At 66.2% G+C, this 173,980-nt stretch carries 166 protein-coding genes, 1 tRNA gene and 1 riboswitch (1 of these 168 running past the window's edge); of the genes, 77 read left to right on the top strand and 90 right to left on the bottom strand.

Translation table 11 applies throughout. The annotated features are described in order from the left end of the window. Nucleotides 1-128 precede the first annotated feature (128 nt). Both BST13_RS09375 and BST13_RS09370 read right to left on the bottom strand, forming a co-directional pair. A complete protein-coding gene (locus BST13_RS09375; RefSeq protein WP_083162883.1) occupies nucleotides 129-899 on the bottom strand; it encodes an SDR family NAD(P)-dependent oxidoreductase in 771 nt (256 codons plus the stop codon). Between the two features lie 11 nt (nucleotides 900-910). Continuing rightward, the gene (locus BST13_RS09370) at nucleotides 911-1,744 is read right to left on the bottom strand and encodes a sugar phosphate isomerase/epimerase family protein (protein WP_083162881.1); all 834 of its coding nucleotides are present in this window, start codon (nucleotides 1,742-1,744) and stop codon (nucleotides 911-913) included. A 220-nt stretch (nucleotides 1,745-1,964) separates the two neighbouring features. Here BST13_RS09370 and BST13_RS09365 point away from each other — a divergent pair, with 220 nt between their 5' ends. Genes BST13_RS09365 through BST13_RS09350 form a run of 4 tightly spaced genes read left to right on the top strand, consistent with a single transcriptional unit; the run spans nucleotide 1,965 to nucleotide 5,797 of the window. After that, the gene (locus BST13_RS09365) at nucleotides 1,965-3,296 is read left to right on the top strand and encodes an MFS transporter (RefSeq protein WP_083162879.1); all 1,332 of its coding nucleotides are present in this window, start codon (nucleotides 1,965-1,967) and stop codon (nucleotides 3,294-3,296) included. Then, nucleotides 3,296-4,123 (top strand): transketolase, encoded by an 828-nt coding sequence (locus BST13_RS09360; protein ID WP_083162877.1) that lies wholly within the window; start codon nucleotides 3,296-3,298, stop codon nucleotides 4,121-4,123. Before BST13_RS09365 ends, BST13_RS09360 begins: the two co-directional genes overlap by 1 nt. Next, nucleotides 4,120-5,097 (top strand): transketolase family protein, encoded by a 978-nt coding sequence (locus BST13_RS09355; RefSeq protein ID WP_083162875.1) that lies wholly within the window; start codon nucleotides 4,120-4,122, stop codon nucleotides 5,095-5,097. Before BST13_RS09360 ends, BST13_RS09355 begins: the two co-directional genes overlap by 4 nt. A 43-nt stretch (nucleotides 5,098-5,140) precedes the next feature. Continuing rightward, on the top strand, nucleotides 5,141-5,797 hold the full coding sequence (locus BST13_RS09350; RefSeq protein ID WP_083162938.1) for a GntR family transcriptional regulator: 657 nt from the start codon (nucleotides 5,141-5,143) through the stop codon (nucleotides 5,795-5,797). Nucleotides 5,798-5,873: 76 nt separating this feature from the next. Here BST13_RS09350 and BST13_RS09345 read toward each other — a convergent pair whose 3' ends face one another. Both BST13_RS09345 and BST13_RS39295 read right to left on the bottom strand, forming a co-directional pair. Beyond that, on the bottom strand, nucleotides 5,874-6,200 hold the full coding sequence (locus BST13_RS09345) for a hypothetical protein (protein WP_083162873.1): 327 nt from the start codon (nucleotides 6,198-6,200) through the stop codon (nucleotides 5,874-5,876). A 10-nt stretch (nucleotides 6,201-6,210) separates the two neighbouring features. After that, on the bottom strand, nucleotides 6,211-6,453 hold the full coding sequence (locus BST13_RS39295) for a hypothetical protein (protein ID WP_083162871.1): 243 nt from the start codon (nucleotides 6,451-6,453) through the stop codon (nucleotides 6,211-6,213). A 79-nt stretch (nucleotides 6,454-6,532) separates the two neighbouring features. Here BST13_RS39295 and BST13_RS09335 point away from each other — a divergent pair, with 79 nt between their 5' ends. Next, nucleotides 6,533-7,786, top strand: coding sequence for a TetR/AcrR family transcriptional regulator (locus BST13_RS09335; RefSeq protein ID WP_083162869.1), 1,254 nt, complete (start codon nucleotides 6,533-6,535; stop codon nucleotides 7,784-7,786). Here the strand turns inward: BST13_RS09335 and BST13_RS09330 are convergent. From BST13_RS09330 to BST13_RS09320, 3 genes are read right to left on the bottom strand one after another with little or no spacing between them, the layout of a single operon-like run. Then, entirely contained in the window at nucleotides 7,753-8,025 is a 273-nt protein-coding gene (locus tag BST13_RS09330; RefSeq protein WP_083162867.1) for a hypothetical protein, read from the bottom strand. The genes BST13_RS09335 and BST13_RS09330 overlap by 34 nt on opposite strands. A 16-nt stretch (nucleotides 8,026-8,041) precedes the next feature. After that, the gene (locus tag BST13_RS09325; RefSeq protein WP_083162865.1) at nucleotides 8,042-9,520 is read right to left on the bottom strand and encodes a flavin-containing monooxygenase; all 1,479 of its coding nucleotides are present in this window, start codon (nucleotides 9,518-9,520) and stop codon (nucleotides 8,042-8,044) included. Between the two features lie 41 nt (nucleotides 9,521-9,561). Beyond that, the gene (locus BST13_RS09320) at nucleotides 9,562-10,494 is read right to left on the bottom strand and encodes a DUF5996 family protein (RefSeq protein ID WP_083162863.1); all 933 of its coding nucleotides are present in this window, start codon (nucleotides 10,492-10,494) and stop codon (nucleotides 9,562-9,564) included. A gap of 585 nt (nucleotides 10,495-11,079) precedes the next feature. Between BST13_RS09320 and BST13_RS09310 the strand changes: the two genes are divergently transcribed. Continuing rightward, the gene (locus BST13_RS09310; protein WP_083162861.1) at nucleotides 11,080-11,604 is read left to right on the top strand and encodes a glycine-rich domain-containing protein; all 525 of its coding nucleotides are present in this window, start codon (nucleotides 11,080-11,082) and stop codon (nucleotides 11,602-11,604) included. Nucleotides 11,605-11,616: 12 nt separating this feature from the next. Here BST13_RS09310 and BST13_RS09305 read toward each other — a convergent pair whose 3' ends face one another. From BST13_RS09305 to thiC, 5 genes are all read right to left on the bottom strand, one after another. Continuing rightward, the gene (locus BST13_RS09305) at nucleotides 11,617-12,999 is read right to left on the bottom strand and encodes a cytochrome P450 (protein WP_083162859.1); all 1,383 of its coding nucleotides are present in this window, start codon (nucleotides 12,997-12,999) and stop codon (nucleotides 11,617-11,619) included. A 45-nt stretch (nucleotides 13,000-13,044) separates the two neighbouring features. After that, the gene (locus BST13_RS09300) at nucleotides 13,045-13,572 is read right to left on the bottom strand and encodes a septum formation family protein (RefSeq protein ID WP_083162857.1); all 528 of its coding nucleotides are present in this window, start codon (nucleotides 13,570-13,572) and stop codon (nucleotides 13,045-13,047) included. Then, nucleotides 13,569-14,210, bottom strand: a complete 642-nt coding sequence (locus BST13_RS09295) for an alpha/beta hydrolase family protein (RefSeq protein WP_083162855.1) — start codon at nucleotides 14,208-14,210, stop codon at nucleotides 13,569-13,571. Before BST13_RS09295 ends, BST13_RS09300 begins: the two co-directional genes overlap by 4 nt. Further along, nucleotides 14,207-14,989: a bifunctional hydroxymethylpyrimidine kinase/phosphomethylpyrimidine kinase gene (thiD, locus tag BST13_RS09290; RefSeq protein ID WP_211296053.1), complete on the bottom strand. Its 783-nt coding sequence runs from the start codon at nucleotides 14,987-14,989 to the stop codon at nucleotides 14,207-14,209. Before thiD ends, BST13_RS09295 begins: the two co-directional genes overlap by 4 nt. Before the next feature lie 47 nt (nucleotides 14,990-15,036). After that, complete coding sequence (gene thiC, locus BST13_RS09285) at nucleotides 15,037-16,653, bottom strand: phosphomethylpyrimidine synthase ThiC (protein WP_083162853.1); 1,617 nt, start codon at nucleotides 16,651-16,653, stop codon at nucleotides 15,037-15,039. Continuing rightward, a riboswitch (TPP riboswitch) is annotated at nucleotides 16,647-16,755 on the bottom strand. It overlaps the preceding gene by 7 nt. Before the next feature lie 384 nt (nucleotides 16,756-17,139). Between thiC and BST13_RS09280 the strand changes: the two genes are divergently transcribed. Beyond that, nucleotides 17,140-18,822, top strand: a complete 1,683-nt coding sequence (locus BST13_RS09280; RefSeq protein WP_095533468.1) for an MFS transporter — start codon at nucleotides 17,140-17,142, stop codon at nucleotides 18,820-18,822. A 38-nt stretch (nucleotides 18,823-18,860) separates the two neighbouring features. Beyond that, nucleotides 18,861-19,589, top strand: coding sequence for an LOG family protein (locus BST13_RS09275; RefSeq protein ID WP_095533467.1), 729 nt, complete (start codon nucleotides 18,861-18,863; stop codon nucleotides 19,587-19,589). Here the strand turns inward: BST13_RS09275 and BST13_RS09270 are convergent. The 8 genes from BST13_RS09270 to BST13_RS09235 form a co-directional block, all read right to left on the bottom strand. Further along, nucleotides 19,570-20,883, bottom strand: coding sequence for a phenylacetate--CoA ligase family protein (locus BST13_RS09270; RefSeq protein ID WP_083162849.1), 1,314 nt, complete (start codon nucleotides 20,881-20,883; stop codon nucleotides 19,570-19,572). The two genes, BST13_RS09275 and BST13_RS09270, sit on opposite strands and share 20 nt — an antisense overlap. Then, complete coding sequence (locus BST13_RS09265) at nucleotides 20,876-21,490, bottom strand: hypothetical protein (RefSeq protein WP_083162847.1); 615 nt, start codon at nucleotides 21,488-21,490, stop codon at nucleotides 20,876-20,878. Before BST13_RS09265 ends, BST13_RS09270 begins: the two co-directional genes overlap by 8 nt. Then, nucleotides 21,483-23,345, bottom strand: coding sequence for a vWA domain-containing protein (locus tag BST13_RS09260; RefSeq protein ID WP_083162845.1), 1,863 nt, complete (start codon nucleotides 23,343-23,345; stop codon nucleotides 21,483-21,485). Before BST13_RS09260 ends, BST13_RS09265 begins: the two co-directional genes overlap by 8 nt. Then, nucleotides 23,342-23,956: a hypothetical protein gene (locus BST13_RS09255; protein WP_083162843.1), complete on the bottom strand. Its 615-nt coding sequence runs from the start codon at nucleotides 23,954-23,956 to the stop codon at nucleotides 23,342-23,344. Before BST13_RS09255 ends, BST13_RS09260 begins: the two co-directional genes overlap by 4 nt. Continuing rightward, the gene (locus tag BST13_RS09250) at nucleotides 23,953-25,521 is read right to left on the bottom strand and encodes an AAA family ATPase (RefSeq protein ID WP_083162841.1); all 1,569 of its coding nucleotides are present in this window, start codon (nucleotides 25,519-25,521) and stop codon (nucleotides 23,953-23,955) included. The genes BST13_RS09255 and BST13_RS09250 overlap by 4 nt, the downstream gene beginning before the upstream one ends. A 124-nt stretch (nucleotides 25,522-25,645) precedes the next feature. Next, a complete protein-coding gene (locus tag BST13_RS09245; RefSeq protein ID WP_083162839.1) occupies nucleotides 25,646-26,458 on the bottom strand; it encodes an exodeoxyribonuclease III in 813 nt (270 codons plus the stop codon). Between the two features lie 4 nt (nucleotides 26,459-26,462). Then, nucleotides 26,463-27,356, bottom strand: a complete 894-nt coding sequence (locus tag BST13_RS09240) for an N-acetylglutamate synthase, CG3035 family (RefSeq protein WP_083162837.1) — start codon at nucleotides 27,354-27,356, stop codon at nucleotides 26,463-26,465. After that, nucleotides 27,356-27,949, bottom strand: coding sequence for a peptide deformylase (locus BST13_RS09235; protein ID WP_083162835.1), 594 nt, complete (start codon nucleotides 27,947-27,949; stop codon nucleotides 27,356-27,358). Before BST13_RS09235 ends, BST13_RS09240 begins: the two co-directional genes overlap by 1 nt. Before the next feature lie 138 nt (nucleotides 27,950-28,087). On the opposite strand from BST13_RS09235, the gene napA reads away from it, so the two are divergent. The 7 genes from napA to BST13_RS09200 are packed head-to-tail and all read left to right on the top strand — an operon-like array spanning nucleotide 28,088 to nucleotide 32,512. Then, on the top strand, nucleotides 28,088-28,396 hold the full coding sequence (gene napA, locus BST13_RS09230; protein WP_029370048.1) for a nucleoid-associated protein NapA: 309 nt from the start codon (nucleotides 28,088-28,090) through the stop codon (nucleotides 28,394-28,396). Between the two features lie 48 nt (nucleotides 28,397-28,444). Beyond that, nucleotides 28,445-28,918 (top strand): LytR C-terminal domain-containing protein, encoded by a 474-nt coding sequence (locus BST13_RS09225; protein ID WP_211296050.1) that lies wholly within the window; start codon nucleotides 28,445-28,447, stop codon nucleotides 28,916-28,918. A 10-nt stretch (nucleotides 28,919-28,928) separates the two neighbouring features. Beyond that, nucleotides 28,929-29,651 (top strand): superoxide dismutase[Cu-Zn], encoded by a 723-nt coding sequence (gene sodC / locus BST13_RS09220; RefSeq protein ID WP_083162831.1) that lies wholly within the window; start codon nucleotides 28,929-28,931, stop codon nucleotides 29,649-29,651. Further along, nucleotides 29,632-30,762, top strand: coding sequence for a glutamate--cysteine ligase (locus BST13_RS09215; protein WP_083162829.1), 1,131 nt, complete (start codon nucleotides 29,632-29,634; stop codon nucleotides 30,760-30,762). Before sodC ends, BST13_RS09215 begins: the two co-directional genes overlap by 20 nt. Before the next feature lie 9 nt (nucleotides 30,763-30,771). Next, the gene (locus BST13_RS09210; RefSeq protein WP_083162828.1) at nucleotides 30,772-31,179 is read left to right on the top strand and encodes a hypothetical protein; all 408 of its coding nucleotides are present in this window, start codon (nucleotides 30,772-30,774) and stop codon (nucleotides 31,177-31,179) included. An 18-nt stretch (nucleotides 31,180-31,197) separates the two neighbouring features. After that, entirely contained in the window at nucleotides 31,198-31,806 is a 609-nt protein-coding gene (locus BST13_RS09205) for an LON peptidase substrate-binding domain-containing protein (protein WP_083162932.1), read from the top strand. Between the two features lie 16 nt (nucleotides 31,807-31,822). Beyond that, a complete protein-coding gene (locus tag BST13_RS09200) occupies nucleotides 31,823-32,512 on the top strand; it encodes a response regulator transcription factor (RefSeq protein WP_083162826.1) in 690 nt (229 codons plus the stop codon). On the opposite strand, the gene BST13_RS09195 is transcribed toward BST13_RS09200, so the two are convergent. Further along, on the bottom strand, nucleotides 32,473-33,876 hold the full coding sequence (locus BST13_RS09195) for an ATP-binding protein (RefSeq protein WP_083162824.1): 1,404 nt from the start codon (nucleotides 33,874-33,876) through the stop codon (nucleotides 32,473-32,475). The two genes, BST13_RS09200 and BST13_RS09195, sit on opposite strands and share 40 nt — an antisense overlap. Nucleotides 33,877-34,105: 229 nt before the next feature. On the opposite strand from BST13_RS09195, the gene BST13_RS09190 reads away from it, so the two are divergent. Continuing rightward, nucleotides 34,106-34,339: a hypothetical protein gene (locus BST13_RS09190; RefSeq protein WP_083162822.1), complete on the top strand. Its 234-nt coding sequence runs from the start codon at nucleotides 34,106-34,108 to the stop codon at nucleotides 34,337-34,339. Nucleotides 34,340-34,350: 11 nt separating this feature from the next. Here BST13_RS09190 and BST13_RS09185 read toward each other — a convergent pair whose 3' ends face one another. From BST13_RS09185 to BST13_RS09155, 7 genes are read right to left on the bottom strand one after another with little or no spacing between them, the layout of a single operon-like run. Then, nucleotides 34,351-35,265 (bottom strand): SAM-dependent methyltransferase, encoded by a 915-nt coding sequence (locus BST13_RS09185; protein ID WP_083162820.1) that lies wholly within the window; start codon nucleotides 35,263-35,265, stop codon nucleotides 34,351-34,353. Between the two features lie 38 nt (nucleotides 35,266-35,303). Then, nucleotides 35,304-35,636, bottom strand: coding sequence for a monovalent cation/H(+) antiporter subunit G (gene mnhG, locus BST13_RS09180; RefSeq protein WP_083162818.1), 333 nt, complete (start codon nucleotides 35,634-35,636; stop codon nucleotides 35,304-35,306). Next, nucleotides 35,633-35,920, bottom strand: a complete 288-nt coding sequence (locus BST13_RS09175) for a monovalent cation/H+ antiporter complex subunit F (RefSeq protein WP_083162816.1) — start codon at nucleotides 35,918-35,920, stop codon at nucleotides 35,633-35,635. Before BST13_RS09175 ends, mnhG begins: the two co-directional genes overlap by 4 nt. Continuing rightward, nucleotides 35,917-36,456, bottom strand: coding sequence for a Na+/H+ antiporter subunit E (locus BST13_RS09170; RefSeq protein WP_083162814.1), 540 nt, complete (start codon nucleotides 36,454-36,456; stop codon nucleotides 35,917-35,919). Before BST13_RS09170 ends, BST13_RS09175 begins: the two co-directional genes overlap by 4 nt. After that, on the bottom strand, nucleotides 36,453-38,051 hold the full coding sequence (locus BST13_RS09165) for a Na+/H+ antiporter subunit D (protein WP_083162812.1): 1,599 nt from the start codon (nucleotides 38,049-38,051) through the stop codon (nucleotides 36,453-36,455). Before BST13_RS09165 ends, BST13_RS09170 begins: the two co-directional genes overlap by 4 nt. Further along, on the bottom strand, nucleotides 38,048-38,512 hold the full coding sequence (locus BST13_RS09160) for a Na(+)/H(+) antiporter subunit C (protein WP_083162810.1): 465 nt from the start codon (nucleotides 38,510-38,512) through the stop codon (nucleotides 38,048-38,050). The genes BST13_RS09165 and BST13_RS09160 overlap by 4 nt, the downstream gene beginning before the upstream one ends. Beyond that, nucleotides 38,509-41,391 (bottom strand): Na+/H+ antiporter subunit A, encoded by a 2,883-nt coding sequence (locus BST13_RS09155; RefSeq protein WP_083162808.1) that lies wholly within the window; start codon nucleotides 41,389-41,391, stop codon nucleotides 38,509-38,511. The genes BST13_RS09160 and BST13_RS09155 overlap by 4 nt, the downstream gene beginning before the upstream one ends. A gap of 125 nt (nucleotides 41,392-41,516) precedes the next feature. Here BST13_RS09155 and BST13_RS09150 point away from each other — a divergent pair, with 125 nt between their 5' ends. Both BST13_RS09150 and BST13_RS09145 read left to right on the top strand, forming a co-directional pair. Continuing rightward, nucleotides 41,517-42,935, top strand: a complete 1,419-nt coding sequence (locus BST13_RS09150; protein ID WP_083162806.1) for an FAD-dependent oxidoreductase — start codon at nucleotides 41,517-41,519, stop codon at nucleotides 42,933-42,935. Nucleotides 42,936-43,030: 95 nt separating this feature from the next. Continuing rightward, on the top strand, nucleotides 43,031-43,900 hold the full coding sequence (locus tag BST13_RS09145) for a hypothetical protein (protein ID WP_083162804.1): 870 nt from the start codon (nucleotides 43,031-43,033) through the stop codon (nucleotides 43,898-43,900). Between the two features lie 37 nt (nucleotides 43,901-43,937). Here BST13_RS09145 and BST13_RS09140 read toward each other — a convergent pair whose 3' ends face one another. Beyond that, nucleotides 43,938-45,254 carry an ArsB/NhaD family transporter gene (locus BST13_RS09140; RefSeq protein WP_083162802.1) on the bottom strand — a complete coding sequence of 439 codons (1,317 nt, stop codon included), beginning with the start codon at nucleotides 45,252-45,254 and terminating at the stop codon, nucleotides 43,938-43,940. Nucleotides 45,255-45,261: 7 nt separating this feature from the next. Beyond that, nucleotides 45,262-45,750, bottom strand: a complete 489-nt coding sequence (locus BST13_RS09135; RefSeq protein ID WP_245839466.1) for a CBS domain-containing protein — start codon at nucleotides 45,748-45,750, stop codon at nucleotides 45,262-45,264. A gap of 144 nt (nucleotides 45,751-45,894) precedes the next feature. Between BST13_RS09135 and BST13_RS09130 the strand changes: the two genes are divergently transcribed. Then, the gene (locus BST13_RS09130) at nucleotides 45,895-46,854 is read left to right on the top strand and encodes a sensor histidine kinase (RefSeq protein WP_083162800.1); all 960 of its coding nucleotides are present in this window, start codon (nucleotides 45,895-45,897) and stop codon (nucleotides 46,852-46,854) included. Continuing rightward, on the top strand, nucleotides 46,854-47,498 hold the full coding sequence (locus BST13_RS09125) for a response regulator (protein ID WP_083162798.1): 645 nt from the start codon (nucleotides 46,854-46,856) through the stop codon (nucleotides 47,496-47,498). Before BST13_RS09130 ends, BST13_RS09125 begins: the two co-directional genes overlap by 1 nt. Here the strand turns inward: BST13_RS09125 and BST13_RS09120 are convergent. Continuing rightward, nucleotides 47,465-47,902, bottom strand: a complete 438-nt coding sequence (locus tag BST13_RS09120; RefSeq protein ID WP_083162796.1) for a DUF1707 domain-containing protein — start codon at nucleotides 47,900-47,902, stop codon at nucleotides 47,465-47,467. The two genes, BST13_RS09125 and BST13_RS09120, sit on opposite strands and share 34 nt — an antisense overlap. 155 nt (nucleotides 47,903-48,057) lie before the next feature. Between BST13_RS09120 and BST13_RS09115 the strand changes: the two genes are divergently transcribed. Further along, nucleotides 48,058-48,906, top strand: coding sequence for a DMT family transporter (locus tag BST13_RS09115; RefSeq protein ID WP_083162794.1), 849 nt, complete (start codon nucleotides 48,058-48,060; stop codon nucleotides 48,904-48,906). A 19-nt stretch (nucleotides 48,907-48,925) separates the two neighbouring features. Here the strand turns inward: BST13_RS09115 and BST13_RS09110 are convergent, their stop codons facing one another. Beyond that, the gene (locus BST13_RS09110; RefSeq protein WP_083162792.1) at nucleotides 48,926-49,321 is read right to left on the bottom strand and encodes a hypothetical protein; all 396 of its coding nucleotides are present in this window, start codon (nucleotides 49,319-49,321) and stop codon (nucleotides 48,926-48,928) included. A gap of 21 nt (nucleotides 49,322-49,342) precedes the next feature. On the opposite strand from BST13_RS09110, the gene BST13_RS09105 reads away from it, so the two are divergent. Next, nucleotides 49,343-49,936: a TetR/AcrR family transcriptional regulator gene (locus BST13_RS09105; protein ID WP_083162790.1), complete on the top strand. Its 594-nt coding sequence runs from the start codon at nucleotides 49,343-49,345 to the stop codon at nucleotides 49,934-49,936. Here the strand turns inward: BST13_RS09105 and BST13_RS09100 are convergent. Next, nucleotides 49,933-50,835, bottom strand: coding sequence for a LysR family transcriptional regulator (locus BST13_RS09100; RefSeq protein WP_170064270.1), 903 nt, complete (start codon nucleotides 50,833-50,835; stop codon nucleotides 49,933-49,935). The genes BST13_RS09105 and BST13_RS09100 overlap by 4 nt on opposite strands. A 92-nt stretch (nucleotides 50,836-50,927) precedes the next feature. Between BST13_RS09100 and BST13_RS09095 the strand changes: the two genes are divergently transcribed. Next, on the top strand, nucleotides 50,928-51,353 hold the full coding sequence (locus BST13_RS09095) for a VOC family protein (RefSeq protein WP_083162786.1): 426 nt from the start codon (nucleotides 50,928-50,930) through the stop codon (nucleotides 51,351-51,353). Nucleotide 51,354: 1 nt separating this feature from the next. Here the strand turns inward: BST13_RS09095 and BST13_RS09090 are convergent, their stop codons facing one another. After that, nucleotides 51,355-52,152 carry a family 1 encapsulin nanocompartment shell protein gene (locus tag BST13_RS09090; protein ID WP_083162784.1) on the bottom strand — a complete coding sequence of 266 codons (798 nt, stop codon included), beginning with the start codon at nucleotides 52,150-52,152 and terminating at the stop codon, nucleotides 51,355-51,357. Beyond that, on the bottom strand, nucleotides 52,149-53,159 hold the full coding sequence (locus BST13_RS09085; protein ID WP_083162782.1) for a Dyp-type peroxidase: 1,011 nt from the start codon (nucleotides 53,157-53,159) through the stop codon (nucleotides 52,149-52,151). Before BST13_RS09085 ends, BST13_RS09090 begins: the two co-directional genes overlap by 4 nt. Nucleotides 53,160-53,573: 414 nt before the next feature. Here BST13_RS09085 and BST13_RS39035 point away from each other — a divergent pair, with 414 nt between their 5' ends. Then, nucleotides 53,574-53,720 (top strand): hypothetical protein, encoded by a 147-nt coding sequence (locus BST13_RS39035; protein ID WP_158087132.1) that lies wholly within the window; start codon nucleotides 53,574-53,576, stop codon nucleotides 53,718-53,720. 164 nt (nucleotides 53,721-53,884) lie between these two features. Here the strand turns inward: BST13_RS39035 and BST13_RS09080 are convergent, their stop codons facing one another. Both BST13_RS09080 and sodN read right to left on the bottom strand, forming a co-directional pair. Beyond that, nucleotides 53,885-54,217: a hypothetical protein gene (locus tag BST13_RS09080; RefSeq protein ID WP_245839464.1), complete on the bottom strand. Its 333-nt coding sequence runs from the start codon at nucleotides 54,215-54,217 to the stop codon at nucleotides 53,885-53,887. 169 nt (nucleotides 54,218-54,386) lie between these two features. Beyond that, on the bottom strand, nucleotides 54,387-54,791 hold the full coding sequence (sodN, locus tag BST13_RS09075; RefSeq protein WP_029370024.1) for a superoxide dismutase, Ni: 405 nt from the start codon (nucleotides 54,789-54,791) through the stop codon (nucleotides 54,387-54,389). 182 nt (nucleotides 54,792-54,973) lie between these two features. Between sodN and BST13_RS09070 the strand changes: the two genes are divergently transcribed. Together BST13_RS09070 and BST13_RS09065 are read left to right on the top strand one after the other, a co-directional pair. After that, nucleotides 54,974-55,348 carry a S24 family peptidase gene (locus BST13_RS09070; protein ID WP_245839463.1) on the top strand — a complete coding sequence of 125 codons (375 nt, stop codon included), beginning with the start codon at nucleotides 54,974-54,976 and terminating at the stop codon, nucleotides 55,346-55,348. Further along, nucleotides 55,345-56,553 carry a PucR family transcriptional regulator gene (locus BST13_RS09065; RefSeq protein WP_083162778.1) on the top strand — a complete coding sequence of 403 codons (1,209 nt, stop codon included), beginning with the start codon at nucleotides 55,345-55,347 and terminating at the stop codon, nucleotides 56,551-56,553. The genes BST13_RS09070 and BST13_RS09065 overlap by 4 nt, the downstream gene beginning before the upstream one ends. Here BST13_RS09065 and BST13_RS09060 read toward each other — a convergent pair. Further along, complete coding sequence (locus tag BST13_RS09060; protein WP_083162776.1) at nucleotides 56,544-57,560, bottom strand: FUSC family protein; 1,017 nt, start codon at nucleotides 57,558-57,560, stop codon at nucleotides 56,544-56,546. The genes BST13_RS09065 and BST13_RS09060 overlap by 10 nt on opposite strands. A gap of 284 nt (nucleotides 57,561-57,844) precedes the next feature. Here BST13_RS09060 and BST13_RS09055 point away from each other — a divergent pair, with 284 nt between their 5' ends. The 9 genes from BST13_RS09055 (at nucleotide 57,845) to BST13_RS09010 (ending at nucleotide 70,725) form a co-directional block, all read left to right on the top strand. Continuing rightward, nucleotides 57,845-58,294 (top strand): Hsp20/alpha crystallin family protein, encoded by a 450-nt coding sequence (locus tag BST13_RS09055; protein ID WP_158087131.1) that lies wholly within the window; start codon nucleotides 57,845-57,847, stop codon nucleotides 58,292-58,294. Between the two features lie 106 nt (nucleotides 58,295-58,400). Continuing rightward, entirely contained in the window at nucleotides 58,401-60,947 is a 2,547-nt protein-coding gene (locus tag BST13_RS09050) for an ATP-dependent Clp protease ATP-binding subunit (protein ID WP_083162772.1), read from the top strand. A 47-nt stretch (nucleotides 60,948-60,994) separates the two neighbouring features. Next, nucleotides 60,995-64,336 (top strand): formate dehydrogenase, encoded by a 3,342-nt coding sequence (fdh, locus tag BST13_RS09040; RefSeq protein WP_211296049.1) that lies wholly within the window; start codon nucleotides 60,995-60,997, stop codon nucleotides 64,334-64,336. Between the two features lie 28 nt (nucleotides 64,337-64,364). Continuing rightward, nucleotides 64,365-65,351 (top strand): 4Fe-4S dicluster domain-containing protein, encoded by a 987-nt coding sequence (locus BST13_RS09035; protein ID WP_083162768.1) that lies wholly within the window; start codon nucleotides 64,365-64,367, stop codon nucleotides 65,349-65,351. Beyond that, a complete protein-coding gene (gene nrfD / locus BST13_RS09030) occupies nucleotides 65,348-66,436 on the top strand; it encodes an NrfD/PsrC family molybdoenzyme membrane anchor subunit (protein WP_083162766.1) in 1,089 nt (362 codons plus the stop codon). Before BST13_RS09035 ends, nrfD begins: the two co-directional genes overlap by 4 nt. 54 nt (nucleotides 66,437-66,490) lie before the next feature. Further along, entirely contained in the window at nucleotides 66,491-67,615 is a 1,125-nt protein-coding gene (locus BST13_RS09025; protein ID WP_245839461.1) for an acyl-CoA dehydrogenase family protein, read from the top strand. Between the two features lie 7 nt (nucleotides 67,616-67,622). Beyond that, nucleotides 67,623-68,474, top strand: coding sequence for a phosphate/phosphite/phosphonate ABC transporter substrate-binding protein (locus BST13_RS09020; protein ID WP_083162762.1), 852 nt, complete (start codon nucleotides 67,623-67,625; stop codon nucleotides 68,472-68,474). Further along, complete coding sequence (locus tag BST13_RS09015; RefSeq protein WP_083162760.1) at nucleotides 68,471-69,649, top strand: diiron oxygenase; 1,179 nt, start codon at nucleotides 68,471-68,473, stop codon at nucleotides 69,647-69,649. Before BST13_RS09020 ends, BST13_RS09015 begins: the two co-directional genes overlap by 4 nt. A 146-nt stretch (nucleotides 69,650-69,795) precedes the next feature. Further along, nucleotides 69,796-70,725, top strand: a complete 930-nt coding sequence (locus BST13_RS09010) for a type IV toxin-antitoxin system AbiEi family antitoxin domain-containing protein (RefSeq protein ID WP_425436998.1) — start codon at nucleotides 69,796-69,798, stop codon at nucleotides 70,723-70,725. Nucleotides 70,726-70,829: 104 nt separating this feature from the next. On the opposite strand, the gene selD is transcribed toward BST13_RS09010, so the two are convergent. After that, entirely contained in the window at nucleotides 70,830-71,804 is a 975-nt protein-coding gene (selD, locus tag BST13_RS09005) for a selenide, water dikinase SelD (RefSeq protein WP_083162756.1), read from the bottom strand. Between the two features lie 43 nt (nucleotides 71,805-71,847). On the opposite strand from selD, the gene BST13_RS09000 reads away from it, so the two are divergent. From BST13_RS09000 to selB, 3 genes are all read left to right on the top strand, one after another. Further along, a tRNA-Sec gene (locus BST13_RS09000) sits at nucleotides 71,848-71,943 on the top strand. 30 nt (nucleotides 71,944-71,973) lie between these two features. Further along, entirely contained in the window at nucleotides 71,974-73,275 is a 1,302-nt protein-coding gene (gene selA, locus BST13_RS08995) for an L-seryl-tRNA(Sec) selenium transferase (protein WP_083162754.1), read from the top strand. Between the two features lie 2 nt (nucleotides 73,276-73,277). Further along, nucleotides 73,278-75,065, top strand: coding sequence for a selenocysteine-specific translation elongation factor (gene selB / locus BST13_RS08990; protein WP_083162752.1), 1,788 nt, complete (start codon nucleotides 73,278-73,280; stop codon nucleotides 75,063-75,065). On the opposite strand, the gene BST13_RS08985 is transcribed toward selB, so the two are convergent. Next, on the bottom strand, nucleotides 75,044-75,748 hold the full coding sequence (locus tag BST13_RS08985; protein WP_083162750.1) for an HAD family hydrolase: 705 nt from the start codon (nucleotides 75,746-75,748) through the stop codon (nucleotides 75,044-75,046). The genes selB and BST13_RS08985 overlap by 22 nt on opposite strands. A 145-nt stretch (nucleotides 75,749-75,893) precedes the next feature. On the opposite strand from BST13_RS08985, the gene BST13_RS08980 reads away from it, so the two are divergent. Continuing rightward, a complete protein-coding gene (locus BST13_RS08980) occupies nucleotides 75,894-76,151 on the top strand; it encodes a DUF7218 family protein (RefSeq protein ID WP_083162926.1) in 258 nt (85 codons plus the stop codon). Here the strand turns inward: BST13_RS08980 and BST13_RS08975 are convergent. Genes BST13_RS08975 through BST13_RS40170 form a run of 6 tightly spaced genes read right to left on the bottom strand, consistent with a single transcriptional unit; the run spans nucleotide 76,137 to nucleotide 81,463 of the window. Then, a complete protein-coding gene (locus tag BST13_RS08975) occupies nucleotides 76,137-77,870 on the bottom strand; it encodes a GMC oxidoreductase (protein WP_083162748.1) in 1,734 nt (577 codons plus the stop codon). The genes BST13_RS08980 and BST13_RS08975 overlap by 15 nt on opposite strands. Further along, on the bottom strand, nucleotides 77,867-78,001 hold the full coding sequence (locus tag BST13_RS40175) for a hypothetical protein (RefSeq protein ID WP_281254736.1): 135 nt from the start codon (nucleotides 77,999-78,001) through the stop codon (nucleotides 77,867-77,869). The genes BST13_RS08975 and BST13_RS40175 overlap by 4 nt, the downstream gene beginning before the upstream one ends. 11 nt (nucleotides 78,002-78,012) lie before the next feature. Then, nucleotides 78,013-79,092: an aromatic ring-hydroxylating dioxygenase subunit alpha gene (locus BST13_RS08970; protein WP_083162746.1), complete on the bottom strand. Its 1,080-nt coding sequence runs from the start codon at nucleotides 79,090-79,092 to the stop codon at nucleotides 78,013-78,015. Further along, the gene (locus tag BST13_RS08965; RefSeq protein ID WP_083162744.1) at nucleotides 79,089-80,060 is read right to left on the bottom strand and encodes a PDR/VanB family oxidoreductase; all 972 of its coding nucleotides are present in this window, start codon (nucleotides 80,058-80,060) and stop codon (nucleotides 79,089-79,091) included. Before BST13_RS08965 ends, BST13_RS08970 begins: the two co-directional genes overlap by 4 nt. After that, complete coding sequence (locus BST13_RS08960; protein ID WP_083162742.1) at nucleotides 80,057-81,295, bottom strand: cytochrome P450; 1,239 nt, start codon at nucleotides 81,293-81,295, stop codon at nucleotides 80,057-80,059. Before BST13_RS08960 ends, BST13_RS08965 begins: the two co-directional genes overlap by 4 nt. Before the next feature lie 33 nt (nucleotides 81,296-81,328). Continuing rightward, nucleotides 81,329-81,463 (bottom strand): hypothetical protein, encoded by a 135-nt coding sequence (locus BST13_RS40170; RefSeq protein WP_269770306.1) that lies wholly within the window; start codon nucleotides 81,461-81,463, stop codon nucleotides 81,329-81,331. 207 nt (nucleotides 81,464-81,670) lie between these two features. On the opposite strand from BST13_RS40170, the gene BST13_RS08955 reads away from it, so the two are divergent. Further along, entirely contained in the window at nucleotides 81,671-82,933 is a 1,263-nt protein-coding gene (locus tag BST13_RS08955) for a PucR family transcriptional regulator (RefSeq protein ID WP_083162740.1), read from the top strand. An 80-nt stretch (nucleotides 82,934-83,013) separates the two neighbouring features. Here the strand turns inward: BST13_RS08955 and ipdC are convergent, their stop codons facing one another. From ipdC to echA20, 4 genes are read right to left on the bottom strand one after another with little or no spacing between them, the layout of a single operon-like run. Then, nucleotides 83,014-84,084 carry a (3aS,4S,5R,7aS)-5-hydroxy-7a-methyl-1-oxo-octahydro-1H-indene-4-carboxyl-CoA dehydrogenase gene (ipdC, locus tag BST13_RS08950; RefSeq protein WP_083162738.1) on the bottom strand — a complete coding sequence of 357 codons (1,071 nt, stop codon included), beginning with the start codon at nucleotides 84,082-84,084 and terminating at the stop codon, nucleotides 83,014-83,016. 3 nt (nucleotides 84,085-84,087) lie between these two features. Next, a complete protein-coding gene (gene ipdB / locus BST13_RS08945; protein ID WP_083162736.1) occupies nucleotides 84,088-84,837 on the bottom strand; it encodes a cholesterol ring-cleaving hydrolase subunit IpdB in 750 nt (249 codons plus the stop codon). Further along, a complete protein-coding gene (gene ipdA / locus BST13_RS08940; protein ID WP_083162734.1) occupies nucleotides 84,834-85,739 on the bottom strand; it encodes a cholesterol ring-cleaving hydrolase subunit IpdA in 906 nt (301 codons plus the stop codon). Before ipdA ends, ipdB begins: the two co-directional genes overlap by 4 nt. After that, on the bottom strand, nucleotides 85,736-86,491 hold the full coding sequence (gene echA20 / locus BST13_RS08935) for a (7aS)-7a-methyl-1,5-dioxo-2,3,5,6,7,7a-hexahydro-1H-indene-carboxyl-CoA hydrolase (RefSeq protein ID WP_083162732.1): 756 nt from the start codon (nucleotides 86,489-86,491) through the stop codon (nucleotides 85,736-85,738). Before echA20 ends, ipdA begins: the two co-directional genes overlap by 4 nt. A 61-nt stretch (nucleotides 86,492-86,552) precedes the next feature. Here echA20 and BST13_RS08930 point away from each other — a divergent pair, with 61 nt between their 5' ends. Together BST13_RS08930 and BST13_RS08925 are read left to right on the top strand one after the other, a co-directional pair. Next, a complete protein-coding gene (locus BST13_RS08930; RefSeq protein ID WP_083162730.1) occupies nucleotides 86,553-87,332 on the top strand; it encodes an SDR family oxidoreductase in 780 nt (259 codons plus the stop codon). Nucleotides 87,333-87,344: 12 nt separating this feature from the next. Next, nucleotides 87,345-88,250 carry an SDR family oxidoreductase gene (locus BST13_RS08925; RefSeq protein ID WP_083162728.1) on the top strand — a complete coding sequence of 302 codons (906 nt, stop codon included), beginning with the start codon at nucleotides 87,345-87,347 and terminating at the stop codon, nucleotides 88,248-88,250. Nucleotides 88,251-88,320: 70 nt separating this feature from the next. On the opposite strand, the gene BST13_RS08920 is transcribed toward BST13_RS08925, so the two are convergent. The 7 genes from BST13_RS08920 to BST13_RS39030 form a co-directional block, all read right to left on the bottom strand. After that, complete coding sequence (locus tag BST13_RS08920; protein ID WP_083162726.1) at nucleotides 88,321-89,301, bottom strand: catalase family protein; 981 nt, start codon at nucleotides 89,299-89,301, stop codon at nucleotides 88,321-88,323. Continuing rightward, the gene (locus tag BST13_RS39695) at nucleotides 89,298-90,686 is read right to left on the bottom strand and encodes an EspA/EspE family type VII secretion system effector (protein ID WP_245839459.1); all 1,389 of its coding nucleotides are present in this window, start codon (nucleotides 90,684-90,686) and stop codon (nucleotides 89,298-89,300) included. Before BST13_RS39695 ends, BST13_RS08920 begins: the two co-directional genes overlap by 4 nt. Before the next feature lie 93 nt (nucleotides 90,687-90,779). Continuing rightward, a complete protein-coding gene (locus tag BST13_RS08910; RefSeq protein WP_083162724.1) occupies nucleotides 90,780-91,766 on the bottom strand; it encodes an FAD binding domain-containing protein in 987 nt (328 codons plus the stop codon). Then, nucleotides 91,763-92,293: a (2Fe-2S)-binding protein gene (locus BST13_RS08905; RefSeq protein ID WP_083162722.1), complete on the bottom strand. Its 531-nt coding sequence runs from the start codon at nucleotides 92,291-92,293 to the stop codon at nucleotides 91,763-91,765. Before BST13_RS08905 ends, BST13_RS08910 begins: the two co-directional genes overlap by 4 nt. Next, the gene (locus tag BST13_RS08900; protein ID WP_245839457.1) at nucleotides 92,281-94,563 is read right to left on the bottom strand and encodes a xanthine dehydrogenase family protein molybdopterin-binding subunit; all 2,283 of its coding nucleotides are present in this window, start codon (nucleotides 94,561-94,563) and stop codon (nucleotides 92,281-92,283) included. The genes BST13_RS08905 and BST13_RS08900 overlap by 13 nt, the downstream gene beginning before the upstream one ends. 71 nt (nucleotides 94,564-94,634) lie before the next feature. After that, nucleotides 94,635-95,804: an FAD binding domain-containing protein gene (locus tag BST13_RS39690; protein WP_083162718.1), complete on the bottom strand. Its 1,170-nt coding sequence runs from the start codon at nucleotides 95,802-95,804 to the stop codon at nucleotides 94,635-94,637. Continuing rightward, nucleotides 95,801-95,944 (bottom strand): hypothetical protein, encoded by a 144-nt coding sequence (locus BST13_RS39030; RefSeq protein ID WP_158087130.1) that lies wholly within the window; start codon nucleotides 95,942-95,944, stop codon nucleotides 95,801-95,803. Before BST13_RS39030 ends, BST13_RS39690 begins: the two co-directional genes overlap by 4 nt. 150 nt (nucleotides 95,945-96,094) lie before the next feature. On the opposite strand from BST13_RS39030, the gene BST13_RS08890 reads away from it, so the two are divergent. Together BST13_RS08890 and BST13_RS08885 are read left to right on the top strand one after the other, a co-directional pair. Beyond that, nucleotides 96,095-97,369, top strand: coding sequence for an NAD(P)/FAD-dependent oxidoreductase (locus BST13_RS08890; RefSeq protein WP_083162716.1), 1,275 nt, complete (start codon nucleotides 96,095-96,097; stop codon nucleotides 97,367-97,369). Between the two features lie 92 nt (nucleotides 97,370-97,461). Next, nucleotides 97,462-98,211, top strand: a complete 750-nt coding sequence (locus BST13_RS08885) for a glucose 1-dehydrogenase (RefSeq protein WP_083162922.1) — start codon at nucleotides 97,462-97,464, stop codon at nucleotides 98,209-98,211. A 21-nt stretch (nucleotides 98,212-98,232) separates the two neighbouring features. Here the strand turns inward: BST13_RS08885 and BST13_RS08880 are convergent, their stop codons facing one another. Then, entirely contained in the window at nucleotides 98,233-99,882 is a 1,650-nt protein-coding gene (locus tag BST13_RS08880) for an acetolactate synthase large subunit (protein WP_083162714.1), read from the bottom strand. A gap of 79 nt (nucleotides 99,883-99,961) precedes the next feature. Between BST13_RS08880 and BST13_RS08875 the strand changes: the two genes are divergently transcribed. Continuing rightward, nucleotides 99,962-101,335, top strand: a complete 1,374-nt coding sequence (locus BST13_RS08875; RefSeq protein WP_083162712.1) for an NADP-dependent succinic semialdehyde dehydrogenase — start codon at nucleotides 99,962-99,964, stop codon at nucleotides 101,333-101,335. A gap of 167 nt (nucleotides 101,336-101,502) precedes the next feature. Next, nucleotides 101,503-102,423, top strand: a complete 921-nt coding sequence (locus BST13_RS08870; RefSeq protein WP_083162710.1) for a glyoxalase — start codon at nucleotides 101,503-101,505, stop codon at nucleotides 102,421-102,423. 12 nt (nucleotides 102,424-102,435) lie between these two features. On the opposite strand, the gene BST13_RS08865 is transcribed toward BST13_RS08870, so the two are convergent. Next, nucleotides 102,436-103,278: an NmrA/HSCARG family protein gene (locus tag BST13_RS08865; protein WP_083162708.1), complete on the bottom strand. Its 843-nt coding sequence runs from the start codon at nucleotides 103,276-103,278 to the stop codon at nucleotides 102,436-102,438. A 258-nt stretch (nucleotides 103,279-103,536) separates the two neighbouring features. On the opposite strand from BST13_RS08865, the gene BST13_RS08860 reads away from it, so the two are divergent. Continuing rightward, on the top strand, nucleotides 103,537-104,484 hold the full coding sequence (locus BST13_RS08860) for an alpha/beta hydrolase (RefSeq protein WP_245839456.1): 948 nt from the start codon (nucleotides 103,537-103,539) through the stop codon (nucleotides 104,482-104,484). Continuing rightward, nucleotides 104,481-107,276, top strand: a complete 2,796-nt coding sequence (locus BST13_RS08855; RefSeq protein ID WP_083162706.1) for a LuxR family transcriptional regulator — start codon at nucleotides 104,481-104,483, stop codon at nucleotides 107,274-107,276. The genes BST13_RS08860 and BST13_RS08855 overlap by 4 nt, the downstream gene beginning before the upstream one ends. A gap of 5 nt (nucleotides 107,277-107,281) precedes the next feature. Here the strand turns inward: BST13_RS08855 and BST13_RS08850 are convergent, their stop codons facing one another. From BST13_RS08850 to BST13_RS40160, 5 genes are all read right to left on the bottom strand, one after another. After that, complete coding sequence (locus BST13_RS08850) at nucleotides 107,282-108,217, bottom strand: alpha/beta hydrolase (protein ID WP_245839454.1); 936 nt, start codon at nucleotides 108,215-108,217, stop codon at nucleotides 107,282-107,284. A gap of 115 nt (nucleotides 108,218-108,332) precedes the next feature. Next, nucleotides 108,333-110,276, bottom strand: coding sequence for a thiamine pyrophosphate-dependent enzyme (locus BST13_RS08845; protein ID WP_083162704.1), 1,944 nt, complete (start codon nucleotides 110,274-110,276; stop codon nucleotides 108,333-108,335). After that, complete coding sequence (locus BST13_RS08840; RefSeq protein ID WP_083162703.1) at nucleotides 110,273-111,901, bottom strand: glutamate synthase-related protein; 1,629 nt, start codon at nucleotides 111,899-111,901, stop codon at nucleotides 110,273-110,275. The genes BST13_RS08845 and BST13_RS08840 overlap by 4 nt, the downstream gene beginning before the upstream one ends. 91 nt (nucleotides 111,902-111,992) lie before the next feature. Then, complete coding sequence (locus tag BST13_RS40165; protein WP_211296048.1) at nucleotides 111,993-112,619, bottom strand: DUF3500 domain-containing protein; 627 nt, start codon at nucleotides 112,617-112,619, stop codon at nucleotides 111,993-111,995. After that, a complete protein-coding gene (locus BST13_RS40160) occupies nucleotides 112,547-113,161 on the bottom strand; it encodes a DUF3500 domain-containing protein (RefSeq protein WP_211296047.1) in 615 nt (204 codons plus the stop codon). The genes BST13_RS40165 and BST13_RS40160 overlap by 73 nt, the downstream gene beginning before the upstream one ends. A 111-nt stretch (nucleotides 113,162-113,272) precedes the next feature. Between BST13_RS40160 and BST13_RS08830 the strand changes: the two genes are divergently transcribed. Then, the gene (locus BST13_RS08830; RefSeq protein ID WP_211296046.1) at nucleotides 113,273-115,021 is read left to right on the top strand and encodes a helix-turn-helix domain-containing protein; all 1,749 of its coding nucleotides are present in this window, start codon (nucleotides 113,273-113,275) and stop codon (nucleotides 115,019-115,021) included. A 16-nt stretch (nucleotides 115,022-115,037) separates the two neighbouring features. Here BST13_RS08830 and BST13_RS08825 read toward each other — a convergent pair whose 3' ends face one another. Continuing rightward, nucleotides 115,038-115,559, bottom strand: a complete 522-nt coding sequence (locus tag BST13_RS08825; RefSeq protein ID WP_158087129.1) for a pyridoxamine 5'-phosphate oxidase family protein — start codon at nucleotides 115,557-115,559, stop codon at nucleotides 115,038-115,040. A 188-nt stretch (nucleotides 115,560-115,747) separates the two neighbouring features. Between BST13_RS08825 and BST13_RS08820 the strand changes: the two genes are divergently transcribed. Continuing rightward, nucleotides 115,748-116,941, top strand: a complete 1,194-nt coding sequence (locus BST13_RS08820; protein WP_083162701.1) for an FAD binding domain-containing protein — start codon at nucleotides 115,748-115,750, stop codon at nucleotides 116,939-116,941. Nucleotides 116,942-116,980: 39 nt separating this feature from the next. Then, the gene (locus tag BST13_RS08815; RefSeq protein WP_083162700.1) at nucleotides 116,981-118,012 is read left to right on the top strand and encodes an alcohol dehydrogenase catalytic domain-containing protein; all 1,032 of its coding nucleotides are present in this window, start codon (nucleotides 116,981-116,983) and stop codon (nucleotides 118,010-118,012) included. Nucleotides 118,013-118,067: 55 nt separating this feature from the next. Here BST13_RS08815 and BST13_RS08810 read toward each other — a convergent pair whose 3' ends face one another. From BST13_RS08810 to BST13_RS08790, 5 genes are all read right to left on the bottom strand, one after another. Further along, on the bottom strand, nucleotides 118,068-119,357 hold the full coding sequence (locus BST13_RS08810) for a histidine phosphatase family protein (protein ID WP_083162698.1): 1,290 nt from the start codon (nucleotides 119,355-119,357) through the stop codon (nucleotides 118,068-118,070). A 227-nt stretch (nucleotides 119,358-119,584) separates the two neighbouring features. Continuing rightward, the gene (locus BST13_RS08805) at nucleotides 119,585-120,847 is read right to left on the bottom strand and encodes a histidine phosphatase family protein (protein WP_158087128.1); all 1,263 of its coding nucleotides are present in this window, start codon (nucleotides 120,845-120,847) and stop codon (nucleotides 119,585-119,587) included. A 166-nt stretch (nucleotides 120,848-121,013) separates the two neighbouring features. Then, complete coding sequence (locus BST13_RS08800; protein WP_083162694.1) at nucleotides 121,014-121,490, bottom strand: nitroreductase family deazaflavin-dependent oxidoreductase; 477 nt, start codon at nucleotides 121,488-121,490, stop codon at nucleotides 121,014-121,016. Between the two features lie 8 nt (nucleotides 121,491-121,498). Further along, a complete protein-coding gene (locus BST13_RS08795; RefSeq protein WP_083162692.1) occupies nucleotides 121,499-121,909 on the bottom strand; it encodes a DUF8021 domain-containing protein in 411 nt (136 codons plus the stop codon). 7 nt (nucleotides 121,910-121,916) lie between these two features. Further along, the gene (locus BST13_RS08790; protein ID WP_083162690.1) at nucleotides 121,917-123,080 is read right to left on the bottom strand and encodes a steroid 3-ketoacyl-CoA thiolase; all 1,164 of its coding nucleotides are present in this window, start codon (nucleotides 123,078-123,080) and stop codon (nucleotides 121,917-121,919) included. Between the two features lie 153 nt (nucleotides 123,081-123,233). On the opposite strand from BST13_RS08790, the gene BST13_RS08785 reads away from it, so the two are divergent. The 15 genes from BST13_RS08785 to BST13_RS08710 all read left to right on the top strand — a co-directional run bounded on the left by BST13_RS08785 (nucleotide 123,234) and on the right by BST13_RS08710 (nucleotide 142,009). Further along, nucleotides 123,234-124,484 (top strand): cytochrome P450, encoded by a 1,251-nt coding sequence (locus BST13_RS08785; RefSeq protein WP_083162914.1) that lies wholly within the window; start codon nucleotides 123,234-123,236, stop codon nucleotides 124,482-124,484. Nucleotides 124,485-124,494: 10 nt separating this feature from the next. Then, complete coding sequence (locus BST13_RS08780) at nucleotides 124,495-125,499, top strand: acyl-CoA dehydrogenase family protein (RefSeq protein ID WP_083162912.1); 1,005 nt, start codon at nucleotides 124,495-124,497, stop codon at nucleotides 125,497-125,499. Between the two features lie 3 nt (nucleotides 125,500-125,502). Beyond that, a complete protein-coding gene (fadE29, locus tag BST13_RS08775) occupies nucleotides 125,503-126,666 on the top strand; it encodes an acyl-CoA dehydrogenase FadE29 (protein WP_083162688.1) in 1,164 nt (387 codons plus the stop codon). 81 nt (nucleotides 126,667-126,747) lie between these two features. After that, the gene (locus tag BST13_RS08770; protein WP_083162686.1) at nucleotides 126,748-127,713 is read left to right on the top strand and encodes a bifunctional MaoC family dehydratase N-terminal/OB-fold nucleic acid binding domain-containing protein; all 966 of its coding nucleotides are present in this window, start codon (nucleotides 126,748-126,750) and stop codon (nucleotides 127,711-127,713) included. Next, nucleotides 127,710-128,120 (top strand): MaoC family dehydratase, encoded by a 411-nt coding sequence (locus BST13_RS08765; RefSeq protein WP_211296044.1) that lies wholly within the window; start codon nucleotides 127,710-127,712, stop codon nucleotides 128,118-128,120. Before BST13_RS08770 ends, BST13_RS08765 begins: the two co-directional genes overlap by 4 nt. Next, the gene (locus BST13_RS08760) at nucleotides 128,117-129,277 is read left to right on the top strand and encodes a lipid-transfer protein (protein WP_083162682.1); all 1,161 of its coding nucleotides are present in this window, start codon (nucleotides 128,117-128,119) and stop codon (nucleotides 129,275-129,277) included. Before BST13_RS08765 ends, BST13_RS08760 begins: the two co-directional genes overlap by 4 nt. Nucleotides 129,278-129,352: 75 nt before the next feature. Then, entirely contained in the window at nucleotides 129,353-130,444 is a 1,092-nt protein-coding gene (locus BST13_RS08755; protein WP_083162680.1) for a hypothetical protein, read from the top strand. Between the two features lie 117 nt (nucleotides 130,445-130,561). After that, complete coding sequence (locus BST13_RS08750) at nucleotides 130,562-131,284, top strand: hypothetical protein (RefSeq protein ID WP_425436996.1); 723 nt, start codon at nucleotides 130,562-130,564, stop codon at nucleotides 131,282-131,284. A gap of 826 nt (nucleotides 131,285-132,110) precedes the next feature. After that, a complete protein-coding gene (locus BST13_RS08740; RefSeq protein ID WP_083162674.1) occupies nucleotides 132,111-132,884 on the top strand; it encodes a glycosyltransferase family 2 protein in 774 nt (257 codons plus the stop codon). A gap of 630 nt (nucleotides 132,885-133,514) precedes the next feature. Next, a complete protein-coding gene (locus BST13_RS08735) occupies nucleotides 133,515-134,285 on the top strand; it encodes a glycosyltransferase family 2 protein (RefSeq protein ID WP_425436995.1) in 771 nt (256 codons plus the stop codon). 121 nt (nucleotides 134,286-134,406) lie between these two features. After that, on the top strand, nucleotides 134,407-136,269 hold the full coding sequence (locus BST13_RS08730) for a glycosyltransferase (RefSeq protein ID WP_142282756.1): 1,863 nt from the start codon (nucleotides 134,407-134,409) through the stop codon (nucleotides 136,267-136,269). After that, nucleotides 136,266-137,015 (top strand): hypothetical protein, encoded by a 750-nt coding sequence (locus BST13_RS08725; protein ID WP_142282755.1) that lies wholly within the window; start codon nucleotides 136,266-136,268, stop codon nucleotides 137,013-137,015. The genes BST13_RS08730 and BST13_RS08725 overlap by 4 nt, the downstream gene beginning before the upstream one ends. Before the next feature lie 7 nt (nucleotides 137,016-137,022). Next, entirely contained in the window at nucleotides 137,023-138,336 is a 1,314-nt protein-coding gene (locus tag BST13_RS08720; RefSeq protein WP_083162663.1) for a lipopolysaccharide biosynthesis protein, read from the top strand. A 68-nt stretch (nucleotides 138,337-138,404) separates the two neighbouring features. Further along, nucleotides 138,405-139,706, top strand: a complete 1,302-nt coding sequence (locus BST13_RS08715) for a polysaccharide pyruvyl transferase family protein (protein ID WP_158087127.1) — start codon at nucleotides 138,405-138,407, stop codon at nucleotides 139,704-139,706. Continuing rightward, on the top strand, nucleotides 139,703-142,009 hold the full coding sequence (locus BST13_RS08710; RefSeq protein ID WP_083162661.1) for a glycosyltransferase family 2 protein: 2,307 nt from the start codon (nucleotides 139,703-139,705) through the stop codon (nucleotides 142,007-142,009). The genes BST13_RS08715 and BST13_RS08710 overlap by 4 nt, the downstream gene beginning before the upstream one ends. Before the next feature lie 53 nt (nucleotides 142,010-142,062). Here the strand turns inward: BST13_RS08710 and BST13_RS08705 are convergent, their stop codons facing one another. Continuing rightward, a complete protein-coding gene (locus BST13_RS08705) occupies nucleotides 142,063-142,848 on the bottom strand; it encodes a polysaccharide deacetylase family protein (protein WP_245839452.1) in 786 nt (261 codons plus the stop codon). A gap of 160 nt (nucleotides 142,849-143,008) precedes the next feature. After that, entirely contained in the window at nucleotides 143,009-143,836 is an 828-nt protein-coding gene (locus BST13_RS08700) for a glycoside hydrolase family 16 protein (protein WP_245839450.1), read from the bottom strand. 280 nt (nucleotides 143,837-144,116) lie between these two features. Between BST13_RS08700 and BST13_RS08695 the strand changes: the two genes are divergently transcribed. Further along, the gene (locus tag BST13_RS08695; RefSeq protein ID WP_158087126.1) at nucleotides 144,117-145,277 is read left to right on the top strand and encodes a carbohydrate-binding domain-containing protein; all 1,161 of its coding nucleotides are present in this window, start codon (nucleotides 144,117-144,119) and stop codon (nucleotides 145,275-145,277) included. 22 nt (nucleotides 145,278-145,299) lie between these two features. On the opposite strand, the gene BST13_RS08690 is transcribed toward BST13_RS08695, so the two are convergent. Then, nucleotides 145,300-146,523 carry an alpha/beta hydrolase family protein gene (locus BST13_RS08690; RefSeq protein WP_083162657.1) on the bottom strand — a complete coding sequence of 408 codons (1,224 nt, stop codon included), beginning with the start codon at nucleotides 146,521-146,523 and terminating at the stop codon, nucleotides 145,300-145,302. Next, complete coding sequence (locus BST13_RS08685) at nucleotides 146,510-147,232, bottom strand: DUF2510 domain-containing protein (RefSeq protein ID WP_211296043.1); 723 nt, start codon at nucleotides 147,230-147,232, stop codon at nucleotides 146,510-146,512. Before BST13_RS08685 ends, BST13_RS08690 begins: the two co-directional genes overlap by 14 nt. Before the next feature lie 345 nt (nucleotides 147,233-147,577). On the opposite strand from BST13_RS08685, the gene BST13_RS08680 reads away from it, so the two are divergent. Further along, complete coding sequence (locus tag BST13_RS08680) at nucleotides 147,578-148,849, top strand: hypothetical protein (RefSeq protein ID WP_083162655.1); 1,272 nt, start codon at nucleotides 147,578-147,580, stop codon at nucleotides 148,847-148,849. A 9-nt stretch (nucleotides 148,850-148,858) separates the two neighbouring features. Here the strand turns inward: BST13_RS08680 and BST13_RS08675 are convergent, their stop codons facing one another. From BST13_RS08675 to kstD, 3 genes are all read right to left on the bottom strand, one after another. After that, nucleotides 148,859-149,932 carry a glycosyl hydrolase gene (locus BST13_RS08675; RefSeq protein WP_083162654.1) on the bottom strand — a complete coding sequence of 358 codons (1,074 nt, stop codon included), beginning with the start codon at nucleotides 149,930-149,932 and terminating at the stop codon, nucleotides 148,859-148,861. A 559-nt stretch (nucleotides 149,933-150,491) separates the two neighbouring features. Beyond that, complete coding sequence (locus tag BST13_RS08670) at nucleotides 150,492-151,352, bottom strand: MaoC family dehydratase (protein ID WP_083162653.1); 861 nt, start codon at nucleotides 151,350-151,352, stop codon at nucleotides 150,492-150,494. Nucleotide 151,353: 1 nt separating this feature from the next. Further along, nucleotides 151,354-153,036 carry a 3-oxosteroid 1-dehydrogenase gene (kstD, locus tag BST13_RS08665; RefSeq protein ID WP_083162911.1) on the bottom strand — a complete coding sequence of 561 codons (1,683 nt, stop codon included), beginning with the start codon at nucleotides 153,034-153,036 and terminating at the stop codon, nucleotides 151,354-151,356. 73 nt (nucleotides 153,037-153,109) lie between these two features. On the opposite strand from kstD, the gene BST13_RS08660 reads away from it, so the two are divergent. The 3 genes from BST13_RS08660 to dmpG are packed head-to-tail and all read left to right on the top strand — an operon-like array spanning nucleotide 153,110 to nucleotide 155,871. After that, nucleotides 153,110-153,895 carry a 2-keto-4-pentenoate hydratase gene (locus tag BST13_RS08660; protein WP_083162651.1) on the top strand — a complete coding sequence of 262 codons (786 nt, stop codon included), beginning with the start codon at nucleotides 153,110-153,112 and terminating at the stop codon, nucleotides 153,893-153,895. 9 nt (nucleotides 153,896-153,904) lie between these two features. After that, entirely contained in the window at nucleotides 153,905-154,819 is a 915-nt protein-coding gene (locus BST13_RS08655) for an acetaldehyde dehydrogenase (acetylating) (RefSeq protein ID WP_083162649.1), read from the top strand. Further along, on the top strand, nucleotides 154,816-155,871 hold the full coding sequence (gene dmpG / locus BST13_RS08650) for a 4-hydroxy-2-oxovalerate aldolase (RefSeq protein WP_083162647.1): 1,056 nt from the start codon (nucleotides 154,816-154,818) through the stop codon (nucleotides 155,869-155,871). The genes BST13_RS08655 and dmpG overlap by 4 nt, the downstream gene beginning before the upstream one ends. A gap of 56 nt (nucleotides 155,872-155,927) precedes the next feature. Here dmpG and BST13_RS08645 read toward each other — a convergent pair whose 3' ends face one another. Then, complete coding sequence (locus tag BST13_RS08645) at nucleotides 155,928-156,368, bottom strand: nuclear transport factor 2 family protein (protein WP_083162645.1); 441 nt, start codon at nucleotides 156,366-156,368, stop codon at nucleotides 155,928-155,930. Next, the gene (locus BST13_RS08640) at nucleotides 156,365-157,240 is read right to left on the bottom strand and encodes an NAD(P)H-binding protein (RefSeq protein WP_083162909.1); all 876 of its coding nucleotides are present in this window, start codon (nucleotides 157,238-157,240) and stop codon (nucleotides 156,365-156,367) included. The genes BST13_RS08645 and BST13_RS08640 overlap by 4 nt, the downstream gene beginning before the upstream one ends. Between BST13_RS08640 and BST13_RS08635 the strand changes: the two genes are divergently transcribed. Continuing rightward, nucleotides 157,239-158,240, top strand: a complete 1,002-nt coding sequence (locus BST13_RS08635) for an AraC family transcriptional regulator (protein ID WP_211296042.1) — start codon at nucleotides 157,239-157,241, stop codon at nucleotides 158,238-158,240. The genes BST13_RS08640 and BST13_RS08635 overlap by 2 nt on opposite strands. A gap of 69 nt (nucleotides 158,241-158,309) precedes the next feature. Further along, nucleotides 158,310-160,388: a RecQ family ATP-dependent DNA helicase gene (locus tag BST13_RS08630; RefSeq protein ID WP_083162643.1), complete on the top strand. Its 2,079-nt coding sequence runs from the start codon at nucleotides 158,310-158,312 to the stop codon at nucleotides 160,386-160,388. Here the strand turns inward: BST13_RS08630 and BST13_RS08625 are convergent. From BST13_RS08625 to BST13_RS08610, 4 genes are all read right to left on the bottom strand, one after another. After that, entirely contained in the window at nucleotides 160,385-161,863 is a 1,479-nt protein-coding gene (locus tag BST13_RS08625) for a glycoside hydrolase family 32 protein (RefSeq protein ID WP_083162641.1), read from the bottom strand. The genes BST13_RS08630 and BST13_RS08625 overlap by 4 nt on opposite strands. Then, entirely contained in the window at nucleotides 161,863-163,155 is a 1,293-nt protein-coding gene (locus tag BST13_RS08620) for an MFS transporter (protein WP_083162639.1), read from the bottom strand. The genes BST13_RS08625 and BST13_RS08620 overlap by 1 nt, the downstream gene beginning before the upstream one ends. Before the next feature lie 102 nt (nucleotides 163,156-163,257). Then, on the bottom strand, nucleotides 163,258-164,283 hold the full coding sequence (locus tag BST13_RS08615) for a LacI family DNA-binding transcriptional regulator (protein ID WP_083162637.1): 1,026 nt from the start codon (nucleotides 164,281-164,283) through the stop codon (nucleotides 163,258-163,260). A gap of 3 nt (nucleotides 164,284-164,286) precedes the next feature. Then, entirely contained in the window at nucleotides 164,287-165,282 is a 996-nt protein-coding gene (locus tag BST13_RS08610) for an IclR family transcriptional regulator (RefSeq protein WP_083162635.1), read from the bottom strand. Between the two features lie 99 nt (nucleotides 165,283-165,381). On the opposite strand from BST13_RS08610, the gene BST13_RS08605 reads away from it, so the two are divergent. The 3 genes from BST13_RS08605 to BST13_RS08595 all read left to right on the top strand — a co-directional run bounded on the left by BST13_RS08605 (nucleotide 165,382) and on the right by BST13_RS08595 (nucleotide 168,526). After that, on the top strand, nucleotides 165,382-166,509 hold the full coding sequence (locus BST13_RS08605) for a hypothetical protein (protein WP_083162633.1): 1,128 nt from the start codon (nucleotides 165,382-165,384) through the stop codon (nucleotides 166,507-166,509). Between the two features lie 9 nt (nucleotides 166,510-166,518). Further along, complete coding sequence (locus BST13_RS08600) at nucleotides 166,519-167,307, top strand: SDR family oxidoreductase (RefSeq protein WP_245839448.1); 789 nt, start codon at nucleotides 166,519-166,521, stop codon at nucleotides 167,305-167,307. 70 nt (nucleotides 167,308-167,377) lie between these two features. Next, nucleotides 167,378-168,526: a sulfotransferase family protein gene (locus tag BST13_RS08595; protein WP_083162629.1), complete on the top strand. Its 1,149-nt coding sequence runs from the start codon at nucleotides 167,378-167,380 to the stop codon at nucleotides 168,524-168,526. Between the two features lie 8 nt (nucleotides 168,527-168,534). Here BST13_RS08595 and BST13_RS08590 read toward each other — a convergent pair whose 3' ends face one another. The 4 genes from BST13_RS08590 to BST13_RS08575 all read right to left on the bottom strand — a co-directional run bounded on the left by BST13_RS08590 (nucleotide 168,535) and on the right by BST13_RS08575 (nucleotide 171,440). After that, the gene (locus BST13_RS08590; protein WP_083162627.1) at nucleotides 168,535-169,173 is read right to left on the bottom strand and encodes a sensor domain-containing protein; all 639 of its coding nucleotides are present in this window, start codon (nucleotides 169,171-169,173) and stop codon (nucleotides 168,535-168,537) included. A 4-nt stretch (nucleotides 169,174-169,177) separates the two neighbouring features. Then, nucleotides 169,178-169,627, bottom strand: a complete 450-nt coding sequence (locus BST13_RS08585; RefSeq protein WP_083162625.1) for a hypothetical protein — start codon at nucleotides 169,625-169,627, stop codon at nucleotides 169,178-169,180. Continuing rightward, complete coding sequence (locus BST13_RS08580; protein ID WP_083162623.1) at nucleotides 169,624-170,805, bottom strand: 3-ketosteroid-9-alpha-monooxygenase, oxygenase component; 1,182 nt, start codon at nucleotides 170,803-170,805, stop codon at nucleotides 169,624-169,626. The genes BST13_RS08585 and BST13_RS08580 overlap by 4 nt, the downstream gene beginning before the upstream one ends. A gap of 104 nt (nucleotides 170,806-170,909) precedes the next feature. Continuing rightward, on the bottom strand, nucleotides 170,910-171,440 hold the full coding sequence (locus BST13_RS08575) for a hypothetical protein (protein WP_036425442.1): 531 nt from the start codon (nucleotides 171,438-171,440) through the stop codon (nucleotides 170,910-170,912). 194 nt (nucleotides 171,441-171,634) lie between these two features. Between BST13_RS08575 and BST13_RS08570 the strand changes: the two genes are divergently transcribed. Continuing rightward, nucleotides 171,635-172,168 (top strand): gamma carbonic anhydrase family protein, encoded by a 534-nt coding sequence (locus BST13_RS08570; RefSeq protein WP_083162621.1) that lies wholly within the window; start codon nucleotides 171,635-171,637, stop codon nucleotides 172,166-172,168. On the opposite strand, the gene BST13_RS08565 is transcribed toward BST13_RS08570, so the two are convergent. The 3 genes in view from BST13_RS08565 to BST13_RS08555 are tightly spaced (at most 2 nt apart) and all read right to left on the bottom strand, a layout consistent with a single transcriptional unit that may run on beyond the window. Next, a complete protein-coding gene (locus tag BST13_RS08565) occupies nucleotides 172,165-172,584 on the bottom strand; it encodes a nuclear transport factor 2 family protein (RefSeq protein WP_083162618.1) in 420 nt (139 codons plus the stop codon). The genes BST13_RS08570 and BST13_RS08565 overlap by 4 nt on opposite strands. A gap of 1 nt (nucleotide 172,585) precedes the next feature. Further along, on the bottom strand, nucleotides 172,586-173,464 hold the full coding sequence (locus tag BST13_RS08560; RefSeq protein WP_083162616.1) for a TIGR03619 family F420-dependent LLM class oxidoreductase: 879 nt from the start codon (nucleotides 173,462-173,464) through the stop codon (nucleotides 172,586-172,588). A gap of 2 nt (nucleotides 173,465-173,466) precedes the next feature. After that, nucleotides 173,467-173,980 carry the 3' portion of a thiolase domain-containing protein gene (locus BST13_RS08555; protein WP_083162614.1) on the bottom strand. It continues 665 nt past the right edge of the window, so the window shows 514 of its 1,179 coding nt (coding positions 666-1,179); its start codon lies beyond the right edge, outside the window — the gene reads right to left on this strand; the stop codon is at nucleotides 173,467-173,469.

The raw sequence follows: 173,980 nt of genomic DNA, 5'->3' as shown, positions 1-173,980 counted from the left end.
ACCCCACGCCCGGCTACCCACCACCACCACCACCAAAACTCGCCGCGCCAACCACCTACCAATTTCGCAACAGCCCGTTGTTGCGAAAATCCTTGTAAAAACTGGCCACTCGGCGCGGCGAAGCGGTGTCAGTGCATGTGGCTGCCACCGTTGATGTCCACGGTGGTTCCGGTGAGGTAACTGGCGTCCTGGCTGGACAGGAACGTGATGACCGCGGCCACCTCGTCGGTGGTGGCAGTGCGGCCGACGGGGATGTCGGCGGCCAGCTTGGCTTCCTGCTCATCGGTGGAGCCGACGCGGATGTTGGTGTCCACCGCGCCCGGGGTGACGGCGTTGACCGTGACACCGGTGTCGGCGATCTCGCGGGCCAGCGACTTCGTGAAGCCCAGGATCGCGGCCTTGGCCGAGGAGTAGGGCACCTTGCCGAACACGCCGCCGCCGCGCTGCGCGGACACCGAGCTCATGTTGACGATGCGGCCCCAGCCGGCGTCGATCATGGCGGGCAGGAAAGCCTTTGTCACCAAGTAGGTTCCGGTGGCGTTGACGGCCATGACCTTGTTCCAGAGGTCCAGCGTGGTCTCCAGGAACGGCACGGGGGAGGTGATGCCCGCGATGTTGGCCAGCGCGCCGATCGTGGGCAGGTTGCCCGCGGCGACCTCGGCGGCGACCGCGTCGTAGGCGGCGGTGACCGACTCTTCGGAGGTGACGTCGACGGCATGGCCGAACGCGGGTACCCCGAATTGGTTGCCGATCTCGGCGGCGACCTTGGCGGAGCGCTCGCCATCGAGGTCGAGGATCACGACGGCCCAGCCTTCCTTGGCGTAGCGCTCGGCAACGGCCATGCCGATGCCCTTCTCGGAGGTGGCTCCGGTGACGACGGCGGTGCGGGTGACAGACATTGCGAGTCCTTTCAGATCAAGGTGGAGATGAGGTTTCCGGCCGCTGCTGCGGCGGCCGGACGTTGGTCGTGGGTGACGTCGCGGGTTTCCAGTTCCAGCGCGAAGTGCCCCGAATAGCCGGCGTCGGCGAGACTCTTGAGGCCTGTCGCGAAATCGACCTGGCCGTTGCCGACCGACAGATTGATGTTGCCGGGGACGGCATCACGGATGTGGACGTGCCGGATGCGTGGCCCGAACCGTGCCACGAAGTCCACCGGGTCGCCGCCGGACGCCACGATGTGACTGAAATCCATGACTATTCCGACGTTTTCGTCGAGCCGATCGGCGAGCTGTTGTGCACGTTCGGTGTCGAAGCACAATCGGAAGAAGTGCAGCGATTCGGTCCACAAGGCGACTCCGCGGGCGGCGGCGACCTTCGAGGCCGCGGCCAGCTCCCCGGCCACCGTCGTCAGGTCCTCGTCGAGCGAGTTGATCGGCTCGTGGTCGAGCGCGCCGCAGGGCAGTACCAGCGCGTCGGCGCCGGTGGCGGCCGTCAGCTCGACCAGCATCGCCAGGTGGCGGTCCCGGGCCGCCCGACCTTGGACGTCCAGTGCGACGTTGAGGTCACCGATGTCGCCGTTGATGGAGCGGACCCGGATGCCCGACGCCGCGACGGTGGCCGCGACCTCGCGTACGGCGGCCTCGTCGAGGACGAACGGAACGTGGTCGCACACGCCGGGTAGCGCACCCAGGTCGATCTCGGCGAAGCCCACTCCGGCGATGGTGTCCAGGGCCTTGGGCAATGGCTGGTGGCGGAAGCTGATGGTCGAACAGCCCAGGCGGCTGTGAAACGAATGAGCTGGCATCTGGCGGTGCTTTCTCCCGGGCCTTCGCGGCTGTGGCGGCGACCACACTACCGGCGTCGACTGTTAACAGTCAACGGGCGGCAATAAATTCTGTTGACTGTTGACAGTGACGTGTGTGCAGGCTCACACTGGGTGGCACCTACCGCTTTGTTGACAGTCAACATGTCAGGAAATTCGCAGGTAGACCTGGATTTGAGCGGGATTTGAAAGGATGACGCCCATGAGCGATGACGCTCTGAAAATGCGGGGTCCCGTACTTGGCACCAAGGACGCCAAGCGGGTAGCGGTCGGCTCCGCCGTCGGCGCAGTGATCGAAACCTATGACTTCATCGGATTCGGGACCGCCGCCGCGCTGTACTTCGGCCACGCGTTCTTCCCGCACTCGAGCCCGGTCGCCGGCACCCTGGCATCGTTCGCCACCCTCGGGGTGGGTTTCGCGGCCCGGCCGCTGGGCGGCATCATCGGCGGCCACCTCGGCGACAAGGTCGGTCGCAAACCAGTGCTCGTCGCGTCGCTGCTCATCATGGGTCTGGCCACCTTCGCGATCGGGCTGCTGCCCACCTATGCCGCGGTCGGCGTGCTCGCGCCGGTGCTGTTGGTGACCGTCCGGATCATTCAAGGTCTGGCCTTCGGCGCCGAGTGGGGTGGCGCCATCCTCATGAGCTACGAGCACGCCCCGTGGAAGGAAAAGGGCCGCTACACCGGCATCGTGCAGGCCGGTTTCCCGGTGGGGCTGCTGCTGGCCAACCTGGTCTTCCTGGTCAGTGTGCACCTCGGCGGTGACTGGGCATGGCGGGTGCCGTTCCTGGCCAGCATCGTGCTGGTGGTCGTCGGGCTGATCATCCGGGCCAAGGTGCCCGAGTCGCCGGTCTTCGAAGACGTCAAGGACGAGGGCAAGATCGTCAAGGCGCCCATCGTCGAGGTGCTCAAGAACGACTGGCGAAACATCCTGCGCGGCATCGGCCTTCGTATCGCCGAGACCGCAGGCTATGCCGTGTCGATCACCTACATGATCTCCTACCTCAAGACCGCGAAACTGGCCACCGCCACGGAAACTCTTGTCGCACTGTGCATTGCTGCGGCAATCGGTATCTTCGCGACGGTAGGATGGGCGCGGCTCACCGACACGGTCGGTCGTCGTCCGGTCTACCTGTGGGTGTGCGCCTTCGGTGTTCCCTTCGGCGTACTCATGTTCGTGCTGGTGAACACCGGGCTGTTCTTCCTCATCATCGCGACCGTCGTCATCGCCTACGGCGTCTGCCAGAACGCCCTGGCCGGCTCTCAGGGCGCCTGGTTCCCCGAACTGTTCACCGCCAACACCCGCGCCTCGGGAGCCTCACTGGCGTACCAGATCTCGGCGATGGTCTCGGGATTCACGCCCTTTGTCACAACACTGCTGTTCGAATGGATGGGATGGATGGGACCTGCTCTGCTGTTCTCCGCGTACGCCGCGGTTGGCCTGTGGGCCGCGTTGGTGACCCGTGAAACCTGGGGATCCGCCGAACGCCAGGCTGCCGACAAGGCCGCCTCCGACCAGGCGTTGGCCGCCTGATGCGCGCCACGAAGGTGCGTGATGCTGCCTACCGGATGCGTCACCACGTACTGAACATGGGTGAGGCGCAAGGGCAGGGCTACGTCGGGCAGGCCCTCGGTGCCGCCGACATGCTCGCCGCGGTATACGCCGATCAACTGCGCTTCCGTGCCGATGATCCGCACTGGGAGGGGCGCGACCGGTTCCTGTTGTCGACAGGGCACTACGCGATCGGCCTGTACGCGGCGCTGGCCGAAGCGGGCATCGTCGACGTCGCCGAGCTCGACACCTACGGATCCGACGAATCCCGGTTGCCGATGTCCGGAATGGCAAGTTACACACCGGGTATGGAGATATCCGGTGGGTCGCTGGGCCACGGTCTCACGGTTGCCGTCGGGATGGCGCTGGGTCTGCGGCACCAGGGGAACGACGCGCGGGTGATCAATTTTCTCTCTGACGGTGAACTCGACGAGGGTTCGACGTGGGAGGCCGCGATGGGTGCGTCGCATCACCGGCTCGGCAATCTCGTGGCGATGGTCGACATCAACGCGCTACAGGCCGACGGCCCGACGGCGGGCGTGCTGCGCACCGAACCCGTGTCCGACAAGTGGGCGGCCTGTGGCTGGCACGTCCAGCGCGTCGACGGCAACGACGTCCACGGACTTCTCGACGCATTCGACCGAATCAGCACCGAAGCGCCCTCGGTCATCTTGTGCGACACCAAAGTTGGCAAAGGCGTACCGCTGCTGGAAACGCGGGAGAAGGCGCACTTCATGCGTATCGACGCCGACGAGTGGCAGATCTGCCGCGACCAACTCACCGCGGGCTATCAAGGAGTATCGGCATGAGCACCAAACTTCGCACCTCGGCGATGATCGCGTCGTTCGCCGATCCCGGGCAGAAGACCACGCCCGCACCGTTCGGGCACGCCCTGGTGAAGGCCGGGCAGGCCGATGACCGAATCGTCGGGCTCACCGCTGATCTGGGCAAGTACACCGACATGCATATCTTCGCCCAGGCATTTCCCGACCGGTTCTTCCAGATGGGCATGGCCGAGCAGCTGTTGTTCGGCGCGGCCGCCGGTATGGCCGAGACGGGCCTGATTCCTTTTGCGTCAACCTATTCCGTGTTCGCGGCGCGGCGGGCCTATGACTTCATCTGCCTCGACATCGCCGAGCCGGGACTGGGCGTCAACATCGTCGGTGGATTACCTGGTCTCACAACGGGTTACGGGCCATCGCACCAAGCCACCGAGGACGTCGCGATCTTCCGGGGGATGCCGGGGCTGACCATCGTCGATCCGTGCGACTCGGTCGACATCGAGCAGGCCGTGCCCCAGTTGGCCGAGCACGCCGGACCCACATATCTGCGTCTGTTACGCGGAAATGTGCCCACTGTCCTCGATGAGTACGGATACACGTTCGAACTCGGCAAGGCCAAGGTAGTGCGGCCCGGCAACGACGTCGTGTTCGTCTCGAGCGGCCTGATGACGATGCGGGCCCTGCTGGCTGCCGAGGAACTGACGGCCCACAATGTCGACGCGGCCGTGGTGCACGCTCCGACGCTCAAGCCGTTCGACGCCGAAACCGTGCTGCGCGAACTGGATTCGGACCGCCTGGCGCTGACGCTGGAAAACCACACCGTGGTCGGAGGATTGTTCGAGACGGTGGCCTCGGCCATGGTGCAGCGCGGGGTGGGCCGACAGGTCACACCAATTGCGCTGCCGGACGAATTCCTGGCCGCCGGGGCACTGCCGACACTGCACGACCGCTACGGCCTGTCGACTCGGCGCATCGTCGCTTCGGTACTCGAGCGACTGTAGGATCAGTGTTGACAAACAAATGTTGACACTCAAGGAGCAGGTCATGTCGGAGGCCCCGTCGCTGCTGCGACTTGAGAAGACCAGCCTGCGCGAACAAGCGCTGTCAGCGCTGCGCCGAGCCATCACCTCAGGCCAGCTTCAGCCCGGTACCCACCTCGTGGAGACAGACCTGTCCGATGCCCTGCAGATCAGTCGCGGAACGCTACGCGAGGCCATGCGCCAACTGCAGCAGGAAGGGCTGATCTCGGCGGGGGCACGCGGTCGGCTGTCGGTCCGACACCTCGACGCCAAGGAGATCAAGGACATCTTCGACGTCCGAGGTGCGCTCGAGTCGCTGGCCGCCAGTGACTTGGCGTCCCGCGACGACCGGGACGCTGCGGTGTCGGCCCTGCGCAGCGCGGTCGCCGACATGGAGCGATGGGCCGCGGCCAACCTGGAAGACCGCATCGAGGCCGACCTGAAGTTCCACCGGACCCTGTGTCACTTGAGCGGTAACGAAACCCTGCTGCATTCATGGTCGTCACTGGAGGGCAGCATCCGGATGTCGATCATGTACGCCGGGGTGGACCGGGCCCTGAAGAACATGGACGCCAAGCGGCATCTCGATATCGTCGACGCCATCGAATCGGGCGATCCGGCTGCGGCCGCGACTGCGGTCCGGGATCACATGTGCACCGCCGCGGCGGTCCTGGTCGACTAGGTATCGCGCGACTGGCCAGTTGTGGCACGCGATTCGCGAAAAACCGTGCCACAACTGGCCACTCGGCGCTCAGGGCTCAGTGAGTGTCGCGCGTCGGCATGAGTGATTCGTGCGCCGACGAAGTCGCTGCCCGTACCAGCACCGCGATGACCGCCAGGGCACCGATCGCCACCACCGGGATGGTCCACAGCCGGCGCAGCACCAGCGCCGAACCGCACTTGTCGACGTACTGGTCCCCAGCGGCGCTGGCCTGCACCAGATGCGCCGAATACGACGAGCCGCACGGAATCTGCATGCCGTACTGGTCGAAGTCGTCGAGGTACACCGGCATGCCCATCAGATACAGACCGATGCCGAGGACCACCAGACCGGCGATCCCCAGATACACAGCTCGATAACTCATCTAGCCCCCTTCAGGTCATACAAACGTCGGCGAACAACAGCACCGGCCACGAGACGATCGAGCCGAGGGCCGACACCACGGCATCCAGGCTGGACATCTCCCGGAGATGTTCGGTGTGGGTGCTCGACCAGATCGCCCCGATCAGCCCGTACGGGGTACCGACGATCAGCGCGATGACGATCAACTCGCCGACCGCGACACGGTACGCCAGCAATCTTCGCAACCTGACCAGCACGGGACCCCCATCCGGCATCAACCCTGGCTATGTTAATGGGCATTCTGCCGCGTCCGGCCCCTTTGACCACATTCGCGGGTCCGTTTATGGTGTCGACATGGCGCGCACCCCGCCCACCGGCGGCGACCGGAGTGCAGCTGTCGTGCGACGCCGCCCGAAAGACCGAAAAGCCCAGATCGCCCGCGCCTCGGCGGAGGCGTTCAGTGCTCTCGGCTATCACGGTGTCAGCATGGAGGCCATCGCGTCGCGCGTCGGGATCTCGGCGGCCGCGTTGTACCGGCACTATTCGAGCAAGTACGAGCTGTTCCGCGACGCCGTGCTCAACCTCGGCCAGCAACTCGTCGACGGCACCGCGTTCGCCGACGAGACCGAATCCGACCCCGACCCGCGTCGGGAACTGCGTCGCCTGGTCGCCGCCCTGACCGATACCGCGCTGGCCAACCGCGAGTCCGGTGGCCTGTACCGCTGGGAGGCCCGGTTCTTGCGCGGCGACGACCAGACCGCGTTGAACAGCCAGATGCGGACCGTGCACCTGCGGATCCAGCGGCCGCTGCGGGCCCTGCGTCCCGAGCTCGGGGCGCACCAGCGCTGGACGCTGTCCACCGCCGTGCTCAGTGTGCTCGGCAGCATCGTCGACCATCGCGCCAAGCTGCCGGCCGGCCAGATCCGTGCGGTGCTCGCCGAGATCGTCGACAGCGTGCTCACCGCGGACCTGCCCGAGCTTCCCACCGCCGGCGATCCGGTGACCGATGCTCCACCGGCCACCGGCACGACCAAATACGAAGCGTTGCTGAGTGAATCGCTGCGGTTGTTCAATCAGAACGGCTACCGCGACACGACCATGGAAGACATCGCGAGTGCGGTCGGCATGCCGGCATCGGGCATCTACCGGTACTTCTCGGGCAAGACGGACATCCTCGCAGCCGGATTCCGACGGGCGGCCGATCGATTGTCCGAAGACATGGCCGAGGTGCTGCGCACGGTCTCCGACCCCGAGCAGGCACTCGCGGTGCTGATCGACAGCTATGTCGAGCGGTCGTTCGCCCGCCCGGAACTCGACTACGTCTACTACACCGAACGTCTCAACATGACCGCCGCCGACCAGAAGATCCTGCGCGACCTGCAGCGGTCGGCAGTCGAATCCTGGGTGAACCTGGTGATGCCCGTGCGGCCCCAGTGGAGCGCCGGTCAGGCGCGGTTTGCGGTTCATGCTGCGATGGCGTTGGTGATCGACCTGGGCCGGCTCATGGGTTACCAGAATTCGGAGCAGGCCCGGGCCGTGGTGACGGCCATGGTCGATCTGACCCTGTTGGGGCGCTACCGGTTGCGCGCGGCGTTGCCGGCCAGATAGGCGACGTAGCCGACGGTTCCGGCGAGAGCCAGCTTGCGAGTCTTGCGCAGGAGCAGGCCGAGTCCCAGCGCGGTCTCGATGCCGCCGTTGGTGTAGATGTGCTTGTGCGTGTCCTTGGGGAACGCAGAGCGGGTGATCGATTCGAACAACTGTGGTTTCACGAAATGGGCCACACCGGTTCCGGCCAGTCCGAGACCTGCCAGCTTGGCCAGCGTGGAGTTGTTGTTCTGTTCGGTCATGGACGATCCTCTCTGATCAGGAAAATGCGTAGTCGCTCAACGGGAATCGGGAAGCGTCCGCAACGGCCCGACGCGTTGTCATGGGTCGCAGCAGGGTGGCTTCGCCGCTCGGATTGAAATAGTACGACCGTGCCGAAGCGCAGTCGCCGAGGGTGAACAACGAGTCCGAAAGCAACTCGGTCATCAAGTCGAGGTACCGCGCGTTGGCCTCCTCGGTCACCTCGAATATGGTGGCGCCGCGGCGCTTCACCTCACCGAACAGCCGGTCCATCAACCGCATCTGGTACTCCATGGTGTTGAAGAAGTTCAACCCGAGGAACGCGTACGGACTGGCCAGGCTCAGGTAGTTCGGGAAGTACGGCATCGAGACCCCCTGATAGGCCTGGAACCTGGTGTCGCGCCACCATTTCCCGAGGTCGCGACCTTCCCGGCCGATCACCTCGATGGCCGGGAAATTGGCCTCCCAGAGATCGAATCCGGTGGCCAGGACGAGGGTGTCGACGACTGTCTTGCTGCCGTCGGCGTTGACGATCCCGTCCGGCTCGATGTGGTCGATGCCGTCGGCCTGCAGCTGCACGTGCGGCTTGGTGAAAGTGCGGTAGTAGCTGTTGGAGAATGTCGGCCGCTTGCAGCCGAAGTCGTAGTCCGGGGTCAGTTTCCGACGCAGCTCCGGGTCGCGGATCGAGGCGAACCGGTGCAGTTTGGCCAGATCGGCCGCAGCGATGTTGAGCCGACGGAAATAGCGGTGTTTGAGCACCGCGGTGTCGACCATGGCCGCGTAGATGCCGTCGGTGACGGCCCGGATGGCACGCTGTGTCAACGGTATTCGGGCGAACAACGCCTTGATGCGCGGCGAGAACCGGACATCGATCTTCGGCACCACCCAGATCGGGGTGCGCTGGTAGACGGTCAGCGAGGCGACCCGGCGGGCCAGCTCGGGGATGAGCTGTACCGCGGTGGCGCCGGTGCCGATGATCGCCACGCTGCGGCCGGAGGGGTCGTAATCGTCGTCCCAGTCGGTGGTGTGGATGATCTTGCCTGCGAAGCTGTCGATGCCTGCGATGTCGGGCGTGTGCGGCTGGGACAGAAACCCGGTGGCGGTGAAGAGGTAGCGGGCCCGCAGTGTCTCGCCGTCGGCGAGCCCGACCTGCCAGTGTGCGGTCTCCTCGTCCCAGCTGGCGCCCTCCACGGTCGTGTTGAACCGGATATGTCGCCGCACGTCGTAATTGTCGGCGACCGTGTCGGCGTAGCGCTTGATCTCGGTGCCCGTGGAGAACAGCCGTGACCAGTGCGGGTTGGGCTCGAAGAAGTATGAGTACGTGGTGGTGGGGACGTCGACGGCCAAGCCGGGGTAGTGGTTGACGTGCCAGGTGCCGCCGAGGTCGTCTTCGCGGTCGACGATCACGAAGTCGTCGATACCCATCCGCTTGAGCTGGATGGCCGCGCCGATCCCGGCGAACCCAGCCCCGACGATCACCGCGTCGTGTGCCCCCATGGCGAAACAGTACCGCAGGTACCGGGTACTTTGTCGAGGGGTTACCGGGACAAGGTGCGCCACCGGTGCGGATCGGACTCGAGCTGCGAGCGGTCCCAGCCGGCCAGGTCAGCGGCCGCGGCATAGGTGGTCTGCAGGAATTCCAGCAGCGCGCGGTCGGGATCGGGAGAGGTCCGCACCGCCTCGTAGGGCAGCAGGAACTGGCGGAACTCCTTGCTGTAGTACGCCGCCTCGGGTCCGACGGGATAGTCGGCGAATCCCTCCGGTTCCGGATAAGCGTACGCATAGAAGGCGCCTTCTTCGCCGCCGCCCGGCCAGAATCCGCAACTGCTCAACTCGTGCGAGTAGCCCTCGACCATGACCCAGTCGCCGCAGTTCGGTGCTCCGCCCGGGTGTTCGGGGGCCGGTCGGCCGGAGAATCTGGTGCACGCCATGTCGAACGAGCCCCAGAAGAAGTGCACCGGGCTGACCTTGCCGATGAAGTAGGAGCGGAATTCGTTGATCACCCGGTGGGCCTGGATGAGTTGGCGCCAGAACAGGTGCGCGGCCTGCGGGTCATACGACGCGTGCTGGTGATCCTCGGCGAACGGAATCGCCGGATCAACCTCGTTGGGCTCCCCGGAGATTCCCGCCTCGATGCCGAGTTGCCGTAGCGCGGAAAGGGTCTCGGCATAGAACTCGGCGACCGGTTTGGCGCTCAGGGCGACGGTGGCCGCACCGCCGTCGCTGGTGCGGATGGCCAGCACGTGGTCGATGAAGTCGAATTCCAGGTCGAACAACCGGTTGCCGTACGGAATCGAGCCGGTGGTCAGCCCGCGCGGGCTGACGTAGAGGGTGACCTGCCACCAGTGGTTGAGCAGCGGCGAATGGGTGAGACGGATCTTGCCGACGATCTGCGTCCACATGTGCAACGTGTCGCGGGTCGGCTCCCAGTCCGCCACTCGCAGGGCAGGCCATCCGTTGGAGGTGCTCATTGCGGTCCTTTCTCCGTGCTCACGCAAACATCTCACCGCTGCCGGGCGGTGTCGTCAATGACGGAGCGGATCATCCCACCAAACATGTTGTCGCCTCGGGCTATTCGCTGCAGCCGTGGACCCTGTGCGGGGTCAATCTGTGAATCGTGCAAGGAAACGCGGCAGACGCGCTCTGGCCCTTCCGCCCGGTGTGACGGTCTTCACACAATGAAGCGGTAGGCCGGGCCAAAGGAGGCTCACGATGCACACGATCGAACTGGGTGTGGTGGTGCTCGCACTGACAGTAGTGCTGACCAGTGCGTTGGTGCACCGGTCGGCCGGGGCCCGCAGCCGGCCTCAGGAGAGCCCGCAAGAGCAGTGCCGAAGGGAAATTCGAGCCCTGCGCCGGGATTCCGGGCGCTATATGCGGCCCCGCCGGACTGCGCTCTGGGCGGCAGGCGCACCTTCGCAGCCGCGGTCGAAGCGTACCGCCTCGAAATCTTCGGACGCGGCCGGTTGCGGTGGGTGTGGCGGCGGTTGCGGCGGCTGTGGTGGTTGCGGAGGGTGTGGCGGGTGACCGCTGTCGAGTCGATGGAGGGCAGACGTATGGAATCTCGCTGGTTGGCACGACGCCGCGACGCCGGATTCGAGAGGTCCTACGCCGCGGTGGCGGCTCTCGATCTTCCGCAGGTCGTGTTCAAGACCTGCCCATGGCAGCCACGCGCACTCGTCACGACCGGCCTGCGGCAGTGGTTGCGGTGCTGCGCTGCCGCGCTGCAGGACGGTCAGTTGATCGGAATGCCTTCGCACGCAGTGGATGAGGCCTGGCACGGTTTGATCCTGTGCACCATGCGATACGAGTCCTTCTGCGCGGACGCCTACGGCCGGTTCATGCACCACACTCCGGTCGGCGGCGCACCGGCCGACAGTCGCGCGGCGACAGAACCCATGGCCGAGCAGCTCCGCAGGACCGTCATTGCATGGGAACTCGTCGCCATGCCGGGCGAGCCGTGCGTGCTGTGGGATCTCGACAACCGGGTCGGAGTGGACGAGCCGTGGGGCGTCTGCCCCGAGCGCGTCGCCGAGATCCGCGCGTCGGTGACCAAACTCAGTGCCGCGGTGAGGTTCTGACGATGATTGTGCTCAGGGTTTGCGTCGAGTCACCCGGGCCGGAATCGGCTCGGCGGCAACGACGGTGAAGGGAGTCTCCACCGGGAAGTCGTCGTGCAATGAGGTCACCGCGACCGCGCGAACCAGGGTGGCCAGCGCCAGGGTCGCCTCCAGCATCGCGAAGTGATCTCCCACGCACGAGCGCGGTCCACCGCCGAAAGGCAGGTACTGCCAACGGCTTCGGCCTGCCGAGCGCTCCGGGGTGAACCGGTCGGGATCGAACACCAGGGGATCGTCCCAGAGAGCGGGATCGCGGTGCATGGCATAGAAGTTGACCATCGCCATCGTGCCTGCCTCGGCGCGGTAGCCGTCGACGGTGATCTCCTCGTTGAGCATGCGCGGTGTTCCCGCGCCGGGCGGGCACAGCCGCAACGATTCGTGCAGTACCCGCACGGTGTACTCGAGGTGGGGCACGTCCTCGGGCGTCAGGGGCCGGTCGCCGAGCGCGTCGACCTCGGAGTGCACGCGCGCCTGGATGTCGGGATCGCGGCCCAGCGCCCACAGCGAGTAACACAGCGTGGTCGAGGTGGTGTCATGACCGGCGAGCATGAACAACACTAATTCGTGGCAGATCTCGTCGTCGGTGAGGTGCCGCCCGGTGTCCGGGTCGCTGGCCTCGATGAGGGCGCGAACCAGCGGGGCGTCTCGATCGGGGTCGGCGCGCACGGCGGTCAGAATCTCGTCGGCGAGCTGATGCAGTCGCGCATTGCCCGCCTTCGCCCGGCGCTGCGCAGGGGTGGGTACCCACTGCGGGAGTTTGACCGGTTGGATCGCGCGATCGGATATCCATGACAGCGACGCGCGTAGCGCCGGGCCCACATCCTCGGCTCGCTCGTCGAGGTCGAGCCCGAACACCGAGCGGCCCAGCGCCCGCAACGTCAGCGTGCGGCACGCGGCGTCCAGGTCTATCGTGGCGCCGTCAGCCCAGCTGTCGGCGACCGCCTGCGCGGCGTCGGCCATGTGCCCGGCGTATCGCGGAACATGCTTCTTGGTGAACATCGGCTGCAGGGTGCGCCGCCGGGGCAGCCAGCGGTCATGCGGCAGATTCAGCAGATTCCCGCCCATCAGCCGGCGCAGGTCGATCATGTTGACGGCGCCGCCGCGATCGGCAACCGCATCGGGGCGGCCGAGGACGTCGCGCGCCCCTTGGGGCGAGGTGATCAGCAGGACCGGCGGGACAAGCCATCGGGGGCCCAGCACGATGCGGCTGACCGGGCCGCCTGCGTCGCGCAGCCGCTGATGTCCTTCGATGAACAGCCGTAACGCCTTGATCTGTTGGCGGTAGGGCATCGGATTGCGGGGTGCCAGCGGCAGCACAGTGGTGGCGGTGACCGCCGGACTGTCGATCTCGACCATGCGTCGAGTGTCGGCCCGGCGCGGTCGCCGGTTTAGAGTAGGGCGTTACCCCAATTTCCCGGTGCGGGGATTATCGCTGGTGGCGATGCATGTGACGGTACGGTCTCCGCGTTGCCAGGAGTCAGATGTCGGGTACAGCACGAACAGCTTGATGGCTGCGTCGTTGACCGCATTCGGCGCGTACTTGGTGAGCGCAGGCTTGCACTGGTCGGTGTACTTCATCACCGCGGCGTCCCCGGGGAAACCGCCGTCGGGCATGGTCAGCACCGAGAACACCTCGCCCTTGTGCGGCTGATCGCAGGTCACGGTGTGGACGTAGAGCACCCGGCTGCTGTCGGGCACGTCGCCGAGGCAGTCACCGACCTTGACCTGCGTGGCCTGAGTCGAGTCCCGGTTCACCAGGTAGTAGACCGCGGCAGCCGCGGCGACAGCGACGACCACGACCACTGCCAGCAGGATCAAGATCCACTTGAGCGCCGAGGATTTCTTCTTGGGCTGGGCCGCGAACCGGCCGGACTCCGCGGAATACGGCTGCGGTGGCGGGGGTGGGTAGTGCCCGGGCGGATTTGTCACGGCAGCAACCGTAACGCCGCGTCGACGGCCAATGCCGGCACGTCCGATGTCTTGGAACCCAGATCGTGCCGGGCGCCGGTGATCGCGACCAACTCGGTCGGGCCTGCGACGAGCGCGACGGCGGCGGTCAACTCGTCGAGCGTGCCGAACGGGTCGGCGCTGCCGTGGGTGAACACCGTCGGCACGGTGATGCGCGGCAGCTGCTCGGTGCGGGCGCGCTCCGGCTTGCCCGGCGGGTGCAGCGGGTAGGAGAACAACGTGAGGACGTCCACGACGAGCGGTGGCTCGGAACCTTCACCGGCCACCGCCATCGACGTCTGCCTGCCGCCGTAGGAATGTCCCCCGGCAATCACCGGACCATCGCTGAGCGTGCGGGCCAGCGCCACGGCCTCGGCGATACCGGCGCGGTCGGCGGCGGCCGATCCTGACGGCGGGCCCTTGGGTCTGCGGCGCCGGTACGGCAGGTTGTAGCGGATCGCGAGCCAGCCTCGCGAAGCCCATTCATCGCAAATGTTGACCAGCATCGGGGAGTTACGGTTGCCGCCGGCCCCGTGGGTGAGCACCACGACGCCGTGCGGGGTGCCGTCGGGTTCGTGCGCGATGCCGTCGATCGGAGCCAGGCTCGCGTCAAGGTTCATGTGTTCAATCTAAAGAGCGCCGACACCGGGCCGTGGCCGTGGCCGAGCGGGTACGCAGCGCGCAGGCATTCGGTGACCCATCGCTTGCCGAAGGCGACCGCCTCGGGCACCGAATAGCCGTGCGCGAGTGCGCTGGCCGTTGCGGCGGCCAAGGTGTCGCCTGCGCCGTGATCGTGTCCGGTGTCGACGCGCTCTGCGTCGAACTCGTGGAACTCCGCGCCGTCGAACAACAGGTCGGGGCTGTGCGTGCTGGCCCGCAGATGCCCGCCCTTGACCAGCGCCCACCGCGGCCCCAGCGCATGCAGCGCCCGGGCCGCATCCTTCTGGCTGGCGGTGTCCACCACGTCGATGCCCGTCAGGAGCCGCACCTCATCGAGGTTCGGGGTGACCAGTGTCGCCAGCGGGAACAGTCGCGTGCGCAGCGCGTCCAGGGCGCTCGGGTGCAGCAGCGGGTCGCCGTGCATCGACGCGCACACCGGATCCACCACCAGTGGCACACCGAGGCTCAGCTGGTCCCACGTTTCGGCGACCGTCTCGATGATGTCCGATGAGGCCAGCATGCCGGTCTTCGCGGCCTGCACCCCGATGTCGGTCGCCACGGCCTCGATCTGGCCTGCCACCACGTCCAGCGGGATCTCGTGAAACCCCTTGACGCCCACCGAGTTCTGGACCGTCACCGCCGTGATCGCGACCAGCCCGTGCAGGCCCAGCATGGCGAAGGTACGCAGGTCGGCCTGAATGCCTGCACCACCGCCCGAGTCCGATCCGGCGATGGTCATCACCCGGTGCGGGGCCTGGCCCGGTGGCGTCAGTGGCAGGAAGCTCGTCACGGCGCCAATGGTAGATACACGCGATTTCCGTGGTCGGCGAACTCCTGCGATTTCGCCGCCATGCCCTGCGCGATCTCGTCGGGTACCCCGTTCGGGTAGGCGTCGCGGATGTCCTGCGTGATCCGCATCGAACAGAACTTCGGGCCGCACATCGAGCAGAAGTGCGCGGTCTTGGCCGGTTCGGCGGGCAGGGTCTCGTCGTGGAATTCGCGTGCGGTGTCCGGGTCGAGCGACAGCGCGAACTGGTCGTGCCAGCGGAACTCGAAGCGGGCCTTGGACAGTGCGTTGTCACGTTCCTGCGCCCGCGGGTGACCTTTGGCGAGATCGGCGGCGTGCGCGGCGATCTTGTACGCGATCACGCCGTCCTTGACGTCCTTGCGGTCGGGCAGGCCGAGGTGTTCCTTCGGCGTGACGTAGCACAGCATGGCCGTACCGGCCTGCGCGATGATGGCCGCGCCGATCGCCGAGGTGATGTGGTCGTACGCCGGCGCGATGTCGGTGGCCAGCGGGCCCAGCGTGTAGAACGGCGCCTCTTCGCAGAGCTCTTCCTCGAGCTTGACGTTCTCCACGATCTTGTGCATCGGCACGTGTCCGGGCCCCTCGATCATCACCTGCACCCCATGGGATTTGGCGATCCTCGTCAGCTCGCCCAGGGTGCGCAGCTCGGCGAACTGCGCCTCGTCGTTGGCGTCGGCGATCGAGCCGGGCCGCAGCCCGTCGCCGAGCGAGAAGGTCACGTCGTAACGGGCCAGGATCTCGCAGAGTTCCTCGAAGTTGGTGTACAGGAACGACTCTGTGTGATGCGCCAGGCACCACGCCGCCATGATCGAACCGCCGCGGGAGACGATGCCGGTGACGCGGTTGACGGTCAGCGGGATGTAGCGCAGCAGTACCCCGGCGTGCACCGTCATGTAGTCGACGCCCTGCTCGGCCTGCTCGATCACGGTGTCGCGGTACAGCTCCCACGTCAGCTTGGTGGGATCGCCGTTGGTCTTCTCCAGCGCCTGGTAGATCGGCACGGTGCCGACCGGGACCGGGGAGTTGCGCAGGATCCACTCGCGGGTCTCGTGGATTTTGCGGCCGGTGGACAGGTCCATGATGGTGTCCGCGCCCCAGCGGGTGGCCCACACCATCTTGTCGACCTCTTCGCCGATCGACGAGGTCACGGCCGAATTACCGATGTTGGCATTGACTTTCACGCCGAAGGCCTTGCCGATGATCATCGGCTCGCTCTCTGGGTGATTGTGGTTGGCAGGAATGACAGCCCTGCCGACCGCGACCTCTTGACGCACCAGCTCGGGTGAAACTCCTTCGCGGGCAGCGATAAAGGCCATTTCGGCGGTGATCTCTCCGGCCCGGGCCCGCTGCAGCTGGGTGCCGCGGTCGCGGATCACGTTGGGCCGCGGGCGAAGACCCGCGGTCAGGTCGATCACCGCGTCGTCGTCGGTGTACGGCCCCGAGGTGTCGTACAGGTCGAGATGTTCACCGTTGGTGAGATTGACCCGGCGGAACGGCACCCGCACACCGTCGATCTCGCGGTAGACCTTGGTGCTTCCGGTGATGGGGCCCGTGGTCACAGATGAGAGGTCAACGGAAACGTCGGACAGCGTCATTTACAACATCTCCCTACGCCGGCATTACCCGGTCAGGTTCAACGGTCGACGGGCCTACCCGTCCTCTCAGCGCACTCGGTGTGCACTCCCGTGTGGATTGGAATCGTGCGGGTACCAACCTAGCGCAGATGCCCCGCGGTGGGGAACAGCGGAGTGGTTCTCAGGAGATTGGCAGCGACGCGTAGTGACCCCGGTTTGTGATCTCGCCGAATTTGACGCCAGGGTTGCCGATCGGGTGTCGCCGCGACCCTCGCGTCAAAATCGGCGACGGGGTGGCCGGGCCTCGCTCGCCAGCGGGAATTGCCGTCCGTTGATTTGCATAGCTAATATATACGTTCTGGGTGGTCCCGAACCTGACGATGACGACGACGAAGAAGATTGATGACGACTGAGACGACGACTGCAAACGAAACCGGCAGCGCAACCCCGCTGACCGACGCCAACACGGATACCGCGGCCCTGGAGACGGCGCGCCGACGGATCCGCATGGACCACGACCATCCGTTCTACAAGTGGATCGCGCTGTCGAACACCACACTGGGCACCTTGATGGCGACCATCAACGCGTCGATCGTGCTGATCTCGCTGCCCGCGATCTTCCGCGGGATCGGGCTCAACCCGCTGGCCCCGGCGAACGTCAGCTACCTGCTGTGGATGCTCATGGGCTACTTGGTGGTGACGGCCGTGCTCGTGGTGCTGTTCGGTCGGCTCGGCGACATGTACGGCCGGGTCCGCATCTACAACCTGGGTTTTGTGGTGTTCACCGTCGCGGCGATCGCGCTCTCGGTGGACCCGTTCCATCTCGGCGGCGGCGCGGTGTGGCTGATCGGGTGGCGCGTGGTGCAGGGCGTCGGTGGCGCGATGCTGATGGCGTCGTCATCGGCGATCCTCACTGACGCGTTCCCGGCCAACCAGCGCGGCATGGCCCTCGGCGTCAACATGGTGGCGGCCGTCGCGGGCTCCTTCCTCGGCCTGCTCATCGGCGGCGTGCTGTCGGAATGGGATTGGCGGGCCATCTTCTGGGTCGGCGTGCCTGTCGGCATCCTCGGCACCATCTGGAGTTACCGCTCGCTGCGTGAACTGGGTGCCCGCAGCCCCGGCCGGCTCGACTGGGCGGGCACGCTGACCTTCGGCATCGGGCTGACCGTGCTGCTCACCGGCATCACCTACGGCATCCAGCCCTACGGCGGCTCTACTACCGGATGGCTGAACCCCTGGGTGCTCGGCGCGATCGTCGCAGGCGTCCTGATGCTCGTGGCGTTCTGTGTCATCGAACTGCGCGTCGCGCATCCGATGATGAACATCCGGTTGTTCCGCAGCACCGCGTTCGGGATGGGCAACCTCGCCGGGCTGATGAGCTCGGTGGGCCGCGGCGGCCTGCAGTTCATGCTGATCATCTGGCTGCAGGGCATCTGGCTGCCGCTGCACGGGTACAGCTTCGAGTCGACCCCGCTGTGGGCCGGCATCTACATGCTGCCGATGACCATCGGATTCCTGGTGTCCGGTCCGTTGGCCGGGACGCTGTCCGACCGCTACGGAGCGCGGCCGTTCACGGTCGGCGGCATGCTGCTGATGGCCGTGACGTTCGTGGCGCTGGTGATGATTCCGGTCGACTTCAACTACTGGTTGTTCGCCGCGCTGGTGTTCTTCAACGGTCTGGGCGGCGGCATCTTCACCGCACCCAACACCGCGGCCATCATGTCGGCGGTGCCTGCCGCCGAGCGCGGCGCGGCCTCCGGTGTGCGTGCGACGTTCTTCAACGCAGGCTCGTCATTGTCCATCGGCATCTTCTTCTCGCTGATGATCGTCGGGCTCGCCGGAACCCTGCCCACCGCGATGGCGACCGGCCTTGAGCAGCAGGGGGTCTCCGCGGCGGTCGCCCAAGACGTCGCCCAGCTCCCACCGGTCGGCAGCCTGTTCGCGGCCTTCCTCGGCTACAACCCGATCGCCGAGTTGCTCGGCCCGTCGCACGCCCTGCAGCAACCGGGGGTCAACGCCGACGTGCTGACCGGGCAGCAGTTCTTCCCGCAGCTCATCACCGAGCCGTTCCACTCGGGACTGGTCGTGGTGTTCATCGCGGCGGCCGTGATGATGGTGCTCGGTGCGATCGCGTCGATGTTCAGCGCGGGCCGCTATGGGACGGAGGCGGGCGCCGACAACGCGGCCTGAGGGGTTGGCGCGCGCATACGCTGGCAAACGTGACCGAGATCGATCAGAGCGAGTTTCAAATCCGCGGTTCGGTGCAACTGCGCCGGGACCGGTGTGCCACCACCACCGCCGACCAACGGCTGTTGGACCGACACGACGACACCCAGTGGCTGCACACGGATCCCTGGCGGGTGCTGCGCATCCAGGGTGAATTCGTCGAGGGTTTCGACGCTCTCGCCGAAATACCCAAGGCGGTCACTGTTTTCGGGTCGGCCCGGACCGATCCTGGCTCACCCGAGTACCGGTTGGGCCGCGAACTGGGAACCGCGTTGGTGCAGGCGGGCTACGCGGTGATCACCGGCGGTGGACCGGGCGCAATGGAAGCGGTCAACCGCGGAGCCAGCGAGTCGGGCGGCTACTCCATCGGTCTGGGCATCGAACTGCCCTTCGAGCAGCGCCTCAACGAGTGGGTCGATCTCGGCATCAACTTCCGCTACTTCTTCGTACGCAAGACCATGTTCGTGAAGTACGCGCAGGCCTTCGTCTGCCTGCCGGGCGGATTCGGCACCCTCGATGAACTGTTCGAAGCCCTGACCCTGGTACAGACCCACAAGGTCACCAAATTCCCGATCATCCTGCTCGGCGTCGACTACTGGTCGGGTCTGATCGACTGGATTCGCGACACGGTTCTGCCCGGCGCGAAGATCGACGAATCCGACCTCGCCCTGCTCCACTGCATCGACAGCGTGGCAGAAGCGGTGGAACTCATCACCGCGTCGGCGAAGTAGCCGAGGAGTAACGCCGCGGCTTGCCGGGCCCCAGCTCGGCGAGCGTCGCCACCCGGGTCACCTCGACCGGGCGTCCCAGCAGCAGGGCCAGTGTCTCGGTGACCCGCTGCGGGTCCCCAGACGCGATCACCGCCGAAATGTGGCCGGCCGCATCCTGTTCGACGCTCCACCCGCGGGCGCCCGCGGCCTGCAACTGCTGAGTGAGGTCGACGCACGGCACCGCTTCACCTGTCGCTGCGGTGAAAACCGTTGCCTCCCTGCCTTCCAGGTCGGCCAGCGCGGGCCGACCGCGATGCGTGACCAACCGTGCGCAATCACCGGTGCGGTAGCGCACCAGCGGCAGGAACTGGTTCTCGCCGCATGTCACGACGACCTCGCCCGCCAGTACCTCGACGTGTACTCGGCGTTCGGCGATCACGAACGGTCCGCCATCGTCGCTGACCGCGATGGGCCGCGTCTCGTGCAAACCGTAGATGTCCAGCACCGGACAGTCGTAGGCGGCCTGCAGCGCATGCCGTAACGGGGCTGTCAGCGTCATCGCCCCCGAGATCAATGCCAGGGGCCGCAACGTCTGTGCCAGTACGGGTTCCAGCAGCACCTCCAGCGATGTCGGTGTGCCACTGATCACCTGCGGATCAGCGTGGCGCAGAAACTCGTCGCGCTGCGCGCTGCCGGCCGACCATGCGGCGGGATGCAGGTTGAGCCGGGCCATCAACGCCTCACCGAACCCGGGAAGCACCGAGGCATAGGTGAACGCCTGCCGCTGAAACACCGTCTGCACCAAAGCCACCCGATGGTTCACGGGTTCCCAGTGCGCGCCCACCAATCCGCGCAGCCAATGGAACCCGCGGGCCAGCTCGTCCGGGTCGTCGGGCATCACCAGCGCCGCACCGGTGCTGCCCGAACTCGTGCCATGCAGCATGCGGCTCAGGTCGGCGCCGGGCGGGACGAACGCCGCGATGTCCTCGGCCAGATCCTCGCGCCCGATCAGCGGGAAGTCGGTGAGGTGGTCCAGCGGGCCGGTGTGGTGGCGGTAGGCCGGCAGCGTGCGGGCCAATGCTAGATGTCGCGGCAGCCAATCATCCAGCGGCAGTAGGTGAGTGGCCGCCTGCTGTTGGTCGGGGGTGAGCCGGTGCCCGGCACGGTGACACCATGCCGGTGCCAGGCGATGGTGCTCCAGCTCCGCCAACCGTTGCCGCCCGGCCGCGGACAGACCGGGCCAGCGCTCTTCATCGGTCAGGGCCACCTGGCCGAACGGGACGTAATCGTCGAGACGCAGCGGGTCGTCACTCACTGTTGTACCGCGCTGCAGCTTCTTTGGCCTGAGCGTCGGCCAGGCGGCGCTGCACGGCCATGCGATGCTCGTGGTCAGCCAGGGCTTGGGCCAGCGCACCCTCGCGCCGCACCGAATCCCGCATCTCGAACAACGACCGGGCTTGCGCGACGTCCTCCCCGTGGGGCAGTAGACCATCCCACAGCAGGAATGTCCGCACCACCTCGTCGCGGCGTTCCGCATCGCTGAGCCAGCGGCCGGGGTCGACGAGCGGCGCGACCCGAAAAGCCAACGCCAGCAGGGCTCGTGCTGCCATGGGCTCGTCGAGTGGCACGCTGAACGGGCCGATGAGATCCGTACTGGCGAACAACCACAAACCGATCGCGGCGCCACGCCGTGAGGCCGGTGTTCCCCGCTCGACGATGCGCTGGGCGACCGACGCGCACCCGGTGTGGTTGAACACGTCGCACGCGAGGGCCACCACGTCGACGGTGTCGGCGAGAAACGGCTGTGGCGTGCTAGCCAGCCGCGCGGCGACCTCGTCGACCGGCGGTCCGGGGCGCAGCCGCGACCACACCGCCTGCTCGTCCAGGCCTTCGGCGAACCAGTTCACCAATTGCTCAGCCATGCAACACTTCCCGTCGATACCCGGCGATGTGGGCGGCCAACCTCGCGCAGACCGCCGGGGCGTCGGACATGGTGTCCAGATAATCAACGGCGTAACCGGCTTCGGCCGCCGGGCCCGCCACCGACCGGGACCGGTCCTGCACCAGCAGTGTCGCGGTGTCGAGTCGGCGCCGCACGGCCGCGGCAACCCCGACGTACTCCTCTTGGCCTGCGCCGAACAGCGAAGCCAAGCCGTCATCGGACAACACCACCAGGTGGCGCAGCTCGTCGCGGTCCCGTTCGCCCGGCGGATACCGGTCGGCCAGTAGGTCGAGCGGAAACGACGTGCCGCCACCGAAAAACGTGGTCAGCTGACGCATGATCTCCATCCGGTCGCGCGTGAACACGCTGTCGCCTGCCACCTGACCCCGGCCCGACCATGACGTGACCCGCACCCGCCCACGCCCTTTGAGCACCGAAAGAACCAGGATCATGCCCGCGAGCACCGCCTGCGAGCCACGCGAAGGATTCGGCATCGAGGCAGATGAGTCGATGTACAGATCCAGCGTGACCGCTTCGGTGGTGAGCGCTGGATCGTCGGGCAGGTGCGTGCGTCGCCGCGTCGTCACACCGGGAACCACCACCGGGTTGGTGGCAAGGGTTGCCGGCCAGTCGATGTCGGCGACCTCGTCATCGAGTTCCCAGGTCTCCAACGGGCCCGGGATGCCCGCAGCCGCGACACCGCGGCCCTTCTGCAGCAGCGGAGAAACCCACGGCCGCGCCTGCGCCTCGTACCAGGCCAGCATCACCGCGTTCGGATCGGACCCCGCGAACAGGGCCAATGTCTGTGCGACACCGTATTGTTGGCCCGCCGCCGGCTCCTGCTGCCGGACACCGACGGCGGCGGCCGCGGGGTGCACTGGGGTCTCGCCGAGCCGCGGATCGGCCAGCACCTCGGCGAGTTCGGCTGCGCTGGCGGGTGATCCGCCGGCTTCGGCGCAGCCGCCGCCGGACACATCGGCCGCCCCGGCGGTCATGGAGTCCAGTACCAGGTAGGGCACCAGCACCATGCCGAAGGTCAGCGCACCGCCCACCGGGTCGGCCCCGAACGTGCGGATCGCCTTCGCGACATATTCGGCGTCGGCGACCGGTTGCACGGGCTGGCTGAGCAGGAGCTCGTCCTGCAGGGCCCGCACCCGCAACGCCGCGGCGCGGTGAACACGCTCCTTCTCCTGGAGGTCCTCGCGGACCATCGACACGTCGAGCGTGGCGGGGTCGATGTGCTGGCGGGCCCGCGCCTCTTCTCGGGCGGCTTCGGACACGACGGGAGGATCATTGGGGCACAACGTGTTCGACGGCAGTGACCACAGCAACTCGTACGCCCGCATCAACACCCACCAGAACGCGTTCGGCGCCGGGTCTCTGGCTGCGAGGGTGCGCCACAACGCGACCATGTCCGGCTCCGGGCCGGGTTGGCGCCTGCGCTGCATCCGCACCACCCGATCGTTGATGAGCATGTCCGACCACAGGTTGGAGAGCTTCTGGGCCGTCGTGGTGACGGGGATGGCTCGGCGTGGATCACTCGCCACGATGGCCCGGGCCATCTGCTGCAGCAGCTTGAACGACACGATGCGGGTGCTCGGGGACAGCACGTGATGGCCGATCTCGTGCGCGAACACGCTGACCAGATGATCCTGGGCGCCATGGCGGGCCAGTTCGTCGACGTCGATCGAGATCGACGGCGGGAACGAGAACCACGCGAAGGTTCCGGTTGTGCTGTCGCGCACCATGTTCGGCAGATGTAGCTGCACACCCCACAGCTGCAGCGCGGCCTGCCAGGCCACGAGTTCGGTATCGGTCGTTGCCCGCCCGGTCATGCCGGCCAGATCTCGGCCAGATACGAGGTCGGACGGACCACCAGCTGCGCTGTCCGGGGTCCGCCGTCGGACGTGGTATCGGTGGGAGCGGAGGACAGCACGTGGCCGAACACATCGGCGTCGATCTGCCTGCGCTGGTTACCGACGCTGACGGACCACCGTCCCGGTCCATGGCACACCGGGTCGGTGGGCGGGTGGTCCCACACGCCGCCGAGTCCGGTGAAACCGCCGATCCGGGCGATCAACTGACCCTGCGGGCGCAGCGGCCAGTAGAACCGGTCCACCGCCTGCCCATCGGTGAAGGGCACCACCGCGTCGGCGGGAAGACCGAGCACCGACGCCGCGACATCGATCGGAAGCAGCTGTAACCGGGCCAGTGCGTCAGCGCGGATCCCGAGCACGCCGGAGCGCCAGGCGGCGACTGCGGCGACGTTGACCATCGCGTCGGCGGGCACCGAGATACCTTGCAGCGCATGGCGGTAGCGGTGCGGGTCACCGCCGAAGCGGGACACGTTGTCGGCCGAAAGCGCCAGGTCAAGGCCCGCCACCGTGGGCAGGTCGACTGCCGCGGGTGCGTCGAGATTGACCTGGTGGTACGGCCGGGCAATCACGTGCCGCTCTCCAGCCAGTGCAGATAGTTCGAATACCGTTGGTAGAGATACTTGAGCGCGACCAGATCATCGAAATCCCGGCCGTAGATCTTGCCGACGCCCGAGATTGTCGAGATCCTGGCCTCGATCGAGGTGAGGCGCCGGGACACCTCGAGCGCGTCCACGCCGTCGAGGCCACGGCCGAACTGGGCGAGCAGTTCGGCCACCGGGTCCTCGTCGTCGCGTGCCAGCGCGACGTACTGCCGGCACGAGGTGTCGAACAGATCGGTCAGCCAGCTCGCCGGGTCCGACGCCAGTTCCCGGTCCGCACCGGTGTCGAACCGCGGATGAGCGGGGTTCGGTAACAGCTTGCCGCGCAAGGCAAATGGCACCATCGCCCGGACGTCCTCGAGTGTGACGGTGGCGTTGCCGCGGAACCAGGCCAGCGCCTTGGCGTAGAGCACCAGGTTCTGCAGCGAGCGCACCGACACCCCGTTGACCGTCTGGGCGCCGATGTCGACCTGCAGATCGGCACCCGAGTTGGCGTCGATGATCTGCTCGACCTCAAGACCGGCGGTGGCCACCACGTCCTTGGTGCGGTATTCGAAACGGCGCCCGCCGTGCTGGACGAACTCGAAGTGGCTGACGAAGAACTCCACGCGGCGGCGCACCTCGGTGGGCACCGGGATCGCACGGATCTGCTCGACCATCCCGGCCTGCTCGGCGGCGGTGAACACCAACTCGGCGGGCACGTTGTCCTCCGGGCGGTCCCCGGCTTCCACGCGGGTCACCAGTTCGTCGAGGAACCGGCTGTTGAACCCGAAGGCTTGCACCGTCACGTCGATCCGGTCGCGCAGCGCCTGGATCACCGCGAAGGTGCCGCCGCCACCGTCGTCGTTGGCGGTGAAAAACCAGCTCTGCACCCCGTTTTCGGGTGCGGTGACGTGCATCTGATCGTGGCTCTCGACGTAGCCCTCGGCGACCATGGTCAGCAGCGCGGACTGGGTCTTGGTCGGTATCCGGTTGTACTCGTCGACGATCTTGACCGGCGCCGTCAGCCAGCTCTTCCACGCGATGGTGATCTCGGCAAGGCTCCCGGCCTGGACCAGATCACGCGGGAGTGGGATCCCGACCAGGTCACCCACGGTCAGCTGCGGGTGGCCCTGCTGAACGTGGCGGCGCACATCGGCGGGCGCCGAGCCGGCCAGGACACCCATCAGCACCGCGAGGGTGGTCTTGCCGCGCCCGGGGCCACCGATCAGCAGGCACCTGCCGCCCACGGCGAACGTCAGCAGTGGCACAAGGACATTGGACGAGTACGCCGGTTGCTTGGGCAGGCTCAGGGCCGCGCCTGCATCGCCGAGCGGATAGTTGACCGTGGTGTCCGCGCCGAATTCGACGTCGTAGAAGGGCGAGATGACGGCCTTGTTGATCAGCCAGAAGTAGGCCCGGCGGAGCTTCTCGTCGAGCGTGACCGTCGCGGCGACCGGCGGGGTGAACAGGTCCGCCGCGGTGAGCCCGTCGGCAGGCGCGTGGTGCACGGGCAAGGTCGGCGATGTGGACACCGCGCTCCACCTGTTGGTCATCTGGCCCCTCCCGTCGGGCCCATGCTAACCGTCCGGAGGGTGCTTCCCGGGCGGTGATTCTGCGTCCACGGCGTGGCTCACTGGCAGTTTTGCGCCGTGGGCGCAGGGTCGACGTGTCGGGGGCTCAGCTCAGCTCGACGACGACCGGGGCATGGTCGCTGGGCGCGGTGGTGCCCTTCTTGGGACGCCGCTCGTCCTTCACGATCTCGGCGTGGGTGACGCGGGCGGCCAGGCCGGGGGAGCCGAGGATGAAATCGATGCGCATGCCGCGGCGCTTCTGGAATGCCAGCTGGGTGTAGTCCCAGTATGTGTAGATTCCCGGCCCCGGGGTGAAAGGCCGCACCACATCGGTGAATTGGGCGTCGTTGATGGCCTGGAACGCGGCCCGCTCGGGCGCGGAGACGTGCGTGCTGCCGTCGAACCTGGCCATGTCCCAGACATCCTCGTCGGTGGGCGCGATGTTCCAGTCGCCGACCAGTGCGATCGGCATCTGCGGGTCGTCACGAAGCCAACCTGCCGCGGTATCACGCAGGGCGGCAAGCCAATCCAGCTTGTAGGTGTAATGCGGATCGGCCAGGGTGCGGCCGTTGGGCACGTACAGGCTCCACACCCGCACACCGCCGCACGTCGCTCCCAGCGCGCGGGCCTCGGCGGTCGCCTCCTCCTCGGGCTTGCTGCTCCAGGTCGGCTGTCCGTCGAAGCCGACCTGCACGTCCTCAAGGCCGATTCGCGACGCGATGGCCACTCCGTTCCACTGGTTGAGGCCCACGTGGGCCACCTCGTAGCCCAGCGCGGCGAACGGCATGGTGGGGAACTGCTCGTCGGTGCACTTGGTCTCCTGCATCGCCAGCACATCGACATCGGCACGGGACAACCAGTCGGTGACGCGGTCGACGCGGGTGCGGATGGAGTTGACGTTCCAGGTGGCCAGGCGCATGGGGTTAGAGCGTACGGGCGTCGACATAGTGACCCTGGTGGTGCAGCCGGAAACCCATCGAGGTGTACAGCGCTACGGCAGGGGTGTTGTCGACCTCGACCTGGACATAGGCGTGGTGCGCCCCCGCCGCGACGCCCCACGCGAGCAGCGCTTCGCACAGTGCCCGGGCATGCCCCTGCCTGCGGCTGTCTTCGGCGGTCCGGATCGACGAGATACCGAGCCATCGGGTGCCGTCCGGAGCGGCGGTGACCGCGCCGCGCCCGACCGCCCGGTCCGCCAGGGACGCGAAGGTCAGCTCCCCGTCGACCACGGCGGTCAGGACGTCGACGGGCACCTTACGCCGATAGCCGGCCAGCCATGCCGCGTCGGGTCGGGGCGCCAGCGAGACAGCCGGGGGCGCCGTGGTCGGGGTGTCCAGCGGGCGCACCATGACGCGGGTCGGCTTGACGCCCGGAGTCCGGATCGGCAGCAGCCGCTCGGGCAGGGCCAGCCAGGGTGGCAGGCCCCGCTCGCGATACCAGTCGACGATCACGGGCAGGTCGGCGATCTGAGCCGATATATCCAGCGGGACAGCCGAATTGGCGCGGCTGGTGACGCCGCCGCCGGCCCGCAGGAACCAGCCGCGGTGCCAGTGGTGCTCGGTGCCCGGCCACGCCAACGCGGCCGCGTGCTCCAGCGCGCGGATCTCCGAGGCCCGCACCGGGGCGTACGACAGCTCCCGCACACTCACGATGGCGCCGGGGTCGATGTCGACGAGCTCACCAGATTTGGTGCGCACCAGCACGGTGGGCTCGACCTGCTCCACATGGCCGACGACGTCGGTCAGCGGCTTGGCCGAACCCGCAGGTAGGCGGTACCGCAGGCTGACCCGCGTGCCCGGGGTCGGCAGCCCTGGCATCAATGCCCGAACGGGTCGGCATCCTCGCCGGGCATCCAGGACAGGCCCGGCACTCCCCAATGATTGCGCTTCACCGCACGTTTGGCGGCGCGCGCGTGACGACCCACGAGCTTGTCGATATAGAGGAATCCGTCGAGATGACCGGTCTCGTGCTGCAGCATGCGGGCAAACAAATCGGTGCCCTCCAATGTGATGGAGTTACCGTCCGCATCGAGTCCTGTGACGCGGGCCCAGTCGGCGCGGCCGGTGGGGAATTGCTCACCCGGCACCGAGAGGCAACCTTCGTCGTCGTTGTCCGGGTCGGGCATGGTCTCGGGAATCTCGGAGGTCTCGAGCACCGGGTTGATGATCACGCCGCGGCGGCGGTTGGTGCGGGTGCGGGTGTCGGCGCAGTCGTAGACGAACAACCGCTTGGAGACGCCGATCTGGTTGGCGGCCAAGCCAACCCCGTTCGCGGCGTCCATCGTGTCGTACATCGTCTGGATCAACTCGGCGAGATCAGCCGGCAGTGATCCGTCCGGTCCGACGGGCACCGGCTCGGTCGGCGTATGCAACACGGGATCTCCGACAATGCGAATCGGTACGACAGCCACGGGGGAAGCTTAGGCGGAAATGCTTCCCACCCGACTCGCGGGCTTATGTGTCACGCCAAGCCAGCAAGCCGTGGTTGAATAATCGCCGAACCACAGCGATGTCATTTCTCGAGTGTCGGAAGGGTCCAAGGGAGCAATATGGACGGCGCCATGGCGCGGACTGAGCGATCCGGGGATGACTCTGATCTGACCGACGGTCTCACTCGCCGCGAACACGATATTTTGGCGTTCGAACGCCAATGGTGGAAGTACGCGGGCAGCAAGGAAGACGCGATCAAAGAGCTGTTCTCGATGTCGGCAACGCGGTACTACCAGGTGCTCAACGCACTGGTGGACCGTCCGGAGGCGTTGGCCGCCGATCCCATGCTGGTCAAGCGACTGCGCAGGTTGAGGGCCAGTCGGCAGAAGGCCCGGGCGGCGCGGCGGCTCGGCTTCGACGTCACGTAGGCCTGCGCCGGTGACGGGTCGGGCAATTCGCTCGATACAGTGGATCCGATGAATCAGCGAGAATCCTCCGGGCTACCCCTGCGTGCCATGGTGATGGTGCTGCTGTTCCTCGGGGTGGTTTTCCTGTTGGTCGGATTCCAGGCGATCGGCTCAGGCGACGACTCCTCCGGGGATAGCTCCACCGTGTCCTCGGCGACGACCACGACGGCCGCCGCCACGTCCACGGCCGCCAAGGCTGCGCCGGACCCTGCCAAGACAGATGTCCGCGTCTACAACATCTCCGATGTCTCAGGTGCGGCCGAAGGCACCGCCAACCGGTTGCGCGAGGCGCACTGGCACGTCACCGAGACCGGCAACCTCACCCTGGATGGCGTCACCGCCACGACAGTGTTCTTCGGTGATACCCCCGGAGAGAAGGAAGCCGCTGATGAGGTGGGCAAATTGCTCGCCGCTCCGGTCGAACCTCGACGCGCTGAACTCAACGAGCAACCACCGGGCGTGATCGTGGTTGTCACCGGCTAGGCTTTTGCCCATGCTGAAGCCCGTCAGTGTCGCTGTCCTGTTCGCCGCCCCCGTTGTCGCGCTGAGCGCCTGCAGCCCGCCCGGTCAGGTGCCGTCCGACACGCCGGGTACCACTCCGTCGATCTGGACCGGATCTCCGTCCCCGTCGGCGGCTCCGGGTGAGCACGGCGGCGGGCACGGGAATACCGCGGCCACCGGTACGCAGAGCGCAGGCGAGACCCTGACCGCAGACCTGAAGACCGCCGACGGCACCTCCGTGGCGACCGCGGAATTCCAGTTCGCCGACGGCTTCGCCACCGTCACCGTCGAGACCACCGCACCCGGGAAGCTGGCCCCCGGATTCCACGGCCTGCACATCCACTCCGTGGGCAAGTGTGAGGCCAACTCGGTCGCCCCGACCGGTGGCGCCCCCGGCGACTTCAACTCCGCCGGTGGACATTTCCAGGTGGCCGGGCACACCGCGCACCCCGCCAGCGGCGACCTGAGCTCGCTGCAGGTACGTGCCGACGGTTCGGGCAAGCTCGTGACCACCACCGACGCGTTCACCGCCGCCGACCTGCAGGGTGGCGCCAAGACGGCCATCATCATCCACGAGAAGTCCGACAACTTCGCCAACATCCCGCCGGAGCGCTACCAGCAGATCAATGGTGGTGCCCCCGGCCCCGATGAGGCCACCATGGCCACCGGCGACGCTGGCAAGCGCGTGGCCTGCGGTGTCATCGGTACCGGCTAGCAGCCGCATCGATTTTGCCGGCTCCCCCCGGCCCACGCTCGGGGTGGAGTGGGAGTTCGCCCTCGTCGACGCAGGCAGCCGGGAACTGAGCAACGAGGCCGCCGCGGTGATCGCCGACCTTGGCGACAACCCGCACGTACACAAGGAGTTGCTGCGCAACACCGTCGAGATCGTCACCGGGGTGTGTGAGAACACCGCGGAGGCGATGGACGACTTGCGCGGCACCCTTGGATCCGTGCGGCGCATCGTCGAGTCGCGCGGCATGGAGTTGTTCTGCGCGGGCACGCATCCGTTCGCGAAATGGTCGACGCAGCAGCTCACCGACGCGCCGCGCTACGCGGAGCTGATCAAGCGGACCCAGTGGTGGGGACGCCAGATGCTGATCTGGGGCGTGCATGTGCACGTCGGTGTCTCGTCGGCGCACAAGGTGATGCCGATCATCTCGTCACTGCTCAACCAGTATCCGCACCTGCTGGCGCTGTCGGCGTCCTCCCCGTTCTGGGAAGGCGAGGACACCGGATACGCGAGCAACCGCGCGATGATGTTCCAGCAGTTGCCGACGGCAGGTCTGCCGTTCCAATTCCAGTCGTGGCCCGAGTTCGAGGGCTTCGTGCACGACCAGAAGAAGACCGGCATCATCGACCATCTCAACGAAATCCGTTGGGACATCAGGCCGTCGCCTGCGCTGGGCACCGTGGAAATACGCATCTTCGACGGCGTGTCCAACATCCGCGAGCTCAGTGCCCTCGTGGCGCTGACGCATTGCCTGGTCGTCGACCTTGACCGCCGGCTCGACGCGGGCGAGCTGTTGCCCACCATGCCACCGTGGCATGTGCAGGAAAACAAGTGGCGCGCAGCGCGCTACGGTCTCGACGCGGTGATCATCCTCGACGCCGACAGTAACGAACGGCTGGTCACCGATGATCTCGACGAGCTGCTCAACCGGCTGGAGCCGGTGGCCAAATCCCTGAAGTGCAGCGAGGAATTGGCCGCGGTCGCCGACATCTACCACTCGGGGGCGTCGTATCAACGGCAGCGCCGGGTCGCCGAGGAGAACGACGGCGACTTGCGGGAGGTCGTGGACGCCTTGATCGGCGAGCTTGAGCTATAGGGTGAGTTGATGCAGCGTTCGATGACGGCTGTGATCGCCACCGCGGCCATCTGCCTCGCCGGCTGCACCGATGTCACCGCTGGCTCGCCGATGGCCGACCCGGATCAGACCGGGATCACGACGACCACAACGACTACGACGACCACGACGTCCAGCCCACGGCTCACGCCGTCGCGGACCCCGAGCAGTAGCGGCGACAGCACGCCGCCACCGAACGGCATGTCAACGACGTGCGACGAGTATGCGGGATTCGACGACCCGACCAAGATGGGCATGGTGCAGCTTCTCGGCGACAACGGCTACCCGGGACTGAAGAAAAACCCGTTTCTCTGGGTGAGTTTCATCGGGGCGATGTGCGTGCTCGCCGACCCCGGCGCCACGGTGGTGCAGGCGATCAGCAAGAAAGTTCCCGGCTGACCCGTGACCGCGACACCGATGTTTCCTCTCGAGGTGGCGATGCTGCCGGGTGAGGAACTGCCGCTGCGCATCTTCGAACCCCGCTACGTGGCGCTGGTGAGCGATTGCATGGCCATGACCGAGCCGGCGTTCGGCGTCGTGCTGATCTCGGCAGGGCGTGAGGTCGGCGGTGGCGACCAGCGGTGCGACGTGGGTGCGCTGGCCCGTATCGTCGACTGCCAGAACTTCGGCGTGGACCGCTACCGGCTCAGATGTGTTATGGCCGAACGTATCCGGGTGTTGCGCTGGCTGGACGACGATCCCTACCCGCGCGCCGAGATCGAAGTCTGGGACGATGAGCCCGGCGCCGCGGACGCGTCGTTGCTGGCCGATGTGCAGGACCGCATGGTGGCACTGTTCGACCTGATCGGTGAGGCGCGGGGCGTCGCGTTCCACAGCCGCGACATTGTCACCGCCGCCGCGGCCGACCCGATCGATCCGCTGTACGCACTGGCCGCAAGGGTGCCCATGGGGCAGGCCGACCGGTATTCGGTGTTGTGCGCGCCGAGTGCTGCGGCCCGGCTGGATGCGCTGAGTGAAGCCGTCGACACGGTGACGGCCATGGTGGAGTTTCAACTGTCCGAGTAGCAGGATTGACGCCGAGATGCGGGTTTTGATCGTCGACGACGAGCCACGGCTGACCAAGACACTGAGCTTGGGGCTGCGGGCAGAAGGCTGGGTGGTGGTCGCCGTCGACAATGGTGTCGACGCTGTGCATCACGCGGTCGAAGACGATTTCGACGTCATCGTGCTCGACATCATGTTGCCCGGGATGAGTGGGTACGAGGTGCTGCGCCGCATCAGGGCCGAGCAGGTGTGGACCCCGGTGTTGATGCTGACCGCCAAGGACGGTGAATTCGACGAGACCGACGCCCTGGACCTCGGCGCCGACGACTATCTCACCAAACCGTTCAAGTTCAACGTGCTGGCCGCGCGGCTGCGTGCCCTGCAGCGTCGCTGTGCCCCGGAACGTCCGGTGGTCATGACGGCGGGGACGCTGTCGCTGGACCCCGCCCGCAAGACCGTTTGCCGCGACGGCGTACCAATCGAGTTGACGCGCAGGGAATTCGGCCTGCTGGAGTACTTGATGCGCAACAAGGACACCGTCGTCACCAAGTCCGACATCCTCCGCAACGTATGGGACGCCCACTACTCCGGGCCGCACAACGTCGTCGAGGTGTACGTGCGGTATGTCCGCCGGAAGATCGATGCGCCCTTCGGTACCAACACGATCGGCACCGTGCGCGGCGTGGGTTACCGGTTGGACTCCGGCGAAGTACCCGACGGAAACTGAACGCGCACGGCGGTCCCGCCGCCGGGTCGATCGGTCATGTTGATGCTGCCGTCGTGTGCCGCAACGATTTCGGCGACGATCGACAGTCCGAGGCCGGTGCCCCCGCCACTGCGGGACCGGTCGGAGTCCAACCGGACGAACCGGTCGAACACCCGCTGCCGGTCTTTCGCCGGAATTCCCGGTCCGTCGTCGGCGACCGCGAGCAGGATGCAGCCGTCGTGCTCACTGAGCGTGATGTCGATGCGTGATTCAGCATGGCGGGCCGCATTGTCGGTGAGATTGCGCAACAACCGCAGCAGCGCCCGGGAATCACCGCGCAGGTGTGCCGGCGTGATGTCACGGTGTATCGCGAGAGTGGTTTCGCGACACAGCCGGTCGGCCTCGGCGATGGCGATCGCCTCCAGATCGACGTCCTCCCTGCGCAGCTTCAGACCCCGCTCGTCGGCGCGGGCCAGCAGCAGGAGATCGTCGATGAGCAGCTGCATGCGCTGAGCCTCGGGGATCAGCGTCTGCTCGATCATGTCCTGATCGAGCAATTCAGGATGCGACTGTGCGACATCGAGTGCCGAGATGATCGTGGTCAGCGGGCTGCGCAGCTCGTGCGAGGCGTCGCCGACGAACTGGCGCTGCGCATTGTGACCCAACTCAAGACGGGCAAGCATGGCGTTCATGGTGTCGGCCAGGGCTGCGATCTCATCGTGGCTCTCGGGCATCGGGACCCGCTCGGACAGATCCGAGGTGCTGATGTCGGAGACCCTGGCGCGGATGGCGTCGACCGACCGCAAGGACCGCTTGACCAACAGATACGTGGCCAGGGCGACCACGGTGATGACCAAAGGTGCTGCGCCGCAGAGCAAGAAGGCCACCGTCTGGACGGTGGCCTCGGCGACCTCGCTGCTACCCGCCACCAGCACCGTGTAGTGACCGCTGGAGGTGTGCACGCGCTCACCGACGATGCGCAGGTCATTGTCCGGAGTTGCGTTGTCCGACATCTGAGTCGGCGTCTTGCCGATGCCGCCGATCGGGACCAGCGGAGTCGAGGGAGCGTCGGTCGACCGGTAGACGACGGTGTCGTTGTCCGAGACCACCTGGATCGCGATGATCCGCTGATCGGTGTCCAACAGAGCGCTGTCGAACTCGTTGGGCGGCTCCGAGCGCAGCCCGCTGACGATGTCGTGCAGGCGCGCCGCCGCGGCGTCGTCGACCTCGGAGATCAGGAAGTGGCCCAGCAGCGCGATCAACGCCGCTCCGGCGACGATGTGCACCACCAGCACGACGGTGGCCGCGACGATGGCCGACCGGGTCGCAATGCCCCAGCCGCGGGGCCGCAGGCGCAGACCCCGGGTTGCGGCGCGTGACGTCATCCAGACAGTTTGGGCCCAGCTGCGGCCAGGGTGCGCGTCGGGGTCGAGACGGCCGCCTGCCCGAGAAAGGACGAGCGAAGCGCTACATGTCCACAATCTTCATGACCGCTGAAAGAACGCTGAGAGCAAAGTTCACGGTGGGTTTTATCAGCGTTCTCTCATCGAAGCCCTGTCACCATTTGGTCTCCGGTCGGGAAGCCCGAAACGCTCGTTTGCCAGAGGAGAACAGATGTACCAGCCAGACAAGCCGCGCCACCGCGTAAAGAAGTTGGCGGCGGTCGCCGGTCTGGGCGCCATGGCCGTTATGGGTGTGATCACCGCGATCGAAGGCACCTCGGCCACCGTGGGCGGAACCACCGATCAGGTCGCCATGAAGCTCGGCGCCACCGTCACCATGACCACGCCGCCCACGGCGCCGGAAACCTCTTTCGCCGCCCCGACGGTCAAGGCCACGCCGAAGTAACTCCGGGCCTCTCAGCCCTCGGGACGCTCGTACAAGACGCCCTCGACGAACACCGACGGCACCCTGGCGTCGTCGGAGTCGTCGAGGGGTGCCCGGTGATAGCGAGCCATCAATTCGTCGGCCGTGACCGACGAGACCTGCCAGCAGTGGTCGTGTAGCCACGTCGCGACGTCAGCCCGCTCTTCGAGGTACCAGAGCTGGGCCGGATCGGGCATGTCGTGACCGGTCTCGGCGGCCTGCTCGCGGAGCTGCTGCAGACGGGCCTGGCGACGGGCCAGGTAGTCCTCGGTGAAGAAGTCGGCGCTGAAGCCCTCGACGGCGATCCGGCTGTCGCGGGCCGACAGTTCAGTGATCCGCTCGAACAGCAGATCCTGCGCGGTGGCCGGCAGATAGGGCAGCAGACCCTCCACTGACCATGCGGTGGGTTGCGTCGGGTCGAACCCCGCCTGTCGCAATGCCGTCGGCCAGTCCTGACGGAGGTCGACGGGGACGGCCACCTGCGCGGCGGCGGGCCGGGCGTGGTGCGACTCCAAGACCTCGGCTTTGAACTGCAGCACCTTGGGCTGATCGATCTCGTAGACCACGCTGTCGCCGACCCACGGCAGGCGCCAGGCCCGGGCGTCGAGCCCCGCGGCCAGGATCACGGCCTGCTGCACACCGCCTGCACCCGCGGCGATGAAGAACTCGTCGAACCACTTGGTCCGCGATGCGGCGTAATCGGCGATGGCACGGATTCGCTCGGCCATCGGCCCGTGCGGCGCGACCCAGCCCCGCTCGGCAGCGGCATCGAGAAACATCTGCGCGTACGGGTCGAGGAAAAGCGGAGTTTCGGACGCGGTCTCGTGAGCCCGCGCCATGGCCACGCCCAGCGCCGTCGCCCCCACGCTCTCGTTGATGTCCCAGGTGTCGTCGTCAGTTCTGCTCACTGTTTCCAGTGTTCCCGAACTTCGCTCGCCAGGGGTGTTCAGCCGTCGATGTCGCGCAAGTCGTCACGCGTGAGCAGGTCGTCGCGGATGTTCTGCTCGCGGTAGGCGAGTTGCCCGACCCGGTTGGCCACCACCGGCGCCGTGATCAAGGTGAACAGACCCGTCAGGATCAGCATGCCGACGTCGGCATTGCCCCGCAGCCGAATCGCGGCGCCGGCCAGCACCAGAAGCAGCCCGAGCACCTGCGGCTTGCTCGCGGCATGCATGCGCGACAGCGTGTCCGGGAACCGGACCACGCCGATCGCGGCGGTCAGCGCCAGGGTCGAGCCACCCAGGATCAGGACCGCGGTGACGATGTCGAGGACGTTCACGACACCTCCCGCTCGTTGCGGGGCTTGTCCGTATCGGGCACGCGGAAGCGCGCCACGCTCACCGACCCGACAAACGTGATCAACGCCAACGCCGTCAGGCTGTAGGTCACCGTGCTGTCCAGGCTGAACGCCGCCCAGGTGCCGATCGCACACATCGTCACCGCAACCAGGGTGTCGAGGGCCACGAGGCGGTCCAGCGTGGTCGGACCGGCCAGCAACCGGAACATGGTGGTGGCCGCGGCGGCCGAAAGCATCACCGCGGCAATGATCCACACGGTTGTCATGCGCGATCCACCCCCTGCTCGGCCGCCGGCCGCCAATCCTCATCGCGTTCGAAGGCCGCCACCAGCATCCGCTCGACCTGGTCGACCTGACGGTAGAAGCGGTGCACCGACCGTTCCGACCCCACGTCGATGACATGCAGGTAGAGCATCCGGCGTGACTGGTCGATCTCCAGCACGATCGAGCCCGGGATGAGGTTGAAGATGTTGACCGCGAGGGCCAGCACCAGATCCGACTTGAGCGCCAGATGTGCCCGCAGCACGGCGACCAGCGGTGGCGGTCCGGGCCGGATCGCCAGCCAGGCCACCTGCACCGAAGACAGCACGAGGTAATAACCCACCAGCACAATGAGTTTCAGTAGCGACAGCGGATGCAGCCGACCTTCGACCGGCACCGCGGGCAGTGGCAGCAGCAGCGTGATCACCAGCGCCACCACCAGTCCACTCGCCATGTTGGCGATCGAGAAGTGGCCCCACAACAGGCACCACACCAAGATCAGGAAGCACAGGATCCAGAGCCGCAGCAACGGGTGTCTCATTGCTGACCACCTGCCAGCACCGCGGAGATGTACTGCCCCCGGTCGAGCACCTCCGCGGCCGACCGCTCGGCATAGGAGAAGATCGGTCCGGCGGCGACGGTGAGCGTCAGCCCCACCGCGATCAACGCACCCGTCGGTATCAACATCCCGATCGGCATGCGCCCCACGCTGTCTCGGTCGGCGAACTGGATGTCCTCGATGTCGTCGAGCAACACCGCCGGGGCGGCCGCGGCCAGGTGTCCCTCTGGTGCGTCGGCCCGCGCCCGCCAGAACGCCTTGGTCCAGACCCGGGCCACGACGTAGAGCGTCAAGAGGCTCGTGACGACGGCGCCGGCCACCAGAACCCAGGCCAGTGGCGACCCGTTCTGCGCGCCCGCCTCCAGCAGCGCGATCTTCCCGATGAAACCCGAGAACGGCGGGATCCCACCGAGATTGAGGGCGGGCACGACGAACACGAAGGCCAGCACCGGGCTGGCCGCGGCCAACCCGCCCAGCCGCTGCAGCGTCGACGCCCCGGCCTGTCGCTCGATGAGACCGACCACCAGGAACAACGTCGTCTGCACGACGATGTGGTGCGCGACGTAGTAGATCGCGCCGGACATTCCCAGCTGATTGCCGAGCGCTACCCCGAACACCATGTAGCCGATATGGCTGACCAGCGTGAAGGACAACAATCGCTTGATGTCGCTCTGCGCGATGGCGCCGAGGATGCCGATCACCATCGTCAACAGTCCGGCCACCAGCAGCACCGAATCCAGCCCACCGCCGGGGAACAGCAGCGAGTGCGCCCGGATGATCGCGTACACACCGACTTTCGTCAGCAACCCGGCGAACACGGCTGTGACAGGGGCCGGCGCGGTGGGGTAGGAGTCGGGCAGCCAGGCGGACAGCGGGAACACCGCGGCCTTGATCCCGAACGCCACCAACAGCACGGCGAACAGGGCGTCGCGGGTGCCGGTCGATATCCCGTCGAGCCGCACCGCCAGCTCGGCCAGGTTGAGGGTGCCGGTGGCGGCGTAGATCAGCGCGATGCCGACCAGGAAGATCAGCGACGACACCATCGACACCATCACGTACGAGATGCCGGCCCGGACCCGGTCGGGGCTGGCGCCGATGGTCAACAGCACGAAGCTCGCGGCCAGCAGCACCTCGAACCCGACGAACAGGTTGAACAGGTCACCGGCCAGAAACGCCGTGCACACACCGGCCGACAGCACCAGGTAGGTGGGCATGAAGATGGACACCGGCTGGCGCTCGTCTCCGTCGCGGATACCCTGCCCGATGGCGTAGACCACCACCGCCAGCAACACGATCGACGACACCACCAGCATCAATGCCGAGAGCCGGTCGACCACCAGCGTGATGCCCAGCGGCCCCATGCCCGGCACGCTCTGCGCCCAGCCGCCGACGTGTAGCACCAGCGTGCCGTCGCGGTCGGCCAGGTACACCAGCGTCGCGCACACCGCGACCACCATCGCCAGCGCCACCTGCGTGATGACCCGTTGCAGGCGAGGACGACGCCCGGCGACCAACGTGGCGGCCGCACCGAGGGCGGGGATCAGTACCGGAAGCGGGATCAGGCTTTGCGCGCTCACTTGGACCCCTTGAAACCGGGCAGAGCGTCCAGCTCGTCGGGGGCGTCGGTATCGAGGGCGGCCGTTGGTTGAGGAATGTCTTCCGCCTCGTCTTCTGTACCGGACTGCTGCGACACGCGGGTGTCCTCGGGATCGTTGCTGACCTCTTCGACAGTGGTCAGCCGGTACGACCGATAGGCCAGGGCCAGCACGAACGCCGCGATGCCCATGCTGATCACGATGGCGGTCAGGATCATGCCCTGCGCGAGCGGGTCGGCCGTCGTGGTGGCGCCGTCGCTCGTGTTGCCGCGGATCGGCGGATTGCCCGACGCCCCGCCGACGGTCAGCATCAGCAGGTTGACGGCGTTGCCGATCAGCAACAGGCCCAGCAACATCCGGGTCAGGTTGCGTTCGAGCAGCAGGTAGACCCCGGTGCTGGTGAGGCCGCCGATGAGCAGCAGGGGAACCAGGAACGTCGTCATCGCGTCACCACCTTGGACAGTCCGGCCGCCTCGGCCATCTCGGTGTCCACGCGCGCGCCGAGACTGCGCAGGACGTCGAGCACCAGGCCGACGACGATGAGATACACCCCCAGATCGAAGAACAGTGCGGTGACCAGCTTGACGTGGCCGAACACCGGGAGGTCCAGCTGAAGCACGGCCGACGACAACGCGGGTGCACCCAAGGCCACCGAGGTGATCGCCGTGGTGGCCGACAGGGCCAGCCCGGTGCCCAGGATCTTGCCTGCATCCAGCGGAAGCGTCTCGCCGAGTTCGTAGCGCCCGCCGGCCAGATACCGCAGGACGAGCGCCAGGCCCGCGGTCAGTCCACCGGCGAAACCGCCTCCCGGGTGGTTGTGCCCGGCGAAGAAGAAGTACGCCGACAACATCATGATCAGCGGGAAGATGATGCGCGTGGCGACCTCGAGCACCAGCGAACGGTGCCGGGGATCACGCAGTTCGCTGCCGCGCAGCCAGGTGATGTCGCCTGCGGCCGGGCTGTACGCGGCGATGGGCCCGATGTCGGGCTGACCGACGGCCTGGCTGACGCGGGGTGCCGCGCCGAACCGACGGTGCCGGAACACCAGGGACGCCACACCCGTCGCCGCCACCAGCAGCACCATGATCTCGCCCATGGTGTCCCACGCGCGGATGTCGACCAGCAGCACGTTGACGGTGTTGGACCCGTGGCCGCGGTAGTAGGCCGCGTCCGGAAGCAGCGTGGCGATGCCTGCGCCGGTGCGTGCCGCCATCGCATAGGCCGCAAGGGTGGTGACGGCGGCCCCGACCGCCAGCGCGAGAAGCGCGCGCGGCAACCGGTGCCGGTTGATGTTGGCCCGGTCCGCCTCGGCGGGCAGGGTCCGCAACACCAGCAGGAAGATCACCAAAACCAGTGTCTCGACCAGGAATTGGGTCAACGCCAGGTCAGGCGCGCCGTGGAAGGCGAAGATCGCGCCGCAGCCGTAGCCGGTCACGCCGATCAGCAGAACCGCGGCCAGCCGGTTGCGCATCACCACCGCGCCGAGTGCGGCGGCCAGCATCAGCACCCCGACGACCACCTGGATCGGCGAATCCCACAGCTCGAAGTTCGGACGGTCACGGGCGCCCGACGCCAGCATGACGATCGGCACCAGCACGAGCGTCGAGAGGATCACCGACTGGGTGGCGGGCAGCGAACCGCGTTGCGTCACAGCGGTCAACCGGACCGCCAGGATGTCCAGTCCGCGGATGACCGCGTCGTACATGCGGTCGGCGTTGCCCAGCGGCAGGAACCCGGCCGAGGTGCGGGGCAACCGGTTCCGGCCGAAGAACGCAGCGGTACCGACTGCGAGGACGACGACCGAGAGCAGCAGCGGTAGGCCCAACCCGTGCCAGAGCGCCAGGTGATAACCCGAGCCGCCGGGCATGGTGTTGGCGTATTCGTCGAGCACCGCGTCCATGCCTGCCGGCCACAGCCCGAAAGCCAGGCCCGCGGTGGCGAGGATGGCCGGCGCCGTGAGGAAACTGGTTGAGGGCCGATGCATCTCGGCGACCCGGGTGCTCGGCTGCGGCAGGCCCTTGCCGGCGAACGCGCCCCACAGGAATCGCAGGCTGTAGATCGTGGTGAACACCGAGCCGACGACGATGCCCGTCAGCACCCACGGGGCCGCGGAGCCCAGCGCAGGGCTGTGCAGCACGGTCTCCAGGTCGGCCTCCTTGGCGACGAACCCGAAGAACGGCGGCAACGCGGCCATGCTCGCGGTCGCTCCGACGGCGATGGCGAACAGCGGGCGGTTGTGCCGTCCGAGCCCTGCCAGCCTGCGGATGTCTCGGGTTCCGGTGGCGTGGTCGATGATGCCGACCACCATGAACAGCGCGGCTTTGAACATCGCGTGCGCGCACAGCATGGCCAACCCGGCCAGCATCATGTCGCTGCCGCCTGCCCCGACCATCACGGTGATCAGGCCCAGCTGGCTGACCGTGCCGAACGCCAGGATCAACTTGAGGTCGTATTCGCGGACTGCCCGCCAGCCGGCCAGCAGCATGGTGAGCAGCCCGAGGCCGATCACCATCGGCCGCCACAGCGGGGTGTCTGCGAAGCCGGGCGTCATCCGCGCCACGAGGTAGACGCCGGCCTTCACCATGGCCGCGGCATGCAGATAGGCACTGACGGGGGTGGGGGCCGCCATCGCTCCGGGGAGCCAGAAGTGCATCGGGACGATGGCCGATTTGGACAGTGCGCCGACCAAGATCAGGGCCACGCCGATCGCAGTCGCCGTGCCGCCGGGCGGCGAGGCGATCAGCTCCGACAACAGATATGTGCCCGCCAGCTGCCCGAGCACCACGATGCCAACCAGCATGGCCAGCCCGCCGAAGGTTGTCACCAACAAGGCCTGAGTCGCGGCGCGGCGACTGGTGGCGCGTTCGGCGTAGTGGCCGACGAGCAGGAACGACAGCACCGTGGTGGTTTCCCAGAAGATGTAGAGCACCAGCATGTTGTCGCTGACCACCAGCCCGAACATGGCACCGGAGAACGCAACCAGCTCGGCGGCGAAGCTGGGCAGCCGGTTTTCTTTGTGCCCGTCGTGATGGTGGAAGTAGTCGGCGCAATAGAAGAGGACGAGCGAGCCGATGGCCAGCACCAGCACGCTCATGATCGCCGCGAGCGAGTCGAAGCGCAGCGTGATGTCCATCGACAGTTCGGGGAGCCACGGGATGTGCAGCGTGGGCACCCGGTCGTGGCTGGGCCAGTTCAGCGCCACCCACACCAGTGATCCGAGCGGCACGAGGGCGAGCGGGTAAAACGCCGCTCGGCCCCATCTGGCGACCAGAAGGGGCGCAAGCGCGGTGGCTACCGCGTGAGCGACCAATACGGCGAGCATGGCACTCCGATCTGGTTGGGGTCGGGGTGTCGGACACCGTTGAGCGCTGACGCGGAATCAACGAGCACAAATGGCGTCGGGTTTCGGCCATTCTACGTGGGCGGGTGTCGCTAGCATCGGTTCCTGTGGGAACCCGTGAGGTTCTGGTGGTCGGTGCCGGGCCGACCGGTTTGATGCTGGCGTGCGAGCTCGCGCTCGGTGGCGCAGCGGTCACAGTGCTCGAGGAACGCACCACGACGCCCAACATCACCAGGGCGTTCGCCGTGCACGCCCGCACCCTTGAGCTGCTCGACGGGCGCGGGCTGGTCGACGAGCTGATCGCCCGCGGCGTGCCCGTCCACGAGGTGGCTCCGCCCGGCGGCCGCACGCTGGACCTGCGCGAATTGCCGACGCAGTTCGGGATGGTGTTGATCGTTCCGCAGAGCGGCACCGAGCACGTACTGGAGGAGCGCGCCGCGCAACTGGGTGTCACCGTGCGCCGCGGTGCCGAAGTCGTCGGGCTGAAGCAGGACGACGACGGGGTGACGGTCGAGCTGGCCGGCGGGGACAGTCTGCGGGCCGACTATGTGGTGGGGTGCGACGGCGCGCACAGCGCCGTGCGGGAGCTGCTCGGCATCGACTTCGTCGGCAAGCAGTACGCCACCCACATCCTGCTGGCCGATGTCCGGCTGGCAAAGCAGCCCACCGAGACCCTGTTCGGCCGGACGAGCGCCGACGGCGTAGTGCTGTTCGTGCCGTTCGGTGACGACTGGTTTCGGGCGATCGCCTGGGACCGGTCGCGGGAGCAGGCGCCGCTGGACGAGCCGGTGACCCTCGACGAGATGCGCGACGCGTTCAACCGGATCGCCGGCGAGGACTTCGGTAAGAGCGACATGCGGTGGAGCTCGCGATTCCTCAGCGAACGACGGCAGGCCCGGCACTACCGATCGGGGCGGGTGTTCCTGGCAGGCGACGCCGCGCACGTGCATTCCCCGCTGGGCGGGCAAGGCATGAACACCGGGCTCGGCGACGCCATCAACCTGGGCTGGAAACTCGCGGCCGCGGTCCGCGGGGAGGCCCCGCCGTGGCTGCTGGACAGCTACGAACGCGAACGGCACCCGGTCGGCGAGCGGGTGCTGCAGATGACCGACGCGTTCAACCAGATCGTGCTCGGTTCACCGGTGACGCGGCGGGCACGGGCTCTGGTCCTCGCGACCGTGCTCCGGATACCGCGCACCCGACGGTTCGTGGCCGAGCTGCTGAGCGGCATCGGCATCGCCTATCCGCACGCCCGCGGTGAGGACTGGCTGGTCGGTCGCCGGATGGCCGACGTGAAATGCGGCAACACCCGACTGTACGAGCTCCTGCGGGCAGGCAAGTTCGTGTTGGTCACCGCGGCGCCCGTCGACGTCGCCGGCTGCGATGTCGAGGTCGCGATCGACAATCGGCCCGAACTGCCCGATGCGGTGCTGGTGCGGCCCGACGGTTATGTGGCCTGGGCCAGCGAACGCCTACCGCGGTCCTCCGACGTCCGTGCGGCGATCGCGCACTGGACCCGCGCATGACTCACCGAGATTCACCTGAGGGACAAGATCAGGCCGGAATTTGTCCCTGAGTTCAGCCTCGGTGTGGTGTCGGTACCGCGTGCCAACATTCCGGCATGGGTGGGGTGATCGTCGGCAGTGAAGCACTGTCCAAGCAGCTCGTCACGCGTAATGAGCTTCGGCATCACTACCAGCGGCTGTTTCCCGACGTATATGTCCGAGGAGAACCGACACTGCGCGACCGGACCGTCGGTGCCTGGCTGTGGTCGGGCCGTCGGGCAGTGATCGCCGGCGTCGCCGCGTCGGCTCTGCACGGTGCGGCGTACGTGGATGCCGACGTCCCGATCGAACTCATCTGGAACAACACCCGGCCACCAGCAGGTTTGGTTGTGCGCAACGAGACCGTTTCTGACGACGAAATCAAGCGGGTCGTGGGCATGCCGGTCACCACACCTGCGCGCACCGTGTTCGACCTCGGCCGCCACTACCCACGCGACGAGGCCGTCGCACGTATTGATGCGTTGGCGTGGACTCGGCGCGTCACCGTAGACGACGTCACGTCGCTCATCGCGCGTTATCCGAGCGTTCGGGGGATCCGGGCCCTGAAAGTCGCACTGCCGCTGGTCGACTCGGGTGCAGATTCCCCGCGGGAAACATGGCTGCGCCTGCAATTGACCGACGCTGGAATGCCGCCCGACGAAACCCAGATCGTGGTGACGGTGGGACGCGGCCGCGTGGTGGCGGTGCTCGATATGGGCTGGCCGCAGCTCGGGGTGGCAGTCAATTACGACGGCATCTTCCACCAGTCCGATCGCAAACGCTATGTGCAGGACCAGAAGACCCTGCGCGAGCTCGAGGCCATGAGGTGGATCGTCATCCGCGTGATCGCCGAGGACACCATCGCCGATGTCCTCGCCCGCGTCGAACGAGCATTGCTCAGCCGCGGCTGGCGTCGAGACTGTAGCCAGGGACAAAAATCGGCATGATCTTGTCCCTCAGTACCGTCTCGACCATCACCACACCTCAGAAATAGCGCAGCCACACATAGATCCACGCCAGGACCGTGCTCAGCAGGGTCACCACGATGCCGTAGCGCGTGAATCGCCAGAAACTGATCGCGTGCCCCGCGCGCTGGGCGATGCCGACCGCGACCACGTTGGCGCTTGCCGCGATCGCTGTGCCGTTACCGGAAAAGCAGGCGCCCAACGCGAAGGCCCACCACAACGCCTGGCCGGTGCCTGCGTCCGGGGTCTGCGCGACCATCGATTCGACGACGGGCGTCATGGTCGCGGTGTAGGGGATGTTGTCCACGAACGCGCCGACCACCGCCGAGCCGAACAACAAGGCCGTGGCCGCGCCGAACCAGTTGTCGCCGAACGCGGACTCGGCCACCGAGCCGAGCTTCCCGATCACGCCGGTGTGCACCAGTCCGGCGACCATCACGAACAAACCCATGAAGAACACCAGCGTCGGCCACTCCACCTCGGGCAGGATCTCGCCCACGTCGATATCGGTGACCAGCAACATCACCCCGGCGCCGAGCAGTGCCACGACCGACGGTGCCACGGGCAGCACCGAATGCAGCGCGAAGCCGAGGATCACCAGGTTCAGCACCACCAGCGCACGCACGAGTAGCCGGGTGTCCTTGATGGCCCGGCGTTCCTGCAGTGCCATGACCTCGTCGATGTGAATCTCTTCGGCGCGCAGGTCTTTTCGGAACAACACCCGGGTGAACACCACGAACAGTGCGAAGATGATCGCCACCGCGGGAGCCATGTGCACCAGAAAGTCGTTGAACGTCAAGCCCGCTCGGCTGCCGATGATGATGTTGGGTGGGTCGCCGATCAGGGTTGCGGCCCCGCCGATGTTGGATGCCAGGACCTCGGCGATCAGGTAGGGCTGCGGGGAGATCCGCAACCGGTCGCAGATCACCAGTGTGACGGGCGCGACCAGCAGGATGATGGTGACGTTGTCGAGCACGGGCGACGCGATCGCAGTGATCAGCATCAGCATCACCATGAGTCGAAAAGGCTTGCCCCGCGAGCGTTTTGCCGCCCAAATCGCGAGGAAATCGAACAGCCCGGTCTGCTTGACGACACCGACGATGACCATCATCCCCAGCAGCAGGAAGATGACGTTCCAGTCGATGCCTTCGTGTTCGGAATAGAAGACCTGTTCGCCGGGGATGAGCCCGAGCAGCGCCATCAGACCGGCCGCGACCAGAACGGTCTTGACCTTGTCGGCCCGCTCGGTGGCGATGAACCAGAAGGCGGTGACGAAGATCGTCAGCGCTGAAACCTGGGCGAGCGAAGCGACGGGGGAAACTTCCGCGGCGAGCACCGGGGGATCAGTCGCCGGGCCCGGCCACCGCCAGACTGGTCAGCAGCCGTTCGAGCGTCACCGCCCCGGTGAGCCTGCCGGTGTTGTCGACGACTGCGATCAGCGGGCTGCGTTTGTTCGCCATGACGGTCGCGATCTCCAGCAGCGTGGCGTCGGGCGGCACGGTGGCCGGTTTCGCCACGGGAGTCGGCAGGCAGTCGCCGACGGTGAGTTTGCCCGGCCTGTGCCAGAACAGGTCGGCGTGGATCTCGTCGACCGTGCGCACCAGGGCCGGATCGTCTTGGTAGGACTCGGGTATCGCCAGGCGTAGCACCTGGGTGCCGGGGAGCACCGCGACGGGCCGCCCCGAGTCGTCGACCACCACCAGCCCGGGCAGCCGGTTGACCACCATCAGCTGAACAGCTTTGGACACCGGGTCGTCGATGCGGACCGTCGGTGGGTGGACGGCGATTTCATGTGCCTGCATGTCTTCGTTCCAGTGGGTCGCTACGGTCATGGTCCTCGTTCTCCGAGTCGCCGGGCGTCGATTGCGCTCAGTTTCGGGCGCGGGCCCGGCCAGTGACCATCGGGTCTGACACCCATTCCGCGGGGGATGGTGCCTGTATGGACAAACCTCGGTGTCGCACGCCACCCTGGTGGGGTGAAACCGGCTCGCACCCCGGCGACGGCGCTGTTCCGACGGGTGTTTCTGATCAACGGGCTGATCTTCACGCTCGGCACGCTGATCCTGGCGGTATCGCCGGCGTCGGTGTCGTCGCGCATCAAGCTCGCCGAGATTCCGGTGCTGCTAATCGGTTTGGTGGTGATCCTGACCGCCAACGCGCTGTTGCTGCGATCGAGTCTTGCCCCACTGGATCGGCTCGCCGCGTCAATGCGGCGAGTCGATCCGCCCAAGCGCATCGACCGGATGAACCACGTCGGTAACAGCGATCTGGAGAACCTGATCACGTCGTTCAACACGATGCTGGACAGGTTGGAGACCGAGCGGACCACGGCGAGCGCGTCGGCCCTTGCCGCACAGGAGAACGAGCGTCAACGCATCGCCCGGGAGTTGCACGACGAGATCGGCCAGACCCTGACGGTCGCCCTGCTGCGGCTCAAGCGGGTCGCCGATCGGGCGCCCGCCTCGATGCAGGATGAACTCGCCGATGCGCAGGAGATCGTGCGGGCCAGCCTCGACGAGGTCCGCGAGATCGCCCGACGGCTGCGCCCCGACGCGTTGGAGGATCTCGGGCTGCACAGCGCACTCAACGCGCTGTGCACCGACTTCGGTCAGGCTTCGGGTATCGCCGTGGTCAAACACATTGCCCTGCAGGAAGATCGGTTGCGCCCCGACGTGGAGTTGGTCTGCTACCGGATCGCGCAAGAGAGCCTGACGAATGTGGCACGGCATTCCGGGGCGAGCAAGGTGTGGCTCGATCTGCATTCCGGCGCAACCGATGTGACGCTGCGCATCGCCGACGACGGCCGCGGTGGCGTCGATGACGAGGGTGCGGGCATCAATGGCATGCGTGAGCGGGCATTGCTCGTGAACGCCGAATTGACCATCACCTCACCGCAAGACGGCGGCACCGAGGTGCGACTGGTGATCCCGCTCTGATGGCCGCCAGGATTCTGCTCGCCGACGACCACGCGCTGGTGCGCAGCGGCCTGCGCATGATCATCGACGCCGAGCCCGATCTGCAGGTGGTGGCCGAAGCGGCCGACGGGTATGAGGCAGTGTCGGCGCTCGACCAAACGCCCGTGGATCTGGCCATTCTCGACATAGCCATGCCGCGGATGACCGGTCTGCAGGCGGCACGCGAGATCAACCGGTCGCATCCGCACGTCCGCATCCTGATCCTGTCGATGTACGACAACGAGCAGTATTTCTTCGAGGCGCTCAAGGCCGGGGCGTCCGGCTACGTGTTGAAGTCGGTCGCCGATCGCGATCTGCTGGAGGCGTGCCGGGCGACGATGCGCGGCGAGCCGTTCCTGTACGCGGGGGCGGTGACCGCACTGATCCGCGACTATCTGCACCGAGCCCGGCAGGGCGAGCTGCCGGACACCATCCTCACGCCGCGCGAAGAGGAGGTGCTCAAGCTCATCGCCGAGGGCTATTCGACGCGCGAGATCGCCGCGACACTGACCATCAGCGCCAAAACCGTTGACCGGCATCGCACCAACATCCTGGCCAAGCTCGGGTTGCGGGATCGGTTGGCGCTCACCCGTTATGCGATCCGGGCGGGCCTCATCGAGCCGTGAGCCCAGATCGGGATGGCATGCGACGCAACGCCGATGCCCCAGCCCATGATTGGCCAGACCGGCCAGAAGTACCAGCCACCCCCGCCGAGCCCGACTGCCAGCCAGATCCCGATCATCAGCAGCGAGACCGCGAGGTAGACGCCGCCGTGGATGCGGACGCTGAGCCGCGCAGCCCGGACCTGGGCGGCGCGACGGCGGGGATCGTTGCGCCGCAGCCGTGCCAGCGGGAGATCGGCCACGAGTTCCCGCAGCTCCCCGTGGGTGTTGGAGGCAAACGTGGTGGCCAGCCGGTCCTCGTATTCGGCCATTGTCAGGTAGCCCTGGGTGAGGGCCTGCCCGAGGTCGTTGGCGGTCTGCTCGCGCTCGCGGTCGCCGGCGCGGGTGGGTTGCTGCATGACAGACATGACGCCTCCGTTGAACTTGTCACTGACTAGTTCAATGATGAACGCCGATCTAGGCATCGTCAAGATGCAATGTGTGCGCAGGCACACAGGTCTTTCCCAGGGCAAGCTGTGGCGCACGTCACCCGCGTCTGACCGGTCGGGTAGCCTCGGCCGCCGTGGGTATCCTTCTGGCGCTGGGCGCGGCGAGCATGTACGGGCTCTCCGACTTCCTCGGCGGCGTGCTGTCCCGCCGGACGTCCGTCTGGCGGGTGGCGTTTGCAGTCCAGCTGAGCAGTGCGGTCGTCCTGGCACTGGTGGCGACGGTCTTCGGTGGCGCGCCGAGCAGCTCGGCGCTGGCGTGGGGTGCGTTGTCCGGCATCGGTTCCGGCGTCGGCACCGGGTTCCTGTACCGCGGCCTGGCCAACGGGCGGATGAGCGTGGTGGCGCCGTTGTCGGCAGTCGGCGCGGCCGCCCTGCCGGTCCTGGTCGGCGTGGTCATCGGGGAGCGACCCAGCGCGCTGGCGTGGTTCGGCATCATGTGCGCCCTGCCCGCGATCTGGCTGATCGCCACGGGTGAGGGCGACGAGAACGTCGCGGGCGGGCATGTCGCCAAGGGCGGAACCGGCGTGCTCGACGGGATCGTCGCCGGTATCGGCTTCGGGTTCCTGTTCGTCTCGCTTGGGCAGGTGCCCGAGGGCTCCGGGCTCTTCCCCGCTGCGCTGAGCCTGGCGGTGTCGGTCGTGGTCATCGCGGTGATTGCGAGCGTATTGCGGCAGAGTTGGCTGCCCCGCGACAAGTACGCCGCCGTATCGCTGGCAGTCGGCCTGGCCACCGCGGCCGCCACCATGCTGTTCCAGCTCGCCACCCACGCCGGACTGCTCGCCATCTCGTCGGTGCTGTCGTCGCTTTATCCCGCGTTCACCGTCCTGCTCGCGGTGGTGGTGTTGCGGGAGCGAATCCACCAAGGACAGGCGTTCGGGCTGGCGATGGCCGCGGGCGCCGTCACCCTGGTCACCCTCGGCTGACCCTGGCGGATCCGCCGATTCAGGATTGCCGGACGCCAACTCCGCGGCGGCGGGCCTCGTCGGCGATGCGCTTGAGCGCCAAGCGCACGACGATTCGGTGCCCGCCGGATCCGATGACCAGGGCGCGGTAGACCTTCCCGTGGAGGTGGGGGAACGCCGCCCAGGTCTGTGATCGCACCCGGGTGCGGTTCGGTGTCAGCGCATCCAGTTCGAAGATCCATTCGTAAACCGCGAACGGATGGCGACCGGCGAGGACGAGGCGCTCGTTCGCGCGACACTCGTCGATCCTGAAGCCGAGCGGTGCGTGCGGGTCGGCCGGGTCGCCGCACAGCACTTTCAGCACCGCCTCCCACGTTGTTGCCGCGTCGGCCTCGATGGTTGTGGCATGCTCGTCAATATAGGGTAAACGTTCCATATAGAAGGACCATACTAGATCGTGGCACCTCCGCGGAAGCATGAAACCGACGCAATTCTCGACGCGACCCGCACGCTCGTCTTGGCCGACGGACCCCGCGCGGCGAGCGTCGCGGCGATCGCCCGGGCCAGCGGCGCCCCGGCGGGCACCCTCTATCACCGGTTCGGCAACCGCAACGGCATCCTGACCGCGGCCTGGATCCGGGCGCTGGAGCGGTTCCAGTCCCGCGCGATGGCCGCAGCGGGTCCGACACCGTTGGAGACGGCTGTCGCGATGGCGGTCGCAGCGGTCCAGTTCGCCCGGGCCACCCCCGACGATGCCCGGCTGCTACTCACCATCCGGCCCAGTGACCTGCTCGACGGCGAGCCCGACGCGGACTTCGAGACCCGGCTCGCCACCATGAATGCCCCGTTGATCGAGCGCGTGCGCGAGCTGGCCCGCGGGGTGTTCGGCAATGACGAGGGCCGCACGATGGATGCGATGACGCGCGCGGTCGTCGACCTCCCGTATGCCGCGGTGCGACGGCATGCCGACGATGCGCAGTGGCCCTCGTGGCTCGAAGAAGATCTGGCGCAGGCCGTGCGCGCTCTGCTGTCGGTTCGCCTCGTGGGCTAGCCAGGTTCGACGGCGATGCGCGCGTTCTGCGCGATATTGACGAGCGCGCGTGCCAACACCGAACCCGGCTCGGCAGCACTGGTGACCAACGCGACCGTCGCCGTCACCGACGGGTTGTCCAGCGCCACGACCCGCACTCCGGCGGGCGGGCGCAAGGTCCGCAGCCAGGTTTGGGGCACGATGCTGGCCCACTGGCCGGTGCTGACGTGTGCCAACAGGGACACCACCGAATCCGCCTCCAGCCGCGGCGTCAGTGTGAGACCGTGCGCGGCCAACGCCGAGTCGAGAAGCTGACGCCCCCGCATGCCGGTATTCAGCAGGCACAGCGGCAGTTCCGATACATCGGCCCATGTCGTCGGGTCGGGCTGGCTCGTCAGCAGGTCACCGCTGGCAATGAGCACCTGGCGTTCCTGATACAGCGGGGTGACGAGAAGGTCGGTGGTGTTCTGGCCGTCCGGATAGATGATGCCCGCGTCGAGTTCGAAGCGGATGATGCGCTCGACGATGCCGGCGGAGCGCAAGCTGCTCTCCAATTGCACTCGCACCAAAGGATGTTCGAGACAGAACGGGTTGGTGAGCAACGCCACCGTACTGGATGCGGCAGGGATGACGCCGAGGCGTAATTCGCCGGTAAGGCCGGTCTGTAGCGCGGTGACTTCGTGGATGAGGGCATCGTGGTCGGCCAGAATGCGCCGCGCCCACAGTACGAGCCGTTCACCCTCGGGCGTCAGCCCGTCAAAACTCTTACCGCGCCGCACCAGCGGAACCTTCAGCTCGTTCTCCAGCTTTCGGATGGCCTCCGACAGTGCCGGCTGCGACACGTAACACGCCGCGGCGGCACGGGCGAAGTGCTTCTCGCGAGCGAGCGCCACGAAATATTCCAGCTGGCGAAAGAGCATGAACCATAAGACCACGGCTGATAGGCGAGACTTATCGGCATGTCGAAATTTCCCGTTGGACGTTTGCGGTGAGCGACGGTCAGACTGAAAACATGGGAAACGAGATCAACGTGACCGTCTCATCGTGCGTCGTACGGGTGAGCGATCTGAGCCGGTCCGTCGACTTCTATCGCGCCATATTCTCCTGCCGGGTCGCGGTGCACACCGAGGACATGGCATTGCTGTTGACGCCCAAGGGCTTCCAGATCTATCTGCACGCCAAGGAGCCGTTCCTGGAGCGCGGCATCGGTGTCCTCGGCGTGCAGCACCTGGTGTGGTCCACCGACAGCGCGGCCGATCTTGAGCACATCACCCAGCGCTTGCAGGCCTACGATCCCGCGACCTACGTCCACGCCGATGACGAGACCGGTTTGACGTTCGTCGACGCCGTCGGTCCGGATTTCGAGCGGATCATCATCACTCATCCGAGCCCGACGGAACTGCCCCGTACCGCGATCGCGGATCGGCTGCGCGGCTGACCTACGGCGTCAGCGCCACCGACGCCTCAGCGGTGTAGCACTGGAAGGTCATGGTCTCCTGCAGGTACAACTGCACGTTGTCGGCATCGTGGCAGAGGTATCCGATCGACACGTCGGTGCCCAGATGTAGATCGAAATCGCCGCCGCGCGTGGACAATACGAATGCGCCGTCGATCGCCGGAGCCCAGATGATCTCGCCGTCGACCAGTCGGTTGAGGTGTTCGCGAATCGGATAGCCGTGGTCGGAGGTCTCACTGACCTTGGTGTACACCGACGCCGACAGCAGCACCGCGTACGGTCCGTCCACGCCCGCCAGGCGTAGTTCTGACAGCACCTGGGAGATGACATCGGGGATGCCCAGCGCATCGTCGGGCAGGGCCGGCGCAGGATTCGAGCTGGCACTGCGGATGCCCTCGATAGACGCTGCCGCGTATCCCTCGAAAATCGCCCGGTCCTCGCTGAAAGCGAGTTTCTTGGCAGCGGCCTTCACCGGATCCCAGTTCGAGTCCTGCGCTCCGCGTTCGACGTCGTCGACGTCCTCGCGGGTCACGGTGAACGGAACCCGCAGTCGCACAAGGGGTTTACTGTCACGCAGTTCGGCGATCACGCCGTCGGCCGGTGCCGCCACGTCACGCAGGTGCCCGGTGCCCACCGCGGCGCTCGAGGGGCCGCCGGGCCCGGTCACATCCACCACCCGCCGTCCGGCGATGTGGCGCTTGAACGTCCGTGCGGCTTCCTGTTCGATCTGGGCCCAGGCGACGTCGGTGACCGGAGCCAGGTCGCGGTACAGGTTGTTCATCCCGGAGTTCCTTTCAAGTTTCCGATCGACAGTTCACTCGCCGGTGTTGCGTGCCTCGGCAGCGGAGGTGGGTCGTCGAGGAAATCGACTGTGGGCGTGAAGAACAGACTGCCGGTGACGGCTGTGGAGAAGTCCAGGATGCGGTCGGTGTTGCCGGGTGGGTCGCCCAGAAACATGTTGCGCAGCATGCGTTCCGTAACCGTCGGGGTGCGGGCGTAGGCGATGTAGTACGTACCGGATTCCTTGCGCCCCACCTCGCCGAACGGCATGTTGTGCCGGACGATCTTGAGCTCGGTGCCGTCGTTGTCGGTGATGACGTTGAGCGCCAGGTGCGAATTGCGCGGCTTGTCGGCGTCGGGGAATTCGATGTCCTCAAGCTTGGTGCGCCCGAACGCCCGTTCCTGCTCTGTCACCGACAACGCATCCCAGCCCGCCATGTCGTGCAGATACTTCTGCACATGCACATAGCTGCCGCCGCGAAAGTCGGGGTCCTCGTCGCCGATGGCGGTCGAATTGACTGCCAGTGCACCACCGGGGTTTTCGGTGCCGTCGACGAATCCGAGCAGATCCCGATTATCGAAGAAGCGGAAGCCGTGGACCTCGTCGACCACCGTGATCGCTTCGGACATCGCATCGTAGACGTGGCCGGCCAACGCGAAGCAGACGTCCATACTTTCCGCACGGATGTGGAACAGCAGATCACCCGGCGTGGCGGGGGCGTGGTGGCGCGGTCCGTCGAGTGCGACGAAAGGATGCAATTCGGCTGGGCGTGGTCCGCCGAACAATCGATCCCACGCGGCAGATCCGATAGAGGTGACCATCGACAAGTGCTTTGTCGGGTCGCGGAATCCGACTGAGCGGACCAAACCGGACAGGTTCCCGAGCGCGTCGTGCACGGCGGCCTCGCCGCCTACGTCGATGGTCGCCACCAGAAACACGGCGGCAGGCGTCACCGGTGCCAGCACGGGTTGCGGTTGCACCGCGCCGCTGCTCAGCGGTGTCGCCATCTGCCGTCTCCTCATTCGTGGCGGGGCCGCTCGCGGCACCGGGGCGCCGACGGCTTGACCCGACCATACGCACGGCTGCGATGACGGTGCACGGCCAGCCGGACGTGCTGTCGGAGCCGACAAAAGTGGTTGTTGGCCATCACAATCCGAGGCCGATCACACGGCGCAGCGAAGTACGCTCGGATTCATGACCAACAAGAACGAACGTGAGGAAGCCATCGAAAAGGAGGAGGAGCGTCGCGAAGCGGAACGCGAACGTCTGGAGAAGGAGGAAGAGCGGCGCCTCCGTTAGACGCTTGCGCGTTGATCGGTATCGCCTATTGAGCATTCGAAATCACGTCTTGGACGCCGTCGGGTCCTTCGCAACAGACTGGAACCTCCACCAGCGCGGACCGTAATGACGAGGAGGCATTCATGTCTGAGCCGACACCGCCCGCAGAGCCGGATCGCTGGCGTACCCGTCCGGAGCTGCCGCCGATGTGGCAGGAAGTGGTTTCGGCAGGCCCGGAGCTCGTGGCCGCGGGGTGGCGTTGGCTGCGAAGCAACGTTGCCGACAGATGACGGCAGCGTACGCGCACATCAGAGCAGCGTCGGTTTGGTCGGGCGGGTAGGACACCGAAGTGCCATCGACCAGCGCGAAGCGGGTCAGCCTGTGTATCCGAATAGTCGGTGGCGGACAAGATCTCCACGGCGGGAACCCCGCGCGCGTGGCCTCCGGACTTGTTCTACGCCTGGATGATTCGCGGGTCGTCGGGCCGGACTTCGCATTGGACCATCGCATCGGCGCGGTCGGGGTCGTCGGTCAGCTGCTCGTGGCCCAGCAGGGCGGCTGTCGGTCGGACCACCGTACCGGTACCGCACCCGGTCCATTGCACTGTGACACCTTGCGGTTGAGGTGACGACTCGGTGAGCGCTCCCTCTCGCGCGGTGTCCACCGGGGCCACGTGATAGGTACGCATGTCCTCGGATACGCCGTCAACGCTGGTCACGTCATAGGCGAAGATGGCGACACGTTCCCCTTCGGCCGGATGCCCGGCCGACCAGGGATCGTCGGCCATGCCTCCTGAGGGATTTCCGATCGTCTTCGCTCTGATCGTCTCGTCACCCATGCTGCCCCTCGATCCGGTTGCCGTCGGCAGCCTATTGCGCAGGCGAGGCTGCAGACGGGTCAACCGGCGAGGTCTGTGCGTGCGATCAAACTCGATTGTTCGTGACGACAGAATCGAGTCAGGACTTCTTGGTCTCCCAGAAGATCTTGGCAATCTCATCGATCTTGTCGAGGAGTTGCTGTGCCACCTCCGGGTCGACCGAGCCCTTGGTGCCGGATGCGCCGGCAAGCTTGGTCGCCTCGTTCACCAGCTGATGCAGCTGGGGGTATTTCTCGAAGTGGGGTGGCTTGAAATAGTCGGTCCACAGCACCCAGAGATGGTGCTTGACCAGTTCCGAACGCTGTTCCTTGATGATCAGCGCACGGGTGCGGAACTCGGGGTCCTCATTGGCCTGGTACTTCTCCGCTATGGCCTTGATTGATTCGGCCTCGATCCGCGCCTGGGCCGGGTCGTACACACCGCAAGGCAGATCGCAGTGCGCACGGGCGATGACGCGGGGGGCGAGGAAGGACGGCAGTCGCATATGACTCTCTCCTGTACCAACATGAAAACTGCTGTGCGGGTAGGTAGTCCACGCACAGAGCGGATCGACCGTCGCTGCGTCGACTCCTTGTTGTGACATTACTCCTGAACCGGATAACCAGGCTGACAAAGTGGTAAACGTACGTTGCGGCAAATCTGGGTCCTCTCGCGTACGGTTCGGTCGTGACCTGGGCGTGGCGCGCGAAGACGATTGCAGCCCTCGTCGCCGCAGCGGGGGCCGGTTGGGTGCGGTCGCGGGTGTTCACCGTGGGCGTTTCCGGTCCGTCGATGGCGCCGACGTTGCGCGACGGCGACGCGCTCATGGTCTACCGGACGCGGCGGGTACGACCTGGGGACCTGGTGATCGCGCGGTTCGAGAGCCGACCCGATTTGCTCGTGGTCAAACGCGCCATCCGGCCCTACCGCGGCGGATGGTGGATCGAAGGTGACAACCCGCTCGTGGCCGACGACTCGCGAAAGTACGGTGAGGCTACGGTGACGGCCCGGGTCTTGTTCCGGTATTGGCGAGCGTCAGCGCAAGTGAGTGAGGCCACGTGAACGAGGCGAGGATCGCGGAACTGGCATCGTGGGCCCAGAGTCGTCTTGCCGATCTCGTCGATCAGGCGTATGCCGCAACGGTCGATCGCATCCCGCTGTACCGTACCCGAGATCTTGTTTCCGCCAACGAACTTCGCGAGTCCATCACGCAAAATCTGAGTTTCATCCTGACCGCGGTGGCGCACCCGGGCATGGATGTGGATCTCGCGGTGCCGACTGCGACAGGTCGCCGCCGGGCGCAGCAGGGTGTCCCGTTGCCGGAAGTGCTCCGCGCATACCGGATCACCTTCTCGACGTTGTGGGAAGCGTTGGTGGCGCGGGCCCAGCGCGCCGCCCACCAGCAGGACACCGCCGCCCTGCTGGCGGCTGCCAGCACCATCTGGCAGCTGACCGACGAACATGCGGTGGCCTTGACCGAGTCCTACCGCGCGACCACGGCCGAGTTGCTGATCGGGCGTCAACAACGCCGGTCGGCGCTGGTCGAGGCGTTGTTCACCGGTCACCCGAGCCCCGACGGCGGTCCGGCGGAGGCGGCCACCCTGCTGGATCTGCCGCCGGACGCGACGTATGTCGTAGTCGCCGCAGACACCACGGGTTTCGCTGAGGAGAGCCTTCCCGGGATCGAGCGCCGTCTCGCCGAACGTGGGGTGGCCTCGGCCTGGCGTCTGACACCGGCACTGCAACTGGGCGTGGTGGCCCTGCGAGTCGGTCAGGAGGCCGAGGCCATCGACGTGTTGCGCGGGGCCGCGAGTGCGCGCACCGGGGTGAGCCCCGAATTCCGCTCGTTGGCCGATACGCCACGTGCACTGCAGTTGGCCAGGTCGGCGCTGGCCATGCTGCCTGCGGGCGCCCGCGACGTGCAGGTGTTCAGCGCGAGCCCGCTGGAGGCTCTCCTCGCCCGAACGCCCGAGGAGGCGCGACGCCTGGTCCGGCTCGTTCTCGGGCCGGTGCTGGAACTGCCGCACGATGACCGCACCGTGTTGCTCGACACGCTCATCACCTACGTCGAGAACGAGGGCTCGGCCGAATCGACGGCGAAACTTCTGCACTGCCACCCGAACACCATCCGGTACCGGCTGCGCCGGTTGCACGAGCTCACCGGCCGCTCACTGCTGGACCCGCAGGGTGTCGCGCAACTGGCGACCGCCGCGTACGCATTGAGATTGATTCCGGGGGAGGCGAATTCGAGTGGTGCTCAGTCCTGATCGGGGAGTGGGCCGGTGGTTCGGTCCTTGACGATGAGCGCGACGATCACCGCGGCTGCGACGCCGATGATGGTGTCGATGCCACGGTAGGCCAGCAGCTCGAGCGGCGCGGCGGGTTGGGCCAGGTCGGTCATCAGCATGATCAACGGGGTGAAGAAGCCCAGCGCCACCGCGTGGTGATGGGTCATGAACAGTTCGGTCGGGAACAGCAGCGCCATCACGCAGATCGCCAGCACGTACTCGCTCGGCTGCGGGATGAGCAGGACGGCGGCCACGACGAGGCCGATGAATGTCCCGCCGAGGCGGTGGATGCCGCGACGAACACGCCTGCTGGCGTCCGCGGCGGCCAATGGACCGGCGGCCGCGGCCATCGCCCAGTTGGCGTGGTCGACGCCGAGGGTCAGGCCTGCGGTCCCGGCCGCAGCAATGGCGATCGCGTAGCGGCTCGCGTGCATCAGCACGTCGCGGCGGTCCGGCATGGGCGGGCGTGGCTGCCGCGGTCCGCTTGGGGCGTCGAGAACCCCCAGCAGGATGGACAGTAAAGCCGTTGCCGCACATATGAATATCGCGGACCCCGCCGACACGCGGCCGGCCGGGACGGTGGCCACCGCGCCGAGGGCGAACAGACCGTAGAACGGCCCCGCGGGTTTGAGTGCGAGATAGTCCGTCGCGACCGACCCCACGGCCGCAAACGCCACCGCGGCGAGGACCAGGACTGCCTGCACGATGTGAGAATTGCCCAACGCGACACCGATGGACACCCCGAGTATCAGGATCACGGCGCCCTGGATCTGGTGTGCGAGCCGGCGCTGCCGGGACTCCGTGCGGCCGTACATCCCGGTGATCGCCCCGAACACCGCGTAGATCATCAGGTCGGGGCGTCCGGCCGACAACAGCGCCACGCCGGGGATGGCCAAGCCGAGGGCCACGCGCAGCGCGGGGCGGTGATCGCCCATCGGCGGAGTCATGGCGATGCGCACCTGCGTGTACACCCTCACGGCGCGCATGTGTTCACTCCGATCGATCAAAAGGTCTGCCAGACAACAAGATGAGGCTGCCGCACTGCGATGTCGCCGTCAAAGCGGAAGTTTCGAATCAGTGATCGGCGACGCCTATCACCACAGCGTGCGGGCCGTTGATCGGCGGCGCCTATCACGCGGTCGGAGGCAAGTCTTGGACGCACCAGGGGGCGGGGGGACAGGCTTGAACCATCCGAGATTCCGCACCGAAGGAGTGACCATGACGAATTTGTTGCCCGGCCTGCCCGCCGGCCGGTACGGGTGATCCGGCGGTGGCGGATTCGAGATGGCCCGCTGGAGAAGAACATCCGTGGACGTTCGACTCGCTCTGCACGCAACTTTCTGGGCTGATCCGTGATTCCGCCACTGCGCCGGGGCCACAGCAGGCCCTGCCGGTCGACGTGGCAGAGACGGATGAGGCGTATGTGATCGAGATCGAGCTGCCCGGAATCACCACGAGCGACGTCCGTGTCGACGTCGTGGGCAACGAGATTCGGGTCCGCGGCGACGTTCCGCGTCGCGATTCCGCCGGGAAACTGCGCTATCACACCCGACGTGAGGGCCACTTCGACAATCAAGTCGCGTTGCCCAGTGATGTCGACGCCTTCCGGACCGCTGCCACGCTGCGCGACGGTGTTCTCACCGTGCGTGCACCGAAGGCTGCCGATGACGGGGTGCTGGGGACAGAACCGGTGGCCGTACCCGTGACCGGTCCGCTATGAGGACCACGGTCCATTCCAAAAATGTTGTGAATTCCACGATCTGGCGATGCGATGATCGATCGCAGATCGCCCTTCCATCAACCCACCATGGTTAGGAGCTTTTCTGATGAGTGATTTCGACGATTTCTTCGATGACGTGTTCCAGCGGTTCTTCGGCCCGGGGGCACGGTCGCGGCCGCCAGTGCAGCAGGTCGACCTGGGGCGGCTCCTGACCGACAGCGCCAAGCAGCTCGTCGGCGCGGCCCGCGACGCCGCGGTGGAATGGGGCAACCCGGAGATCACCGCAGAACATCTGCTCTATGCCGCGGCCACCAATGAACCGACCCGCGACGCCATCGCCGGTCTGCAGCTGGATCCCGATCAGGTGGCCGAGCAGATGAAGGCCGCGGCCGGGTCCGGCGACGGCTCGGGCGGCACTCCCACCTTGAGCCCGGCAGCCAAGCGTGCCCTGCGCGTGGCCCAGCAGCACGCGGCACAGGCCGGGCAGAGCTACGTCGGCCCCGAGGACATCCTGCTCGGGATCGCGGCGACGCCCGACACTCCGGCGACCAAGGCGCTGGCCGCGGCACCCAGTCTGCGGGCTGCGTCGTCGGGCAAGCAGCAGCCCGCCAGCGACACCCCGACCCTCGACGAGTACGCGCGCGACGTGACCGCCGATGCGCGGGCCGGCAAGCTCGACCCGGTCGTCGGACGTGCCGACGAGATCGAGCAGACCGTCGAGATCCTGTCCCGGCGGCGCAAGAACAATCCCGTGCTCATCGGTGACCCGGGCGTCGGCAAGACCGCGATCGTTGAGGGCCTGGCGCAGCGCATCGTCAACGGTGACGTGCCCAAGACGCTGGCCGACCGGCGCGTCGTCGCGCTCGATGTCGGGTCGCTGGTCGCGGGCAGCAAGTACCGCGGCGAGTTCGAGGAGCGGCTGACCAAGATCCTCGATGAGGTACGTGACCACTCCGACGAGCTGGTGGTGTTCATCGACGAGCTGCACACCATCGTCGGTGCCGGCTCGACCGGTGAGGGTTCGATGGATGCGGGCAACCTGCTCAAGCCGGCCCTGGCCCGCGGTGATCTCAACGCCATCGGCGCCACCACCATCGACGAATACCGCCGCTACATCGAGAAGGACGCCGCCCTGGAGCGCAGGTTCCAGCCCGTCATGGTGTCCGAGCCCTCGGTCGACGACACCATCGAGATCCTGCGCGGGCTGGCCGATGTGTACGAGGAGCACCACCAGGTGCACTTCAGCGACGAGTCGCTGGTGGCCGCGGCCGAACTGTCGGACCGCTACATCACCGACCGGTTCCTGCCCGACAAGGCGATCGACCTGATGGACCAGGCCGGGGCCCGGGTACGGCTGCGCACCAAGACGCCCAGTGCCGATGCGAAGAGCCTCGAAGAACAGCTGGCCCGGCTCAACCGCGAGAAGGACGCCGCGGTGGCCGCCGAGGACTTCGAAAAGGCCAACGAGCTGAAGAAGGAGATTGCACAGCAGATCGAGAACTCCAAGGAGCAGGTCGGCGAGATCCAGGCCGGGGCCGAACCCGAGGTCGGTGTCGTCGACATCGCCGAGGTGGTGTCGCGGCAGACCGGCATCCCGGTCACTGAGCTGACCGCCGAGGAACGCGACAAGTTGATGGCGCTCGAGGATGTGCTGCACAACCGGGTCGTCGGGCAGGAGGATGCGGTGAGTGCCGTTGCCGAGGCCGTGCGACGCTCACGCGCCGGGCTGGCCGACCCGAACCGGCCGATCGGCTCGTTCCTGTTCCTCGGCCCCACCGGCGTCGGCAAGACCGAGCTGGCCAAGGCGTTGGCCGAGGCGGTGTTCGGTGACGAGAGCCGGATGATCCGCTTCGATATGAGTGAGTTCCAGGAGAAGCACACGGTGTCGCGGCTGGTGGGCTCCCCGCCCGGCTATGTGGGTTACGAGGATGCCGGTCAGCTCACGGACAAGGTTCGGCGCCAACCGTATTCGGTGATCTTGTTCGACGAGATCGAGAAGGCGCACCCGGATGTGTTCAACGTGCTGCTGCAGCTGCTCGACGACGGCCGGGTCACCGACGCGCAGGGCCGCACAGTGGATTTCAAGAACACCATCGTGATCTTGACGAGCAACATCGGATCGGATCTGATCCTCGACGCGCCCGACGGCGACGTCGAGAAGATCACGCCCCAGCTCATGGAGTTGCTGGGCACCCGGTTCCGGCCGGAGTTCCTCAACCGGATCGACGAGACCATCGTCTTCCACCGACTCGACAAGGCGCAGCTGCGGCAGATCATCGGGCTCATCCTCGATGGCACGCGACGGTTGCTGCACGCGCAGGACATCGAGCTCGACGTGACCACCGCGGCCGAGGACTGGCTGGCCGAACAAGGCTTCGATCCCAAGTTCGGGGCCCGGCCGCTGCGCCGGACGGTGCAGCGTCAGCTGGACAACAAGCTGTCCGGGCTCCTGCTGAAAGGCACTGTGCGCTCGGGCGATACGGTCCGGGTCGATGCCGACGCGACCGGTCTGGTGATCGAGACGGTCAGCCCCGAGGGGGCCGAGGGCACGGCCGACACCAACGGTGATGCCGCGGCGTCCGGGGACGGTCAGGTGGCGGAGAAGAAGGCCGCCAAGAAGACCTCGAAGAAGACGCAGGCCACGAAAGAGTAGAGGGATTCAGATCGATGAGCCGGCCTTCGCGTACTAGCCTCGGACCCATGGCAGGACCGAAGTTCTTTCTGGAGTGGCCCGTGCTGCGGCAGTTGCGCTCCGGCGACCTGTTGGGGCGCGGGCCCGCGGTGACCTCCGCGCGTACGCGCGCGGTCGAGCCGCGCACGTCGACAGCCGACCGCGTGGTGCAGTCCGTGTGCCCGTACTGCGCGGTGGGCTGCGGCCAACGGGTCTACGTCAAGGACGAGAAGGTCGTGCAGATCGAAGGCGATCCCGATTCGCCGATCTCGCGGGGCAGGCTCTGCCCGAAAGGTTCGGCCAGCGAGCAGTTGGTCAACGCGCCGGGACGGCAGACCCGGGTGCTCTACCGGGCACCCCGGGCCACGGAATGGCAGCATCTCGACCGCGACACCGCGATCGAGATGATCGCCGACCGCTTCCTCGAGTCCCGTCGCAACTCGTGGCAGGACGTCGACGACCAGGGCCGTAAGTTGCGCCGCAACATGGGCATCGCCTCATTGGGTGGCGCCACCCTGGACAACGAAGAGAACTATCTGATCAAGAAGCTCTTCACCGCCGCGGGCGCCATACAGATCGAGAACCAAGCGCGTATTTGACACAGCGCCACGGTTCCCGGTCTGGGAGCCTCCTTCGGTCGCGGTGGCGCGACGCAGTCATTACAGGACATGGCCAATGCCGATTGCATCGTCCTTCAGGGCGGCAACATGGCCGAGGCGCATCCGGTGGGCTTCCAGTGGGTGTCCGAGGCAAAGGCTCGCGGGGCGCGCATCATCCATGTCGACCCGCGGTTCACCCGCACCGGCGCGGTCGCCGACCGGCACATCCCCATCCGGGCCGGTTCCGACGTGGTCCTGCTGGGCGGTCTGATCAACTACGTGATCACCCACGACCTGTGGTTCAAGGAATACGTCGTCGCATACACCAACGCCGCGACGCTGGTCAACGAGGACTTCCGCGATACCGAGGACCTGCACGGGCTGTTCTCCGGATTCGACCCGGCCACAGGGCAATACGATCCGTCGACCTGGGCGTACGCGACTGCCGAGGGCGGGACCATCGAGGCGGCAGGAGGGTCGGAGCACGGCGCGAGCGCGGCGGGCCGTGCAGCGGCCGACACGCTCGGCAGCGGCGGCCCGGCGCTCCAGCATGCGGACGTGGTGCGGGACGAAACCCTGCAGCATCCGCGCACGGTGTTCCAGATCCTCAAGCGGCACTACTCCCGGTACACCCCGGAGATGGTGCGGGACATGTGCGGTATCGATCTCGAGGATTTCGAGTACCTGGCGCGGTCGGTGACCGAGAACTCGGGGCGTGAGCGCACGACGTGCTTCGCGTATGCCACCGGGTGGACCCAGCACACGTTCGGTGCCCAGTTCATCCGGACCGCGGCGATCCTTCAGTTGCTGCTGGGCAACGTCGGCCGTCCCGGTGGCGGCATCATGGCGCTGCGCGGCCACGCCAGCATCCAGGGATCCACCGACATCCCGACGTTGTTCAACCTGTTGCCGGGGTATCTGCCGATGCCCAAGGCGGGCCATCAGGACACGTTGGCGGACTACCTGCGCACCGTGCATTCCAAAGAGGAGAAGGGGTACTGGGCCAACGCCGACACCTACCTGGTCAGCCTGTTGAAGGCATGGTGGGGTGATGCGGCGACCGCCGAGAATGACTGGGCCTACGACTATCTGCCGCGGCTGACCGGTCCGCACGGTACGTACCAGACCGTGATGGGCATGCTCGCCGACGAGGTCGAGGGTTACTTCATCCTGGGCCAGAACCCGGCCGTCGGCTCCTCCAACGGGCGGATGCAGCGCCTCGGGATGTCGCACCTGAAGTGGCTCGTGGTCCGCGACTTCGCGATGATCGAGTCGGCGACGTTCTGGAAGGATTCGCCCGAGATCGCTTCGGGTGAACTGCGCACCGAGGACATCGAGACCGAGGTGTTCTTCATGCCCGCCGCGACGCATGTGGAAAAGGCCGGATCCTTCACGCAGACCCAGCGATTGGTCCAGTGGCGTCATCAGGCCCTTCAGCCTCCGGGCGAGTGCCAGAGCGAACTGGACTTCTTCTACAAGCTGGGGCAACGGATCCGCGCCAAGTTGGCAGATTCGACCGATGAGCGTGACCGCCCGCTGCTCGATCTGACGTGGGACTATCCCACCGACGAACACGGTGAACCCGATCCGGAGGCGGTGCTGGCCGAGATCAACGGGCGGCACCTGAGCGGACCTGATGCCGGTAAGCCGATTTCGAGCTATGCCGAGCTGCGGGCGGACGGGTCCACCATCTCCGGCTGTTGGATCTACGCCGGTGTGTACGCCGAAGGGGTCAACCACGCCGCAGACCGCGTGCCCGGTGGTGGGCCCGGACCCGTTGCGGCGCAATGGGGTTGGGCCTGGCCGGCCAACCGTCGCATCCTGTACAACCGGGCCTCGGCCGACCCGGACGGCAAGCCGTGGAGTGAACGCAAGCGTTACGTGTGGTGGGACGAGCAACAGGGCCGGTGGGTCGGCGACGACATCCCCGACTTCCCGCCCGAGCTGCACCCGCACGCGCGGCCGGGGCCAGGAACCTTCGGACCAGAGGGGCTTGCGGGCGATGATCCATTCGTCATGCAGGCCGATGGGAAGGGCTGGCTGTACGCGCCGGCGGGCCTGGTCGACGGACCCCTGCCGACGCACTACGAGCCGTTCGAGTCGCCGGTCGCCAATGCGCTCTACCCCCAGCAGCAGAGCCCCACGCGGGTGGTCATCGCGCGCGAAGACAACCTGGGAGCGCCGAGCGCGGGAGAACCGGGCGCAGATGTCTACCCGTACGTGTTCACCACCTACCGGCTCACCGAGCACCACACCGCGGGAGGTATGAGCCGCTGGTTGCCGTACCTGTCGGAGCTGCAACCCGAGATGTTCTGCGAGGTGTCACCCGAACTGGCCGCCGAACGAGGTCTTGAGCCCTATGGCTGGGCGACGCTGATCTCACCACGCGCGGCGATCGAGGCCCGCGTGCTGGTCACCGAGCGGATGACACCGCTGTCGATCGGTGGCCGCACGGTGCACCAGATCGGTCTGCCGTACCACTGGGGTGTGGGCAACGACGCGGTGGTCAGCGGTGACGCGGCCAACGACCTGGTCGGCTTGTCGCTGGATCCCAACACGCAGATCCAGGGTTCGAAGGCCGGCAGCTGCGACATCATCGCCGGGCGACGTCCCACCGGTGCGGCGTTGCTGCAGTTGGTCCGCGACTACCAGATCCGGGCCGGTACCACGGTCGAGACCGACAGTGGGCGCATCACCGACCCGGCACAGGAGATCGTCTACCCCGATCCCGGGCAGGATGATCCGCAGCGGGAGGGGTACACGCCGCTATGACCGCGACGCTGACAGTGAGGAGGGATTGATGGGGCAACTCTCCGGACCGACCGACCCCACGGCAGACGTGCACTGGGATCTACCCAAGCCGCGCAAGGGCTTCTTCACCGACACGTCGATCTGTATCGGCTGCAAGGCATGCGAGGTGGCCTGCAAGGAGTGGAACCGCAACCCGCGCGACGGGGACCTCGAGCTGCTCGGTTCGTCCTACGACAACACCGGGTCGTTGGGTGCCAGCACATGGCGGCACGTTGCCTTCGTCGAACAGAGCCGTGAGCGCATCGAGGAGGCCCGCGAATCCGGGCGCGAGTTGGTCAGCCTCGGGCTGCCGGGCATCGGCGCGCCTGCCGAGGCCCGCCCCGACACCTCGCCGCCCGATACCCCGGAATTCCGCTGGCTGATGGCCTCGGATGTGTGCAAGCACTGCACGCACGCCGGCTGCCTCGATGTGTGTCCCACGGGCGCGCTGTTCCGCACCGAATTCGGCACGGTCGTCGTGCAGGACGACGTCTGCAACGGGTGCGGAACGTGTGTGGCCGGTTGCCCCTTCGGTGTGGTGGAACGTCGCAGCGACGGCACCGCGGCGCCGACCACCCGCACCGGGGAACGCAAGGGTGAGCAACCCGAGGTGCCCAGACGCGGAGTCGCCCAGAAGTGCACGCTGTGCTACGACCGGCTGGTCGACGACCAGACTCCGGCGTGCGCGAAGACCTGCCCGACGACATCGATCAAGTTCGGTGACCATGACGACCTGGTCGTCGAGGCCCGCGAACGCGTCGCCCAGCTGCACGCACAGGGAATGACCGAGGCGCGCCTCTACGGTGCCAACGAATTGGATGGCGTCGGCGGCACGGGGGCGGTGTTCCTGCTACTCGACGAGCCCGAGGTCTACGGACTGCCGCCCGATCCGCGGGTATGCACAGCCGATCTGATGACCATGTACAAGCGGGCCGGCATCGCGGCGTTGGGAATGGTTGCGGCTGCGGCAGTTTCGTTCCTCAAAGGTAGGCCATGAGCGAATTCGACAGCTATCGACCGCCGGAGCCGGCCCGTCGCCGACGCGGCGGCGGTAAGCGCCGCAAGCGGACCGGCATCGACACCGGAGGCGACGGCGCGCGTGAGATGACGTTGGTGCCCGAGGCCGAATTCACGTCGTACTACGGCCGTCCGGTGGTCAAACCGCCGCCGTGGGGCCATGAAGTCGCGGCGTATCTGTTCCTCGGCGGCATCGCCGGAGGATCAGGTCTGCTCGGGCTCGGGGCGCAGCTGACCGGGCGGCCGAAGTTGCGCCGTAACGCCCGGCTCGGTGCGCTGGGTGCCGTTGGTCTGGGCGGCGTGGCACTGGTCGCCGATCTGGGTCGGCCGGACCGCTTCTACAACATGCTGCGCACCTTCAAGATCACCTCGCCGATGAGCGTCGGGTCGTGGATCCTCTCGGCGTTCAGCGGTGGCATCGGCGTCGCGGCGGTGGCCGAAGTCGATCGAATGACGGGGGAGCGGCTGCCGCTCGGGCCGCTGCGCAAGCTGCTGCACGGCGTCGAGGGAATCGCCGGCCTCGAAGCAGGGGTATTTGCCGCGCCGCTGGCCGTCTACACCGCAGTCCTGTTGTCCGACACCGCAAATCCGACCTGGAACGCCGCGCACCGCGACCTGCCGTTCGTGTTCGTCAGCTCCGCGAGCCTGGCCTCGGCCGGCCTGGCGATGGTCACCACGCCGGTGGCCGAGACCGGCCCGGCGCGCACGCTTGCCGCGCTCGGCGTGGTCGGTGACATCACGGCCATGAAGTTCATGGAACGGCGCATGGATCCGGTCGCGGCCGAACCGCTGCATCACGGCGGCGCCGGGGAGATGCTGCGGTGGGCCGAGCGCTTCGCCGTCGCCGGTGGTCTCGGTGCGGTGATCGGCGGGCGTAACCGCGTCGTCGCTGCAGTTTCCGGCCTGGCATTGATGGCGGCCTCGGCGTTGACCCGGTTCGGTGTCTTCGAGGCGGGCATCCACTCCGCCAAGGATCCGCGCTACACCATCGAACCGCAGAAGCACCGGCTGGCCGCGCGGCGCGCAGCAGGCATTACCGACGACTCGATAACCACGGCAGGCTGAACCCGGTACGGTGGCGAGCGCTGTGCCTGGCCCGCCTACGTACCGAGGTTGTCTGTGGATTCTGCGCTGTGTTCTGCCCTTGACGAAGTCGTCGGCAACGTCATCGAGCCCGCGGCGCCGGCTGTCGACGCCGGCGGGAACTTCCCGCGCGAGTCGGTCGACGCGCTGGCGAAGGCGGGCTTTCTCGGCCTGCTGAGTGCACCCGAGTTCGGGGGTGCCGGCGGCACCCTCGGGGACGCGGCCGAGGTGGTGCGCGCCGTCGCTTCGGTCTGCGGTTCGACGGCGATGGTGCTCACCATGCATTACGCCGCGGTCAGCGTTCTCGAACGCTTCGCTGACGACGACACCCGGACCGCGATCGCCGCCGGACGCCACCTGAGCACCCTGGCATTCTCCGAAGTCGGCTCCCGCAGCCACTTTTGGGCACCGGTCGGCACTGCGACGCACGGTGACGGCGACACCGTGCTGCTGGACTCCCGCAAGAGTTGGGTCACCTCGGCCGGTCATGCCGACAGCTATGTGTGGTCGAGCCATCCACTCGCCGCCGAAGGCCCGATGACGCTGTGGCACGTACCTGCCGCGACCGAAGGGCTCGCGGTTACCGGGTCGTTCGACGGGTTGGGTTTGCGTGGCAATTCGTCGGCACCGATGACGGCGGACGGTCTCGTGATTCCCACGTCGTCGATGCTCGGCGGCGACGGCCAGGGCCTCGACTTGGCGCTCGAGTCGGCACTGCCGACGTTCCTGGTGCTCAACGCGGCGTTCTCGGTCGGGCTGATGCGGGCGCTGATCACCGCCGCGGGCACGCATCTGGCGGGCAGTCGTCTCGAGCATCTCGATCAGAGCTTGGCCGAACAGCCCGAGCAACGTCGCGCCTACGCGCGGCTGCTGACGCTCGTGGACGGAGCCGCGCTGTTCCTCGACGACACGCTCGGCGCCTTGGCGGCAGGGCGCGCTGATGCGATGTTGCGCGTCTTGCAGGTGAAAGCTGTTGCCGCCGAAGCTGCTTCGGAGGTCGCCGATGGGGTGATGCGATTGTGTGGTGGTTCGGCGTTCCGGAAGGAGCAGGGAATCGAACGCCGGTTCCGTGATTCGCTGGCGGCCCGGGTCATGGCACCCACCACCGAGGCCCTGCACGATTTCGTCGGCCGCGCCGCGTTCGGCCAACCACTACTGTGAGGCAACGATGACTCTTCTGCTCGGTGCTGTTGCGTACGACCCCAAGGTCGTCACCATCTGGTCGGGGTTTCGAGAATGGTTGCGCCAGAACGGCCTCGACTTCGACTTCGTCCTGTACTCGAACTACGAGCGGCAGGCCGAGGATCTCGTGGCCGGTCGCATCGACGTGGCCTGGAACTCCCCGCTGGCATGGCTGCGGTGTGAGCGGCTGGCGGCGGCGCGAGGCCGCAAGGTGTCGGCGCTGGTGATGCGGGACACCGACCAGGACCTGACCTCGGTTTTCGTGGTCCGCGCGGATTCGCCGATTCAAGCCATCGCCGACCTGAGAGCGGCGCGGCTGGCGCTGGGTGCCGTGGATTCGCCTCAGGCCACGCTCATTCCGTTGGCGACGCTGGCCGAGTCGGGCTTGCTCGCCGGCCGCGACGTGACCATCGAGCGCTTCGACATCGGTGTCGGCCTGCACGGCGACCACATCGGCGGTGAGCGGGACGCCGTGCGGGCCGTGCTCGACGGTCGTGCCGACGCCGCGGCGATCGTCGACACCAACCACCTCGGCTTCGGACGGGACGGCACGGTGCCGCCGTCGAGCCTCCGGATCATCGGTCAGACAACGCCTTTCGACCACTGCAACTTGACCGTGATCGACACCGCGCCCGCCGCGGAGGTCGAGCAACTGCGCAATCTGCTGCTGTCGATGTCGTATACCGACGAGGCCGTCCGGCCCCTGCTGGACCTCGAAGGTCTCACCCGGTGGTTGCCAGGACGTGTCAGCGGCTACGACGTGTTGAACACCGCCGTAGAGCTGCTCGGCTTCTACGACGCGGCAGGAGCGCTCACCGCATCCGACTACCGGCCATGAACCCACGGGTCGACCTTGGCGACCTGGGGTTCGACAACGGCGCACACCTGCTGGTGCAGCGAGCGCTGAATTCCGTACCGCCGGGCTGCGTCGTCGAAATCGTCGGCCGTGCACCGGCTCTCGCGGTTGATCTGCCGGCCTGGTGCCGGCAGCTCGGCCACCGGGTGACCCGCAACGACGACGCCTGGACCGTCGAACCGGGTGTGCGTGACCGCTGGGCCGGGGCCGAACGCGCGGGCACACCGAGCCCGGACGGGATCGTCGACTCCGCGCCCGCGCATTGGGGACTGGCCGCGCGGGGTGCGCTGGTCGAGCGGGGCGCCGCGCCGAACTCGCCGTTCGACATCCGTGACCGGGACCTGGTGTGGGCGGACATCGCACCCAGCCTGTACGCCCACGCCGCCGCAGAACAATGGGACCCGGCGACCGCCGTGCACTGGGACGCCGTATTCGACATCCATCCCGATGTCGACCGGGCCGTCGTGCAGATCATGACGTATCTGATCGAGAACGAGCAGGCCGCGCTGGTGGTCCCGGCGAAACTGCTGGCCCGCATCCATCCGCATTTCCGTGAGGTGCTGCAGCTGCTGGCCGTGCAGGCCGCCGACGAGGCCCGGCACATGGAGGTCTTCACGCGCCGCGCCCTGCTGACCGGTCTGCCGATGGGTACCTCGACGGTCGGCGGAAGGCAGTCGCTGGCAACGCTGCTCGACGAGGCCGACTTCTCCATGGCCTCATTCCTGCTCTCGGTGCTCGGCGAGGGCAGCTTTCTCAACCTCCTCGAGTTCCTGGACGTGCACGCACCGGACCCCGTGACCCGCGACGTCACCCGGCTCGCCCGCCGCGACGAGGCCCGCCACGTCGCCTTCGGCGTGGCGCACCTGCGTCATCAGGCCGACCGTGACAGCCGGGTGCTCAACCAGCTTCGGGGTGCCGTCGAACGTCGGTATTCGGCTCTGGTCGACACCGCGGGACTCAACGCGGACGTGTTCGATTCGCTCGTCCTGCTCGCGGCGGGCAGTTGGGAACCGGACGCGATCGCGGCGGGTTACCGTGCCGTGCTCACGCTGCAGGACGAGATGGATCAGGGGCGGCAGCGGCGGCTCGTCCACCTGGGTTTCCCGGCCGACGAGGCCGCCGACATCTCCGCGCTGCACACCAGGAACTTCATGTAGCGGCTCGGCGCCCTTCGTCCTGACCACACGTTATGCCGAGGATTGCAGTTACCCAGTGGCTGTGACCCTCTGCGTAGAAGTTATCCACAGATCGTCGACGGGCCTGGTGGCCGCCGGCCAGGTCGACGAGTATCCAAGCGGTGGACATGGACCACCTGCTTCGTCAACAGGACGGGGTGATATCGCGTCGGCAGGCGCTGGGTGCAGGGCTGGTGCAGCACGATATCCGGCGGTTGCTCAGACGCAACCAGTGGGCGCGGGTGCATGCCGGCGTGTACATCGATCACACCGGACCGTTGACGTGGACGCAACGAGCTTGGGCGGCAGTGCTTTACGCGGCTCCGGCGGCGTTATGCCTTGAATCGGCCATGGGCGACGAAGGTTCGCCGATTCACGTCGCCGTGGCCCGAGACCGCGCGGGGTTGGCTGAACCTGCCGGAGTCCGCATCCACCACCTCGCCCACCTTGAGGGGCGGGTGCTGTGGAACGTATCCCCGCCGCGGATGCGTTACGACGACGCTGCGCTCGACGTCGCATGCCGGGCGAGTTCCGAACTCGATGCCATCGCTGTTCTGGCCAATGCGTGCCAATCTCGGCGTACCACCGCGCAACGGCTACTCAACACTCTCGATTCTCGCGGGCGCGTGCGTCGTCGGCGATGGTTGCGGGCAGTACTCGTCGACCTCGCCGACGGCACCTGCTCGGTCCTTGAGCATGGCTATCTTGTTCGCGTCGAGCGACCACACGGTTTGCCTCGAGCCATCCGCCAGAAGCGCTCGGCATCATCCGTCGGCGTCTGCTATCGCGATGCCGAGTACAGCGAACGTCTCGTCGTCGAACTCGATGGCCGGGTGTTTCACGATTCGGCGACCCGGCGGGATGCGGACTTCGAGCGAGATCTGGACGCTGCGGTCGACGGCCGGTCGACCGTCAGGTTGTCATACGGACAGGTCTTCGACCGGCCGTGCCAGACGGCGGGCAAGATTGCTCTGGTTCTGCAGCGGCACGGGATCATCGCACCGGGCCGACCATGCGGCGCCAGCTGCGAGTTCGGCCGATCAGACCGCGCCGCGTAGCCATCTACGCCCAGGATTGCAGTCACCCAGTGGCTGCAATCCTCTGCGTAGGCACCGCGACATCCGCTGCCGACCGCGAGCGTCAACGTTGTTGTAGTGACCCCTCAGCGCACCGAGATGCCGCTGCCTTCCACGGTGTGCCCGATGACGGGATAGCCGGGAACCTCGCCCACGACCAGCAGGCCGCCGGAGGTCTGTGCGTCGGCGAGCAGCAGCAGATCGTCCTCGGAGACGTCGGCGCGCAGGTGCGGCCGCACCCAGTCGAGATTGCGGCGGGTGCCGCCGGAGACGTAGCCGTCGCGCAGCGCGTCGAGGGCGCCTTCGACGACGGGCACCGCGGCACGGTCGATCACCGCGCCCACGCCGGAGGCCCGGCACATCTTGTGCAGGTGCCCGAGCAGGCCGAACCCGGTGACGTCGGTGGCCGCCCGGGCGCCCGCCGCCAAAGCAGCCTCGGACGCGTCACGGTTGAGCGCCGTCATCGTCGCGAGCGCCTCGGCGAACACTTCTCCGGTCTGCTTGTGCCGGTTGTTCAGCAGGCCGACGCCGATCGGCTTGGTCAGTGTCAGCGGCAGTCCTGGCTGGGCGGCGTCGTTGCGCAGCAACCGGTTCGGGTCGGCCACGCCCGTCACCGCCATGCCGTACTTCGGTTCGGGATCGTCGATGGAATGCCCACCGATCACCGGGCAGCCGGCCTCCGACGCCACCGCGAGCCCGCCGCGCAGCACCTCGGTCATCAGCTCCATCGGCAGGGTTTCGCGCGGCCACCCGACCAGGTTGATCGCGACGACAGGCCGTCCGCCCATCGCGTACACGTCGGACAGCGCGTTGGCCGCGGCGATGCGGCCCCAGTCGTAGGCGTCGTCGACCACGGGCGTGAAGAAGTCGGCCGTCGAGAGCACCGCGAGATCGTCGCGAACCAGCACGGCTGCCGCGTCGTCGCCGTCGTCGAGCCCGACCAGGACATGGTCGCCCGACTGTCCGACCAGCCCGCGCACCGCGTCTTCCAACTCGCCCGGCGGGATCTTGCAGGCGCATCCGCCGCCGTGGGCGTAGCCGGTGAGACGAACGGATTCCATGGCGTCAATGTAGCCGCCGAGGGCATTGGCTAAGTTGGGCGGCGGAGGCGTTTGGGTTCCTGGTGGTCCCCCCGGTCTTCAAAACCGGTGAGATCGAGTATCTCGGTCTGGCGGGTTCGATTCCCGTCCGCCTCCGCCAGTTTCCGCTGTCGACGCTCGAGGAGGGCAGGTGACCCAGCCCGACCCCCGTCGGCGCATACCGCGCACCGATCAGCTGTTGGCGCTGCCGCAGGTGCAGGAGGCGCGGAACCGGCTGGGCGACAGTGCTGTGCGCGCCCTGGTGCTCAAGACCCAGGAGCGGGCCCGGCAAGGCGCACTGCCGGTCGACGAGGTGGCCGCAGCCGTGGTGGCCGGCTTGGCTGCGCGGGCGCCGGTGTCGCTGCGGCCCGTGCTCAACGCCACGGGCGTCGTCGTCCACACCAATCTCGGCCGGGCACCGCTGTCGAAGGCCGCGGCGGACGCGCTGGTGTCGGCGAGCGGGTACGTCGATGTCGAGTTGGACCTCGCCACGGGTACGCGATCGAAACGCGGTGTAGCTGCCCGGGAGGCTCTGCTGGCCGCCTGCCCCGCGGCAGGGGACGCACTCGTCGTCAACAACGGGGCCGCCGCGCTGGTGCTGGCCACCACCACGCTGGCGGCGGGCCGTGAGGTGGTGGTGAGCCGCGGTGAGCTGATCGAGATCGGTGCCGGATTCCGTCTGCCGGACCTGATCGCGTCGACCGGCGCGAGGCTGCGTGAGGTGGGTACCACCAACCGCACCCACCTGCGGGACTACACCGACGCTCTCGGCCCGGACACGGGATGCGTGCTCAAGGTCCATCCGAGCAATTTCCGGGTCACCGGCTTCACATCGGGGGTGTCGCTGGCCGAGCTTCGTGATGTGTTGCGGGACAAGGAGGTACCGCTCGTCGCCGACCTGGGCAGCGGGTTGCTCGCGCCCGATCCGCTGCTGCCCGACGAACCCGACGCCGCGACGGCGCTCTCCCAGGGTGCCGACGTGATCACCGGTAGCGGTGACAAACTGCTGGGCGGTCCGCAGGCCGGCGTCGTGCTCGGCCGGGCCGAGGTCGTGGCCCGCATGGCCCGGCACCCGCTCGCGCGTGCCGTGCGCGCCGACAAGCTGACCCTCGCCGCACTGGAGGCCACGCTGTGTGGCGGCCCGGCCCCGGTCACGCAGGCGCTGCACGCCGACGCCGATGCGCTGCGGGCCCGGGCCGAACGTATCGCCGATGCCGTCGGCGCGAGCGTGGTGCCCCACGACGGGCGCGTCGGTGGGGGTGGTGCCCCCGGCGTCCCGCTGCCCGGCTGGGCGGTCCGACTACCCGAAGCAGCCGCCGCCCGGCTGCGTGCCGGCGATCCCGCGATCCTGGCCCGCGTGCACGACGGCGCTTGCCTGGTCGACCTGCGTTGCGTACCCGAGGCCGACGACGAGCGGGTGCTGGCCGCGGTGAAGGCCGCGCTGGACGGTTGACCGTGCAGCAGTACGTCGTCGCGACGGCCGGCCACGTCGACCACGGCAAGAGCACCCTGGTGCGTGCGCTGACGGGCATCGAACCGGACCGGTGGGCCGAGGAACGTCGCCGCGGCCTGACCATCGACCTCGGCTTCGCGTGGACCACCCTGTCGTCGGGGCGGGAGGTCGCTTTTGTCGACGTGCCCGGCCACGAACGTTTTCTGGGCAACATGCTGGCCGGGCTCGGGCCTGCCCCGGTGGTGTGTTTCGTGGTCGCCGCCGACGAGGGCTGGCAGGCCCAGTCCAGCGATCACCGCGACGCTGTGGCGGCGCTGGGCATCCGGCACGGTCTGCTGGTGATCAGCCGCGTCGACCGCGCCCCTGACCGTGTCGACGACGTGATCGCACAGGCCCGCGCCGAATTGGCCGATACCGGGCTGCGCGACGCCCAGGCAGTCGCGGTGTCGCCCGTCGACGGCAGCGGCCTGCCCGAGTTGCGGGCCACCCTCGACGACGTCCTGGCCGCGGTGCCGTCCCCGTCGGCGACAGCGCGGGTGCGGCTGTGGGTGGACCGGGCGTTCACCATCACGGGGGCAGGCACCGTGGTGACCGGCACACTGGCCGCGGGCACCATCGCCGATGGCGATCGGCTCGAACTGGTCGGCCGCCGGGGCCGCGAGGCAGTCGTCCGCGGCCTGGAATCCCGGGGCGAGCCGTACTCCGCGCTCGGCCCGGTGACGCGGGCGGCGCTCAATCTGCGTGGGGTGTCGGCTGATCAGGTCCGCCGCGGTGATGTGCTGTTGACGCCCGGCGCGTGGGAGACCACCCGGACCCTCGATGTGCGTCGCGTTAGCGGCGGCCCATTCGGCGAGGCTCCCGAACGGCTCACCGTGCATGTCGGTTCGGCCGCCGTGCCGGCCCGCGTGCGGCCCTTCGACGACGACCACGCGCGGCTCGTGCTCGACCGGCGGTTGCCGCTCGTGCTCGGCGACCGGTTGGTGCTCAGGCATCCAGGTAGTCGGCGGGTGCTCGGCGGTGCCCAGGTGCTCGACGCAGACCCGCCCGCATTGCGGCGCCGCGGTGACAGTACGCGCCGGGTCGGCGCGCTGGCCACGATGGACACCGATGGCGACGTGCTCGTCGAGGTGGCTCGCCGGGGTGTGGTGGCCGGAGAACATCTGCACCGGTTGGGTTTTCGGACCGACGAGGTGCCGACGGATATCCGGGTCATCAAGACATGGTGGGTGCACGTCCCGACGTACGAGGCGTGGCAGCAACGGCTGCGGGCGACGGTGCAGGAGCTGCACGAGCGGGATCCCTTGGCGGCCGGGCTGTCTCGCGGCGCGGCGAGCGATCTGCTTGGCTTACCCGACCCGGCCCTGCTCGATGAGATCAGTCGCGCGGCGGGTCTCGAACAGGCGGAGGGACTGATCCGGCTGCCCGGCCGTTCCGACGATCTCGGGCCCGCCGAAGCCGGTGTCGCCGAACTGGTGGACAGGTTGCGTGGCAATCCTTTTCACGCGCCCGAGGCCGACGACCTGACGGCGCTGCGCCTTGGCGTGCGGGAGCTGGCCGCCGCCGAGCGGGCCGGGCGACTGCTCCGCCTGCGCGATGGGGTGGTGCTGTTGCCCACTGCGCCGGCCTTGGCGATGCGGGAGCTGGCCCGGTTGGACCAGCCGTTCACCACCAGCGAGGCACGCCAGGCGTTGGGCACCACGCGCCGTGTCGCCATCCCGCTGCTGGAACATCTCGATTCCCGTGGCTGGACCCGTCGCCTCGACGCCGGTCACCGGGAAGTCGTGCGCTGATCCTCACGTTGTGCGTACGCCAACGTGGCGATCGGCGTGGAGTCGATGCCATCGAGGAGATCAGCGGGATCCTCGAAGACCGATACGGCTCCGGCCTGCGCGAGCTCGTCGCGCGATGTGCCACCGCACCGTAGCCCGATACACGGCATGCCGGCACGGCGGGCCGCTTCGACGTCCCACACGGCGTCACCGACGAACACAGCCTGCTCGGCCGTGACGCCGGCGCGGTTCAGCGCGGCCTGGACAATGGCGGGGTCCGGTTTCGCGGTGTCGACGTCGCGCGATGACGTCGCCGCCGACACGATGTCGTCGCAATCGAGCACGCCGCGCAGGATGTCCAGCTCGCCTTCGGGCGCCGAACTCGCCAGCACCACCTCAAGACCCAGTTCGCTGACCGCGTGCAGGAGCTTTCTCGCGCCGGGTAGGGGTTTCAGCAGATTCGTCGTGTCGCGATAGAAGTCCGAGTGCAGGGTCTTCAGCCGCTCGGCGACGTCGTCGGCGACGCCGCCGGCGAGCGTGCGTACCAGCGTCGCCCCGTCCATTCCGATGCTGCGGTGAATTTGCCAGGCCTGCACGGGTATTCGCTCGGAGGCGAACGCCCGGGCCCACGCGTACACGTGCAGGTAGTTGGAATCGACCAGCGTCCCGTCGACGTCGAACAGCACCGCAGCGTCTCGTGTCATCTAGAGCCCCTGACATCTTGTGGGTCGTCGCATGTCGGCGACGAATACCCCGCGATGATCAGGGGGAAACTGGCCCGATGTGTGGTTTGCCCGGCTGCTCAGCGGGAACAACACAGACAGGAAGTCTGTCGAGGAGGTGGCTCGGGTGCCGAATTCGTCGATCAAGAACGAAAAGATGTATCGGGATCTCCGCAAGGAGGGTGACTCCAAGGAGAAAGCGGCGAGGATATCCAATGCGGCCGCCCGAAAGGGCAGTTCCGCTCAGGGCCGCAAAGGCGGCAAGTCCGGCTCATACGAGGACTGGACAGTCGCCGACCTCAAGAAGCGTGCCAAGCAAATTGGTCTGTCGGGCTATTCGTCGCTGCGCAAGGACGAACTGGTGAGCAAGTTACGTCACCATTGACGGGCCGCCGGTCAGTCGCAAGGCCGCCGGTGCGCCGGCGGGAACGACCGGGCGTTGCGGTGCGATCGGGTCGAGCCGCCGGTACTCGGCGCCGAGCGGCGGACGCGCATCGGGTTCGCCCTTGTTGGGCCACAACGACGTCGCGCGCTCGGCCTGGGCCGTGATGGTCAGCGACGGGTTCACCCCGAGGTTGGCCGATATCGCGGAGCCGTCCAGGATGTGCAGCCCGGGGTGCCCGAACACGCGGTGGTACGGGTCGATCACGCCATGCTCGGCGCTGTCACCGATCACGCATCCGCCGAGAAAGTGTGCGGTCATGGGGATGTCGAGGATCTCGCCGATGCTGCTGTAGGGCGCACCGTCGATCTCGTCGGCCAGCCGGCGCACCGTCTCGTTGGCGGCCGGTATCCAGGTCGGGTTCGGTGTGCCGTGGCCCTGCCGGGACGACAGCCGCATCCGCCCGAAGCGGCCGCGCTTGGGGAACAACGTGATCGAGTTGTCCTCGGTCTGCATCACCAGCGCGATCACCGTGCGCTGCGACCAGTCCTTCAGCCCCACATACAGAGACGCGGCCTGACCGGGATGACGCAGCAACTGGCCGAGCCACTTCAACCACCGCGGCACCCGTCCGCCACCGTCGGTCATCACCGTGGTCAGCAGGGCCATCGCATTGGAGCCCTTGCCGTAGCGGACCGGTTCGATGTGGGTCTTCTCGTCGGGATGGATGGATGACGTGATCGCCACGCCCTGCTCGAACTCGGCGCCCTCCCGCTTGCTCAGTTTGACGCTGGCCGTGCACAGCGCTTCGGAGTTGGTGCGGGTCAGTTCACCGAGTCGGTCGGACAGCTGGGCAAGGGAGGCTTGGGCTTTCATGCGGTGCAGCAACTGCTGGGTACCCCACGTGCCTGCTGCGAAGATCACCTGCTCGGCGGTGAAGGTGCGCGCGGTGCGCTTGGCCCGCCAGGCGCCCGTCCGTCGGGTGTCCACCGCGTATCCGCAGCCGGGCAGCGGACGCACGGCCGTGACGGTCGTGAGCGCATGCACCTGCGCCCCTGCCCGCTCTGCGAGGTACAGGTAGTTCTTCAGCAACGTGTTCTTCGCGTTGTGCCGGCATCCCGTCATACATTCACCGCACTGCAGGCAACCGCGGCGGCACGGCCCCGCACCGCCGAAGAACGGGTCGTCGACCTCTTCGCCCGGGGTGCCGAAGAACACCCCGACGGGCGTCATGGTGAAGCTGTCCCCGACGCCCATCTGGTTGGCCACCTTGAGCAGCACGCGGTCCGACGGCGTCATGCTCGGATTGGTCACCACGCCGAGCATTCGTTTGGCCTGTCCGTAGAAGGGTGCGAGCTCCGACTTCCAGTCGGTGATGTGGGCCCAGTGCGGATCGCGGTAGAACGCATCGGATTTCGGCTCGTAGAGGGTGTTGGCGTAGACCAGCGATCCACCGCCGACACCGGCGCCGGCCAGGACCACGACATCGGGCAGCATGTGGATGCGCTGGATGCCCGTGCAACCCAACTTCGGTGCCCAGAACGCCTTGCGGACCTGCCAGTTGGTCTTCGCGAATTCGTGATCCTCGAACCGGCGTCCCGCCTCCAGAACGCCGACCCGATAGCCCTTCTCGGTGAGCCGCAGGGCGGCCACGGATCCGCCGAAGCCGGAACCGATCACCAGAGTGTCGTAGTCGAAGTGGCGCATGGTCAGCGATGTCATGAGTCCTCGTCGGGGTTGTCTTGGCGTCCGCGCCGACGGTGCCTGGCGCGGACTATGGAGGTGGCGGCGGCAGGCACCAGAACCGGCAGCAGGCTGATCACGATCATCGAGGCGCCGCCGACGACAGTCATGGGACGCCGGGCTACCTGGCCGCCAGCCAGCTGCGGGTCAGCCGGCCGGATTCTTCGTCGACCATGTCCAGGGCGATGCGCCGGGCCCGTACCGCGGCACGGTCGGCCTTCACGTTGAATTCGCGCCGGGGTAGGGCAGTTCCTGTGCTCCTCGCGTCCGCATCTTCGTCGAGCAGGTCCTGCATGCCCTCGAGCACCTCGGCGTCGCGTTCGGCCCAGTCGTGGAACATGGTGGCGAGGAACTTGCCGACCGCATCGTCATCGAGCGCGTAGTCGCGGGCCATCTGCAGGAAAACATGTGTGACGCCGGGGGATTCGGGGGTGAACCCCTGAATCCGTAACAGTTGCCGCGGTGCGCCGTCGACCGGTTCGATCACGTAACGCTGGACGTGCAGGGCGGGGGAGACGAACATGCCCTCCTCGCGCCGGATCCCGCTGGTATCGGCGGGCAGGCCGGTGGCCTCGGTCTCCCAGGCCGCGAGCCGGCTGGGTGGGGTGGTGCGGAAGTAGGCCACCGAGCGTTCGGACACCTCGACCTCCTCCAGCGGGGGCAGCACCTCGATGTCCGGTGGCACCGCCTCGGGATGCAACGTGAACACGTTGGTCAGGTCCAGGTAGTGCTCGTGCAGCAGAAGGTAATTGCATTCGATGCCGAACACCTCCAGGGTGTCGGCCCAATCGTCGGCGTCGGCGAGCCACGGGAGGCGCGGGGGATGGCGCAGCGCGGCCGCGCCCGGGTCGCCCAGCCAGATCCAGATGAACGCACCCTGTTCGACGATCGGGTAGGTGCGCACCCGCACGCCGCGCGGCACATTGTCCTGTGACGGTACGTCGACCAGATCGCCCGCGGGATCGTAGGCGAAGCCGTGATATCCACACCGCACCAGGTCGCCGTCGCGCTGCCCCGTCGAGAGGGGATGGGCCCGGTGGGCGCAGCGGTCTTCCATCGCGACGATCGATCCGTCGGCGATCCGGTACAACAACACGGGGACGCCCAGCAGTCGGCGCGCGAACAGGTCGGGTCCGACCTCGTCGCTCAAGGCGGCGATGTACCAGCAGTTGAAGGGATAGTTGATGCGCGGGTTTCTCATAGGTCCAGCACCAATCGTGGTGAGCGGGAGCGGGATACGCAGATCATGATGCTCTGGCCCGCAGCCTTTTCGGCATCGTTGAGCACTGAATCGCGGTGGTCGGGATCGCCTTGCAGCACATCGCATTCGCAGGTGCCGCAGACTCCTTCCATGCAGGAGCCGAGCACATCGAGGCCCGCCTCCTCTGCCACGTCGTAGATCGTCTTGTCCAGTGGCACAGTCAAAGTGATGCCGGAGCGTTGGCATTCCACCTCGAACGACTCAAGTGTGTCGGCGGTGTCCTCGACGGCTTTGGCCGAGAATCGCTCGATGTGCAAGCTGTCGGGGGGCCAGCGCTTGGAGCCGTCCTCGGTGGCGGCGAGCAGCCCCTCCGGTCCGCAGCAATACACCAGGGTGTCCGGATGTGGCTCGGCCAGAATGGATTCCAAGGTATCGCGGAAAGTGGCAGCTTCATCGCGGGCGCACACCGTGACCCGCTCGCCGTAGCGGGCGAGCTCGTCGAGGTAGGCCATCGAAGCCCTGGTCCGGCCGCCGTAGAGCAGTCGCCAGTCGGCGCCGACCGCTTCGGCGGCCGCGATCATCGGGAGCATAGGTGTGATACCGATACCGCCGGCGATGAACTGGTAGCGCGGCGCGCTGACCAGACCGAAGTGGTTGCGCGGCCCGCGCACTCGGATCGTGCTGCCCTCATGCAGCTTGTTGTGCACGAACTCCGATCCGCCGCGGCTCGCCGGATCCAGCAGCACGCCGACGCGCCATTCGTCCCGGTTGGTGGTGTCACCGCACAGGGAGTACTGACGGACCAGCTCTGGCGTCATCACCAGGTCGATGTGTGCGCCGGGGGTCCACTCGGGCAGCTCGGCGCCGGACGGATCGGTCAGGGTCAGGGTCACCACCCCGTCGGCCGACTCCTCACGGCGCGTGACCAGCAGGTCGAGTTCGACTTCGCGGTAAGCCGGCCTGGTCATGATGTCCGCCGTACCGGGATCGACTTGTACTGGTTGAGGAACAGCGCCCGCACCCGTGTCGGTTCGCCGTCGAGTTCGAGGTCGGGGAACCGGCGCAGCGTCTCCTGGATCCACAGCTTGAGCTCGAGGCGGGCCAGGTTGGCGCCGAGGCAGAAGTGCCTGCCGCGGCCGCCGAAGGCTTGGTGCCGGTCAGCGAGTCCTTCGCGGGTGATGTCGAACTTGTTGGGATTGTCGAACGCGGTCTCGTCGCGGTTGGACGCGATGTACCACAGCAGCAGCCGGTCGTTTTCCTTGATCGTCTTGCCGTGCAGTTCGAAATCCTTGGTGGCGGCGCGCGCCATGAACGCGAACGCCGGGAAGCAGCGCAGCCCTTCCTCGACGGTGGCCTCGATCAGCTCGGGATTCTCTCGCAGCAGCGCCAGCTGGTCGGGGTTCTGCATCAGGGCCAGCATCGTGGCGCTGTACGTGGCGCGCGTCGAGTCGTTGCCTGCGGTCATCAGCAGGGCGAAGAACGTCGCCATCTCCAACTCGGTGAGCTTCTCGCCGTCCACTTCGGCGTTCATCACCGCGGTGATCAGGTCGTCGCGCGGCGCGTCCTTGCGCTGTGCCATCTGATCGTTGAGGTACGCGATGATCTCCAGCACGATTGCCCCGGCGTCATCCCATTGGGCCCGGATCTCGGGGTCCTCGAACGCGCTGAACACATTGGTCCAATGCGCCAGCCGCTCGTCGTCCTCAGGAGGGGTGCCGAGCATCGAGCCGATGACGCGGGCCGGGACGGGACGCGCCACGTCGGCCACCAGGTCGAACCGGTCGCGATCGGCGACGCTGTCGAGGACTTCGCCGATGATCCGCCTGATCGCCTCCTCGTGCGCGGCGACGCGCTCCGGGGTGAAGGCCTTGATCACCAGGGCCTTGAGCCGGTCGTGGCGTGGTGGATCCATCGAGATCAGCTGAAGGCGCTGAACGTCCAGCGGGACGCCGATGTCGTCGACGTTGAAGATGCCACGTCGTTCGGAGGAGAACGTGCGGTGGTCGCGGCTGACCGCGCGGACGTCGTCGTACCGCGTGATCGACCAGAAGCCACCTTCTCCGGGGGCTGTGTGCTGCGGGCTGTAGTGCACCGGGGCCTCGCGCTGCATTTGCGCGAACAGCTCGTACGGCGGGCCGGCTTCCCAGATCGCCGGGTCGGCCAGATCGACGTTGTCGAGGTCTGTGGTGCTCACGGTGCTCATGGCACGTTCTCCTTGTCTGATTGCGGTGGCTGGTTACTGGGCGGCGGCCGCTGCGGCCACACGGCGCCCACGCCACCCGGAGACGGCCCGGACGGCGGTGGTGGTGGCCGGCACCAGGACCGGGAACAGGCCGATGAAGAACAAGAGGAAGAAACCGAACACGGACATGGCGAACTCACTTTCGCGATGGGGCTTTTTGGGCTGTCGCAGCTGGTAGAGGGCTTGTTGCTGCGTTCGTGATGTACGTTACGGAGCCCGTATCGGTGTGACGACGTCCTCGGCGGCTGAAATACCGGGGGCTGACTGTCCCCGGAGGACAAAACCGATCCGGACAACCAGGTCCCGCCGTCGACAGCCGCGTTCTACGGTTTGACCATGGCGGGGAAGGGCGAGGTGGATGAGGCGGCTGTGGCGCAGGCCGCCGTCAGCGTGACCGGCCGGCTGGTGGACAAACTGCCCGTCATCACCAAGACGGTTCAGCAGTCCCTCGTCGACGCCATCTCCGAATTACGGGATGAAGAGCAACTGCAGCAGTTGCTCCGCGACACCGTCGAGACCAACGTCGAAACATTCTTCGCCGCGGTCCGGCACGGCATCTCGGTGCAGAATGTCGAGCCGCCCGCTGCTGCGCTCGAGTACTCCCGCCGGCTGGCGCAGCGGGAGGTGTCCGCGAATGCCCTGACCCGCGCCTATCGGCTGGGCCATCGGGCCGCCTTGCGGTTCATCCTCGATGAGGTGCGCGCGGCGGATCTGGATCCGGCACTGGGCCTGGCGGTCTACGAGTTGATGGAATCGGTGTCGTTCGACTACATCGACCAGATCTCGCTGCGGGTGGTCGAGGAGTATCAGCACGAGCGCGACCGCTGGCTGGAGTCCCGCAACAGTGTCCGCGCGTCGCGGGTGCGCGACCTGCTGGCGTCGGGTGACGAAGTCGACGTCGATGCGGCCGCCATGGCAATCCGCTACCCGCTCAGGCGGATTCACCTCGCCGCGGTGGCGTGGTGTGACGAGTCCGGTGACGGCGACGAGCTCTCGTCGATGGAACGCTACTTCAATCGATTCGCTGAATCCATTGGGGCACAGGAGAACCCATTGTTCATCTCGGTGGACCGGGTGACGGCGTGGGTGTGGATCCCGGTTCCCGGCGAGGCCGCCGACGATGTGGTCAACCGGTTGCGGGTGTTCGGCGACGGTCCGTTCCTCGGCGTCGGCAATCCGCTGCCCGGGGTCGACGGTTTCCGACGTTCGCACCGGCAGGCGCAGGACGCCCGGACGGTGGCCGTCGCGGCCGGTGCGGCGTTGTGCCGGTTCACCGCGGCCGGGGACAGCGGCGTGGCCGTGGCCGCGCTGCTCGGCGGCAACGTCGAGTCCGCTGCGCAGTGGGTGACCGATGTGCTCGGGCCGCTCGCCGAGCCCACCGAGAACGACGAGCGGCTTCGTGAGACGCTGCGCGCGTTCCTGGGCAGCGGATCAAGCTACAAGGCCGCCGCTGAAGATCTGCATTTGCACACCAATTCGGTGAAGTACCGGGTGAGCCGGGCGGTGGAACGCCGTGGCAGGCCCATCACCGACGACCGCCTCGACGTGGAAGTGGCTCTGCTGCTGTGCCATTACTTCGGCGCGACGCTGCTGCGCTGAGACTTTTCTGCCGAGCAGACGCAAACTCGCACTCTTTCGACCGAAAAAGTGCGAGTTTGCGTCTGCTCGCGAATCAAAAGTTACTGGATGTAACTGGTCGCGGAGCGCAGGTGCTCGACGGCCTCGTCCACGATCGCGGGCACCAGCTCAGCGCACGACGGCAGATCCTCGATGATGCCTGCGACCTGACCTGATGCCAGCACACCTGCTTCGGTGTTGCCTTCCACCAGACCGGCTTTCAGCAGCATGGGGGTGTTGGCGGCCATGACCACCTGCGACCAGGTGAGTTCCTTGCCGTGCCGCATGGCCAAGCCGTCTTTGATCATCGACTTCCAGGTCATGCCCGAGAGCTTCTTGAACTTCTGCGCATTGCCGACCGCAGCGGCGAAACCGCGTGCCCGCGAGCCACTTTCGAGCTTCTCGACCAGACCGGTACGCAACACCCGGTGCGGCATGCCGTCGACGCGGGTGGACACCACGGTGCCGTCGAGCGCGGCCTGCAGGTAACGCTGCTTGACGGCGTCGGGCACGGTTGAATCCGAGGTCAGCAGGAACCGGGTGCCCATCGCCACCCCCGCAGCACCGTAGGACAGCGCCGCGGCCAGCCCCCGCCCGTCGAAGAACCCGCCCGCGGCGACCACCGGCATCCCGGTGTCGGCCACGGCGTCGAGCACGGACGGCAGCAGCAGGGTGGTGGCGATCGGGCCGGTGTGGCCGCCGCCCTCGCCGCCCTGCACGATCACCGCGTCGGCGCCCCAGCTCGCCACCTTCTTGGCGTGCTTGGCCAGTCCGACCGACGGGATGACCACCACGCCTGCGTCTTTGAGCTTGGCGATCAGGTCCGGCTTGGGGGCCAGAGCGAAGGAGGCGACTTTGACTCCTTCGCGGATCAGGAGGTCGACGCGCGCATCGGCGTCGCCGGCGTCGGCACGGATGTTGATGCCGAACGGTTTGTCGGTGGCGGCCTTGACCTTGGTGACGGCGGTCTGCAGTTCCTCGAGCGTCATGGTCGCCGACGCCAGGATGCCCAGGCCGCCGGCATTCGAGGTCGCCGCGACCAGTCGGGCACCGGCCACCCAGCCCATGCCGGTCTGCACCACGGGATGTTCGATACCGACCAGCTCGGTCAGCGGGGTTTTGATCTTGCCCATCGGTTAGACCTTGACCTCTTTGTCCCGCAACGCTTTCGGATCGATCACCTCACGCAGCAGCTTGAGTTCCTCGTCGGTGGCCAAGCGGGTGGTCTCGGCGGAGTCCAGCCCGTGCACCTCGAACGACGTATTCTCGGCAACCTGTTGGGCGTCGACGCCCGGATGCAGCGACACCGCGCGCATCTGGTGGTCGGGGCCGTTGAAGTCGAACACGCCGAGGTTCGACACGACGCGGTAGATGTTCGCGAACCGGCACGCCGGATTCTCCGGATCGACCTTGTCCCAGCCGATTCCGGAGACGATGTCCACCGACTCGCAGAATACGCGCTTGGAGTGATTGCCCACGAAGTAGCTGGTGGTGTGGTTGATGCTGTTGCCGGGCGCGCCGCGGACGCCGAACATCTGCCGGGTCGGGTGCTGGATCGGACCGAACGCCGACAGGTTCTGGTTGCCGTAGCGGTCGATCTGGTTGGCGCCCATCACCACATGGCGCTTGCCCCAGGCCAGGGTCTCGAAGACCCGGTTGAACGGCATCCAGCCCTCGACGGTGAACGGGCCGCCGATCGCCGGGGTGTCGGCCATGATCCGGGCCTCACCGTCGGTCAGCACGATGTCGGGGGAGAAGGTCAGCCGGGCCAGCCGGGCACCGATCTGGACGATGGTGGTCATGGGGCTGGCCATGATCTCGCCGGCGTCGCGGAACAGTTCGGCGCAGGCGACGGCGCAGACCTCAGCCCGGGTGACGGCAATCACTTGCTGGCCTCCTTGATTTCGGTGCTCCTCGCGTCCGCGGCGAACTTGCGGACCGCGGCCTGGTAGTCGAGCTCGCTGCCCGACAGATACGTCTTGACGAACTCGGCCCACGTCTCGTCGGAGGCTGCGGCTTCCGCGTAGTGGCGTTGGAACTTCTCGTCGCGTCGATAGTCGGGCTCGTTGGTGGTGAAGTGGGCGCCGTTCGGAGCCTCCACCACGGAATCGACCATCATCCGGTTGATCAGGAGGGCCTGCGTCGGAACGGCTTTGACGAGTTCTTCGGTGGACACGACGCGTTCGACAGTGAGGATGCGCCGCGTGGCTGCCATCAGGAACAAGTCGTCGAAGTACGGGTCGATTCCGGTGTAGGCGGCATTGCCTTGGGCATCACCGAGATTCATGTGGACGAACGCCGCGTCGAGGTTCAGTGCGGGCATCGCGATCAGTTCTTCGTAGGCACCGTCGGTCGGATACGGCGACGTGACGGTCTTGAGCTCGTCGCCCCAGAAGGCGCGGACGTCGCTGCCGAGCCCGGCGCGGATCGGCAGGAACGGCAGCCGCTGGGCGGCCGCCTGCAGGCCGCAGCGCAGCATGCCCTCGTCCATCTCGCGGGCCTCGATGGCGCCGCTGGTGCGGGCCTTGGCGAACCACGGGTCGTAGAACGGCGGCGAATCCAGTGACACGAAGCCGTAGTAGACGCGCTTGACCTTGCCTGCCGAGCACAGCAGGCCCAGGTCCGGACCGCCGTAGGTGACCACGGTCAGGTCCGTGACGTCGGTGCGCAGCAGGGCACGGACGACGGCCATGGGCTTGCGCCGCGAGCCCCAGCCGCCGATGCCGATGGTCATGCCGCTTTCGATCGACGCGACGGCCTCGTCGAGAGTTGTTCTCTTATCGGTCATTCTTTCCCCTTGGAAGTGCCGGCGAACGCGTCGCGGTGCTCGTCGGACACGCCGGACAGGTTGAGTTCGAATGTAAAGCCTTGCTCCATGCGGTATCTCGCGTTGACCGGTTGCACGTCGATGAAGTTCAGCGCCTCCTTGGCCGCCCGGATCACCCGGGTGTCCTTGCTGGCGATGTCGCGCGCAACCCGCAGCGCGGCCTCGTCGAGCTCGGCGCGCGGCACCACCTCGTGCACCGAGCCGAAGTGGTGCAGGGTTTCGGCGTCGACGGTGGCGGCGGTGAAGAACAACCGCCGCATCATGTGTTGCGGCACCAGGCGTGACAGGTGCGTGGCCGCGCCGAGGGCGCCGCGTTCCACCTCGGGCAGGCCGAATTTGGCGTCGTCGGAGGCGACGATGACGTCGGCGTTGCCGACCAGGCCGATGCCGCCGCCGACGCAGAACCCGTTGACCGCCGCGATCACCGGTACTTCGCATTCGTAGACCGCCTTGAAGGCCGCGTAGCAGCCGCGGTTGGCATCGATCAGTGCGGTGAATCCCTCGGTGTTCTGCATCTCCTTGATGTCGACACCGGCGTTGAATCCACGGCCCTCGGCTCGCAGGATCACCACGTGGGTGCTGCGGTCCCGGCCCGCTGCCGTGATGGCGTCGGCCAGCTCGAACCATCCCCGCGACGGGATGGCGTTGACGGGTGGGTAGTTCACGGTGACCGAGACGATGCCCGGTTCGACAGTGGTGGATGTGATCGTCATTGGTTTCCTGATCGTTCCGTCGTCGCTACCTAAGCAAGCACTTGCTTGGTACGCTAGCACAGTGAGAGATACGCCAGAAGGCGGTGCCATCAATTTGGGCCTGACCGGCAAAGTGGTGCTGGTCACCGGCGGAGTACGAGGGGTCGGTGCCGGAATCAGCGCTGTTTTCGCCGGTCAGGGTGCCACTGTGGTGACCTGCGCGCGCCGTCCCGTCGAGGGGCTGCCGTACGAGTTCCACAGCTGCGACGTCCGGGACGACGACTCGGTGAAGGCGATGATCGATGCGGTGGTCGCAGAGCACGGCCGGCTGGACGTCGTGGTCAACAACGCCGGCGGCTCGCCCTATGTGGCGGCCGCCGACGCGTCGGCGAAGTTCAGCACCAAGATCATCGAGCTCAATCTGCTCGGCCCGCTGTCGGTTTCCCAACACGCCAATGCCGTGATGCAGAATCAGGACGGCGGCGGCTCGATCATCAATATCTCCAGTGTCAGCGGCCGCAGGCCCACACCGGGAACCGCGGCCTACGGTGCCGCCAAGGCCGGGGTGGACAACCTGACCGCGACCCTGGCCGTCGAGTGGGCGCCCAAGGTCCGGGTGAACTCCGTGGTGGTCGGCATGGTCGAGACCGAGCAGTCCGAATTGTTCTACGGCGACGCCGAATCCGTGGCGGCAGTGGCCGCCACCGTACCGCTGGGCCGCCTGGCCAAACCGGCCGACATCGGTTGGGCCGCAGCCTTCTTGACGTCCGACGCGGCGTCCTACATCAGTGGGGCGACCCTCGAAGTCCACGGTGGCGGTGAGCCACCGCAGTACCTGGCAGCTTCCACCGCGAACAAATAAGGAGAAACAGGAATGGGTTTGCTTGACGGCCGCGTGGTCATCGTGACGGGCGCAGGCGGCGGTATCGGACGCGCGCATGCGCTCGCGTTCGCCGCCGAAGGGGCCCGTGTCGTGGTCAACGATATCGGCGTCGGCCTGGACGGCTCGCCCGCAGGCGGCGGCAGCGCCGCACAGAACGTGGTCGACGAAATCATCGCTGCCGGTGGCGAAGCTGTCACCAGCGGCGCCAACGTCGCGGACTGGGCGCAGGCCGAAGGCCTCATCCAAACTGCCGTCGACGCGTTCGGCGGCCTCGACGTTCTGGTCAACAACGCGGGCATCGTGCGGGACCGCATGTTCGCCAACACCTCCGAAGAGGAGTTCGACGCCGTCACCGCCGTGCACCTCAAGGGGCACTTCGCCACCATGAAGCACGCGGCAGCCTATTGGCGCGCCCAGTCCAAGGCGGGCAACACGGTTGATGCCCGCATCATCAACACCAGCTCCGGTGCCGGCCTGCAAGGCAGTGTCGGACAGGCGAATTACAGTGCAGCCAAGGCGGGTATCGCAGCTCTGACGCTGGTGGCCGCCGCCGAGATGGGGCGCTACGGCGTCACCGTGAACGCCATCGCGCCGTCGGCCCGCACCCGGATGACCGAGACGGTGTTCGCCGAGATGATGGCGACGCAGGACGCCGAATTCGACGCGATGGCGCCGGAGAACATCTCACCGCTCGTGGTATGGCTGGGCAGCGCCGAGTCAAAAGACGTCACCGGCAAGATGTTCGAGGTCGAGGGCGGCAAGATCCGCGTCGCGGAGGGCTGGGCGCACGGACCGCAGATCGATAAGGGCGCGAAGTGGGATCCGGCCGAGTTGGCGCCCGTGGTCTCCGATCTGTTGGCCAAGGCCCGTCCCGCGGTTCCGGTTTACGGGGCCTAAGCTCTTCGCGCGAGCAGGCACTCCGGTACCAGCACAACGGCGTGTCGGGTTCAGGAGTGTCTGCTCGCGCTTACTTTTTCGGGTCCCGGGTACATGTCGCCAGGAAGGTTTTGCCGTCCTGTTCGGCGACCTGCGCGGGGTTGAGCCACCCGATGCCCTGGAAGTAGTAGGTGTCGGCGGGATGGTTCGCGGATTCCGCGCGCACGACGCCGAGATCGACGCGCTGCGGCCCGGTGCCGGGATCGGTACGCGAGAGACTCAGCTGCAGCTCCCGTTGTCCGGTCCAATCGAAGTCCTTGGGCAGTGCTCTGGATACCTCCATGTCGGCAATGGGCTCGCCGACCGTGTACCGCTGGAAATCGACCCCTGTTCCGTTGCGTGCGTTGAGAACCAACTCAACGCCGCTGGGCTCGAAGATGACCGTGGCCGCGATGGTGCCCGGGCAGGGCGATCCGGTCCAGATGCGTAGCAGACCATCGGTTTCCCGTACTCCGAATACCGTCGGAACCGGTGACTTGTACGCAGGGTCGGGGGTGCAGAGAGCGAGGAAGGTCTTGGCATCCTGTTCGGCGACCTGGGCCGGGTTGAGCCAGCCGACGTCCTGGAACCAATAGGTGTCGTCGGGGTGTTTCGCGGATTCCTCGCGCACTACAGCGAGATTGGTTTGTGCGCCCAGGCTGCCGGGGTCGCCGTTGACCCAGATCTTCAGTTTCTCTGCGGTGTGCCAATCGAATTCATCGGGCAACGGTTCTGTGACGCGTAGGCCGGGGTATGGGCCACCGAGGGTGAGCCGATCGACCGAGACCCAGTGATGCTCCGGTGCTGAGAGAACCAACGTCGTGCCAGGCGTGAATTCCAGGTTCACCTCGCGCGCGTGGTCGCAGCGTGATCCCATCCAGATCTGCAGCTGTCCGTCGGTCACCCGGGCGCCGAATGCCGGTCGCAGCGACGGAGCGCCCTGGACGTGTTTCCAGTCGTGTTTGTCGCACGCAACCAACACGGACACCAGCAACGTGATGAGTGCGATCGCGACGTTGACGCGCCGAATCATCGGTAACCCCCGTCGTGCAGACCGGCATCCTTCTCCATCGGATGATCGGTGAAGATCTCGATGACCTTTCCGGTCACGTAGGCGTCGATGAATCCCAGGTAGCCCATGCGGGCCCACTGCTGAGAGTGCCGTTCCTCGTGGTGCAGCAGTCGATCCAGGTCGAGTTGGTTGGCACCGGGATACCCGTTACCGTCGGGACCCGGATACCACGCGACGCCCGACTTGACGATCTTGCGGAGCTGATCCGCGGCGTCGGTCGGATCGTCGATGTTGACCATGAAGATGTCGCCCCAGGTGGATCCGCCGCCCTCGCTGTACATGTCCTGCAGCTGGTTGCCGCCGAGCCCCATCAACATGCCGTTCGGTGTGGTCATCAGGCGACCACCGTTGCCGTCAACGAATCCGACGTCTTGGTCGTAACTCCACGAATTCGCATTCTGTCGATCGATGATCCGCTGTACCTCGTCAGCCGAGTACGGGGTTTCCTTGAAGTCGTTGGTCACGCCGGGCTGTCTTCCGGCCTTGTCGTAGTCCGTGCCACAGTTGAGGACGTAGGTCATCAGCGCTGCCCTGCGCGCATCGGCGCCACTCGTGCCTTTCGGCATGAGGAAGTAGGACTTGCCGTCGGGGTCGGTGACCTCTTCCATGCCGTCGAGGACTTTGAAGCTGTCCGGGGTGATGTGGTGACGCCGGGCGATCTCGACGATGACTTCTGGTGGAACACCGCGGCGTTCGGCATTCTCCAACCACTTCTTGTAGTAGCCCTCAGCAGGGCCGTTGAGCAGGCCGGCATCCCTGAGCGCCTTTTCGTACTTGTTCTCCGGCGGTTTGTCCGAGTCTGGGCCGTTCTTGTCCGGCCCGAATTTGTCGGGTTGGTCGCCCTTGCCGCGCTTCTGGTCACCGAGCGCGGAATATTCATTGCCGATGCCCCGGATCGTCGTGGCGATCGAATTCAGTTCACCGTTGGACCGTTTGACGATATCGGCGACGTCACTGAGGCCCCGCTTCACGATCGGCACCAGCATCTGCTGGCCGGCCACGTTCTGCGGAACCTTCGCGGCGGCGTCGAGTACCCAGGTTCGCACCGCGTCCAGATCATTTCGGCCACCGGCGACCACTCGCGCCGCGCGGTCGATCTGTTCGCCCATCCGGCGGTCCAGGGTCGCGAACTCGGCCACCTTGCCCCGCTGTTCGGTGTTGGCCACATCGTAGGCGGCGGACGCTGTGCCAGACCAGGACGATCCCGGCGTCGCCGCAGTCAGGTGCGACTGCACCCGGCTCAGCGGTCCATCGGTCTTGAAGGGTTCGCCCGTCTGGGGCACACCCTGGCCGAACGTTGCACGCGCCTCGGCCCAGGTGGAGAGAAATCCCTCCAGAACACTCATCGGCACCCCCGGGCCCTGGTGCAACAGCACTGTCAGCTGTCAGTTTCCCACGAGTGTTGGCACCCAAACTGCACGAATTTCAGCCGGCACCTCTCACCGTTGCAGTGTGCTCGCTCGGCGCAGCGCCCGCACGACACTGTGTTTGCCGAGATCGACCTTGAACGCATTCTGGCCCAACGGCTTTGCCCCGGCCATGGCGAGTTCTGCCGCGCTGGTGAAGCTCTCGGTGGTGGCCGGCTCACCCACGAGGGCCGACTTGGCTTCGGGGACGCGCCACGGTCTGGCAGCCACACCGCCCAGTGCGATGGCGGCTGATGTGACGATGCCATCGGAGATGGTCAGTCCGACGGCGACCGAAACCAGGGCGAACGCATAGCTGTGTCGGTCACGTACCTTGAGATACCAACTGTGGCGGGCGAATGAGGATGGCGGGAGTTCGATCCCGGTGATCAATTCGCCGGGCTGCACCGTGTTGTCGGTCTGCGGAGCGTCCCCGGGCAACCGAAAGAACTGCGTCAGCGGGATCGCCCGGGAACCGGTGCGCGATGCGACGTGTACCACGGCATCGAGGATCGCCAGCGCCACCGCCATATCGGACGGATGCACCGCCACGCACGACTCACTGGCACCGAACAGCGCGTGCTCACGGTTGAACCCGGCGAGCGAACCGCATCCCGAACCGGGTCGGCGTTTGTTGCATGCGGCGAACGACGCCTCCATGAAGTACGGGCAGCGGGTCCGTTGCATCAGATTTCCACCTGCGGTGGCCATGTTCCGCAGCTGAGTCGTCGCGCCGGACAGGATCGCGTGCGAGATCACCGGGTACTGGCTACGGATCAGGCGGTGATTGGCGATCGCACTGTTGGTGGCACCGGCGCCGATCAACACACCGCCACGGTCGGTCGGGGTGATCGTGGCGAGTCCGAGCTTGCCGATGTCGACCAACGACGACGGGGTTTCGACGCCCAGCTTCATCAAGTCCAGCAGATTCGTGCCGCCCGCGTAGAACCGGGCGCCGGCCTCGGCACGCTCGAGGGCGTCATCGATATCGCGCGCGTGGTGAAAGTCGAAGGGCTTCACCGGCGATCACCCGGCAGACAGGACGCGATGGCGTCGACGATGTTCGGGTAGGCGCCGCAACGGCAGATGTTGCCTGCCATGCGCTCACGAATTTCGGCGCTGCACAAGGTTTCCGGTCCTGTCACCACGTCGGCGGCCGGGTCTTCGAACGAGGCGGCCGACAGATCGCCGCGACTGTGTTCGTGCAGCAACGCGTGTGCCGAACTGACCTGACCAGGTGTGCAGTAACCGCAATGGAACCCGTCGTATTCGACGAAGGCATCCTGCAGCGGATGCAGCCGGCCGTCATCGGCGATGCCCTCGACAGTCAGGACGTCCGCGCCGTCGATCGACACCGCGAGCGTCAGGCAACTGACGACCCGTTCCCCGTTGACCGCCACCGTGCAGGCACCGCACAGGCCATGGTCGCAGCCTTTCTTGGTGCCGGTCAACTGAATCTGTTCGCGCAACAGGTCGAGCAGAGTGGTCCGGACGTCGATCGCGACGGTGTACGGGGTGCCGTTGATGGTCAGCTCTATGGCGTGCATGTCGGGGCTCCGGGGAACGGCGGCAACAGGTTCTCGAGCGTGATCGGCAGATCGCGGATTCGGCGGCCGGTGGCGTGGAAGACGGCGTTGGCGATCGCGGCGGGCACGCCGCAGATGCCGATCTCACCGATGCCCCTGGCGCCGAACTTGTCGAGGTGGTCGTCGGTGCTGTCGATGAAGCTGATGTCGAAAACCGGTACGTCGGCGTGCGTCGGGAGGTAGTACTCGCCGAGGGCATGGCCGGTGCCCGGGTCGTACGGCACCTGTTCGAGCAGCGCCATCCCCAGTCCGAACGTGATGCCGCCGATGACCTGACTGCGAGCGAGCTTGGGGTTCATCACCTTGCCGCAGTCCATGACGCCGACCCACCGGGTGACCGTCGCGCGGCCGATCTCTTCGTCGACCTCGACCTCGCAGAAGTGCGCGCCGAACGACTGCGACATCGGACCGGTCTTCGGCGCCCCCTCGCTCGTCACGGTGAAGGACAACCGGTCAAGCAGTTCGGGGCCGGCCGCGACGATGACCTCCGGGAGCGCGATGGCGGGCCGTGCCGGGTCGGAACTGACGATCGCATCGTCGCAGACGTCGAGAGTCGTCGCGTCGGCGCCCGCGTGCGGTGAGTCCGGATCTTTGACCAGATACTCCAGGAGTCGGCGTTTCCACTCCTGGCCGGCGTCGTACACCGCTGAGCCCACCGCGGCGGTCGTCTGTGATGCGCCGCTGTACGGTGCCGGTGGGAAGTCCGAATCGCCCGAACAGAACGAGATCCTCTGTAGCGCACTGCCGGTCGTGTCGGCGGCGATCTGGCTCATCACCGTGCGCACGCCGTTGCCGATTTCGTGTGTCGCCGAGGCGAATTCGATATGACCGTCGGCCCTGGTGGTCACGCGGCACCCGGCAGGCATCCTCCGGCCCGGATAGGTGGCGGTCGCCATGCCCCACCCGACCTGGACCCCATCGCGGCTCATCGTGCGGGGTTCGTCCGGTCGGCGATCCCAGCCGAATCGGCGGGCGCCTTCGCGGTAGCACTCGGTGAGATGTCGCTCAGACCATGGTAGGCCGCTGGCCTGATCGATGGTGGCGTCGTTGGTGATTCGTAGCTGCAGCGGATCGACGTTCAGTGCATACGCGAGTTCGTCCATCGCGACTTCGAGTGCGAACAAGCCGGGCGCCTCGCCCGGTCCCCGCATGAAACACGGCGTGGGGCTGTTGACGCGAGCGACGGTGTGCGACACAACCATCCGCGGTGATTGATAGAGGAACCGGGTGGAAAGTCCTACCGGTTCGCAGAAATGCGCGACGGTGGAGGTCTCGGTGAGGGTGTGGTGCTCGACGCTGGTGAGCTGTCCCGCGCTGTCGGCGATCAGCTGCAGGTGTTGTTCGGTGGGTGGGCGATGGCCCGTCGATGTGAACATCTGCGCCCGGCTGAGGACCAGTTTGACTGGGGTGCCCGCCATCCGCGCGGCGACCGCGCACAGCGCGACGTGCATCCACAAGAAACTCTTGGAGCCGAATGCCCCACCGACCAGCGGTGAGATCACCCGGATCTTGTCGACGGTGGTGCCCAGGTATGCGGCCAGCACTTGACGCTCGCCGGCGATCCATCGGGTGGTGTCGTGGACGATGAGCTGGTCGCCGTCCCATTCCGCGATCGCGGCGGACAGTTCGATGGGGTAGTGGGCGTTCTCCGGTGTGGTGAAACGCGCGGCGACCTTGGTTCCGTCCTCCGGTTCCTCGGCGGGCCCGCGGTGGTCCTGGAGTTTCTCGTCCTCCAGCTTCACGAAATGATCGGGCTGATAGGTACCGGAGCGCACGGCCCCGTCACCGCCGGTGGGCACGGGGCGGTCCAGCACCTCCCGCGCCGTCAGCACAGCGTCGGACTCCTGGTAGGTCAACCGCATCAGCGTCGCCGCGTACTCGGCGTTCTGCGGAGTGTCGGCGACGATGAGCGCCATGTGCTGCCCGCGATGTTGCACGGTCAGGTCGGATAACGGCGGCCGACGCTCCAGTGGCAGATCCCAACTGAGATCGACTGGAAGGGACTGCAGGGCAGGGCAATTGAGCGGAGTCAGCACACATGACACGCCGGGGGCGGCCGCGGCTTCAGCCGCTGTGGCTTCCAGTGAATCGCGGGTGACCTCGCCGTGGACAATCTCGGACTGCACCAGCACCGCGTACTGCAGCCCGGGTACCACGGTGTCAGCGGTGTACCGCGCCGACCCGGTGACCTTTTCGGTTCCCTCGACCCGACTGATCGGGCGGCCGATCACGCGCGGTTCACCTGCATGCGACGAGCATGCCACCGGTCGCGACGAGCGTCCATCCGTCAGATGACTGAGAGTCAGCGTTGCCCTGCCCGGTCCCAGACTGGGGTGCTGTCGCGGGTGCCGAGCCGCGATGCGACCGCGCGCGCGATACCGATCGCGGCGAGGTCTTCCAGCGATCGCAGCCGGTGCTGCTCCCATAGGCGCAGGTGATCTTCCGGCAACGGTTCGCCTGCCGTCCACTTCCGAAACGCCTGGGCCAACAGCGCGGCGTCGGCGATCGACTTCGAGGTTCCCGACGCGGTGTGCGGCCGCACTGTGCCGGCCGCATCGCCGATGACGAACGCAGGCCCGCGGCGCATCCGGGCACCGGCCAGATCCATCACGGGTTGCAGGAACGGTCGCGACAGCCGGACCAGCCGCGACAACAATGGCGGCAGATCGGTTTCTGCCAGCATCAGCAGGGTTGCCATGCTGGCCTCTGATACGTCCGTCGTGGGCAGGAAGTACTCGTAGCGACGCCCCGACTGTCCGGTCATGATGCCGTCGAACGCCTCTTCGGAGGCGTTGATGTACCACACCCAGTTGACCCGTCGGCGTCCCGGCGCGGTCTCGCCGGCAGGCCCTGGTACCAGATAGCAGAGAAACTGAATCCCGTTGGCGCTGTACAGGGTAAACCGGTCGGTCAGCTCACTGGTGATGTCTGTCGGCAGCTCGTCCTCGGTCTCCAAACCCCGCCACGCCACGTATCCGGTGTACTGCGGATGGGCGGCCGACACCGTCTGACGCACCGTGGATCCGATTCCGTCGGCCCCGATGACCAACGTCCACGTGGACGTGGTGCCGTCGGCGAAGGTGAGGTCGACGCCCTGTTCCCCCGGCGTGACGCCGGTGACGGTGACGCCTTGGCGATAGTCGACACCCGGAATCGTGGCGCGGAACGTGCGGTAGAGCGTGTCCCACGCAGTCATCGTCTGCGGCATCGCGAAGGTTCGCGGCGGGCTGTTGCGATGAAGCAGTTGGCGTTCCCCAAGCGCAACGCTGACCGCGTCGGGTTGGACGCCCGAGACCGACAGCAGATATTCGATTTCGGGCTGCACGACGATTCCGGCGCCGCGGCCTTCGAGCGGTCCGGCGGTCTGCTCGAACACGGTGATCTCGGCGTCGGTGGTCCGGCTCAGTTCCGCGGCGGCCGCGAGCCCGGCCAGGGAGCCGCCCACGATCGCGATCGTCCAGGGGGCGCTCACAGGTTCAGGATCCGATCGGCATTGCCTGCGGCCACGGCGGCCAATTCCGATGGCGGCAAGGCGAAATGCTCCTCCAGTGTCGCGACACGGACCGTGAACTCGTCTGCGCTTGCTGGTGACGGTTTCACGGTGATCGTCATGCGGCCTCCTGGGTTCCGTGCGTCAGTTCTCTCACTGCAAGGCAGGCGACGTCATCAGTCAGGTGACTGATGGGTACGACGGGGAGGGTCGGATATACAGGGGTGGCAGACACTGCGCATCAGACGCGTCCCTAATGGAGGGGGTGATCAGTGTCAGCTAGCGGCGGTCTTGATGTCATACAGGTTTTCGGGCGCCCGAACTCGCCGGACGGCTACGACATCCGAGATTTCCTCGGTCGCAGCGTCGTCGAGTTCACCTGGACCGACCTGATCTCCGACGACGATGCACGTGCCCGCGCCGGTGTGATGGGGCTCGACGACCCGCGGCTTCCGGTGTGCGTGCTGCCCGACGGCCTGCGGATCGAGTCCGCGACTGTGCGCAACATCGCCGGACACCTCGGTTGGCTGACCGCACCTTCCGCCACCACCTACGACGTGTCGATTTACGGAGCGGGGCCTGCGGGGTTGAGTGCCGCGGTTTATGCGGCCTCAGAAGGACTCAGCACCGTGCTGCTCGAGCGCCAAGCCGTCGGCGGACAAGCCGGCACGAGCTCGCTGATCGAGAATTACCTCGGCTTCCCGGGCGGGATCAGCGGCGCTCACCTCGCGGAACGAGCTCGCCAGCAAGCCGTGGCGTTCGGCGCCGAGATCCTGCTGCTGCAAGAGGGGGTCAAAGCCACGTTTCGAGATGGTGGGATCGTGGTGGATCTTGCTGGCGGCGGAACGATGGCGGCTCGAACCAACATCTGTGCTACCGGTGTCGAGTACAACCGGCTCAATCTTGCCGGCGAGGACCGGTTGGCCGGTGCGGGGCTCTACTACGGCGCAGGCGCGGCGGAAGCACCGTTGTGCTCGGGCGAAGATGTGTACGTCCTCGGCGGGGGCAACTCGGCGGGGCAGGCCGCCCTGCACATGGCCGCGTACGCACGAACGGTCACCGTGATGATGCGTGCGGCAAGGCCGGCCGCATCGATGTCTGCTTACCTCCTGGATCGCCTTACTGCCACTCCCAATGTCGTCATCCGCGTACGCAGCACGGTGACCAAACTCGAGGGTGACGAGTACCTGACAGGTTTTCGCGTTCGCACCGAGAACGACGATGAGGTCGGAATCGAAACCACTCGTCTCTTCGTGCTGATCGGTGGGCGGCCCAACACCGAGTGGGCAAACGATACCGGCATCATCCGGGATGCCAACGACTACCTGCTCACTGGCCCCGACCTGCTCGTCAATGGCCGACCACCGGCTCACTGGCCGCTGGACCGTCAGCCCTACCATCTCGAAACCAGCGTTCCCGGTTCATTTGCGGTGGGTGACGTTCGGCATGGCTCGATCAAGCGCGTCGCCTCCGCGGTCGGGGAAGGGGCCATGGCAGTTTCACTCGTCCACCGTTATCTGGAGGAGACGGGACAGTCGGATGACTGATGACGCATCGCTGCCCACGTGCGACTCTCGGGCACACGACCGTCCAGCAGTACGGGCGCAATCGCACGGCATATCAGATCGGAGGAGGCCGGATGGCCGATCTGTCGGACAAGGTGGCGATCGTGACGGGCGGCGGCTCGGGGATCGGTGAGGCAGCGGCACTGGCCATGGCGAGGGCCGGCGCGGCAGTTGTCATCGGGGGCCGCGACGCCGTGAAAGGTGAGCGGGTGGTGCAAGCGATTCGAGACAGTGGGAGCCGGGCGATCTTCCAACCGACCGACGTGAGCAGACCCGATGATGTGAAGGCGTTGGTCGACCGGACGGTCAGCGAATTCGGCCGTTTGGACCTCGCCTACAACAATGCCGGGGCCGACGGCGAGCAGGTGCCGTTGCACCAGCAGGGCGTCGACGGCGCGTCGTTCCTCGTCGATGTGAACATCAAGGGCGTGTTCTACTGCATGAAGTACGAGATCGAGCAGATGCTCAGGGCCGGTGGCGGGGCGATCGTCAACACCTCTTCGATCTTTGGACTGAACGGCTATCCCGGGTGGTCGTTGTACACCGCGACCAAGCATGCGGTCACCGGTATGACCAAAGCGGCCGCTCTCGACTACGCCCAACAGAACATCCGGGTGAACGCAGTAGGGCCGGGACCTGTTGAAACGGCTCTGCTGGCAAAAGGAACCGGCGGTGACCCGCACAGCTATGCCGCTTTCGTGCCGATGGGTCGAATCGGCCAACCTGACGAGATCGCCGACGCTGTGGTCTGGTTGCTGTCGGACGACGCGCGTTACGTCACCGGTCACACGCTACCCGTCGACGGCGGGGTGTGTGCTCAGTGACGTAACGCGGAACCCGTTGTGCTACAAGGTGGAGTCGAGTTGGCCAAGCCGGTCGGTGAGCCGCAGGTTCTCTGAATAGTCGACGGGACATGCGATCACCGTGACTCCGGCGCTGCCGAGTGCAGCTGTCAGCGTTGGCAGCAGCTGATCGGCTGACTCGATGCGATATCCCTTGGCGCCAAAGCTTTCGGCGTAGGTGACGACATCGGGATTGGTGAAGCCGACGTTGTAGTGGGCGCCTAGTTCGAGGTCCATTTTCCACTCGATGAGCCCGTATCCGCTGTCTTCCCAGATCAGCACGACGAGCGGAATACTCTCACGTACCGCAGTCTCGATTTCTTGCGAGTTCATCAGGAAGGCACCGTCGCCCATGACGGCGAGCACTTTGACGTCGGGGCATGCCAGTTTGACGCCGAGCGCGCCCGGCAAGGCGAACGCCATGGTGGACAAGCCATTCGAGATCAGGCACGTATTGGCAGCGTAGGTCGGATACAGTCTGGCCATCCACATCTTGGCCGCCCCGGTGTCGACGAGGACAATGTCGTCACGGCCCAGTGCCGCCCGGGTATCGCTGACGACACGTTGGGGTGCAAGGGGAAATCGCGAATCCTGTTGTCCGCGAGCGAACTCCTCGGCGAGAAGGCCACAGCCGCGCGGCGCGATGTCATCGAGCCGTCCGCCGTGGCCCGCCAGACCATGGGTGAGAGCGTCGAGCGAGGCACCGATGTCACCGATCACACCGACTTCGACCGGATAATGGGCATCGACTTCGGCTGGGAATCTGTGCACATGCACGATCTTCTTGTCCCGGCGCGGGTTGATCCGCACGGGGTCGAACTCCTGCAATTCGTATCCGGCCGCGACGATGACGTCCGCGTCGTCGAATCCGAAGTTGACGTAATCGTGGCGCATGAACCCTATGGTGCCGATGCTGTTCGGATGGTCATCGGGCAACACGCCCTTGCCGTGGAACGTGTGTGCGACCGGCATGTGGAGAAGTTCGGAGAACGCGGTGATGGCCTGCGCCGCGTGACCGCGCGCGGCGCCGTGGCCCACGAGCATGATCGGGCGCTGCGCCTCTCGCAGGACTTCGACCGCTCGTCGAATCTGATCGGGTGATGGCGCATTCGGGTGAACAACGTTTCGTGGCAGCGGTTTCAGGTCGTACTGGGTGGTGTCGGCGTCGATGTTCTCCGGCACGGCCAGATACACGGCGGCCGGTCGCTCGGCCTCCGCGAGTTTGAAGGCCTTACGGAACATCTCGGGTATCGCATGGGGACTGGGCACACCGTCAGCCCAACGGGTGATCGGAGTGAACATCGCCACCAGGTCGACTGACTGGTGGGATTCCTTGTACTCCCGGTCCTGGCCCACCTGCGCGGAAATCGCCACCAACGGTGTGCTGTTCGTGGTCGCGTCGGCGACACCCAGTTGCATGTTGATTGCCCCGGGGCCCAGAGTTGTCGAGACCACTGCCGCGCGACCGGTCACCCGGCCGTACATCTCTGCCATGAACGACGCAGCCTGCTCGTGTCGCGTCAGGACGTACCGGATCCCCGAGTGGGCCAGCGCCTGCATGAACCGGATGTTTTCCTCGCCGGGGATTCCGAAGACAACTGAAACCCCTTCGGCCTCCAGGCATTCGACCATCAATTGGGCGGCTGTGTTCATTTCGATCTCCCTCGCGGCTGGGAACGACACGCTAAGCTGCAGAATACAATTCAATCTACAGACGGAAGGGACGATTCTCGTGCCCATCGCCACAATCAATCCGACCACCGGTGAGACCGTCAAGATGTTCGATCCGCTGAGTGAGGCGGATATCGACTCCGCCATCGAACGCGCACACAACCGGTTCCAGTCCTACCGCCACACCAGTTTCACCGACCGTGCCCGGTGGGCCAATGCCACGGCTGACCTTCTCGAGAAGGAAGCTGATCAGACCGCCGCGATGATGACCCTGGAAATGGGAAAGACGCTGGCATCGGCGAAGGCTGAGGCGCTGAAGTGTGCCAACGGGTTTCGCTACTACGCTGAGCACGCCGCGACAATGCTCGCCGACGAACCTGCCGACAACGTCGCGGTGGAGGCCAGCAATGCGTACTCCCGCTATCAACCGCTCGGAGTGGTGCTCGCCGTCATGCCGTGGAATTTCCCGCTGTGGCAAGCGGTTCGGTTTGCCGCTCCGGCTCTGATGGCAGGAAATGTGGGGCTGCTCAAACACGCGTCCAATGTGCCGCAGAGCGCGCTGTACCTTGCCGACGTGATCGCCCGCGGTGGCTTTCCCGACGGCTGCTTTCAAACCCTGCTGATCCCCTCCGGTGATGTCGAACGGGTACTGCGGGATCCGCGTGTGGCAGCGGCGACCCTCACCGGTAGCGAACCCGCAGGCCGGGCTGTCGCCGCGGTCGCCGGTGACGAAGTCAAGCACACGGTCCTCGAACTGGGTGGCAGCGATCCGTTCATCGTCATGCCGTCTGCCGACCTTCGGGCAGCGGTCGACACCGCGGTGATCGCGCGGATCCAGAATGCGGGACAATCCTGTATCGCGGCCAAACGATTCATAGTCCACGCTGACGTCTACGACGCGTTCGTCGAGATGTTCGTCGCTCAGATGCAGAATCTGCGGGTGGGAGACCCGACTGACCCAACCACGGACGTCGGGCCGCTGGCGACCGAGCAGGGCCGCCTCGACGTCGAGAAGCTCGTCGCCGATGCAGCCGCGGACGGTGCGGTGATTCGTTGTGGCGGAAAACGTCTGGACCGGCCAGGCTGGTTCTACGCACCTACTGTGATCACCGACATCACCCGTGACATGCCGATCTTCGCCGAAGAGGTGTTCGGCCCTGTCGCGTCGGTGTACCGGGCGGCTGATATCGACGAGGCGATCCGCCTCGCCAATGACACATCGTTCGGTCTGGGCTCCAGTGCATGGACGCGTGACGAGGCCGAACAACGACGGTTCGTCGATGAGATCAGTGCCGGGCAGGTATTCATCAACGGTATGACGGTGTCCTATCCGGAACTCCCGTTCGGCGGCATCAAACGATCCGGTTACGGTCGGGAACTGACCGCGCACGGTATCCGCGAATTCTGCAATATCAAAGGTGTCTGGATCGCATAGACCGCCGCGAGATAGGTCCTGCCCATCAGTCACCTGACTGATGGGCAAGACGGGGCGCTCGGATATACAGGGTGCGGAACACCGCGCGCCGAGAGGAGCACGATCAGGGACGACGGCCCTTGTCGACCTCCTGGCTGCCCGGCGAATCTCAGACTGGGAGGAACTCGATGAACAGCTGGACCCGACTGCGCTGGGCCGCAGCGACTCTCGCGGTAGCCACGGCCGCGGCGTGCGGCGGGTCTCAGACTCCTGCGCAGCCGACAACGAGCGCCACCACCGAAGTCGGCAGTCAAGCAGTAGGCCCGCAGTATGACAGCGTTCATGTGTACGTCCAGCCCGGTCGGCTGGATGCGTTCGTGAGCAGTTGGCTGGCGACGTTCGGGGGTACCGCCAAACCGGCTGCGGTCGTCACCGTCACCCCGACGCCCAGCCAGACCAGGTCGCAGCTGATCCTGTCACCCGTAGGCACCGTCTACGCCTTCGAGTTCATCTCTGCGGTGCCCTACCCGTTCGGTACCGAACGCACCGGATGGCTGATGGGCAACCTCGACGCCGGCGTTCAGCAGGCGCGCGACGCTGGGGCTGCGGTCGTCGTGGCTCCGTTCGCCGATCCGATCGGTCGGGATGCCATCGTCCAGTTCCCGGGTGGCGTCAACGCCCAGCTGTATTGGCACACAACCCCACCCAGCTATCCACCACTGGCGACAGTGCCTGACAACCGGATCTACCTGCCGGCCGACTCGGTCGACAAATTCCTGCCGTCCTACCTGAGTTTTACGCAAGGAACACTCGACGCCGACACGACTTCTGCTGACGGCGCGCTTATCGGCAAGCCGGGCACGACTTTCCGTCACATCCACCTCAGCTCGCCCTTCGGAAACACAGCAGTATTCGTTACCGATGGCCAGTTGCCGTACCCGTACGGTCATGAGCTCGCGGGGTATCAGGTCGCCGACGTCGCGGCTACCGTCGCCAAAGCGACAGCAGCGGGGGCCCAGGTATTGGTGCCCGCCGCGCGCATCGGCGCCACCACCGCGGCGATGCTGCAATGGCCCGGTGGTTATATCGCCGAAATACACAACGGCTGACGCAAAACACACTCAGCCGGTGACGGTTTCGTCCAGCCACTCCTCGAAACGCTGCCAGCCGATCTCCGGATAGGTCTGCCGCAGTCGCACGATGTCGGCGCTGTAGCCGTGTTCGGACAGATAGGTGAACATTGCCCGCATGTCGGGGGATCCGATGCGGGCCGGGTCGAGTGTGATGAGTTCGATTGGTCGGCCCACAGTTTGCTCCAGGGCGGCGGTCATCTGGCGCGGTGTCGGCGCGTCGGACGCCACATCGATGCGGGACCCGATGAAGCGCTGCGGATCGTGCAGAACCGTGGCCACGAACCGGCCGAGGTCGCGGCGGGAGAGTTGTTGCAGCGGCGTCGTGGGCGGAATCGGTAGGGAGAATCTGCCGGTCCGTAGTTCGTCGAGACCACCGAGCATGTTGTCGTAGAAGTAGGTGGGTCCGACGATGGTGTAGGGCACACCGGATTCGGCAAGCGCTGTTTCGATCGCTGCTTTGCTCTCGAAGTGCGGGATTCCGGTGTGCCGATCGGCATTGGCCACCGACGAGAAGACCAAGTGTGGCACTTGAGCTTTGGCGGCGGCCGTGACCATGTTGAGGCCTTGTTCCAGCTCGGCGTGCGGGCCGTCCTCGAACGGTGTGGTGACCGCGAAGACTCCGGTGGCATCAGCGAATGCGCGGGCCAGGGCGTCGATATCGGCAAGGTCGGCTGTCGCCACCTCGACACCCGTCTGTGAAAGATGTTGTGCCCGGCGCGAATGAGGATTGCGGGTGACCGCCCGAACATGTGATCCGCGGTGCTGGAGGGCGGCTGCGACGGCGCCGCCCGTTGCTCCGGTCGCACCGATGACCGCGTATGTTGCTGGCAAGGTCCTACTTCCTTTCACTTGGAGAGCGGGCGGGGATCAGACACGTCGAGCGCCCATGTCACCGACGGTCACGAGGCCGGCAGAAGACATGAGTACCGGTTCGCTGGACTGGCCCTCCATGGTGAGTCTCAGCGTCGTGCGGCCCGACGTCATCAGTCGGATGACTGACGAGGTTCAGGATGAACATCCGGGTGTACGCGTCGCGGCGTAGGGTGGGAACGCTGCGGGTGAGGCCGCCGCATCGTCAGGGAGGACGTCGTGAGCCGAGACGTTGTGTTGGATCCGACCATCGCGCGGCTGGTCGCCGCGATGGCGATACCACCGACGCTCGGACAGCTCGGCCCACAGGACGGACGGCTGGCGCTGCGGGAGGCGCAGCGGAGCACCGTCGAGCAACCGGGTACCGCGGCGCGGTTCCACACCGCCCCGGTAGGACCGTCCGATCTGGTCGGCTTCTGGGTGGTGCGGCCACTCGGGACCTCGGGACCACTGCCGGGGGTGCTGTACATCCACGGCGGCCGCTTCATGTTCGGCGACGCCGACACGCACGGCCACATCGTCGCGGCGATCGCCACGAAATGCGGTGCCGCGGTGGTGGTACCCGAGTACAGCCGGACGCCCGAAGCCCGCTACCCGGTCGCCCTGGAAGAGTGTTACGCGACCCTGTTGTGGATTCGTGACAACGCCGAGTCGATCGATATCGACCCGAAAACCCTTGCATTGGCCGGAGATTGTGCGGGCGCGACGATCGCGGCCGCGATGAGCATGGTGTGCAAATCCCGCGGCGGTCCCCGCATCCGTGCGCAACTGCTCTATTACCCGCCCACCGACGCACGGTGCGAATACCCGTCGCACGAGATGTTCGCCGAGGAGTATCTGCTCACCAGCGACGAACAGGCCTGGTACTGGGAACATTACTGCGATGGTGATCCGGACCAACCGACGGTGTCCCCATTACGCGCATCACCTGCGGATCTCGCCGGTCTGCCGCCGACACTGATCATCACCGCGGAAGCCGACGTGGTGCGTGACGAAGGCGAGGCATTCGCGGCATCGCTCCGCGCGGCAGGGGTGCCCGTGACCTGCACCCGCTACCTGGGTACTGTGCATGATTTCGTGGTACTCAGCCAGTTGAGCGAAACCCCGTCGGCCCGTGCGGCACTGGATCAAGGCATCCGCTTTCTCAAACAAGCGATACACCCGTGACGGCCATTCCGACCCTTCCCGTCGTCGGCCGTGGCAAGCTGGTCCGGTTGGTCACCGCTGTCGCTTCCGGTGCGGCCGGCGCACCGCGGGCGATCATCCTGGCGGGTGAGCCGGGGATCGGTAAGTCCACGCTGCTGCGCCACGCGATGGCCGAGGTGCCCGCGGCGACGCGGGTGCTATTCGCCGGCGGGACCGAGCCCGACCAGGTACCGCCGTTCACCGCGCTGGCAGAGCTCATCCGTCCCATCGTCGACCGGGTGTCGGCGCTACCGGCCGAATTCCGGGATGTGCTGACCGACGTGCTGGGCACGCGTGCGGACTCGGCAACTCTCGGGCCTGCCCTGATTCAGCAGGCCGTGCTGGCGCTGCTGGCGGCGGCAGCGGCGCAACACCCGCTGCTGCTGGCGCTCGACGATTTCGACCGGTTCGAACCGGATTCTCGGCAGGTGCTCACCTATGTCATCGGGCGGGTACCGCATCTGCCGATACGGATGTTGATGAGTGCCCGCCGGGTAGACCTGCTGTGCGGCATCGATCGGTCGGTGGTCGTCGTCGAGGTCACCCCGCTGTCGGACGCGGAGTCCGCCGACGTGATCGAGGCGCAGTCCGTGGTACCCGACGCGAGCGTGCGTGGGGAGATCATCCGCTGGTCCGGGGGAAACCCGTTGGCGCTCATCGAGTCCGCGCGGTTCTACGGCAAGTCGGGCTCGGCGTCCTTCCGGGGCAATCACATGGTCGGCAGCGGATTCGCGAATACGCTGTTCGCCGCGCAACTGGGCGCTTTACCTGCCGATGCACGTCGGCTGGCATTGTTCGCCGCGGCGGGCGCCGGTTACGAGACCATCGACACCATCACTGCGGCAGCGGGTTTCGGTACCGAGCTGGCCCGCTGGGAGCCGGCGCTCGCGGCCGGACTGGTGGCGATCGGTGACGACCGGCGGGTGCGGTTCAGTCACCCACTGTTGCGCACCATCGCCTACAGCGAGGGTGACCTGGATGAACGGCGTGCCGCTCATGTGGCGCTCGCCGCATCGCCGCATCTCGACGTGTCCTGTCGCGCATGGCATCTCGCCGCCGCCGCGTCCGGGCCGGACGAGATGGTGGCCGCCCTGCTGGAGCAGGGCGCCGATCAGTCGCAGCAACGTGGCGGTTATCTGGAGGTGGCACGGGCGCTGCAGCGGGCCGGCGAATTGAGCCCGGGCTGCGCTGACGCCGCTCGTCGATTTACCCTTGCCTCGGCTGCGGCCAACTTCGGCGGGGATCCGGCCTGGGCCCTGTCCTTGAGTGCGAGTGCCATTCGCAGCTCGACGGATTCCGAAATCGTCGGCCATGCCGCACTGACCCGAGCTTCGATTCTCGTGCAGTCCGCACGTCCGACCGAAGCTGCCGAGCTGGTTCGCAGCATCCTGGATGGATCGCGACCGGCCAATACGCGGCTGCGTCTGGCGTTGATGTACGTCGCCGCGTCGGCGGCATACTATTCGGGCGACCTCGTGCATCGCAGGAATCTGCGTCGCTGGCTCGATGAAACCGCCGGCGACGTTCTCGGCGAGAGTGCTTTTCCCACACCGCTACCCGCCGAGTCTGGCCCATTACAGCGGGCTTACGTGGCGATGTACGCCGACAGTGCGGCCACCCCGTACAGCCGGCCGGCCCCGTGGAACCGGCGCTGGCTACAGCCCATGTCGGCACCGGTCGAGCCGTATCGCCGGCTCATCGTCGGTGCGATGGCCTACGCCACCGAGGACAGCGGCATGGCGGTCACCGAGCTCAGGGAGGGCATCGAACAGCTGAAGTCGGCCGGAGGCATGCGGGGCTTCACCTACGCCATGGCGGCCCTGGGCTGGGCGCTGCACGACACCGGCCGCTGGTCGGAGTTGCAGAAACTGCTCGACGAGACCGAGACCCTGTGTGCGGTCTATGATCTCGCCCTGTTGCACGCCGAGAGCAGCGCCACCCGGGCGCATCTGCTGGCCTGCCTGGGCGACGTCGAGGGGGCCGAGACGGCACTGCGGGCGGCGGCGCGGATCAGGGCTGACAACGGCGGGGCGGCGACGGCGGTGGCGCTGGTCCGGGCCACGGGCTGGAATGCGTTGACACGCGGCGATTTCGAGGGCGCCTACCACACCTTCCGTCGGCTGTTCGATGCCGACGGCGAACCCGTGCACTTCGTGTTGTCGCATCGCGGGATCGCCGATCTGGCGTGGGCGGGAGCGCGCAGCGGGCACGGGGACGAGATCAGGCCGCTGGTCGTGTCGATCGGCCGGCAGATGGGGTCGAATCCGCCGGTGCGGCTGAGGCTTTTGCGGCATCAGGCGCTGGCGTTGACCACGTCGACGCATCTGGCTGAGCGGCACTATCGGTTGGCGGTCTTCGACCCGGCGGGGGACCAGTGGCCGATGGAACGAGCCCGGGCTCGACTGCACTACGGCGAATGGCTACGTAGGGTTCGGCGACCTGCCGAGGCGCGTACCCAGTTGACTGCGGCACTGGAGGTGTTCGACCGGTTGGGTGCGGTGCCGTTCGCCAAGATCACCCGGGCAGAGCTGAGGGCGGCCGGGGTCACGGCGTCGGCGTCGTCTTCCGCGGTCGAGGGCATGGGCTCCCTGACGGCCCAGGAGCGCCAGATCGTCGCGATGGCAGCATCCGGTCTCACCAACCGCGAAATCGCTCAACGGCTGAACCTCTCGCCGCGCACGATCGCCTCCCACCTGTACAACGTCTACCCCAAACTCGGGGTGAGTCGCCGCCACCAGCTGCGTGACGTGGTCACCGATGGTCCGCAGCCCTGATCGGTTCAGCTGCCGAACGCCGACGTGATCGCCGACGTCGCCTGGGCGGTCGCCGCCCGCGCGGCGTCGGACCCACACAGTGCGTTGACCACGACGAACCCGTGGATGACGGCGTCGTACCGCACCGCCGTCGTCGGGACACCCGCGGCGAAGAGTTTGGCGGCGAACGCCTCGCCCTCGTCGCGCACCACATCGGCCTCGGCGGTGATGACCAGTGACGGCGGGAAGCCGGCGAGCTCGTCCACCGGTGTGCGCAGCGGAGACACGGTAGGCTTTGTGCGGCTTGCGGAATCGGGCAGGTACTGATCCCAGAACCACCGCATGGTCGTGCTGCGCAAGTGATATCCCTCGCCATATGTGCGGTGTGACTCGGCGTCGCAGGACGCGTCGGTGACCGGGCAGAATCCGACGAACTGTCTGATCCCGCTGTGCCCGTTACGCAGGCAGCGCGACACCAGGGTGATGGCCATGGTCGCGCCGACACCGTCACCGCCCATCGCGATCCGCCTCGTGTCGAGCCCGTGCCTGCCGCCCTCGGTGAACACCCACTGGGCGGCGGACCAAATCTCATTCAGTGCAACGGGATAGCGCACCTCAGGGGAGAGACTGTATTCGGGGAACACGATGGCGGCGCCCGTCATCACCGCGAGCTCGCGCACCAGGCGAGCGTGACTGCGGGCGCTGCCGAACACCCAGCCGCCGCCGTGCAGGTAGAACAACACCGGCAGACGGCCACCGGCGTTCGGCGGCACGATCATTCGGATCCGCACCGGTCCTGTCGCACCGGCGACCATCAGCCGGCGTTCCCGCAGCGGGGACTCGACGGGCTCGCGTTGCCAGTTGTCGATCATCCGGCGCCCTGCCGCGGGGCTCACCGTATCCGGTGCCGGCAGCGCGGCCGTGTTCGCCAGGAAAGACTGCGTGGCCGGTTCGAGAACCACGCCGCGAGGATTGACGGTCAACGGCGTCCCCATCATTCGGGCCGTTTGCCGATTCAGTATCCGGGCGCGGGCAGCCTTCTCGCATCAGTCAGATGACGGTTGGACGCTTCCGGTTTCAGTGGTTGCTCGGATCGGTGAGTACCTCGACCATGGCCGGTCCGGGGTGGCTGAGTGCTTCGGTGATCGCCGAGCTCAGATCTTGTGCATCGGTGACGCGTCGGCCGTAGGCGCCGCAGTCTCGGGCGTAAGCGGCGAAGTTCGGATTGTGCAGGGAGGTCTGCCACACCGCGTATTCGGCGCTGCGTTGTTCCTCGCTGATCTTGGCGAGTTCGCCGTTGTTGAGCAGGATGTGGGTGATGTTCATGTCGTACTTCACCGCGGTGGTGAAATCGCCAAGGTATTGGCCGAATCCGCCGTCGCCGGTGATGGCCACGATGGGACGGTCGGGTGCGGCGGCCCAGGCGCCCATCGCCGCGGGAAAGCCGAATCCGATCGACCCGAGATACCCGGACATCAGGACCGACTGCTCGGTGGTTTCGAAGTACCGGCCGAACGAGTACGCATGATTACCCACGTCGACCGTCAGGACGGCATCCGCCGGTGCCAGACGGCTGAGCTCCTCGAATACCGTTGCGGCAGCGACCCGTCCGCCCAACTGTTTGTCGGCGCGGCGCGCTTTTTCCGTCCGCCACACCGACCAGCGGTCGGCGATCTCCGGACGCTGATCCACCAGGGCCGGGTTCGGGCGAACAGCGTCGAGGACGGCGGCGGCGGTGACCCCCACGTCGCCGAGCACCGGTACCGCGACGGGACGGAACCGTCCGAGCATCATGGGGTCGGTGTCGATCTGGATGATCGGCTTGTACGGCGAGATCCCGGTGTGATTCGAGAACGAGGCGCCGAACACCAGCAGCAGATCGGCCTTGTTCATCATCCACGACGCGACGGGCGTGCCGGACCGGCCGAGCACGCCACAGGCCAGCGGGTGGGCATCGGAGATCTGCCCCTTGGCCTTGAACGTGGTGAGTACCGGTGCATTCAGACGTTCGGCGAGGACGACGACCGCGGGCATGTCGAACTTCGCGCCGGCCCCGACGATGATCAGCGGTCTGGTCGCAGTTGCGATCAGCTCGAGGGCCTGCTGGAGCGCGGCCGCCGGGGGTGACACCCGGAGATCAGGCATCCGGCCTTGGGGCCCAGAGGATTTCTGTTCAGGGGCTTCGAGAATCTGCACCTCGTCGGGCAGCACGAGGTGGCCGACTCCGCGGTCCAGGATGGCGTGCTTGAGCGCCATGGTCATCAGCTCGGCGTGGTCGGAACCCGAGCGCACCATCGCCGAGTACACGGAAACATCGGCGAACGCGGCGAGCAGATCGATGTCCTGGAAGGCGCCCTTGCCCGCGACCGACGAATCCACGTTGCCGGACAGGGCGAGCACGGGAGCACGATCGGATTTCGCGTCGTACAGACCCGTCAGCAAGTTGGTGGAGCCGGGCCCGGCGATACCGAAGCAGGCGGCAGGCCTGCCGGTCAGCTTGCCGTAGGCGGCTGCCGCGAACGCCGCGGCGCCCTCGTGCCGGATGCCGAAATACCGCAACTTTCCGGCTGTTTCCGCTCGGTGCATGGCTTCGGCAAGGCCGAGGTTCGAGTGGCCGACCATGCCGAAGACGGTGTCGACGCCCCAGTTGGTCATGGTCTCCAGCAGCACGTCGCTGACGGTGCGCGGGTGGGGAGCGGGAGTGGGTGTGCCGACGTAGACGCCGTCCTCGCGGACCTCCACCGGATAGGTGCGCACGTTGAAGTCGGGCCCACCCGCGGCCTCACCGGTGAACGGGTCGAAGTCGAAACCATGCCACGGGCAACGGATCTTGTCGTTTTCCAGGGTGCCCTGGCCGAGCGGGCCACCCTGATGGGGACACCGGTTGTCGATGGCGCCGTACCGGCCGTCGAGTTTGGTCAACGCGACGGTCTTGAGTCCGGCCGGGCACATGGTCACTTCGCCGTCGTCGAGGGCGTCGGCGTCGATAGCCTTGTGCCAGGCGAGGTCCTGTTCGGTCACAGTGTCGTGGCTCCTGCATACGGGACTCCACTCAGGTAGGCGAAGTCGCGGTCGAAGGTGATGAGGTCGTCGAGTTCGAAGTCGGCCAGCCGCCGGTGGCCGCAGGCCCGGGCGAGCACCACCATCAGATCCACGGCGGTCAGCAGGAAGCGGTGCAGCCGCTCCGCCGCGGCCTGGACCGGCAGGCGCGACCGCAGTCGCGGATCCTGGGTGGCGATCCCGGCCGGGCAGGTGTTGGTGTTGCAGGCACGCATGCCGACACAGCCGATGGCCTGCAGCGCCGCGTTGGACAGACCGATCGCGTCTGCGCCCAGCGCCATCGCCTTCACCATGTCCGCCGAGGTGCGGATGCCGCCGGTGACCGCGAGCGTGACGTGGTGAGCGTGGGCGTTGTCCAGATGCCGCCGTGCCCGCCCCAACGCGGGAATCGTGGGCACCGAGATGTTGTCGCGGAAGATCGTCGGCGCCGCGCCGGTGCCACCGCCACGGCCGTCGAGAATGAGGTAGTCGACACCGATCTCGAGGGCGGCGTCGATATCACGCTCGATGTGCTGCGCACTCATCTTGTACCCCACCGGGATTCCGCCCGAGACCTCCCGGACCTCGGCGGCGAATTCCTTGAACGGGGTCAGCGTGGTCCAGTCGGGGAACCGGGCCGGAGAGATCGCCGCGGTGCCCGGCGGGAGGCCGCGCACTTCGGCGATCCGCCCGACCACCTTGGGGCCGGGGAGGTGCCCGCCGGTGCCGGTCTTGGCGCCCTGCCCGCCCTTGAAGTGGAAGGCCTGGACCTTGTGCAGGTGTTCGAAGCTCCAGCCGAACCTGCCGGATGCCAGCTCGTAGAAGTACTTCGAGTTCTCCTGCTGCTCTTCGGGCAACATGCCGCCCTCGCCCGAGCAGATCCCGGTCCCGGCGAGTTCGGCGCCCGCCGCGAGTGCGGTCTTTGCCTCTTCGGAGAGCGCGCCGAAGCTCATGTCGCTGACGAACAACGGGATGTCGAGCACCAGCGGGCGCAGGGCGTTCGGGCCGATCACCGTCTGCGTACTCACCGCCTCGTCGTCGAGCAGCGGGAGGCGGGCCAGTTGTGCGGTGACCAGTTGGATCGAATCCCACGACGGCAACTGGTCGCGCGGCACTCCCATGGCCGCCGTCGGCCCGTGGCCACCGAAGTTGTTCAGTCCGTGCGCGGCCAGTTCATGGATCAGGGTGACGAACGGTTCCTCGGCGGTGTCGGAGGCCTTGATCCACCTGCCTTGATAGCCGTCGTCGGCATAGGTCTGCGGGTTGGCGCGGGCGAAGTCGGCGACGGCCGACTCGTCGAGGTACACCGAGCCGTCGGCCACCCACGCGGGGAAACTGGCCAACGCGACCGACGGGTTGACCGGTGATATGCCGGAATCGATTTCATAGCGCCACCCGTGCACGCCGCACACCAGGAGGTCGCCTTCGATGCGGCCGTCCGCCATCAGGGCTCCGCGGTGGGCGCACCGGCCGTGCAGCGCGGAGACCGCGTCACCGCGGCGCACCAGCACCACGTCGACACCTGCCGCGACGACAGTGTGCGGGGTGTTCTCGGGTAGTTCGGCGAGCGAGGCGACGCGAAGTGCTGTCGTCGGTTCAGTTGTCACGCGCTCATCTCCACCGTTGAACTCTCGGCCATCGGCAGCGCGGACGCATCAGTCATATGACTGATGCGTTGCCTTGTTGGCGGTGCGGCTCTCAGACGAGGCGGGGTCGGGAATGGAACTCGGCATGGTGGCGGGCCAGCACGTCATCGCCGAAATCCCCACTGGGATCCCGCCACACCGTGTGGATGTGGTTGACGTCGCGCTGGGTGTTGTCGTACTCGGCGAGCAGGCGCGGCCCCTGCAGCCGGTAGTAGTGCGGTTGGCCCCGTTCGAAGCCGCCGGCCCAGGCGAAATGTACGGCGTCGAGTTTGGCCCCGGCGAACTTCTCGGCTTCGCGTGCGGCGAGTTCTTCGGGGATCCTGCCGACGAAGACGTCGAGCACGGCCCGCAGCAACTCCTGTTGGCTTTTGGTCATCGCGCTTGCCGCAACGCCTTTCGGAGCCGTCGTGAGGCTCAGGGCGCGGAGATGTTCGGGCAGCAGTCCGGCCTGGATCTCCGACGTGTCGTGCATGGAGTGGACCAGGTCGCGCAGCCGGGGATCGGTGAAGGGTGCCCGCCACACATCGGGCAGCCCCATCATCATGTCGCCGTCGTGCAGCTGGGGGCGGTTTCCGCCGACGATGTCGACCGGGGCGACCGTACTGATCAGCGCCTCGGCGGTCTGACCTTCGTCGAGCGATCGGACCAGTTCGCGGGCCAGGTCTTCGGCGGCTCCCAAGGGGCGCAGCAGATGTCCGCCGAGCAACGGCGATTCGGCGGGTCCGCGCCCAGGAAGCTGGGTGAGCTGGCGATGACCTCGCCGTCGCGGACCGAATGCTGCACCGAGACGTGGTGACCGCCGAAGCGCCACGACCACGGGCCCCGCAGGTCGGGTTCGCCGAATATCTTGAGCCAGTACATCTGCGGATCCCGACCGCGTTCGCGGCCCCAGTCCACCTGCCAGTTCTCGACCTGGTCGAGGACGTTCTCCAGCCCCATGATCGTCGTCGCGGTGACGTAGCCGGGTTTGGACAGGCCGGTCGCGACCAACTGCATGGCGCGACCCTGCTGCGCCGGCCGCATGTCCGCCAGCGGCAGTCCGCCGTGGTCGGTGGGGGTGTAGAACCAGCGGTGGCGCTCCTCTTCGGAGGGCCACGGCGCCACCGCCCGGTCGAGTTGGTCCGACGAGAGTTCGGCCAACCAGGCTTGTGCGGCCTCAAACATGCGCTGTGCCGGATTCATCGCGTCCTCCGTTCGAGTGAGCCGGTGTGCACCACTCATCGACGAACACTACGCAGCGCAAACAGACACTGGACTGTGTGAATGCACAGCATGTAGCGTCCGCATTGTTGATTCTCCCAAGGTTTGCGGTTCCGGCGAAGGAGCTAGGGGATGCGTACCTACACGAGCGGTGAGATGCGGCAGTGGCTCGGCGGGGTCGGCGACCTGGCCGCGGCCGTCAACGCCGCAACGCCGTTACCCAAGCTGCTGGACCTGATCGCCGAGACCGCCTGTGCCCTCACCGGTTACGAGGCCAGCGGGGTGCTGCTCGTCGACGACGACCGGCACCGCCTGTATATCTCCGGGTCGTCGGGGCTGTCGGTGGAATACGTCGCGGAGGTCAACGAACGCAGGACGATCACCGTCGATTCCGGTCCCTTGTCGGGTGGTCCGTCGACGTGGGCGTTCCGGTCCGGCGAGCCCGCGATCGTGTCCGATATCCTCGCCGACCCCTCGTTCGCCCCGTGGGCCTGGCTGGCCGACAACTACGGATACCGGGCGATGGCCGCCGTGCCGCTGCTGGTCGACCGGGCTCCTGTCGGCACGTTGAACTGTTACCGGACCTCGGTGCACGACTTCGGGCCCGACGAGGTCGCGCTGCTGTGGACGCTGGCGAATCAGGCCGGTACGGCGTTGCAGAGTTCCCGGCTGATCAGTTCGCTGACGGAACAACGCCGGCTGCTCGAGCAATCCGAGGACATCCACCGTGAGCTCACCGAAGTGGTGCTACGCGCCGGCGGAGTGCAGGGCGTTGCCGAGGCGTTGGCACGCTTGCAGCGCCGTCCTGTGCTCGTCACGGACGCCGCCGGTCTCGTCGCCGCCAATGCGCCGCACGAAGGTGTGCAGCTCGCTCCCGAGCCGATCGTCCCCGGGCAATTGCCCGACGGGATCGGGGAAGTGGCCCAGCGGAATCGGGTGACTGCCCCGGTGTCGTTGGGCCGTGAGGTGGTCGCGCGGCTCTGGGTTCCGGGCCGCCTGGCCGATTTTTCCGAACTCGACCAGCGGGCGCTGGAACACGCAGCTGTGGTGTGTGCGCTGGAGTTCCTGCGCCAGCGCACGGCGACCGACGTGGAATGGAGCTTGCGTTCGGATCTGCTGGCCGACTTTCTCGCAGGCGCCGCCTCGGATGCGTTGAGCACGCGTGCCGGAGCGCTCGGGCACGATCTGACCCGCGCCCACACCGTGATCGTGGCGGCATCCGACGGCGACGGCGGGCCGGGACGGACCCGGTCGTTGTTGTCGACGGTGCGCGCCGTGGCCGCGCAATGCGAACCGCGGCCGCTCGTGACGAGCACGGGCGGCGACGTGCTCGTGTTGTGGCCCGAGTCCTCGCGTGCCGAATCCCCGGCGCAGGCTGCTGAACGCATTCGGTATGTGGTGAGCCGGCCGGCGGGAGCTCATACGGCAACCGTCGTCATCGGCCACCGGTGCGAGCGCCTGGCCGACGCGCGGGCCGCGATGGGAACCGCCAGAGCCGCACTGGAATTGGCACGGTTGCACGGCACGAATCGCGTTGTCACGCTGCCCGATCTCGGGGTGTACGGACTGCTGCTGCAGCTCAACGATCCGCACGAGCTCGTCCGATTCTCCGATCACACCCTGGATGCGTTGCGCAAGTACGACGAGCGCAAGAACGCCCAGCTGGTCGCGACCGTGCGCACCTATCTCGAGCAGGGAATGAACGTCGGCCGTACTTCGGCCGCCTTGTTCGTCCACCAGAACACCATCGGGCTGCGTCTGAAGAAAGTCGAAGAAGTTGCGGGCCTGTCCCTTCAGCAGCCGGAATCCTGGCTGCAGCTGAAGCTCGCGCTGATGGCCGCCGACGTGCTCGGTGGAGCTCAACCTGTCGTGACCGAGTGAGACCGTCGGCGGTCGGTCATGGCCTGCCGAAGGTGGCGACCGAGTCGACTGTGAACTCGAACAGCACCCGGCGCTCATTGCGGCTCGGGTCGCGGAAGGCGTAACCGTCGCCGGTGCCGAGGTACTTCTCGGCCATCCGGTCGATGTGTGCGGTGACCTTGTTGCCGTCGACCGGGTCGTCCTCCGAGATCTGGTGGGCCACAGTGGCTTTGATGCTCATCCAGTGGAAGGGGTTGGCCGGGTTCATGAGCATGAAGGTCACCTCCGGGTTGTTCTGCAACCACTGGACCTTCTTGCGGTGGGCCGCCAGGTTGAGCAGTACGCGGTCCCCTTCGTAATCGACCCACACGGGGGAGAGGTTGGGCCGCCCCGTGCCCCCGATCACCGAGATCACGGCGGTCACCGGACTGTCGAGCAGCTGTTTGTAGATGGGGTCGAGGTCGTCGAGGCGGTGGAGCTCGCCGCGCTCACCGACTTCGAACTGTCCGGCCTGAACGCCGTCTGCGATGTCTCGTATCTTTGCGACACCGATGGGCATGTCTACCTCCTGGGACGGGCGCCGGCCTGCCGCCGGCATCGTGCTTCCCGACGCTAATGCGACGTCTCCCACGGGTGGCTGGGGTTTTACACAGCGGTTTTCTCGATTGCTGTGGATTGGCACAGTCCACGGGCGGTCGGCGTGACGCAGAGTTGAGCGCATCAGCACGCCTGCCAAGGAGGTTTGACATGCAGTCTTACGTCGGTTCACGGGCCATCGTCGTCGGCGGTTCGATCGGGGGCCTCACCACCGCGCTCCTGCTGCGCAAGTTGGGTTTCGAGGTCGACGTCTTCGAGCGGACCCCGACCAACCTGGAGCACCGCGGCGGCGGGATCGTCCTGCAACCGATCATGATGAAGTGGTTCGACGGGCACAGCACACGTCAGATCGAGGAACTGAGCACCAAGAGCTCGCGCCTGCGCTACCTCGGAGCCGGTAACGAGGTACTGCACGACGAGCCCGCCCTGTGGCGTTACACGTCGTGGGACACGGTCTATCGCGCTCTGTTGAGCGATTTCGGCGGTGACCACTACCACCTGGGCGAGTTCTTCGCCGGTTTCAGCCAGGATGCCGACCGTGTCGAGCTGCGTTTTGCCTCGGGCCGAACAGAATCCGCCGATCTGGTGGTGTTCGCCGACGGCATCAGTTCGACCGCCCGGCGGCGCCTGTTCCCGGACCTGGCGCGGCAGTACTCCGGGTACGTCGGCTGGCGCGGGACGGTGCGAGAGGATCTCGTGAGCGACGAAACCCGTGCTGTTCTCGCCGACGCCCTGACCTACAGTCTGGGGCCGAACACCCAAGCCGTCATGTACACGATCCCCGGTATGGACGGCGAGCTCGAGGAGGGCAAGCGCCTCCTCAACTACGTGTGGTACCGCAATGTGGCCGACGGCCCAGAACTGCACGAATTGACCACCGATATCCGCGGATTCGAAGCTCCGGTGTCCCTGCACCCCGGTGCAGTGCAGCAGCGCTACATCGACGAGATGAAGGCCGCCGCGGTTGCCAACCTGGCACCGGCGGTCGCCGAAGTGATCGTCGATACCGAACAGCCTTATCTGCAGGTGGTATTCGACACTCGCATCCCGGGAATGGCCGAGGGACGCGTCGCCATCGTCGGTGACGCCGCCTTCGCCGCCCGACCGCACGCGGCAGCCGGATCAGCGAAAGCGGCCGCCGATGCCTGGGCTCTCTACGAACATCTCGGAGCTCACGACGGCGGTATCGCCGAAGCGCTGAAGCTCTGGGAGCCGGGGCAACTCGAACTCGGCAACCGGTTGGTCGACCGGGTCTCGGCGATGGGCGCCCGCTCACAGTTCTCCAACACCTGGGTGCCTGGCGATCCCGATCTGCGCTTCGGCCTGTACGGGCCCGGCAAGTAACCACGCATAACGAAACACCGTCCAAACAAAGGAAATCGAATGAAAGCACTTGTCTACACCGGCCCTGGCGCAATCGAATACCGCGAGCACCCGATGCCGACGCTCGATGCCGACACCGACATCATCATGAAGATCACGCACTCGACGATCTGCGGCACCGATCTGCACATCATCAAGGGCGGCGTCCCGACCGTACAGCCGGGTACCGTCCTCGGGCACGAGGCGACCGGTGTCGTCACCGAGATCGGCGCTTCGGTGCGGAACGTCAAGGTGGGGGACCGGATCATCGCGTCGTGTGTGAGTGCCTGCGGCTACTGCCGGTTCTGTGTCTCCGGCATGTACGGCCAGTGCCTCAACGGCGGCTGGGCCCTGGGCAACACCATCGACGGTGTCCAGGCCGAGTATGCCCGAATTCCGTTCGCGCGCAATTCTGTCTACAAGATCCCCGATACGCTCTCCGATGAGCAGGTGCTATTCCTCACCGACATCCTCGCCACCGGCTATGAAGTCGGCGTGCTCAAAGGACAGGTCAGGCCGGGCGATACCGTCGTCATCGTGGGCGCTGGCCCGGTGGGCTTGTCCGCCACCTTGACCGCGCAACTGTTCTCTCCCCGCAACCTGGTCGTCGTGGACCGGGTGGCGAGCCGCCGCGAGGTTGCTTTGAAACTCGGTGCGACACATGCGGTGGATGAGCACGAAGTGGCGGGCCTGGTCGCGCAACTGACCGACGGCCTCGGCGCCGACGTCACGATCGAAGCCGTCGGATTTCCGGATGCCTTCGAACTCGCCGCGGATCTCGTTCGTTCGGGCGGCCGCATCGCCAATATCGGTGTGCACGAAGGCCCGGCGACGCTGCACCTGGAGAAGTTGTGGGCCAAGCAGGTCACCATCACCACGGGTATCCCGTCGGGTCTGACGATTCCCGAATTGATGAACTCGATCTCCACGGGTGCGTTGGACGGAACCAAGATGATCACGCATCGAATGACACTCGACGAGACAGAAGCCGGTTACGACATCTTCAAGAGATCGGCCGAAACCGGCGCGCTGAAGGTTGTTCTCACCAACTGACCGACGAAATTGCCCATCTCCGTGCGGAGATGGGCAATTCGCGTCTGCGTGCCGGTCAGGCCGCGTCCTTCTCACCGTCGGCTTTGGGGGACTCGCCGGTGGCCCGGGATGTGCCGGCCCGACCGGTGATCTTCTTGACCGCGTCGCTGAGCTTCTGGACCGACGAGGCCACCTGGTCGGAGGTGCTTCGCACGGCCTCGCGAACCCGATCTCCGCTGCGGTTGACCGACTTCGTCACGCCGGGTAGGGCCTTGTTTCCGTCGGACAGATCTGTCGCGCCGCGGGGCTTCGACTTGACGTTGGTGTCGGACAACTTCGGCGCACCCGTGAGGCTTTGAGGTCCGGCGGCCGAATCGATGGTCTCCTCGGCGTTCTTGACGTTCGCCTCGACAGACGTCTTGACGGTGTTGACTGCCGAGGACAGCGCCTGCTGTGTTGAAGCGGCATCGGTCGGCACGGCGTCCTTGCTCCGGTTGATGACCTCGGCGTTGATCGCGCGGCCGAACTTGACGACGGAGAAGCTCGCCGTGGCGACGGCGTGGTTGATCGCCGTGACGATGGTGGCCGGGTCTCGCGTGGTGAAGGCCGCCTTCACACTGTCGGCGGCCTGCTGCAGCTGCCGGGTCAGAGTGCGGACCTGCAATTGTACGTTGGTTTCGAATGACGGTTGGGTGCCGAACTTTTCACCGTCCCAGTCCACCAATGTCCAACCGTCTTGGGGATTGCCTTCGATCACCACGTAACTGGTGTTGGTGAGCGGATGGGTGGTGAGCAGCCTGATCTTGTCGGCAGTGCTCAGGTTCTGGGCGTTCATCATGGTCCAGAACATGATGGTGCCGCCGTGGGAGAACACCGCGACGTTGCGGTCGCCGTTGTCGTACATGGTCTGCAGAGCGCCATCGACCCTGGCGTCGAATTCGTTGCCGTCGATCGAGCCAGGGATCCGGGCACCGCGCTGGCCCGCGAACGCCCACGCTATGGGGGCTTTGAGATACCCGTTCATGGCGTCTTTCTCGGGAGTGCCCTCGTAATCACCCGCTTCGATTTCCTGCAGGCCGGGCAGGACCTGAATGGGTAGGCCGAGGTATTGCGACATCGGTGCCGCGGTCAATTGCGTGCGCACCATCGTCGAGGCGTAAATGGCGTCATAATTGTTGTCGCCGAGTTTCTTGGCGACGTCCTGGGCCTGCTGTTGTCCTTTGGGTGTGAGTACCGGACCGGGTGTCGACGTGTCGATCAAACCCGAAGTGTTGCCGTATGACTCGCCGTGCCGGATGAACGTCACGCGCATGACCTCGGCGGCGTTGGCGACGGGGATCGCCAGACAGACGGCGAGAAATGCCATGGCGACACCTCCCAGGATCGATTGTTTTCGCGTCATGCTGATGTGCCTCCGTAAGCAGTAGTGGGGACGGTCCCAGGAATTGTTCGGTAAATCGCAAGGAATTTGGCAGCTTGTCCCGTTGTCCGGGATGTCAGTTTGGCGAATTGTCCATCCCCGCGGCTGAATTCGCGCGCGACAGTTCGGTCCATTGGTCGAACTAGGGATGGTCATTTGCCGGGAGGTTTACCTCACGCGGCATCTTTCGACGTGCTGTGCGACCCGCTGTTGGTCGTCTTGCCGGCGTTGGTCAGCTTCTTGACGGTGTCTCGAACCCGTTGGCGCGCAACAGAAGCTCCCTTGCCGGAAGGTGCCTTGTTGCCGGCGGTGAGATTCGTAGCGCCATTGACCTTTCGGATGACCTTGGCGGCGTCGCCGTCGGTGGACGAGGTCAATTTGGTGGCGGGGGCGCTGTCGGTGTTCAGCGTATGTGTCGCCGGCGTAACGTCGTTCAGTGCGTTCGGGATGCTCGTGATCGCGTTGACGGTGTCGGTCACCGAATCCTTCACGAACTTCACGCCTGCCTTGGCGACGTCCTGCACGCCCTGTGCGCCAGTGCTGACAATGGCGGCGGGATCCGGCGTGAGGGCCGGTACCCGCATGTTGTACACCGCCTGCTGCGGCGCGACGATCAGGTCGCGGACGTTGACAAACATCTGGGTCGGGTAGTTGGCGGGGCCCACCTCTTCGCCGGCCCAGCTCTTCAAAGTCCAGCCACCGTCGGCATTCTCATCCACCACCACGACGTCACCGTTGGTCAACGGGTGCTGCACGATCAACAGCAGGTTCGGATTGTCGACGTTCATCATCGTCCAGAACATGATGGTGGCGCCGTGGGAGAACACTGCGGCGTTCTGATTGCCGTCTTCCCCCGCCGGGGTGTCGGCCTCGATCTGCTTCATCGAATTGTTCATGCGCTCGTTGAATTCCAGGCCGGTCTCGCCGCCGGGGACCGGGACGAACTGCAGGCCCAACGTCCAGGCCAGCGGGGCGACGATGTAGCCGATGCGGCCGATGCCGGTCTGTTCGGGCAGGCCCTCGAAGATGCCCGCACTGATTTCCTGCACCCCGATGCGCTCGCCGGCGTCGCTGTTCTTCGGGTAACCGATGACGGTGACGGGCAGGTTCAAGTCGGTGGAGAGTGGCTTGGCGGTCTCCTGGGTGCGGACCATGGTCGACGCATAGATCGCGTCGACGGGCCCGTATTTGTCGGTGTAGGCAGGCGACGTGAGGTAGGCGGCGACGGCATCGGCCTGGCCCTCTCCCTTGGGTGTGAGATCCGGCCCCGGGATCGAGGTGTCGATCTTGTTGGTGGCATTGCCGTAGGACTCTCCGTGCCGGATGAACGTCACCGTCATGGCGGACGCGGGCAGCGCTGTTGCCGCCAAGAGCGCGCAGGCCGTGAGGGTCGTCGCAGCGGCCCCGGCGGTCCGGCGTCCCGAGAGTGTTCGCATGTAGTTCTCCATCCCGTTCGCCGAAAAGTGGGCTGTCACACAACTGGAGTTCACTGTGTGCGCGCTCACTGTACAACATTTGAAATGTGTCTACTAACGGGTTCGTCAACCATACGAAAAACGCCCCTGAACTGAGAGTTCAGGGGCATTCGCGCAATGGCGAGACCTACGGGTCGCAGATGACGATCGGGATCTTGCGGTCGGTGTATGACCGGTAGTTGGCGAAGTCGGGATACATGGCGTCGAGCTTTGGCCAGTACTCGTCGCGCTCGGCGTCGGTCGCATCACGCGCGGTCAGGTGGAGCTTTTCGCGTTTCGTCTGGAAGGTTATCGACGGGTTGGCCTTGAGGTTCAGGTACCACATCGGATTTGTGGCGCGGCCGCCCTGCGACGCCACGAGCACGATGCGCGTGCCCTCCTGCAGGAACAGCAGCGGACTGTCCCGAGGCTCACCGGACTTGCGCCCGGTCGTGGTCAGGATCCCCACCTCGGCCCCGCGTAGGAACTTGTCACCCAGGCGACCGTTGGTCTTCTTGAAGAGCCACGTCTGCGCGCGGGACATCCACTTGATCGCAGTGCCAACGCCTTTCGAATTCAGAGATTCGATCTGCTTGGCGTTGAGCGGGCGGGAGGCTGATGACACGGATGGCCCTATCGGCTGATGAACGGCGTGAGCTTGGCTCGGATGTGGTGGATCTGACCGTCCGAGGCCGGGATCAGGAACGTCTCGTCGACGTGCGAGCATACCCGCCGGCCGAACAGGCGCGGCTTGGTCAGCACGTCGAATTTGGCGTGTATGTGGTCGCCGTCGACGGTGAATTCGGGCGGTGTCGTGGCCTCGATCACGCGGTATTGCGGACCGCGATTCAGGCTGCGGCGCAGGTGTTCTCCGGAGAAGCCGGACTTGAGTCCGGCCTCGATGCGGATACACCCTGGCGCGAACGGCACCTTGTCGGCCTCGTGGCTCGACAGCGCATCGATGTAGGCCTGGGCCGCCGCGATGCGCTCCGCTTCCGACCGTGTCGATTCCCCGGTCGCTTCGCTCCTGCCCTCCGGTGCCATATAACCCTCAGATCCGCTCGATGATCGTGCCGGTCGAGAGCGCTCCGCCGGCGCACATGGTGATCAGTGCGGTGGACTTGCCGGTGCGCTCGAGCTCGTGCAGCGCGGTGGTGATCAGCCGGGCGCCGGTCGACCCGACGGGGTGACCGAGCGCGATGGCGCCGCCGTTCACGTTGACCTTGTCCATGTCGGCATTGTGCACCTGCGCCCACGACAGCACGACGGAGGCGAAGGCTTCGTTGATCTCGACCAGATCGATGTCGCCCAGCTTCATCCCGGCCTTCTCCAGCACGCGTGCGGTGGACTGCACGGGCCCGTCGAGGTGGTAGTAGGTCTCGGCGCCGACATTGGCCTGCGCGACGATCCGCGCTCGCGGCTTCAGGCCGAGCGCCCGGGCCTTATCTTCGTCCATCCACAGCACGGCGGCCGCACCGTCGGAAATCTGCGACGACGTACCCGCGGTGTGAATGCCGCCCTCCAACACGGGGTTCAGTGATGCCAGACCCTCGGCGGTGGTGTCGCGCAGACCCTGGTCACGCGTCACCGGGGCCCATTCGGCGGTGGGCTGCTTGTTCTCGTCGAGCACCGGCGCCGAGATCGGGGAGATCTCCCGGTCGAAACGGCCCTCGGCCCAGGCTTGCTTGGCCTTGGCCTGCGATGCCAGGCCCAGCGCGTCGACGTCGGCGCGCGTGATGCCGCGACGCTTGGCGATCCGCTCGGCGGCCTCGAACTGGTTGGGCATGTCGATGTCCCACGACGACGCCCGGATCCGGCTGCGGTCCGGCCCGGCGTTGGCGCCCAGACCGACCCGGCTCATGGCTTCGATACCGCAGGCGATGCCGATGTCGATGGCGCCGGTGGCGATCAGGCCGGCGATGAGGTGGTTGGCCTGCTGCGCACTACCGCACTGGCAGTCGATGGTGGTCGCGCCGACATGCTCTGGCAAACCCGCGGTCAGCCAGCCCACCCGGGTGATGTTGTTGGACTGCTCGCCGTACTGCGTGACGCAGCCACCGATGAGCTGCTCGACGTCGCCGGCGTCGATACCCGCCTTCTCGACCAACGCCTTCTGCACAGCCCCCAGAAGTTCGGTGGCGTGCAGGCCCGACAACCAACCATTGCGCTTGCCGATCGGGCTGCGAGTGGCTTCGACGATGACAGGAGTACCCATATCGTCAGGCTAGAACACGTTTCATTAGTCTGACAAGCAGCGATGCCGCCGTGCCTTTTATCTGCGGTGAAGGCATGTTTCAATGGTCTTCAAGAGGTACTAGACGGATTTGTCTCGCTGCCCGCCATGTACTGGAGTTTCAAGGAGATGAGCATGCCCTGCCCGAACCTTCCCCACGGCTTCGACCCCCTGGATGCGGAGTTGAATCTCAAAGGTCTGCCCGTCGCTGAGCTCGCCGAGCTCCGCACGTCCGAGCCGGTCCACTGGGTCGACGTCCCGGGCGGCACGGGCGGGTTCGGTGACAAGGGCTACTGGCTGGTCACGCGCCATACCGATGTCAAAGAGGTGTCGAAGCGCAACGACGTATTCGGTAGCTCACCTGACGGGGCCATCCCGGTCTGGCCGCAGGAGATGACGCGCGAAGCCGTCGACCTGCAACGCGCCGTGCTGCTCAACATGGACGCTCCGCAGCACACCCGGTTGCGCAAGATCATCTCCCGCGGCTTCACCCCGCGGGCCATCGGCCGGCTGGAGGCCGAACTGCGCGAGCGGGCCCAGAAGATCGCCGAGACCGCGGCGTCCGCGGAGGCCGGTGACTTCGTCGAGCAGGTGTCGTGCGAGCTGCCGCTGCAGGCCATCGCCGGTCTGCTGGGGGTTCCGCAGGACGACCGGGACAAGCTGTTCCGCTGGTCCAACGAGATGACCGCGGGTGAGGACCCCGAATACGCCGACGTCGATCCGGCGATGTCCTCGTTCGAGCTCATCACCTACGCCATGAAGATGGCGGAGGAGCGTGCCAACAATCCCACCGACGACATCGTCACGCAGCTGATCCAGGCCGACATCGACGGCGAGAAGCTCTCCGACGACGAGTTCGGGTTCTTCGTGGTGATGCTCGCGGTGGCAGGCAACGAGACCACCCGCAACTCGATCACCCACGGCATGATCGCCTTCTCGCAGCACCCCGAGCAGTGGGAGCTGTACAAGAGGGACCGCCCCGAGACTGCTGCCGACGAGATCGTCCGTTGGGCCACACCGGTTTCGGCGTTCCAGCGCACCGCGCTCGAGGATGTCGAGCTGGGTGGTGTGCAGATCAAGAAGGGGCAGCGCGTGGTGATGTCCTACCGTTCCGCCAACTTCGACGACGAGGTTTTCGAGAACCCGCACACATTCGACATCCTGCGTAACCCCAACCCGCACGTCGGTTTCGGCGGTACCGGGGCGCATTACTGCATCGGCGCGAACCTGGCCCGGATGACCATCAACCTGATCTTCAACGCCGTCGCCGACCACATGCCCGACCTCAAGCCGCTGGGCCAGCCCGAGCGGCTGAAGTCCGGCTGGCTCAACGGCATCAAGCACTGGCAGGTCGACTACACCGGCAAATGCCCGGTGGCGCACTAGGAGTATGCGGGTGGATTTCACACCGAACCCGGAGCAGCAAGCCGTCGCCGATGTGGTGACATCCGTGCTGGAGCGGGACAACAGTTGGGATGCACTGGTTTCCGGCGGCGTGTCGGCGCTGGCGGTACCCGAGCGGCTCGGCGGAGACGGACTGGGACTGCTTGAGGTCGCCACCGCATTGACCGAGATCGGCAGACGCGGCACCATCGGCCCCGCGCTGGCCACCCTCGGGTTGGGGCTGGTCCCGCTGCTGGACCTGGCTTCGCAGCCTCAGCAGGACCGCTACCTGGCGGGCGTGGCCAAGGGTGCAGTGTTGTCGGCGGCGCTCAACGAGCCCGGTGCCCAGCTGCCCGAGCGACCTGCCGCGACCTATGCGGACGGCAAGCTCTCCGGTACGAAAGTCGGTGTGCCCTACGCTGAGTCGGCGCGGTGGCTGGTGGTCACCGCCGACGGCGGCGTCGTCGTGGTTGCCCCGACCGCGGCCGGTGTCACCGTGACGAAGACGCCGACCGCCAACGGTTCCGACGAATACGTCGTGACGTTCGACGACGTGGAGATTCCCGCCGAGGATGTCCTGCCGGGCGCGACGACTCACCGCGTGAACCAGCTGGTGTTGGCGACCACGGGTGCGTTCGCGGCCGGGCTGGTGGCGGGGGCCCTGCGGCTCACCGCCGACTACGTCGCGACCCGCGAGCAGTTCGGTCGCCCGTTGTCGACGTTCCAGACCGTCGCCGCGCAGCTGTCGGAGGTCTACATCGCCTCGCGGACCATCGATCTCGTATCGACGTCGGCCACCTGGCGGCTCTCCGAAGGCCTGGACGCCGACGACGATCTCGCCATCCTCGGCTACTGGTTGACCTCACAGGCGCCGCCCGCGATGCGCACCTGTCATCACCTGCACGGCGGCATGGGCATGGACATCACCTATCCGATGGACCGGTACTACTCGTCGATCAAGGACTTGGCCCGGTTGCTGGGCGGTCCCGTGCATCGGCTGGATCTGGTGGGAGCGTAGAGCATGTTCATCGACCTGACACCCGAACAGCGGGCACTGCAAGCCGAACTGCGGCAATACTTTTCGACCCTCATCACTCCCGACGAGGCCAAGGCGATGGAGTCCGATCGCCACAACGAGGCCTACCGCGCGGTGATCAAGCGCATGGGCTCCGACGGCAAGCTGGGCGTCGGCTGGCCCAAGGAGTACGGCGGCCTGGGCTTCGGTCCCATCGAGCAGCAGATCTTCGTCAACGAGGCCAACCGCGCCGACATCCCGCTGCCGTTGGTCACCTTGCAGACCGTCGGGCCCACCCTGCAGGTGTACGGCACCGAGGAACAGAAGAAGAAGTTCCTGCCCGGGATCCTTTCCGGTGACATCCATTTCGCCATCGGCTACTCCGAGCCCGATGCCGGCACCGACCTGGCCTCGCTGCGCACGACGGCGGTCCGGCACGGCGACGAATACATCGTCAACGGCCAGAAGATGTGGACCACGGGCGCGCATGATGCCGACTACATCTGGCTGGCCTGCCGCACCGATCCGACGGCTGCCAAACACAAGGGCATCTCGATCCTCATCGTCGACACCAAGGATCCGGGCTACTCGTGGACGCCGATCATCCTGTCCGACGGCGCACATCACACCAATGCGACCTACTACAACGACGTGCACGTCCCCGCCGACATGGTCGTCGGCGGGGAGAACGGCGGGTGGAAGCTCATCACCACCCAGCTCAACCATGAGCGGGTCAGCCTCGGGCCGGCCGGGCGGGTCGCGGGCATCTACGACCACGTGCACGCCTGGGCGTCCAAGCCCGGCTCCGACGGCGTCACGCCCATCGAGCACGACGACGCGCGCCATCTGCTCGGCCAGATCAAGTCCATCTGGCGCATCAACGAGCTGCTCAACTGGCAGGTCGCGGCGTCGGGTGAGACCATCGCCGTCGCCGATGCCGCCGCGACGAAAGTCTTTTCCACCGAACGCATTCAAGAGGTGGGACGCCTGGCCGAAGAACTCGTGGGCCGCTACGGCAACCCCGCCGACCCGGAGACCGCCGAGCTGTTGGAGTGGCTCGACAAGATGACCAAGCGCAACCTGGTCATCACGTTCGGTGGCGGAGTCAACGAGGTGATGCGGGAGATGATCGCTGCGTCGGGGCTCAAGGTGCCGAGGGTTCCGCGATGACGCATGGCCGAGTGGCCAGTTACCACACGCATTTCTGGCAATTTCGTGCATCAAGTGGCCACTCGGCCGAGGGGACTGCAGATGAGTGACCTTCAAGCGGGCATCGATGAAATTGTCGCGGCCGGGCGTGGCGCGCCGACGGTAGCTCGAGACCCGGTGAATCAGCCCATGATTCATCACTGGACCGACGCCATCGGCGACAAGAACCCGATCTACGTCGACGAGGACGCGGCACGCGCGGCCGGTCATCCCGGGATCGTCGCGCCCCCCGCCATGATTCAGGTGTGGACCATGATGGGGCTCGGCCGCACCAGGTCCGACGACGATCCGCTGGCCCGGATCATGAAGCTGTTCGACGATGCCGGGTACGTCGGCGTCGTGGCCACCAACTGCGACCAGACCTACCACCGCTACCTGCAGCCGGGCGAACGGGTGAGCATGACCGCGGAGATCACCGATGTGGTGGGGCCCAAGCAGACTGCGCTGGGCGAGGGCTACTTCGTCAACCAGAAGATCCGGTGGTACGTCGGCGACGAGGAAGTCGCCGACATGGACTGGCGCATCATGAAGTTCCTGCCAGCCGAGCGGGGCGCCAAGGCGTCGGCCGAAACCGTGGCCGTCCCAGAGGATCTGGACCCGGACAAGCTGATGCGGCCGGCATCGTCGCGTGACACCAAGTTCTTCTGGGACGGTGTCAACGCCCACGAACTGCGGATCCAGCGTCGCCCCGACGGCACGCTGCAGCACCCGCCGGTGCCCGCGGTGTGGCAGGACAAAGATGCACCAACGGATTACGTGGTTTCCTCGGGCAAGGGCACGGTGTTCAGCTACGTCGTGCACCACGCACCCAAGGTGCCTGGTCGCACCCTGCCCTTCGTCATCGCGCTCGTCGAACTCGACGAAGGCGTGCGGATGCTCGGAGAGCTGCGTGGTGTCGACCCGGAACAGGTGAAGATCGGAATGCCCGTCACCGCAACATTTATCGACTTTCCGGACAGCGACGTCAGCCCAGCCTGGACTCTTTACGCATGGGAGCCGCAAGCATGAGCCTCGCCAAGCTCGACCTCCAAGTCGGCACCAAACTGCCCGAGCTGCAGATCTACGGGGACCCGACGTTCATCGTGTCCACGGCCATCGCGACGCGTGACTACCAGGACGTGCACCACGATCGCGACAAGGCACAGGCCAAGGGATCCAAGGACATCTTCGTCAACATCCTCACCGACACCGGTCTGGTGGGGCGCTACGTCACCGACTGGGCCGGCCCGAACGCCGTCATCAAGTCGATCAAACTGCGCCTCGGGGTGCCGTGGTACGCCTACGACACCATCACCTTCACTGGCGAGGTGACTGCGCTCGACGGTGACCTGGTGACGCTGAAAGTGGTGGGCAGCAACAGCCTTGGCGATCACGTCATCGCCACCTCCACCCTCGTGTTGGGAGCAGCGCAGTGAGCCTCTCCGGCAAGGCAGCCATCGCCGGTATCGGCGCCACCGACTTCTCCAAGAACTCCGGCCGCAGCGAACTGCGGCTGGCCGCAGAGGCGGTGCTCGACGCGCTCGACGACGCCGGCCTGCAGCCGTCGGACGTCGACGGTCTGGTGACCTTCACGATGGACTCCAACCTGGAGACCGCCGTGGCGCGGTCCACCGGTATCGGGGACCTGAAGTTCTTCAGCCAGATCGGCTACGGCGGTGGTGCCGCTGCTGCAACCGTGCAACAGGCCGCGCTCGCGGTGGCGACCGGCGTGGCGGAAGTGGTTGTGGCATACCGGGCCTTCAACGAGCGCTCGGAGTTCCGCTTCGGCCAGGTGATGACCGGCCTGACCGTCAACGCCGACTCGCGCGGCGTCGAGTACAGCTGGTCCTACCCGCACGGGCTGAGTACTCCCGCCGCGTCGGTGGCCATGATCGCCCAGCGCTACATGCACGAGTACGGCGCGACGAGTGCCGATTTCGGTGCGGTGTCGGTCGCTGACCGCAAGCACGCCGCCACCAACCCGAAGGCGTTCTTCTACGGCAAGCCGATCACCATCGAGGATCACCAGAATTCGCGGTGGATCGCCGAGCCGCTGAGGCTGCTGGACTGCTGCCAGGAGAGCGACGGCGGCGTGGCCATCGTCGTCACCACGCCCGAGCGGGCCAAGGACCTCAAGCACCGGCCGGTGACCATCGAGGCAGCGGCCCAGGCTGCGGGCGCCGATCAGTTCACCATGTACTCGTACTACCGCGAGGAACTCGGGCTTCCCGAGATGGGCCTGGTAGGCCGTCAACTCTGGGAGCAGAGCGGCCTGTCGCCCACCGACATCCAGACGGCGATCCTGTACGACCACTTCACGCCGTACACGCTTATCCAGCTTGAGGAGTTGGGCTTCTGCGGTAAGGGCGAGGCCAAGGACTTCATCGCCGGTGGCGCGATCGAACTCGGTGGCCGGTTGCCGATCAACACCCATGGCGGCCAATTGGGGGAGGCCTACATCCATGGCATGAACGGCATTGCCGAAGGCGTGCGGCAGTTGCGGGGTACCTCGGTCAATCAGGTCGACAATGTCGAGCATGTGCTGGTCACCGCAGGCACCGGGGTCCCGACCTCGGGGTTGATCCTGGGCTAAAGGTGCGTTGCCACCCCTGTCCGGCACGGTAATGTTTGCTCCACATGTGCAGGATGCGTAGAAGGGGGCCGTGGCATGGGGATGCCGCCGGATAGCAGCCCGTACGGGTCACAGACGGTGACGGGTCCGGGGTGGCCCAACATCGATGAGGAACAGTTGACCGCGGCGTCGGCGTCCTATCAGAAGTTGGCGGCCAACATCACCGGCAACATCGTGCCCCAGCAGACCAACCAGCTGATGAAGCTCAACGAGGTCTGGCAGGGCACTGGCGCCACGGCCGCGTCCGGCGAAGCCACCACGATGATCGGCCACCACGAGGCCAACGGCGCACAGGCCCAGGCCATCGCCACCCAGCTCACTGCCATGGCCGCGGCCGTCGTGCAGACCAAGACGGCTGTCAACGCCACCGCTCAGCAGGTGCAGCAGGAAGTCGAGATGCTGCAGGCGCTGCCGATCGACAACAAGCAGGCGTTGATCGAAGGCGTCATCAAAATGGGGCTGTCGCAGAACATCGCCACCGTGACCGCCGCGACCTCGGAGCTGGCCAGCAGCCTCGGGACCACGGCCAACATGCCTGCCGTCACCACGCCGCCCACGGCCGAGGCCCAGCAAGCCGCGCAGAAGGGCGGCGAGCAGATGATGCAGATGATGGGGCAGTTGCCGCAGATGCTCGGGCAGATTCCGCAGATGCTCGGCCAGGTTCCTCAGCAGCTGACCCAGCCGTTGCAGCAGTTGACGCAGCCGTTGCAGCAGTTGACGCAGATGTTCGGTTCGGTGGGCAAGGGCGGAACCGGCAGCGGTCCAATGCCGTTCTCCGCGTTCTCCACTCACCCCGCGGCGGGCGGGTCCGGCCCGAGTTCGGGTGCCGGACTGATGAAGGCGGCGTCGTTGCCGGGCTCCGGAGGTGGCGGCGCGCAGACTCCGTTGATGGGCAAGCTCGTGGGCGGCACCTCGCCGGTGTCGGTGGCCACCGAACCCGCCATGGCGACCAGCAACGCGTTCGGTGGGGTGGCGCCGGTGTCCGCCGCCGGTATGGGTGGCGGCATGGGGCCGATGGGAGCGATGGGGCATCGCGGCTCCGGTGGCGGTGGCACCACGCAGGGCCTTGCCGTGCCGGCCCCGCTCGAGCATGAACTCGACGACGGTGACGTCGACGATGACTGGTGAGCCGGCTGTCATGCGTCTAGGTGCGATGAATTCTGAAAGAGGTGTCCGGTGAGCAGCACACCATTTACCAGCCCTGGGTTTCTCGGTTGGACCGCGGCTCCGATTGAGCTGCCGGACATGCCGACGATTCAGGCGGGTGCCGATGCGATGAGCATGACCATCGCCGGCCTGTTGCCGACCCTCGCGGCTTCCCTGACCGCCAACGTCACCGCGCTGTCGGCCAAAGAGAACATGTTCAACGGCAAACTGTCCGACGCGCAGGGCGCGTACGAGAACGCCGACCAGTCCGGGCAGCAGGGTGTCGGCCAGCTGGGCCAGATGATGGGTCAGCTCGGCCAGATGGGCCAGATGGCCAGCCAGCCTGCGCAGGCCGCCGGTGGGATGGGCGGTCAGTTCGGCCAGCTGATGCAGCCTGTGATGAAGGCCATGGAAGGCGCCAAGGGCGGCGGCGGCTCCGGTGCTCCGGGGGACGGCACGCCTGGTGGTGGCGCGCCAGGCGGTCCCGGCGGCCCCCAGCCGCTGAACGACCGCGAGGCCAAGCTCAACGAGCGGGACGCCAAACAGGATGAGCGGGAGACGCGCCAGAACGAACGCGATGTCCAGCAGGATGAGCGTCAGGCCGGCCAAGATGCCCGCGAGGCGCAGCTGAACGAGCGCGCCCACCAAGCCCCCGCAGCCCCGCACAATGCAGGCGCCGGGCCGAGTGAGAGGCGCCCGAGCGCCGGGCCGGCTCCGGTGGCCCCGCACCAGGCTCCGGCCGCCCCGCCGCCTGCCGCGCCGGTGGCTCCGCATCAGCCACCGCAGCGGTACGACGGTGGAGACTTGTCGCGTCGTATGTGAGTGCAGCCCGGTAGCTTTCCGGGTTCGGTCGCCCAGCCGCTGATTGCCGGTCAGCTGTCCGCTGAAGCCGCTGTGCCAACCGTGATCTCAGCACCGTTCGGACCGTGGCTGCCGTTTGAAGGCAGTGTGCCGTGTGGAACCCAGGACTCGGTGGCCGCGCCGTTATCGCCGTCGCACTGAGCGTGAGTCGGCGTCAGCGCCGAATCCATCACCTGCTGTTTGCTCTTCGGTGACCGGCACAGGACCGCGGCGATGTGTCACGCATCATCAAATTTGCCAGATTTGCATCAGCGTGTCGGTTTGTTGGGTGGCTTCAGGCCAGTGCTCGCGTCGGCAGGCCTTGTGCGAATGTCGAAATACCCTATGGCGTGCAATGTTTCTTTCGGCCCGATCGAGTGTCGGGCTGGATACCCGTGCCCGCTGGTATCGGTTGCAAAATCGCGAAATGTTGCTAACTTTGACGTCCTGCGGGTGGCCCACGTCGGGCGCTCACAGGTTGCGATTGCTGTCAGTTGTTGTGAGTGAAGAGAGGTTTACGCCGGCGCGCCGCACGATTGCTTTGGCGCGAACATGCGAGCACGGTGGTGGAGCAGCGCGAAGTAGCCAACGATCCTCCGCGCCGGCTCAATTGCCTTCGGGGGAGGCCTGTCTCGGCCGATTCGATAGTCCAGATGCTCTGGGTGGGGGTGCTATCGCCTGTACAGACGGAGTTGAAATTGGGACGCCACCACCGGGGCGCTCACGGGTTGCCAACAGCTGTTGCGTGTGACGTTTCGCAGCCACCCGACGGTCGTTCGCGCATGCCTCAGACAACGGCTGTGCCTGCATGAACGCTGTCATCCGGCCGTCGGTTTCGGTGGTCATTCCCGCCCTGAACGAGGAACGTAACCTGCCGCTCATTGCCGAAGGTATGCCTCCCGAGATCGATGAGATCATCGTTGTCACAGGGGATTCGCAGGACGACACGACCGCAGCGGGACGCCGGTTGTGGCCGAACGCAACTCATCTGCGGCAGAGTCGACGCGGCAAGGGCAATGCCCTGGCATGCGGATTCGCGGCAGCCTCCGGGGATGTCATCGTCACACTCGATGCCGACGGAAGCGCCGATCCGGCCGAGATTCCCCGCCTTGTCGAGGCTCTTGTTGCCGGCGCGGATTTCGCCAAGGGGTCCAGGTTTGCCCACGGCGGTCGGGGTACGGACATCACATGGCTGAGGGCGGCAGGGAACAAAGTTCTGAATGGTGTGGTGAACGTCCTCTTCCGGGCGGATTACACCGACGTGTGTTACGGCTTCAGTGCATTCTGGCGCCACTGCCTCGACGTCATCGACATGCCGGATATTGCGGTCAGCGTGCCGCAATGGGGTGATGGATTCGAGATCGAAACACTGATCAACGTCCGCCTGGCCGCCCGCGGGGCCAAGATTGTCGAGGTGCCCAGCCGCGACGCCGGCCGCATCTCGGAATACGGCACCGCGACCGCGATTTCGGATGGCCTTCGGGTGCTGTCAACGGTGCTGCGAGAGTTCCGCCGGGCCCGGTCCGCATCGCGGGCGTCGGCGACTGGGACGACAGGGCATCCTCAAGCCGGCCCGGGCTGACAGCGGGGCGGAGTGTCCATCGTTTTCGCCTGTCCGCTGTCGGCGACCCAGGAGCAACGCTGCGAGCTGGGGATCGCCCGGCGGCATCTAGCCTTCTCTCATAATTTACTTGAGTCCAAAATTAACTAAAAATGAATGATCATGACGAAGTGCGACTAGCTGTCCACCGATCGGATGACGCAGCCAGGCGTCCTGTCTGCGGTAATGGGCCAAGACCTTCCGCTGGGCGGGACATCGCGTGCAATCCGCTCTATCATTTGCCAGAACTGCAATTCTAAGGAAAGATACTGTCCACGCGTACGAGCGACCTTGCTCTCGCCGAAGTGCAGCTAACTGTCCGTGCGTAACCAGAACATGAGCGACGTCGCTCCGTGCCCAATTGAGGAGGGACTGTGGCTGACTGCGTTGCCGCGTCTGAGCTTCTGGTGTGTCGCATTCCGCTGTCGCGCTTGCCTCATCAACAGGGCAGCGGATTCCCAACGCGCGCAGGAAGTCTTGGCACGTCGACGCGGCACGCGTCGACGCGTCTCGACCGAGGCCTGCCCGCCGCTGCCCAAGCCGCCTTGTCACTCCGCATTCACATTCATCCGTGACGACGAAAGAACGCAATAGATGCAAAATGTCGTGAGCATGAGAGACGCCGTAGCGCGGTCGACTGTTTCGGTGATAATTCCCGCGCTGAACGAGGAAAAAAACCTCCCGTATGTCGCTCAACGGATGCCGTCGGGGATCGACGAAATCGTGGTTGTCAACGGCGATTCTCGGGACGACACTGCGAGGGTCGCGCGGCGCCTCTGGCCCGACGGGGTTCACGTTCGCCAGACTCGACGGGGTAAGGGCAACGCCCTGGCGTGCGGATTCGAGGTGGCAACCGGCGACATCATCGTGATGATCGATGCCGACGGAAGTACGGATCCGGCCGAAATCCCGCTGTTCGTCGAAACTTTGGTCGCCGGTGCGGACTTCGCCAAGGGATCGCGTTTCACCGAGGGCGGCGGCAGCGCGGACATCACCAGGATCAGGCGCATGGGCAACCGGTTCCTGAATCATCTGGTGAACGTTCTCTTCGACATGGATTACACCGACCTCTGCTACGGATACAACGCGTTCTGGCGACGTTGCCTGGACGTCATCCGCATGCCCGACGTGGCAGCCGACGGGCCGCAGTGGGGCGACGGGTTCGAGGTCGAGACCCTGATCAATGTGCGACTGGCTGCCCACGGTGCCAAGATTGTCGAGGTCGCCAGTTACGAATCCAGCCGTATTCACGGCGTGAGCAATCTCAATGCGGTCAGCGACGGGCTGCGGGTACTGGCCACGATCCAGCGTGAATTCAGCGAATACGGTCGGCGCGGCACCGCACGATCGACCGAAGAAATCCAAGTGATCTCATCGCAATGAGGCAATGAGAAGGACCAGAAATGTCTGCGCCGTCGACGGCGGAACCGTCGCGGAGTGATGCCAATCGTGGGCCGCTATGTGAGGCCCTAGATGGTGCTCGCCGTCATGGAGTGGGAAGGTAATGGCAGCCGTTCTTGATCGGGCACGGCCGCAGGCCGATGAAATGCCCGCAGCTTCCCGGCCGGACCGTGATACGCGGGATCCGCAGGTGCGCAGCGTGATACCGGATGCTGCGTTGATCGTTGCGGGTGGGGTGCTGCTCGTCGCCTTGGCGTACGCACGTTCGCGCGGAGGCGTGAGCTATGCGGCGCCGTTGATGTGGGCTGGGCAGCTTCTCGTATTCGTTTACGTGGTGGCCCGCATCTTGCACGGGTCCACCTCCGCTCGTGATCGTGCGTTCTTGGCGATTTGGTTCGCGGTCGCGCAGGCGGTTGTTCGGTGGGCATACAGCCCGCACGCCTTCACCTTTTCGGATGAGCTTCAGCATCTACGTTCCCTGGAGAACGTTCTCGCCTCCCACCATCTTTTTCAGCCGAGTTACGCCCTGCCGATCAGTCCCCAATATCCAGGCTTGGAAAACGTCACAGCCGAGCTGGCCCAGGTGTCCTCGGCCAGTCCGTTCCTGGCCGGGGTGCTGGTTGCCAGCATCAGCCATGTCTTGACCGCGACGGCGCTGTTGCTGCTGTTCCGCGAGGTGACCGGATCGTCTCGGGTGGCGTGCCTTTCGGTCGTGCTGTACATGCTCAATCCGCATGCTGCGTACTTCGACACGTCGTTTCTCTATGAGACGTTGGCGCTGCCCTTCTTGGTGCTGGCCGTCGTTCTCGCGATCCGTTTTGCCACCCGGCGGTCCGGCCGCTTGCTCAGTTTCACCGGCGTGGTGGCGTGTTGCGCCGTCGTGACCATCACACATCACGTGTCGATCCTGGCGACGGCTGCTGTGCTCGCCGGCATGGCCGCTGCCACTGCGGTTTTCCGCGCCAGCCGGCCGTTGGCGCCCCGGCTGGCTGCGTGTGCAGTGGCAGCCATGGCGGTGTTCTGGTTGTGGATACACTTCTTCGCTCCGGCCACACTGGATTACCTCAGCAGTCCCGGCGACCAGATCCTGTCCGCCCTCTCCAAACTGTGGGAATTCGACGGGCAGATGTCGCTTCCTCGGCCGCCGACACCGTTGTTCGACCGTGCGATGTCCCCGTTGGGTGTTCTGGTGACGCTCGGGCTTTTGGCGGTGAGTGTGCGGCTGGCGCGTGGGCGGCAGCCGCTGGAGCGGAGTTTCATTGCGGCCGCGGCGGGTTCGTACAGTCTCGTGCTCGCGACCCGTCTGCTGGTGGAGAACGGTCCTGAACTGTCGGCCCGAATGCTCACGTTCACGACGATGTTCACGGCGGTCGCGATGGCGATTGCGCTCGAACACCTCGTCGTCGTCAGGCCAGGCGCGCACAGACGTGCGGTTCAAACGGTGAGCCGAATGGTCTTGGCGATTGCGTTGACGATCATCCTGTTCCTGGCCTCGGTTGTCGCGAGCCTCCCGGAGTGGTTCCAGCGACTGCCGGGCAAATTCTGGATCGACGGTTTCGCCAGCGGTATCGACGCCGTCGGCACGAGCCGGGCCGAATGGGCGGATGCCTACCTCTCGCCCGGTGCGCGGTTCTTCGGGGATACGGCGTCGCTCACCCTCTTGTCGACCCTGGCGGAACTCGACCCGATCCGCGACCCGGAATCCCTGTACTACACCGACTACTTCACGCCCGAGAATCTCGCAGTGGTCCGTAGTGAGTCTGCGGTGTATCTCGATGTCGACTTGCGCATGACAGAGCAGTCGCCGATCACGGGCAACTACTTTGCAGCGGACATCAACAAGGGGGCCGACAGAAAGCCGATCGAGAAGGAGCTTCTGTTGAAGTTCGACAAGGTTCGCGGGATCTCCCGGATCTACGACTCGGGCTATGACCGCTTCTACGATCTGCGGTGGGTGCAGCCGTGATCACGCGACAGAAATTGTCATGGACCGACGGGGTCGCGGTGGCCGCAGTGGCCTGCTACGTCGCCGCGGTCCTGCCCATCTTCCCCAATATCGTTGGGCACCTTGCAGCAACGGTGCTCTGCTTCGTACTCGCGGGTGCCGCGTTGGCAGGTGCGGTGATGCCTCGGCGAGTGAGCACCACAGCCTGGTTCACGGCGGTGACGGCGTGTGCCATGGGTGTCGGCGTCATCGGTGGCGTACTGCTCGACTACCTGCCATCGGGTCTGGTTTCGTTCAACTGGGTGACCTTCGCCCTTGTGACGACACTTCTCTCGGCGGCACTGGCGCGGCTGCGCGGTCCTCGGGCTCCGATACCGCGCGTACGAGTCCCGATCCCGTCGCTCACCGTGGGTATGAAGGTGCTCACGGCGCTGCTGCTGCTCACTGCGGCGATCGTCATCTCGCTCAGCAGCAAGAACCAAGACCGCCCATTCACCGAACTCTGGCTCGTCCCAGACAATCCCACGCAGCTACCCGCTGGTGCCAGCCGCGCGGTTGTCGGCATCAAGAGCCACGAATCGGCTGTCGAGAACTTCACAGTCGTCTTGGACACGGGCAAGCGGGTGATGACCGGACAGGTGACGCTGCGACCCGACGAGGAGTGGACACAGACGATCCCGGTAGAGGGCGCGAAAGCGGAGGCGTCGGTGTACCGGGGTGACGCAACGGGCGAGCCGTATCGGACGGTGTGGATTGACAAGCAATAGCAACGCCGTGAGTTCCGATACGAGGCGCCGCAAGTCGCCGAAGTCAGGGTCAGCGCTGGTGCTCACCATCGCGGCCGCACTGTGCAGCACCACGGTGGTGACCGCAACGCTGGGTTTCGCGTTTTGGGCCTTGGCCGCTCATATCGCGAGCGCCGAAACGGTCGGCCGGTCGGCGGCGATCATCTCGGCCATGCAGTTCATCGCCACATTCGCCACGCTGGGTCTGCACACGCTGCTGATCGCCGAACTCCCTCGTCGCGATGGTCCGGATGTCCGGCGCCTGGTGGTGACCTGTGTGGGTGCCGCCGGTGCCGTGGGGCTGCTGGGTGCGGCGGGATATGCCCTCGTACAGAACGGTTTCGGGCACAGCGAGTGGATGTACTCATCTCCGGTTGGCGTGGTGCTCTTCGGTGTCGGCACCGCGGTCAGCACCGTGACGATCGTGCTCGACGGTGCCATGGTCGGTGTTCAGCAAAGCGGTCGGCAGGTATCGCGGAACCTGGTCTTCTCGGTTGTGAAACTGGCGGCACTTCCCCTCGCGGCGTTCGCCGTCGGGATGTCGCCACAGATCATCTTCGCCGTGTGGCTGTTGGGGAATCTCGTCTCGTTGGGCATTCTGGCGATGCGCACCGAGGCAGTTGATCAATGGCTGACCACTGCGCCGACCGTCCGAGGATTCTCCCCGCTCTGGCGGGCCGCGGCGGGTCATCACTGGGTCAATGTCGCCACCCAGGCACCGCGATTGGCCCTGCCGGTGCTGGTCGCCGTCCAGCTGAGCAGTGAAGTCAACGCTGCGTTCTACGCCGCATTGCTGCTGGCGACCTTCATCTGGATCGTGCCCAATCATCTGGCCACCGCGATGTTCGCTCTGCACAGTGGAAATCCGGAGCACTTCGAGACCGGTCTCAACACCGCCATCCGTCTTTCGGCTGTGGTCTCGATCCTGGCCGCCGTCGGGGCGCCCTTCCTCGCCCTACCGATGCTCGCAATCTTCGGGCGGCAGTACGAAGACGCTCGGTACTGCTTGATCGCGATGGCGGTTTGCACATTTGCCAGCGCGATCAAGTCGATCTACATCGCGGTGCGGCGGGCCCAAGGTGCTCTCGGCAGGGCGGCGCGGGCGGCGATTCTCGGTGCCGGTTTGGAACTGGGGGCGGCTGAGGTCGGACTGCAACTGGGTGGCCTCACCGGAATCGGCATCGCGTTGGGTGCCGCGACCGTGGTCGAGGCCATGTTCTTCTGGCCCGCGATTCGTGCTGCGCGACGGCAGTTCACTGCGCGACCGGCGGCAGTACCTGTTGGCGGTGGCGAGAGCGCATGAAACGACCGGTGACTGGGCGAAGGGCATTTCGTGCCGAGAGTCCCACGAGTTCGCGAGGAGACGGCGCGTTGCGCATATTGGTGGATCACAGCGGCTACGCGTTGTTGAACATCGGTGACATCGCCATGCTGCAGGCGTGCATCCATCGGCTCAGAACCTTGTGGCCCGATGCGGTCATCCACGTTTTCACGGAGTCGCCGGACCAGCTGCAACGGTACTGCCCGGAAGTCAGTGCCGTCGCCTCCACGATAGTCGGCCGGCGAAGCGCTTCGGTGCTTCCGAAGTCGGGTCAGTTGGCAGCGGAGCAGATGTGGAAGACAGCGATGCCATTGCTGGCGCGCTCGAATGGGCCGGCGGTTTCCGGGGGTGCGGCGCCGTTGCGGGTACTCGACGCGGTGCGGCGCGCAGACCTGGTCGTCTCGAGCGGCGGCGGGTTCATCAGCGATGTGTTCTGGTGGCATGGGGCCGGGGTGCTCAGTGTGCTCGCGATGGCGCAGCGCCTCGGCAAGCCGACGGCGATGTTCGGTCAGGGTCTCGGCCCGGTGACGCATCCGGTGCTGAGTCATGCTGTCAGGCTGACCATGCCGAGGCTGACCACCATCGGTCTGCGCGAACAGGCGCGGTCCACTTCGATCCTGCGTGCGCATGGCGTGGACCTCAACCGAGCAGAAGTCACCGGCGACGATGCCTTGGTGTTGGCGACGCCGGCGACACGTCCCCGCGCGGGAATGTCCATCGGTATGAACGTGCGGGTGGCGTCCTACAGCTCGGTCGACACCACCCTCGCGAGCCAGATCGTCGGCGTCGCAAGGGCAGCGGCGCACAGCCGCAGCGTCGCCACGGTCGCGTTACCTGTGTCCCGCTATGGAGCGCAATCGGACTTGAGATCGGTTCGTACCTCGGTCGACGGAGAGCCTAACGGCACGGATGACGAGTTCGCCGACATCCGTTCGCCCGAGGAATTGAAGGCTTCCATCGCCCGTTGCCGGGTGGTGGTGACGGGCAGCTACCACGCCGCGGTGTTTGCGCTGGCGGCCGGGATACCCGCGGTGGGCATCACCAGCTCGAGCTACTACGACGGGAAGTTCGAGGGCTTGGCGGCCCTGTTCCCCGGCGGATGCCAACCGATACGGATCGGGCCGGGATTCGAGCAGGCACTCACTGACGCTATCGACCGAGCCTGGAACGCCGACGATGCCATGCGCGACCGCATTCATGCGGCTGCCCGGGCCCAGGTCGCCCGGGGCGACGACCTCTATGCCAGATTCAAATCATTGGCTGCAGAGCGTGTTACGGGCACCAACAGCCCACAGGTGGTAGTTCCCACGCGCGCCGCGCACGCGGTGCCGACAGCAGAGGACCTTGCATGACCCTCACTTCTCCACCGTCTCCCTCGGATACCGAGACCACCGCTGACACGTATCGGCAAGGCGGCCCGTCGGTCTCGGTGATCATCGCGGCCTACACCGAACAACGTTGGCCCGACACCGTCGAGGCAGTCACCTCGGCGCTGAACCAGTCGCAGAGCGCACTGGAGGTGATCCTGGTCATCGACCACAACCCGGGCCTCGCCGAACGGGCGCGTGCCGAACTGCGCGGCGTCGCCGTGCTGGAAAACACTGGGCCACAAGGAGCCTCGGGCGCCCGCAATACCGGGGTGATGGCCAGCCGGGGCGAGATCGTGGTGTTCCTCGATGACGACGCGGTGGCCACCCCGGATTGGCTGCGGTCCCTGTGCCGGCATTTCGACGACGAGGATGTCGTCGGGGTCGGGGGAGGCCTCACCCCGGCCTGGCCGGACGAGCGGCCGCGCTGGTTTCCGCGTGAGTTCTACTGGGTGGTTGGTGCTTCGTACACCGGCATGCCCGAAGCCGCGGCACCCATGCGGAACGTGTGGACCGGCAACATGGCTATCCGACGCACGGTGTTCGACGCCGTCGACGGCTTCCGCCCCGGATTCGGCAAGACGGGCCGGGTCTCCCGCCCGGAAGACACCGACCTGTGTCTGCGGGTACGGCAGGCCGTGCCGTCCGGGCACTGGATGTACGAACCGGCGGCCCTTGTGGCACACAAGGTTCCGGCTGACCGAAGCACACCGACCTTCTTCCTCACCCGGTGCTGGAACGAGGGCCGCGGTAAAGCGGCGCTGTCCCGGCTCGTCGGCATCGACGACAGCACCGCCGCCGAGCGGCGGTACGCATCTCGCGTGCTACCGCGGGGATGTCTGCGTGAGCTCTACCTGGCGCTGCGCCATCTGGATGTGACGCATCTGCAGCGATGCGCGGCGATCGTGGCCGGGCTGCTGGTGACCGCAGCCGGAATGGTCACCGAGATGGTGATCGGCGCTCGGACTGCGACTCCGCGGGCGGGCGCAGGGCCGGCCGCAGACGCAGCCGAGCCGTTCCGCCCCATTCTCGTCGCCGAATGGGAGGTCAGTGGACCGCTCCCGGGCCTTTTCACCGATGACGGGCCCGGCCCCATCAGTCTGCTCGTGCGGTTGGGGTCGGAGCCGCTGGGGATCGTCGATTTCGACGGCGCCGACGATGAACGCGCACTGGTGGACGCGGTCTGGCAGTCGTTGGGCACGGACATCAACACCCGGCTGGCCGCCGGCGGGTTACCCGTGATCGATACGCTGTCTGCGAAGGGTGTCGCATGCGACCCGGCCGATCTGGCCTTCACCATCGACCGTGAGCGGCTGCTCGGCGACGCGCCGCAGGTTTCGGTGGTCATCTGCACGCGTGATCGTGCGAGCGGTCTGGCGGAATGCGTTGAGCGCGTGGCTAATCAGGACTACCCGAACTTCGAGATCGTCGTCGTCGACAACGCGCCGGCCGACCCGAATGCCGTGCCCGCCGCCCTGGCTGCACTGGACGTCTCGGTTCCTGTGCGGTATCTCCGAGAGCCCCGGGCGGGGCTCTCATGGGCCCGCAACACCGGCTGGCGCGCCGCGCAGGCCGACATCATCGCGTTCATCGACGACGACGAGGTGCCCGACCGGCACTGGCTGGCCGAACTGGTGCGCGGGTTCGCAACTCTGCCCACGGTCGGATGTGTTTCGGGTGCAGTGCTTCCCGCCGAGTTGAGGACCGAACCGCAACACTGGTTCGAACAATTCGGTGGGCACAGCAAAGGCCGCGGATTCACGCGGGAAGTCTTCGACCCTGACTATCCGCAGAGCCCGCTGTACCCGCTTCCGCCGTTCGGTGCGGGTGCCAACATGGCATTCCGCCGTGAGGTGCTGGCCGATATCGGCGGCTTTCACGTCGCACTCGGCGCCGGTACTCCCGCCAAGGGCTCGGAAGACACCTATGCCTTCACGCGGTTGCTGCTCGCCCGACACACCATGGTGTATCAGCCGACCTCGATCACCTGGCACTACCACCGAGAAACAGTCGCTGAACTCGAGAGCCAACTGCATGGCTACGGAACCGGACTCGTCGGGTACTACCTCGCCCTGATCGTCCACCGTCCGGCGCTGCTGCTTTCGTTGATCCGGTTGGTTCCCAATGCGGTTCGCAGCCTCCGCGGAAAGGATGCCGTCCGGACCGCGACGATGACGACATTTCCTCCGGGCCTGTTGCGGGCGGAACTGCAAGGCATGCGCGAAGGCGTCCCGGCATATATCCGCAGTGTCCGGCAGCAGCGGCGGAAAGCCCCGCACACGCGATAGGGTGCGGCCGCACTAGCGGATACTCTTGGATACCAAGAACTTCCGCCGAGTGGCTAGCTGCCGTCGGTGCTGTCCCGCAGGGCGCGCAGCGCCGACCGGCTCCGACGCACCACCGCGTAGCCTGCCGTCAGCGCGCGAGTGGGTGCGTAGTTCACGCCGATTCGTTGCTGATTGACCGTCTGGGCGAAGGTGTTGATCGAGGTGGACAGCCGAACGGTGAGCCGCGGAACCCGGAACGGGTCGCTGGCCGGTGAGGCGATTCCGTTGACCACACCTGCGCCGTTACGGTAGCCGAGTTCGAGCGACATCTCCCGGACCCTCCGGTTGGAGTACCCGTACGGATACGCCAGGGTGGCGACGGAATGGCCGAGGTGTTCTTCCAAGAGGCTCTTGGGATCTGCGAGTTCGGCCCGCAGTTGCTTGACCGAGATCTGGTCCAGTTGTGGATGGCTGTGGCTGTGCGCGCCGATCTCGACGCCTGCCTGCTCCAGGATTGTCAGCTGACGCCACGTCAACATGCGGTCCGGCGGCGTGCCGGCTGCCCGCTGACCGGCGTCGTCGAGCCATCCGGTCGTGATGAACACTGTCGCCGGGAACCCATGGCTTGTCAGCACCGGCAGGGCTTCCTCGACGAGGTCGGCGTACCCGTCGTCGAACGTGAGGACGACAGGGCGCTGCGGCAGCGGCTCCCCGGATCGTCGCAGTCGGCACAGTTCACCGAACGTCAGGCCGGTGAACCCGTTGCGGGCGAGGTAGGTCACCTGCTCGGCAAACGCTTTGGGGCGAACGGACAGCCCGCGGATGGATGCGGCCGGAGAGTCGCTGACGGAGTGGTACATCAGAATCGGAATCGTATTTCCAGCCGAAACATCGTCAGGACGCTTCATTACGCGAGCCTCTTGCGGCTGGGGCGGGCAACTCGATAGCTGGACATCGGGTGGAGTATATCGCGCGAACGTGCCGGACTAGCAAAGTGATTCGAGGCGTCGGGTGGGGTTTTCAACGGGTGTAGCGGAACCAGTCGATCAGCATGGTCGCCGGGAAGTGGGTCGACTGGTCCGGGGGTCCGGGCCAGTCTCCGCCCACGGCCACGTTCAGCACGGCGTACATCGGCTTGTTGAACACCCAGGTCGCCCCCTCTGGTAGCGACGATGGGGTGAAGTCTGCCAACGCGGTTCCGTCGACTCCGATGGTGATGCTGTCGGGTTGTCTCGTCACCCAGTAGACGTGAAAATCCTTGCTGAGGTCGGCGATCGGCCCGGTCTTGCTCAGACCGTTGGTGGAGTAGTCCGACTTCCCTTGCGGCCCATGCAATGTCACGTTGTAGGTGGTGCCTGTGTTGACGAGTTCCATGACGTCGATCTCGCCGCACTGCGGCCAGCCGGCAGTGTCGATGTCTGAACCGAGCATCCAGAACGCCGGCCAGATTCCCTGGCCGGACGGGAACTTGATTCGTGCGGAGATGGTTCCGTACACGATCGGAATCTTGCCTTGAGTGGTCAGGCGCCCTGACGTGTAGCCGGTGGGGGTCTTCAACGCCTCGATAATCAAGTTTCCGCTGCCGTCCCGGCGAATGTTGGCGGGGGCGTCGGTATAGGTCTGGAGTTCGTGGTTGTCGGGGCTGGGATTGCCAAGGTCGTAACTCCAGAACTTGGCGTCGGGCCGGGACCCGGCCGGGCCGTCGAATCCGTCGAACACGTCCGACGGCGACGGTGGTGGCGGCGACGCCGGTCGAGGGGTGGCATCGCTGACCGAGGCGTTGGTGCACGCGGCCAACATCATCGCCGCAACGGCCTGTGCGATTGCCAGTTTCGGTCGAGTGCGCACGCACAAACAATAGGGGCTGAGACGACTGAAGGCCGCCCAGCGCTGACGGGACGAATTGTGGCCGATGTAGCCGGACTTCTGCTGCCGAAACGTTGTGCCGGTAGGCGGAGTGTTCGAAATGCGGCCAAGCTGTTACCGAAGTGAATGGTGTGCTGTTAGCGATAGTAGGGATACTGATTCCGCTGGCGCGGGAATCGCCGGACTGCATGTGCCTGGGTGTCTTTGCTGTCGTCGATGGAGCGTACTTGTGAGATATCCGCGCCTAGCTCTCGTGAGTCTCATGGTTGCCGTATTCGCGGCACCGGTTGCCCCGGCGGGGGCCGCGGTCAGCACACTCGAAGCCGAGACCATGGTCGTGACTCCGGTAGGGGCGGGCAGTGTGTACGCCGACGCGACTGCCTCTGGCGGCGCCGCCCTCGGACTGTGGACAACGGCACAGGCGACCACGAATATTTCGCTGTCGTCCCCGGCAACTGCCCTGTCGATACGGGCGAAGGGACAACTGTGCAAGGGCGCGCCATCCATGACGGTGGCCATCGACGGGAAGGCAACATCTCCAACAGCCGTCTCGGCAACTTCATGGGCGGACTACAGCATGACTGTCGCCCTTCAGGCCGGCACGCACACGCTCAGCGTGGCCTTCACCAACCCATATCGCAGAGGAAACTGCTCCCGTGCACTCGGCCTCGACCGGGTGACCGTGCAGACGGGCGGCACCTCCGCAGGCGCAGTGTTCGACGACTTCGTCGGCGCCGCCGGAACCCAACCCAGCAGCCAGTATTGGGATTACGACACCGGGCAGTGGAACAGCAACGGTCAACTTCAGAACTACACGAATTCCCCTCAGAACATTCGCCTCGACGGCAACGGAAACTTGATCATTCAGGCGTTGAAGACGTCGACGGGATACACCTCGGGCCGATTGGTCACGCGCGGCAAGGTGAACATGGTGTACGGCACGATGTCGGCCCGCATCAAAATGCCGTCGGGCAAAGGCATCTCGCCTGCATTCTGGCTGCTCGGATCGAACGTCGATACCGTCGGCTGGCCGCAGTGCGGCGAAATCGATCTCATGGAGCTGCCCAAGCTCGCAACCTACTACTACACAACGTTGCACGGGCCGTGGGTGCAGCGCCCGGCCGGCGCTTCCGCCGACTACATGATCGGTACCCAGGGGCCGATCGCCGACCTCAGCACGGACTTCCACACCTATTGGGTGCGCCGATCGGCAGGCCAGGTGGTCATCGGCATCGACAACACCACCTTGGGCACCTACACGAAGGCGATGCTGACCAGCAACCAGCAATGGGTATTCGACGATCAGCCGATGTACGCGATCTTGAACATCTCTGTCGGCGACAATTCGTCCGGCCAACCGGATGCGACCACTCCTTGGCCGGCGACGATGCTGGTGGACTGGTTCAGGTTCGATCCCGCATGATGCGGGGCTCTCGGCTCTGCGATCAGGGATTTGGGGCGCAGTTGGAGGGTGCGGCTACGTCGCCGAAACGGTCAGCTATCCACTGCCGTACTTTTTTGTCCGCGTCGGGGGGCAGCTCGGCATGGCCGGCACCTGGGATTTGCACGTGCTCGATTCGACCGCCGAGCCCGCAGGTTTGCTGCACCGCCGCGGACACCCACTGCGGCCGAACGGTCTGGTCGTTGTCGCCGGAGACCACAAGCATGGGCACGGTGACGGGCTGCTGCGGCAGCGCGATCCTCTGCAGTGCCCGGCGCAGCGCATCGACGTCGCGTCGTCTGTCCGGCTTGAGTTCCTCTTCTGCGTAGGCCTTGCTGAGCAAATCTCCGACCGGTGATCGGCACTGGGCCAGTACACCCATTCCGGCGGCAATCCGCCCATGCACGTATCGGCTGAGGTCCAACTCGGCGTTGTACCGCTGCACGCCCTCGATCAGCAGGGGGAAGTACATCTCCTGGTCGTTGGTCAACTGTCCCGACCATGCCAGGTCGGCAAGACCCGTCACGTTCGCGGCAGGCGACATCGCGACACTGCCGATCAGGTCGACGCCGTCGCCGTAGAAGGCGTTCAGTTCGTCGGCGGCCCACGTCGCCTGGCCGCCTTGTGACGTCCCGACAGCAACCCACCGTCGCGACACCGTCGAGGTGAGTTCGTGCAGTGCGCGTACCGCGTCGATGACGTTGAACGCCGCGGACTTCGGTTCGAGGTACGGGTGGCTGCCCGGCGAGCCGAGCCCCTCATAGTCGGTCATGGCGACGGCATACCCGTCGGCCAGATACGAGCGGACCTCGCCGAGATAGCCCATCAGGTCGGCATGTGTCGAGGGACCGCATGCGTTGTCGATTCCCGTCGTTCCGTGTGCGAGGGAGATGACTGGCCAACCACCTTGGGGCGGGTCGCCGTGCGGGATGAAGAAGGAGCCCGAAATCTCACGCGTCCGGCCGTCAACGCCGGACACCGAGGTGTAGACCGCCCGCCACGCGTCGCCGATCACCGGATCGTTCAGGTTCGGGTTGAACGGCGTCCGTTCGATCACATGTCCACGGGCTGACCAGGCTTCGGCGGCCACGTCGGGCGGCGGCGTCCTTATCGGCTGCGCGGCCGATACGTCCCCACCACCTGTGCTGCATCCCGCCACCGCCAGGCCGAGCAGGACGACGAGTAGGAAGCCGACCGGGACCCGCGCACGTTGCCTAACGGCCGCCATCGCCAGGATCGCTTGGCCGCTGGAGGTATTCGATGCAATCCTGCGGAGACCGTCCCGTTTGTTCCATGCACACCGCGACCGGAGGATCCGTCAACTGACTCGGGTCAGCACTGGTCGGATAGGTGATCTCGCCACGGACCAGCGACCACACGAAGAACTCCGTGCCCTGCACATGTTCGCAATACGCGACAGATTTATCCGCAGTGACGGCTGTGCGACTGGCAGGGAGGCACGAGGCACCGATGACGGCGAACTGCCCCGGTTGGTGTGTGGTCTGTTGAGCCTGGGGTGCCGCTGCCGGTACCGGTGCCGGGGTCTGGGGCGCGAGGATGGGCTCGGCTGTCGTGGCCGGCGTCGGTTCGGACTTCCGGATGGATTGCAGCGTGCTGAATGCTGCGACAACGAGCAATGCGCTCACGACGGTCATTCCAAGCGCCGCTGCCCGGGGCAGCCAGACTTCTGCGCGGGTGCGCGGGCGTGGTTCGGGCTTCGGAACGGGGTCGGTGTCGAACGCCCCGTTGTCGACGACATGTTCGGTCCAGGCTTCGCCGTCCCAGTAGCGGTATTGATGGCGCGTCGTGGGGTCGACGTTCCACCGTCCGGTCTGAGACGGCGTCGGGGTCGGAGCGGCGACCGGAGCCGAGCACTGGCCGCAGAACCGGTTGTCGTCGTCATTGAGGTGACCGTGGACGCAGACGGTCTTCGCCACGATCTGGGTTGCGCATTCTCTACAGAACAGCGTGTTTACGGGGTTGTCGTGACCATTCGGGCACGTCACAATGGTCGTCCACCCTTCGTTTGCCTGCGCCATAGAACGCGAAATCGATCTCTGCGAGCCTCCGAGCGCCGCACCGTTGGACGCTACCCCACATAGTCGCACCTCTGGCGGCGTGTCTGCCCAGTGGAGTCGATATCCTGGCGATCACCAGAAACCGAGGTCAGCAAACAACTGAGTGGATAGCCGGGCGACGGAGTTGATTCTGAGGGTGACCGACGACAATGTGGACGGGGTGCTGTTCGGCGCGCGAGCTACTCGGGTGGGACTGATGCCCTCATGATCGCGAATGGCCGGACACCGTCGCGGCAATGGGCCAGTGGTACCGACCGGATGCTTGCTGGGGCACGATTCGTTGCCTTGTTCGGCGAACTCGACGTTCCGCATACCTCCGTGCTCGAGGAGGCACTGGCCAGGATCGCCATGGCGGGACCCCACACCAGGGTGGCGTTGGATCCGCATCCGGCGACGCGGCTGTGGCGATACGCGCCTTCGGAACTGGTGGCGGTGCGCGAATTGCCGCGGTCGGTGGTAGCGGCCGGCAAGACGGCAGTGTTGCAGCACATTCGTCGACGGCCGGGAGCGCGGGCTGCCCTGGAGATCCATGCTTCAGAGCGACATATCGCACTCGACGTCGACCATGGTCTCGGTGACGCGCGTTTCGCGCTCGAATTGATCGGTGCGTTGTTCGACCATTCCGGCGGGCGGATGTCACGGTGGACAACCGACAACGACACACCGCTGGCATTGCTGCGGTCGGTGATCCGGACGTTCGGTGCGAATCCGCACTGGGCCCGGCCGGCGGTGCGATACGCAGCAGAACAGCGGTTTCAACGGCCGGCTGACAGTGGTGGCGCAGACGATCCGGTGCCCTGGTCTCCCTCGTTTGCGGTCCGGATCGCACACATCGACGCCGACGCGGAGGCCGCGGTGCATGACTGGCGGTCCGCGCAGGCCGACACGCCGGGAAGCGCTGCAGTGTGGTTGTACATCGTTCGGCAAGCGCTGCAGGCGGCCGGGTTGTCGATGACCGACCGGGTCATGACGGCTTTCGACTGTCGGCGCTACCTGGCCCGGCGGCAAAGGGCCAACGGGAATTTCATCATCGGCCTCGAAGTTCCGTTTGCGTCGGACGACACCTTGCCCGCGGTCAGCGCACGGGTACGCGACCTCGTGATGGCGGCAGTGCCGCTGGCGGGGATGGCTGTGGTCTCGGCACGGGCCATGCTGCCGTTCGGGCGCGGTCCGTTTGGTCCGACGAGGACCTATCGGCCCGGTGCGCCCGCTCACGTCATGTACTCGGATCTGGGCACCGTACGAATGATCGACGACGCACCGTGGCGGATGGGCGGTGATCGATCCCTCACCGCTCTGCTCGACACCGCGGGGCCGCACGCCGTCACTGTTCTGAACAGTCGGATCGGCGACACCCGAAACATCTCGATCTCGTTCAACGACAACGCCGTTGAAAGCGACACCATTGACCGAGCTGTGCGCTATCTGGCCGATCCCATGCGGTTTCTACCGCTGGCTACGCAATGCCCGCGGTGACGTCGGTGGTCATCTGCCTGCGCGATGCCACAGCTCGGCGTACACGGCACTGGATGCGGGCATCTGAACCGGATCGATCAGCGAATTGGCCAGGCTGGCCTGCTGATTGAAGTAGGCCTCGTACGCAATGTCGGGGCGGTTCTGCTGGAAGAACTCGTACATTCCTCGGATGTAGGCCGGATTGTCGCCCTGGCCGTCGGTGCCACCGACGACACCCCATTCGGGGATCGCCAGAGGCTTGTGGTGGGCCCTGGCGAACGACAGCCAAGCGGCTATGCCGTGCGGCTGGTCGCGCCACCGCGAGAACGACTCACCGTCGGTGATTGCATTGTCGGCCCAATCGTAGGCATCCACGCCGACGACATCGACGACGTCGTCGCCCGGGTAGCTCTCCGTGAACGGGTCGTGGCCCGATGCCGACTGCACAGCGTTGCCGTTCCAGTCAAGAGTGAACGCCGGGCTTTCCTGGCGGAAGATCTTGGCAACCCTGCGATACGCAGCAACGAAGGACTTCGGGTCCCATGCTGACCATCCGTACCAGTCGCCATTGAATTCCCAGCCCAGCCGAATGTCGGCGTCGCCACGCTTGTGGGCAACGAGGTTGCGAGCTATCTGGACGAAGTCGTCGTCGTGGGTTCCGTTGGCAATCGCGCCCAGGGTGGTCGACTCGTTCGTCGGGATGAGCGGCACCGCGACCGAGAGCCGACCCGGAAACCCGGCGTACCTCTCGACACCCCAGGTGTCGTTGCGCAGCGCGTCCCACGTCGAGCGTTCGAGGAAGACGCTCACGATCGCGAGATCTTGACCCCGATACGCGGCGAACTTCTCTGCCGCCGGGCGATTGCCGTAGGTGCCGAGGTAAGCGCCACTGGACCAACTGGATGCTGCTGGTTCGGACTGCGCCAGCCCGCTCCACGGTGAGAAGGTGAGGGCGAACACACCGACGAGCGCGGCCAGTGCTCGGGGGATCGACGTGAGGCGCCGTCGGCGTGGAATCAAGACGGGCTCCCCGGTGTCCGTACGCGTGGCGACTTCGCGATATTGGCTGTACTCACTGGCGCTGCCGTGCGCGCTGCCCGTCATGCTAGCGAAGTTCGGCCCTGGCGACGAAGTCGACCTGAACCGCAGCCGCCCGCGGGGGAAGGGCTACGGCTGCTCCGCTATGTGGCGACCGATCCGCCCGAGTTCAGAGCCCTCGGACGGGCTGGCACCACTGCGGTGGCAGTGGTCATCGGTCGAGCCGGGGCGCGCCCCTGACGACAGCGACAAATCATTGCCCATTCAAGGAATTCGGCTCTGCGCCACCGCGGCGTACCAGGCGCGATGCCATTGCGCCCAGCTTGCCGCGGAAGGTGTTGGGCCGATATCGGCGGCACGGACACAACGCGCAATCAGTGCCGCGTCGGTAGTGCTGATGCGCCGAATGCTGATGACCACATTGGCAATCACTGTGACGCATCCGACAACGATAGCGAATTTCAGACCCAGCTGTCGTGACATCGGCCGCGTTCGCTTCGGCGATCCTCGACCGGCGGGGTTGCGGGCGCGGCGGGTTGGTGCAAGACCGTTGCCGAACGCATGGGCGGTATCTGGAAAAGATAGGCGGACAGGGCAATTCGCGGGGCTCGGCGGCGGGCGTCAACTATGCCGGGACAAGCTCGACGCCGGAGAGCACGACGGTGTTGTCGCGGCTCGGTGCCGTGAGCACGCCGACGAACCTGCCGTCTTCCTTCCAGATGTTGGCCTGCAGCGTTTCTCCCGGGAACACCACACCGGCGAACCGGGCACCGTAGCTCGCCACCTGTGTCACGTCGCCGTCGAGCAGGTTGTCCACGATGGCCTTGCAGCCGATGCCGTAGGTGCACAGGCCGTGCAGGATCGGCCGGTCGAATCCGGCGGCCGCGGCGAACGCAGGATCCGAGTGCAGCGGATTGCGGTCCCCACACAACCGGTACAGCAGGGCCTGCTGCGGCAGCGTGGGCAGCGGTACCTCGAGATCCGGTGCACGATCAGGTATTTCGACTGACGTCGATGGGCCGCGTTCGCCGCCGAAGCCACCTTCGCCGCGGGCGAAGATCGACCGCTTGGTGGTCCACAGCACTGTTCCTGCCGGATCGGTCACCGTGGTCTCGCTGACGATGACTGCGGCCTTGCCCTTGTCCCAGATCTCGGTGAACCGCTGAATCGACTTCGCGGTTCCGCTGGGCGGGATCGGGCCCGGCACGCTGACCGCCTCGCTGGCGTGCAGCACTTTGGACAGCTCGATGTCGATGCCGGGGAACTGCACCGTCGGCGGTGCGGTCATGTGGAAGCTGGCCGCGACGTTGCCGAAAGTCGGCAGCACCTGGGGTGTGTCGTCGATCAGGTAGCGCAGCTCGCGCTGGGCCATCGGGTCGGCACCGGCGCCGAGGCCCAGGTGGTACAGCTGGATATCGCTGCTGGTCCACGAGAATTCGATGGGATCCAATTCAGCGGCCAGCGCTTTGTCGACATCGATGGGCATATCAGGCCTTTCCGGCGATATCGAGAGCCGCCAGGTATCCGAATGTCATCGCGGGGCCGATGGTCCCGCCGGGGCCGGGGTAGGTGTGCCCCATCACCGGCGAGCTGACGTTACCCGCGGCGTAGAGGCCCTCGATGACGGAGTTGTCGTCGCGCAGCGCCCTGCCGTGGACATCGGTGCGCACACCGCCCTTGGTGCCGAGGTCACCGGGCACCATCTTGGCCGCGTAGAACGGGCCGTGCTTGATCTCGCCGAGGTTGGGGTTCGGCTTGTTGGTGGGGTCGCCGTAGTAGCGGTCGTACGCGCTGTCGCCGCGCTTGAAGTCGGCGTCGACGCCGGTGCGGGCGAAGCCGTTGAACCGCTCGACGGTTTCGGTGAATGCGTCGGCAGGCAGCCCCATCTTGTCTGCGAGTTCGGCCAGCGTCGGCGCTGAAACCACCACGCCGGATTCCAGCCACCGCTTCGGAATGCGCTGTCCGGGTTGCAGTCCCGCAAAGATGTAGCGGTTGCGGTACTGCTGGTCGAAGACCAGCCAGGCCGGAACATTCTCGCCGGGCCCGGGGCCCTGGCCGTACTGGCCGCCGTACATATGGTGGCAGGCCTCGACGTAGGGCATGGACTCGTTCATGAACCGCTTACCGGACATGTTGACGATGATGGAGCCGGGAGAATTGCGTTCGGAGAGGGCGAACCACGGCGCGTCGACGAGCGGCACCGTCGGCCCCCACCACGCATCCTCCATGAGTTCCAGTGCCGCGCCGAGCTTTTCGGCGGCAATGATGCCGTCGCCGGTATTCGCCTTGGCGCCGACGGTCCACTCGGTCGTGATCGGAGCGCGCTGGTATTTGACCCGCATCTGTTCGTTGTGTTCGAACCCGCCGCTGCCGAGGATGACACCGCGCCGGGCCCGGATCAGTTCCGGCTCAGCCGATTCCGGTGAACCTGCCGTGCGCACATAGATACCGCGCACCGCGCCGTCCTCGACGTAGAGGTCGGTCAGCGCGGTGTTGAGCAGAACCGGCACACCGGCGTCGCGCAGCCCGATGCGCAGCGGCGCGATCAGGGCACGACCCATCCCGACCAGGTTCTTGCCGGTGGCGTTGGCCCACATGGACCGGATGCCGACCTTGAGGCTGCGCAGCACGCCGCGGGGATGACGCTTGAGCTGGTTGAGCCGCACGTAGTCCTGCTGCATCACGACCATGTTCATCGGCACCTTGCCGTACGGCGGCTCCAGGCCGTCCAGGTCGGGGCCGAGCTTCTTGGCATTGAAGGGCTTGGGCTCCACGGAACGACCGGTGGGCTTACCGCCTGGCGTCTCGGGGTAGTAGTCCGAGTACCCGGGCACCCAGCAGAGCTTCAGTGGCGAGTTCTTCAGCACGAACGACAACATCTCCGGACCACGGTCGAGATAGGTGTCGATCTTCTCGGCGGGCACCACGTCGCCGACGATCGTATGGAGGTACGTGCGCGCGGCGTCTCGGGTGTCTTTGACCCCATCACGCTTGAGAATCTCGTTGTTCGGGATCCACACCCCGCCGCCGGACCGCGCGGTGGAACCTCCATAGTGCGGGGCCTTCTCTACCAGTACTGTCGAGAGGCCCTGGTGGGCAGCTGTGAGGGCGGCGACCATGCCGGCAGCGCCGCTGCCGACTACGACGACGTCATACTCCTGTCCAGTCATGTAGAACACGTTATAGAATTGGCCGGCAATCCAACAACTGTCCCGGTCAAACAAGTGAGGGGACTTCATCACAATGCTTAGCGTCGAGGTTCGTGATCAGCTGGCCGCAGACCTGGCTCAGGCCGAGCGCAGCCAGGTTCCGACCACCCCGCTGACTGATCGGTACGGCGACATCGATGTGGTGGATGCCTACGAGATCCAGCTGATCAACATCCGGGCGCGGGTGGCTGCGGGCGCCAAGGTGATCGGCCACAAGGTCGGCCTGTCCAGCAAGGCGATGCAGGACATGATGGGCGTCGACGAGCCGGACTACGGGCATCTGCTCGACGAGATGCAGGTTTTCGAGGATGTGCCGGTGAAGTCGTCGAAGTACCTCTATCCGCGGGTGGAGGTGGAGGTGGGGTTCATCCTGGCCGACGATCTGCCCGGGGCGGGTTGCACCGAGGAGGATGTGCTGGCGGCGACGGCGGCGTTCGCGCCTGCCATCGAATTGATCGACACCCGGATCACCAATTGGCAGATCAAGTTGTGCGACACCATCGCTGATAACGCGTCGTCGGCGGGATGGGTGCTCGGCGAGGCGCGGGTGTCGCCGAAAGACGTGGACATCCGCAATATCGATGCGGTGTTGACCAACCACGGCGAGGTGGTCGCCGAGGGGCGTAGTGATGCGGTGCTGGGCAATCCGGTGACCGCGGTGGCCTGGTTGGCCCGCAAGGTGGAGGGTTTCGGGGTACGTCTGAAGGCCGGTGACATCGTGTTGCCGGGCTCGTGCACGCGTGCGATAGATGCACCTCCCGGCAGCGATTTCGTCGCCGACTTCGCCGGGTTAGGTTCAGTACGACTGAGTTTCGAATAAGGAGCGAACATGCCGAACAAGGCATCCGTCGCGATCGTTGGATCCGGCAACATCAGTACCGATCTGCTCTACAAACTGCTGCGTTCGGAATGGCTTGAGCCACGCTGGATGATCGGCATCGATCCGCAGTCCGAAGGCCTGGCCCGCGCACGCAAGCTGGGTTTGGAAACCAGCCACGAGGGCGTGGATTGGCTGCTGGCCCAAGACGAGAAGCCGGATCTGGTGTTCGAGGCCACCAGTGCCTACGTGCATCGCGACGCCGCACCGCGCTACGCCGAGGCCGGTATCCGCGCGATCGACCTGACCCCGGCCGCGGTCGGTCCCGGGGTGATTCCGCCGGCGAATCTGCGTGCACATTTGGACGCACCCAATGTCAACATGGTGACCTGTGGTGGCCAGGCCACCATCCCGATGGTCTACGCGGTTTCCCGTGTCGTCGAGGTGCCCTACGCCGAGATCGTGGCGTCGGTGTCGTCGGCCTCGGCGGGGCCGGGCACCCGGGCCAACATCGACGAGTTCACCAAGACCACCAGTGCGGGTGTGCGCGATATCGGTGGGGCCCGCAAGGGTAAGGCGATCATCATCCTCAACCCGGCCGAGCCGCCGATGATCATGCGCGACACCATCTTCTGCGCGATTCCCGAGGATGCTGACCATGCCGCGATCACGGCGTCGATCAAGGATGTGGTGGCCGAGGTGCAGACCTACGTGCCGGGCTACCGGCTGCTCAACGAGCCGCAGTTCGACGAGCCGTCGGTGGTCAACGGGGGCAACCACCTCGTCACCATTTTCGTGGAAGTGGAGGGTGCGGGCGACTACCTGCCGCCCTACGCTGGAAACCTGGACATCATGACCGCAGCGGCGACCAAGGTCGGCGAAGAGATCGCCAAAGAGTCGCTCAGCGTCGAGGAGGCAGTCCGATGACCGCTGACATTTTCTTCAACCCCGTGTGGGACGTCCGGATGACCGATACGTCGTTGCGCGACGGGAGCCATCACAAGCGTCATCAGTTCACCAAGGACGAGGTGGGTGCCATCGTCGCGGCGCTGGACGCCGCGGGGGTGCCGGTGATCGAGGTGACCCACGGCGACGGGCTGGGCGGTTCGAGCTTCAACTACGGGTTCTCCAAGACCCCGGAGCAGGAGTTGATCAAGCTGGCCGCCGAGACGGCCAAGGAAGCCAAGATCGCGTTCCTGATGCTGCCGGGTGTCGGCACCAAGGAAGACATCAAGGAAGCCCAGAACAACGGCGGGTCGATCTGCCGGATCGCGACGCACTGCACCGAGGCCGACGTGTCGATCCAGCACTTCGGTCTGGCTCGTGAGCTGGGTCTGGAGACCGTGGGGTTCCTGATGATGAGCCACACCATCAGCCCGGAGAAGCTCGCCGCGCAGGCCCGCATCATGGCCGACGCCGGATGCCAGTGTGTGTATGTCGTCGATTCGGCCGGTGCGCTGGTCTTGGATGGGGTGGCCGACCGGGTGGCGGCGTTGGTCGCCGAACTCGGCTCCGATGCGCAGGTCGGCTTTCACGGTCATGAGAACCTCGGCCTAGGTGTCGCCAACTCCATCGAGGCCGTGCGTGCGGGTGCCAAGCAGATCGACGGGTCGTGCCGCCGGTTCGGGGCAGGGGCGGGTAACGCACCGGTCGAGGCGCTCATCGGGGTGTTCGACAAGATCGGGGTGAAGACCGGGATCGACTTCTTCGACATCGCCGATGCTGCCGAAGAGGTTGTCGCTCCGGCGATGCCGGCCGAATGCCTGCTCGATCGCAATGCGCTGATCATGGGCTACTCGGGTGTGTACTCCAGCTTCCTCAAGCACGCCATCCGCCAGTCCGAGCGCTACGGGGTGCCCGCGCACCAGCTGCTGCACCGGGCCGGGCAGCGCAAGCTGATCGGCGGCCAGGAAGACCAGCTCATCGACATCGCCCTGGAAATCAAACGCGAACAGGAAGCCGAAAAGACCAAGGCCTGACCACAAGAAAAGGGTTGCCGCGCTGGGCCTTCCGCGACCGGAAGGCCCAGCTTGTTTCAGCGATCCGGCCAGCCCAGCGCATTGAACACCGAGACCGGGTTGAGGTAGTCGCGCCAATGCACGACCTCTCGGTTGCGGATCGTGATCACCGAGATGAACCTGTTGGCGTACGGCCGATTTCCGTCGACCGTGTGCCCTTCCGACGCGTACTCCAGGATGGCGACGCCCCGGTGCGGATCGTGGTACACGGACAGATCAAAACAGCGGTCGAGCTGCATCGCGGTCCCGTAGGGACGGTAGAGCTCCGCGAGCGCGTGCCGTCCTTCGACCCGGGGCGGGTACCCCGGCACCGTGATCACGTACTCGGTGACGACGTCATCTGCCATGAAGTCGAAGAAATGGCCTGGTTCCACAAGCCCGTCGAGCCCCTGCTCGATGATCCGAAAAAACGGGTCGAGCGCGGTGAAATCGTCGAGGTTCTCGATGGACGTCTTCATCGTGCACTCCTCGATTGTGTGGTCAGGGTGGATTGCTTCCAGGTTTGTGCGGCTTCTGCGGCGAACTCGCCGAAGCTGATCGGTGGGCGCCCGGTGACGCTCAGGACGTCGTCGTTGGGGCGAGAGCCGTTGCCGTCGGCAATGGCTGAAGTCAGCCGGCGCAACATCGTTGTGTAGTCCCGGGGCACGCCTGCGGCGATCATGGCGTCGATCCAGCCGTCCTGGGCGATCGGATGGTAGGTGATCGCGCGGCCAGTAGCCGCCGAGATGTGTTGCGCTGCTTGTGACACCGTCAGTGCTTCTGGTCCGGTGGGGGCATAGGCGGCACCGGCGTGCGCGGAGGGGTTGGACAGCGTCGCGGCCGCGACTGAGGCGATGTCGTCAGTGTGGACGTACGCCTCGGTGCCCTGGCCGTTCGGCACGGCGATCGTGTCGTCGACGGGAATCAGGAAGCTCTCGCTGAAGTTCTGCATGAACCACGCAGGCCTGATGATCGAGGTGGTCAGCGCCGATCGAGACAGCAGGTCGAGTTCTACGGCGCGAACTGGAAGGTCCGCAGGGGCCAGCTCCATCGCGTACGCGCTGAGATAGGTGACGTGGTCGACGCCGGCTTGCTCGGCTTGGTCGAGGAAGCCGGACACGATGCCGGCGTAGTCCATCCGCATGACGGGCGCAACCAGGTATACGGCGCCGACGTCGGCAAGTGCGGGTGCGAAAGTTGTTGTGTCATCCCAGTCGAAGGCGATGTCGCTGCCGTGGCGCGAGGCGGTGCGTACAGCTCTGCCCTGCTGGGTCAGCTTTGCGGCTACCCGTGAGCCGGTTTTCCCGGTCGCGCCGAGCACCAGTGTGGGCCGGTCTGCGTTGTCGTCCATGGCATCCATGTTCGTCTCGTTGAATGAGCTTCTCAATGGTCTTGACGCTCATTTCTTTGTGCGAGACGCTCAATCGGTGGATCTTCTTCAAGAGCATCTGGTGCGTGCCCGCGCGATAGGGGGTGTGTTCGCACGGTCCGCCGCGATCCCGCCCTGGGGGCTGCGGCTTCCGGGTGCCATCCAGCTTGCCGTTCATGCCGTCGTCCAGGGGACCGCCTGGTTATGGGTTGACGGGATCGGTGATCCGGTCGAGCTTCGGCCAGGAGATCTGGCCTTTGTGCGCGGTGGGCCCGATCACTGCATCGCCCATGAGCCGGGCGCACCCTGCGCGCTGCCGGACGAATTCCGATCGCTGCAGCCCGCCGACGAAGCGGCGCTGTCCGATAGAGCCTCGGTTTTTCTTTGCGGCGCTTACCGTTTCGCTGGAGATATCGGGCGCGGCCTGGTCGACGCGCTGCCGTCGGTGTTGCCGCTGCCGGCGAACATCGACGATCCGATCCACTCCGTCGTGGCCTTGCTGTCGCGCGAACTGCAGCACGAGAATCCGGGACGTCAAACGGTGCTCGACAGGCTGCTCGACGTTCTGGTGGTATTCGGGTTGCGGGCAGGATTGAGCCGCAGCACGACCCCACCCGCGTGGTTTCGCGGCGCATCCGACGCGCGTCTGGCGCCGATCCTCGAGGTGATCCACGCTGAGCCCGAAAAACCTTGGACTGTAGAAGAATTGGCGAAGCTGGGCCATATGTCCCGGGCCACCTTCGCCCGGACGTTCCAGCAGGTGGTCGGGGATTCGCCGATGAAATATCTGACGGACTGGCGGATGACGTTGGCTCGGGACCTTCTGCTCACATCGGAAGCGACGCTGGACGAGATCGCCGCTCAGATCGGTTATGGCTCGGTATACGCCTTCGCCACGGCGTTTCAGCGCCACCACGGTCAGCCGCCGCGGCGCTGGCAGGCTGCGCAGGCTGGTGTGCAGAGAGCATCGGTCGACCACTGATTGCCGCCCGGCTCCCGGTGGCTCGATGCGCGATGAGTAGCTGTCAGGGTGCCTCGGCAGTATGGAGGCATGACAACCCGCGAACAGGCCCAGACCATCCTCGAACAACTGGCCGGGCCTGCCGCTGTGCTGCGTGATGACCAGTGGACCGCGATCGAGGCGCTCGTGGTGCAACGCCGCCAGGCCCTGGTCGTGCAGCGCACCGGGTGGGGCAAGTCGGCGGTGTACTTCATCGCGGCCAAGCTGCTGCGCAGCAGCGGCCACGGTCCGACGGTGATCGTGTCGCCGCTGCTGGCCTTGATGCGCAACCAGGTCGCGGCCGCCGAGCGCGCCGGGGTGGCCGCCGCGACCATCAACTCCGGCAATGTCACCGAATGGGACGCGATCCATCAACGGGTCGCCGCAGGTGAACTCGACGTCCTTCTGGTGAGCCCGGAACGGTTGAACAACCCCGACTTTCGAGACAACGTTTTGCCCGCGCTCGCGGCTGATGCCGGCCTGGTGGTGGTTGACGAGGCGCACTGCGTGTCCGACTGGGGGCATGACTTCCGCCCCGACTATCGACGCATCCGCACACTGATCGCCGAACTCGGTGCCGAGATCCCGGTGCTGGCCACCACCGCGACCGCAAACGACAGGGTAGTCAATGATGTGGCAGCCCAGCTCGGCGTCGGCGGTCGTGACACGCTGGTGCTGCGCGGCGGGCTGGACCGCGAGTCACTGCGGTTGTCGGTGGTCAAGGCGGGCAATCCCGCACAGCGGGCGGCGTGGATTGCCGCACAAGTGGATTCGCTCCCGGGGTCCGGCATCATCTACACCCTGACCGTGGCCCAGGCCCACGACGTGGCTGCCCTGCTGTCCGAGCAGGGGCACAAGGTGGCGGCCTACACCGGGTCCACCGACCCCGCCGAGCGGGAACAGCTGGAGGCCGACCTGCTGGACAACCAGGTCAAAGCCCTTGTCGCGACATCGGCGCTCGGTATGGGGTTCGACAAGCCCGACCTCGGCTTCGTGGTGCACCTGGGGGCGCCGTCGTCACCGATCGCGTACTACCAGCAGGTCGGTCGGGCCGGCCGTGCCACGGCCAGCGCGGAAGTGATCCTGCTGCCCGGCGTCGAAGACCAGGATGTGTGGCGGTACTTCGCCTCCGTGGCCTTCCCGTCGGAATCCATGGTGCGCAATGTGATTCGTGCACTCGATCCCGAGCGTCCGCAGTCGGCTCCCGCGCTGGAAACTCTGGTCGATCTCAACCGATCACGCCTGGAGATGGTGCTCAAGGTGCTCGACGTGGACGGCGCGGTGCGCCGGGTCAAGGGCGGGTGGATCTGCACCGGAGAGCCGTGGAGCTACGACGAGGAGCGCTACCGCGCGCTGGACGAGGCGCGGAAACGTGAGCAGCAGGCCATGCTCGACTATCTCGACACCGACGGTTGCCGCATGGCGTTTCTGCGTGGGCAACTCGACGATCCCGAACTCCAGCCGGGGCAGCGGTGCGGCCGCTGCGACAACTGCACCGGCTCCCGCTACGAGGCCGCGGTCGACGAGGCCACCCTGACCAGCACTCGGGAGCGGCTGCGGCGGCCTGGGGTTGCCGTGGCACCCCGCAAGCAGTGGCCGTCGGGCCTGGCGTCCCTGGGTGTGGCCCTGTCGGGCCGCATCAACGACGGCGCCGCGCCGGGGCGGGCCATCGGCCGCCTCACCGATCTCGGTTGGGGCGCGCGGTTGCGAAAACTGCTGGCCGAGCCGGACCAGGAGGTGCCCGAGGAGGTGGTGCAGGCGGCGGTCGCGGTGCTGAAGGCCTGGAACTGGGAGAACCGGCCCGTCGCCGTCATCGGTCTGGATTCGGAGAGCCATCCTGTGCTGATCCGCTCGACCGCACAGAGACTGGCTCAGCTGGGCCGGCTGACCGATCTGGGCACGCTGCGCTATGCGCCCGACCGCCGGCCCGTGACCGCCGCGAACTCGGCCTACCGGGTGGCGGCGCTGAACGGGTCCTGGGAGTGGCCGCAATTCCAGTTCCCCGACGGTCCCATCCTCATGGTCGACGACATGACCGACACCGGGTGGACCCTCACGATGGCCGCGCGCGTGCTGCGCGACGCCGGCGCGCCCGAGGTGTTGCCGTTCGTGCTGGCCAGCACGAACTAGCGTGCGCCATCCCAGATTGTTCCGAGTCGATGCACGACGAGTCGGCGGATCGTCGCAACCCCCGATTCTGTGTACAACTCGATCGACCGTGGGCCGTCCGCGGCGAAGATCAACGACGACACGGTCTCGGCACCGTCGTTGACGAACACCTCTACCGACCCGCGGTCGATGAACACCCGCAGTCTGACCGGGCCGGTTGGACAGGGTGCTGCGCGGTAGCCCCGGTCCCCGTGACCGGAGTTGCGGCGGTCGACGAACACTCTCTGCGCGAGATCGTCGTAGCCGACCAGGGTTTCGTGGCCGTCCGGGGTCTTGTTGACTGCCAGGCCGACGCGTTCGGCCGTCGACTCGGTCAGATCGACCTCCATCTCGACCTCGGCGGCGTCGATATTCTCGGCCAGCACCCGTAGTTCGTTGGGCCCCAATGTCACTGCACCGAAGTCTTGGCTGGTCAGCCGCAGCTTGGTGAGCTCATCGATCGGCTGCGCGAGCAGCCGGTTGTCGGCGCTCAGCGTGAGTTCCCGGTGCACCGTCAGCTGCCCGGACCATCCGTCTGTGATCTGGGAGGCCGGGGGGATTCCGAACGAGCCCATCCACGCCAGCGCTATCCGGCGTCCGTCTGGAGCTTGAAAGCTCTGCGGTGCATAGTAATTGGCGCCCCAGTCCATGGGCCGGTAGTCGGTCAGCCGATGAAACTCCTCACCCGGTGACCAGTTCCCGACGATGTAGCCTGCGTTGTGCGTATTGCGGCCCAGGTACTGCCTGGGTTCAGGGCCCATGGGACAAAAGGTGAGGACCCATTTGTCGCCGAGCGGGAACAGGTCCGGGCATTCCACCATGAAGGTTTGCGGATCTGGATCGCGATAGAGCACGCGGTCGAATTCCCAATTCCGCATGTTCTCCGATGTGTAGAGCCAGATCTCGCCTCGGTTGTCCGATGAGCACGCACCGACGGTCATGTATCCGCGATCACGCATGCGCCAAACCTTGGGATCGCGAAAGTGCAGGAGGTTTTCCGGGCAGTCGATCACAACGCCCTGCTTGTCGAACGAGATGCCGTCATCGCTCACAGCCATGCACTGGACCTGCAGGCTGCCCTCGTCCTCGTTGACACCGTTGCGCCAGCGGTGTCCGGTGTAATAGACCAGCAACTCGTCGTCGCCGGAGACCACCGCTGATCCGGAGAACACGCCGTCGCGATCCTCTTCGGTGCTCGGGGCCAAGGCGATCGGCTCGTGGCGCCATGTGACCATGTCGGCACTACTGACGTGGCCCCAGTGCATCAGCCCCCAATCGCTGGTGTACGGATGATGCTGGAAGTACACGTGATACCGGCCTTTGAAGTAGGAGAGGCCGTTCGGATCATTGATCCAGCCCGCAGGTGCCGTGATATGGAAACTGGGGTACCAGCGGTCATTTCGGGACGACCGGAGTTCATCAACTCCGTGCTCTGCGCGGGCCGGCTGTTGGTCCATCACGTGCCCGCACCTGCCGGTGCCTTCTCTGAGGCGCCTACGAACGGATCGCCTTCGACATCCTGGTCGTCACGTTTGAGCGCGAAGAAGGCCCAGGTGCCGGCCAGGAATACTGCCGCCGAAATGACATAGAACGTTGGCTGATAACCGATTGCGTCACGCAGGGAGCCCAAGGGGCGGGACAGCATGACGTTGCCGACCTGCGCGGCCACCTCGAACCCGACCAGATACAGCGTTGCCGAGAGGTTTGCCGGGAAATGCAGCGTGATGTAGCGGAAGATACCGAGGATGAACAGCGGCACCTCGACGGAATGAAACATCTTCACGATGGACACCAGGACCGCATCGTCGAAGACAGCGGAACCGAGGATGCGCAGACACATGACCGAGACTCCGAGGAGAAGCGTGTTCCGGACACCCACTTTCCGCATGAGGATCGGGACGAGCATCATCATCGCCGCCTCGACGAATACCTGGATCGAGTTCAGCACGCCGTAGACCTGTTCACCACGTTCCTTGGATTCGAACAGGCTGGTGTAGAAGTCCGGGAACATCTGCTGGTCGTAGAGGTTGTAGAAGGTCCAACTGAACAGTACGAACGCGATGATCACCCACAGCCGTGGCATTTTCAGCACACTTGCCATCTCACGCACGCTGGGTGTCTTCGGGCGTGCGGTGTGGCCGGGAGCCGGCGGGACCTTGTCGGTCTTCCACATCAGCTGTACCAACAGGCACAGGACACCGAAGATCGAGCCCGCGATGAAGTTGAGGACGGGATTGATGGTGAACAGGAAGCCGGCCATCAGAGCGGCGATCGCGTAGCCGAACGACCCCCAACCGCGAGCCTGGCCGTATTCGAAACCGTAGGTGCGGCTCATGCGCTCGGAGAATGCTTCGAGCAGGCCGGCCGCGGCCATGTAGCCGAACGGTATGACGAAAGCGCCCACGGCGACGCCCCAACCGAATGATGCGCGCAGCAGGGGCTCGTACACAAAGATGAAGAACGGCGCGAGGCCCGCCATCACAGCGGACGCCATGATCGTGAGAGTGCGTTTGAGGCCGAGTTTGTCCTGGACAGTGCCGTACAAGAACATCACGACAAGCGTCGCCAACGAGTTGACCGAGTACACGGTGCCCACCTGTTGGCCGTTGAGGCCGAGTCCCGTGTCCTTGTTGGTCAGCCAGATCTGGAAGAACGACCACCAGACGCCCCACGACGCGAAGAACAGCAGCAAGGTCGTCGAGCTTTGGAGGTAGGCAGGGTTCTTGAGCAGCGTGCGGACATTCGCCATGGTCGGGCCTTCCTGCCAGCTGCTAAATCGATTCTGCACTGACTCCGCGAGGAAGTTACACCCCGTAACCGGTGTGATGCAAGTCTCGTTTTTCGGGCGAATTCAGCGGCGCTGGCCGACAGACTCCCGTGTCGAGAGCGGCATCGGACAGCGGTGGACCGCAGGCTCGGTGCGGTTCTCCAGCAGCAGCTCGACTGCCTTGGTGCCCATGTCGTAGTGCGGAAGTGCGATCGAGGTGAGTCCGGGGCGTAGCCATGCGGCGAGCTCCGAATCGTCGAATGAGATGACCGACACGTCACCGGGGACCGAGAGGGCCGCGTCCTGCAGGGCCTGATAGACCCCGAGCGCGAGTCGGTCGTTGGCGCAGATGAAGGCGGTTGGAACCGGGCCGGTACGCAGCACCTCGCGGGCGACGCGGTATCCCTCCGGCGGCAACCACTCGCAGTCCGTCGTGCCGGCCAGAGACAAGCCGCGGGCGCTGAATTCTTCGCCGATTCCCCGTGCGCGCTCATGGCCGGCGAAGATCCCGCGAGGACTGCCGGTGGTCACGTGTCGCCCGCCGATGTAGTAGACGCCAGTGGTATGGCCGTTATCGAGAAGTGTTGTGGCGGCTAGCTTTCCGGCTTCACATTCGTCGGGAATCACTGCTGGGCCCGTCTTCGTGGGTGACAGGCAGTTGAGGAAGACATGGGGAACCGACCGCAGTGAGGCAGGGGGTTTGACGTCTCGCGTGTACATGGATCCATATATGAGCCCGTCGACCTGCCGGTCGAGCATCGCCTCGATATGCTCGGCACCGCCGGCGGATTCGTCTTCTGTTTCGGCGATCAGCAGCACCCGGCCTGCTCGGGTGGCAGCGTCGATGGCCCCGCGCACCATCTCGCCGGCGTACTGCGTGGCAGCGATGCGGTCGGAGATCATCCCGACCGTCATCGTCGAATTGACCCGCAGGCTTCGTGCCGCCAGGTTGGGGCGGTATCCGAGCTTGCGGCTCGCATCCCACACACGGTCCTGGGTCGCGGCGGAGATGCGTTTCGAATCCTGGTGTGACAGTACGAACGACGCCGTCGTCATCGAAACCCCGGCTTCGCGCGCGACATCGCTGAGCGTGACTCGCTTCTGCCGCAACGGTTACCTCCACGCTTCGTCGTCCGCGCCGGATCCAGTATGCCCCGCGCATTGTCGGGTGATCGCTGCGGCGGTCGGCTTCGAGCCGCCCAACTGGGCCGTCAGCACGTCGGCAGTGGCGCACAGTCCGCGGGCATGGCGGGTGATCTCCGCGTCGGACAGGGCCCGGCCGATCTGCAGCGAAGCCACCATCACCTGGCGTTGATGATGATCGAAGACCGGCGCGGCGATGACGCTGATGTCGACCGTGTCGGCATCCGATTCTGAGTTGTCTGCTCTTCGCGCAAGCGGCTCATCGCTTGGGAGATAAACGCGTTCACCGATATCGGAGATCAGCTCGCCGAGCAGTGCCCGCAGCTCGTCGGGCAGGGTGCTCGACATACCGGCCATCAGTGCATAGAGGCGTCGGCCGCCAGGGGTGAGGCGTTCCACCAGGTACCCCGATGTGCGGCATTCGGCGATGACGCGGTCGAGACGCTCACTGTCGGTGCGCAGCGGGATGGTCGGCTCTTTGGCGAGCCACTCCTTGACGGCCCGGTCGTCCCACAGCACGAACATCAGCCCGACGGGTGGTGCGAACGGATAGCTCTGACCGACCTGCACGGTGACGGGTGTGCCGGGCGGTGACACCAGTTCCAGCAAGGTGATGCGATCGTCGACCACGCCTGACAGGGCTGCGGTGGCGTTGAACGTCTCGGAGAGCCGGCGCAGTTCATCGCGTGCGCCGGGGCTCACGCGCATCGATTCCTGTGCGGTGTGGCCCAGGGAAATGAGCGCGGGCCCAAGCCGATACGTCTTGTGCTGGGCGTCACGGATCACGTAGCCGGCCTGGGCCAGCGTGGTGAGGATGCCCAGACACGTGGGCTTGCTCAGCCCGACGCGGCGGGCAAGCTCGGACAGACCGAAGTGTTCCTGCGGATGCCCGGCCAGGAAATTCAGGATGGCAACCACCCGCGCTGTGGGCGGCGACGCACGGCCTGCCGATTCCGCCACCGTCATCCGGGACCTCCGACATTGACTCGAACTAGAACGCGTTCTAACCTCAGGTCGGAAACTCTACCACTACGGTTCAATATTGGACCGCAAGGACGGGGACGGATGTACGCCCAACCACTTGCCGATGCCATCGCGGAGGCCGAGCGCCTGGTCCGCGAGGCGCCGCACATCGAATCCGAAGCTGATCTGCTCGAGGGCCTGCAATACCTCGCGGGCGGCATCTCGGCCTGTACGCACATCGCGTTCGACTACGACCGCGACCACCCGTTCTTGCAGTCGGGCACCGGACCCTTCAACAAGATGGGACTGGACAACCCGGACACGCTGTACTTCGGTACGCGGGTACAAGCGGGTCACGAGTACGTCGTGACCGGAACACGCGGCACCACAACGGATCTCAGCTTCCAGATGCTCGGCGGGGAATACACCGACTCGAACGTGCCCGACAGTGAGACCGCGTTCGACGACCGGGCCCTCGACATCGCCGAGGACGGCACCTTCGAATGGCGGGTGACGCCAAAAGGCCCCGCCCAGTTGGTGATCCGTGAGGTCTACAACGACTGGTCGGCGCGGCGTGGCACGCTGGCGATCGCCCGCACCGACACCGCAGGTACCGCACCGCCCGCGCTGACCCGGGAATTGATCGAAAAGCGCTATGCCACCGCGGGCAAGCAACTCGTGCAGCGGATCAAGACGTGGCTGCAGTTCCCGCAGTGGTTCTACATGAACATTCCCGTCAACACCATGGTGCCGCCGCGGCTCACGCCCGGCGGTCTGGCCACCCAGTACTCGTCGGCGGGGCACTACGACCTCAAGCCGGATCAGGCGATGGTCATCACGCTACCTGTCACCGACGCGCCGTACCTCGGTTTCCAGCTGGGCAGCCTGTGGTACATCTCGCTGGACTACATCAACCACCAGACCTCGCTGAACGGTACTCAGGCCCAAGCGGATCCGGACGGCAAGATCCGCATCGTCGTCTCCGACGAGAATCCCGGCGTCACCAACTGGGTGGAGACCCTCGGCCATGCCAAGGGGTTCCTGCAGTTCCGTTGGCAGCGGGTGTCGCGGGAGCTGACCGAGGCCGACGGCCCGACAGTGGAACTGGTGGACCTCGCCAAAATCGAGGCCGCCTTGCCGTACTACGAGCACAACAAGATCGCGCAAGAAGACTGGCGGCAGCGGATTGCGCTGCGTCAGAAGCAAATCGCCAACAGGATGCTGGGGTAGCAGATGTCCGTGACGCTTGATGGACTGCTGAAAGACCGAGTCGTCGTGATCAGTGGGGTCGGCCCGGCGCTGGGCACCACGCTGGCGCGTCGGTGCGCCGAGGCCGGGGCTGATCTGGTTTTGGCTGCCCGCACGGTCGAACGACTCGACGATGTGGCCAAGCAGGTCGCCGACGTGGGTCGGCGCGCCATCGCGGTGGGCACCGACATCACCGACGACGATCAGGTCAACAACCTGGTGTCGGCCGCGAACGAGGCCTACGGCAAGGTTGACGTGTTGATCAACAACGCGTTTCGGGTGCCGTCGATGAAGCCCTTCGCCAACACCACGTTCGAGCACATGCGCGAGGCCATCGAGCTGACGGTGTTCGGTGCCCTGCGATTGATCCAGGCGTTCACGCCGGCGCTGGCCGAGTCCAACGGCTCGGTCGTCAACGTCAACTCCATGGTGGTGCGGCACTCACAAGCCAAGTACGGTGCGTACAAGATGGCCAAATCCGCACTGCTCGCGATGTCGCAGACGCTGGCCACCGAGCTGGGTGATCAGGGCATCCGCGTCAATTCCGTTCTGCCGGGCTATATCTGGGGTGGCACGCTGGAGAGCTACTTCGCTCACCAGGCCGGCAAGTACGGCACCACGGTCGACGAGATCTACAAGGCCACAGCGGCCGCTTCGGATCTCAAGCGGCTGCCGACCGAGGACGAGGTCGCGTCGGCCATCCTGTTCCTGGCCAGCGACATGGCGAGCGGTATCACCGGCCAGGCACTCGATGTGAACTGCGGGGAGTACAAAGCGTGACGCGAAGGCGACGACGAGTGAGGATCGCAGCGAGGTACGAGCGAGGACCGGAGCGAGAAGGAGTCGAGCCATGACTGACGTCCGGACCAATGTCGGCACGGTCGAGGATCTGCACGCCTCGGCGACCAAGGCCACCGGCCTCGACGATTTCGGGGCCGACGACGACAACTACCGCGAAGCCTTGGGCGTACTGCTCGAGTCGTATCAGCGCGACGCCGATCTCACCGAACTCGGCAGCAAGATGTCCCGGTTCTTCCTGCGCAACGCGCTGGTCGCGCGGTTGCTCAGTGAGTCGTCCTGGAAGCAATATCCGCAGCATGCCGATGTGGCGGTCGAGCGGCCGATCTTCGTCACCGGGTTGCCGCGTACGGGAACCACGGTGCTGCACCGGTTGTTGACTGCCGATCCCAACCACCAAGGTTTGGAAATGTGGCTCGCGGAGTTCCCGCAACCGCGGCCGCCTCGCGAAACCTGGCCGGACAACCCGGTTTACCAACAACTGGCCGCCCGCTTCGACCAGCACCACGAGGAGAACCCGGATTACACCGGGTTGCACTTCATGACCGCCGATGAAGTGGAGGAATGCTGGCAGCTGCTGCGGCAGTCGCTGCATTCGGTGTCGTATGAGACGCTCGCGCACCTGCCCACCTACGCCCACTGGCTCGCGGGGCAGGACTGGACCCGGCCGTATCAGCGGCACCGCCGAAACCTGCAGCTGATCGGGCTCAACGATCCGGAGAAGCGTTGGGTGCTCAAGAATCCCAGCCATCTGTTCGCCCTGGACGCGGTGTTCGCGACCTACCCCGACGCCCTGGTGATCCAGTGCCACCGGCCGGCCGAGACCATCATGGCCTCGATGTGCTCGTTGTCCCAGCACACCACCGAAGGATGGTCCAACAGCTTCACCGGCTCCCAGATCGGCGCAGACGCGCTGGAGACCTGGTCGCGTGGTCTCGAATTGTTCAATGCCGAACGTGCCAAGCATGATTCGGCACAGTTCTACGATGTCGACTACTTCGAGTTCATCGCCGACCCGACCGCGACCGTGGAGAACGTGTACGAGCACTTCGGCCTGCCTTACACCGATGCGGCTCGCGCCGCCGTCACCGCGGTGAACGAGGCCAGCAAGAAGGGACCTCGCGCGCCCAAGCACACCTATGATTTGGCCGACTATGGGTTGACCACCGAGCAGGTCAAGGAGCGTTTCGCCGGGCTGTGAGCCCGCCCTCACACCGTGGTGTTGGCAAGGGTGTTGATCCGTTTGAGCGCCTCGCGGGCCAGTGACAGCACGTCATAGCCGCCCACAACGCCGCACGTCGAGATCTCGATGGCGGCGTTGTGCGCGGCGACGAACGCGCTGTCGCACGCCCAGTCAGGGCTGCGGAACGACCACAGCGCGATGTCCGGGGATCCCGAGTTCGCCTGTGGCAGCAGGGTGAATGTGTAGTGCTGGCCGCGCATCGTGGTGACGGCGAACGTGACGTCGCGGCACGAGTCGATGGTGTGACGGGCGTCGGCAAGCGCGGCCTTGGGGTCGAAGTCTCGGTGGTAGACCGCGACCATCTCTTCGATGTACACCCGGCCCTCGTCGGCCCAGTGCCCACCGTCGGTGGCTGCCGGCTGATGGCCGGCGATGAACGGAGGGTCGACCTCTCTGGCCACCCCGCTGCATGTTTCGGGTGACACGGTGGTGAACAGGTTGCCGTCCTGATCCTGGACGTGCGGACTCAGCAGATCGTGGACCTGTCCCGCAGGGATCGGTGCCACCGGGTGCTCGGCCTGTGGATGCGGCTGGTCGAGCACCCGGGTACAGCCGGTGAGAGCAAGGGCCAGGCCGAGGACCAGAACCGATCCCCGGCGGGGCATACCCTCAGCCGTCGCCAGGCGAGGGCGCCGAGGAGAACTCCTCCAGGCAACCCTCGGCGACAGCATGCCTGATGCTATCTGTCAGACGCGGGCATGAGCGTGCCCGTGCCGGGTCGCCCCCGGATTCCCGCAGTTCGGTGAACACGGCACAACGTTGCGTCGCCTCCGAATTCCACTGCACCGACGTGTGTTCCGGACCCAGCTTCTTGACCTGGACCGTGACGTGGCAGAACCGGCAGTCCACCGAGGCCAGTCCCGAGGTGAGGTACCGCTGCCGGTCCCGTTCGGTGGCCTCCCGGACCGCAGCCGCCCGCTGTGGATCGGACGCGAAATCCGGTGCCTTGGACCACGTTCCGGGCGTGCGGCCACTGCTGGCGGGGTGCGCGTCGTCGTCATCGTGCACCCCGTGCAGCAGCAGCATCGAGCGGGCCAGCTCGTCGACCTCGGGCCTCATGGCGTCGGCGCCTGCTCCGCCTGTTGCTGCCGGAGGTTCTCCTCCACCTCGATGTGCCATTTCTCGTTGGCGGCGGTGGTGTCGATCTCCAACTCGAAGCGGTCGGTCATGTCGGGAGTCACGTCGGCGACATCGACATAGAACTGCTGGTACCAACGGCGCATCTGGTACACCGCGCCGTCTTCCTCGACCAGCAGCGGGTTGTCGATTCGGGTCTTGTGCTTCCAGATCTCGACGTCCTGCATGAAGCCCTTGCTGACACCGTCGGTCATTGCCGCGGCCAGCTTCTCGGTGGTGGCATCGTCCATGCCCTTGGGCTTTTCGACGATCACACCCCACTGCAGCACGAATGCGTCCTGGCTGACCGGATAGTGGCAGTTGATCAGGATGGACTCGGCCTTGTAGCCGCCGTAGTTGTTGTGCAGCCAGTTGATCATGAACGACGGCCCGAAGTACGACGCCTCCGAATCCAGGTGTGCCTCACCGTAGGCCGTGCCCATGCCGCCGATGTCGGGCCGACCCACGTTGTGCAGGTACTGCGACGCGATATGGCCCTCGAACACGTTCTTGAAGTACGTCGGCAGGCCGAAGTGAATGTAGAAGAAGTGAGCCATGTCGGTGACGTTGTCGATGATCTCGCGGCAGTTGCTGCCCTCGATGAGCATCGTGTTCCACCGCCAATCGGTCCAGTCGTCGCTGGCGAATTCGGGGATCTCGGGGATCCGCACTTCTTCCTGCGGCGGGTTGCCCTCGTGGTCGTGCCACACGAACAACAGGCCGCCGCGGACATCGGTGTGCCAGGCGCGCGTGCGGGCCAGGCGCGGAGTGCGCTTGGCGTAGGGGACCAGCTTGCACTTGCCGTCGCCGCCCCAGCGCCAGTCGTGGAACGGGCAGGCAATGGTGTCGCCCTTGATGGTGCCCTGGGACAGGTCGCCACCCATGTGACGGCAGTAGCCGTCGAGAATCTTGAGTTCCCCCTGCGAATCGGCGAACACCACCAGCTTGGTCCCGAACGCCTCGATGGAGTGCGGCTCGCCGTCCAGGTAGTCCTTCACCGGTCCGAGGCAGTGCCAGCCCCGCGCGTAGCGGTCGGGCAGCGCGCCGGTGTCGATCTCTCGAATCGCAACACCAGTTCCCCGGTCGCCGCGCTCCTGCCCGCCGGCAGTCTCCGTAGCCATGACGCCTCCAGTCCTCTCTTTCTAACTAGAACACGTTACAGTTTTGCCTCCGCGTCTGGCAATGACGGGTGCGTGACCTGCCGCATAGCTCGCCGGATGCCCCGCTATGTGGCGGGCACTCCCACCCGCAGCGCGATCTCCTGCATCCTTCCCACGCTGGTCACGACCTCCGGTGAGGCCGGCTGACCAGGGGCGCTGTCGAACTCGAGGCGGACCAGGGCACGTCCCTCGGTGAACATGAGAAGCGTCACTGCCTTGGCGCCGTCGGGTGAGACGCCGGCGACGATGGTGCCGTCTGTGCCGACCGGAAACGGCTGCGGAGTGCCACCGGTGACGATGGTGCTCACAGCCGTCGACGCCTGCCGCAGCGTGGCCGTGGCGGTGGCGGCGTCGGGGTAGATCAGGATCGTGTCGGCGATGGCCTTGGTGTCGTCGGTGTTGACGAAGAACGCGCTGGCGCCGGACATTCCGTTCGGATTGGTGTTCGACGACCTGACGGTGAAGGTGTCCGGGGGAATGCTGATGTCCGTGGCGGTCAGCATCAGACGGCTGTAGTCGAGGCTGCCGGGCTTGGTGGTACCCGCGACCGGCGGGGCGGCTGCCGGCGGCGCGCTGGACGCTGTGGTGGGCGTCATACCCCAGCGCGCGGCGGAGCCCGGGTCGGTTGCGGAGCAGCTCGCCGCGGTCGTGGCGACGATCGTGGCGAGACCTGCAGTGAGCACGAGTTTCAGCGGCGATGACGTCGAGAACGGCATAATTACTGTTCACAGTACGCGTCGCGATGAGCGAGTGCCCGGTCTGCGGGGCTGGCCTGCGGTATATGTGAACGATGCCCCTGTACTCATTCGAGGGCCGCGCGCCCAGAGTCGATCCGACTGCATTCGTGGCGCCGACCGCCACGTTGATCGGTGATGTCACGGTCGAGGCCGGTGCGTCGGTGTGGTTCAACGTAGTGCTACGAGGCGATTACGCGCCCGTCGTGGTCCGCGTGGGCGCCAACGTGCAGGACGGCTCGGTGCTGCACGCCCCGCCCGGTATCCCGGTGGATATCGGGCCGGGCGCGACGGTGGCGCACATGTGTGTCGTACACGGCGCCCATGTCGGAGCCGAGGCCCTGATCGCCAACCACTCGACGGTGCTTGACGGCGCCGTGATCGGGCGACGCAGCTTGATCGCCGCGCACTCATTGGTGGTGGGCGGCACCAAGATTCCCGATGAGGTACTGGTCACCGGAGCGCCCGCGAAGATCAGAGGACCGATCGGCGGCACCGGAGCCGAGATGTGGGTCAACACCAACCCGCAGGCCTACCAGGAACTGGCGCAGCGGTACCTGACCGGGCTGGCGGAGATACCGGAGGGCTAGACCGGCTTCGCCGTCGCTGCAGCGCGGTCGACCTCCCAGAAGGCCCGTAGCGCGACCATCTGTCCTGCGTCGTTGACGCGGTAGGTGAACACACCTTCGGTGGTGATCTGATGGCCGCCCATGGTGGTCACGATGCTGCCCACGTTGGCTTCCTCGTTGCCGCACTGGAATGTGTCGACGAACCTGAACTCCAGGTTGTCGGTAGGGGCAATCGCCTTGTCCCAGAAGGCCGCGATGGCCTCCTTGCCGCGATGGCCCTTACCTTCCGGGTCGAAGAACGACGGTCCGATCGGGTCTTGCACGATCGCGTCGTCGGCGAACACCGCCAGCCACGCCTCCTTGTCACGCGCCGCGACCGCGGCCCGCGAACGCAGGCCCGCCAGATGGGCGGGATGGTTGGGGTCGGTCACTGCCATGTCAGTCCTGCCAGCCGGAGTGGATGTAGGTGTCGGCGAACCGCTTGAGCGAATCCTGCTTCTTGTCCAGCGGAGCGTCGAAGCCCAGGCCGTCGAGCAGCCACGGGATGACGATGTTGTCGGTGATGCCCGCCGCGGCGAGCTCGCGATGCCCGTCGAGGTCGAATTTGTCGATGCACACCGCCTGGTACTCGAAAGGCTCATCGGCTCGGCCGTATTCGGCGCGCAGCTTGTTGAGGGCCTGAACCGTCTCGGCCAGCTGGGCGCACGTCATCATCGCGCTCGTCCAGCCGTCACCGACTCGGGCGGCTCGCTTGAGGGCGACCGGGGTGTGTCCGCCGACGTAGAACGGGACCGGCTGCGACGGCGCGGGACTCATCTGCAGGCGCTCGAAATCATAGAATTCGCCGTGGAACTCGACCATGCCGCCGCCGAGCACCAGCTTGAGCACCTCGATCATCTCGTCGACACGTGCACCCCGTCTGGCGAACGGCACCCCGCACCACTCGAATTCTTCGGGCGCCCAGCCGATCCCGACGCCGAAGCCAAACCGGTTGTTGGTGAGGTTTGCCACCGAACCGACCTGCCGCGCCAGCAGTAGCGGATTGCGCGAGCCGAGTTTCATGACGTTGGTGTAGAACCGCAGCGTCGTGGTCACCGCACCCATCGACGCGGCTGCGATCAGCGGATCCACCCACGGGGTCTCCGCATTCCACATCCGTGACCCGTCGGGTGTGTACGGGTAGTCCGCGGCCTGCTTCTCCATGAAGAACAAGGAGTCGGGCAGGGCGATGGAATCGAACCCGACTTCCTCTGCGGTACGGGCCAATCCGGTCAGATGCTCCAGCGGGCCCATGGCCACGCTCAGCGTGTACTTCATGCTCATGACTTGTCCGCCGGCTTGTCCGATGAAACCACCCACATCGAGTAGTACTGTGCACCACCGCCGTAGGCATGGCCCAACGCTTTGCGGGCGCCCTCGACCTGATGATCGCCTGCCTTGCCCATCACCTGGATCGCCGACTCCGCGAAGCGGATCATGCCCGACGCGCCGATCGGGTTGCTGGAGAGCACACCGCCGGAGGCGTTGAACGGGATCTTGCCGCCCATTGCGGTCTCGCCCGCCTCGGTGAGTTTCCAGCCCTCGCCCTCGGCGGCAAAGCCGAGGTTCTCCAACCACATCGGTTCGTACCAGGAGAACGGCACGTACACCTCGGCGACGTCGATCTCGTCGATCGGGCTGGTGATACCGGCATCGCGCCACAGGGCAGCCGCGGCGTCGCGACCGGCCTGCGGGTTCACCTGGTCGCGGCCGGAGTACGCCAGTGGTTCGGTGCGCAGTGCGGTGGCGTGGATCCAGGCGACCGGATGTCCCTCGGCCACCCGGGCATCGGCG

Origin of the sequence: Mycobacterium aquaticum (assembly GCF_002086485.1) — a bacterium.
In the GTDB taxonomy this organism is placed as follows: domain Bacteria; phylum Actinomycetota; class Actinomycetes; order Mycobacteriales; family Mycobacteriaceae; genus Mycobacterium; species Mycobacterium aquaticum.
The sequence above is the reverse complement of the archived record's forward strand: the minus strand, read 5'-3'. Positions and strand labels throughout refer to the sequence as shown.

Coding starts and splice junctions, on each gene's coding strand:
- BST13_RS09375 (WP_083162883.1), bottom strand. CDS start 899: ATGTCTGTCACCCGCACCGCCGTCGTCACCGGAGCCACCTCCGAGAAG.
- BST13_RS09370 (WP_083162881.1), bottom strand. CDS start 1,744: ATGCCAGCTCATTCGTTTCACAGCCGCCTGGGCTGTTCGACCATCAGC.
- BST13_RS09365 (WP_083162879.1), top strand. CDS start 1,965: ATGAGCGATGACGCTCTGAAAATGCGGGGTCCCGTACTTGGCACCAAG.
- BST13_RS09360 (WP_083162877.1), top strand. CDS start 3,296: ATGCGCGCCACGAAGGTGCGTGATGCTGCCTACCGGATGCGTCACCAC.
- BST13_RS09355 (WP_083162875.1), top strand. CDS start 4,120: ATGAGCACCAAACTTCGCACCTCGGCGATGATCGCGTCGTTCGCCGAT.
- BST13_RS09350 (WP_083162938.1), top strand. CDS start 5,141: ATGTCGGAGGCCCCGTCGCTGCTGCGACTTGAGAAGACCAGCCTGCGC.
- BST13_RS09345 (WP_083162873.1), bottom strand. CDS start 6,200: ATGAGTTATCGAGCTGTGTATCTGGGGATCGCCGGTCTGGTGGTCCTC.
- BST13_RS39295 (WP_083162871.1), bottom strand. CDS start 6,453: ATGCCGGATGGGGGTCCCGTGCTGGTCAGGTTGCGAAGATTGCTGGCG.
- BST13_RS09335 (WP_083162869.1), top strand. CDS start 6,533: ATGGCGCGCACCCCGCCCACCGGCGGCGACCGGAGTGCAGCTGTCGTG.
- BST13_RS09330 (WP_083162867.1), bottom strand. CDS start 8,025: ATGACCGAACAGAACAACAACTCCACGCTGGCCAAGCTGGCAGGTCTC.
- BST13_RS09325 (WP_083162865.1), bottom strand. CDS start 9,520: ATGGGGGCACACGACGCGGTGATCGTCGGGGCTGGGTTCGCCGGGATC.
- BST13_RS09320 (WP_083162863.1), bottom strand. CDS start 10,494: ATGAGCACCTCCAACGGATGGCCTGCCCTGCGAGTGGCGGACTGGGAG.
- BST13_RS09310 (WP_083162861.1), top strand. CDS start 11,080: ATGGAATCTCGCTGGTTGGCACGACGCCGCGACGCCGGATTCGAGAGG.
- BST13_RS09305 (WP_083162859.1), bottom strand. CDS start 12,999: ATGGTCGAGATCGACAGTCCGGCGGTCACCGCCACCACTGTGCTGCCG.
- BST13_RS09295 (WP_083162855.1), bottom strand. CDS start 14,210: ATGAACCTTGACGCGAGCCTGGCTCCGATCGACGGCATCGCGCACGAA.
- thiD (WP_211296053.1), bottom strand. CDS start 14,989: ATGACCATCGCCGGATCGGACTCGGGCGGTGGTGCAGGCATTCAGGCC.
- thiC (WP_083162853.1), bottom strand. CDS start 16,653: ATGACGCTGTCCGACGTTTCCGTTGACCTCTCATCTGTGACCACGGGC.
- BST13_RS09280 (WP_095533468.1), top strand. CDS start 17,140: ATGGACCACGACCATCCGTTCTACAAGTGGATCGCGCTGTCGAACACC.
- BST13_RS09265 (WP_083162847.1), bottom strand. CDS start 21,490: ATGGCTGAGCAATTGGTGAACTGGTTCGCCGAAGGCCTGGACGAGCAG.
- BST13_RS09260 (WP_083162845.1), bottom strand. CDS start 23,345: ATGACCGGGCGGGCAACGACCGATACCGAACTCGTGGCCTGGCAGGCC.
- BST13_RS09250 (WP_083162841.1), bottom strand. CDS start 25,521: ATGACCAACAGGTGGAGCGCGGTGTCCACATCGCCGACCTTGCCCGTG.
- BST13_RS09245 (WP_083162839.1), bottom strand. CDS start 26,458: ATGCGCCTGGCCACCTGGAACGTCAACTCCATCCGCACCCGCGTCGAC.
- BST13_RS09240 (WP_083162837.1), bottom strand. CDS start 27,356: ATGCCAGGGCTGCCGACCCCGGGCACGCGGGTCAGCCTGCGGTACCGC.
- napA (WP_029370048.1), top strand. CDS start 28,088: ATGGACGGCGCCATGGCGCGGACTGAGCGATCCGGGGATGACTCTGAT.
- BST13_RS09225 (WP_211296050.1), top strand. CDS start 28,445: ATGAATCAGCGAGAATCCTCCGGGCTACCCCTGCGTGCCATGGTGATG.
- sodC (WP_083162831.1), top strand. CDS start 28,929: ATGCTGAAGCCCGTCAGTGTCGCTGTCCTGTTCGCCGCCCCCGTTGTC.
- BST13_RS09210 (WP_083162828.1), top strand. CDS start 30,772: ATGCAGCGTTCGATGACGGCTGTGATCGCCACCGCGGCCATCTGCCTC.
- BST13_RS09205 (WP_083162932.1), top strand. CDS start 31,198: ATGTTTCCTCTCGAGGTGGCGATGCTGCCGGGTGAGGAACTGCCGCTG.
- BST13_RS09200 (WP_083162826.1), top strand. CDS start 31,823: ATGCGGGTTTTGATCGTCGACGACGAGCCACGGCTGACCAAGACACTG.
- BST13_RS09195 (WP_083162824.1), bottom strand. CDS start 33,876: ATGACGTCACGCGCCGCAACCCGGGGTCTGCGCCTGCGGCCCCGCGGC.
- BST13_RS09190 (WP_083162822.1), top strand. CDS start 34,106: ATGTACCAGCCAGACAAGCCGCGCCACCGCGTAAAGAAGTTGGCGGCG.
- BST13_RS09175 (WP_083162816.1), bottom strand. CDS start 35,920: ATGACAACCGTGTGGATCATTGCCGCGGTGATGCTTTCGGCCGCCGCG.
- BST13_RS09170 (WP_083162814.1), bottom strand. CDS start 36,456: ATGAGACACCCGTTGCTGCGGCTCTGGATCCTGTGCTTCCTGATCTTG.
- BST13_RS09160 (WP_083162810.1), bottom strand. CDS start 38,512: ATGACGACGTTCCTGGTTCCCCTGCTGCTCATCGGCGGCCTCACCAGC.
- BST13_RS09155 (WP_083162808.1), bottom strand. CDS start 41,391: ATGCTCGCCGTATTGGTCGCTCACGCGGTAGCCACCGCGCTTGCGCCC.
- BST13_RS09145 (WP_083162804.1), top strand. CDS start 43,031: ATGGGTGGGGTGATCGTCGGCAGTGAAGCACTGTCCAAGCAGCTCGTC.
- BST13_RS09135 (WP_245839466.1), bottom strand. CDS start 45,750: ATGACCGTAGCGACCCACTGGAACGAAGACATGCAGGCACATGAAATC.
- BST13_RS09125 (WP_083162798.1), top strand. CDS start 46,854: ATGGCCGCCAGGATTCTGCTCGCCGACGACCACGCGCTGGTGCGCAGC.
- BST13_RS09120 (WP_083162796.1), bottom strand. CDS start 47,902: ATGTCTGTCATGCAGCAACCCACCCGCGCCGGCGACCGCGAGCGCGAG.
- BST13_RS09110 (WP_083162792.1), bottom strand. CDS start 49,321: ATGGAACGTTTACCCTATATTGACGAGCATGCCACAACCATCGAGGCC.
- BST13_RS09100 (WP_170064270.1), bottom strand. CDS start 50,835: ATGCTCTTTCGCCAGCTGGAATATTTCGTGGCGCTCGCTCGCGAGAAG.
- BST13_RS09095 (WP_083162786.1), top strand. CDS start 50,928: ATGGGAAACGAGATCAACGTGACCGTCTCATCGTGCGTCGTACGGGTG.
- BST13_RS09090 (WP_083162784.1), bottom strand. CDS start 52,152: ATGAACAACCTGTACCGCGACCTGGCTCCGGTCACCGACGTCGCCTGG.
- BST13_RS09085 (WP_083162782.1), bottom strand. CDS start 53,159: ATGGCGACACCGCTGAGCAGCGGCGCGGTGCAACCGCAACCCGTGCTG.
- BST13_RS39035 (WP_158087132.1), top strand. CDS start 53,574: ATGTCTGAGCCGACACCGCCCGCAGAGCCGGATCGCTGGCGTACCCGT.
- BST13_RS09080 (WP_245839464.1), bottom strand. CDS start 54,217: ATGGCCGACGATCCCTGGTCGGCCGGGCATCCGGCCGAAGGGGAACGT.
- sodN (WP_029370024.1), bottom strand. CDS start 54,791: ATGCGACTGCCGTCCTTCCTCGCCCCCCGCGTCATCGCCCGTGCGCAC.
- BST13_RS09060 (WP_083162776.1), bottom strand. CDS start 57,560: ATGCGCGCCGTGAGGGTGTACACGCAGGTGCGCATCGCCATGACTCCG.
- BST13_RS09050 (WP_083162772.1), top strand. CDS start 58,401: ATGAGTGATTTCGACGATTTCTTCGATGACGTGTTCCAGCGGTTCTTC.
- BST13_RS09035 (WP_083162768.1), top strand. CDS start 64,365: ATGGGGCAACTCTCCGGACCGACCGACCCCACGGCAGACGTGCACTGG.
- nrfD (WP_083162766.1), top strand. CDS start 65,348: ATGAGCGAATTCGACAGCTATCGACCGCCGGAGCCGGCCCGTCGCCGA.
- BST13_RS09020 (WP_083162762.1), top strand. CDS start 67,623: ATGACTCTTCTGCTCGGTGCTGTTGCGTACGACCCCAAGGTCGTCACC.
- BST13_RS09015 (WP_083162760.1), top strand. CDS start 68,471: ATGAACCCACGGGTCGACCTTGGCGACCTGGGGTTCGACAACGGCGCA.
- BST13_RS09010 (WP_425436998.1), top strand. CDS start 69,796: ATGGACCACCTGCTTCGTCAACAGGACGGGGTGATATCGCGTCGGCAG.
- selD (WP_083162756.1), bottom strand. CDS start 71,804: ATGGAATCCGTTCGTCTCACCGGCTACGCCCACGGCGGCGGATGCGCC.
- BST13_RS08985 (WP_083162750.1), bottom strand. CDS start 75,748: ATGACACGAGACGCTGCGGTGCTGTTCGACGTCGACGGGACGCTGGTC.
- BST13_RS08975 (WP_083162748.1), bottom strand. CDS start 77,870: ATGACATCGCTGACCATGCGCCACTTCGACTACGACACTCTGGTGATC.
- BST13_RS40175 (WP_281254736.1), bottom strand. CDS start 78,001: ATGACTGTCGTCGGCGGCGCCTCGATGATCGTGATCAGCCTGCTGCCG.
- BST13_RS08970 (WP_083162746.1), bottom strand. CDS start 79,092: ATGAGAAACCCGCGCATCAACTATCCCTTCAACTGCTGGTACATCGCC.
- BST13_RS08965 (WP_083162744.1), bottom strand. CDS start 80,060: ATGACCAGGCCGGCTTACCGCGAAGTCGAACTCGACCTGCTGGTCACG.
- BST13_RS08960 (WP_083162742.1), bottom strand. CDS start 81,295: ATGAGCACCGTGAGCACCACAGACCTCGACAACGTCGATCTGGCCGAC.
- BST13_RS40170 (WP_269770306.1), bottom strand. CDS start 81,463: ATGTCCGTGTTCGGTTTCTTCCTCTTGTTCTTCATCGGCCTGTTCCCG.
- BST13_RS08955 (WP_083162740.1), top strand. CDS start 81,671: ATGGCGGGGAAGGGCGAGGTGGATGAGGCGGCTGTGGCGCAGGCCGCC.
- ipdC (WP_083162738.1), bottom strand. CDS start 84,084: ATGGGCAAGATCAAAACCCCGCTGACCGAGCTGGTCGGTATCGAACAT.
- ipdA (WP_083162734.1), bottom strand. CDS start 85,739: ATGACCGATAAGAGAACAACTCTCGACGAGGCCGTCGCGTCGATCGAA.
- echA20 (WP_083162732.1), bottom strand. CDS start 86,491: ATGACGATCACATCCACCACTGTCGAACCGGGCATCGTCTCGGTCACC.
- BST13_RS08925 (WP_083162728.1), top strand. CDS start 87,345: ATGGGTTTGCTTGACGGCCGCGTGGTCATCGTGACGGGCGCAGGCGGC.
- BST13_RS08920 (WP_083162726.1), bottom strand. CDS start 89,301: ATGATTCGGCGCGTCAACGTCGCGATCGCACTCATCACGTTGCTGGTG.
- BST13_RS39695 (WP_245839459.1), bottom strand. CDS start 90,686: ATGAGTGTTCTGGAGGGATTTCTCTCCACCTGGGCCGAGGCGCGTGCA.
- BST13_RS08905 (WP_083162722.1), bottom strand. CDS start 92,293: ATGCACGCCATAGAGCTGACCATCAACGGCACCCCGTACACCGTCGCG.
- BST13_RS39030 (WP_158087130.1), bottom strand. CDS start 95,944: ATGACGATCACCGTGAAACCGTCACCAGCAAGCGCAGACGAGTTCACG.
- BST13_RS08885 (WP_083162922.1), top strand. CDS start 97,462: ATGGCCGATCTGTCGGACAAGGTGGCGATCGTGACGGGCGGCGGCTCG.
- BST13_RS08880 (WP_083162714.1), bottom strand. CDS start 99,882: ATGAACACAGCCGCCCAATTGATGGTCGAATGCCTGGAGGCCGAAGGG.
- BST13_RS08870 (WP_083162710.1), top strand. CDS start 101,503: ATGAACAGCTGGACCCGACTGCGCTGGGCCGCAGCGACTCTCGCGGTA.
- BST13_RS40160 (WP_211296047.1), bottom strand. CDS start 113,161: ATGAGTGGTGCACACCGGCTCACTCGAACGGAGGACGCGATGAATCCG.
- BST13_RS08830 (WP_211296046.1), top strand. CDS start 113,273: ATGCGTACCTACACGAGCGGTGAGATGCGGCAGTGGCTCGGCGGGGTC.
- BST13_RS08825 (WP_158087129.1), bottom strand. CDS start 115,559: ATGCCCATCGGTGTCGCAAAGATACGAGACATCGCAGACGGCGTTCAG.
- BST13_RS08820 (WP_083162701.1), top strand. CDS start 115,748: ATGCAGTCTTACGTCGGTTCACGGGCCATCGTCGTCGGCGGTTCGATC.
- BST13_RS08815 (WP_083162700.1), top strand. CDS start 116,981: ATGAAAGCACTTGTCTACACCGGCCCTGGCGCAATCGAATACCGCGAG.
- BST13_RS08810 (WP_083162698.1), bottom strand. CDS start 119,357: ATGGCATTTCTCGCCGTCTGTCTGGCGATCCCCGTCGCCAACGCCGCC.
- BST13_RS08805 (WP_158087128.1), bottom strand. CDS start 120,847: ATGCGAACACTCTCGGGACGCCGGACCGCCGGGGCCGCTGCGACGACC.
- BST13_RS08795 (WP_083162692.1), bottom strand. CDS start 121,909: ATGGCACCGGAGGGCAGGAGCGAAGCGACCGGGGAATCGACACGGTCG.
- BST13_RS08790 (WP_083162690.1), bottom strand. CDS start 123,080: ATGGGTACTCCTGTCATCGTCGAAGCCACTCGCAGCCCGATCGGCAAG.
- BST13_RS08785 (WP_083162914.1), top strand. CDS start 123,234: ATGCCCTGCCCGAACCTTCCCCACGGCTTCGACCCCCTGGATGCGGAG.
- fadE29 (WP_083162688.1), top strand. CDS start 125,503: ATGTTCATCGACCTGACACCCGAACAGCGGGCACTGCAAGCCGAACTG.
- BST13_RS08770 (WP_083162686.1), top strand. CDS start 126,748: ATGAGTGACCTTCAAGCGGGCATCGATGAAATTGTCGCGGCCGGGCGT.
- BST13_RS08765 (WP_211296044.1), top strand. CDS start 127,710: ATGAGCCTCGCCAAGCTCGACCTCCAAGTCGGCACCAAACTGCCCGAG.
- BST13_RS08755 (WP_083162680.1), top strand. CDS start 129,353: ATGGGGATGCCGCCGGATAGCAGCCCGTACGGGTCACAGACGGTGACG.
- BST13_RS08750 (WP_425436996.1), top strand. CDS start 130,562: ATGCCGACGATTCAGGCGGGTGCCGATGCGATGAGCATGACCATCGCC.
- BST13_RS08740 (WP_083162674.1), top strand. CDS start 132,111: ATGAACGCTGTCATCCGGCCGTCGGTTTCGGTGGTCATTCCCGCCCTG.
- BST13_RS08735 (WP_425436995.1), top strand. CDS start 133,515: ATGAGAGACGCCGTAGCGCGGTCGACTGTTTCGGTGATAATTCCCGCG.
- BST13_RS08730 (WP_142282756.1), top strand. CDS start 134,407: ATGGCAGCCGTTCTTGATCGGGCACGGCCGCAGGCCGATGAAATGCCC.
- BST13_RS08710 (WP_083162661.1), top strand. CDS start 139,703: ATGACCCTCACTTCTCCACCGTCTCCCTCGGATACCGAGACCACCGCT.
- BST13_RS08705 (WP_245839452.1), bottom strand. CDS start 142,848: ATGTACCACTCCGTCAGCGACTCTCCGGCCGCATCCATCCGCGGGCTG.
- BST13_RS08695 (WP_158087126.1), top strand. CDS start 144,117: ATGGTTGCCGTATTCGCGGCACCGGTTGCCCCGGCGGGGGCCGCGGTC.
- BST13_RS08690 (WP_083162657.1), bottom strand. CDS start 146,523: ATGGCGGCCGTTAGGCAACGTGCGCGGGTCCCGGTCGGCTTCCTACTC.
- BST13_RS08680 (WP_083162655.1), top strand. CDS start 147,578: ATGATCGCGAATGGCCGGACACCGTCGCGGCAATGGGCCAGTGGTACC.
- BST13_RS08675 (WP_083162654.1), bottom strand. CDS start 149,932: ATGACGGGCAGCGCGCACGGCAGCGCCAGTGAGTACAGCCAATATCGC.
- BST13_RS08670 (WP_083162653.1), bottom strand. CDS start 151,352: ATGCCCATCGATGTCGACAAAGCGCTGGCCGCTGAATTGGATCCCATC.
- kstD (WP_083162911.1), bottom strand. CDS start 153,036: ATGACTGGACAGGAGTATGACGTCGTCGTAGTCGGCAGCGGCGCTGCC.
- BST13_RS08660 (WP_083162651.1), top strand. CDS start 153,110: ATGCTTAGCGTCGAGGTTCGTGATCAGCTGGCCGCAGACCTGGCTCAG.
- BST13_RS08655 (WP_083162649.1), top strand. CDS start 153,905: ATGCCGAACAAGGCATCCGTCGCGATCGTTGGATCCGGCAACATCAGT.
- dmpG (WP_083162647.1), top strand. CDS start 154,816: ATGACCGCTGACATTTTCTTCAACCCCGTGTGGGACGTCCGGATGACC.
- BST13_RS08645 (WP_083162645.1), bottom strand. CDS start 156,368: ATGAAGACGTCCATCGAGAACCTCGACGATTTCACCGCGCTCGACCCG.
- BST13_RS08635 (WP_211296042.1), top strand. CDS start 157,239: ATGGCATCCATGTTCGTCTCGTTGAATGAGCTTCTCAATGGTCTTGAC.
- BST13_RS08640 (WP_083162909.1), bottom strand. CDS start 157,240: ATGGACGACAACGCAGACCGGCCCACACTGGTGCTCGGCGCGACCGGG.
- BST13_RS08630 (WP_083162643.1), top strand. CDS start 158,310: ATGACAACCCGCGAACAGGCCCAGACCATCCTCGAACAACTGGCCGGG.
- BST13_RS08625 (WP_083162641.1), bottom strand. CDS start 161,863: ATGGACCAACAGCCGGCCCGCGCAGAGCACGGAGTTGATGAACTCCGG.
- BST13_RS08620 (WP_083162639.1), bottom strand. CDS start 163,155: ATGGCGAATGTCCGCACGCTGCTCAAGAACCCTGCCTACCTCCAAAGC.
- BST13_RS08610 (WP_083162635.1), bottom strand. CDS start 165,282: ATGACGGTGGCGGAATCGGCAGGCCGTGCGTCGCCGCCCACAGCGCGG.
- BST13_RS08605 (WP_083162633.1), top strand. CDS start 165,382: ATGTACGCCCAACCACTTGCCGATGCCATCGCGGAGGCCGAGCGCCTG.
- BST13_RS08595 (WP_083162629.1), top strand. CDS start 167,378: ATGACTGACGTCCGGACCAATGTCGGCACGGTCGAGGATCTGCACGCC.
- BST13_RS08590 (WP_083162627.1), bottom strand. CDS start 169,173: ATGCCCCGCCGGGGATCGGTTCTGGTCCTCGGCCTGGCCCTTGCTCTC.
- BST13_RS08585 (WP_083162625.1), bottom strand. CDS start 169,627: ATGAGGCCCGAGGTCGACGAGCTGGCCCGCTCGATGCTGCTGCTGCAC.
- BST13_RS08580 (WP_083162623.1), bottom strand. CDS start 170,805: ATGGCTACGGAGACTGCCGGCGGGCAGGAGCGCGGCGACCGGGGAACT.
- BST13_RS08575 (WP_036425442.1), bottom strand. CDS start 171,440: ATGACGCCCACCACAGCGTCCAGCGCGCCGCCGGCAGCCGCCCCGCCG.
- BST13_RS08570 (WP_083162621.1), top strand. CDS start 171,635: ATGCCCCTGTACTCATTCGAGGGCCGCGCGCCCAGAGTCGATCCGACT.
- BST13_RS08565 (WP_083162618.1), bottom strand. CDS start 172,584: ATGGCAGTGACCGACCCCAACCATCCCGCCCATCTGGCGGGCCTGCGT.
- BST13_RS08560 (WP_083162616.1), bottom strand. CDS start 173,464: ATGAAGTACACGCTGAGCGTGGCCATGGGCCCGCTGGAGCATCTGACC.